This is a genomic window from Sphingomonas sp. URHD0057 (assembly GCF_000620665.1).
Classification (GTDB): Bacteria; Pseudomonadota; Alphaproteobacteria; order Sphingomonadales; family Sphingomonadaceae; genus Sphingomicrobium.
In genome coordinates this window covers 454,846-673,604 of the sequence record NZ_JIAU01000005.1, presented here as the reverse complement: position 1 = coordinate 673,604, position 218,759 = coordinate 454,846, and the positions used below count along the sequence as shown (strand labels likewise).

General features: G+C 65.7%; 247 protein-coding genes (2 of these 247 only partly in view). 92 read left to right on the top strand and 155 right to left on the bottom strand.

Translation table 11 applies throughout. The features are described 5' to 3' along the window. Positions 1 to 1,048, top strand: the 3' portion of a protein-coding gene (locus N539_RS15275) for a hypothetical protein (RefSeq protein WP_037551805.1). 158 nt of this gene lie to the left of the window's left edge; only the last 1,048 of its 1,206 coding nucleotides appear in the window; the start codon falls outside the window, past its left edge; its stop codon occupies positions 1,046 to 1,048. On the opposite strand, the gene N539_RS0103700 is transcribed toward N539_RS15275, so the two are convergent. The 9 genes from N539_RS0103700 to N539_RS0103660 are packed head-to-tail and all read right to left on the bottom strand — an operon-like array spanning position 1,009 to position 8,690. After that, complete coding sequence (locus N539_RS0103700) at positions 1,009 to 1,905, bottom strand: aminotransferase class IV (RefSeq protein ID WP_231462861.1); 897 nt, start codon at positions 1,903 to 1,905, stop codon at positions 1,009 to 1,011. The two genes, N539_RS15275 and N539_RS0103700, sit on opposite strands and share 40 nt — an antisense overlap. Positions 1,906 to 1,957: 52 nt before the next feature. Beyond that, the gene (locus N539_RS0103695; RefSeq protein WP_028969174.1) at positions 1,958 to 2,641 is read right to left on the bottom strand and encodes a hypothetical protein; all 684 of its coding nucleotides are present in this window, start codon (positions 2,639 to 2,641) and stop codon (positions 1,958 to 1,960) included. A 54-nt stretch (positions 2,642 to 2,695) separates the two neighbouring features. Next, positions 2,696 to 3,643, bottom strand: a complete 948-nt coding sequence (locus N539_RS0103690; protein WP_028969173.1) for a cation diffusion facilitator family transporter — start codon at positions 3,641 to 3,643, stop codon at positions 2,696 to 2,698. Beyond that, positions 3,640 to 4,917: a Xaa-Pro dipeptidase gene (locus N539_RS0103685; RefSeq protein ID WP_028969172.1), complete on the bottom strand. Its 1,278-nt coding sequence runs from the start codon at positions 4,915 to 4,917 to the stop codon at positions 3,640 to 3,642. The genes N539_RS0103690 and N539_RS0103685 overlap by 4 nt, the downstream gene beginning before the upstream one ends. A 26-nt stretch (positions 4,918 to 4,943) precedes the next feature. Next, the gene (gene lpdA, locus N539_RS0103680; protein ID WP_028969171.1) at positions 4,944 to 6,356 is read right to left on the bottom strand and encodes a dihydrolipoyl dehydrogenase; all 1,413 of its coding nucleotides are present in this window, start codon (positions 6,354 to 6,356) and stop codon (positions 4,944 to 4,946) included. Beyond that, positions 6,349 to 6,756 (bottom strand): hypothetical protein, encoded by a 408-nt coding sequence (locus N539_RS0103675; protein WP_156029736.1) that lies wholly within the window; start codon positions 6,754 to 6,756, stop codon positions 6,349 to 6,351. The genes lpdA (N539_RS0103680) and N539_RS0103675 overlap by 8 nt, the downstream gene beginning before the upstream one ends. A gap of 26 nt (positions 6,757 to 6,782) precedes the next feature. Beyond that, complete coding sequence (locus N539_RS0103670; RefSeq protein WP_051531272.1) at positions 6,783 to 7,112, bottom strand: acyl-CoA thioesterase; 330 nt, start codon at positions 7,110 to 7,112, stop codon at positions 6,783 to 6,785. Between the two features lie 44 nt (positions 7,113 to 7,156). Next, the gene (locus N539_RS17615) at positions 7,157 to 7,363 is read right to left on the bottom strand and encodes a hypothetical protein (protein WP_028969168.1); all 207 of its coding nucleotides are present in this window, start codon (positions 7,361 to 7,363) and stop codon (positions 7,157 to 7,159) included. Between the two features lies 1 nt (position 7,364). Beyond that, positions 7,365 to 8,690: a pyruvate dehydrogenase complex dihydrolipoamide acetyltransferase gene (locus N539_RS0103660; protein ID WP_028969167.1), complete on the bottom strand. Its 1,326-nt coding sequence runs from the start codon at positions 8,688 to 8,690 to the stop codon at positions 7,365 to 7,367. Positions 8,691 to 8,813: 123 nt separating this feature from the next. Here N539_RS0103660 and N539_RS0103655 point away from each other — a divergent pair, with 123 nt between their 5' ends. The 3 genes from N539_RS0103655 to N539_RS0103645 all read left to right on the top strand — a co-directional run bounded on the left by N539_RS0103655 (position 8,814) and on the right by N539_RS0103645 (position 11,387). Continuing rightward, the gene (locus tag N539_RS0103655) at positions 8,814 to 9,284 is read left to right on the top strand and encodes a universal stress protein (protein WP_037551801.1); all 471 of its coding nucleotides are present in this window, start codon (positions 8,814 to 8,816) and stop codon (positions 9,282 to 9,284) included. 86 nt (positions 9,285 to 9,370) lie between these two features. Further along, on the top strand, positions 9,371 to 10,825 hold the full coding sequence (locus tag N539_RS0103650) for a PASTA domain-containing protein (RefSeq protein ID WP_028969165.1): 1,455 nt from the start codon (positions 9,371 to 9,373) through the stop codon (positions 10,823 to 10,825). Then, complete coding sequence (locus tag N539_RS0103645) at positions 10,818 to 11,387, top strand: hypothetical protein (RefSeq protein WP_028969164.1); 570 nt, start codon at positions 10,818 to 10,820, stop codon at positions 11,385 to 11,387. The genes N539_RS0103650 and N539_RS0103645 overlap by 8 nt, the downstream gene beginning before the upstream one ends. Before the next feature lie 3 nt (positions 11,388 to 11,390). Here N539_RS0103645 and N539_RS0103640 read toward each other — a convergent pair whose 3' ends face one another. Genes N539_RS0103640 through N539_RS0103630 form a run of 3 tightly spaced genes read right to left on the bottom strand, consistent with a single transcriptional unit; the run spans position 11,391 to position 12,923 of the window. Further along, on the bottom strand, positions 11,391 to 11,873 hold the full coding sequence (locus N539_RS0103640) for a GAF domain-containing protein (protein ID WP_028969163.1): 483 nt from the start codon (positions 11,871 to 11,873) through the stop codon (positions 11,391 to 11,393). Further along, on the bottom strand, positions 11,873 to 12,283 hold the full coding sequence (gene arfB / locus N539_RS0103635; protein ID WP_028969162.1) for an alternative ribosome rescue aminoacyl-tRNA hydrolase ArfB: 411 nt from the start codon (positions 12,281 to 12,283) through the stop codon (positions 11,873 to 11,875). Before arfB ends, N539_RS0103640 begins: the two co-directional genes overlap by 1 nt. Further along, entirely contained in the window at positions 12,273 to 12,923 is a 651-nt protein-coding gene (locus tag N539_RS0103630; protein ID WP_028969161.1) for an RluA family pseudouridine synthase, read from the bottom strand. Before N539_RS0103630 ends, arfB begins: the two co-directional genes overlap by 11 nt. Positions 12,924 to 13,147: 224 nt before the next feature. On the opposite strand from N539_RS0103630, the gene ctrA reads away from it, so the two are divergent. After that, positions 13,148 to 13,861 (top strand): response regulator transcription factor CtrA, encoded by a 714-nt coding sequence (ctrA, locus tag N539_RS0103625; RefSeq protein WP_028969160.1) that lies wholly within the window; start codon positions 13,148 to 13,150, stop codon positions 13,859 to 13,861. Between the two features lie 56 nt (positions 13,862 to 13,917). On the opposite strand, the gene N539_RS15270 is transcribed toward ctrA, so the two are convergent. Continuing rightward, on the bottom strand, positions 13,918 to 14,730 hold the full coding sequence (locus N539_RS15270) for an arginyltransferase (protein WP_051531269.1): 813 nt from the start codon (positions 14,728 to 14,730) through the stop codon (positions 13,918 to 13,920). A gap of 139 nt (positions 14,731 to 14,869) precedes the next feature. Beyond that, positions 14,870 to 16,102, bottom strand: coding sequence for a threonine ammonia-lyase (locus tag N539_RS0103615; protein WP_028969159.1), 1,233 nt, complete (start codon positions 16,100 to 16,102; stop codon positions 14,870 to 14,872). Between the two features lie 54 nt (positions 16,103 to 16,156). Here N539_RS0103615 and N539_RS0103610 point away from each other — a divergent pair, with 54 nt between their 5' ends. After that, positions 16,157 to 17,806 carry an amidohydrolase gene (locus tag N539_RS0103610; RefSeq protein WP_028969158.1) on the top strand — a complete coding sequence of 550 codons (1,650 nt, stop codon included), beginning with the start codon at positions 16,157 to 16,159 and terminating at the stop codon, positions 17,804 to 17,806. Here N539_RS0103610 and N539_RS0103605 read toward each other — a convergent pair. Further along, positions 17,775 to 19,751: a protein-disulfide reductase DsbD family protein gene (locus tag N539_RS0103605; protein ID WP_037551798.1), complete on the bottom strand. Its 1,977-nt coding sequence runs from the start codon at positions 19,749 to 19,751 to the stop codon at positions 17,775 to 17,777. The two genes, N539_RS0103610 and N539_RS0103605, sit on opposite strands and share 32 nt — an antisense overlap. Before the next feature lie 74 nt (positions 19,752 to 19,825). Here N539_RS0103605 and N539_RS17610 point away from each other — a divergent pair, with 74 nt between their 5' ends. Both N539_RS17610 and N539_RS0103590 read left to right on the top strand, forming a co-directional pair. Further along, the gene (locus tag N539_RS17610) at positions 19,826 to 20,761 is read left to right on the top strand and encodes a tetratricopeptide repeat protein (RefSeq protein ID WP_197018324.1); all 936 of its coding nucleotides are present in this window, start codon (positions 19,826 to 19,828) and stop codon (positions 20,759 to 20,761) included. Continuing rightward, on the top strand, positions 20,728 to 21,639 hold the full coding sequence (locus N539_RS0103590; RefSeq protein WP_028969156.1) for a hypothetical protein: 912 nt from the start codon (positions 20,728 to 20,730) through the stop codon (positions 21,637 to 21,639). The genes N539_RS17610 and N539_RS0103590 overlap by 34 nt, the downstream gene beginning before the upstream one ends. Here N539_RS0103590 and metH read toward each other — a convergent pair. From metH to N539_RS0103570, 4 genes are read right to left on the bottom strand one after another with little or no spacing between them, the layout of a single operon-like run. Continuing rightward, positions 21,636 to 24,254 carry a methionine synthase gene (gene metH / locus N539_RS0103585; RefSeq protein ID WP_028969155.1) on the bottom strand — a complete coding sequence of 873 codons (2,619 nt, stop codon included), beginning with the start codon at positions 24,252 to 24,254 and terminating at the stop codon, positions 21,636 to 21,638. The genes N539_RS0103590 and metH overlap by 4 nt on opposite strands. A 1-nt stretch (position 24,255) precedes the next feature. Then, positions 24,256 to 25,302, bottom strand: a complete 1,047-nt coding sequence (locus N539_RS0103580; protein WP_028969154.1) for a homocysteine S-methyltransferase family protein — start codon at positions 25,300 to 25,302, stop codon at positions 24,256 to 24,258. Continuing rightward, a complete protein-coding gene (gene metF / locus N539_RS0103575; protein WP_028969153.1) occupies positions 25,299 to 26,201 on the bottom strand; it encodes a methylenetetrahydrofolate reductase [NAD(P)H] in 903 nt (300 codons plus the stop codon). The genes N539_RS0103580 and metF overlap by 4 nt, the downstream gene beginning before the upstream one ends. Further along, positions 26,198 to 27,154: an ArsR/SmtB family transcription factor gene (locus tag N539_RS0103570; RefSeq protein ID WP_037551796.1), complete on the bottom strand. Its 957-nt coding sequence runs from the start codon at positions 27,152 to 27,154 to the stop codon at positions 26,198 to 26,200. The genes metF and N539_RS0103570 overlap by 4 nt, the downstream gene beginning before the upstream one ends. A gap of 168 nt (positions 27,155 to 27,322) precedes the next feature. Here N539_RS0103570 and N539_RS0103565 point away from each other — a divergent pair, with 168 nt between their 5' ends. Both N539_RS0103565 and N539_RS0103560 read left to right on the top strand, forming a co-directional pair. Then, positions 27,323 to 27,568 (top strand): hypothetical protein, encoded by a 246-nt coding sequence (locus N539_RS0103565; RefSeq protein ID WP_028969151.1) that lies wholly within the window; start codon positions 27,323 to 27,325, stop codon positions 27,566 to 27,568. 87 nt (positions 27,569 to 27,655) lie between these two features. After that, on the top strand, positions 27,656 to 27,838 hold the full coding sequence (locus N539_RS0103560) for a hypothetical protein (RefSeq protein WP_028969150.1): 183 nt from the start codon (positions 27,656 to 27,658) through the stop codon (positions 27,836 to 27,838). A 9-nt stretch (positions 27,839 to 27,847) separates the two neighbouring features. Here N539_RS0103560 and groL read toward each other — a convergent pair whose 3' ends face one another. The 3 genes from groL to N539_RS0103545 form a co-directional block, all read right to left on the bottom strand. Further along, the gene (groL, locus tag N539_RS0103555) at positions 27,848 to 29,491 is read right to left on the bottom strand and encodes a chaperonin GroEL (protein WP_028969149.1); all 1,644 of its coding nucleotides are present in this window, start codon (positions 29,489 to 29,491) and stop codon (positions 27,848 to 27,850) included. A 45-nt stretch (positions 29,492 to 29,536) separates the two neighbouring features. Continuing rightward, entirely contained in the window at positions 29,537 to 29,824 is a 288-nt protein-coding gene (groES, locus tag N539_RS0103550) for a co-chaperone GroES (protein WP_028969148.1), read from the bottom strand. A gap of 145 nt (positions 29,825 to 29,969) precedes the next feature. Next, positions 29,970 to 31,298 (bottom strand): MATE family efflux transporter, encoded by a 1,329-nt coding sequence (locus tag N539_RS0103545; RefSeq protein ID WP_231462840.1) that lies wholly within the window; start codon positions 31,296 to 31,298, stop codon positions 29,970 to 29,972. Between the two features lie 165 nt (positions 31,299 to 31,463). Here N539_RS0103545 and sppA point away from each other — a divergent pair, with 165 nt between their 5' ends. After that, positions 31,464 to 33,326: a signal peptide peptidase SppA gene (gene sppA, locus N539_RS0103540; protein ID WP_028969146.1), complete on the top strand. Its 1,863-nt coding sequence runs from the start codon at positions 31,464 to 31,466 to the stop codon at positions 33,324 to 33,326. On the opposite strand, the gene N539_RS0103535 is transcribed toward sppA, so the two are convergent. The 9 genes from N539_RS0103535 to mdh all read right to left on the bottom strand — a co-directional run bounded on the left by N539_RS0103535 (position 33,327) and on the right by mdh (position 43,387). Next, positions 33,327 to 33,788 carry a hypothetical protein gene (locus N539_RS0103535; protein ID WP_028969145.1) on the bottom strand — a complete coding sequence of 154 codons (462 nt, stop codon included), beginning with the start codon at positions 33,786 to 33,788 and terminating at the stop codon, positions 33,327 to 33,329. Continuing rightward, on the bottom strand, positions 33,785 to 34,180 hold the full coding sequence (locus tag N539_RS0103530; RefSeq protein ID WP_028969144.1) for a DUF1761 domain-containing protein: 396 nt from the start codon (positions 34,178 to 34,180) through the stop codon (positions 33,785 to 33,787). The genes N539_RS0103535 and N539_RS0103530 overlap by 4 nt, the downstream gene beginning before the upstream one ends. Before the next feature lie 22 nt (positions 34,181 to 34,202). After that, positions 34,203 to 34,799, bottom strand: coding sequence for a TetR/AcrR family transcriptional regulator (locus N539_RS0103525; RefSeq protein ID WP_028969143.1), 597 nt, complete (start codon positions 34,797 to 34,799; stop codon positions 34,203 to 34,205). A 54-nt stretch (positions 34,800 to 34,853) separates the two neighbouring features. Beyond that, positions 34,854 to 36,245: a dihydrolipoyl dehydrogenase gene (lpdA, locus tag N539_RS0103520; protein ID WP_028969142.1), complete on the bottom strand. Its 1,392-nt coding sequence runs from the start codon at positions 36,243 to 36,245 to the stop codon at positions 34,854 to 34,856. A 69-nt stretch (positions 36,246 to 36,314) separates the two neighbouring features. Then, positions 36,315 to 37,394, bottom strand: a complete 1,080-nt coding sequence (locus N539_RS0103515; protein WP_028969141.1) for a flavodoxin family protein — start codon at positions 37,392 to 37,394, stop codon at positions 36,315 to 36,317. A gap of 34 nt (positions 37,395 to 37,428) precedes the next feature. After that, positions 37,429 to 38,727: a 2-oxoglutarate dehydrogenase complex dihydrolipoyllysine-residue succinyltransferase gene (odhB, locus tag N539_RS0103510; RefSeq protein WP_028969140.1), complete on the bottom strand. Its 1,299-nt coding sequence runs from the start codon at positions 38,725 to 38,727 to the stop codon at positions 37,429 to 37,431. Between the two features lie 9 nt (positions 38,728 to 38,736). Next, entirely contained in the window at positions 38,737 to 41,544 is a 2,808-nt protein-coding gene (locus N539_RS15260; RefSeq protein ID WP_037551791.1) for a 2-oxoglutarate dehydrogenase E1 component, read from the bottom strand. Continuing rightward, a complete protein-coding gene (sucD, locus tag N539_RS0103500) occupies positions 41,541 to 42,428 on the bottom strand; it encodes a succinate--CoA ligase subunit alpha (protein ID WP_028969139.1) in 888 nt (295 codons plus the stop codon). The genes N539_RS15260 and sucD overlap by 4 nt, the downstream gene beginning before the upstream one ends. Continuing rightward, entirely contained in the window at positions 42,425 to 43,387 is a 963-nt protein-coding gene (gene mdh / locus N539_RS0103495) for a malate dehydrogenase (RefSeq protein WP_028969138.1), read from the bottom strand. The genes sucD and mdh overlap by 4 nt, the downstream gene beginning before the upstream one ends. A gap of 197 nt (positions 43,388 to 43,584) precedes the next feature. On the opposite strand from mdh, the gene N539_RS0103490 reads away from it, so the two are divergent. Beyond that, positions 43,585 to 43,935, top strand: a complete 351-nt coding sequence (locus N539_RS0103490) for a hypothetical protein (protein WP_028969137.1) — start codon at positions 43,585 to 43,587, stop codon at positions 43,933 to 43,935. Positions 43,936 to 44,071: 136 nt separating this feature from the next. Next, entirely contained in the window at positions 44,072 to 44,401 is a 330-nt protein-coding gene (locus N539_RS0103485) for a hypothetical protein (RefSeq protein WP_028969136.1), read from the top strand. Positions 44,402 to 44,458: 57 nt separating this feature from the next. Here N539_RS0103485 and N539_RS0103480 read toward each other — a convergent pair whose 3' ends face one another. Beyond that, the gene (locus N539_RS0103480) at positions 44,459 to 44,842 is read right to left on the bottom strand and encodes a VOC family protein (protein ID WP_028969135.1); all 384 of its coding nucleotides are present in this window, start codon (positions 44,840 to 44,842) and stop codon (positions 44,459 to 44,461) included. Positions 44,843 to 44,981: 139 nt separating this feature from the next. Between N539_RS0103480 and N539_RS0103475 the strand changes: the two genes are divergently transcribed. Genes N539_RS0103475 through zapE form a run of 3 tightly spaced genes read left to right on the top strand, consistent with a single transcriptional unit; the run spans position 44,982 to position 47,359 of the window. After that, positions 44,982 to 45,758: a succinate dehydrogenase iron-sulfur subunit gene (locus N539_RS0103475; protein WP_028969134.1), complete on the top strand. Its 777-nt coding sequence runs from the start codon at positions 44,982 to 44,984 to the stop codon at positions 45,756 to 45,758. A 9-nt stretch (positions 45,759 to 45,767) separates the two neighbouring features. Further along, positions 45,768 to 46,253, top strand: coding sequence for a PaaI family thioesterase (locus N539_RS0103470; protein WP_156029734.1), 486 nt, complete (start codon positions 45,768 to 45,770; stop codon positions 46,251 to 46,253). Beyond that, on the top strand, positions 46,250 to 47,359 hold the full coding sequence (gene zapE, locus N539_RS0103465) for a cell division protein ZapE (RefSeq protein WP_028969132.1): 1,110 nt from the start codon (positions 46,250 to 46,252) through the stop codon (positions 47,357 to 47,359). Before N539_RS0103470 ends, zapE begins: the two co-directional genes overlap by 4 nt. Here zapE and N539_RS0103460 read toward each other — a convergent pair. Next, on the bottom strand, positions 47,356 to 47,907 hold the full coding sequence (locus N539_RS0103460) for a phosphatase PAP2 family protein (protein ID WP_037551788.1): 552 nt from the start codon (positions 47,905 to 47,907) through the stop codon (positions 47,356 to 47,358). The two genes, zapE and N539_RS0103460, sit on opposite strands and share 4 nt — an antisense overlap. 123 nt (positions 47,908 to 48,030) lie before the next feature. On the opposite strand from N539_RS0103460, the gene N539_RS15255 reads away from it, so the two are divergent. Then, on the top strand, positions 48,031 to 49,464 hold the full coding sequence (locus tag N539_RS15255; RefSeq protein ID WP_037551786.1) for a M20/M25/M40 family metallo-hydrolase: 1,434 nt from the start codon (positions 48,031 to 48,033) through the stop codon (positions 49,462 to 49,464). A gap of 11 nt (positions 49,465 to 49,475) precedes the next feature. Next, a complete protein-coding gene (locus tag N539_RS15250) occupies positions 49,476 to 50,972 on the top strand; it encodes a M20/M25/M40 family metallo-hydrolase (RefSeq protein WP_051531262.1) in 1,497 nt (498 codons plus the stop codon). Here the strand turns inward: N539_RS15250 and N539_RS0103445 are convergent. Together N539_RS0103445 and N539_RS0103440 are read right to left on the bottom strand one after the other, a co-directional pair. Next, positions 50,920 to 51,387 carry a peroxiredoxin gene (locus tag N539_RS0103445; protein WP_028969130.1) on the bottom strand — a complete coding sequence of 156 codons (468 nt, stop codon included), beginning with the start codon at positions 51,385 to 51,387 and terminating at the stop codon, positions 50,920 to 50,922. The two genes, N539_RS15250 and N539_RS0103445, sit on opposite strands and share 53 nt — an antisense overlap. After that, positions 51,384 to 54,065 (bottom strand): bifunctional [glutamine synthetase] adenylyltransferase/[glutamine synthetase]-adenylyl-L-tyrosine phosphorylase, encoded by a 2,682-nt coding sequence (locus N539_RS0103440; RefSeq protein WP_028969129.1) that lies wholly within the window; start codon positions 54,063 to 54,065, stop codon positions 51,384 to 51,386. Before N539_RS0103440 ends, N539_RS0103445 begins: the two co-directional genes overlap by 4 nt. 71 nt (positions 54,066 to 54,136) lie before the next feature. Here N539_RS0103440 and N539_RS0103435 point away from each other — a divergent pair, with 71 nt between their 5' ends. Continuing rightward, on the top strand, positions 54,137 to 54,319 hold the full coding sequence (locus N539_RS0103435) for a hypothetical protein (RefSeq protein WP_156029732.1): 183 nt from the start codon (positions 54,137 to 54,139) through the stop codon (positions 54,317 to 54,319). 43 nt (positions 54,320 to 54,362) lie between these two features. Here N539_RS0103435 and N539_RS0103430 read toward each other — a convergent pair whose 3' ends face one another. The 3 genes from N539_RS0103430 to N539_RS0103420 form a co-directional block, all read right to left on the bottom strand. Continuing rightward, positions 54,363 to 55,001 (bottom strand): sigma-70 family RNA polymerase sigma factor, encoded by a 639-nt coding sequence (locus tag N539_RS0103430; protein WP_028969127.1) that lies wholly within the window; start codon positions 54,999 to 55,001, stop codon positions 54,363 to 54,365. An 87-nt stretch (positions 55,002 to 55,088) separates the two neighbouring features. Further along, positions 55,089 to 55,244: a hypothetical protein gene (locus N539_RS18720; RefSeq protein WP_028969126.1), complete on the bottom strand. Its 156-nt coding sequence runs from the start codon at positions 55,242 to 55,244 to the stop codon at positions 55,089 to 55,091. Positions 55,245 to 55,319: 75 nt separating this feature from the next. Further along, on the bottom strand, positions 55,320 to 56,120 hold the full coding sequence (locus N539_RS0103420; RefSeq protein ID WP_028969125.1) for a response regulator: 801 nt from the start codon (positions 56,118 to 56,120) through the stop codon (positions 55,320 to 55,322). Positions 56,121 to 56,424: 304 nt separating this feature from the next. Between N539_RS0103420 and N539_RS15245 the strand changes: the two genes are divergently transcribed. Together N539_RS15245 and N539_RS15240 are read left to right on the top strand one after the other, a co-directional pair. Next, on the top strand, positions 56,425 to 56,619 hold the full coding sequence (locus N539_RS15245) for a NepR family anti-sigma factor (RefSeq protein ID WP_037551782.1): 195 nt from the start codon (positions 56,425 to 56,427) through the stop codon (positions 56,617 to 56,619). Positions 56,620 to 56,640: 21 nt separating this feature from the next. Beyond that, positions 56,641 to 58,167, top strand: a complete 1,527-nt coding sequence (locus N539_RS15240) for a sensor histidine kinase (RefSeq protein ID WP_051531260.1) — start codon at positions 56,641 to 56,643, stop codon at positions 58,165 to 58,167. A 123-nt stretch (positions 58,168 to 58,290) separates the two neighbouring features. Here N539_RS15240 and tatC read toward each other — a convergent pair whose 3' ends face one another. The 15 genes from tatC to N539_RS0103330 form a co-directional block, all read right to left on the bottom strand. Continuing rightward, positions 58,291 to 59,133: a twin-arginine translocase subunit TatC gene (gene tatC, locus N539_RS15235; RefSeq protein ID WP_081774154.1), complete on the bottom strand. Its 843-nt coding sequence runs from the start codon at positions 59,131 to 59,133 to the stop codon at positions 58,291 to 58,293. After that, positions 59,130 to 59,471 (bottom strand): Sec-independent protein translocase protein TatB, encoded by a 342-nt coding sequence (gene tatB / locus N539_RS15230; RefSeq protein WP_037551778.1) that lies wholly within the window; start codon positions 59,469 to 59,471, stop codon positions 59,130 to 59,132. The genes tatC and tatB overlap by 4 nt, the downstream gene beginning before the upstream one ends. Positions 59,472 to 59,486: 15 nt before the next feature. After that, positions 59,487 to 59,777: a twin-arginine translocase TatA/TatE family subunit gene (locus N539_RS19145; protein WP_028969124.1), complete on the bottom strand. Its 291-nt coding sequence runs from the start codon at positions 59,775 to 59,777 to the stop codon at positions 59,487 to 59,489. 23 nt (positions 59,778 to 59,800) lie between these two features. Then, positions 59,801 to 60,379 carry an SMC-Scp complex subunit ScpB gene (gene scpB, locus N539_RS0103390; RefSeq protein ID WP_028969123.1) on the bottom strand — a complete coding sequence of 193 codons (579 nt, stop codon included), beginning with the start codon at positions 60,377 to 60,379 and terminating at the stop codon, positions 59,801 to 59,803. Continuing rightward, positions 60,379 to 61,137 carry a segregation and condensation protein A gene (locus N539_RS0103385; protein ID WP_028969122.1) on the bottom strand — a complete coding sequence of 253 codons (759 nt, stop codon included), beginning with the start codon at positions 61,135 to 61,137 and terminating at the stop codon, positions 60,379 to 60,381. The genes scpB and N539_RS0103385 overlap by 1 nt, the downstream gene beginning before the upstream one ends. Before the next feature lie 2 nt (positions 61,138 to 61,139). Beyond that, on the bottom strand, positions 61,140 to 62,150 hold the full coding sequence (gene nagZ, locus N539_RS0103380; protein ID WP_028969121.1) for a beta-N-acetylhexosaminidase: 1,011 nt from the start codon (positions 62,148 to 62,150) through the stop codon (positions 61,140 to 61,142). 11 nt (positions 62,151 to 62,161) lie between these two features. After that, a complete protein-coding gene (locus N539_RS18715; protein WP_028969120.1) occupies positions 62,162 to 62,821 on the bottom strand; it encodes an SPOR domain-containing protein in 660 nt (219 codons plus the stop codon). After that, a complete protein-coding gene (locus N539_RS18710) occupies positions 62,818 to 63,594 on the bottom strand; it encodes an SPOR domain-containing protein (protein ID WP_037551776.1) in 777 nt (258 codons plus the stop codon). The genes N539_RS18715 and N539_RS18710 overlap by 4 nt, the downstream gene beginning before the upstream one ends. 2 nt (positions 63,595 to 63,596) lie before the next feature. Then, the gene (gene argS, locus N539_RS0103360) at positions 63,597 to 65,330 is read right to left on the bottom strand and encodes an arginine--tRNA ligase (RefSeq protein ID WP_028969118.1); all 1,734 of its coding nucleotides are present in this window, start codon (positions 65,328 to 65,330) and stop codon (positions 63,597 to 63,599) included. Between the two features lie 40 nt (positions 65,331 to 65,370). After that, the gene (locus N539_RS0103355) at positions 65,371 to 66,534 is read right to left on the bottom strand and encodes a deoxyguanosinetriphosphate triphosphohydrolase (RefSeq protein ID WP_028969117.1); all 1,164 of its coding nucleotides are present in this window, start codon (positions 66,532 to 66,534) and stop codon (positions 65,371 to 65,373) included. Further along, the gene (locus N539_RS15220) at positions 66,531 to 67,748 is read right to left on the bottom strand and encodes a tetratricopeptide repeat protein (protein ID WP_051531258.1); all 1,218 of its coding nucleotides are present in this window, start codon (positions 67,746 to 67,748) and stop codon (positions 66,531 to 66,533) included. Before N539_RS15220 ends, N539_RS0103355 begins: the two co-directional genes overlap by 4 nt. Before the next feature lie 227 nt (positions 67,749 to 67,975). Further along, complete coding sequence (gene ftsZ / locus N539_RS0103345; protein WP_028969116.1) at positions 67,976 to 69,316, bottom strand: cell division protein FtsZ; 1,341 nt, start codon at positions 69,314 to 69,316, stop codon at positions 67,976 to 67,978. 130 nt (positions 69,317 to 69,446) lie between these two features. Further along, entirely contained in the window at positions 69,447 to 69,791 is a 345-nt protein-coding gene (locus N539_RS0103340; protein ID WP_028969115.1) for an NIPSNAP family protein, read from the bottom strand. Continuing rightward, positions 69,788 to 70,423, bottom strand: a complete 636-nt coding sequence (locus tag N539_RS17605) for an NAD(P)H-dependent oxidoreductase (RefSeq protein ID WP_051531256.1) — start codon at positions 70,421 to 70,423, stop codon at positions 69,788 to 69,790. The genes N539_RS0103340 and N539_RS17605 overlap by 4 nt, the downstream gene beginning before the upstream one ends. A gap of 13 nt (positions 70,424 to 70,436) precedes the next feature. Beyond that, positions 70,437 to 70,790, bottom strand: coding sequence for a cupin domain-containing protein (locus tag N539_RS0103330; protein ID WP_028969114.1), 354 nt, complete (start codon positions 70,788 to 70,790; stop codon positions 70,437 to 70,439). Positions 70,791 to 70,919: 129 nt separating this feature from the next. Between N539_RS0103330 and N539_RS18370 the strand changes: the two genes are divergently transcribed. Beyond that, the gene (locus N539_RS18370) at positions 70,920 to 71,093 is read left to right on the top strand and encodes a hypothetical protein (protein WP_156029731.1); all 174 of its coding nucleotides are present in this window, start codon (positions 70,920 to 70,922) and stop codon (positions 71,091 to 71,093) included. Position 71,094: 1 nt separating this feature from the next. Here N539_RS18370 and N539_RS15210 read toward each other — a convergent pair whose 3' ends face one another. The 18 genes from N539_RS15210 to N539_RS0103235 all read right to left on the bottom strand — a co-directional run bounded on the left by N539_RS15210 (position 71,095) and on the right by N539_RS0103235 (position 90,525). Then, entirely contained in the window at positions 71,095 to 72,360 is a 1,266-nt protein-coding gene (locus tag N539_RS15210) for an MFS transporter (protein ID WP_156029730.1), read from the bottom strand. A 43-nt stretch (positions 72,361 to 72,403) separates the two neighbouring features. Beyond that, complete coding sequence (ftsA, locus tag N539_RS0103315) at positions 72,404 to 73,654, bottom strand: cell division protein FtsA (RefSeq protein WP_028969113.1); 1,251 nt, start codon at positions 73,652 to 73,654, stop codon at positions 72,404 to 72,406. Positions 73,655 to 73,661: 7 nt separating this feature from the next. Continuing rightward, entirely contained in the window at positions 73,662 to 74,573 is a 912-nt protein-coding gene (locus tag N539_RS15205) for a cell division protein FtsQ/DivIB (protein WP_051531252.1), read from the bottom strand. Beyond that, entirely contained in the window at positions 74,570 to 75,511 is a 942-nt protein-coding gene (locus N539_RS0103305) for a D-alanine--D-alanine ligase (RefSeq protein ID WP_028969112.1), read from the bottom strand. The genes N539_RS15205 and N539_RS0103305 overlap by 4 nt, the downstream gene beginning before the upstream one ends. After that, the gene (gene murB, locus N539_RS0103300) at positions 75,508 to 76,386 is read right to left on the bottom strand and encodes a UDP-N-acetylmuramate dehydrogenase (RefSeq protein WP_037552047.1); all 879 of its coding nucleotides are present in this window, start codon (positions 76,384 to 76,386) and stop codon (positions 75,508 to 75,510) included. The genes N539_RS0103305 and murB overlap by 4 nt, the downstream gene beginning before the upstream one ends. A gap of 14 nt (positions 76,387 to 76,400) precedes the next feature. Beyond that, positions 76,401 to 77,813, bottom strand: coding sequence for a UDP-N-acetylmuramate--L-alanine ligase (murC, locus tag N539_RS0103295; protein WP_028969110.1), 1,413 nt, complete (start codon positions 77,811 to 77,813; stop codon positions 76,401 to 76,403). Continuing rightward, positions 77,813 to 78,973 carry an undecaprenyldiphospho-muramoylpentapeptide beta-N-acetylglucosaminyltransferase gene (murG, locus tag N539_RS15200; protein ID WP_037551774.1) on the bottom strand — a complete coding sequence of 387 codons (1,161 nt, stop codon included), beginning with the start codon at positions 78,971 to 78,973 and terminating at the stop codon, positions 77,813 to 77,815. Before murG ends, murC begins: the two co-directional genes overlap by 1 nt. Further along, positions 78,970 to 80,193 (bottom strand): FtsW/RodA/SpoVE family cell cycle protein, encoded by a 1,224-nt coding sequence (locus tag N539_RS0103285; RefSeq protein WP_051531250.1) that lies wholly within the window; start codon positions 80,191 to 80,193, stop codon positions 78,970 to 78,972. Before N539_RS0103285 ends, murG begins: the two co-directional genes overlap by 4 nt. Next, positions 80,190 to 81,557 carry a UDP-N-acetylmuramoyl-L-alanine--D-glutamate ligase gene (gene murD, locus N539_RS0103280; protein WP_028969108.1) on the bottom strand — a complete coding sequence of 456 codons (1,368 nt, stop codon included), beginning with the start codon at positions 81,555 to 81,557 and terminating at the stop codon, positions 80,190 to 80,192. Before murD ends, N539_RS0103285 begins: the two co-directional genes overlap by 4 nt. Then, positions 81,554 to 82,624: a phospho-N-acetylmuramoyl-pentapeptide-transferase gene (gene mraY / locus N539_RS0103275; protein WP_028969107.1), complete on the bottom strand. Its 1,071-nt coding sequence runs from the start codon at positions 82,622 to 82,624 to the stop codon at positions 81,554 to 81,556. Before mraY ends, murD begins: the two co-directional genes overlap by 4 nt. Further along, positions 82,612 to 83,997 carry a UDP-N-acetylmuramoyl-tripeptide--D-alanyl-D-alanine ligase gene (locus tag N539_RS0103270; protein ID WP_028969106.1) on the bottom strand — a complete coding sequence of 462 codons (1,386 nt, stop codon included), beginning with the start codon at positions 83,995 to 83,997 and terminating at the stop codon, positions 82,612 to 82,614. Before N539_RS0103270 ends, mraY begins: the two co-directional genes overlap by 13 nt. Continuing rightward, complete coding sequence (locus N539_RS0103265) at positions 83,994 to 85,409, bottom strand: UDP-N-acetylmuramoyl-L-alanyl-D-glutamate--2,6-diaminopimelate ligase (protein WP_028969105.1); 1,416 nt, start codon at positions 85,407 to 85,409, stop codon at positions 83,994 to 83,996. Before N539_RS0103265 ends, N539_RS0103270 begins: the two co-directional genes overlap by 4 nt. 7 nt (positions 85,410 to 85,416) lie before the next feature. Further along, entirely contained in the window at positions 85,417 to 87,129 is a 1,713-nt protein-coding gene (locus N539_RS0103260) for a peptidoglycan D,D-transpeptidase FtsI family protein (RefSeq protein WP_028969104.1), read from the bottom strand. Continuing rightward, entirely contained in the window at positions 87,126 to 87,857 is a 732-nt protein-coding gene (locus tag N539_RS17600) for a hypothetical protein (protein ID WP_156029729.1), read from the bottom strand. The genes N539_RS0103260 and N539_RS17600 overlap by 4 nt, the downstream gene beginning before the upstream one ends. Next, positions 87,854 to 88,810, bottom strand: a complete 957-nt coding sequence (gene rsmH, locus N539_RS0103250; RefSeq protein ID WP_028969103.1) for a 16S rRNA (cytosine(1402)-N(4))-methyltransferase RsmH — start codon at positions 88,808 to 88,810, stop codon at positions 87,854 to 87,856. Before rsmH ends, N539_RS17600 begins: the two co-directional genes overlap by 4 nt. Next, on the bottom strand, positions 88,807 to 89,298 hold the full coding sequence (locus N539_RS0103245; RefSeq protein ID WP_037551772.1) for a division/cell wall cluster transcriptional repressor MraZ: 492 nt from the start codon (positions 89,296 to 89,298) through the stop codon (positions 88,807 to 88,809). The genes rsmH and N539_RS0103245 overlap by 4 nt, the downstream gene beginning before the upstream one ends. A gap of 289 nt (positions 89,299 to 89,587) precedes the next feature. Beyond that, complete coding sequence (locus N539_RS15190) at positions 89,588 to 90,292, bottom strand: DUF4350 domain-containing protein (protein WP_051531245.1); 705 nt, start codon at positions 90,290 to 90,292, stop codon at positions 89,588 to 89,590. After that, positions 90,289 to 90,525, bottom strand: a complete 237-nt coding sequence (locus N539_RS0103235) for a hypothetical protein (RefSeq protein WP_028969101.1) — start codon at positions 90,523 to 90,525, stop codon at positions 90,289 to 90,291. Before N539_RS0103235 ends, N539_RS15190 begins: the two co-directional genes overlap by 4 nt. A gap of 84 nt (positions 90,526 to 90,609) precedes the next feature. Here N539_RS0103235 and N539_RS15185 point away from each other — a divergent pair, with 84 nt between their 5' ends. Both N539_RS15185 and N539_RS0103225 read left to right on the top strand, forming a co-directional pair. After that, the gene (locus tag N539_RS15185; RefSeq protein WP_051531242.1) at positions 90,610 to 90,942 is read left to right on the top strand and encodes a hypothetical protein; all 333 of its coding nucleotides are present in this window, start codon (positions 90,610 to 90,612) and stop codon (positions 90,940 to 90,942) included. Between the two features lie 60 nt (positions 90,943 to 91,002). Then, on the top strand, positions 91,003 to 92,673 hold the full coding sequence (locus N539_RS0103225; protein ID WP_028969100.1) for a serine hydrolase domain-containing protein: 1,671 nt from the start codon (positions 91,003 to 91,005) through the stop codon (positions 92,671 to 92,673). A 46-nt stretch (positions 92,674 to 92,719) separates the two neighbouring features. On the opposite strand, the gene N539_RS0103220 is transcribed toward N539_RS0103225, so the two are convergent. Continuing rightward, positions 92,720 to 93,190, bottom strand: a complete 471-nt coding sequence (locus tag N539_RS0103220; RefSeq protein WP_028969099.1) for a VOC family protein — start codon at positions 93,188 to 93,190, stop codon at positions 92,720 to 92,722. A 120-nt stretch (positions 93,191 to 93,310) separates the two neighbouring features. On the opposite strand from N539_RS0103220, the gene purL reads away from it, so the two are divergent. From purL to bfr, 6 genes are all read left to right on the top strand, one after another. Then, positions 93,311 to 95,548: a phosphoribosylformylglycinamidine synthase subunit PurL gene (purL, locus tag N539_RS0103215; protein ID WP_028969098.1), complete on the top strand. Its 2,238-nt coding sequence runs from the start codon at positions 93,311 to 93,313 to the stop codon at positions 95,546 to 95,548. After that, entirely contained in the window at positions 95,548 to 95,955 is a 408-nt protein-coding gene (locus tag N539_RS0103210; protein WP_028969097.1) for a DUF3052 family protein, read from the top strand. Before purL ends, N539_RS0103210 begins: the two co-directional genes overlap by 1 nt. Before the next feature lie 16 nt (positions 95,956 to 95,971). Next, a complete protein-coding gene (locus N539_RS0103205; protein ID WP_051531240.1) occupies positions 95,972 to 96,424 on the top strand; it encodes a hypothetical protein in 453 nt (150 codons plus the stop codon). Between the two features lie 53 nt (positions 96,425 to 96,477). Beyond that, entirely contained in the window at positions 96,478 to 97,140 is a 663-nt protein-coding gene (locus N539_RS17595; protein ID WP_051531238.1) for a CPBP family intramembrane glutamic endopeptidase, read from the top strand. Positions 97,141 to 97,180: 40 nt separating this feature from the next. Then, on the top strand, positions 97,181 to 97,372 hold the full coding sequence (locus N539_RS0103195; RefSeq protein WP_028969095.1) for a (2Fe-2S)-binding protein: 192 nt from the start codon (positions 97,181 to 97,183) through the stop codon (positions 97,370 to 97,372). A 69-nt stretch (positions 97,373 to 97,441) separates the two neighbouring features. Beyond that, positions 97,442 to 97,921 (top strand): bacterioferritin, encoded by a 480-nt coding sequence (gene bfr, locus N539_RS0103190; RefSeq protein WP_028969094.1) that lies wholly within the window; start codon positions 97,442 to 97,444, stop codon positions 97,919 to 97,921. 147 nt (positions 97,922 to 98,068) lie between these two features. Here bfr and N539_RS0103185 read toward each other — a convergent pair whose 3' ends face one another. The 5 genes from N539_RS0103185 to panB form a co-directional block, all read right to left on the bottom strand. Further along, complete coding sequence (locus N539_RS0103185; protein WP_028969093.1) at positions 98,069 to 98,503, bottom strand: Hpt domain-containing protein; 435 nt, start codon at positions 98,501 to 98,503, stop codon at positions 98,069 to 98,071. An 87-nt stretch (positions 98,504 to 98,590) separates the two neighbouring features. After that, on the bottom strand, positions 98,591 to 99,955 hold the full coding sequence (gene der, locus N539_RS0103180; RefSeq protein WP_028969092.1) for a ribosome biogenesis GTPase Der: 1,365 nt from the start codon (positions 99,953 to 99,955) through the stop codon (positions 98,591 to 98,593). Positions 99,956 to 99,993: 38 nt separating this feature from the next. Beyond that, positions 99,994 to 101,328: an outer membrane protein assembly factor BamB family protein gene (locus N539_RS0103175; protein ID WP_028969091.1), complete on the bottom strand. Its 1,335-nt coding sequence runs from the start codon at positions 101,326 to 101,328 to the stop codon at positions 99,994 to 99,996. A 7-nt stretch (positions 101,329 to 101,335) separates the two neighbouring features. Beyond that, complete coding sequence (locus N539_RS0103170) at positions 101,336 to 102,037, bottom strand: tetratricopeptide repeat protein (RefSeq protein ID WP_028969090.1); 702 nt, start codon at positions 102,035 to 102,037, stop codon at positions 101,336 to 101,338. A 149-nt stretch (positions 102,038 to 102,186) separates the two neighbouring features. Then, positions 102,187 to 103,053, bottom strand: a complete 867-nt coding sequence (gene panB, locus N539_RS0103165; protein WP_028969089.1) for a 3-methyl-2-oxobutanoate hydroxymethyltransferase — start codon at positions 103,051 to 103,053, stop codon at positions 102,187 to 102,189. 143 nt (positions 103,054 to 103,196) lie between these two features. Here panB and N539_RS18705 point away from each other — a divergent pair, with 143 nt between their 5' ends. Next, complete coding sequence (locus N539_RS18705) at positions 103,197 to 103,493, top strand: hypothetical protein (protein WP_051531236.1); 297 nt, start codon at positions 103,197 to 103,199, stop codon at positions 103,491 to 103,493. A gap of 30 nt (positions 103,494 to 103,523) precedes the next feature. Here the strand turns inward: N539_RS18705 and N539_RS17590 are convergent, their stop codons facing one another. Further along, complete coding sequence (locus N539_RS17590) at positions 103,524 to 103,955, bottom strand: hypothetical protein (protein ID WP_051531235.1); 432 nt, start codon at positions 103,953 to 103,955, stop codon at positions 103,524 to 103,526. Between the two features lie 12 nt (positions 103,956 to 103,967). Further along, positions 103,968 to 104,405 carry an RrF2 family transcriptional regulator gene (locus N539_RS0103150; protein WP_028969088.1) on the bottom strand — a complete coding sequence of 146 codons (438 nt, stop codon included), beginning with the start codon at positions 104,403 to 104,405 and terminating at the stop codon, positions 103,968 to 103,970. A 146-nt stretch (positions 104,406 to 104,551) separates the two neighbouring features. On the opposite strand from N539_RS0103150, the gene N539_RS0103145 reads away from it, so the two are divergent. The 4 genes from N539_RS0103145 (at position 104,552) to N539_RS15165 (ending at position 107,011) form a co-directional block, all read left to right on the top strand. Further along, positions 104,552 to 104,740: a hypothetical protein gene (locus N539_RS0103145; protein WP_028969087.1), complete on the top strand. Its 189-nt coding sequence runs from the start codon at positions 104,552 to 104,554 to the stop codon at positions 104,738 to 104,740. A gap of 177 nt (positions 104,741 to 104,917) precedes the next feature. Then, on the top strand, positions 104,918 to 105,163 hold the full coding sequence (locus N539_RS0103140; RefSeq protein WP_028969086.1) for a hypothetical protein: 246 nt from the start codon (positions 104,918 to 104,920) through the stop codon (positions 105,161 to 105,163). A gap of 115 nt (positions 105,164 to 105,278) precedes the next feature. Continuing rightward, positions 105,279 to 105,962, top strand: coding sequence for a winged helix-turn-helix domain-containing protein (locus N539_RS0103135; RefSeq protein ID WP_028969085.1), 684 nt, complete (start codon positions 105,279 to 105,281; stop codon positions 105,960 to 105,962). 2 nt (positions 105,963 to 105,964) lie between these two features. Continuing rightward, entirely contained in the window at positions 105,965 to 107,011 is a 1,047-nt protein-coding gene (locus tag N539_RS15165) for a sensor histidine kinase (protein WP_051531234.1), read from the top strand. On the opposite strand, the gene N539_RS15160 is transcribed toward N539_RS15165, so the two are convergent. The 7 genes from N539_RS15160 to N539_RS0103095 form a co-directional block, all read right to left on the bottom strand. Then, positions 106,998 to 107,552 (bottom strand): L,D-transpeptidase family protein, encoded by a 555-nt coding sequence (locus N539_RS15160; protein WP_231462834.1) that lies wholly within the window; start codon positions 107,550 to 107,552, stop codon positions 106,998 to 107,000. The two genes, N539_RS15165 and N539_RS15160, sit on opposite strands and share 14 nt — an antisense overlap. A gap of 122 nt (positions 107,553 to 107,674) precedes the next feature. Beyond that, positions 107,675 to 108,121: a hypothetical protein gene (locus tag N539_RS17585; protein WP_156029728.1), complete on the bottom strand. Its 447-nt coding sequence runs from the start codon at positions 108,119 to 108,121 to the stop codon at positions 107,675 to 107,677. A gap of 86 nt (positions 108,122 to 108,207) precedes the next feature. Then, positions 108,208 to 108,966, bottom strand: a complete 759-nt coding sequence (locus N539_RS0103115; protein ID WP_028969084.1) for a LytTR family DNA-binding domain-containing protein — start codon at positions 108,964 to 108,966, stop codon at positions 108,208 to 108,210. Positions 108,967 to 109,056: 90 nt separating this feature from the next. Continuing rightward, entirely contained in the window at positions 109,057 to 109,644 is a 588-nt protein-coding gene (locus N539_RS0103110; RefSeq protein ID WP_231462831.1) for a hypothetical protein, read from the bottom strand. 36 nt (positions 109,645 to 109,680) lie between these two features. After that, on the bottom strand, positions 109,681 to 110,061 hold the full coding sequence (locus N539_RS0103105; protein WP_028969082.1) for a VOC family protein: 381 nt from the start codon (positions 110,059 to 110,061) through the stop codon (positions 109,681 to 109,683). 7 nt (positions 110,062 to 110,068) lie between these two features. Beyond that, positions 110,069 to 111,628 (bottom strand): glutamine-hydrolyzing GMP synthase, encoded by a 1,560-nt coding sequence (guaA, locus tag N539_RS0103100; RefSeq protein WP_028969081.1) that lies wholly within the window; start codon positions 111,626 to 111,628, stop codon positions 110,069 to 110,071. Positions 111,629 to 111,675: 47 nt separating this feature from the next. Beyond that, entirely contained in the window at positions 111,676 to 112,143 is a 468-nt protein-coding gene (locus N539_RS0103095; protein WP_037551766.1) for an Lrp/AsnC family transcriptional regulator, read from the bottom strand. A gap of 103 nt (positions 112,144 to 112,246) precedes the next feature. On the opposite strand from N539_RS0103095, the gene N539_RS15150 reads away from it, so the two are divergent. The 3 genes from N539_RS15150 to N539_RS0103080 are packed head-to-tail and all read left to right on the top strand — an operon-like array spanning position 112,247 to position 114,809. Next, positions 112,247 to 113,914 (top strand): PQQ-dependent sugar dehydrogenase, encoded by a 1,668-nt coding sequence (locus N539_RS15150; protein ID WP_051531229.1) that lies wholly within the window; start codon positions 112,247 to 112,249, stop codon positions 113,912 to 113,914. 59 nt (positions 113,915 to 113,973) lie between these two features. Then, positions 113,974 to 114,315 carry an ArsR/SmtB family transcription factor gene (locus tag N539_RS0103085; RefSeq protein ID WP_028969079.1) on the top strand — a complete coding sequence of 114 codons (342 nt, stop codon included), beginning with the start codon at positions 113,974 to 113,976 and terminating at the stop codon, positions 114,313 to 114,315. Beyond that, positions 114,312 to 114,809, top strand: a complete 498-nt coding sequence (locus N539_RS0103080; RefSeq protein WP_028969078.1) for an SRPBCC family protein — start codon at positions 114,312 to 114,314, stop codon at positions 114,807 to 114,809. The genes N539_RS0103085 and N539_RS0103080 overlap by 4 nt, the downstream gene beginning before the upstream one ends. Positions 114,810 to 114,868: 59 nt before the next feature. Here N539_RS0103080 and N539_RS17580 read toward each other — a convergent pair whose 3' ends face one another. Continuing rightward, entirely contained in the window at positions 114,869 to 115,450 is a 582-nt protein-coding gene (locus N539_RS17580) for a hypothetical protein (RefSeq protein WP_156029727.1), read from the bottom strand. Positions 115,451 to 115,575: 125 nt separating this feature from the next. Continuing rightward, entirely contained in the window at positions 115,576 to 115,767 is a 192-nt protein-coding gene (locus N539_RS0103070; RefSeq protein WP_028969077.1) for a hypothetical protein, read from the bottom strand. A gap of 222 nt (positions 115,768 to 115,989) precedes the next feature. On the opposite strand from N539_RS0103070, the gene N539_RS0103065 reads away from it, so the two are divergent. The 3 genes from N539_RS0103065 (at position 115,990) to N539_RS0103055 (ending at position 119,224) form a co-directional block, all read left to right on the top strand. Further along, a complete protein-coding gene (locus N539_RS0103065) occupies positions 115,990 to 116,808 on the top strand; it encodes a transferrin-binding protein-like solute binding protein (RefSeq protein WP_028969076.1) in 819 nt (272 codons plus the stop codon). A gap of 166 nt (positions 116,809 to 116,974) precedes the next feature. Next, positions 116,975 to 117,865, top strand: coding sequence for a transferrin-binding protein-like solute binding protein (locus N539_RS0103060; protein WP_028969075.1), 891 nt, complete (start codon positions 116,975 to 116,977; stop codon positions 117,863 to 117,865). A 33-nt stretch (positions 117,866 to 117,898) separates the two neighbouring features. After that, a complete protein-coding gene (locus N539_RS0103055) occupies positions 117,899 to 119,224 on the top strand; it encodes a surface lipoprotein assembly modifier (RefSeq protein ID WP_028969074.1) in 1,326 nt (441 codons plus the stop codon). Between the two features lie 10 nt (positions 119,225 to 119,234). Here the strand turns inward: N539_RS0103055 and rplQ are convergent, their stop codons facing one another. Continuing rightward, a complete protein-coding gene (rplQ, locus tag N539_RS0103050) occupies positions 119,235 to 119,657 on the bottom strand; it encodes a 50S ribosomal protein L17 (RefSeq protein WP_028969073.1) in 423 nt (140 codons plus the stop codon). Between the two features lie 168 nt (positions 119,658 to 119,825). Between rplQ and N539_RS0103045 the strand changes: the two genes are divergently transcribed. Both N539_RS0103045 and N539_RS0103040 read left to right on the top strand, forming a co-directional pair. Then, complete coding sequence (locus N539_RS0103045; protein ID WP_028969072.1) at positions 119,826 to 120,218, top strand: cupin domain-containing protein; 393 nt, start codon at positions 119,826 to 119,828, stop codon at positions 120,216 to 120,218. An 87-nt stretch (positions 120,219 to 120,305) separates the two neighbouring features. After that, positions 120,306 to 121,304: a DUF4034 domain-containing protein gene (locus N539_RS0103040; protein ID WP_156029725.1), complete on the top strand. Its 999-nt coding sequence runs from the start codon at positions 120,306 to 120,308 to the stop codon at positions 121,302 to 121,304. Here the strand turns inward: N539_RS0103040 and N539_RS0103035 are convergent. Then, entirely contained in the window at positions 121,297 to 122,406 is a 1,110-nt protein-coding gene (locus N539_RS0103035; RefSeq protein WP_028969070.1) for a fatty acid desaturase family protein, read from the bottom strand. The two genes, N539_RS0103040 and N539_RS0103035, sit on opposite strands and share 8 nt — an antisense overlap. Before the next feature lie 101 nt (positions 122,407 to 122,507). On the opposite strand from N539_RS0103035, the gene N539_RS0103030 reads away from it, so the two are divergent. Beyond that, entirely contained in the window at positions 122,508 to 123,650 is a 1,143-nt protein-coding gene (locus N539_RS0103030) for a GNAT family N-acetyltransferase (protein ID WP_028969069.1), read from the top strand. A 103-nt stretch (positions 123,651 to 123,753) separates the two neighbouring features. Continuing rightward, positions 123,754 to 124,200, top strand: coding sequence for a nuclear transport factor 2 family protein (locus tag N539_RS0103025; protein ID WP_028969068.1), 447 nt, complete (start codon positions 123,754 to 123,756; stop codon positions 124,198 to 124,200). Between the two features lie 57 nt (positions 124,201 to 124,257). On the opposite strand, the gene N539_RS18905 is transcribed toward N539_RS0103025, so the two are convergent. The 5 genes from N539_RS18905 to N539_RS0103000 all read right to left on the bottom strand — a co-directional run bounded on the left by N539_RS18905 (position 124,258) and on the right by N539_RS0103000 (position 128,432). Continuing rightward, positions 124,258 to 124,743: a hypothetical protein gene (locus tag N539_RS18905; protein WP_028969067.1), complete on the bottom strand. Its 486-nt coding sequence runs from the start codon at positions 124,741 to 124,743 to the stop codon at positions 124,258 to 124,260. A 22-nt stretch (positions 124,744 to 124,765) separates the two neighbouring features. Then, positions 124,766 to 125,554 (bottom strand): hypothetical protein, encoded by a 789-nt coding sequence (locus tag N539_RS0103015; RefSeq protein WP_028969066.1) that lies wholly within the window; start codon positions 125,552 to 125,554, stop codon positions 124,766 to 124,768. Between the two features lie 154 nt (positions 125,555 to 125,708). Continuing rightward, positions 125,709 to 126,383, bottom strand: a complete 675-nt coding sequence (locus N539_RS0103010) for an imm11 family protein (RefSeq protein WP_028969065.1) — start codon at positions 126,381 to 126,383, stop codon at positions 125,709 to 125,711. Between the two features lie 508 nt (positions 126,384 to 126,891). Further along, positions 126,892 to 127,665: an exodeoxyribonuclease III gene (xth, locus tag N539_RS0103005; protein ID WP_028969064.1), complete on the bottom strand. Its 774-nt coding sequence runs from the start codon at positions 127,663 to 127,665 to the stop codon at positions 126,892 to 126,894. A gap of 23 nt (positions 127,666 to 127,688) precedes the next feature. Beyond that, positions 127,689 to 128,432, bottom strand: coding sequence for a helix-turn-helix domain-containing protein (locus N539_RS0103000; RefSeq protein WP_028969063.1), 744 nt, complete (start codon positions 128,430 to 128,432; stop codon positions 127,689 to 127,691). Between the two features lie 277 nt (positions 128,433 to 128,709). Between N539_RS0103000 and N539_RS18360 the strand changes: the two genes are divergently transcribed. Further along, a complete protein-coding gene (locus N539_RS18360; protein WP_156029724.1) occupies positions 128,710 to 128,874 on the top strand; it encodes a hypothetical protein in 165 nt (54 codons plus the stop codon). 21 nt (positions 128,875 to 128,895) lie between these two features. On the opposite strand, the gene N539_RS0102985 is transcribed toward N539_RS18360, so the two are convergent. Next, positions 128,896 to 129,225, bottom strand: a complete 330-nt coding sequence (locus tag N539_RS0102985) for a HesB/IscA family protein (RefSeq protein ID WP_028969062.1) — start codon at positions 129,223 to 129,225, stop codon at positions 128,896 to 128,898. A 49-nt stretch (positions 129,226 to 129,274) separates the two neighbouring features. Next, positions 129,275 to 130,330: a M23 family metallopeptidase gene (locus N539_RS0102980; RefSeq protein WP_028969061.1), complete on the bottom strand. Its 1,056-nt coding sequence runs from the start codon at positions 130,328 to 130,330 to the stop codon at positions 129,275 to 129,277. 364 nt (positions 130,331 to 130,694) lie between these two features. On the opposite strand from N539_RS0102980, the gene N539_RS18355 reads away from it, so the two are divergent. Then, on the top strand, positions 130,695 to 131,828 hold the full coding sequence (locus N539_RS18355; RefSeq protein WP_028969060.1) for a phosphoserine transaminase: 1,134 nt from the start codon (positions 130,695 to 130,697) through the stop codon (positions 131,826 to 131,828). Positions 131,829 to 131,860: 32 nt separating this feature from the next. Then, on the top strand, positions 131,861 to 133,414 hold the full coding sequence (gene serA / locus N539_RS0102970) for a phosphoglycerate dehydrogenase (RefSeq protein ID WP_037552020.1): 1,554 nt from the start codon (positions 131,861 to 131,863) through the stop codon (positions 133,412 to 133,414). 76 nt (positions 133,415 to 133,490) lie between these two features. Here the strand turns inward: serA and N539_RS0102965 are convergent, their stop codons facing one another. The 5 genes from N539_RS0102965 to N539_RS18350 all read right to left on the bottom strand — a co-directional run bounded on the left by N539_RS0102965 (position 133,491) and on the right by N539_RS18350 (position 135,632). Next, positions 133,491 to 133,745, bottom strand: a complete 255-nt coding sequence (locus N539_RS0102965) for a hypothetical protein (RefSeq protein ID WP_028969058.1) — start codon at positions 133,743 to 133,745, stop codon at positions 133,491 to 133,493. 24 nt (positions 133,746 to 133,769) lie between these two features. Beyond that, positions 133,770 to 134,798, bottom strand: a complete 1,029-nt coding sequence (locus tag N539_RS15140; protein WP_081774147.1) for a cation diffusion facilitator family transporter — start codon at positions 134,796 to 134,798, stop codon at positions 133,770 to 133,772. Positions 134,799 to 134,860: 62 nt separating this feature from the next. After that, positions 134,861 to 135,139 carry a type II toxin-antitoxin system RelE/ParE family toxin gene (locus N539_RS0102955; RefSeq protein ID WP_028969057.1) on the bottom strand — a complete coding sequence of 93 codons (279 nt, stop codon included), beginning with the start codon at positions 135,137 to 135,139 and terminating at the stop codon, positions 134,861 to 134,863. Continuing rightward, positions 135,136 to 135,417 (bottom strand): CopG family ribbon-helix-helix protein, encoded by a 282-nt coding sequence (locus N539_RS15135; RefSeq protein WP_081774146.1) that lies wholly within the window; start codon positions 135,415 to 135,417, stop codon positions 135,136 to 135,138. Before N539_RS15135 ends, N539_RS0102955 begins: the two co-directional genes overlap by 4 nt. Next, positions 135,414 to 135,632, bottom strand: coding sequence for a hypothetical protein (locus tag N539_RS18350; RefSeq protein ID WP_156029722.1), 219 nt, complete (start codon positions 135,630 to 135,632; stop codon positions 135,414 to 135,416). The genes N539_RS15135 and N539_RS18350 overlap by 4 nt, the downstream gene beginning before the upstream one ends. 70 nt (positions 135,633 to 135,702) lie before the next feature. On the opposite strand from N539_RS18350, the gene N539_RS0102945 reads away from it, so the two are divergent. Next, on the top strand, positions 135,703 to 136,992 hold the full coding sequence (locus tag N539_RS0102945) for an adenylosuccinate synthase (protein ID WP_028969056.1): 1,290 nt from the start codon (positions 135,703 to 135,705) through the stop codon (positions 136,990 to 136,992). A 2-nt stretch (positions 136,993 to 136,994) separates the two neighbouring features. Further along, positions 136,995 to 137,456 carry a DUF6789 family protein gene (locus N539_RS17575; protein ID WP_028969055.1) on the top strand — a complete coding sequence of 154 codons (462 nt, stop codon included), beginning with the start codon at positions 136,995 to 136,997 and terminating at the stop codon, positions 137,454 to 137,456. Here the strand turns inward: N539_RS17575 and N539_RS0102935 are convergent. Genes N539_RS0102935 through N539_RS0102920 form a run of 4 tightly spaced genes read right to left on the bottom strand, consistent with a single transcriptional unit; the run spans position 137,453 to position 140,543 of the window. Next, the gene (locus N539_RS0102935) at positions 137,453 to 137,722 is read right to left on the bottom strand and encodes an acylphosphatase (RefSeq protein ID WP_037551761.1); all 270 of its coding nucleotides are present in this window, start codon (positions 137,720 to 137,722) and stop codon (positions 137,453 to 137,455) included. The two genes, N539_RS17575 and N539_RS0102935, sit on opposite strands and share 4 nt — an antisense overlap. After that, on the bottom strand, positions 137,722 to 138,525 hold the full coding sequence (fabI, locus tag N539_RS0102930) for an enoyl-ACP reductase FabI (RefSeq protein ID WP_028969053.1): 804 nt from the start codon (positions 138,523 to 138,525) through the stop codon (positions 137,722 to 137,724). The genes N539_RS0102935 and fabI overlap by 1 nt, the downstream gene beginning before the upstream one ends. Beyond that, positions 138,522 to 139,556 (bottom strand): YihY/virulence factor BrkB family protein, encoded by a 1,035-nt coding sequence (locus N539_RS15125; protein ID WP_081774145.1) that lies wholly within the window; start codon positions 139,554 to 139,556, stop codon positions 138,522 to 138,524. Before N539_RS15125 ends, fabI begins: the two co-directional genes overlap by 4 nt. A gap of 12 nt (positions 139,557 to 139,568) precedes the next feature. After that, the gene (locus N539_RS0102920; protein WP_197018322.1) at positions 139,569 to 140,543 is read right to left on the bottom strand and encodes a DnaJ C-terminal domain-containing protein; all 975 of its coding nucleotides are present in this window, start codon (positions 140,541 to 140,543) and stop codon (positions 139,569 to 139,571) included. 81 nt (positions 140,544 to 140,624) lie between these two features. On the opposite strand from N539_RS0102920, the gene pdxH reads away from it, so the two are divergent. From pdxH to N539_RS0102900, 4 genes are read left to right on the top strand one after another with little or no spacing between them, the layout of a single operon-like run. After that, entirely contained in the window at positions 140,625 to 141,206 is a 582-nt protein-coding gene (pdxH, locus tag N539_RS0102915; RefSeq protein WP_028969051.1) for a pyridoxamine 5'-phosphate oxidase, read from the top strand. Beyond that, the gene (locus N539_RS0102910) at positions 141,203 to 142,138 is read left to right on the top strand and encodes a cation diffusion facilitator family transporter (protein WP_037551759.1); all 936 of its coding nucleotides are present in this window, start codon (positions 141,203 to 141,205) and stop codon (positions 142,136 to 142,138) included. The genes pdxH and N539_RS0102910 overlap by 4 nt, the downstream gene beginning before the upstream one ends. Beyond that, positions 142,135 to 142,920 (top strand): PhzF family phenazine biosynthesis protein, encoded by a 786-nt coding sequence (locus N539_RS0102905; RefSeq protein ID WP_028969049.1) that lies wholly within the window; start codon positions 142,135 to 142,137, stop codon positions 142,918 to 142,920. The genes N539_RS0102910 and N539_RS0102905 overlap by 4 nt, the downstream gene beginning before the upstream one ends. After that, on the top strand, positions 142,917 to 143,351 hold the full coding sequence (locus N539_RS0102900; RefSeq protein WP_443027616.1) for a YybH family protein: 435 nt from the start codon (positions 142,917 to 142,919) through the stop codon (positions 143,349 to 143,351). Before N539_RS0102905 ends, N539_RS0102900 begins: the two co-directional genes overlap by 4 nt. Here the strand turns inward: N539_RS0102900 and N539_RS0102895 are convergent. From N539_RS0102895 to mnmA, 3 genes are read right to left on the bottom strand one after another with little or no spacing between them, the layout of a single operon-like run. Then, entirely contained in the window at positions 143,296 to 144,411 is a 1,116-nt protein-coding gene (locus N539_RS0102895; protein ID WP_037551757.1) for an alpha/beta fold hydrolase, read from the bottom strand. The two genes, N539_RS0102900 and N539_RS0102895, sit on opposite strands and share 56 nt — an antisense overlap. Beyond that, the gene (locus N539_RS0102890; RefSeq protein WP_028969211.1) at positions 144,411 to 144,881 is read right to left on the bottom strand and encodes an NUDIX domain-containing protein; all 471 of its coding nucleotides are present in this window, start codon (positions 144,879 to 144,881) and stop codon (positions 144,411 to 144,413) included. The genes N539_RS0102895 and N539_RS0102890 overlap by 1 nt, the downstream gene beginning before the upstream one ends. Next, a complete protein-coding gene (mnmA, locus tag N539_RS0102885; protein WP_037551755.1) occupies positions 144,865 to 145,986 on the bottom strand; it encodes a tRNA 2-thiouridine(34) synthase MnmA in 1,122 nt (373 codons plus the stop codon). The genes N539_RS0102890 and mnmA overlap by 17 nt, the downstream gene beginning before the upstream one ends. A gap of 387 nt (positions 145,987 to 146,373) precedes the next feature. Here mnmA and sciP point away from each other — a divergent pair, with 387 nt between their 5' ends. Further along, complete coding sequence (sciP, locus tag N539_RS0102875) at positions 146,374 to 146,673, top strand: CtrA inhibitor SciP (RefSeq protein ID WP_028969044.1); 300 nt, start codon at positions 146,374 to 146,376, stop codon at positions 146,671 to 146,673. A 181-nt stretch (positions 146,674 to 146,854) separates the two neighbouring features. Then, positions 146,855 to 147,106: a GlsB/YeaQ/YmgE family stress response membrane protein gene (locus N539_RS0102870; RefSeq protein WP_028969043.1), complete on the top strand. Its 252-nt coding sequence runs from the start codon at positions 146,855 to 146,857 to the stop codon at positions 147,104 to 147,106. A 63-nt stretch (positions 147,107 to 147,169) separates the two neighbouring features. Here the strand turns inward: N539_RS0102870 and N539_RS0102865 are convergent, their stop codons facing one another. Both N539_RS0102865 and N539_RS0102860 read right to left on the bottom strand, forming a co-directional pair. Further along, positions 147,170 to 147,892: an SIMPL domain-containing protein gene (locus tag N539_RS0102865; RefSeq protein ID WP_028969042.1), complete on the bottom strand. Its 723-nt coding sequence runs from the start codon at positions 147,890 to 147,892 to the stop codon at positions 147,170 to 147,172. Positions 147,893 to 147,978: 86 nt separating this feature from the next. Beyond that, positions 147,979 to 148,239, bottom strand: coding sequence for a GlsB/YeaQ/YmgE family stress response membrane protein (locus N539_RS0102860; protein ID WP_028969041.1), 261 nt, complete (start codon positions 148,237 to 148,239; stop codon positions 147,979 to 147,981). A gap of 217 nt (positions 148,240 to 148,456) precedes the next feature. On the opposite strand from N539_RS0102860, the gene N539_RS0102855 reads away from it, so the two are divergent. Genes N539_RS0102855 through N539_RS17570 form a run of 4 tightly spaced genes read left to right on the top strand, consistent with a single transcriptional unit; the run spans position 148,457 to position 155,146 of the window. Further along, the gene (locus N539_RS0102855) at positions 148,457 to 149,629 is read left to right on the top strand and encodes an efflux RND transporter periplasmic adaptor subunit (RefSeq protein WP_028969040.1); all 1,173 of its coding nucleotides are present in this window, start codon (positions 148,457 to 148,459) and stop codon (positions 149,627 to 149,629) included. Between the two features lie 24 nt (positions 149,630 to 149,653). Continuing rightward, complete coding sequence (locus tag N539_RS0102850) at positions 149,654 to 153,043, top strand: efflux RND transporter permease subunit (protein ID WP_028969039.1); 3,390 nt, start codon at positions 149,654 to 149,656, stop codon at positions 153,041 to 153,043. A gap of 31 nt (positions 153,044 to 153,074) precedes the next feature. After that, positions 153,075 to 154,340, top strand: a complete 1,266-nt coding sequence (locus tag N539_RS0102845; RefSeq protein WP_028969038.1) for a DUF445 domain-containing protein — start codon at positions 153,075 to 153,077, stop codon at positions 154,338 to 154,340. Continuing rightward, positions 154,337 to 155,146: a GNAT family N-acetyltransferase gene (locus N539_RS17570; protein WP_051531226.1), complete on the top strand. Its 810-nt coding sequence runs from the start codon at positions 154,337 to 154,339 to the stop codon at positions 155,144 to 155,146. The genes N539_RS0102845 and N539_RS17570 overlap by 4 nt, the downstream gene beginning before the upstream one ends. Here the strand turns inward: N539_RS17570 and murA are convergent. From murA to phaP, 3 genes are all read right to left on the bottom strand, one after another. Beyond that, positions 155,143 to 156,426 (bottom strand): UDP-N-acetylglucosamine 1-carboxyvinyltransferase, encoded by a 1,284-nt coding sequence (gene murA, locus N539_RS0102835; protein WP_028969036.1) that lies wholly within the window; start codon positions 156,424 to 156,426, stop codon positions 155,143 to 155,145. The genes N539_RS17570 and murA overlap by 4 nt on opposite strands. 45 nt (positions 156,427 to 156,471) lie before the next feature. Next, positions 156,472 to 156,804 carry an ATP-dependent Clp protease adapter ClpS gene (clpS, locus tag N539_RS0102830; protein WP_197018329.1) on the bottom strand — a complete coding sequence of 111 codons (333 nt, stop codon included), beginning with the start codon at positions 156,802 to 156,804 and terminating at the stop codon, positions 156,472 to 156,474. Positions 156,805 to 156,958: 154 nt separating this feature from the next. Next, complete coding sequence (gene phaP / locus N539_RS17565) at positions 156,959 to 157,696, bottom strand: phasin family protein (protein WP_197018321.1); 738 nt, start codon at positions 157,694 to 157,696, stop codon at positions 156,959 to 156,961. 126 nt (positions 157,697 to 157,822) lie between these two features. Between phaP and gmk the strand changes: the two genes are divergently transcribed. Next, entirely contained in the window at positions 157,823 to 158,479 is a 657-nt protein-coding gene (gmk, locus tag N539_RS0102820) for a guanylate kinase (protein WP_028969034.1), read from the top strand. Here the strand turns inward: gmk and N539_RS0102815 are convergent. The 7 genes from N539_RS0102815 to N539_RS18090 all read right to left on the bottom strand — a co-directional run bounded on the left by N539_RS0102815 (position 158,476) and on the right by N539_RS18090 (position 162,946). Then, a complete protein-coding gene (locus N539_RS0102815; protein WP_028969033.1) occupies positions 158,476 to 159,171 on the bottom strand; it encodes an ATP12 family chaperone protein in 696 nt (231 codons plus the stop codon). The genes gmk and N539_RS0102815 overlap by 4 nt on opposite strands. After that, entirely contained in the window at positions 159,168 to 159,398 is a 231-nt protein-coding gene (locus N539_RS0102810; protein ID WP_028969032.1) for a hypothetical protein, read from the bottom strand. The genes N539_RS0102815 and N539_RS0102810 overlap by 4 nt, the downstream gene beginning before the upstream one ends. Then, positions 159,391 to 160,059 (bottom strand): HAD-IA family hydrolase, encoded by a 669-nt coding sequence (locus N539_RS0102805; protein WP_028969031.1) that lies wholly within the window; start codon positions 160,057 to 160,059, stop codon positions 159,391 to 159,393. Before N539_RS0102805 ends, N539_RS0102810 begins: the two co-directional genes overlap by 8 nt. Then, positions 160,049 to 160,657: an FMN-binding negative transcriptional regulator gene (locus N539_RS15115; protein ID WP_051531223.1), complete on the bottom strand. Its 609-nt coding sequence runs from the start codon at positions 160,655 to 160,657 to the stop codon at positions 160,049 to 160,051. The genes N539_RS0102805 and N539_RS15115 overlap by 11 nt, the downstream gene beginning before the upstream one ends. Then, complete coding sequence (locus N539_RS0102795) at positions 160,657 to 161,775, bottom strand: RluA family pseudouridine synthase (RefSeq protein WP_028969030.1); 1,119 nt, start codon at positions 161,773 to 161,775, stop codon at positions 160,657 to 160,659. Before N539_RS0102795 ends, N539_RS15115 begins: the two co-directional genes overlap by 1 nt. Positions 161,776 to 161,882: 107 nt before the next feature. Further along, positions 161,883 to 162,254, bottom strand: coding sequence for a ribose-phosphate pyrophosphokinase (locus N539_RS0102790; RefSeq protein ID WP_081774143.1), 372 nt, complete (start codon positions 162,252 to 162,254; stop codon positions 161,883 to 161,885). Beyond that, complete coding sequence (locus tag N539_RS18090) at positions 162,251 to 162,946, bottom strand: DUF4893 domain-containing protein (RefSeq protein ID WP_197018320.1); 696 nt, start codon at positions 162,944 to 162,946, stop codon at positions 162,251 to 162,253. The genes N539_RS0102790 and N539_RS18090 overlap by 4 nt, the downstream gene beginning before the upstream one ends. Before the next feature lie 106 nt (positions 162,947 to 163,052). Between N539_RS18090 and rarD the strand changes: the two genes are divergently transcribed. After that, on the top strand, positions 163,053 to 163,985 hold the full coding sequence (rarD, locus tag N539_RS0102780; RefSeq protein ID WP_051531218.1) for an EamA family transporter RarD: 933 nt from the start codon (positions 163,053 to 163,055) through the stop codon (positions 163,983 to 163,985). A gap of 15 nt (positions 163,986 to 164,000) precedes the next feature. After that, positions 164,001 to 164,222, top strand: coding sequence for a hypothetical protein (locus tag N539_RS0102775; protein ID WP_028969027.1), 222 nt, complete (start codon positions 164,001 to 164,003; stop codon positions 164,220 to 164,222). Positions 164,223 to 164,257: 35 nt separating this feature from the next. On the opposite strand, the gene N539_RS0102770 is transcribed toward N539_RS0102775, so the two are convergent. After that, on the bottom strand, positions 164,258 to 166,033 hold the full coding sequence (locus N539_RS0102770) for a PHA/PHB synthase family protein (protein WP_028969026.1): 1,776 nt from the start codon (positions 166,031 to 166,033) through the stop codon (positions 164,258 to 164,260). An 86-nt stretch (positions 166,034 to 166,119) separates the two neighbouring features. Here N539_RS0102770 and N539_RS0102765 point away from each other — a divergent pair, with 86 nt between their 5' ends. Together N539_RS0102765 and N539_RS15105 are read left to right on the top strand one after the other, a co-directional pair. Further along, positions 166,120 to 166,737, top strand: a complete 618-nt coding sequence (locus N539_RS0102765; RefSeq protein WP_051531216.1) for a trimeric intracellular cation channel family protein — start codon at positions 166,120 to 166,122, stop codon at positions 166,735 to 166,737. 10 nt (positions 166,738 to 166,747) lie between these two features. Continuing rightward, entirely contained in the window at positions 166,748 to 167,953 is a 1,206-nt protein-coding gene (locus tag N539_RS15105) for a serine hydrolase domain-containing protein (protein WP_037551750.1), read from the top strand. On the opposite strand, the gene N539_RS17560 is transcribed toward N539_RS15105, so the two are convergent. The 3 genes from N539_RS17560 to N539_RS15090 form a co-directional block, all read right to left on the bottom strand. Beyond that, the gene (locus tag N539_RS17560; RefSeq protein ID WP_197018319.1) at positions 167,950 to 170,145 is read right to left on the bottom strand and encodes a response regulator; all 2,196 of its coding nucleotides are present in this window, start codon (positions 170,143 to 170,145) and stop codon (positions 167,950 to 167,952) included. The two genes, N539_RS15105 and N539_RS17560, sit on opposite strands and share 4 nt — an antisense overlap. 96 nt (positions 170,146 to 170,241) lie before the next feature. After that, positions 170,242 to 170,625: a response regulator transcription factor gene (locus N539_RS15095; RefSeq protein WP_156029720.1), complete on the bottom strand. Its 384-nt coding sequence runs from the start codon at positions 170,623 to 170,625 to the stop codon at positions 170,242 to 170,244. A 266-nt stretch (positions 170,626 to 170,891) separates the two neighbouring features. Next, positions 170,892 to 171,686: an outer membrane protein gene (locus tag N539_RS15090; protein ID WP_156029719.1), complete on the bottom strand. Its 795-nt coding sequence runs from the start codon at positions 171,684 to 171,686 to the stop codon at positions 170,892 to 170,894. Positions 171,687 to 171,821: 135 nt separating this feature from the next. Here N539_RS15090 and N539_RS0102735 point away from each other — a divergent pair, with 135 nt between their 5' ends. Continuing rightward, positions 171,822 to 172,997 carry an LL-diaminopimelate aminotransferase gene (locus N539_RS0102735; RefSeq protein WP_028969024.1) on the top strand — a complete coding sequence of 392 codons (1,176 nt, stop codon included), beginning with the start codon at positions 171,822 to 171,824 and terminating at the stop codon, positions 172,995 to 172,997. Between the two features lie 4 nt (positions 172,998 to 173,001). Here N539_RS0102735 and N539_RS0102730 read toward each other — a convergent pair whose 3' ends face one another. The 5 genes from N539_RS0102730 to N539_RS15080 form a co-directional block, all read right to left on the bottom strand. Continuing rightward, complete coding sequence (locus N539_RS0102730) at positions 173,002 to 173,241, bottom strand: hypothetical protein (RefSeq protein ID WP_028969023.1); 240 nt, start codon at positions 173,239 to 173,241, stop codon at positions 173,002 to 173,004. 90 nt (positions 173,242 to 173,331) lie between these two features. Then, a complete protein-coding gene (locus tag N539_RS0102725; RefSeq protein WP_037551747.1) occupies positions 173,332 to 174,138 on the bottom strand; it encodes a transporter in 807 nt (268 codons plus the stop codon). Positions 174,139 to 174,205: 67 nt separating this feature from the next. Next, positions 174,206 to 175,273 carry a transporter gene (locus N539_RS0102720; RefSeq protein ID WP_028969021.1) on the bottom strand — a complete coding sequence of 356 codons (1,068 nt, stop codon included), beginning with the start codon at positions 175,271 to 175,273 and terminating at the stop codon, positions 174,206 to 174,208. A gap of 64 nt (positions 175,274 to 175,337) precedes the next feature. Next, positions 175,338 to 175,688 (bottom strand): hypothetical protein, encoded by a 351-nt coding sequence (locus N539_RS17555; protein ID WP_051531209.1) that lies wholly within the window; start codon positions 175,686 to 175,688, stop codon positions 175,338 to 175,340. 80 nt (positions 175,689 to 175,768) lie between these two features. Beyond that, on the bottom strand, positions 175,769 to 177,454 hold the full coding sequence (locus N539_RS15080; RefSeq protein ID WP_443027619.1) for a M28 family metallopeptidase: 1,686 nt from the start codon (positions 177,452 to 177,454) through the stop codon (positions 175,769 to 175,771). A 277-nt stretch (positions 177,455 to 177,731) separates the two neighbouring features. Between N539_RS15080 and N539_RS18345 the strand changes: the two genes are divergently transcribed. The 11 genes from N539_RS18345 (at position 177,732) to N539_RS0102650 (ending at position 186,347) form a co-directional block, all read left to right on the top strand. Beyond that, on the top strand, positions 177,732 to 177,881 hold the full coding sequence (locus N539_RS18345; RefSeq protein WP_156029717.1) for a hypothetical protein: 150 nt from the start codon (positions 177,732 to 177,734) through the stop codon (positions 177,879 to 177,881). Positions 177,882 to 177,958: 77 nt separating this feature from the next. Next, positions 177,959 to 179,725 (top strand): TIR domain-containing protein, encoded by a 1,767-nt coding sequence (locus N539_RS15075; protein WP_051531208.1) that lies wholly within the window; start codon positions 177,959 to 177,961, stop codon positions 179,723 to 179,725. 309 nt (positions 179,726 to 180,034) lie between these two features. Further along, positions 180,035 to 181,909, top strand: coding sequence for a ribonucleoside-diphosphate reductase subunit alpha (locus N539_RS0102695; RefSeq protein ID WP_028969020.1), 1,875 nt, complete (start codon positions 180,035 to 180,037; stop codon positions 181,907 to 181,909). Further along, complete coding sequence (locus N539_RS19100) at positions 181,906 to 182,028, top strand: hypothetical protein (RefSeq protein ID WP_269319418.1); 123 nt, start codon at positions 181,906 to 181,908, stop codon at positions 182,026 to 182,028. The genes N539_RS0102695 and N539_RS19100 overlap by 4 nt, the downstream gene beginning before the upstream one ends. Further along, on the top strand, positions 182,025 to 182,267 hold the full coding sequence (locus N539_RS0102685) for a hypothetical protein (RefSeq protein ID WP_028969019.1): 243 nt from the start codon (positions 182,025 to 182,027) through the stop codon (positions 182,265 to 182,267). Before N539_RS19100 ends, N539_RS0102685 begins: the two co-directional genes overlap by 4 nt. Beyond that, positions 182,264 to 182,458 (top strand): hypothetical protein, encoded by a 195-nt coding sequence (locus N539_RS0102680; RefSeq protein WP_028969018.1) that lies wholly within the window; start codon positions 182,264 to 182,266, stop codon positions 182,456 to 182,458. Before N539_RS0102685 ends, N539_RS0102680 begins: the two co-directional genes overlap by 4 nt. Next, on the top strand, positions 182,455 to 182,766 hold the full coding sequence (locus N539_RS15070; protein WP_037551743.1) for a hypothetical protein: 312 nt from the start codon (positions 182,455 to 182,457) through the stop codon (positions 182,764 to 182,766). The genes N539_RS0102680 and N539_RS15070 overlap by 4 nt, the downstream gene beginning before the upstream one ends. A 5-nt stretch (positions 182,767 to 182,771) precedes the next feature. Then, a complete protein-coding gene (locus N539_RS0102670) occupies positions 182,772 to 183,833 on the top strand; it encodes a ribonucleotide-diphosphate reductase subunit beta (protein ID WP_028969210.1) in 1,062 nt (353 codons plus the stop codon). 3 nt (positions 183,834 to 183,836) lie between these two features. Next, entirely contained in the window at positions 183,837 to 184,757 is a 921-nt protein-coding gene (locus tag N539_RS0102665; RefSeq protein WP_028969017.1) for a hypothetical protein, read from the top strand. Positions 184,758 to 185,234: 477 nt separating this feature from the next. Continuing rightward, positions 185,235 to 185,990, top strand: a complete 756-nt coding sequence (locus N539_RS17550; RefSeq protein WP_051531206.1) for a hypothetical protein — start codon at positions 185,235 to 185,237, stop codon at positions 185,988 to 185,990. 147 nt (positions 185,991 to 186,137) lie between these two features. Further along, a complete protein-coding gene (locus N539_RS0102650; RefSeq protein ID WP_028969015.1) occupies positions 186,138 to 186,347 on the top strand; it encodes a hypothetical protein in 210 nt (69 codons plus the stop codon). A 152-nt stretch (positions 186,348 to 186,499) separates the two neighbouring features. Here N539_RS0102650 and N539_RS15060 read toward each other — a convergent pair whose 3' ends face one another. The 6 genes from N539_RS15060 to N539_RS0102625 form a co-directional block, all read right to left on the bottom strand. After that, on the bottom strand, positions 186,500 to 186,760 hold the full coding sequence (locus tag N539_RS15060) for a DUF6894 family protein (protein WP_156029716.1): 261 nt from the start codon (positions 186,758 to 186,760) through the stop codon (positions 186,500 to 186,502). A gap of 189 nt (positions 186,761 to 186,949) precedes the next feature. Continuing rightward, positions 186,950 to 187,141, bottom strand: coding sequence for a KOW motif-containing protein (locus tag N539_RS0102640; protein ID WP_028969014.1), 192 nt, complete (start codon positions 187,139 to 187,141; stop codon positions 186,950 to 186,952). 12 nt (positions 187,142 to 187,153) lie between these two features. Then, positions 187,154 to 187,555: a hypothetical protein gene (locus N539_RS0102635; protein ID WP_156029715.1), complete on the bottom strand. Its 402-nt coding sequence runs from the start codon at positions 187,553 to 187,555 to the stop codon at positions 187,154 to 187,156. 103 nt (positions 187,556 to 187,658) lie between these two features. After that, the gene (locus N539_RS18340) at positions 187,659 to 187,883 is read right to left on the bottom strand and encodes a hypothetical protein (protein WP_156029714.1); all 225 of its coding nucleotides are present in this window, start codon (positions 187,881 to 187,883) and stop codon (positions 187,659 to 187,661) included. 28 nt (positions 187,884 to 187,911) lie between these two features. Then, on the bottom strand, positions 187,912 to 188,061 hold the full coding sequence (locus N539_RS18335) for a hypothetical protein (protein WP_156029713.1): 150 nt from the start codon (positions 188,059 to 188,061) through the stop codon (positions 187,912 to 187,914). Then, the gene (locus N539_RS0102625; protein WP_028969012.1) at positions 188,054 to 188,872 is read right to left on the bottom strand and encodes a hypothetical protein; all 819 of its coding nucleotides are present in this window, start codon (positions 188,870 to 188,872) and stop codon (positions 188,054 to 188,056) included. Before N539_RS0102625 ends, N539_RS18335 begins: the two co-directional genes overlap by 8 nt. A 381-nt stretch (positions 188,873 to 189,253) precedes the next feature. Here N539_RS0102625 and N539_RS0102620 point away from each other — a divergent pair, with 381 nt between their 5' ends. Continuing rightward, positions 189,254 to 189,781 (top strand): hypothetical protein, encoded by a 528-nt coding sequence (locus tag N539_RS0102620; protein WP_028969011.1) that lies wholly within the window; start codon positions 189,254 to 189,256, stop codon positions 189,779 to 189,781. A 152-nt stretch (positions 189,782 to 189,933) separates the two neighbouring features. Here N539_RS0102620 and N539_RS0102615 read toward each other — a convergent pair whose 3' ends face one another. Beyond that, complete coding sequence (locus tag N539_RS0102615; protein ID WP_028969010.1) at positions 189,934 to 190,890, bottom strand: IS1595 family transposase; 957 nt, start codon at positions 190,888 to 190,890, stop codon at positions 189,934 to 189,936. 114 nt (positions 190,891 to 191,004) lie between these two features. On the opposite strand from N539_RS0102615, the gene N539_RS17545 reads away from it, so the two are divergent. Together N539_RS17545 and N539_RS0102600 are read left to right on the top strand one after the other, a co-directional pair. Next, positions 191,005 to 191,769, top strand: a complete 765-nt coding sequence (locus N539_RS17545) for a hypothetical protein (RefSeq protein ID WP_156029712.1) — start codon at positions 191,005 to 191,007, stop codon at positions 191,767 to 191,769. 351 nt (positions 191,770 to 192,120) lie between these two features. Further along, positions 192,121 to 192,525, top strand: coding sequence for a RidA family protein (locus N539_RS0102600; protein WP_028969009.1), 405 nt, complete (start codon positions 192,121 to 192,123; stop codon positions 192,523 to 192,525). 6 nt (positions 192,526 to 192,531) lie between these two features. Here N539_RS0102600 and N539_RS0102595 read toward each other — a convergent pair whose 3' ends face one another. After that, positions 192,532 to 192,753: a hypothetical protein gene (locus tag N539_RS0102595; RefSeq protein WP_028969008.1), complete on the bottom strand. Its 222-nt coding sequence runs from the start codon at positions 192,751 to 192,753 to the stop codon at positions 192,532 to 192,534. Positions 192,754 to 192,839: 86 nt separating this feature from the next. Here N539_RS0102595 and N539_RS0102590 point away from each other — a divergent pair, with 86 nt between their 5' ends. Further along, a complete protein-coding gene (locus tag N539_RS0102590; protein WP_028969007.1) occupies positions 192,840 to 193,403 on the top strand; it encodes a hypothetical protein in 564 nt (187 codons plus the stop codon). A gap of 1 nt (position 193,404) precedes the next feature. Here N539_RS0102590 and N539_RS0102585 read toward each other — a convergent pair whose 3' ends face one another. After that, positions 193,405 to 193,587, bottom strand: a complete 183-nt coding sequence (locus N539_RS0102585; protein WP_028969006.1) for a hypothetical protein — start codon at positions 193,585 to 193,587, stop codon at positions 193,405 to 193,407. 121 nt (positions 193,588 to 193,708) lie between these two features. On the opposite strand from N539_RS0102585, the gene N539_RS0102580 reads away from it, so the two are divergent. Further along, positions 193,709 to 194,155 (top strand): hypothetical protein, encoded by a 447-nt coding sequence (locus tag N539_RS0102580; protein ID WP_156029711.1) that lies wholly within the window; start codon positions 193,709 to 193,711, stop codon positions 194,153 to 194,155. Positions 194,156 to 194,205: 50 nt separating this feature from the next. Here N539_RS0102580 and N539_RS15050 read toward each other — a convergent pair whose 3' ends face one another. Next, on the bottom strand, positions 194,206 to 195,015 hold the full coding sequence (locus tag N539_RS15050; protein WP_051531204.1) for an ATP-binding protein: 810 nt from the start codon (positions 195,013 to 195,015) through the stop codon (positions 194,206 to 194,208). Between the two features lie 73 nt (positions 195,016 to 195,088). Continuing rightward, a complete protein-coding gene (locus tag N539_RS0102570; protein WP_197018318.1) occupies positions 195,089 to 195,625 on the bottom strand; it encodes a hypothetical protein in 537 nt (178 codons plus the stop codon). 99 nt (positions 195,626 to 195,724) lie between these two features. On the opposite strand from N539_RS0102570, the gene N539_RS0102565 reads away from it, so the two are divergent. Next, entirely contained in the window at positions 195,725 to 196,114 is a 390-nt protein-coding gene (locus N539_RS0102565; RefSeq protein WP_028969003.1) for a hypothetical protein, read from the top strand. Positions 196,115 to 196,126: 12 nt separating this feature from the next. Here the strand turns inward: N539_RS0102565 and N539_RS0102560 are convergent, their stop codons facing one another. The 3 genes from N539_RS0102560 to N539_RS0102550 form a co-directional block, all read right to left on the bottom strand. Beyond that, positions 196,127 to 196,444, bottom strand: a complete 318-nt coding sequence (locus N539_RS0102560) for a hypothetical protein (RefSeq protein WP_156029710.1) — start codon at positions 196,442 to 196,444, stop codon at positions 196,127 to 196,129. A gap of 81 nt (positions 196,445 to 196,525) precedes the next feature. Then, on the bottom strand, positions 196,526 to 196,942 hold the full coding sequence (locus tag N539_RS0102555) for a hypothetical protein (RefSeq protein WP_037551735.1): 417 nt from the start codon (positions 196,940 to 196,942) through the stop codon (positions 196,526 to 196,528). Positions 196,943 to 197,003: 61 nt separating this feature from the next. Next, complete coding sequence (locus tag N539_RS0102550) at positions 197,004 to 197,264, bottom strand: DUF2171 domain-containing protein (RefSeq protein ID WP_028969000.1); 261 nt, start codon at positions 197,262 to 197,264, stop codon at positions 197,004 to 197,006. Positions 197,265 to 197,406: 142 nt separating this feature from the next. Here N539_RS0102550 and pepN point away from each other — a divergent pair, with 142 nt between their 5' ends. Next, positions 197,407 to 200,034 (top strand): aminopeptidase N, encoded by a 2,628-nt coding sequence (pepN, locus tag N539_RS0102545; protein ID WP_081774139.1) that lies wholly within the window; start codon positions 197,407 to 197,409, stop codon positions 200,032 to 200,034. Here the strand turns inward: pepN and N539_RS0102540 are convergent. From N539_RS0102540 to N539_RS0102525, 4 genes are read right to left on the bottom strand one after another with little or no spacing between them, the layout of a single operon-like run. After that, positions 200,031 to 200,645, bottom strand: coding sequence for an ABC-type transport auxiliary lipoprotein family protein (locus tag N539_RS0102540; RefSeq protein ID WP_028968998.1), 615 nt, complete (start codon positions 200,643 to 200,645; stop codon positions 200,031 to 200,033). The genes pepN and N539_RS0102540 overlap by 4 nt on opposite strands. After that, positions 200,642 to 201,595, bottom strand: coding sequence for an MlaD family protein (locus N539_RS0102535; RefSeq protein ID WP_028968997.1), 954 nt, complete (start codon positions 201,593 to 201,595; stop codon positions 200,642 to 200,644). The genes N539_RS0102540 and N539_RS0102535 overlap by 4 nt, the downstream gene beginning before the upstream one ends. After that, positions 201,595 to 202,419: an ABC transporter ATP-binding protein gene (locus N539_RS0102530; RefSeq protein WP_051531201.1), complete on the bottom strand. Its 825-nt coding sequence runs from the start codon at positions 202,417 to 202,419 to the stop codon at positions 201,595 to 201,597. The genes N539_RS0102535 and N539_RS0102530 overlap by 1 nt, the downstream gene beginning before the upstream one ends. Beyond that, positions 202,416 to 203,519 (bottom strand): ABC transporter permease, encoded by a 1,104-nt coding sequence (locus N539_RS0102525; RefSeq protein ID WP_028968995.1) that lies wholly within the window; start codon positions 203,517 to 203,519, stop codon positions 202,416 to 202,418. The genes N539_RS0102530 and N539_RS0102525 overlap by 4 nt, the downstream gene beginning before the upstream one ends. A 95-nt stretch (positions 203,520 to 203,614) precedes the next feature. On the opposite strand from N539_RS0102525, the gene N539_RS0102520 reads away from it, so the two are divergent. Genes N539_RS0102520 through N539_RS0102510 form a run of 3 tightly spaced genes read left to right on the top strand, consistent with a single transcriptional unit; the run spans position 203,615 to position 206,165 of the window. Beyond that, positions 203,615 to 204,733: a CDP-alcohol phosphatidyltransferase family protein gene (locus N539_RS0102520; protein ID WP_028968994.1), complete on the top strand. Its 1,119-nt coding sequence runs from the start codon at positions 203,615 to 203,617 to the stop codon at positions 204,731 to 204,733. After that, entirely contained in the window at positions 204,730 to 205,497 is a 768-nt protein-coding gene (locus N539_RS0102515; protein ID WP_051531199.1) for an NTP transferase domain-containing protein, read from the top strand. The genes N539_RS0102520 and N539_RS0102515 overlap by 4 nt, the downstream gene beginning before the upstream one ends. After that, positions 205,494 to 206,165, top strand: a complete 672-nt coding sequence (locus N539_RS0102510) for an HAD family hydrolase (RefSeq protein WP_028968992.1) — start codon at positions 205,494 to 205,496, stop codon at positions 206,163 to 206,165. The genes N539_RS0102515 and N539_RS0102510 overlap by 4 nt, the downstream gene beginning before the upstream one ends. 25 nt (positions 206,166 to 206,190) lie before the next feature. Here N539_RS0102510 and N539_RS0102505 read toward each other — a convergent pair whose 3' ends face one another. The 5 genes from N539_RS0102505 to lgt are packed head-to-tail and all read right to left on the bottom strand — an operon-like array spanning position 206,191 to position 210,728. Further along, positions 206,191 to 207,501: a cystathionine gamma-synthase family protein gene (locus N539_RS0102505; RefSeq protein WP_028968991.1), complete on the bottom strand. Its 1,311-nt coding sequence runs from the start codon at positions 207,499 to 207,501 to the stop codon at positions 206,191 to 206,193. Positions 207,502 to 207,550: 49 nt separating this feature from the next. Next, a complete protein-coding gene (pgeF, locus tag N539_RS0102500) occupies positions 207,551 to 208,327 on the bottom strand; it encodes a peptidoglycan editing factor PgeF (protein ID WP_028968990.1) in 777 nt (258 codons plus the stop codon). Then, positions 208,324 to 208,833, bottom strand: coding sequence for a GNAT family N-acetyltransferase (locus N539_RS0102495; RefSeq protein WP_028968989.1), 510 nt, complete (start codon positions 208,831 to 208,833; stop codon positions 208,324 to 208,326). The genes pgeF and N539_RS0102495 overlap by 4 nt, the downstream gene beginning before the upstream one ends. Then, positions 208,830 to 209,807, bottom strand: coding sequence for a class I SAM-dependent methyltransferase (locus N539_RS0102490; protein ID WP_231462826.1), 978 nt, complete (start codon positions 209,805 to 209,807; stop codon positions 208,830 to 208,832). Before N539_RS0102490 ends, N539_RS0102495 begins: the two co-directional genes overlap by 4 nt. Before the next feature lie 30 nt (positions 209,808 to 209,837). After that, positions 209,838 to 210,728 carry a prolipoprotein diacylglyceryl transferase gene (gene lgt / locus N539_RS0102485; RefSeq protein WP_028968987.1) on the bottom strand — a complete coding sequence of 297 codons (891 nt, stop codon included), beginning with the start codon at positions 210,726 to 210,728 and terminating at the stop codon, positions 209,838 to 209,840. A gap of 59 nt (positions 210,729 to 210,787) precedes the next feature. On the opposite strand from lgt, the gene N539_RS0102480 reads away from it, so the two are divergent. Genes N539_RS0102480 through N539_RS0102460 form a run of 5 tightly spaced genes read left to right on the top strand, consistent with a single transcriptional unit; the run spans position 210,788 to position 216,549 of the window. Then, entirely contained in the window at positions 210,788 to 212,446 is a 1,659-nt protein-coding gene (locus tag N539_RS0102480) for a class I adenylate-forming enzyme family protein (RefSeq protein WP_028968986.1), read from the top strand. After that, positions 212,443 to 214,569 (top strand): molybdopterin cofactor-binding domain-containing protein, encoded by a 2,127-nt coding sequence (locus N539_RS0102475; RefSeq protein ID WP_028968985.1) that lies wholly within the window; start codon positions 212,443 to 212,445, stop codon positions 214,567 to 214,569. Before N539_RS0102480 ends, N539_RS0102475 begins: the two co-directional genes overlap by 4 nt. Then, positions 214,569 to 215,552, top strand: a complete 984-nt coding sequence (hemH, locus tag N539_RS0102470) for a ferrochelatase (protein WP_037551730.1) — start codon at positions 214,569 to 214,571, stop codon at positions 215,550 to 215,552. Before N539_RS0102475 ends, hemH begins: the two co-directional genes overlap by 1 nt. 32 nt (positions 215,553 to 215,584) lie before the next feature. Next, positions 215,585 to 216,307, top strand: a complete 723-nt coding sequence (phbB, locus tag N539_RS0102465; protein ID WP_028968983.1) for an acetoacetyl-CoA reductase — start codon at positions 215,585 to 215,587, stop codon at positions 216,305 to 216,307. Positions 216,308 to 216,309: 2 nt separating this feature from the next. Further along, a complete protein-coding gene (locus tag N539_RS0102460; RefSeq protein WP_051531197.1) occupies positions 216,310 to 216,549 on the top strand; it encodes a ribbon-helix-helix domain-containing protein in 240 nt (79 codons plus the stop codon). Here the strand turns inward: N539_RS0102460 and N539_RS0102455 are convergent. Together N539_RS0102455 and N539_RS0102450 are read right to left on the bottom strand one after the other, a co-directional pair. Next, positions 216,523 to 217,383 (bottom strand): ATP-grasp domain-containing protein, encoded by an 861-nt coding sequence (locus N539_RS0102455; protein WP_028968981.1) that lies wholly within the window; start codon positions 217,381 to 217,383, stop codon positions 216,523 to 216,525. The two genes, N539_RS0102460 and N539_RS0102455, sit on opposite strands and share 27 nt — an antisense overlap. After that, a protein-coding gene (locus tag N539_RS0102450) for an NAD-glutamate dehydrogenase (RefSeq protein WP_037551729.1) crosses the window boundary here: on the bottom strand, positions 217,384 to 218,759 show its 3' end. Its footprint extends 3,265 nt past the window's final position; 1,376 of the gene's 4,641 nt are visible here — the last part of the coding sequence; its start codon lies off the right edge, out of view; it ends in the stop codon at positions 217,384 to 217,386. It abuts the gene before it with no gap.

Below are 218,759 nucleotides of genomic sequence, written 5' to 3'. Positions count from 1 at the left end.
GTGGTTCGCGCACATCGTGCATTACGGCCCGATCGCCGCTTTCGCTCACCCGTTCAGCAACTACGAGCCGGCCTACCTCTATCTGCTCGCCGCGGGCTCGCTCGGTCACGAGCTGCTGGCGCCAATCACCATCATCAAGCTGTTGTCGGTCGCGGGCAGCCTGTTCCTGACCTTCGACGTCGCGAATCTCCTGAGGACCCTGGGCGCACCAGCGAGGCTGGCGGTGTTCACACTGGTGCTGCCAACCGTGATCATCAATGCGGCCCTGCTCGGCCAGTGCGATGCCTTGTGGGCCGGCGCCTGCGTGCTCGCGCTGGCGGCCATGATGCGCGGCGAAACCGTCCGCTCGCTCGTCTGGTGCGGCCTTGCGTTCGCCTTCAAGTCGCAGGCGGCGTTCATCGCGCCCGTGATCATCGGTGCGATGATCGGAAGGCGCGCGCCCCTATGGCAGTGGGCGATCCCGCCGGCGGCTTTCGCGGCAACGCTCGTTCCCGCCTGGCTGGCCGGCTGGCCGCTTGGCAAGCTGCTGATGGTCTATCCCGGCCAGGCGGCGCTGGTGCAATTTGCCGGGAAGCTCGGAAATCCGTGGATCGCGGCGACGATTTTCGCCGATCAGGCCAGCCGGAGCTATTTCGTCGTCGGTTATGCGGCCGCGATTGCCGCGGCCATTGCAATCGCGGCCCTTGCGGCGCGGTCGATCCGCGACCGCAACGCGCTGCTCCTGCTCGCGCTGGTTTCGGCGACCGCCCTGCCGTTCCTTCTCCCGAAGATGCTGGAGCGCTATTATTTCCTCGCCGACGTGCTGTCGCTCGTGCTCGCGCTGAGCGCCGGGACGCGGCCCGCGATCAGGATCGCAATCGCAGTCCAGTTGGCTTCGCTGATCTCGCTGCTCACCTATATCTATTGGTATCACTGGCCGTACCCGGCGCTTGCCGGCGCAGGCTTCGCCGCGGCCGCGCTTGCGGGAATGCTTTCGCTGCTTCGCGCAAGCGGGATCGAGGCCCTCAATCAGCCGCGCGCGGCTTCGCTCTCCATTCGCTCAGCGTAGAGCCGGCGGAGCCGTTCGACCCTCGGCCCGGGGCAATTGAGCGCGCGCCCGTCGATCTCCCGCACCGGCACGATGCCCGCGAACGTGCCCGTCGTGAACGCCTCGTCGGCGCCGTAAACGTCGGTCAGCGAGAAATCCTTTTCGATCGCCGGAATGTCCGCCTCGCGCGCAATCTCGAGCACCAGCGCGCGGGTGACGCCGCCGAGGCAATATTTGCCGCTCGACGTCCACACCTCGCCTTTGCGGACAATGAAAAAGTGGGTCGAGTTGCAGGTCGCGACAAAGCCGTGCGGGTCGAGCATGAGTGCTTCGTCCGCGCCCGCCTGCGTGGCCTGGATCGAGGCCAGGATGCAGTTGAGCTTGGAATGCGAGTTAATCTTCTGGTCCTGGACCGCGGGGTCGCCGCGGCGGACGTGAACGGTAAACAGCTTCAGCCCCCGCTGGTACACCGCGGGATCGGGCTCCTTATATTCCGGGATGATGACCACGGTTGCCGGCGTCACCACCACCCGGGGGTCCTGATAGGGCGTCGAGCGCACCCCGCGCGTGACCATCAGCCGGATGTGAGCGCCCTCATCCATGCCGTTCGCGCCAAGCGTGCCATAGAGCCGGCTCGTCACCTCTTCGCGCGATAGCCCGACGTCCATGGCGAGCGCCTTGGCGCCTTCGAACAGGCGGTCGAGGTGGCGGTCGAGGAATACAATCCGCCCCTGGTGAACCCGCAGGCCCTCCCACACGCCGTCGCCGAGCATGAAGCCGCTGTCGAACACGGAGACGACGGCTTCGGCCCGCGGCTTCAGCTCACCATTGACGTTGATCAGAATCGACGCGTTCCGGGGGTCGGACACGTCATGCATGGATTTTGCCATGGTGGCACGGTGGAGCGCGGCGCCTCGATTGGCAACCGGGCTAGCTGACGCGGCGCCCGAAGGTCGGCCGTTGCGGGACGGCCGGGCGAGCAACCGCCGCAGCGGGATGCGGTTCGCGGACCTGCCGCTGCTGTGCCGCCTGATAGCGCGCGAGCGCCGCGTCGGGGTCGAAGCCGCTGTCGGCGATCTCCGGCTGAGCCAGGCGCGTCTCAATGCCCCAGCCCTGGCTCCCCGCCGCCGCCATTGCCGCCGCCGCGACGCCGACGGCATCGACATGCGCCTGCTTCAGAATCTCGACCAACTCGGCCGAACGTGCCGGCGACAGGCCCAGCGCGCTGGTCGCCAGGCGGAGGCGGCGGGCGCCGAACCATCCGCCTTCGCAGGTGATCGTGACATAAGCGGTGCGGCTCACCGGAATGATGCCCATGTAGCGCACGGTGTGGACCTTCAGCCCGATGTCGTGGACATCGCGCCACGGCACCTCGTGAAGGCCGCCGCCCAACGCCTTGCGCACCCACAGCGAGTGGCGGTCGAACTTCAGCGCCGGCTCCGAGCTCAGCGCATCCAATGTCGTCTTCGCCGCGCCCGCCACCATCACGATGGCGAACAACAGCAGCGTGACCCCGCCATGGTCGTACCAGAGCTTGCCGGATCCGATCGCAAACAAGGCGAGCGTCGCCGCGCCCAGGGCATTCGCGCCCTTCTTGTAATAGAAGCTGTGCATCCCAAACGGCTCCCGCTGATCGGGAAAGCCTAACGCAACAGCGCTAGCGAACGGTTAAGGGTTCTGCGCCTCGACCTTCTTCCGCTCCTCCGCCGCATTGTGCATCGGCCGGATGAACAGGCGACGGACCTCGGGCCACGCCTCGTGCGCGTCGCGCTCGACCTCGCGAACGATGCGCTCGACATCGCCGGCGCTGATGGTGTCGCGGAAGTCGACGTTCATCATCGCCGTGATCTGGTCGGGCGCAGAATGGACGGTGAGGATGTGCCCGACGCCGACGATCCCCTCCTTGCTGCAGACGAGCTCGCGCAGGCTCCGCACGAGGTCGGGATCGGCCGCCTCGCCGATCAGCAGGCCCTTCGATTCGTAGGCGAGCACGAATGCGGTGACGCCGAGGATGACGCCGATCACGACCGACGCGGCGCCATCGTAGAACGGGTCGCCGGTCAGCTGGGCAATGAATACGCCGATCGCAGCTGCGACGATGCCCGCCATCGCCGCGCCATTCTCGAGCAGCACGATGAACGCCGGCGGGTCCTTCGACCGGCGGATCGCCTCGATCCAGCCGAGCTTGCCTTTCGCCTCGCGGAATTCGTTGAATGCCTCGAGCGTGGACCAGCCTTCGAGGAGGAACGCCACCAGCAGCACCCCGTACGCCCAATATGGCGACACCGCGTGCTCGGGCTCGGCAATGTGAATGATGCCTTCATAGATCGACACGCCGGCGCCGAGCGAGAAGACGAGCACGGCGACGACGAAGCTCCAAAAATAGAGCTCGCGGCCGTAACCCAGCGGATGATATTTGTCGGGCGGTTTGCGCGACTGTCTGCGTCCCCACATCAGCAGCAGCTGGTTGGTGGAATCGACGACGCTATGCACGCCTTCGGTCAGCATCGCCGACGAGCCGGTGATCGCCGCGGCAACGAACTTCGCGAGTGCGATGCCGAGGTTCGCGAGGAACGCGATGACGAGGGTACGATTACTGGCGGTCGGGGAGCTCACTGCGCGGCTGGGCCTTTCACCAACTGCCCACCCTTGATGACCGCATCGACATGCTCGAGCACCGCGACATTGGCGAGCGGGTCGCCGCGTACCGCGATGATGTCGCCCCAGCGGCCGGGCTCGATCGCCCCGACATCACTCCGCCCAAGCGCTTCCGAGGCGCTGGTCGTTGCGGCGCGGATCGCCTGGATCGGGGTCATTCCCCACTGGACCATCTTCGCGAACTGCCTGCCGTTGTCGCCGTGCGGATAGACGCCGGCGTCGGTGCCGAACAGCATCCTGACCCCGGCGCGGACCGCGCGCTGGAAAGTCTGGCGCTGCTTGAGGCCGATCATCCGTTCCTTGTCGATGCTTTCCTGCTCGGTGCCGTTCTTGGTGCCGGTGGCGAGGATGTAGTCGTCATTGTAGATATCCATGTCGAACCAGGTGCCGTGCTGCTTGGCGAGCTGGATCGAGGCGTCGCTGGCCAGGCTGGCATGCTCGATGGTGTCGATGCCGGCGAGGATGGCGTCGTGGATGCCCTCGTCGCCATGAGCGTGTGCGGCGACGCGGAGGCCGAGCATATGCGCCTCGTCGGCGATCGCCTTCATCTCCTCGAGGCTGAGCTGCTGCGCGCCAACGCTGTCGCCCAATGAGAACACGCCGCCCGTCGCGCAGATCTTGATCACCTCGGCGCCATATTTGTGCAACCAGCGAACCTTCTCGCGCGCGTCCGCCGGCCCGCTGATCACCGAGTCCGCTTTCTTGTCGTAATAAGGCGGCAGGCCGGTGTCGTCGCAATGCCCGCCGGTCGCGCCGATCGCGTAGGTCGCGGGAACGATGCGCGGGCCCTGGATCCAGCCGCCGTCGATCGCCTCCATTAGCGCGACGTCGGCGAAGTCCGACGAACCGACGTTGCGGACGGTGGTGAAGCCGGCGTTGAGCGTGGTCTTCGCATTGGCGGTGCCGACCGCGGTCCAGAAATTGTCGGTATATTTGAGGCCCTGATAGCCGCCGATCTCGGCGAGGCTGGTCAAATGGACGTGCATGTCGATGAGGCCAGGGAGCAAGGTCTCGCCCGGCAGATCGATACGCTTCGTGCCCGCCGGATATTGCACCGTCGCCGCATTGGTGATCGACTGGATATGCCCATCGTCGCCGATGAAGATCGCCGGATGGTCGATGTAGCGGGCAGTGGCGACGTCGAGCATGCGGTCGGCGGTGACGACGGTCGCGGCCGAGGCCGGCGCGGTGAACGAAACAGCCGCAGCCGCGGCGAGCAGGATGGTCTTCACGTGTGGCGTATCCCCCAAGTCAGCGTTCAAATGTGCAGGACCCGACCGTCGGCGGCAAGCACGGCCTCGTGCATCATCTCGCTCAAGGTCGGGTGCGGGAAGACGGTCTGGACGAAATCCTCGTCGATCAGCTCGGCGGTCTTGCCGACAGTGTAGCCCTGGATCAGCTCGGTGACTTCGGCGCCGATCATGTGCGCGCCGAGCAACTCGCCGGTCTTGGCGTCGAACACGGTCTTCACGAAGCCGTCGACCTCGCCGAGCGCAATCGCCTTGCCGTTGCCGATCGCCGGGAACTTGCCGACCTTGACCTGATAGCCGGCCTCCTTCGCCGCGGCCTCGGTCAGGCCGACGCTGGCGACCTGCGGGCGGCAGTAGGTACAGCCGGGGATGTTCTTCGGATCGGCGGCGTGGGGGTGGACGTCCTTGTTGCCGAGCTCCTGAGCAATTGCCTCCGCGGTCGTCACCGCCTCGTGCATTGCCTTGTGCGCGAGCCACGGCGGCGCGGTGACGTCGCCGATCGCCCATAGCCCGGGCACGTTGGTGCGGCCGTAGGGGTCGGTGTCGATATGGCCCTTGGTGGTTTTCACCGCGAGCGGCTCGAGCCCGATATTCTCGGTGTTGGGGGCGATCCCGACCGCGACGATCGCATGGCTGAAGCGATGCTCGACCGACTTGCCGTCGCTGGTCTTGATCGTGGCGGCGACGCCCTTGGCGTCGGTCTTCAGACTCTCGACGCCGGCGGATGTATGGATGACCAGCCCCTGCTTGGTCAGGCTCTTGGCGAGCTGAGCGCTGACCTCCGAGTCCTCGACGGGGACGATGCGGTCGAGCATCTCGACCACGGTCACCTTTGCGCCGAGATCGGCATAGAAGCTCGCGAACTCAATCCCGATCGCGCCCGAGCCGATAACGAGGAGCTCGGTCGGCATCTCGGCCGGAGTCATGGCGTGGCGGTAAGTCCAGATGCGCTTGCCGTCGGCCTTGGCGAACGGCAGGTCGCGGGCGCGTGCACCGGTCGCGATGATGATGTGCTTGGCCTGCAGCTCCGTCGCCTTACCGTCGACGGTGACGCTGAGCTTGCCCTTGCCGGTGAGCTTGCCCTCGCCCATCACTACCGTGATCTTGTTCTTCTTCATCAGGTGCGCGACGCCCTGATTGAGCTGCTTGGACACAGCCCGGCTGCGCGCGACCACCTTGGCAAGGTCAAACGACGGCTTGTCGTTGCTCAAGCCGTACGCTTCGGCGTGCTGGAGATAATTGTAGATCTCGGCCGAGCGCAGCAGCGCCTTGGTCGGAATGCAGCCCCAGTTGAGGCAGATCCCGCCCAACAGCTCGCGCTCGACGATCGCGGTCTTCAGGCCCAGCTGCGTGGCGCGGATCGCGGCGACATAGCCGCCGGGGCCCGAGCCGAGGACGATCAGGTCGTAAGTGTCAGCCATTTCTCACCTTCTTGGGCCCGAGTATTTCCGTACCAAGCCACCAGCCAATTGCAGCTCCAACTCCGACGAGCGCGCCAGGAGTAACTCCCCAGGTCGACAGATCCTGTCCGGATTCCGTCTCCAGCAGAGTCAAACCAAACAGCGACCACCCAACCACGGCGCCGATTGCTGCGCCGATGAGCGCGAGCGATGCCAGCCGAACAATGGAGCTTGCCGCGTACAGTCGTTCCGAGAGCCACACCATCAACGGCCGTGCGGCAAACACCGCGACCGCCACGACGGTCAGCCCGACCCAGAGCGCGTTTGCCGGCGGATTTTCGCAGCACGAGAGCGCGTTCGCTTGCTCATATTGGCTGGCGGCGTACGGCGTCGCGAGCAGCGCACAGAACAGCGCCAGCACGAAACCACGATTGGTTTCCCGGCCTGTCATTCCACCGGCCTCGGTTTGCCCGCTTGATCGAGCGCGACGAACGTGAATTCACCTTCCGCCACCACCGTTTCCGTGTCGCCGTCTCGCGTCCTTGCGATTGCTTCGGCCTTGAGCCGAAGCGACGTGCGGCCTTCTTTCAGCAAGTCGACATAGACGCTGAGCTCGTCGCCGACCGCCATCGCGCCGGGAAATTTGAGTCCGTCCGCGGCAACCAAGATCGCCTTGCCCTTGGTCCGCCGCGAGGCGAACGAACCGCAAGCAAGGCCCATCTGCCCCATCAGCCAGCCGCCGAACACGCCGCCATAAGGGTTGGTGTCGGCCGGCATCGCCGTGACTCGAATCAGGGGCGGGCGTTCGGACAAATCCCCGCTCAGTGGTTGTGCCAGTTGAAGAACATCCGAGCGCCGACGGCCGTGATCAGGAACACAGGAATCGAAAACAGAAACCCGCCGGCATTCGGACGGACGGTTCCCCAACTGGCCCAGGACTCCATCCAGGAACCCGACTGACTATCGATGACGGTCGGCAGGATGCCGCCGAGGATCGCACCCAGGATCAAGGCAGTCAGCCACTTCATCTCAGGCCAGCATTCCCAGTGGGTTTTCGACCAGGCGTTTGAACGCCTGCATCAGCCTGGCGCCGTCGGCACCGTCGATCGCGCGATGGTCGAAGCTGCCGGTCGCACTCATGATCGTCGCAATCTGGAGCGAGTCATTGATGACGTAGGGCCGCTTTTCGCCGGCGCCGATCGCCATGATCATGCCCTGGGGCGGATTGATCACCGCCTCGAACTGCTTGATCCCGAACATGCCCATATTCGACAGGCTCGCGGTGCCGCCCTGATATTGCTGCGGCTGGAGCTTGCCGTCGCGTGCGAGGCCCGCGAGATCCTTCATCTCGGTCGAGATGGCGGACACGCTCTTGGTGTCGGCATACGCGATGATCGGGGTAATCAGCCCGGCGGGGATCGACACCGCGACCGAAATGTCGGCGCGGCTGTACTTGAACATATGGTCGCCGGCGAAGGCGACGTTGCATTCGGGCACTTCGATCAGCGACTGGGCCAGTGCCTTGATCAAGAGGTCGTTGACGCTGAGCTTGATGCCGCGACTCTCGAGGCCCTTGTTGAGCTCGCCGCGGAGCTTGAGCAGCGCGTCGAGCTGGATGTCGACGGTCAGGTAGATGTGCGGAACCTGTTGCTTCGCCTCGGTCAGGCGGCGCGCGATGGTCTTGCGGATATTCGATAGCTTGACCTCTTCGTGCGGGATCGCCTGTTCCATCGGCCCCGGCACGACCAAATGGGTGCCAAGCGCCGGAGCAGCCGCGGCGGGTTGAGCAGCCGGAGCGGCAGCGGGCGCCTTGCCGACCGCAGCATCCACGTCGGCACGGACGATCCGTCCACCCGGGCCGCTGCCCTGCAGGCTCGACAGATCGATACTCTGCGCCTGAGCAAGCTTGCGGGCGAGCGGCGAAGCCTTGATCCGATCGCCCTCGGCGCGAGGCGCGGCCGCCGGTTGCGATGGCGCTACCGGAGTCTCGACGGGCGCCTGCGGCGGCGGGGCCGACTTGGGCGTCGCGTCGGCCTTCGGCTCCGGCACCTTGGGTGTAGGAGCGGGTGTATCGGGCTTCGGCGCGGCGGCAGCCGCGGCTGAAGCGTCCTCGCCCTCTCCCGCCATGATCGCGATCGGTGCGCCGACCTTCACTCCGTCGGTGCCTTCGGGCACCAGGATCTTGGCGATCTTGCCCTCGTCGACCGCTTCGAACTCCATCGTCGCCTTGTCGGTCTCGATCTCGGCGAGGATGTCGCCGGACTTCACCTCGTCGCCTTCCTTGACCAGCCATTTGGCGAGCGTGCCCTCCTCCATCGTCGGAGAAAGCGCGGGCATCTTGAGTTCGATCGGCATGACAAGCGTGTCCTGAAGAAGCCTGCGGTCCAAAGCCAATGCGGCGGTTGCGGTCAAGTGCGCGGTGAGCCGCTTGGCGGCCCGCTTGCGCTGAACGCCAGATTAACGCAGCAGTTGGTGCGGATGAGTAACGATCCTCAACGCACTTACCTGGTCGTCGTCGACGACAGCGCCGAAGCGCGCGTGGCGCTGCGCTTCGCGGCACGGCGCGCGGCCAAAACGAGCGGTCGGATCGAGGTGCTCGGCATCGTCGAGCCCCAGGACTTCGTGCAGTTCGGCGGCGTCCAGGCGGCGATCGAGGAGGAGCAGCGGCTGAGGATCGAAGGCGTGGTCAGCGCCGCGATCGGCGAGATCCTCGACGAATCGGGGGTCGAAGCCACGATCATCGTCCAGCAGGGCGAAGGCGTGCGTGCGGTACGCGACTATGTCGGCGAACGCCCGGACATCGCCGCGCTGGTGCTCGGCGCCGCCCCAAGCGGCAATCCGGGTCCGCTGGTCTCAAGCTTCTGCGGCACCGACGCAGGCAAGCTGCCGTGCCCGGTGATGCTGATTCCCGGATCGCTCGACGATGAGCGGCTGGAGCAACTGAGCTGACGGCACCGCCTACTGCCGTTCTCCGCCCGTCTGTGATAAGGATTACTCGAACGATCGGCTCGGGATCGTAACCCTGGGGGGACGGGATGCCGCGCATTGCCGCGTTCCTGATCTTTGCCTGCTGGATCGCGAGTGTGTCCGGCATCGCTTCGACGCAACCGATCGACCTGCCACGTTGCAATCCCAAGCAAGCTGAAATGGTTCTCCACGAGGGGGGATTCCCGGATTTCAGCGGCTGTCGCTGGAGCGACGCAGCCAAAGTGCTCGCCCGATACGACTACCGGGTAAGAGAGGTTGTCGACGAGTCGGTGACCGGGGTTCCTCAAGGCCTGGTCACGCGGCAATCGCAGGACGACGGAGTCGTCACGCTCAGCGTGTCGACCGGACGAGGCTATCCGCCGGCGCTCGCCATGCAGCTGTGCCCCGACGGAAGCCGGATCCCGGCGACGGAGACCTGCCCTGCGCCACCGATCATGGCGCCAGTCGTCGCTCCGGCCCCAGTCATCCCCGCGGCAGTCCAGCCGGCGCCGCCACCTCCGCCACCGCCCGCAGTAAATCATGATCCAACGCCGCCTGCCGATTCAGATTGCTACCAGTATCAGATGGCCATGTTCAGGCCGCCGCGGTTCACGATTTCCGCGCCGGCCGAGGTTCATGAAGGGGATTCGCTGACGCTCACCATCCATCGCGACGCCAAAGAGTGCCGCCCGCACAAGATCGGCCTGAGCTACGATCACGCCGAGTTGTTGGCCGAGCAGCCCACATCGATCGAGTTCCCTGCAAGCGCGCAACAAAATGCCGAGCAAACGGTCGCCATCGCGACGGCGAAGGGGCCGGCGGGCGACGGAGATCAGTCGGTTACGATCAGCCTCAAGACCGGCAAGGATGCGGCGGTCGGAGATCCTGGCTCAGTCACCGTCCGGATTCTCGATGCGCCGCCGGCGACCACGCCCGTGAGCACGGCCACGACGACGGCGACAACCTACGTGATCGTCGTGCCGGTGCGTGCGGAGCGTGGGCAAAGCCTTACATTCCGGGTCGACAAGACAGGCCCGACCTCCGTTTCGGAGCTTGATTACGATGTGCGCCAGGGGAACGAAGTCATTTCACCCGATGGCTTGCCGCATCCGCTACGCTTCGCTGCTGGCGAGATAAGCAAATCGCTCACGCTGACCGCCGATTTCTATTCGGTTTGCAGCCCGCCGCCGACATTGACACTCCACGACGGCTCAGGCCGGGACATCAGCGCCACTGCCTCGTTCTCAGTCCCGTCCCCAGATACTTGCGGCCCCGAAGTCCCGTGGTTGGCAATCGCCGCCGGCCTGCTCGGTCTCGGCGCGATCGCGTTCGCAATTCACACGATCTTCCCGCCGGTCCCGAAGCTCTATCCAAGCTGGGACATTGAAGCGGGCGCGCCCATCCCCCCGGCCAGCCTTCCCCGCATTCCCGGCTGGCCGAGATTTTCGACGCAGGTTGACCTCGAATGGGGCGGCGCGAGCGTACCGGAACCCTTGCCGATTGCGGAGACGAACGATGGATAGCCCAGCCAGCGTCACACTTGAGGAGCTACCGGACAGCGAAACCCTGGAGAAGGAAGCGCAGGCGATCCAGGACAAGCTCGCCGAAGGCGGGTCGCGTATCGCCAGGGTTCACTGGGGCCTTACACAGAAGACAGTTCTGAACGGACTCAAGGACTGCCTCGGCAAGATCGACCCGATCGAATGGATTGGCAAAGGGTGGGGTACCGCGATTGAAGTTCAGGAACTCGCGCGGCAAACGGCGGGCAAGCCCGACGCCGAGAAGGAGCTTCCGCTAGCGAAGCACAAATTTCCCGTCGTGCTCCATCCGATTGTCACGATCCATTGCGACCCCATCATGCTTCCGCCGCTTACGTTCACGCTGACGTTCGAAGCGAAGGTGGATAGCGCGGTGCTGATCATCCGCGGCGGCAGGCTGGCGGCGATCGAGGCCGCGAAGATGTCCGCTTCGGCCACCCTGAGCTACGACAAGCGGGAGTTGAAGAAGATAGAGCTCGACCCGGTCCCGCTCTGCCGCCCCTATGAATTCGCGAACGGGGGACTGGTCATCGCGACATCGCCGTAACGCTCAAAGCGCGGTCGCCAGAATCTCCGCCAACCGGACGCAGCCGGCCTCGTCTTCCTGCGTGAACCGGGCGGTCTTCGGGCTGTCGAGGTCGAGCACGGCGATGAGCTCGCCGTCCGCTCCCATGATCGGGACGACGAGTTCGCTGTTCGAAGCGCTGTCGCAGGCGATGTGGCCGGGAAAGGCGTGGACGTCTTCGATGCGCTGCACCTGGCGCGTCGCCGCTGCTACGCCGCAGACGCCGGTGCCGAACGGGATGCGGATGCATGCCGGCCGTCCCTGGAACGGGCCGAGGACCAGCTCCCCGCCAATGTTCCGATAAAAGCCGACCCAGTTGAGGTCGGGCAGGCTCTCCCAGATCAGCGCCGCGGCATTGGCCATGTTGGCGATCGCATCGGGCTCGCCCGCGACCAGGCCTTCGAGCGCCGAGGCGAGGTCGCAGTACAGGGTGGCGCGGTCGGCCGCTTCGATCCTGAAGTCGTACATCAGTCGAAATCCACCTTTCCGCGCGTGCGCTTGACCGCGCTTCGCTGCTTCTTCTTATCGACCCGCTCGGCCTTGGCCGCGCGGCTCGGCCGCGTCGCCTTGCGCTTGCGCGGCGCGATATGGGCGGCAGCGATCATTTCCGCCAGCCTGCGGCGCGCATCGGTGCGGTTTGCCTCCTGCGTGCGGAAGCGCCGCGCGGTGATCAACAGCTCACCCGCGCCCGTCATCCGGCTCCCAGCGATCGTCTTCAAGCGCTGATAGACGTCCGGGTGCAGGCCAAGTCGAAAGACGTCGGCGCGCAGCTGCACCGCGGTCGCGACCTTGTTGACATTCTGTCCGCCCGGGCCGGTCGCGGCGAGGAAGCTTTCGCTCAGCGCGTCGTCTGGCAGGATGACGTCCTCAGGCCGCATCGCGCCATTCGCCGAAGTAATCCGGAAGCGGCGCGCTCACGTCGATCGCGGGCTTGCCGCCGCGCGGCACTACCAGCCGCGAGGCATGGAGCATCATCGGACCGCCAGGGATGCCGTAAACCCGGTCGCCGATAATGCCGCGCCCAAACGCCTCGCGGGCGTGCACGCGGATCTGGTGCGTGCGGCCGGTCAGCGGCTGGAATTGCACCAGCGTCGCGCCGTCGCGAACGGCCAGCCGTTTCCACCGCGTCGCCGCCTCGAGCCCTTGAGGATCGTGCACCATGCGCCACCCGGCCTCGGCGCTCGAGACCTTGGCGAGAGGCGCGTCGATCAGGCCCTGGTCGTCGGCAAGCTCCATCCCCACGACGGCGATATAGTATTTTTCGACCGCCCGCGTCTCGAACGCCTGTTGGAAGCGAGCGCGCGCCTTGGCGGTGCGGGCGAACAGGAGGCAGCCGCTGGTGTCGGTGTCGAGCCGGTGCATCGGCGTCGGAGCTCGCACGAAACCGCAGCGAAGCTCCTCCAATCTGGACGCGATCGAATCGCCACCCCGCCGCGGCGGGTCGACCGGCAGGCCGGCCGGCTTGTCGAGCACGATCGCCTCGGCGTCGATGTAGAGGATGCGGTCCGCGAGTAGCATTTCAAGCCGAATGAACGAGCGCGCACGGGAGCGCAAACGTCGCGACTCCGGCGCCCTGACGGGTGCACCGCTGTGGATGCTTTTGTGACTCGATTGCAACCGGCCAAGGAAATCAGCGCGTTACACAATATTAACCTTTTCCCTTCAGACCTCGAATGGTTAATGAGGGCTTCAAGGCCGTTAAGGGCGGGTAACGCTTTCGGCCGCGAATGGGGGAACCAGCAATGCGCGTGCTGCTGATCGAAGACGAGCCGACGACCGCGAAGAGCATCGAGCTGATGCTGGGTAGCGAAGGCTTCAACGTCTATACGACGGATCTGGGCGAAGAGGGCCTCGATCTCGGCAAGCTCTACGATTACGACATCATCCTGCTCGACCTGAACCTGCCCGACATGCACGGCTATGACGTGCTCAAAAAGCTGCGCACGGCCAAAGTCGGAACCCCGGTTCTGATCCTGTCCGGCATCGGCGAGATGGATTCGAAGGTCCGCGCGCTGGGCTTCGGCGCCGACGATTACGTGACCAAGCCGTTCCACCGCGACGAGCTGGTCGCGCGCATCCACGCCATCGTCCGCCGCTCGAAGGGCCATTCGCAATCGGTCATCCGGACCGGCAAGCTGGCCGTGAACCTCGACGCCAAGACGGTCGAGGTCGACAGCGCCCGCGTGCATCTGACCGGCAAGGAATATGCGATGCTGGAGCTGCTGTCGCTCCGCAAGGGCACAACCCTGACCAAGGAGATGTTCTTGAACCATCTCTATGGCGGCATGGACGAGCCAGAATTGAAGATCATCGACGTCTTCATCTGCAAGCTGCGCAAAAAGCTGAGCCTGGCTTGCGGCGGCGCCAATTACATCGAGACCGTCTGGGGCCGCGGCTACGTGCTGCGCGATCCGGAAGAGGTCAGCGAGCCGGAGCCGCAGGCCGCCGTCGCTTAACGAATTTCAGCGGGGGAAAAGGGAAAGGCGGGACGCTTCGGCGCCCCGCCTTTTTTTTAGGCGTCGATCACCAGGCGGCCGCGGTCGCCGCGGGTGGGGAGGTTGAGGGGCGATGCGAGCGGCTGGTCCGTTTCGGCGATATCCGTCCGCCGCCAGCCGTCGCGGCCGAGGCGCTCGAGCGGATGGAAGCTGGTCTTGTAATCCATCCGCGGGGAGCCTTCGACCCAATAGCCTAGGTAGACATAAGGCAGGCCGGCGCGCGCGGCGCGGATGATGTGGTCGAGGATGATGTAGGTGCCGAGGCCCTTGCGCGCCTTGGGGCCGACATCGAAGAAGCTGTAGATCATGCTGAGCCCGTCGCTCTGCTGGTCGCTGAGGCATGCGCCGACCAGCTTGCCGGGCCGCCCGTCGACGCCCGGCTCGCGATATTCGATGACGTAGGTGCGGACCGGCGTCTGCTCGACCATGTCGGCAAAGTCGCTCTCGTCCATTTCCGCCATGCCGCCGCCCGGATGGCGCTCGGCGAGATAGCGGCGAAGCAGCGCATATTGCTCGTCGGTGGTCCACGGCTTGCACGCGCTGACCTCCAAGTCGGCGTGGCGGCGCATCAGCTTGCGCTGGCTCCCGGTCGGCTCGAACTCGGCGGCGAGCACCCGCACCGACACGCACGCCGAGCAATCGATGCAGCTGGGGCGATAGGCGACGGACTGGCTGCGGCGGAAGCCGATCCGGCCCAGCGCCTCGTTGAGCTCGCTCGAATGGCGTCCCGAAAGCTCGGTGAAGACCTTCCGCTCGACCTTGCCCGGCAGATACGGGCACGGGCTCGGGTTCGTCACGAAGAATTTCGGGAAGCGGAATGGTGCGCTCACCCGGACCCTCTCCCATGGTTAGGAAGCTCTTTATGCGGCTGGTAAACGCCGAAGAAAAGGGTTGAGGTGCAGGGAAGCGGCCGGAATTTTACCGATGTCCCGGTAAGAGACGGCCAAATGTCCCCGTTTGGGCGAAGACTCAGTCGAGCGAAGCGCGCTCGACGCGGAAGCCCGCCGCTTCGAGTCGCGTCACCACATCGTCGATCGCCTGCGGGTCGCGGGCCTCGCACTCGACCTCGATCATGGTGTCCTTGGCGGGAAGCCGGGTGAAGATCCGGCTGTGGTTGATTTCGATCACGTTGACCCCGGCTTCGAAGACCTTGGCCGTGATCGCCGCGAGCGCTCCGGGCTGATCGTGAGCCGCGACATGGAGCCGGGCGATGCGGCCTTGCCGGACGAGGTCGCGGACCAGCACATTGGCCAGCAAATGCGTGTCGATGTTGCCGCCGCACAGCATCGTCGCGACCTTCTTGCCCTTGAAGCGCCCGGGCTGCGCCAGCATCGCGGCGAGGCCCGCCGCGCCCGCGCCCTCGACCACCGTCTTTTCAATTCCGACCAGCATGGACACCGCGCGCTCGAGGTCCCGCTCGGAAACGAGGACGACATCGTCGGCGAGATCTTTCAGGATGCGCGAGGTGAGCTCGCCCGGCTGCTTCACGGCAATGCCTTCCGCAAGCGTGTCCCCGCCAAGCGGCAGATGGCAGCCTTCGATCGCGCATTTCATCGACGGATAGAGCTCCGCTTCGACGCCGATCAGCTCGATGTCGGGCTTCAGCGCGCGCGCGGCGATCGCCACGCCGGACATCAGCCCGCCGCCGCCGATGGGGATCGTGATGATATCCAGATCCGGCGCCGCGTCGAGCATCTCAAGACCGACGGTTCCGGCTCCGGCGATGATCTGCGGATCGTCGAACGCGTGGACGAACACATAGCCATTCTCGAGCGCGAGCTCGCGCGCCTTGGAAAAGGCATCGTCGACGATCTTGCCGTAAAGAACGACCTGCGCGCCGTGCCCGGCGGTCTGGGTGACCTTCACCGTCGGAGTCGACTCAGGCATGACGATCACGGCCGGAATGCCGAGCCGTTTGGCGTGATAGGCGACTGCCTGGGCGTGGTTGCCGGCGGACGCCGCAATCACTCCGCGCGCGCGATCTTCCGGCGGCAATTGCAGCAGTTTGTTGAGCGCGCCGCGTTCCTTGTAGGCGGCGGTGAACTGGAGGTTCTCGAACTTCAGCCAGACCTCCGCGCCGAGGATCTCGGACAGGGTCGTGCTGACCAACATCGGGGTCTTGATCACCGCGCCGTCGATGCGCTGGGCGGCTGCGCGAATGTCGTCGATGGTGGGCGGCTGCATCGGGGTCGTCTGGAGCATGGCGCGGCGAGGCCTAGCTCTTCATCGGCGCGCGAACAATGCTATGCGCCCGTAATGACCCGGACCGCTTTAGCGCTTTGCGCCCTGCTTCTCGCATCGGCGGCCAACGCCGTCACCATCGTCGAAAACATCAACGGCATTCAAATTGGCCCCGACGGCAAGCTGCAGCATTTCGGCAGCTTCATGATCGGCGACGACGGCCGGGTGACACAGGTGATGACCAATCCCACGCCCCGGATGAGCAAGTTCGACCGGATGATCAACGGCGAGGGTCGTACCGTGCTGCCCGGGCTGATCGACGCGCACGGCCATGTGATGGACCTCGGCTTCGCCGCATTGCGGATCGACGTCACCGGCACGCGGTCGATCGCCGAGCTGCAGCAACGGCTGCGCGATTATGCAGCCGCGCATCCCAACGACGCCTGGATCGTCGGCTTCGGCTGGAACCAGGAGCTATGGTCCGAAAAACGCTTTCCCACCTCCGCCGACCTCGACGCCGCGGTCAGCGACCGGCCGGTCGTGCTGGAGCGGGTCGACGGCCATGCGGTGGTTGCCAACCGCGCCGCGCTCAAGGCCGCCGGAGTCACCGCGGCGACGCAACCGCCGCCCGGAGGTGAAATCCACGACGGCGTCTTCGTCGATGCGGCGATGGCGCTGGTCAACAAAGCGGTGCCGAGGCCGACGCAACAGCAACAGGACCAGGCACTCGAGAAATCGCAGCAGATCCTGCTCGGCTTCGGAGTCACCGGTGTCGGGGCGATGAGCACCTCGGTCGACGACTGGAGCAGCTTCCGCCGCGCCGGCGAAACCGGCCGGCTCTACGTTCGCCTGATGAGCTATTTGTCCGGCACCGAATCGATGGCGGCGGTGCCGAAGCCGACCGGCTGGCTGTACGGCGACCAGCTCCGCGCGGTGGGGATCAAGCTGTTCGCCGACGGGGCGCTCGGCTCGCGCGGCGCGTGGCTCAAGCAGCCTTATGCCGACAAGCCCGACAGCCGGGGACTTCAGTTCCATTCGGACGCCGAGATGCTGACGCTCGCCGACACCGCGGCGGCAGGCGGGTTCCAGGTGGCAACGCACGCGATCGGCGATGCCGCCAACGCGCAGATCATCGGCGTGTACGAGCAGTTGTCGCACAAATACGGCCGCGACCGGCGCTGGCGGATCGAGCATTTCCAGATCGCCGATCCCGTCGACATTCCGCGCCTCGCGCCGGCCGGGATCATCGCCTCGATGCAGCCGACGCACCAGACCAGCGACCGGCTGATGGCGGAAGCGCGGCTCGGGCCGAACCGGCTGGCGGGCGCGTACGCGTGGCAGACGGTGTTGACGAGCGGCGCGCGCCTCGCGTTCGGATCGGACTTCCCGGTCGAATCGCCCAACCCCTTCCCCGGCCTCGCCGCGGGAATCAGCCGGCAGGACGTGAACGGCCAGCCGCCTGGCGGATGGATTCCCAGCGAGCGGCTGAGTCTCGCACAGGCGCTCGACGCATTCACCCGGGGCGCCGCCTATGCCGGGTTCGCCGAGGACAAGATCGGTGCGCTCGAGCCCGGCAAATGGGCCGACTTCATCATCGTCGACCGCGACCCGACCAAGGTCGACGCGCAGAGCCTCGCGCAGACGCAGGTGCTCGAGACCTGGGTCGGCGGCAAGAAGGTATGGGAACGCGCGCCTAGCGCTTCGGCGACTGAGCGCGGGAAATGAGCATCGACGGGGTGAGCACCTGCGGCAGCTCCTCCGGCTGCTTCCCGGGCGCAAACCAAAGGTAATAAGGCACCCCCGCGCGGCCGCGGCTTTCGAGGAAGCGCGTGATCGCGGGGTCGCCGTCGGTCCAGTCGCCAGCAAGCACCGTCACGCCGCCGTTCTTGAACGCCTCGCGGACCTCGGCGCGGTCGATTGCCCCCACTTCATTCACCTTGCACGTCAAGCACCAATCGGCGGTGAAATAGACGAAGACGGGATGGCCTTGCTGTAGATTGCTCGCAACCCGTGCCTCGCTCCAGGTTTCCGCGCCGGACTCACCGCGAACTGCCGAGGAATGCCGCTGCGGTGTCACCGCGAAAAGCAGGCCGGCAAGGGCCAGCGCGGCCGGCACCGCCCAAAACACGCTTGCGCCGTCGCGCTGCCGCTGGCCGACGCCGAATAGCAGCAGACACAGACCCAGCGTTCCCGCCAATCCCAGTAGCAGCGCGTTGGTCCCGCCCTGCCGATCGAGGAGCCACAGCGCCGCGACCGCGCTCGCCGCCATCGGAATGGCAAGGAAGCGCTGCAACCGCTTCATCCATGCGCCCGGTTTCGGCAGGCGCGCGCGCAGCGCGGGAACGAAGGCGACGATCAGGAACGGGATCGCGAGGCCGAAGCCGAGCGCGGCGAAGACCAGGACCGACCCAGCCACCGGCAGTAATAGCGCGGTCCCGAGCGCCGCGCCCAGGAACGGACTGGCGCAAGGGGTGGCGACGAACGCCGCGAGCGCGCCCGTGGCGAAACCGCCCGCCGGCCGCGCTCGTCCGCCGAGCACCGGCAGCTCGAACAGACCGAGCAAATTCGCGGTGATCGCGACCGCCAGCAGCAGCAGCAGCACGATGGTCCGCGGGTCCTGCAGCTGGAATGCCCAGCCGGCCTCGGCACCGGCGGCGCGGATCGCGAGCAGCACCGCGCCGAGCCCGCCTGTCCCGACCACGGCGCCGGCCGTGTAAGCGAGCGCATCGCGCCGCGCTTCCGAAGCGCTGGCGCCGGCGCGCGAGAGGTGCAGCGCCTTCAACGCGAGGATCGGGAACACGCACGGCATCAGGTTCAGAAGGATCCCGCCGGCGATGGCGCCGAGAAGCGCCCACCACATCGCGCTCCAGCCCAATTGCCCGACCGGCGAGCCGCTGGCCGGAACCGCGCCCGGAACGGCGTGAAACTCAAGCCCGCGCCCGCCTCCGATCGCCACCACGCCGGCGAAGTCCTTGAGCGCCGCGTCCTTCCTGGCCAGCTCCGCGATCAGCAGATCGCCGCTGCGGCTGAAGGCTTGCTTCGCCTCATAATCGACAATCCCGTCGGCTTCCGGGAACAGATAGGGCCGGTCGACCGTCACGCTGGCCGGGAGCGGGATCGCAACCCGCAGCTTGTCCCCCGCCACCGCAAAATGCCCGACGGTCGCCAGCGGCCGCGGCAAGGCTTTGCGCCATTCGTCGAACTGCGCGCGGTTGGCCGCGCCGGTCCCAATCGGAAGGTCGAGCGCGAGCTCGCCGTCCTCGGGCACGCAGATCCGGTCGGTGCAGGCCAGCCAATGCGCCTCGGCGCGGATCGGCACGGTGCCACGGGCGTTCGCCGGCACCCTGAGCCGCACGAGCACCGCATAATCGCGTTCGTAAACGTAGTTCATGAGGTCGGCGACGGTCAGGCGTGACGGGACCGGGTAGCGCAGCGGTCCCGCCGTGACACCAGGCGGAAGGTGCCACGTGACCTCCATCGGCAAACCCGCCTCGCCGGGATTGAGCCAATAGCCATGCCAGCCCGGATTGGTGCGCATGTGGATCGCGAGGTCGACTTCGCCGCCGGCCGGCGCCGAGCCTTCGGCAACGAGCTCGGGCTCGATCCCGCGCGACTGCGCCGCCGCAGGCAACAGCAGCAAGGCGATTAGAACCAAAAACCGGCGAAGCATCACTAAGCGGCTAGATGGTTGCTGGCACCCAGTCGAGACTGATAGGTTACGCCGGCGAAACAGGGAGAGTCGCCATGCGTGCCGTTTCCGTCGCTTCAATCGGCCTCGCTTTGACCGCCATTCCGGCAACGGCGTGGGCGATGTCCAGCGGCGGCGGAGGAGGGGGCGGCGGGTCTTCGTCGGTGCCGAGCATGTCGGCGTCCGGGTTCGATCCGGCCGAAGAATATCGCAAGGGCGTCGACGCGCTGAAGGCTCAGAAATATTCGGATGCCAAGTCGTCCTTCCACAAAGTGCTCGACGTCGCGCCGCGCGATGGAGCCACGAATTTCCTCGCCGGAATGGCCGATGCCGGCCTCAACGATCTCAAAGCCGCCCAGAAGCATTACGAGCGCGCCGTCAAAGCCGACGGCAAGATGATCCCGGCGCACCAGGAGCTGGCGACGACCTACGCCAAGCTCGGGCAGATGGACAAAGCGCGGGGCGAGCTTGCCGAGCTGCAGAAGCTCGACCAGGCATGCGCCGGCACCTGCCCGGACGCGCAGACGATCAAGGACGCGATCGCCGCGGTGCAGGCCGCGCTCGGGGCACCGACACAGGCCAGCCTGCGCACCGATCCCCCATTGCTGTTCGCCAGCGCCGAAGCGGGCGATTCGGCCTATCTCGACGCCGTCGGCCTCATCAACGAAGGCAGATACGGCCAGGCGATCGACGCGCTCGACCGCGCCAAGGCGAGCTTCGGAGCGCATCCCGACATCCTCACCTATCTCGGCTTCGCCAACCGCAAGCTTCACCATTATGCAGTTGCGGAGAGCTATTACCGCGACGCCCTCGCCGCCGCCCCGCATCATCGCGGAGCGACCGAATATTATGGCGAGCTGATGGTCGAGCGCGGCAATCTCACCGGCGCCAAAGTGATGCTGGCGCGGCTCGACAGCTGGTGCACCTTCGGTTGCGCCGAGGCCGATGAACTGAGGCGATGGATCGCGGCCAAAGGCAAGCCTGCCTCCTAGTCTCCGCTGCTGCGCTCCTGATCGGGGCGGCCGTCAGCCCGCAACTCCCCATCCGGGACGCGCGCTGGCTGCAGTCGCCGGACGTCGTCGCCGATCTCACGCAACAGCCCGCCGAATGCCTCGCCTGGCCGAGGGAGCCGCGTCTGCGCCGCGAGGTCGCGATCGGACGCGCGCTGTTCCGCTCGCCGCTCCTCCTCGGCGGACAGGCGGCTCGCGTCGGGCTGTCGTGCGCCAGCTGCCACCGCAACGGCCGGACCAACCCGCACTTCCATTTTCCCGGCGTGTCGGGCGCACCGGGAACCGCGGACGTCACCGCGTCGATCATGAGCGAAAAGCGCGGCGACGACGTGTTCAATCCCAAGCCGATCCCTGATCTTGGCGGCGACCCCCACAAGCTGAAGGTCAAGGGAACGGCACAGCTTCGGGGCTTTATACATGGCCTGATCGTCGAGGAGTTCACCGGGCCCGAGCCGTCGTCCGCTGCGCTCGATTCCGTGGTCGCCTACGTGACCGCGCTCTCGCCGAAGGCGTGCGCGGGCGGCCCGGTGCGGGTCACGCTGGCGGCGAAGCTCGACGGCATCGATTCCGCGGTGACCCTCGCCAAGGGCGCTTATATGGCCGGCGACGAGGCAACCGGGCGCGCATTGCTCGCGGCGGCGCGGTCGGGCCTCGGCTCGATCGATGAGCGATTCCAAGTCGCCGGGCTGGACCAGGCGAGAGCGCAATTGCGCGAGGCCGATGCGGAATTATTCCGGCTTCAGGAAGGCGGAACGGACTGGGCCGGGTGGGATCGTGGTTGGCCGCGGCGCGAGCGTGTGTTGCGCGCGCGCGAAAATCGGTCGCTGTTCAATCCGGAAGTGCTCAAGCGGCAGCTTTAGTCGAGGTTGGGCCGCAGCCAGCGTTCCGCGCATTCGACCGTGACACTACGCCGCGCCGCATAATCCTGCAGCTGGTCTCGGCCGATCCGCGCCACCCCGAAATACTGACTGTCGCGGTGCCCGAAGTAGAAGCCCGAGACCGCCGACGTCGGCAGCATCGCGAAATTCTCGGTCAGCGTGACCTCGCCGGGATGGCCGCCGAGCATGTCGAACAGGACCGGCTTCAGGCTGTGATCGGGACAGGCCGGATAGCCGGGCGCCGGTCTGATCCCGTCATATTTCTCGCGGATCAGCTGCGCGTTGGACAAATGCTCGTCGGCATAGCCCCATAGCCGGTTGCGGACCTGGGCGTGCAGCACCTCGGCGAAGCTCTCGGCGAGCCGGTCGGCAAGCGCCTTGAGCAGAATGTCATCATAGTCGTCGACCGTCTGCTTGAATCGCTCGAGATGAGGTTCGAGCCCGTGGATCCCGACCGCGAAGCCGCCGATCCAGTCTTCGCCTTCGGGGTTGATGAAGTCGGCCAGGCACATGTTGTGCCGTCCCTCGCGCTTCTTCACCTGCTGGCGGAGGAAAGACAGCCGGGTCCAGTCGTTGCCCGCGAGCACGCACACATCATCGCCTTCACGCTTGCAGCGCCAGAATCCTACGGTCGCCTTGGGCGTGACCCAGCGCTCCGCGATGACCTGGTCGAGCATCGCCTGAGCGTCGGCGAACAGGCTCGTGGCGCTCTCGCCGACCACGGGATCAGCGAGGATCGCGGGGTAGGTTCCGGCGAGCTCCCAGGCGCGGAAGAACGGAGTCCAGTCGATCGAGGCCTTGAGGTCCTTGAGCGGCCAGTCGCCGAAGTGGTGAAGCCCGGGATATTGCGGGGGCCTGGCCTGTCCCGACGGGTCGAAGAGGAAGGCATTGGCGCGGGCTTCCTCGAGCGTGGCGAGCTCGCTGTGGCCGCTGCGCTCGCGCGTCTTGCGAAGCTTGTCGTAGTCCTCGGCAGTCGACGCGATCAGCGGTTCGCGCTGTGTGTCCGAGACCAGCGACGAAGCGACTCCGACGGCGCGGCTGGCATCGAGCACGTGAATGACGGGGCCGGTGTAGGCTGGATCGATCCGAAGCGCGGTATGCGCCTTGCTCGTCGTGGCGCCGCCGATGAGGAGCGGGGTCTTGAGCCCGAGCCGCTGCATCTCTCCGGCGACCGTCACCATCTCGTCGAGCGACGGCGTAATCAGTCCCGACAAGCCGATCATGTCGGCCTGGTTGTCATTGGCGCACTTCAAGATGTCCTGCCACGGCACCATCACGCCGAGGTCGATCACTTCGAAGCCGTTGCACTGCAGGACCACGCCGACGATGTTTTTGCCGATGTCGTGAACATCGCCCTTGACGGTTGCCATTACGACCCGGCCCTTGCCCTTGGTCGCGCCGGTCCGCTCCTTTTCGGCTTCGATGAAGGGGATGAGGTGGGCCACCGCCTTTTTCATCACTCGCGCCGATTTGACGACCTGCGGCAGGAACATTTTTCCGCTCCCGAACAGGTCGCCGACGATGTTCATACCGTCCATCAGCGGGCCTTCGATGACCTCGATCGGTCGCGCGAATTGCTGCCGCGCCTCCTCGGTGTCGTCGACGATATTCGCGTCGATGCCTTTGACGAGTGCATAGCTTAGCCGTTCCGTGACCGGCAGCGCGCGCCATTCCGCCAGCTTCTTTTCCTCGACGAGGTCGATGCCCTTGAACCGCTCGGCAAGGTTGACCAGGCGCTCGGTGGCATCGTCACGACGGTCGAACACGACGTCCTCGCACGCCTCGCGCAGCTCGGGATCGATGGCATCGTACACGTCGAGCTGGCCGGCGTTGACGATGCCCATGTCCATGCCGGCGGGAATGGCATGGTAGAGGAATACGCTGTGCATCGCGCGGCGCACCGGCTCGTTGCCGCGAAACGAGAAGCTGAGGTTCGACAAGCCGCCCGAGATGTGGGTGCCCGGACAGCGCAGGCGGATTTCGCGCGCCGCCTCGATGAAGTCGAGCGCGTAACGGCGGTGCTCGTCGATCCCGGTCGCCACCGCGAAGATGTTCGGGTCGAAGATGATGTCGTTGGGGTCCGTGCCGTCGCCGGTCAGCAGCACATAGGCCCGCTCGCAGATCGAGACCTTGCGCTCGGCCGTGTCGGCCTGACCGACCTCGTCGAACGCCATCACCACGACTGCGGCGCCATACGCGCGGCACTTGCGCGCGAGGTCGAGGAACGGCCCCTCGCCTTCCTTCATCGAGATCGAATTGACGATCGGCTTGCCCGACACGCATTTGAGGCCGGCTTCGATCACGCTCCATTTCGAGCTGTCGACCATCACCGGAACGCGGGCAATGTCCGGCTCGGCGGCGATCCGCTTGAGAAAGATCGTCATCGCCTGCTCCGAATCGAGCAAAGCCTCGTCCATGTTGACGTCGATGATCTGCGCGCCGTTCTCCACCTGGTCGCGCGCGACCTCGACCGCGGCATCATAGTCGCCGGCGAGGATCAGCTTCTTGAAACGGGCCGAGCCGGTGACGTTGCAGCGCTCGCCGATGTTGACGAACCGCGCGCCCGCTCCTGCCTGCTCGACCTTGGTCAGCTCCATCTCACGCGGCGATCAGCATCGGCTCGAGCCCGGCCAGCAACGTCCCTCGCGGTGCCGCCGGGACGGCGCGCGGCGTGCAATCGCGCGCCGCCCCGGCGATTGCGGCAATGTGTTGCGGGGTCGTCCCGCAGCAGCCGCCGACGGCGTTGACGAGGCCGCTATCGATCCACTCGCGGATCTGAGCCGCGGTTTCCTCGGCGGCCTCGTCATATTCGCCAAGATCGTTGGGAAGGCCGGCGTTCGGGTAGGCCATGACCAAAGTGTCTGCGACAGCCGATAGCGCCGCGAGATGCGGCCTCAGCTGTTCCGCTCCGAACGAGCAATTGAGCCCGATGGTCAGCGGCCGGGCGTGGCGTACGCTCGCCCAGAAGGCTTCGACCGTATGACCGGATAGATTACGGCCCGAAAGGTCGGTCAATGTCATTGAGATCATCAGCGGAAGCTCGCAGCCAAGCGCCTGTTCGGCCTCCAGCGCGGCCATGACCGCGGCTTTTGCGTTCAGCGTGTCAAAGATCGTCTCGATCAGGATGAAGTCGACGCCGCCTTCGACCAGCGCGTCGATCTGTTCGCGATAGACGCCTTTGACCTGGTCGAAATCGACTTCACGGAACGCTGGGTCGTTGACGTTGGGTGATAGCGACAGGGTCTTGTTGGTCGGTCCAAGCGCTCCCGCGACCCAGCGGCGCCTGCCGTCCGCCTTGGAGTAACGATCGGCGACTTCGCGCACGATCTGAGCGGAGGCGCGGTTGATGTCGGCGGCGAGGTGCTCGGCGGCATAGTCCGACTGGCTGATCGCATTGGCGTTGAAGGTGTTGGTCGCGAGGATCTCCGCGCCGGCGTCGGCGAATTGCTCGCAGATCGTGCGGATCAGCTCGGGCCGGGTGAGGTTGAGCAGATCGTTATTGCCGCGTTGGTCCTTCATCAGGTCGAGCCCAGCACAATAATCCGCGCTTTGCAGCCGCTCGGCCTGGACCATGGTGCCGTACGGCCCGTCCTTGATCAGGATGCGCTTGGCCGCTTCGGCGCGGAAGGTTTCGGACGGACTCATGCTTTGGCCCTCACGCCGAGCAGGTGGCAGATTGCGTAAGACAGCTCTGCCCGGTTGAGCGTGTAGAAATGGAAGTGCCGAACGCCGCCCGCGTAGAGCTGCCCTGCCAGCTCCGCTGCGACCGTCGCGGCGATCAGCTGGCGCGCGGCGGGCAGATCATCGAGGCCTTCGAACAAGCCGTTCAGCCAGTCGGGAATGTTCGCGCCGCAGGTTTGGGCAAAGCGGCGGGTCGTCGCGACGTTGGAGACCGGGAGGATGCCCGGCACGATCTCGGCTTCGATCCCCGCCGCCGCGGCCTCGTCGCGGAAACGGAAGAAGCAGTCGGCGGAGAAGAAAAATTGCGTGATCGCGCGATCCGCGCCGGCATCCACCTTGCGCTTCAGATTCTCGAGGTCGAACTGCCGCGTCGAGGAATCCGGGTGAACCTCTGGATAAGCCGCGACCGAGATGTCGAACGGAGCGACAGCCTTCAGCCCGGCAACCAGCTCGACCGCGTCGCGATAGCCTTCGGGATGCGGCTGGTACTTCGTGCCCGCCTCCGGCGGATCGCCGCGCAGCGCGACGATGTTGCGGACGCCGAGGTCCCAATAGTCTTTCGCGATCGCGTCGACTTCAGCGCGCGGCGCGGCGACACAGGTCAGATGCGCGGCCGGCGTGAGGCCCGTCTCCTTGAGGATCCGCTCGACCGTCGCGTGGGTGCGCTCGCGGGTCGATCCGCCGGCGCCGTAAGTGACCGAGACGAACCGCGGATGGAGGGGCGCAAGCGTCTGGATCGACGACCACAGGGTCTCGGCCATCGCGTCCGACTTGGGCGGGAAAAACTCGAAGCTGACCTGAACGTCGCCGCGCGCCTCGGCGAACAGCGGGTGATGGTGACGGAGCTGGTCAAGGGCGTTCACGCCGCCCGCCTTTGCCGTTCGGCCTGCTTGACTCCGCGCCACAGGGTCACGGTCAGCTCGCCGCCCCTGAGGTGCTGAATCTGGTCCATTTCGAGGCCCGCGGCGGCGAACCAGCCGGCCATCACCTCATCGTCGAAGCCGAGGCGGATATGGGCGTCGCGCTCGCGCAGCTCCTCGCGCTCGTGCGCCGCGAAATCGACCACCAGCAGCGTCCCGCCGGGCGCGAGCACCCGCGCCGCCTCGGCGATCGCGACCGCCGGAGAATGCGCATAGTGAAGCACCTGGTGAATGATCACGCTGTCGGCGCTCTCATCAGCGAGGGGCAGAGCGTACATGTCGCCCTGGCGGAGGCTCGACTGGATCCCCGCCGCCTCGAGCTTGACCCGCGCCAGCCGCAGCATCTCCGACGAGCGGTCGATCCCGATCGCCTGGCTGGCGCGCGGGGCGAACAGCTCGATCATCCGGCCGGTGCCGGTGCCGATATCAACCAGCCGGCCCAGCGGCCGTTTGCCGAGCGTGCGGCCGATCGCGGACTCGACGTCGCATTCGGCGACGTGGAGCGAACGGATCTGGTCCCACACCTCGGCATGATTGGTGAAATAGCGGTTGGCCGCCTCGGCGCGTTCGCCGCGAATGGTCTCGGTGCGCGCGGCGTCGGTGGCGAACAGGCTCTGGGTTGCGGCGTCGGCCCAGTCGTCGATCAGCGCGAACATCGGCGCGACACGATCGCCGTCCGCCAGCGTCAGGAATACCCAGCTGCCCTCCTTGCGCCGCTCCAGCACCCCGGCGTCGGAGAGGATCTTGAGGTGGCGCGACACCCGCGGCTGGCTTTGCCCAAGCACCTGGGCAAGCTCACCCACCGACAGCTCCATCCGCCGCAGCAAGGCGAGGATGCGCAGCCGCGTCGGGTCGGCAAGCGCCTGGAAGCGATCGGCGAGCGGAAGCGGGGCCATCACGCAGATAAGGATATAAAGATATCTTTATATCGTCAATTCGCATGTGAAAATAATCCCTTGTGATGCGGTAGGGATCACCGCTATTGCCGCCGGTCTGGCCAAAGCGATTCGCGGTGGCCGAGATCGGCGGCCAAGGTTGGCCGCCACTGAGGGAGTGGAACGATCATGAAGAAACTTGCTGTGACCGCTCTGGTCCTGTCGCTCGGCTTGGCTGCCTGCCAGCCGAAGGCTGAAGACAATGCCGCCGCCAACGAGACGGCCGTCGAGAATAACGCCGAGACCGACGTCAACGCTGCCGCGAACGACGCGACCGCGGTTGCCGACAATGCGCTGAACTCGGCCGACAACGCCGTCAATTCGGCCGGTAACGCTGTCGACAACGCCAGCAACGCCGTCGGGAACGCGCACTAATCCTGCGTTCCCCGAAGCGATTTTAGGAAGGGCCGCTCATTCGGGCGGCCCTTTTTTTATGTCCCGCCGAAGTGGTAGTTCGGCCGCGTGAAGAGAATTGTCGCGTGCCTTCTGCTGGTCACTGCCGGCTGCCGTGACCGGTCGCCACCGGCGCCGACCGAGGAGCAATCGGCCCAGCTCAACGAAGCCGAGGACATGCTGAACGCCGAGGCCGCCAATGAAGAAGGGCCGGCGGATCGCTCCACCGGCCCTTCCAATTCATCGGACTGACGGACTAGCTTAGAAGTCCATTCCGCCCATGCCGCCCATGCCGCCGCCGCCCATGGCCATCGCCGGCTTGTCTTCCGGCAGCTCGCTCACCGCCGCTTCGGTGGTGATGAGCAGGCCGGCGACCGACGCCGCGTCCTGGAGTGCGGTGCGAACGACCTTGGTCGGGTCGATCACGCCGGCCTTGGCGAGATTCTCGTAAACCTCGGTCTGGGCATTGAAGCCGATGCCCTCGTCCTTGCCTTCGAGCAGCTTGCCCGAAATCACCGCGCCGTCGTGACCGGCGTTCTGAGCGATCTGACGGACCGGCGAATAGAGCGCCTTGCGGACGATATCGATGCCGCGCGTCTGATCGTCGTTCTGGCCCTTGAGCCCGTCGAGCGCCTTTGTCGCGTAGAGCAGCGCAACGCCGCCGCCGGCAACGATGCCCTCCTCGACCGCGGCGCGGGTCGCATGAAGCGCGTCGTCGACGCGGTCCTTGCGCTCCTTGACCTCGATCTCGGACGCACCGCCGACCTTGATCACGGCGACTCCGCCGGCGAGCTTGGCCAGCCGCTCCTGCAGCTTCTCACGGTCGTAGTCCGAGGTCGTGTTCTCGATCTGCTGACGGATCGCTTCGGTCCGGGCTTTGATCGCTTCGTGCGTTCCGGCGCCGTCGACAAGCGTGGTGTTGTCCTTGTCGATGGTGACGCGCTTGGCGGTGCCGAGCATCTCGACCGTGACATTCTCGAGCTTGATGCCGAGATCCTCGCTGATCAGCTCGCCCCCGGTGAGGATCGCGATATCCTCGAGCATCGCCTTGCGACGATCGCCGAAGCCGGGCGCCTTGACCGCCGCGACCTTGAGGCCGCCGCGGAGCTTGTTGACGACGAGCGTGGCAAGCGCCTCGCCCTCGATGTCCTCGGCGATGATCAGCAGCGGACGGCCCGACTGAACGACGGCTTCCAGGATCGGAAGCATCGCCTGAAGGTTCGACAGCTTCTTCTCATGAATGAGGATGTACGGATCGGTTAGCTCGACCGACATCTTTTCGGGGTTGGTGATGAAGTAGGGCGACAGATAGCCGCGATCGAACTGCATGCCTTCGACGACGTCGAGCTCGAACTCGAGGCCCTTGGCCTCTTCGACCGTAATCACGCCTTCCTTGCCGACCTTCTCCATCGCTTCGGCGATCTTCTCGCCGACGATGGTGTCGCCGTTGGCGGCGATGCTGCCGACCTGGCCGATTTCATTCGACCCGGAGACGGGCTTGGAGCGCTTCTTCAGATCCTCAACGACCTTGATGACGGCAAGATCGATACCGCGCTTCAAGTCCATCGGATTCATTCCCGCGGCGACAGACTTCATGCCCTCGCGAACGATCGCCTGGGCAAGAACCGTCGCGGTGGTGGTGCCGTCGCCGGCGATGTCGTTGGTCTTCGAGGCCACTTCGCGCACCATTTGCGCGCCCATGTTCTCGAACTTGTCCTTGAGCTCGATCTCCTTGGCGACGGTGACGCCGTCCTTGGTGATCCGGGGCGCGCCGAAGCTCTTGTCGATGACGACGTTGCGGCCCTTGGGGCCCAAGGTCACCTTGACCGCGTCGGCGAGGATGTCGACGCCGCGCATGATGCGCTCACGCGCGTCGCGGCTGAATTTCACGTCTTTGGCTGCCATGTGGCTACCCTTTCAATCTGTTGAGTGCGTGAATGGATGTGAAGGTCAGGCGACTATCCCGAGGATGTCGCTTTCCTTCATGATGATGAGGTCTTCACCGTCGATCTTGACCTCGGTGCCGGACCATTTGCCAAACAGGATCTTGTCGCCGGCCTTGACGTCCAGCGGCGTTACCTTGCCGTCGTCGTCGCGAGCACCGGTGCCGACGGAAACGACTTCGCCTTCCTGCGGCTTTTCCTGCGCCGTGTCAGGAATGATGATCCCGCCGGCAGTCTTCGCCTCGGCCTCGACTCGGCGGACGAGGACTCGGTCGTGAAGTGGCCTGAAACCCATGGGCTGAACCCCTCTTTCGATCTTCTGGTTGAACATGTGCATTAGCACTCTCGCGTGGAGAGTGCCAACGACGCAGCGCATATGGTTTGCGGCCCCCGGTGCGTCAATGCCCCCCGTCGCCACGACGGTCCGGTTCGGCGCCTTTCTACTTTCGCGCGACCAGCCCGAGCCGGCCGCGGAGGACCCAGCGCGCGATCATCAGCGCGGCAACGGCGGCCAGCCCGCTGGCGAGCCCGGTCCAGATGCCGACGCCCTGCCAGTCGCGGCTAAAGGCGAGCCAGGAGCCGATGCCAAGCCCGACCCCCCAATAGCCGACCAGCGCGAAAATCAGCGGCCAGCGCGTGTCGTGGAGCCCGCGCAGCATCCCCGCGCCGATCACCTGCGCGCCGTCGACCAGCTGGAACGCGGCGGCGACCATCAGGAAGCTGATCGCAAGGGTGATCGTCGCTGCATTGGCCGGCGTGTCGACCAGGAACAGGGTCACCAGCGGGCGCGGGAACGCCCACATGACCAGCGCCATCAGCCCCATGAAGCCGACCCCGAGCGCGAACGCGGTCCAGCCGGCGCGGGTGATTCCGTCGAGATCGCGCCGCCCGACGGCCAGGCCGACGCGCACCGTCGCGGCCTGGCTGAGGCCGAGCGGAACCATGAAGGTCAAAGCGGCCAGCTGAAGCGCGACCGCGTGCGCGGCGACCGCCGGGGCCCCGAGCCAGCCCATGAAAAAGGCCGCGAGAGCAAACACGCCCATCTCGAGTGCCAACGTGATCCCGATCGGCCAACCGACGCGGGCCATCGCCAACGTGCGCTCGGCGTCGAACCGCCACCATCGCCCGAACAGGTGGAAGCGGCGGAACTGGCGATCGCGCGCAATCATGCCGACGAGCCCGAGGCACAGGATCGCCCAGGTCAGGGTGCTGCCGACCCCGCCCCCCATCAGGCCCAGCGCCGGCAGGCCGAAGTGGCCGAACATCAACGCCCAGCTAAGGATCGCATTGAGCCCGATCCCGGCGACGCTGAACCACAGGATCGCGCGCGGCCGCTCGAGCGCAGAGAGGAAATGGCGCAATAGCTGGAACAGCAGCCACGGCGCGCTGCACCACATGTAGGCACGCAAGAAGGCCTGGCCGATGTCGGCCAGCTCTGCTGACTGGCCCGACGCGCGCATGATCGCCCCGATATGCCAAAGCAGCAGCCAATATGGGGGCAGCGCCAGGGCAAGCAGCCACAGCCCCGCGCGGAAGGTGCGGCGAACGTCATGGACGGCGTTGAAGCGCTCCCCGAGGGCAGTCGCCATCATCGGCGACGCGGCGGTCAGGAGGCCGAGCAACAGGACGTTGACGGTGAAAGTCAGGTTCAAGGCCAGGGTCGCCGCCGCAAGCTGGGTCGATCCGAGCCGACCCATCAGGAAGATGTCGGTCGCCTGGATCACCTGCTGGGTGAGGTTGGCGAGCATCAGCGGCCAGGCGAGCGTCAACGAGGAGCGAAGCTCTTCGCGCCATCGTGCGACCGTTCGCGCCGGTGCTATGCTTGCTGCAGAGTCCACGGTTTGCGCCTACCGGCAAGGCCGGCCGTCGAAAAGCTTTGGCCGCACGCGCCGTCGTCCGCTAGCAGGCCGGTTCAAACTGTCGAGGCCGATTACATGAAATTCGTTCGCGCAATCTGGAAACTGCTGGTCGGCATCAAGGACGGGCTCGTCCTCATCTTCATGCTGCTGTTCTTCGGCGTCATCTATGCCGGGCTGTCGGCGCGGCCGGCGCCGGTCGGCTCGGGCGTCCTCGCCCTCGACCTCAAGGGCGGCCTGGTCGAGCAGCCTGCGCGGCGGCAATGGTCCGAGGTCGCCGGCGGCAGCCGCCTCCAGGAATACCGCCTGCGCGATCTCGTCGCGGCGCTCGATGCGGCGAAAGACGACAAACGCGTCAAGGCCGTCGCGCTCGACCTCGACAGCTTCACCGGCGGCGGCCAGACCGCGATCGGCGACCTCGCCGACGCCGTTCGGCGTGTCCGCGCGGCGGGCAAGCCGGTGGTCGCTTATTCGACCGGCTATACCAATGATGGCTACCAGCTCGCCTCGGCAGCGTCCGAAATCTGGCTAAACCCTCTGGGCGCGGTCGCGGTGACCGGGCCGGGCGGCTCCAACCTCTATTTCAAGGGCCTGCTCGACAAGCTCGGAGTGACCGCCAACGTCTATCGCGTCGGCACCTACAAGGCCGCGGTCGAGCCGCTCATCCGCAGCGACATGTCGCCCGCAGCCAAGGAAAATGCGCTGGCGCTCGGCACGGCCGAGCTCGACAGCTGGAAACAGTCGGTCAAGCAGGCCCGACCCAAGGCCAACGTCGACGCCTTCCTGCAGGACATGAACGGGGCGATCGCCGCGGCCGGCGGGGACATAGCCAAGGCCGCGCTCGCCGCCGGCCTGGTCGACCGGATCGGCGACCAGCAGGCGTTCGAGGCGCGGCTCGCGCAGCTCGGCGGGGAGAGCCGAGGCGAGCCGGGCGGATACAGCCGCATCAAGCTCGCGTCCTACGTGGCCGACAAGGTCCAAAACGCATCCACCGGCCCGATCGGGGTGGTGACGATCGCCGGGAACATTATCGACGGCAAAGCCGGGCCGGGGACCGCCGGCGGCGACACCATCGCCAATGAAATTGCGACCGGGGTGCACCAAAAAGGCATCAAGGCGCTGGTTGTCCGGGTCGACAGCCCGGGCGGCTCGGTGCTCGCCTCGGAGCGCATCCGCCAGGCTCTGCTCGACGCCAAGGCGAACAAGGTCCCGGTCGTGGTCTCAATGGGCAGCGTCGCCGCCTCGGGCGGCTACTGGGTCGCAACCCCGGCCGATTACATTTACGCCGAGCCTTCGACGATCACCGGCTCGATCGGCGTGTTCGGGGTGCTGCCGAGCTTCCAGGGCACGCTGCAGAAGCTCGGGATCGGCGCCGACGGGGTGAAGACGACGCCCCTGGCCGGGGAGCCGAACCTGCTCAAAGGCCCCTCACCCGAAGCGAACCAACTGCTCCAGACCGGGGTCAACGCCATGTACGCCCGCTTCCTCGGCCTCGTCGCTCAATCGCGCCACAAGACGACCGGCGACGTCGACAAGATCGCTCAGGGCCGGGTGTGGGACGGCGGCACCGCCCACCAGCTCGGGCTGATCGACGCCTTCGGCGGCATGAGCGAGGCGATTGCCAAAGCGGCCCAGCTGGCCGGGCTCGGGGACGAGCGCGGCGTCCGCTACCTCGAACCGCCGCTAAGCTTCCGCGACCAGCTGATCGAGGCTTTGGCGACCGAGCAGCGGGATGACGACGGCGCCGCGCCGCAGGATGCGTTCGCCGCGTTCGCCGGCAACCCGCAGCTGCAGCTCTCCTCCGCGCTCGCCGAGGTCCGCTCGATCCTGTCGGGGCCGAGCATCCAGGCGCGCTGCCTGGAATGCCCGCCCGTCGCCCAGCCCCGGCTCGAGGCGCGCGATCTCGGCCTGCTCGAGCTGCTGAGGGAATGGCTGTCCTGATTATTTTTCGCGAGTGAAGCGCAGCGCCTGGTTGCCGGCGGTCGACGCGGACGGAACCAGCGAGCGCACCTCATAATGATCGTCGTCGACCATCCGCCATTCGGAGTCGATCTTCTCGGGAGGCTTGTCCGGCGAGGCGCGCATTGATCCCGTGAAGCGCAGCATTTCGTCCCTTTCGGCGACCGTTCCTCGCCCCATTCCCCCGAGCGAATTGAAGTACGTGAAGACCACACCGTCGCCGTCCACGCTGTAGGTGGTTTCGCCGGCATAGACGGCACGGCCGCCCTCCTTGACCTCGTGGGCGTCGCGGATGTGCGTGCCGCCCAGGATCCGGGTGAAACAGTGTCGGTCGGTCATCGTCGCCGTGAAATCCGCGACCCAGCACGAGCCGACAAACATGTTGAAGTCGGGTGTCGCATCGCTCGCGGCCGCTGCCGCCGCCAGCAGCAGCGCGGCGATCAATGCATCGCCCCGAGGATCAGGCCGAACAGCGTGAACTGCAGCGTGTGGTAGCCGGCGTTGATCGCCCACAGCGCGAACGAGCGCCGCTCGAACAGATAATTGATGCCGTAGGACGCACCGACCCAGCAGAGGCCGGCGGAGAAGCCCGCGCCGACCGCGCCGGCGAGCGGCATCGTACCGAGGAACATGCCGAACACGTAAGCGGCGATCAGGCTCAGCACGAAGGCGCCCCCGAAGATCATCGCCATGTTGCCGCTTTTCGCCTGCTCGTCGCTCAGGCCTGCTTCGCGTTGCCAGACCTTGGCAAACAGCATCGGCGAGTACCAGATCCCGCCGAGCACGAGCGACGCGACGCCGCACAGAAGCACGGCGATGAGATTGACTTGTGGCATGACTTCCTCCCCCGTTGATTGACTAGGCCGCACGCTCCCTTTGCGTGAGCGCATCGAAATGGGCGCGCAGCTGCGCGATGGCACGGTCGAAATGGGCGACGTCGCGGAAGGTGCGCGCCTGCATGACGCCGCCTTCCATCACGTTCAGCACCAGCTCGGCGAGCGCGCGGAAATCGGTGGTTTGCGGGAAGCGGTCCGCGGCGGAGCGAAGCTGCGCCTCGACGGCGCCGACCCAGGCGCTGAAGTTGGCCGCCATCAGCTCGCGCACGGGCAGGTCGGGCTCGTGCAGCTCGAGCGCCAGGCTGCCGATCGGGCAGCCATAGGTGCAATCGGTGTCGACCAGCGCGCGGCGGTAAAGAGCAAGCAAGGCGAAAACCTTTTCAACCGGATCGTCGACCGCGGCCCAAGCCGGCTCGAGCAGCATCCGCCCGATGCCGTCACGATAGGCTTCGAGGACCGCGACCAGCACGTCCTGCTTGCCCGGGAAAAAGTAATAAAGGCTGCCGCTGTTGACCTGGCTGCGGCTCAAGATGTCGGCGACCGAGGTCGACCCGTAGCCCTTGAGCCAGAACAGCTCCATCGCCGCTTCGACGATCCGCTGGCGCGTATCCTTGTTCACGGCAGCGTGTTAGTTGAATGGTCAATCAACTGTCAAGCGGTGGAATTCTCCGCCTCAGATGTGGATCGGCTTCCCGGTCACCGCCATCGCCGCTTCCTTGAGCGCTTCGTTGTGCGTCGGATGGGCGTGGCAGGTGTAGGCGATGTCCTCGGATGTCGCGCCGAACTCCATCGCCTGCGCGGCCTGGGCGATCATCGTTCCCGCGACCGAGGCAATCATCCATACGCCGAGGACGCGGTCGGTCTTGGCGTCGGCGATCACCTTCACGAAGCCGTCGGGCTCGTGGTTGGTCTTGGCGCGGCTGTTGGCGAGCATCGGGAACTTGCCGACCTTGACCTCGCCATGCTCGCGCGCCTGGGCTTCGGTCAGGCCGACGCCGGCGATCTCGGGCATGGTGTAGACCACGCTCGGGATCACGTCATGGTTCACGATCCCGGTCAGGCCGGCGATGTTCTCCGCGACGGCGATGCCCTCGTCCTCGGCCTTGTGGGCCAACATCGGTCCCGGGATCACATCGCCGATCGCCCACACGCCCGGAACCGACGTGCGGAAGTCGTGGTCGGTCTCGACCTGGCCGCGCTGGTTGACCTGAAGTACGGCCTTGTCGAGCGCGAGACCCTCGGTGTTCGGGCGCCGGCCGATCGAGACCAGCACGGTGTCTGCTTCGATCGTCTCAGCCGCGCCGCCTTTGGCGGGCTCGACGGTCAGTGTCGCCTTACCGCCCTCGACTTTCACGCCCGTCACCTTGGTGGCGAGGCGGAATTCGATCCCCTGCTTCTTGAATATCTTGTTGGCTTCCTTGCGCACGTCGTCGTCGAACCCGGGGAGGATCTGGTCGAGGAACTCGACGCAGGTCACCTTCGCGCCGACCCGACGCCACACGCTGCCGAGCTCGAGCCCGATCACGCCGCCGCCGATCACGACGAGGTGCCCCGGAACCTTGCCGAGCTCCAGCGCACCGGTCGAGGAGACGATGATTTTCTCGTCGATCTCGATGCCCGGCAGCGGAGTCACCGATGAGCCGGTGGCGATGACGATGTTCTTGGCGCGCACGGTGCGCTCGCCGACCTTGACCGTGTCGGCGCTCTCGAAGCTCGCATGCCCCTTCAGCCATTCGATCTTGTTCTTCTTGAACAGGAACTCGATGCCACCGGTGAGGCCCTTAACGGCGTCCAGGCGCTGGGCGTGCATAGCGGGAAGGTCGAGCTCCGGCGTGACCTTGATGCCCATCTTGGCCATCGCCCCGCCGGCCGCCGCCTCGAAATATTCCGACGCATGGAGCAGAGCCTTGGACGGGATGCAGCCGACGTTGAGACAGGTGCCGCCCAGCGTTTCACGGCTCTCCGCGCAGGCAGTCTTCAAACCCAGCTGCGCGGCGCGGATCGCGGCGACGTAGCCGCCGGGGCCCGCGCCGATCACCAAGACGTCGAAATCATAGTCGGCCATATTTCTCTTTCGGGGGAGGACTGCGTTGGCGCGCGACATAAGCGGGCGGTCCGTCTGAATCCACCCCGCCTACTTCTGCCGAACCTGCTCCAGCCCCTCGCCGGCGTCGATCAGCTTGCCCGAGCGCTGCTCCTGGACCGCACGAAGCAGCGTCCGGGCAGCGTTGCGCACTTCCTCCTGGATGGCGTGGTCCTTATCGAGCTCGTCGTGACTGGTCGCGTAGGGCTGCCAATAGCCGATGTACCGGTCGAGCTCCGCCGACGGGCCGGCCGGATTGAGGTGCATGAAGCGCAGCCAATCAGCGAGCGCCCTGCGGACGTTTTCGACGCCTTCAACATCGCCGTGTACGACCACCGAAAAGACACGCCCCTCCAAGTGGCGAGGATAGGGCCAGCCATCGAGCTCCAGCTGCTTGGCCTTCTTCGCGTCCTTGCCGTGGGTGCTGCTGGGATCGGGATTTCCCCCGTCCGCGCAAACCAGCCGATCCATCATCAACTTCAAAGGTGAGGTCGGTGAGTACCAGTTGACCGGAGTGATCAGCATAATGCCGTGGGCGCGCACCCACAGCGGATAAATCTCGTTCATCCAGTCCTGGGTCTGGCCGAGCGAGTAATTGGGATAGCAGCTGCACGGCCAGTGACAGAGTGCCGCAGCGGTCGAGAAGCAGGCTTTGCACGGGTGAATATGCCGCCCGTACTCGCTTGCCAGCCGGGCCAGGTCCAGCGTCCGCACCAACGTGCCGTCGACGCCGCAAATTTCCTGCGCCAGCTCGAGCAGACGCCAGCTCTTCGACATTTCTCCAGGGCAGGTATGTTCGCTGCGGCTCGAGCAATTCACAATCAAAATGCACGGTGGCTGGGCCGGGTCGTCATGTTCGGCCTTCGCCCGGTCGATGGCCTCCTTCGCGCCGGCCCAGTCGAGCGCGAGATCGTAATCGGGGTCTGCATAGCCCGGGCCGGCCTTCCGCGTTCGCGGGCTCTTGCGAGCGTTGGAGTAGCCGTCCCACGCGGCGCCGGCGACCTTGCCGAGCTCATCTTTCAGCGGTCCGAACGCCGGGTCCTGGAAGGACGACAGAAAGCGCCTGCGGAACTCCGTCTCGTCCAGTTGCGGGGAGGGCATCCCTTTGCGGGGCTCGGGAGCCTTGGTCATGACCGCTCAACGCGCGAGCGGCGGTTGGTTTCGTTTAGAGGTCGATCAGGAGCCGCGTTGGGTCCTCGATCGCCTCCTTGACGCGGACCAGGAAAGTCACCGCCTCGCGGCCGTCGACCAGGCGGTGGTCGTAGCTCAGGGCGAGGTACATCATCGGCCGGGCCACGATCTGGCCGTCCTTGACCACCGGCCGCTCCTCGATCCGGTGCATGCCGAGCACCGCCGACTGCGGCGGGTTGATGATCGGGGTCGACAGCAGCGAGCCGAACACGCCGCCGTTGGAGATGGTGAAGGTGCCGCCGGTCATCTCGTCGACGGTCAGCGTGCCGTCCTTGGCCCGCTTGCCGAAGTCGGCGATCGTTTTCTCGATCTCGGCGAAGCTCATGCGGTCGGCGTTGCGGACCACCGGGACGACCAGCCCCTTGGGCGCCGACACCGCGACGGAAACGTCGAGATAATCGTGATAGACGATCTCCTCGCCCTCGAGGCTGGCGTTGACCGAAGGCACGTCCTTGGCGGCGAGCGCGCAGGCCTTCACGAAGAAGCCCATGAAGCCGAGCCGGATGCCGTACTTCTTCTCGAACAGATCCTTGTAACGGCTCCGCGCCTCGATCACCGCGGTCATGTCGACGTCGTTGAACGTCGTCAGCATTGCCGCCGTGTTCTGCGCTTCCTTGAGGCGCCGCGCGATGGTCTGCCGCAGCCGCGACATGCGGACGCGTTCTTCGTTCCGTTCCCCGGTGTTCCCCGGCGAAGGCCGGGGCCCAGGAGGCGGAGCCTTTGTTTCCGGAGCAGGAGCTTTCGCCTCCGGCGCCTGGACCCCGGCCTGCGCCGGGGCACTCTTTTGCGCCTCGGCGGCCGCAACGACGTCGTCCTTGGTCAGGCGCCCGTCCTTGCCGGTGCCCTGGATCTTGCTCGGGTCGACATGCAATTCGAGCACGGCGCGCCGCACCGCCGGGGACAGCGTCATCACGCCGTCGTCATCATGGTCTTGCGGAGCCGGCTCGTCGCGCAAAGCGGGCGTTTCGCTTGGCCCGGCCGGGTTGGTGGTCGCCTCGGCAGCCGCTTGCGCCGGAGCGCTCGCACTGACTGCGCCCCCTTCGCCAATCCGTGCAATGATCGCGCCGACGGCAACCGTGTCGCCTTCCTGCACCAGCTGCTCGGTCAGCACGCCAGCGACCGGCGACGGCACTTCGACCGTGACCTTGTCGGTCTCGAGCGACGCGATCGGCTCGTCGGCAAGAACCGCATCGCCCGGCTTCTTCAGCCACTGCGCCAGCGTGCCTTCGGTGATCGACTCGCCCAGCGCGGGGACTTCAACGTCGGTGGCCATGGTGTCCCTCTATTCCGCCGCGAGGGCGGGGTTTGCGGGCTGGCTGCTATGACCTAGCGCCCCCGCGATCAAGGCCGCCTGCTCCGCCGCGTGGCGCTTGGCGAGGCCCGTCGCCGGCGAAGCGCTGGAGTCCCGGCCGGCATATTGCGGCCGCATCTCAGGACGCCCTGAGTCGGCGAGGCAGGTCTCGAGCAGTGGCTCGACGAAGCTCCATGCGCCATTGTTCTTCGGCTCTTCCTGCGCCCAGATCACATCTTGCAACATGGGCATGGCCCTGAGCCGCTTGAGCAACGGCTCCGACGGGAAAGGGTAGAGCTGCTCGACGCGGAGGATCTCCACGCCGAGGTCGCCGGCCTCGTCGCGGGCCTCCATCAGCTCATAAGCGAGCTTGCCCGAGCAGAGGATCAGCCGCCGAGTCTCGCCCTCGGCGGGCGGGTTGAGATCGCTGAGGATGCGGCGGAAATGGCTGTCGCCGGTGAAGTCGGCCTGCGCGGACACGGCGAACTTGTTCCTCAGCAGCGACTTGGGCGTCATCAGGATCAGCGGCTTGCGGAAATCGCGCCGGATCTGCCGCCTCAGGATATGGAAATAATTGGCCGGCGTGGTGCAATTGGCGACCTGTAGATTGTCGTCGGCGCAGAGCTGCAGATAGCGCTCGAGCCGCGCCGAGCTGTGCTCTGGCCCCTGCCCCTCGAAGCCGTGCGGGAGCAGCATGACGAGGCCGCTGGCGCGCAGCCACTTGGCCTCGCCGGCGGCGACGAACTGGTCGATGATGCTCTGCGCGCCGTTGGCGAAATCGCCGAACTGGGCTTCCCATAGAACCAGGGTTTTCGGGTCGGCCAGCGAATAGCCATATTCGAAGCCGAGCACGCCGAATTCGGAGAGCGGACTGTCGCGCACTTCGAAGCGGCCGCCCTCGATGGTCGTCAGCGGAATGTATTTCTGGCCGGTCTCCTGGTCGACCCAGACGGCATGCCGCTGGCTGAACGTGCCGCGCCCGCTGTCCTGGCCTGACAGGCGAACGCCTTGTCCTTCGGCGACGAGGCTGCCGAACGCGAGCGCTTCGGCGGTGGCCCAGTCAAAGCCCTGGCCGCTGGCGAACATCTCCTTCTTCGCGTCGAGGATACGCTGCAGCGTCTTGTGAATATTGAGGCCTTGCGGGACGGTGGTTAGCACCTCGCCGAGCCGCTCGAGCTCGCTTTCGCTGATCGCGGTCGGGGTATTGCGCCGCCCGAGCACCGGCTCGTCCGGGCGTCCCAGCCCAGCCCAGCGCCCCTCGAACCAGTCGGCCTTGTTGGGGAGATAGGAAACGGCGGAGTCGAACTGCTCCTCGAGGTGGGCGATATAATCCTTAGTTTGTTGGTCGATCCATGCCTGGTCGACGACGCCCTGCTCGATCAGATTCGCGCCATAGATCTGGCTGATCGGCGGGTGGGTCTTGATCGCCGCGTACATCAGCGGCTGGGTGAAGCTCGGCTCGTCGCCCTCGTTGTGGCCGAAGCGGCGATAGCACCACATGTCGATGACGATGTCGCGGTTGAAGCGCTGGCGGAACTCGATCGCGAGCTTGCAGGTCCAGGTCACCGCTTCGGGATCGTCGCCGTTGACGTGCAGGATCGGCGCCTGGATGCCCTTGGCGACGTCCGACGGGTAAGGCGAGGAGCGCGCGAACTGCGGGCTGGTGGTGAAGCCGACCTGGTTGTTGATGATGAAGTGGATGGTCCCGCCGGTCGCGTAGCCGGGCAGGCCGGAGAAGCTCAGGCATTCCCATACCACGCCCTGGCCGGCGAAGGCGGCGTCGCCGTGGAGCAGCATCGGGAGAACGGTGTCGCCCTCCGTATCGCCCTTGATCGTCTGCGACGCGCGGGCCTTGCCGAGCACGACCGGATCGACCGCCTCGAGGTGCGAGGGATTGGGCAGGAGCGACAGATGAACCTTGTTGCCGTCGAACTCCCGATCCGACGAGGTGCCGAGGTGGTATTTGACATCGCCCGAACCGCCGACGTCGGCCGGGTTGGTCGCACCGCCGGCGAATTCGTGGAAGATCGCCTGCGCCGATTTGCCCATGACGTTGGTCAGGATGTTGAGCCGTCCGCGGTGGGCCATGCCGACGTCGATTTCGGTGACGCCGAACTGGCCGCCATATTTGATGACGGCCTCCAGCGCCGGGACCGCGCCTTCGCCGCCGTCGAGCCCGAAGCGCTTGGTCCCGACATATTTCCTGGCGAGGAATTTCTCCCACTGCTCGGCGTGAATGACCTTGGTCAGGATCGATTGCTTGCCTTCGGGCGTGAACTGCACCGTGTCTTCCGGTTTCTCGATCCGCTCCTGGATGAAGCGGCGCTCCTCGACCTCGTTGATGTGCATATATTCAAAGCCGATATGCCCGCAGTAGGTCTCCTGCAACACCTTGACGATCTCGCGCACCGTCGCCGTCTCGAAGCCGAGAGCTCCGCCGATCCAGATCGGCCTGTCGAGGTCGGAATTGCCGAACCCATGATAAGCCGGCGTCAGGTCCGGTGGCACATCCATCCGCGACAGGCCGAGCGGGTCGAGGCGGGCCGCGAGGTGGCCGCGCACGCGATAGGTGCGGATCAGCATCATCGCGCGGATGCTATCCTCCGCGGCGCGGCGGATCTCGTCCGGGCCGGCGCCCGCCGCGGTCGCTTTGTCGGCGGCCGCGGTCTTGACCTTCTCGATCGTCGCCTGGGTCGGATCGAGGCCGAGGTTCAGCTCGTCAAGCTCACTCAACGGCCAGTTCGCCCGCGCCCAGCTCGGTCCCGCCTCGCGTTCGATCATTCCTGCGACGTCGTTCATGCCGCGACCAATAGCTCCTTCAGCGTCCTGCCCAATTCAGATGGGCTGGGGCTGACCGTAATTCCAGCCGCCTCCATCGCCGCGATCTTGCTCTGGGCGTCGCCCTTGCCGCCGGAGACGATCGCGCCGGCATGACCCATCCGGCGGCCCGGAGGGGCGGTGCGGCCGGCGATGAAGCCGACGACCGGCTTGCGACGGCCCCGCCTCGCTTCGTCGGCGAGGAACTGCGCGGCATCTTCCTCGGCGCTGCCGCCGATTTCGCCGATCATGATGATCGACCTGGTCTCGTCGTCGGCAAGGAACATCTCGAGCACGTCGATGAACTCGGTTCCCTTGACCGGGTCGCCGCCAATGCCGACCGCGGTCGACTGGCCGAGGTCTTCATTGGTGGTCTGAAACACTGCCTCGTAGGTGAGCGTGCCGGAGCGGCTGACGATCCCCACATTGCCCTTCTTGAAAATGTTGCCGGGCATGATCCCGATCTTGCATTCGTCGGGGGTCAGCACGCCCGGGCAGTTCGGCCCGATCAGCCGCGATCTGGAGCCGCACAGCGCGCGCTTGACCTTGACCATGTCGAGCACAGGGATGCCCTCGGTGATGGTGACGATCAGCGGCACCCCAGCATCGACCGCCTCGAGGATCGAGTCCGCGGCGAACGGCGGCGGGACGTAGATCACGGATGCCGTGGCTCCGGTCGCCTCAATCGCTTCGTGCACCGTGTCGAACACCGGCAGCCCCAGGTGGGTCGTGCCGCCCTTCCCCGGCGTCACGCCGCCGACCATCTGCGTCCCGTAATCGAGCGCCTGGCGCGTGTGGAAGGTGCCCGTCTCCCCGGTCATTCCCTGGGTGATGACCTTGGTGTTCTTGTCGACGAGGATGCTCACGCGAGGCTTCCGTCGATCTGCTTGCAGGCCTCGAGCAGCTCCTTCACCGCGTCGACGCTGACCTCGAAGTTGGCGCGCGCCGAATCGTCGAGCGCGATCTCGACGATCCGCTCGACCCCGCCCGCGCCGAGGACGCAGGGCACGCCGACGTAGAGGTCATCGACTCCATATTGGCCGGTCAGATGCGCGGCGCAGGGCAGGACGCGTTTCTTGTCCTTCAGAAAGCTCTCGGCCATCGCGATCGCGGCGGTGGCGGGCGCGTAGAAGGCGGACCCGGTCTTGAGCAGGGCGACGATCTCGCCGCCGCCGCCTCTCGTACGCTTGACGATGGCGTCGATCCGCTCCTGCGTCGACCAGCCCATCTTGACGAGGTCGGGGATCGGGATGCCGGCCACCGTCGAATATTCGACGATCGGCACCATCGTGTCGCCGTGGCCGCCGAGCACGAAGGCGGTGACGTCCTCGACACTGACCTGGAACTCCTCGGCGAGGGAGTGGCGGAAGCGTGCGCTGTCGAGCACCCCGGCCATGCCGACCACCATGTGATGCGGGAGGCCCGAGAATTCGCGCAGCGCCCACACCATCGCGTCGAGCGGATTGGTGATGCAGATGACGAAGGTCTTCGGAGCGTGCGCCTTGATCCCTTCACCAACCGCCTTCATCACCTTGAGGTTGATGCCGAGCAAATCGTCGCGGCTCATGCCGGGCTTACGGGCAATGCCGGCGGTGACGATGCACACGTCGGCGCCTTCGATGTCGGCGTAATCCGAGGTGCCCTTCAATCTGGCGTCGAAGTCGTCGATCGGCCCGGCCTGGGCGATATCGAGCGCCTTGCCCTCGGGAATGCCCTCGGCGATGTCGAACAGGACGATATCGCCGAGCTCGCGCATCGCGGCGAGGTGAGCGAGGGTTCCACCGATCATTCCGGCGCCGATCAGCGCAATCTTCTTGCGAGCCATTGGGCGATGCTTTTCCTCTGCTGTTTGGGCGCGCCGAGCACCGGCGCTGAAGCTGGCGGCGCTCTAGACTGGCAGAGGGAGTCGGGCAACCGGCGGGCCGAGCCATCCGTCGGATGAAAATATCATTACCCCCGGATGAACACGGCAACCGTGGTCCCGGCGCTTCGTTGAGCCGCCTGCACAAAGGAGATTCACGGATGACTAAGACATTCCTGGCGCTGGGTGCCGCTGCGGTTGCACTTACGGGCGTCGCCTCGAGCGCGAGCGCAGCCCCTCACGCGCGGCATCACGCCAAGACGTGCGGCAAGTGGCGCAACCATCATTGCGTCAGCTACGGTTACGCCCGCGGGCGCCACGCGCAGTGGAACCGGGGTTATCGGTTCGGGCCGCGCTATGCTTACACGTCGTACCGCGCCCTGCCCCGGGTCTATGTGCAGCGCTACGATCTCAGCCCCAATTATCGCTACGTCTATCGCGACAATTACATCTACCAGGTCGACCCGACGACCTATGCCATCACTCGGGTGATCGATGCGGTGACTCGCTGATCGGGCGAACGGGGCCGCCCGCGTCGGCGGCGGCCCCGTCGTTTCGGAAGCAGCGAGCCGTGCTTCGGTCACGGCCAATGCCGCAACCGGGTGACGCCGCACTCGTTGATTCGGGAACCCCTGCAAGGAGGCTTTGATGAAACGGATTCTGCTCGCCCTGTCGGGCGCCGCTGTTGCGTTGACGACCGCCGCCGCGGTCGACGCCAAGACCTACGTCTGTACCCACTGGAAGGACGGCGTGTGCATTTCCGCCCACCGCGTGAAAGGCGCATCCCAGGCCTACAAGGTCGGTTACGTGTTCGGACCTAACTATTCGTACACGACCTACGCCGACCTTCCGCCGCAGGTGAGCGGTTACTATCACCTCGATTCGAACGGTCGCTACGTCTACACCAACGGCTACGTCTATGTGGTCGATCCGACGACTTACGCCGTTACCCGGGTGATCGACACCTGGCCCCATTAAGCGGACCGGACTGCGACAAGAGGGCCGCCGGAGCGAATCCGGCGGCCCTTTTCGTGGTCAGTCTTCGCCCTCGATCAGGCTGAGGATATTGCCGTCGGGATCCTTGAACCAGGCGGTCTTGAAGCCGCCCTCGCCAACATAAAAATCGCCGCGCGGCTCGAGCCCGGGCAGGTCGTACTTCTCGAAGAAGATGCCATTCTCCTTGAGCTCGCTGACCTCCTTATCGATGTCGTCGACATCGAATGTCAGCGCGGTCGCCTTGTTGGTTCCGGCAAACTCTGAGCGGTAGACATTGACCAGGGTATCGCCGCTTTTGAGCGTGAACCCTTCGCCGCCCCACTCGTCCTCGGTCTTGAGGCCGAGCTTGTCCTCGTAGAATTTCCGGGCCCGATCGAGGTCGGTGACTGCGATCATCGGCGTTGCGTCGGCTTTTCCAAGCATGATGCTCCTCCTTGGTTGCTTAAAACGAACCCCGGGCAGCCACGGCCGTTCCTCGATACACCCCGAAAGCATGCGTCTCGCAGCTTTTGCAAACGGCGCGACGGTGCTAGCGGCTCAGCCAAGCAAGGAGTGTGAGCGCTTGGCCGAGTTTTTCCTCCCCCGGAACAGCACCATCAAGAAGGGACGCGATCATCCGGCCGAGGACGGCAAGCGCCTCAAGAGCTTCAAAATCTACCGCTACGACCCCGACACGGGCGGGAACCCGCGCTGGGATCGCTATACCATCGACCTCGACAAGTGCGGGCCGATGGTCCTCGACGCCCTGATCAAGATCAAGAATGAGATCGACCCGACGCTGACCTTCCGGCGCTCGTGCCGCGAAGGCATTTGCGGGTCGTGCTCGATGAATATGGAAGGGCGCAACGGCCTCGCCTGCACGACCGCGATCGAGGAGCTGAAGGGCGAGGTGCAGATCACGCCGCTGCCGCACATGGACGTGGTCAAGGACCTGGTGCCCGACCTGACCCACGCCTACGCCCAATATGCGCTGATCCAGCCGTGGCTGAAGACCGCCAGCCCGGCGCCTTCGCGCGAGCGACTGCAGTCGCCGGACGACCGCGCCAAACTCGACGGGCTGTACGAGTGCATCCTGTGCTTCTGCTGCACGACCAGCTGCCCGAGCTATTGGTGGAACGCCGACAAGTTCCTCGGCCCCGCAATCCTCCTTCAGGCCTATCGCTTCCTGGCCGACAGCCGCGACGAAGCGACCGGCGAGCGCCTCGACACCCTCGAGGACCCGTTCCGCCTCTACCGCTGCCACACGATCATGAACTGCGCGAACGTCTGCCCCAAGGGGCTCAACCCGGCCAAAGCGATCGCCGAGACCAAGAAGCTGATCGCCGAACGGGCCGCCTGAGCCGTGGCCGTGACCGACGATACCGAGCTGATGGAAGACGTCGGCGTCCCCACCGGCGCGACGGCGGACCAGGACAATCCAGGCTGGTTCAGCTGGGGCGATTTCCCGCGCGGGTCGTTCGCGGCGGCGACGGGCCGCCTGCTGTTCAAGCCCGACGGGCCCGGCAAAGCGATCTGCCGCATCTTCCCGACCGAGCTGCACATGAACATGGGCGGCTCGCTGCATGGCGGCTCGGTGATGAGCTTCATCGACATGGCGATGTTCGCCGGCGGGCTGTGCGCCGGGATGGAGCGCGGCCATTACGTCACGCTCGATCTCACCACGCATTTCCTAGCCCGCGGCCGCCCCGGCTCGCCGCTCGACTGCCACGTCGAGCTGGTCAAGCAGACGCGCGGCCATGCTTTCCTCCACGGCGTGGTTCGGCAGAACGGCGAGCCTTGCTATAGTTTCAGCGGGACCTTGAAACGCATCCGCGAGCGTAACGCCCCCGCATGAGCGGACCCGTCGGCGCGGCCTATGCCGTGCTCCTCAGTGCCGGCGAGCTCAAGCCGGACCCGGCACAGGCCCGCGCCGTCGGCGCGCTCGACCGGCTCGCCGCCAGCCTGCAAGACCACGGCCTGTTCGCGCGGCTTTTCAGCAAGGATCGCGAGGACCCCGCCGGCGTCTATCTGTGGGGCGGCGTGGGGCGCGGCAAGTCGATGCTGATGGATCTCGCCTTCGCTAACATCGACATCCAGTCCAAGCGCCGTGTGCACTTCCACGAGTTCATGCTCGAGACGCATCTCCGGCTGCGCAAGGCGCGGGAGAGCGAGGAAGGCGATCCGATCGAACCGGTCGCCGAGGAAATCGCGCGCGAGGCGAAGCTGCTGTGCTTCGACGAAATGCAAGTGACCAACCCGGCCGACGCGATGATCCTGTCACGGCTGTTCGAGAAGCTCCTGGAGCAGGGCGTGAAGGTCGTGACGACCTCCAATCGCCGTCCAGCCGATCTCTACAAGGACGGGCTCAATCGCGAGCTGTTCCTGCCGTTCATCGAGTTGCTTGAGACGCGGATGGTGGTCGTCGCGGTCGACGGTCCGACCGATTACCGGCTGGACCGCCTCGAAGGTGTCGAGGTCTGGCATGTGCCCAACGGCCCGGAAGCCACCGCCGCGCTCAGCCGCGCCTTCTTCCAACTCACGGACTATCCGGTCGAGGACCGCGCCAAGGTTCCCAGTGAGGAGCTCGCGGTCGGCGGTGGGCGCACGCTCCACGTTCCCAAGAGCCTGAAGGGCGTCGCCGTATTCTCGTTCAGGCGACTGTGCGGCGAACCGCGCGGCGCCGCCGACTACCTCGCCATCGCGCGGCGCTATCACACCGTAATCATCGTCGGCATCCCGGTCATGACCCGCGATATGCGCAATGAGGCTTCGCGGTTCGTGACCCTGATCGACGCGCTCTACGAGCATAAGGTGAAGCTGCTTGCGGCCGCCGATGCCGAACCTTCAGCCCTATTTCCCGCGGGGGACGGATCGTTCGAGTTCCAGCGGACGGCGAGCCGGCTCGAAGAAATGCGCAGCGCCGAATATCTTGCCGAAGGTCACGGTCTGGCACCGCCCTAAAAACGGAACGTGGCTGCCAGTCCGCCGCCGTGAGCATCGCCCCAGGGAAGCCACTGGACATTGCCGTTGCGCTTGCTTGTCAACAGCCAGCCTGCGGCCTCGCCGATAGCAGCGCCGGCGAGCACGTCGTGGACGTAATGTTTGCGAGCTTGAACGCGCGCAACGCCAACGAACGCCGCAACGACATGCGCGGGCAGGCCGATCTTCCAGCCATATCTCTTTTCGAGGGTTGCGGCCGAGGCAAAGCTGACCGACGTGTGACCCGACGGGAAGCTCTTGTCGTCGCTGCGGTCGGGCCGTTCTTCATGGATGACGTCCTTCAGTCCGATTGTGACAAGCTGGGTCGAGCCGAGACTAAATGCGACTTGCTTGAGCCCGGTCCCATCGCCCTGCACCAATGGCGCGCCGAGCGCGACGGCGACCAGCGCGTCTCGCCCGACGGTGCTGGCGGTATCCCAGCCCGTCGCACTGGCGTGCGCAGGCGCCGCAATCAAGAGCGAGGGGCCGGCAAGGAGCGCCAACCTGACAGACCCGGCAAGGATGCGCATAGCGCTTCAGGCATAACGCGAATCGCTTCACAAACCTCATTAAACCTACTGAGGACCATCGTCGGCCTTGACGCTTCCGCAATGATGGGTAGCGTCGCGCAACTCATCGAGAGGGGTCCATCCATGCGTCACTTGCTCGCCACCGCTTCGCTTGTCGCCTTCGCGACAATGAGCGCAGCGGCGCCTCCCGCACTCACGCCGGCGCAGCACGATGCGACGCACGCGATGTTCGAGCACGCGATCAACACCCCGACAGTGATCGGCCGCCATCGCGTCCCCGAGCTGGCGCAATATTTCGCCGATCGGCTCAAGGCTGCGGGCTTTCCCGCCAGCGACATTCACTTCGTCCTCTATCATACCGAAAGCGCGACCACCGGCGCCGACGACACCGCCGCGCTGATCGTCCGCTGGCGCGCGGCGGGAACGCCAAAAGCCAAGCCGATCATGCTGATGGGCCATATGGACGTGGTCGAGGCCAAGCCCGAGGACTGGGCGGCGACCGACCCGTTCAAGATGGTCGAAAAGGACGGCTATTATTACGGCCGCGGGACCATCGACATGAAAGACGGCGACACCGCCATCGTCCAGGCTCTGATCAACCTCAAGGCCTCCGGCTTCAAGCCGACGCGCGACATTGTTGTTTTCTTCACCGGCGACGAAGAAACCAACGGCATCGGCGCGAAGAAGGGCGCGAGCGAGTGGCTCGACTTGCTCGGCCATCCGGAATTCGGACTCAACGCGGACGGCGGGGGTGGTTCATACAAGCCTGACGGAACGGCCGCGGGCTTCACCATGCAGACCGCCGAAAAGACCTACGCCGGATATACGCTCACCGTCCGCAACCGCGGTGGGCATTCATCGAAGCCGCGCCGGGACAATGCGATCTACAGCCTCGCTCACGCGCTCGACAAGATCGAGGCCAATCGCTTCGAGCCGATGCTGAGCGAGACGACGCGGGCCTATTTCGAAGGCCGGCAGAAGACCGAGACCGGCCCGCTCGGCGACGCCATGCGCCGCTGGCTCGCCAATCCCAATGACCGCGAAGCCGCGGACTACATCGAGGAGAGCGAAAGCGAAGTGGGCCTGACGCGGACGCGCTGCGTTCCCACCCGCCTGTTTGCCGGCCACGCCGACAACGCGCTGCCGCAGCTCGCAACGGCGCTCATCAACTGCCGCATCTTCCCCGGCGTCGACCCCAATGCGATTCAAGCCGAGCTGGTCAGGATCGTGGCCGACCCGACGGTGGCGGTGACCCGCAACGATGACTACGTCGCCTCGCTGTCATCGCCGCTGCGGCCCGACGTTACGGCGGCCTGGAAACGCGCCGTGGACGCCTTGCACCCGGGCGTTGCGACCTATCCCGAGATGTCGACCGGAGCCAGCGATGCCCGGCCGTTCAGGGTCGCCGGTATTCCAGTCTACGGGGTCAGTGGGACGTGGATTATTAGCCCGATCGACGAGCGCGCTCACGGCAAGGACGAGCGCATTCCCGTTCAGGCGCTGTATGACGATGTCGTGCACTGGCAGCTGATGCTGCGCGATCTCGCAGGTAAATAGGAGTTAGTGAAATGAAGCGTGCGTTTGCCCTCCTCCTGACCGCCGCGCTGTCGAGCGCCGCCGCCGGCGCGACCGATCCGCGGACGATCCCCAGCCAATTGCCGCCCGCGTGGCAGGCGAAGACGCGCGAGGTCTTCAAGCAAGCGATTGAGATTCCCAGCGTGCATCACCGCGGTGAGACGCACCGCGTGGCCGAGCTGCTGGCCAAGCAATTCAGTGCGGCTGGCATTCCCGCCGCCGACATCCACATGATGCCGTACGAAGCGCTTCCCGGCGACAACACGACGGCTTTGATCGTCCGCTGGCGCTCCCCCCACCCGACGAAGAAGCCGATGCTGATCCTCGGCCACATGGACGTGGTCGAAGCGAAGCGCGAGGACTGGACCTTCGATCCGTTCGTGTTCCGCGAGCAGGACGGCTATTTCCTCGGGCGAGGCACCAGCGACATGAAGAACGGCGACGTCGCCACCACCATGGCCGCCGTCAAGCTGATGAGCGAAGGCTTCAAACCCGACCGCGACATCATCTTCTTCTACAGCGGCGACGAGGAAACGCGCGGCGTCGGCGCGACGCTCGGCTCGACCAAATGGCGCAACCTCACCGATGCCGAGTTCGGCCTCAACGCCGACGGCGGCGGCGCCTCCTACGACCGCAATTTCCGCCCGCTCGGCTTCGGCATCTCGATGGCCGAGAAGACCTTCCAGACCTATTTCTTCACCACCCACAACCGCGGCGGGCACAGCTCGCGGCCGCGGCCGGACAATGCGATCTACGACCTTGCAGATGCGCTCGAGAAGCTGCGCACGCATCGCTTCCAGCCGATGCAGAACCCGATCACCCGCGGCTATTTCGAGGAGCGGTCCCGCCAGGAAGGCGACAGCGCGCTCGGCCAGCAGATCCGCGCCTGGCTCGCGAACCCCAATGACGCCGCCGCGGCGGACGCCATCGAGGCCAACCCGCTCGAGGTCGGCCTGACCCGCACGCGCTGCGTTGCGACCATGCTCAAGGGCGGCCATGCCGACAACGCGCTCCCGCAGATGGCGCAGGCCACGGTCAATTGCCGCATCTTCCCGGGTGTCCAGCCGAAGGACATTCAGGCGGAGCTGCAAGCGATGGCGGGTCCAAACGTCGAGATCGTGCCCGATCCGCAGTATATCGGCCAGCCGACGCCGGCTTCGCCACCGCGTGATGATGTCGTCAACGCCGTCAAGGCGGCGGCGCTGCGCTTCCACGGACCCGACATGCACGTGTTCCCGGTGATGTCGACGGGCGCCAGCGACGGCAGCTTCTTCCGCGCGCAGGGCATCCCGGTTTACGACGTCGACGGCAGCTGGGGCATCTCGCCCGATGACGAGCGGGCGCACGGCCTCGACGAGCGCCTTCCCGTTCGCGCGATGTACGACGACGTGCTGCACTGGGAGATGATCTACAAGGCGCTGGCTGGCCCCGAAGGCGCTACGCCGACGCAAGCTCCCGCGCAGCCGTCAGCACCTCCTGAGCGTGGTTAGGCACCTTAACCTTGCGCCATGCCTTCAGGACGCGGCCGTCGGCGCCGATTAGGTAGGTCGCGCGCTCCATCCCCATATATTTGCGGCCATACATGGATTTCTCGACCCAGGTGCCGAAGGCGTCGGAGATGCGGCCGTCCTCGTCGGAAATCAGCGGCACGGCGAGCGAATATTTGCCGATGAACTTCTCGTGGGCTTTCATCGGGTCGCGCGAGATGCCGACGACCTTCACGCCGGCTTTCTCGAAATCCTTCGCGAGCGCGGTGAAGTCCTGCGCCTCGCGGGTGCAGCCCGAAGTATCGTCCTTGGGATAGAAATAGAGGACCAGCGGCTGGCCGGGCGACGCGAGATTGACGCTGCTGCCGTCGCTGGCGGTCGCGGTGATGGCCGGTGCGTTGTCGCCTTCATTGATCATCGTGCGGCCTCTTTCCTGATTGAGTCCCAAACCTGGCGAATGCTCTGCCGCGCCGCGTCGTGCTGGGCAAGAAGCTCGTCCCAGCTGGCGGCGCCGCAAGCCTCCGCGACCAATTGCCAGGTCGCCGCCGTCGGCTTGACGTCGCCCGGCGCGACGAGGCGCATCATGACCAGCATTCGGGTCAGCAACTTTTGTGCAGAAGCAACGCTTTTATCTACGAAACCTTCATCGACGAGCGTTGCGATCGCCTGCTCCAGCCTTGGGTCGAAGGCGGTTTTGCGAGTGAGTTGGAGGACATGGACCGCAAACTCGAGATCGACCAGCCCGCCTGGACCAAGCTTGACGTCGAGCGCGCTTTGCGGCGGCTTGTGGCGCTCCATCTCGCCGCGCATCTTGGCCGCATCGGTCACCACCTTGGCCGTGTCGTGGTCCATGTTGAGGATCGCATCGATAATCGCCGATGCGCGGCCGCGGATTGCGGGAGAGCCGAACACCGGACGGGCCCGGCACAGCGCCATATGCTCCCAGGTCCAAGCGTTGCTGCGCTGATATTGCTCGAACGCTTCCAAGGAGACGATCAACATCCCGGTGGCGCCTTCCGGCCTCAGCCGCGTATCGACCTCATAGAGCGGACCGGCCGCTGTTGGCACGCTCAGCGCCGCCGTCACCCGGCTTGCCAGCCGATTGAAATAATCGTTCGGGCCGAGCGGCCTGGCCCCGTTCGAGCGCGTGTCCGGAAGTGCGCTGTGCAAATAGATGATGTCGAGGTCGGAGGCGTGAGTCAGCGCGCACCCGCCGAGCCGTCCGAGGCCGAGGATGACAAGCTCGCCGCCGTTCTCGAAGCCGCCGTGAGCACTTTCGAACTCCGCCGCCGCCAGCGCCGTCAGCGCCTGCAGGGTTCCTTCGGCCACGCGCGCATAGCCAAGCGCGACTTCGAGTGGGTCGCGGTGGCCATCGATCAGCTGGACGCCCAAGGCGAAGCGCCGCTCATTGACGAGGTGCCGGGCGCGGTCGAGCGCGACGTCATACGGATGACCGCGCATGGCGGCGCCGAGCAGCACGGCGAACTCCTCGGCGGGCGGCGGCATCTCGAAGCTCGAGGCGTCGAACAGTCCCTCGAACAATTCGGGCCGGCGCGCGAGCTGGTCGGCAAGGGTCGGCGCGTGAGCGAGGATCTTGGCCAGCAGGCGGCCGAGCGCGGGCCGCGCCTGGAGCAGGCGGAAGAAATTCACGCCGGTCGACAATCGCTCGACGATGTCGCCCAGGCGGTTGAGCGCGTGGTCGGGGTCGGCGCCGACGGCGATCGCCCGCATCAGCCCCGGAAGCATTGATTCGAACGCCTGCTGGGCGGCCGGCGAGCGGAGCGAGCGCGCTCTACCCGATCGCCAGTCGGCGACGTGCCGCGCGGCGCCGGCGGGTTCGGCATAGCCCATCGCCGCCAGCTCGTGGCCCAGAATGTCGGGGTCGCCCGACAGCTGCCCCTGTCCGTCGGGCGCCAGGCCATCGAAGATCGCTCCGGCCCGTTCGACCGCTGGAGCGAGCAGTTGCACGAGCTCTTCCCCATCCTCGAGACCATGAAGCTGAGCGACATTGTCCAGGGCCGATTGGTCGAGCGGCAACATGTGGGTCTGCGCGTCCTCGACCATTTGCAGCCGGTGCTCGATCGTCCGCAGGAGGCGATAGTCGCTGCTTAACTCGCCGGCGGTCGCCTCATCCAGCCGTCCCGCAGCAACCAGCGCGGCGATGGCGTCGAGGGTCGCCCCCCGTCGTACCGAGGAATCGCGGCCGCCATGAATCATCTGCTGGATCTGCACGAAGAACTCGATTTCGCGGATGCCGCCGCGTCCCCGCTTCAAGTCGTAGCCGGGGCCGATCCGCGCGCCTTGCGCGAAATGATCGCGGATTCGCGCGGAGATCGCACGCACCTCGTCGATCACGCCGAAATCCAGCGAGCGCCGCCAGACGAACGGCTCGATTGCCTTGAGGAAGCTCTCGCCGAGCGCGATGTCGCCGGCGCACGCACGGGCGCGGATGAACGCCGCCCGCTCCCACGGAAGCGCGCTCGATTCGTAATGTGAAAGCGCGGCCTCGACCGGGAGCACGATCGGAGTCACCTCCGGCGAGGGCCTGAGCCTGAGGTCGACTCGAACCACATAGCCGTCCGCGGTCCGTTTCTGCAGCAACTCGATCATGCGCCGGCCGACGCGCACCGCCGCTTCGCCGGCGTCGTCGCGTTCGCGCTTCGCCAGGCGCGCCGGGTCGAACAGCAGGATCAGGTCGACGTCGGACGAATAATTGAGCTCGCGGCTGCCGAGCTTGCCCATGGCGATGACCACGAAGCCGCTCGCGTCTGCTCCGGGCACCCGCTCAGCAATGGCGGCACGAAGCGCGCGGTCGATGGCGCCGTCGGCAAATTCCGACAGCGACTCAGTGACGCTTTCGAGCGGGAGCTCTCCGGCCAAGTCGCCTAGCGCCACGGCCAATGCCAGCCCGTTGCGCTGTATCCTGAGCGTGGCGCCGATTTCGTCGCCGGAGGCGGACAGCGCCAATTCGACGGCCTTCCTCGAACCCATCTTCAGGAAAGTGGAGCCGAGCGACGAATTGGCGCGCAACGATTCCCGCAGGAAGGGCGAATGACCCTCGGCCCTTGCGGCCGCTTCCTCTCGCGCGCTGGTCATTACGCCACTGCCATTGCCGCAATTCCAGATTCAGGGAAACTTCCCCGGTGGTCCGCTCGTTTCCCAATCAAATGAAGTTGGAGAATAAGAATGTTCCGGCAGCGGATTTCGATGCGATGGACCGCCGAGTCATCCAGATAGAGCTACCGCCCGCCCACGCCGGCATCACGGCCGCGCTGCGCCGCGCCTTCGAGGCCGCGGCGGCGGAACCGTGCGACCGCGATTTCGCGGAATTGCTGCGCAAGCTTAACTGAATTCAGGCGGCGGAAGGCGGCACGCACGCGGCCGTCGCAGCCCTCATTCGTGATCGCGGCTAAGCTCGTCGACCTCGCTCATGATGGTCTGCAGTGCCGACTTGTCGGGGTCAGTGCGATGTTGCCGCCGTGACGGCAGCTTGCCGCTGGAGAGCAATTGCTCGAGCGCAACGCGCCCGCGCGCGACGCGGCTCTTGATCGTGCCGACCGCGCAGCCGCAAATCTCGGCTGCTTCCTCGTAAGCGAAGCCGCCCGCCCCAACCAGGATCAGCGCCTCGCGCTGTGGTTGCGGCAGATGCATTAGCGCCCGCTGCATGTCGCCGAGCTCGATATGCCGATCCTGGCTCGCGGGGGCGGCGAGGATCTTCGAAGCGGTGATGTCGTCCCATTCGCCCTTGAACCGGGCGCGCCGCATCTGGCTCAGGAACAGGTTGCGGAGGATGATGAACGTCCAGGCGCGCATGTTCGTCCCGGCCTGGAATCGCTTGCGCGCCGCCCAGGCCTTGAGCAGCGTCTCCTGGACCAGGTCGTCGGCAAGGTCGCGGCTGCCGGAGAGCGAGCGGCCGAAGGCTCGAAGGTGCGGAATGACGGCCGCGAGCTGGTCCTTGAACTCGGGGTCGGACAGCGGAACCGGTTCGGACGATGGCTTGCCTCGCCGTTCCTGTTCGCTTTCATCGGTCAAACTGCACCCCACCCTTTTTCAGCGCGCGACCGTGGCCGCGCACGGTTGACAAGAACATGAACAGCGATTGCGACAGAAGCTAGGTGCTCAGGACCGGCCGACCAAGACGATGACCGCAAATAAAATGACCACCAGCAACGTACCGATGACAAGGACATTGCGGGCGACGCCCGGCGTCGATCCCGCGCGCGCCTCCGTCGTCGTCTCGTGGATAGACGGCTCGGAGGGTTGCGGATCGACCATTATGCTCTCGTCACGAAATCACTGTTCGACCGGCCAACGCGCCGGTCGGGAGCCTGTTCCCACTCAAGCTCCCACTTAGGCCGCGGGAACCGTCGCCGCGTCGAAGAACAGGGCCTGGGCGATCGCCGCCTTCACGGTCGAGCGCTGGAACGGCTTGGTAATGAGGAAGGTGGGCTCGGGCCGGGTGCCGGTCAGGAGGCGTTCGGGGAAGGCCGTGATGAAGATCACCGGGACCGAGAATTCGGCGAGGATATCCTTGACCGCGTCGATCCCGCTCGAATCGTCGGCGAGCTGGATGTCCGCGAGGACGAGGCCGGGCGGGTTCTGCCGCGCCTGCGCGACGGCTTCGTCGCGGGTGACCGCGACGCCGGTGACGTTGTGGCCGAGATCGCGGACGATAGTCTCGATATCCATGGCGATGATCGGCTCGTCCTCGATGATCAGGACGTCGGCCAAAGTCTGGCGCTCGATTTCCTCGAGCGCTTCGGCGACCAGCGAGTCGACGTCGGCGGGACTGGCATCGATCAGATAGCCGGTGTCGTCGGAGGAAAATCCCTCGAGCGAGGTCAGGAGCAGCGCCTGGCGGGAAAGCGGGGTGATCCGCGACAAGCGGGCGTGAGCGATGCCCTCGGCGCCGGTCGCGCTTTGCACGGGCTCCTCGCCCTCTTCGATGTTCGCGGTCGACCAGATCGCGTGGAAAGTCTTGTACAGCCCGAGCCGCGGATCGACGTCGCGCGGGAACTCGTCGGGCTTGGCGACGATGGCTTCGAGCGTTGCCCGGACGAATGCGTCGCCGTGGGTCTGGCTTCCGGTCAGCGCCCGCGCGTAGCGGCGAAGAAACGGAAGATGTGGTGCGAGTTCCTGGCCAAGGGACATGAGTGTTGGCTCTCCTGGAATTTAAGATTTGCGCCGTCTTTGGCGACGGCTCCCTATTGTTGCAACCCTGCAAGGTTCGTGGCGCAGCTCTGCCTCCCCTTCCCCCCAAAGATGTGGTCGGCCTCTGGAACAAAGCACCGGCCATTTGGTTTCGTCGGTGGGCCGGGCAAGCTGCACAGCACCTTCTCGTACTGCGGCTAACCCGATCTGTGTTCAATTACGGGGCAACGGCGGGAGAAGGCGTTGCACCAGCAGGTGAGATTTGTATGACGCGCGACAGTACCCGCGCGAGGGGGGACAAGGGTTGAGTGCCAAGAAGCGAGGCGAGTCGGAAGGGGCCGGACATTCCGGGCACTCAAAGAAAACGACTGCTTCCGGCAAGGTTGCGCGAAAGCACCGCCCCAGCGACCTGGGGCGCGCTTTGCGCTCGGTCTATGACGACACCTTGCGCGAGACGATTCCGGACGATTTCATCACCCTCATCGGCAAGCTCAACTAGCGCGCCAATCGGGCTCCGCCGATGACCATTGGCGAGCGATTTGGACGGCTTTCGACCGCGTCCAAGCTATTCCTGATCCTCACCGCCGCGATCCTGCCGATCGGAATCGCGCTGACCTGGGTCGGCGAAAGCGGTATCCAGCAGGCGAATTCTGCGCTCGAAGGCCAGGGCCGTGAGCAAAGCCGGGCGGCGGCGCGAGCCATCGAGAGCCTGATTGCGCGCAATGCGCTCGCCCTTCGCGTAGCCGCGAACGGTGCGTTCGCGAGCGGCCCGGCAAGCGCTTGCGACCGGGTTCGCCGTTCGCTGTCGATCGCTCCGGCGATCGCGCAAAACTTCGAGCTCGAGGACATCAACGGCCGCCCGGTGTGCCATTCGGGCGAGACCGACGACACCGCGAGCCTGCCTCCAGTGGCGCCCGGCGACATTCGCCTGCGGGTATCCCCCGGCATGGACGCCATCGCCATTCGCGTCGGAGTCATCGGCGGCATGGCGACCGCCGTCCTTCCCGCGGCCGAGCTGCGCAATGCGATCGCCGACGACGATATCCCCTCGCTCGCGCTGCACGACGGCCGCCGCCAGCTGCAAGTGCTTGGCGGCACTCAGACTGACGCGTCCGCCCTGCTCATTAGCGAGTGGCCGATCGGGCGTGGAACTCTCATCGCCCGGGTCGGCGTCCCGCGGCAGCGCATCACCACGCTCGACCGCCTCATGCTGCTGCTGCCGGTGCTGATGTGGGTGGCGGCGGCGCTGATAACATGGCTCCTCGTCAGCCGGCTGTTGATCCGGCCATTGAAGCGGCTGGAGAGCGCGGTGCGGGTTTATCAGCCCGGACAGGGGCTCGGCGACCTGCCCCGCAGGCTTGGTCCGGCGACGGAAATCCAGCAGCTTCGCGATGCGTTCGTCCGGGCCGTGTCGCGGGTCGACCAATCCGAACGCGAAATGACCGGTGCGCTGGAAGGCCAGCGGCGGCTCGTGCGCGAAGTGCATCATCGGGTGAAGAACAACCTCCAGGTCATCGCCTCGCTGCTCAACATTCATGGTCGCGGCGCCGAAACCCCCGAGGCCCGCGCGGCCTATGCCGGAATCAGCCGGCGCGTCGGCGCACTCTCGATCGTTCATCGCAACCATTTCGCGGAGATGGAGGAGAATCGCGGGATTGCGCTGCGGCCGCTGCTGTCCGAGCTGGCAGCCGAATTGCGCGCGGGCGCCCCAGATCCTGCCCGCGGGCTGATGATCGACCTCGACATCGATACGGTCTTCACGACCCAGGACGCGGCGGTGGCGGTGGCTTTCCTGATCACCGAGATCGTCGAGTTCGCGATGCTCCACGCGCCCGCCGACCCGATCGAGATTTCCTTACGCCGGACCAGCGAGCTCACCGCGCGGCTGACGTTGAACAGCGGTGTCCTCGTCCCCGAGCAGGAAGACGAACCGGAGAAATTGCAGTTCGAGCGGATCGTCGGCGGCCTCGCCAAGCAGTTGCGCTCGAATCTCGACCGCAAGCTTGGCCGTTACAGCGTCGAAATGCCTGTATTTCCGCCAGTTTAAGGAAAATCGGGGGTTGTTACGGCAGCAGCGAAAAAATAATTCCGACCGCTGGAACTTGTCGCGAAGAAGCGGCGTTGTGCAGTTCGGATAGTGACCTTTTGCCCCCCCGCTCTCGCTATCCGCTTAAATGGGCCCGGAACCGCCAACCCTCCCCCCCCCCGGTGGCGCTTCCGGGCCCACTCTTGTCTGGGCCTCCGAAATCACCGCTTCCCCTGTCCGCGCCGCTTTGCGCGCTGCGCGCCAGTGCGTGATGCGGATGGCGAGGATCGCAATCTCGTAAAGCCCGTAGAGCGGCACCAGCAGCAGCAGCATCGAAACCACATCGGGCGGCGTCAGCACCGCTGATACGGCCGCTGCGCCGACAATCGCGTATCGCCGCGATTTGGCGAGCTGCTCGCGCGTGACCAGCCCGGCGCGCTCGAGGATCATGAGCAGGATCGGGAGCAGGAAAGCCGCACCGAACCCGAACAGGAAGCGGGTGACGAAGTTCAGATAATTGCCGACGCCGGGCAACGCCTCCTGGCTGACTCCCCCGACGTCTCCCTGGAAGCTCAGCAGGAAATGCAGCGCCCACGGCATGGCGACGAAATAGGCGAAGCACGCACCGGCGGCGAAGAAGACCGGCGTCAGCAACAGGAACGGCAGGAAAGCGCCCTTTTCCTTGGCGTAAAGCCCGGGCGCAACGAAGCGCCACAGCTGAGTCGCAAGCACCGGGAAGCTCAACATCAACGCGGCGAACAGCGCGACCTTCACCTGGGTGAAAAAGGCCTCAAAAATATCGGTGTAGATAAGCTTACCCTGCCCGGCCTTGAGCAGGGGCTGGACGAGAATTGCGAAAATGTCCTTCGCGAAATAGAAACTGACGAAGAAGAACAGGACGAGCGTTCCGAGGCACAGCAAGAGGCGCCGGCGAAGCTCGATCAAATGCTCGAGCAGCGGCTGCTTGGTGTCGTCGATGTCCTTCACGGGAGCGGCCGCTTCTCGGGCGGAAGCTCGTCGCCCGACGGCTCGGGCGCGGCGATCGGGGGCATCTCGTCCGCTTGTCCGGGCTCGGGATAATGAGCGTCGGGCGGATGCAGCGCCATGATGCGCTCATTCTCCTCCCGCCACTTCTTTTCCATTTCCTCGAGCTCGGCCTCGCGCACCATATTTTCGATGCCGGAGGTGAAATGGTGCGCCATGCCGCGGATCCGGCCGACCCAATAGCCGACCGTGCGCATGACCTTGGGCAAGTCCTTTGGCCCGATGAAAATGAGCGCGAGGATCGCGACGACCGCGAGCTCGGAGGAATCGACGCCGAACACGGACTCTAAAGCGTTTTAGCGGGCTTCGTCGTCTCGCGGCGGAGGGGCCGCCGTGGGCTCTTCGCGGGACGGGGTGACGTCGATGGGCTGCTGGTCGCGCGGAAGCTGGCGCGGCGGCTCGTTGCGGCGGCGCTGCTCTTCTTCAAACCGCTTGCGCTTCTCGTCCTCGTCGTCGGCCATGCCAGCCTTGAAGCTTTTCAGGCCCTTGGCGACGTCGCCCATCATCGAGGAGAAGCGATTGCCGCCGAACAACAGCAACAGGATGACTGCGAACAGCAGGATATGCCAAATGCTGAAACTGCCCATGGGGGACTCCTTTGGCGGGCCTTCTAGTCTCCCTCGTCCTCGCTTTCCAGTTGAAGCTGCCCGAGCGATTCCATGACGCTCTCGTCGAGCGGATCGAGGAGGCCGGCGGCCTTCAAATCGTCGATGCCCGGCAGGTCGCGGCGTGAGCCGAGGCCGAAGTGAGTCAGGAACTCCTGCGTCGTCGCATAGAGCAGCGGCCGCCCCGGGCTTTCGCGCCGGCCGGCCGGCCGGACCCATCCCGCGTCCATCAGCACGTCGAGCGTGCCCTTGGAGATCTGAACGCCGCGGATCGCCTCGATCTCGGCGCGGCTGACCGGCTCGTGATAGGCGATGATCGCCAGCGTCTCGGTCGCCGCCCGCGACAGGCGGCGCGGCTCCTCGCGGGTGCGGCGCAGCAAATGCGCGAGATCGGGCGCGGTCTGGAAATGCCAGCGGCCGCCGCGCTCGACCAGATCGATCCCGCGACCCTCGTAATGCTGGGCAAGCTGGCCGAGGGCGATCTCGACCTCGCCCTCACCGACATGCTCGACCAGCTCGTCGATGGTCAGCGGGCTGGCCGAGGCAAACAAAGTGGCTTCGAGGGCGCGCATATACTCGTCCATCAGGCGGCCTTGAGCTTGATCGGCCCGAATGTCTCTTCCTGCGCGAACTCGAGCCTGCCGCGCCGCGCCAGCTCGAGCATGGCGAGGAAGCTCGAGGCCAGCGCCGAGCGCCGAAACTGCGGATCCTGAGTGGCCGGCAGGAAGCTTTCGAGGAAGGTCCAGTCGAGCGCGGTCCCGATCATTCGCGCAACGCGGTCGATCGCTTCCTCGAGCGTCATGACCGAGCGCGGATGGACGACGTGCATTGGCGGCTGAGTTCGTGCGCGAACGACACCGTAAGCCGCGAACAGGTCGAAGTCGCGCACCACCCAGGCCGACTTGCGGACCAGCCGCAATCCTTCGGGGGCGCCGCGGACGAACACATCGCGGCCGATCCGATCCCGCCCCAGCAGCCGCGCCCCCGCCTCCCGCATCGCATCCAGGCGCTGCAAGCGCATCTGCAGGCGAAGTGCGATCTCCTCCGAGGTCGGGTCCCGTTCGGGGTCCTTGGGCAGGAGAAGGCAGGATTTGAGGTAGGCGAGCCACGCCGCCATCACGAGATAGTCGGCTGCGATCTCGAGCTTCAGCGCGCGCGCTTCGGCGAGGTAGGTCAGGTATTGCTCGACCAGTTGCAGGATCGAGATTTGGGCGAGGTCGACCTTCTGCGCCCGCGCGAGGTTGAGCAGAAGATCGAGCGGGCCTTCCCAGCCGTCGAGGTTCAGGTTCAGCTCGTCCGATGGGCGGACGGAGCGCTCCTCGAACTCGAAATCGGATGCCATCGCTAGACCAGTGCCAGCAGCGTGTCGCGCTTCGCCAGCGCTTCGGCGAGATCGGGCCCATCATCGTCCTCGACCATGACGGCCGCCATGGCCCGAGTGAGGCGGTCGTGGCTTTCGGGGCTCATCGGCGGAACGGCGCTCGCAACGGCGACCATCTCCTCCATCTTGCCCGAGCAGTGGAGCGCAACGTCGCAGCCGGCGGCGACGACACCCGCCGCGCGGCTGGCGAAATCACCGGCGAGGGCTTCCATCCCCAGATCGTCGCTCATCAGCCAGCCGTCGAAGCCGATCCGGTGACGGATGATATCTTGAATGACGGTCGGCGACAGGCTCGCCGGCCGCTCGGCGTCCCAGGCGGTGTAGACGACGTGAGCGGTCATCCCCATCGGCGCCCAGGCGAGCCGCTCGAACGGCTCCAGATCGATCTCGAGCTCGTCCGCGCTCGCCGTCACCACGGGAAGCTCCTTGTGGCTGTCGACCAACGCCCGGCCGTGACCGGGCATGTGCTTCACCACGCCGACGACACCGGCGGACGCCATGCCGTCGAGCACGGCACGGCCGAGCGCAGCGACCTGCATCGGCTCCGAACCCAGCGCCCGGTCGCCGATGATGTCGCTCGCACCCTCCTGCCGCACATCGAGCAGGGGCAGGCAGTTGACGTTGATCCCGCACGCCCGAAGCATCAGCGCTAGCGCCCGGGCGTTCGACCGGACCGCTTCGATCGCCGACGACGGCGCCGCCTGGTAAAGGCGGGCGAACCGCTCGGCGGCCGGGAACGCCGGCCAGGCGGGAGGCCGCATGCGCGCGACCCGGCCGCCTTCCTGGTCGATCAGGATCGGCAGGTCGCGGCGGCCGGTCAGCTCGCGCAGGGAATCCGTGAGCCGCAACAGCTGCTCGGCGTCCTCGCAGTTGCGGCGGAAGATGATCATGCCCGCCGGGTCGGCGTCGCACAGGAAGGAGCGCTCGTCCTCGTTCAGCTCCAGCCCCTCGATACCGTAAATTGCCGCCTGCATCACGCGCCGCCCTATTGCGCGACGAAGCAGTTTTCGCCCGCCGCCTTGAGCGTCTGGCAAACCTGCTTCGCGTCGGCTGGCGACGCAGCACTGGCGCGCAGGCGGATGCCGCCCGAGAACGGCACAACCAGCTTGGTCATTGCCGCAACCCCCGGGAAGCGCGCCGAGAGCGCAGTCCAGGCGCGCTCGGCCTGTGCCTGGTTGGCAAAGGCGCCCAGTTGGACCACGCTTCCGGGCGCGCCGGACGGCTTGGGCTCAGGAGGTGCGGGCGGCTTGGCCGCCACCGGCCCGGCCGGCTTGGGCTCGGGCTTCGGCTTGGCGACCGGCGCCTCGGACACGGCGTTGAGGTCGAGTTGCGCATCCTTGTCCTCGCCGGCGCTGGTTTCGAACGCGGTCTCGCTCTCCCCCGCGACATTGAGGCCGCCGGGATTCGGCGGTTTGATCTTATAGGGCCCCGGCTCGGCGCGGATCAGCTCGGGCGGACCGGCGCTAACGACGTCGCGGCGGCCGAGCCAGAAGAATGTTCCCGCCACCAGGGCGGCCGCCACCAGCACGACGAGCAAGGCGGCGAGCATCTTGCGGGCAGAGATGCCGCGCGGCTCGTCCTCGTCGTCGACGGCCTGAAGCCACGGCAGCTGGCCGTCGTCATAAGCCGAAGGTTGCTCGCTCACCGCTCCACGGCTTTCCTGGCGCCGGGCAGGCCGACGACTGCGCAGCTGAAGCGGATGTGCTCCATGCGCTGGCACAACACCTCGGAATGGGCTTGCGAGGTGGTGCCGATCTGGAAGCGGTAGAAATAGCGGCCGTGCGTATTGCGCGCCGTTACCACCGTGGCGGGGAGACGGCCGACGGCGGGATAAGACCGCATCATGCGCCGCCAGCCGAGCTTGGCCTGCTGCCGCGAACCGAAGGCGCCAATCTGCACCAGGCGCCCGCTCGCGCCTTGCGAAATGCGCGCCGGCCACAGGCGGAGCGGCTGCTCTACAGTCGCAGCGGGCTTGGCCGCCGCCCGCTTGCTCACGGCCGGCGTCGTTCCACTTTCCTTCTTGGGCTCGGACCGCACGAACGGCGCCGATCGGCGCGGCGAAATCGTTACGCGTCTGCGCGAAGTAGAGCGCTCGACCGTCGGCCGTGGCACGGAGAGCGCCGGCACTGGCGCCGGTTCGACCTGGGGAACTCGATCCGGCTCGACCTGCGGCTGTGCTACCTGTGGCGCAGGAAGCGCCACCGTGGTCGATTGCGGGACGGACCTCGTGGCCACAGGCGGCTGAAGTTCCGGTGCGGTTCGCTGGCCGAGCCAATAGGACGCGCCTGCGACCAGCAGCACCCCGGCGGCCGCCCAGCCGCCAAGCTCGCGCCCCGACCTCTGCCGCCGCTCCCGCTCCGGTTCGTCGGCGAGCCATGGCAGGCGGTCGAATCCGACCGCCGCTCGGCTATCGGTCATGGTCAGCGCATCTCCTCGGTCGCGGCTACCCCCATCAGGTCCAATCCGCTCCGGATGATTTGCGCGATTCCAAGCGCGAGTTCCAGCCGCGCGCGCGAAAGTTGTGGATTATTTTCAACGAGGAAGCGCCGCTCCGGATCGTCGTTGCCGCGGTTCCACAAGGCGTGGAAATCCGCCGCCAGGTCATAGAGGTAAAACGCGATGCGGTGCGGCTCGTGCGCCATCGCCGCGCTTTCGACCGCCCGCGGATATTGGGCGGCGCGCTTGACCAGCGCGAGCTCCTCGTCATCGAGCAAGCCGAGATCCGCCGGCGCCGAGAGGTCGACTCCGGCATCCGCTGCCTTGCGCTTCAACGAGCTGATCCGCGCGTGGGCATATTGGACGTAGAAGACCGGATTGTCCTTCGAGGCCTCGACGACCTTGGCGAAATCGAAGTCGAGCGGCGTGTCCGCGCGCTTGGTCAGCATCATGAAGCGGACGACGTCCTTGCCGACTTCGTCGACGACCTCGGCGAGCGTCACGAAGGAGCCTGCGCGCTTGCTCATCTTCACCGGCTCTCCGGCGCGGAACAACCGGACCATGTTGATGATCTTCACGTCGAGGTCGACGCGGCCGTCGGTCAGCGCCTTTACCGCCGACTGGACGCGCTTGACCGTCCCGGCATGGTCGGCTCCCCAGATGTTGACGAGATGGTCGGCGCCCTGCGCCTTCTGCCAATGGTAAGCAGCGTCCGAGCCGAAATAGGTCCAGCTGCCGTCCGACTTCTTCATCGGCCGGTCCTGGTCGTCGCCGAACTGGGTCGAGCGGAACAATGTCAGTTCGACCGGCTCCCACTCGTCGTGCGGTTCGAGGCTCTTGGGCCGCTCGAGCATGCCCTGGTAGACCAGGCCCTTGTCGAGCAGCACCGCCATGCCCCGCTCGACCGCGCCCGATTCCTGAAGCTCGGCCTCCGACGAGAATTTGTCGTGGTGGATGTCGAGAAGCCCGAGATCGTAGCGGATGAGATCGAGCATCGCGCGGATCGCCCACTGGCGGAACAGCGGCAGCCACTGCTCTTCCGGCGCCTCGGCGTAATCGTCGCCATATTCGGACGCGAGCACGACCCCGACCGGCCGCAGATAGTCGCCGGGATACATACCTTCGGGAATATCGCCGATCTCCGCGCCCAGCGCTTCAAGGTAGCGGAGGTGGACCGAGCGCGCGAGCGCATCGACCTGGGCGCCCGCGTCGTTGACATAATATTCCTTGGTGACTCGGAAGCCCGCCGCTTCGAGGATCCGCGCGAGGCTGTCGCCGACCACCGCGCCGCGGCAATGTCCCATGTGCAGGGGCCCGGTCGGATTGGCCGAAACATATTCGACGTTGACCCGCTCGTTCCTGCCGATGGTCGAGACGCCGTAGCCGTCGCCGTCGTTGAGGATGGTCCTGAGCTCGTCGCGCCACGCGTCCGGCTTCAGGCGCAGGTTGATGAACCCCGGTCCGGCGACCTCGACCGACGTCACCGGCGGCAGCGCTTCGAGCTTCGCCTTGATCAGCTCGGCGAGCGAGCGCGGATTGGTCCCGGCGGGCTTGGCGAGCACCATTGCGGCGTTGGTCGCTAGGTCGCCGTGCGCGGGATCGCGCGGCGGTTCGACCGTCACATTCCTGCGATCGACCTCGGCCGGCAGCGCGCCGTCGGCGACGAGATCGTCAAGCACTCCATCGAGGAGCGCGGCATATTGCGCGTAAAGAGACATCGCCCGCGCCTGTATCGCGCGCGATGCGGTCCGTCACGTTTCAGAAGCGGTCGGCAGGCAATTGAACCGGACCGACCAGCTCCTCATGCCGGGCGATGGCGAAGCGGTCGGTCATCCCCGCGATGAAGTCGCCGATCGTTCGCAATTGCTCGATGCCGGCGCTCCCGTCCTGCCACGGTGACGGAAGCAACGACGGGTCGGCGCGATACGCCGCCGCCAGGTTGGTGACGACGCGCTGGGTCTCGTTGCGCATCAGCTCCAACTCAGCGGACCCGTAGAGCCGATCATAGAGGAAGCGCTTCAGTTCGCCCTCTTCCTCCGCGAGCGCATCCGAAAAGCCGACCAGCGGGCGGCCGGCGCGGCGGACCTCATCGATCGATTGCGCGCCGGATTGCTCCACCCTTCGAACGGTTTCGGCAAGCACATCCTCGACCATTACGCCGATCATGTCGCGAACCAGCGCCCGCTGCTGCTTTTCGAGCGCAATGCCGGGGTGACGCTCGCCGATCGCGTCCCACAGCCGGCCGACGAGAGAGAGTTGAAGGATCTCGTCGAGCTGCAAGAGGCCGGCGCGCAAGCCGTCGTCAACGTCGTGATTGTCGTAGGCGATGTCGTCCGAAATCGCCGCGACCTGCGCTTCGAGGCTGGGCCAGGTCGAAAGCTCGAGGTCGCGCGTCGAATTGGCTTCAACCAGCGCCCAGGTCGGATCGCCAACCGGCCCGTTATGCTTGGCGAGCCCCTCCAGCGCTTCCCAACTGAGGTTGAGCCCGTCGAAGTCCGGATAGGGCATCTCCAGCCGGGTCACGATGCGCAGGGTGTGCGCATTGTGATCGAATCCGCCCGCGTCGGAGAGCGAGGCGTCCAGCGCATCTTCCCCGGCATGCCCAAACGGCGGGTGGCCGAGATCGTGGGCGAGGCACAAGGCTTCGGTCAGGTCCTCGTTCAGGCCGAGCGCGCGGGCGATCGTGCGGCCGATCTGCGCGACTTCGAGGCTATGCGTGAGCCGAACCCGGAAATGATCGCCGTCGGGGGCGACAAAGACCTGGGTTTTGTGGCGGAGCCGGCGGAACGCCACGCAATGGACGATGCGATCGCGGTCGCGCTGGAAAATGTCGCGCGGGCCGCGGGGGCCGGACGCCGGTTCGGGAAAGAGCCTGCCGCGCGACTGCGAAGGCTGCGCGGCAACGCTCGTGGGAAGGGTCATTCCGTGCCGAGTGGCACAATCTGGTCCGAAGAGGAATTGGTCCAGCGAAAAGCGTTCACGCCGACCGAGCCGAGGTCCTCGGCAAAGATCTGCGCATCCGAGGCGCCGCGGAACGGTCCGATCACCAGCCGCGAGCGATCGGAACTCTTGGCGACATAGCCCTTGATGCCGTCCATCAGATCCGGGTTATGCGACTTCACGCGATTGAACTGGCTCGGCAGGGCCGAGGCATTCGGACCGCTAGCAAGCTGCAGCCAGATTTTGCCAGGTGACGATCCCGAGGCGGATTTCATCGGGACTGCGGACTGCGGGATCGGGGCGTTGTAGGCGATCTGGACCGGCGCCGGCGGGCCCTGCCAGCTGGGCGACTCGGTCGCCGGCAAAGGCGCCGGGGCGGACGCCGCAGGCGCCAGGAAATTGTCGATCCCCGACAAACGATCGCTTGCGACGCTCGCCGTCGACGCCGCCGGCACACCGTAATTCTGGATCGGCGCCGAATAAGCATAGGCCGGTTGTCCGGCGTCGGGGAAAATGCCGAGGTTGACGGCGGCCGCCTTCTGGCCGGCGTTAAGCCCGGGAAGCTTTTGCAGGAACGGCTGGACGCGCGCCCAGCTGCCCGGCATCGCCGCGTCGATGGCAATCATCGCGCCGTTGGAATCGCCGGTCAGCGCACAAACGAAGGCCCGCGCCCGCGCCGCGGCAGCATCGCCCTTCGACATGAGCGGTGCGATCGCCGTCAGGGCGCCGGCCTTATCGCCGCTGATCGCAAGGCTGAGCGCCAACCGGCGGCGTGCTTCGTCGCTGTCCGGGCCGCCAAGCGCCGCGCGATAGTCCGACTGCGCATCGCGCTGCCGCCCAAGCAGGTCATACGCGAGGCCGCGGTCGCTTCCGAACACCGCAACCGGCGCGCCGAGTTGCTGCGCGCGGCTGAAATAAGCGAGCGACGCCTGGGCTTCACCATTGCCGACCGAGACGGCCCCCATGCCCGCTTGCGGCATCGGGCTGCGCGGGTTGACCTCATCGGCCCGGGCGAAGAACCCCGCCGCGGCCTGATTGTCGCCAAGCTCGAGCGCGGCCTTGCCGGCGCCGATCAGTGAGCCGAAATCCTTGGGGTCGGAAGCGAGCGCGCGCACATATCGTGCCAGCGCCGCGGCCGGCGTTTCGGCGTACGGGGAGTAGCTGCCCTGCGCCGACGCAGGCACAGCCGTGACCATCGCCGCTCCGCAAGCCAGCGTCGCGCCAAGCGTCAATATGGTTAGCGATCCCCGCACCATTCCTCCCGGTGGGGCACTGAATCTTGCCAAAGCCTTTCTGCCTAGGGGGTTTACGGCGAACCGTGCGGAGGAGCGGGTGAGACGGGCGAATTTCGGCGATTTCCACCTCCGTCCCAACGAAAAAGGGCGGCCGCGAGGCCGCCCTTCGCTCAGCGCGGTGAGGCGCGTTACTGGTTGTTCTGCCGGTTCAGGAAGCGCGGAATGTCGATCGGATCGCGCTTGTAGTCTGGCTCATCCTCATCGATCTGCGCCTTGGGGGCGCCGCGGGCGATGTTCGACATGCGTTCGAACAGGGTTCCCCCGGCAGCGGTCGGCGGGTCCGCGTCATCCTCGTCTTCGGGCGGATTGATCGGCGGAGCACCGACCGGGCTGGTCAGGATATCGTCGGTGCCGAGCAGCAGCTCGTCCCCTTCCCCGTCGGCGTCAAGATCAGCTTCCGGCGCCTCGTCCTGGTGAGCTGCGGGTTCCGGCGCCGGCTGAGGCGCCGGCGCCGAGCGCGCCGGGAAGGTGAACACCTTGCCGGGCGCCGGTTGTGCCATGGCGTCAGCTTCGATGCCGGTCGCGACCACCGAAACGCGAATCTTGCCGCCGAGATCGTTGTTGAACGCCGAGCCCCAGATGATGTTGGCATCGGGGTCGACAAGCTCCTTGATGTGGCTGGCGGCCTCGTCGACCTCCATCAGGCGCATGTCCTCGCCGCCGGTGATCGAGATGATCACGCCCTTGGCGCCCTTCATGCTGACGCCGTCGAGCAGCGGATTGGAGATGGCTTTCTCGGCAGCCTCGATGGCGCGATTGTCGCCGTCAGCCTCGCCGGTGCCCATCATCGCCTTGCCCATCTCGCTCATCACCGAGCGGACGTCGGCGAAGTCGAGGTTGATAAGGCCGGGCATGACCATCAGGTCGGTGATTCCGCGGACGCCCTGCTGGAGCACCTCGTCGGCCATTTCGAAAGCTTCCTTGAAGGTCGTCTCCGAATTGGCGAGGCGGAACAAATTCTGGTTGGGAATGACGATCAGCGTGTCGACGTGCTGCTGCAGCTCCTGAAGGCCGGCGTCCGCGGAACGGCCGCGGCGCGAGCCTTCGAACGCGAACGGCTTGGTGCACACGCCGACGGTCAGGATGCCGCGATCGCGCGCGGCCTTGGCAATGACCGGGGCGGCACCGGTGCCGGTCCCGCCGCCCATCCCGGCGGCGATGAAGCACATGTGCGCGCCCTCGAGCGCGGCGATGATCTCGTCGATGGTCTCTTCCGCCGCGGCCCGGCCGATCTCCGGCCGCGACCCCGCGCCGAGGCCTTGGGTGATCCTGAGGCCGAGCTGGATTCGGCGGTCGGCGAGCGAGGCGTTGAGCGCCTGGGCATCGGTGTTGGCGACGATGAAGTCGACCCCCTGGACGTCGGCCCGCATCATGTTGGCGATGGCGTTGCCGCCCGCCCCGCCGACGCCGATCACGCTGATCCGCGGGCGAAGCTCGTCGACCTCAGGCCGCATGAAATCGATGCTCATGACCTAAACCCCCCTCACGGAAGCAACGCGTTGAACCTTCAGCATGAATCTTTGAATCATTGCGAGTCGCAAGCCAAGTAAAAAAGTTAACATGGACCAAAAATATGGGGAGAAGTGTCGCCCGAAAGACTCACTTATCCACAGGCGAAATCGGTCCGCTGTTGTCCTCGGCCGGCAAGACGGGCCTGAAGAACGACCGGTTCCAGCCGAGGACGCCGGCGCGCTCGTCCCGGAAACGCGTTGCGGCGAGCGCTTCATCGTCATCCGCGGCGGCGCAACGATAACGCTCGTAAGCCGCGAGGCTGTCGAAGGAGAATAGACCGAGCGCCACGTCGCTCGCCCCTTCGCCTGGCAAAAAGTAGCCATGATGAATGCCGCCGAACTTCGGGATGAGCCGGAGCCACATTCGGCACCATCGCTCGAAGTCGGCCTCTCGCGCCCGATCGATGCGGTATTCAAGGACGCAGGTAATCAACTCGACGTTCCGGTCATTGCCCTCGAAGCCAGGTGGAGGGCGATCCAAGTCTCGAAATCGCTCAGACGCTGACGCCGGTCGTCGTCCGACAGGTCATAGATCTCGGCGGCGACAAAGGATGGCGCGACCTTGAAGCCGCAAAATTTGAGGATGCCGCGCTCGATGTGATGGAGCGGGTTGTTGCCGTCTGTCGGCGCGAACCGCTCGGACTTGGTCTCCGCGGTGGCGCACAGCATCCCGATGCGGCCATCGAGATTCCTCGAACCATAAGCGAAGTCCGTCGAAAGAACCCGGTCAACCCAGCCCTTGAGGATCGCCGGCATCGACCACCACCAGAGCGGGAACACGAGCATCAGCCGATCACTCCATTCCAGCGCGGCCTGATGCCTGGCGATGTCGGGTGTCACGTCCGCTATCGCTGCCTGATGCGCTTGCTCGACCATCGGCTCAAACCGAGCGGCCAACATTCGTTGTGGAAAGTGCGACGGCCGGATCACCGGATCGAAATCCTCCGCGTAGAGATCGAGCAGCTGGACGTCCCCTTCGCGCTGCATCCGGGCAATCGCGCGTCGCGCCAGCTCCGCGCAGAAGGATTGGCGTTCGGGATGCGCCAAAACGACGAGCGTCTTCATGCCGGTCCCCGCGTCAGACGAACATGGTGAGGGCGTCGCGCCGTTCGAACGTCAGATTGACCGAGCGCGATCCGCTTGGGCGCGTGCGATGAACAACCCCCTTGGGAACCGTGAGCATATCGCCCGCGGCCAAGATCACCTCGCGGTCCTGAAACTCGATCACGAGTTCGCCGTCGATGACGAGGAAGACTTCATCGGATTCCGGATGGCTGTGCCAGGCAAAGCCCGCGGTCATCACGCTCATTCGGATTTCATGATCGTTGACGGCGGCGACCTGCCGATTGTGATAATCCTCGGCGATCGATCGGCTGTCCCGCAATGGATTGACGATTGACGGCGCAAGGCTCGGTTCGGCTGTTTCGCTCATGCCGGAAGACTGCGGTAAGAGCGTTGCCGGCCGCCAATTGAAATCGTGACGGCGACAATCAGGTCCGCTTATGATTACCGGCGCGCCCGATCGGAACCGAGACCACAAGCACGCGTTTCGCGCGGTGCAATGTCAGACGAAGCTTACGCCCGCTATTTCGTCGATCGAGAACGCGCCGAGCGCGACCTCAGCCGGGCGGCAAGCAACCCCAAAGTGGCGGAGATCCACACCGAGCTGGCCGACCATTACGAGGCGCTCGCGCTGGTGTTCGGAGCCAAGCAGGCGGCCGACCCGCCGCTCTAGGTCAGGTGGCGGCAAGCCGCATCTGTGGATCGACCCAACCGAGTTCGAGTCGTCTTACGGGCGGCAAGGCGACCCACCACCAGATGCCGCCAAAACCGACGATGATCGCCGACACCACGAACGCCGAAAGGTACGAGCCGGTCTGTTGGATCAGCAGTCCGGTCAGCACCGGTCCGAAGATGCCGGAGCTGTTGCCAACGCCGTTCATCACTCCGACCCAGGTGCCCGCCGCTTCCGGGCCCGCATAAACTTGAGCGATCGCGTAGGGGTTGGTGCCGCCGATGCCGGAGAATAGGGCGCCAAACACGAGCCACGCCAGAATCGCCGGCGCCGAAACCGACAACCCTATCCCAAGGATCGAGACCGCATAAATCAATTGGTAAAGCGACAGCAGGCCCTTGCGAAGCCGACCTTCGTCCCACCCGCGTTTGACCAGATGGTCGGAATACCAGCCCCAAAAGAGTGCACCGAACCCTTGAACGACATAAGCGGCAGTGATCATCGTCGTCATTTCGAGGATCGACAGGTGGCGCACCTTGACCAGGAACAAGGGTAGCCATGCGAGCAGGAAATAGAAGCCGTACGTGTTGCAGATGTGGCCAATGCCCATCGCCCACACCGTGCGGTTGCGCATGACCAGGCGCACCGGCACATTCTTTCCGCTGCCGTGAGCATAGCTGCGCCACTGCGGCTTGGAGACGAACAGCCAGGGGACGATCCACAGCAAGGTGATCAGGCCGAAGGAGATGAAGATCGGACGCCAGCCGAAGTAACGGAGGATCAGGCCGCCGGCGAAGATCCCGAGCGCCGGTCCCCACGCGATCGAGACGGCAAGCGCGCTGTTGGCAAGTCCGCGTCGCTCGGCCGTTACGTGACGGGCAATGATCTTCGAAGCCGAGGGGAAAGCGACGCCCTCGCCGACGCCGAGCAGGACACGCAGTGCGACTAGCATCGCGAAGCCGTTGACAAAGCCGGTGAGAAACGTCGCGAGCGCCCACACCGCGAGCCCTGCCGCGATCATTCGATAGACGCAGAAGCGATCCGACAGCCAGCCAACTGCAAATTGCGCCGGCGCGTAAATCCAGGAGAAGGCAGAGACGACGACGCCGAACGCCGCGGCCGAAAGCATTAGCTCATCCTTGAGCTTGGGCGCGGCAATCCCGACCGCGCCGCGGTCGACATAGTTGAGCAGCACCATCGCGGAGAGCAGCAAGGTAAGCCACAAACCCGCGCTTCGGCTGCGCACGTCGCTCGTTGCTTCGACCAAAAACTTTTCCCCCGGCTTGCAGCGTAGCACGTGGGCGCGCGGGCTAGTAGCCGCCCTTCACCGCCGCCATGAAACGACCGATCAGGCCCCGGCTCGGCGCCTGCCGGGCGATCGGCCCGATGTCGCGGATGTCGCCGGTGCCCGACGACGCGAGCAAAGCGAGACCGACGAGGGTCGCGAATGCCGGGCCGCTGTGGGCATCGGGAAGGCCCGTCAGCTGTTTGGGCCTGCCAACCCGGACCGCCCGCCCAAGCACGCCCTGCATATAGTCGGCGATGTTCTTGAGATCGGCGCCGCCGCCGGTCAGCACGACCTGCCGCCCGACCGGGCCGGTGAAGCCGAGATCCTTGAGCGCCGCTTCGATCTCGCTGGTCAGCTCCTCGACGCGCTGGCGGATCACCATCATCAGCTGAGCCCGCGTGATCTTCATCGGCTCGACGCCCGGCTCCGCGCTCATCTGCGTCGCCTCGATCATCTCGTGGTTGTCGCGTGGGGACGTCATGGCCGAGCCGTAAAAGCATTTAAGCCGCTCGGCGTCGCGGCGCTGGACCGCGAAGGCGCAGGCAATGTCGTTGGTGATGTCGCGCGCTCCGAGCGGAACCGAGCGCAAGCCAACGAGCATTCCGCCGAAGTGCAGCGAGACATTCGTCACGTCGGCGCCGAGCTCGACCAGCGCCACGCCAAGCTCGCGCTCCTCGTCGCTGAGGCAGGCGAGCGCGGCCGCGATCGGCGAAGCGACGATGGCTTTGACGCCGAGGTGCGCTGACCGGATGACCGTGTCGATGTTCCGCAGCGGCGACGGGTCGGCGGCGATGACATGGATGTCGACCCCCAGCCGGTTGGCATAGAGGCCGATGGGTTGCTGCACGCCCTGGGCGCGGTCGATGGTGTAGAGCGCCGGGTGAGCGTGAAGCACGACCTGGCCGTTGCGGTCGATCGCACTCTTGCCGGCGTTGAGCAGAGCGTCGATGTCGGGCTGCTCGATCGGATGCCCGCCGAGCTCGGCCTCGACGCTGGCGACGTCGCTGACGAGGCCGCCGGCGCCGTAGCCAGCCCACACCTCTTCGACCGTCGTCCCCGACATGCGTTCGGCGAGCTCGACCGCCTCGCGCACGGCGAATTCGCTTGCCGCCATGTCGGTGATGTAGCCGCGCTTGACCCCGCGGCTTTCGCGCTGGCCGGTGCCGAGCACCGTCAGCCGGCCCTCGCCGTCCGGCCGGGCGATCATCGCGCTGACTTTCGACGAGCCGATGTCGAGCGCGGCGACCAGCGGTCGTTCGGTGGGCGCGGCCACTGCGCAGCTAGCCTTGCGGTTGCGTCGGCGCGGCCGCGATCGGCTCGCCCGGCGCGCGCGGAAGGCGGACGATCATCTTGTCCGCGACACGCAGGTCGAAGCGAACGATGCCGCGGCCGAGCAAGCCGCTCGACTTGTCGAGCCTGGCGAACTTGGTCAGCGCGCTGCCCGCGGCTGCCTCGCCTTCGGGCAGCGCGACCGTTTCGCCCGACTGGAAGTTGAGGTCCCAGCGCCGGCCCCCGACCCAGGTTGCCGAAGCGAGCTGCGGCTTCAAGGTCGGCACCTCGCCCATCAGGCGATCGAGCTGCTGCGCCCGAGCATTGGCGCCTGGCCCGATCAGCAAAGGCAGGTCGGGCATTCTGTCGATCGGCACGCGGTCGAGCACGACGCCTTCGGAATCGATCAGTGCAAGCTTGCCGCTGCTCTGCCACAAAGCAGCGGGCGAGCGCTCGACGATGTCGATCACCAAAGTGTCGGGAAGGCGGCGCGAGACGCGTGCGTCCTTGACCCATCCAAACCGCATCAGGCGCTCCCGGATCGCGACCACGTCGACCATCGCCTGCGACGCCTTGCTCGACCCCGCCCGCTCGGCGGCGCGGTGCAGCTCGTCGGTCACGACCTCGTCGACCGGACCGCGGCTCATATGGTTGAGCCCGACGATCTGATAGCCGCGGACGGTGAAACCGGCCTGGCCGACGGCGGCGCCGGCGACGCGCTCCGCCTTGGCCGGGATGTCCAGCGCGATCAGCACGACAAGGCCGATCGCAAGGAGGAAGGCGCCGAACACCAATCCTGCTACCTTGTTGGCGCGCGCCTGATTGACGGGAAGCCGCTTGGCGATCCTCTTCGGCGCTGCGACCTTGGCCGGGCTGCGCGACCTGGCGCGGCCGCCACCCCGGCGGACGTGCGCGGCGCTCACGCCCCAGATCCCTTGGCGAGCGCCTCCTCGATCAGCCGCTCGACCAGCTCGCCGTAGCCGATGCCCTTGAACCGGCCCTGTTCGGGGACGAGGCTGAGCGGGGTCATGCCCGGCTGCGTGTTGACCTCGAGCAAATAGATGCCCGCCTCGCCCTGCTCATCGTCCCAGCGGAAATCGGATCTCGACGCGCCCTTGCAGCCGAGCAAGCGGTGCGCTTTCGCTGCCATGTCCATCATCGCCTGCGCGATCTCGTCCGGGACCTCGGCGGGGCAGATGTGCTCGGTGAGCCCGTCGGTATATTTGGCGGCATAATCGTAGAAGCCGGCCTTGGGCCGCAGCTCGGTGACCGCGAGCGCCTCGTCGTTGAGGACCGCAACGGTCAGCTCGCGACCCTTGATGAACGGCTCGGCGAGAAGCTCGTCGAACTCCTGCCACGGGCCGGGCACGTCGCGCCCGATCGGCGACCCGTAATTGCCATCGGGAGCGACGATGGCGACGCCGACCGACGAGCCTTCGTTGACCGGCTTGAGCACATAAGGGCGCGCCATCGGATCGCCGCTGAACAGGCTTTCGCTTTCGATCACTTGCCCCACCGGCATGCGGATGCCGTGCGGCACCAGCACCATCTTGGTCAGCTCCTTGTCGATCGCAATGACCGAGGTCTCGAGGCCGCTGTGGGTATATTTGAGGCCCATCAGATCCATCATGCCCTGGACCGTGCCGTCCTCGCCGGGGGTCCCGTGGAGGGCGTTGAAAACCACGTCGGGCTTCAGCTCGGCGAGACGGGCGGCGACGTCGCGCTCCATGTCGAGCTCGGTGACGTTCGACCAACCGCGGGTCCGGAGCGCGTCGGCGACGCCCTTGCCGCTGGTCAGCGAGACTTCGCGCTCGGCAGACCAACCGCCCATCAGGACGACAATGTGAATGTCGCTGTTCATTCAGTCCCGACCCGCTGGATTTCCCATTCGAGGGTGATGTTGCTTTTCGCCTTCACGCGGCGGCGGACTTCCTCGCCCAGCGCCTCGATGTCGGCGCTTGTCGCGCTACCGAGATTGAGGAGGAAATTGCAATGCTTTTCCGAGACTTGGGCATCGCCAATCGTAAGCCCGCGGCAACCCGCGGCATCGACCAGCGCCCACGCCTTGTGGCCTGGCGGGTTCTTGAAGGTCGAGCCGCCGGTGCGACTGCGCAGCGGCTGCGATTCCTCACGGGCGCGAGCGATGGCGTCCATCTCCGCGCCGATCGCTTGCGGATTGCCCGGCGTGCCGCGGAACGTCGCTTCCACGACCACCGCGCCGTCGGGAATTTCGCTGTGACGATAGGTATAGCCGAACGTCTCCAGCGGCCATTCGACCAGCTCACCCGACCGCAATACCAGCTTGGCCGAGGTGAGGATGTCGCTGACCTCGCGGCCATAGGCGCCGCCGTTCATCCGCACGAACCCGCCGACGGTACCGGGGATGCCGCGCAGGAATTCGAGGCCGGCGATGCCGCGATCGCGCGCGGTCGATGAGACCAAAATCCCGCTTGCCCCGCCGCCGCAGCGCAGCGTCGTTTCGTCCAACTGCTCGATCTTAGCCAAGGCCTTGCCGAGCCGAACCACGACACCCGAAACCCCGCCGTCGCGGACGATGAGGTTGGAGCCGAGGCCGAGCGCCATTACCGGCACGTCCGGGTCGAGCTCGGCGAGCAGCTGCGCCAGGTCCTCGACGTCCGCCGGCTCGAACAGCCATTCGGCGCTACCGCCGCTCTTGAACCAGACGAGCGGCGCCAGCGGAGCATGCGCCGTGAGTTTGCCGCGCACGCTTGGCATGGTCGCGACGTCGCTCACTTGCGCGACCTCGCTTTGCCGAGGCCGTCCGGCAGCGTCGCCGCCCATTTGGTGATGTCGCCGGCGCCCATGCAAATCACCATGTCGCCTTCGGCCGCGAGATCGCGCAGCGCAGTGCAGAGGTCGTCGAGATCGGTGACCGCGCGCACCATGCGATGGCCGCGCGCGCGCAGCCCCTCCGCCAGCGCCGCTGCGTCGACGCCATCGATCGGCTCCTCGCCCGCTGGATAGACGGGCGTTACGAACACCACGTCGGCGTCGTTGAAGGCATTCTGGAAGTCGTCCATCAGTGCTTCGAGCCGAGTGTAACGATGCGGCTGCATGACCGCGATCACGCGCCCTTCCGCGCCTTCACGGGCGGCGGACAACACGGCCCTGATCTCGGTCGGATGATGCGCATAATCGTCAATCACGATCACGCCGTCGATTTCCCCGACCTTGGTGAAGCGGCGCTTGACCCCCTCGAATTTCTCGAAGCCGCTGGCGATCGCGTCGTCGGTCAGGCCGAGCTCCAGCGCGACCGCGATCGCAGCCAGCGCATTGAGGACGTTGTGCCGGCCCGGCATGGGCACGTGGACCCCCTCGATAGTCCGGCGCTCGCCGTCGCGTCCGAGGATCAGCGCATCGAACCGGCTGCCGCCCGGCACGGGAGTGACGGTGTCGGCGCGAACGTCGGCCAGCGCCGAAAAGCCATAGGTCACTACCCGGCGGTCGCGGATGCGAGACAGCACTCCCTGGACCTCGGGATGATCGACGCACATCACCGCGAGGCCGTAAAAAGGCACGTTCTCGATGAACTCGACGAACGCGTCCTTGACCGCGTCGAAGCTGCCGTAATGCTCGAGGTGCTCGGGATCGACGTTGGTGACGACCGCGATCGTTCCGTCGAGCCTCAAGAAGCTGCCATCGCTCTCGTCCGCCTCGATCACCCACCAGTCGCCTTTGCCGAGGCGGGCGTTGGAGCCGTAGCGGTTGATGATGCCCCCGTTGATGACGGTCGGGTCGAGCCCGCCATTGTCGAGCAGCGCGGCGATCATCGAAGTCGTCGTCGTCTTGCCGTGGGTGCCGGCGACGGCGACCGTCTTCTGCATCCGCATCAGCTCGGCGAGCATCTCGGCGCGCTTGACCCGCGGTAGGCGCCGCTCCGTCGCAGCGTCCATTTCCGGATTGCCGTCCTTGATTGCCGACGAGCAGACGACCACCGCCGCATCTCCGAGATTGTCCGCCGAATGGCCGATCGCGACCGAAATCCCCTTCTTGCGCAGCTTCTCGACGACATAGCTGTCGGCGACGTCCGAGCCCTGAACCTTGTAGCCGAGCTGATGCATCACCTCGGCGATGCCTGACATGCCGATCCCGCCGATCCCGACGAAATGGATCGTGCCGATGTCGGTACCCAAGGCCTTCATCATGCCGGCATTCCTGCGGCGGGAGCTTCACCCTTCACGCGCGGCGTCAGCACCGGCCCGACCGCGACCGGGGCGAGCCCGTTGCCGACGCGCTCGACGAGGTCGGCGAGGTCGCGCGCCGCGTGCGGCCGACCGACCGACAAGGCCCGGGCGGCGGCGTTGTTGAGCGCGATCGGATCGGCGGCCATCGCCTCGATCTGGCGCGCCAGTACCGTCGGGGTGAAGCCCGATTGCTGGATCGTGCGAGCGCCTCCCGCCTCGGTCATTTCGCACGCGTTCGCGGTCTGGTGGTCGTCGGTCGCGGCAGCAAACGGAATGAGGATCGCCGGCCGCCCCGCCGCGGTCAGCTCGGCGATCGTCGAAGCACCGGCCCGGCCGATCACGAGGTGCGCGTCGGCCAGCTTGTCGGGCATGTCCTCGATATAAGTCAGCAGCTCGGCGGGAATGCCGAGCTCGGCGTAGCGGCCGCGGATGCGCTCGATGTCGTCGGGCCGGCACTGCTGGACGATCTGCAAGCGGCGGCGCAGCGACGGCTGGAGCAGGCCGAGGCCTTCGGGCACGATTTGGCCGAGCACGGTCGCGCCCTGGCTGCCGCCGGTGACCAGGATCTTGAGCGGTGCGAACTCGTCGAACGGCGGAAACGGCAATTCGCCGAGCCGCGCGATCTCCTGGCGGACGGGGTTGCCGACCAGTACCGCCTTGCTCGCAAGCTTCGGCTTCAGGCGCTCGACCTTGTCGTAGGCGGTGCCGATCGCTTCGGCCTCGCCGGCGAGCAGCCGGTTGACCCGGCCGAGCACCGCATTCTGCTCGTGAAGGACAGTCGGGATCCTCATCGCGCTCGCCGCGAGGAGCGAGGGGAACGCCGGATAGCCGCCGAACCCGACGACCGCGTCAGGGCGATGCTCGCGATAGAGGCGCTTGGCCTCGGCGCGTCCTTTGACGATGGCACGAGCGGCCTTGAGCCAGCCGATCGGTCCGCCACCGAGACGCCCGGCGGGGAGGATAAGCACCGGCACGCCGTCGAACAGCCCCGGAAAACGTGCGCCGCGATCGTCGGTGATGAGCAGCACGCCGTGCCCGCGGCTCCGCAATTCCGCCGCGAGCGCGTGGGCCGGGACCATGTGGCCGCCGGTCCCTCCGGCAGCGAGGACGAAGTTCATGCGGTCAGCTGCTCCCCGCTCCACTTCACGACATAGGGCGAGCGCGTGAGATACGGGTTCCGGCGCGTGAAAGCGAGCAGCAAGCCCATGCCGATGGAGAGCGCGAGCATCGACGAACCGCCATAGCTGATGAACGGCAAGGTCATGCCCTTGGACGGCGCCAGCTGGACGTTGACCATCATGTTGATCAGCGCCTGCAGGCCGAACTGAATCGCCAGTCCAGCGGCGGCGAGAATCGCAAAGCTGTTGTCCTCATCGAGGAGCTTGATCAGCACCCGCGCGACGATCCCGAGATAGAGCGCGGCGATGGCCAGGCAGGCGATGAGGCCGAACTCCTCGCCGATCACCGAGAAGATGTAGTCGGTGTGCGGCTCGGGCAGCCCGAACTTGCGCGTGCCGCCGCCCGGCCCCATCCCGAACAAGCCGCCGGCAGTCAGCGTGCGCATCGCATTCTGGGTCTGGAAATTGTCGCCGGTGCCGAATAGGAACTCGTCGATGCGCATCGTCGCGACGTCGTAGAAGAAGTAGGCGAGAACCACCCCGATTACGCCCGCCACCGCGAGGCCGATCAGGATACGCAGGTTGACCCCGGCCAGCGCCAGCATCGCCAGCCACACCGAGCCGAAGATGATCGTGCTGCCGAAGTCCGGCTGCTTCATCAGCAGGAAGGCGATCATGCCGGTCACCGCGGCCGACAGCGTGAAGATCGGCAGCGTCTTGTCCGTTTCGCGCAGGCTGAGCAGCCAGGCCATGGCGATGACGAAGAAGGGTTTCAGGAACTCGGACGGCTGGACCTGGCCGACGCCGAACTCGATCCACCGCCGCGCACCGTTATGCTCCGGGCCGATGATCGGCACGAACAGCAGCAGGCCGAAGAAAAAGGCCGCGCCGAACAGCGAAATGCGCCGCGCCCGCTCGCGCGGCATCATCGAAATGCCGATCATTACCGGCACTCCGAGCGCGATCCAGGCGAGCTGGCGCCAGAAATAATAGAGCTCGTTGAAGCGGACGTTGCCCCCCGAATAGCGCTCCGCGGCGGCGGGCGAGGCCGCGGCGACGGCAATCAGCCCGATCGCGATCAGCACGCTGACCAGCAGCAGCAGGACCTTGTCGATTTCCCAGAACCAGCGCCCGAGCGCCGAGGTGTCGGACCGGCCGTAGCGGTCCGGATCGATCAGCGCGGCCTTGGCTTTGATCTGGCCCGAGATGCTCTTGATCATAACGCCCCCACTAGCTGGCGGAACTGGTCGCCCCGGTCCTCGAAGTCGCGGAACTGGTCGAACGACGCGCAGGCGGGCGACAGCAGCACCGTGTCGCCGCTCTCCGCCTCCGCCGCCGCTTCTCCCACCGCGCGCTCCAGGGTTTGACACTCTGCCACGGCCATGTGCGGGGACAAGAGCGAAGCGAACAATTCGCCAGCTTCGCCAATGGTATAGGCCTTGCGCACATGGCCGAAGTGCGGCGCACATTCGTCGAGACTGTCGGTCTTGGCCTGCCCGCCGCAGATCCAACGGATTTTTTCAAATGCGGCGAGCGCGGGAGCAGTCGCGGTCGGGTTGGTCGCCTTGCTGTCGTTAACGAAGGTAACGCCGTCCTTGTCGCGGACGCGCTCCATGCGGTGCGGGAGGCCACGGTAAGTGCGAAGGCCCTCTTCGATCACTGCTTCGTGAACCCCCAATGTTCGGCAAATCGCGATTGCCGCGCATGAATTCTGCGCGTTGTGGGGTCCTTGGAGCGCCGGCCAAGTCGCTTGAGCCGCGTTCCAACGCTCAAACCGTGCGGTCATCTCCGCAGTCACGTCCTCTTGACTGTCAAATCGCCTAGCGGGTGAGAGCTCCGGTTGGATGGTAAAGGCAACGTCTTCAATTTGGTCGATCGCCGGCTCGTGCCCAGTCCGATAGAGCGGAACCATCGCGAGTACAGCTACCCCGACGAAGGCTCGCTGGTGCCGCTGCTGCATGTCGAGCAGCTGCACTTTTGATGACTGGTAGGCCTCAAGACTCCCGTACCGGTCGAGGTGATCCGGGGTGATGTTGAGCAGCACCGCCACGTCGCAATCAAGGCTTTGCGTCAGGTCGAGCTGGTAGCTCGATAGCTCGAGCACATGGACGCCGCCCTCGGGCAGCGGGTCCTGGGCCAGGATCGGCAGGCCGATGTTGCCGCCCATCGTCGTCGGCACGCCCGCGGTCTGGAGGATGTGGTGGACCAGCGCGGTGGTCGTCGACTTGCCGTTGGTGCCGGTGATCCCGACCACCTTGTGCGGCGGCAGCTCGGGCCGGGCGCGGGCGAACAGCTCGATGTCGCCGATGATTTCAACGCCGGCGTCGCGGGCCCGTTGGGCGATGGGGTGGCGGTTGAGTGGCAGGCCGGGGGTGACGACGAGTGAGTCGAACTGGCTGAGGTCGATTTCGTCGAGATTTGCGATCTCCGTGCGGGCCGGAGTGCCGGCCCTCGCGTCCTCCTTCGCGTCCCAAGCGGTGACCCTCGCCCCGCTCGCGAGCAGCGCCTCGACGGTCGCCAGCCCCGACCGTGCGAGGCCGTAGACGGCGTAATGCTTGCCGGCAAAGGCGCGCGCGGTGATCACCGCAGTTTGAGCGTGCTCAGCCCCGCCAGCGCGAGGATGAAGCTGACGATCCAGAAGCGGATGACGACGGTCGGCTCGGACCAGCCGAGATGCTCGAAATGGTGGTGGATCGGGGCCATCAGGAAAACGCGCCGCCCGGTGCGCTTGTACACCGCGACCTGGATCACGACGGAAAGCGCCTCCAGCACGAACAGGCCGCCGACGATCACCAGCACGAATTCGTGATGGGTGGCGACGGCGACCGCACCGAGCGCGCCGCCGAGCGCGAGGCTGCCGGTGTCGCCCATGAAGACCGCCGCCGGCGGCGCGTTGAACCACAGGAAAGCGAGCCCGGCGCCGACGATGGCCAGCAGCAGCACGGTTAAGTCGCCGACGCCGAGGATGTGCGGAATGCCGAGGTAGGTCGCGAACCGCGCGTTGCCGACGAGATAGGCGATCAGCAGGAAGGCGAGGCTGGCGATGATCACCGGCATGGTGGCGAGCCCGTCGAGCCCGTCGGTCAGGTTCACGGCGTTACCGAAGGAGACGATCACGAACGCGCCGAACACGATGTAGAACCAGCCGAGGTCGACGACCGGACCCTGGACGAACGGCAGATAGAGGTTGGTCGTCCCATTGCGGACGATGATCCAGGTCGCCAGCCCGGCGATCAGGAATTCGAGCGCGAGCCGGGTTCGGCCGCGGAGCCCGGCGTGATGCGCCTTCTTCACTTTGTCGTAATCGTCGAGGAAGCCGATCAGTCCGAACCCGGCGGTGACCAGCAGGCACGCCCATACGTACGGATTGCTGAGCTCCATCCACAGCAGGACCGAGATCGACACCGAGATCAGGATCAGCAGGCCGCCCATGGTCGGCGTGCCGCGCTTGGCGAGGTGGCTCTGCGGGCCGTCGGCGCGGATCGGCTGGCCCTTGCCCTGCCGCTCGCGCAGGTAGGAAATGAACCACGGCCCGAGCAGCAGCCCGATGACCAGTGCGGTCGCGCTCGCCGCGCCGGCGCGAAAGCTGATGTAGCGGATCAGGTTGAGGACGCCGGGGAAGCCGAGCTGCTGGGCGATCAGGTAGAGCATGCGCCCTCCTTGACCATCCGTTCGACCAGCCTGGCAAGCCCGACCGAGTTGGATGCCTTCACGAGAATTGCATCGCCGGGGCGGATCTTGGCCGCGAGCTCTTTGGTTGCTTCATCGACATCGTTGGCGAGATCGAGGGACAGCTTGCCGATCACTTGCTCCGCCAGCGGCCGCATCTCATCGCCGATCAGGATGAGCTCATCGACGTGCGCGTCGAGCACTGCCGGGGCAAGGCCGGCATGAAGCGCGCCGCTATGCTCGCCGAGCTCGCGCATCGGGCCGAGGACGGCGATCCGCCGTGCGACATCCTTCTCGGCGCCCAGGCTCTTGAGCGTCGCCGCCATCGACGCCGGATTGGCGTTGTAGCTTTCGTCGATCAGCAGCACTTCGCCGCCATCGACCGCGATCATGTGGCGCTCGCCGCGGCCCTTGAGGCCGCCGAGATCAGCCAGCGCGAGGCCCGCAACCGCGACGTCCTCCCCCAGCGCCTCGACCGCCGCCAGGACCGCGAGCGCGTTGGACACCCAATGCTCGCCGCGTTGCGAGATGGTGAAGGTCAGCTCGCGCTCGAGGAGCGCGGCGCTGATCAGGCTCCCGCCGCCCTCGGCCGATACGGCGTGGACGGCATGAACGTCGGCATCGCCGCCGCCGAAGGTGGTGATCTGGTCGGCGCGGCGTCGCGCCGCCTTGAGCAGCCGGTCGCGGTGCGCCGAATCGTTGGGGATGATCGCGACCCCGTCCGGCTCCAGCCCCTCGAAGATTTCGGCCTTGGCGTCGGCGACCGCTTCCTCCGAGCCGAGGGTCTCAATGTGGGCCGGGGCGATCGCGGTGATCAGCGCCACATTGGGCCGGACCTGGCGCGTCAGCCCGGCGATCTCGCCCTTGTTGTTCATGCCCATTTCGAGCACCGCATACTCGGCATCGCGCGGCATTCGGGCAAGGCTCAGCGGCACGCCGGTATGGTTGTTGTAGCTCTTGACCGAGCGATGGACCTTGCCCGGCCGGCAGCGGCCGAGCGCCGCATACAGCGCTTCCTTGGTGCTGGTCTTGCCGACCGATCCCGTCACCCCGACGATGGTCGCATTGCAGCGCTGGCGCGCCTCGCGTCCCAGAGCCTGGAGCGCGGCAAAGGTATCGTCGACCAGCACATGCGGGCCATTCACTATCTGGGAGACGACGGCTCCGGCGGCACCTGCCGCAAACGCCGCGTCGACGAACGTGTGGCCGTCATGAACCGTGCCGGGCATGGCGATGAACAGGAAGCCCGGCTCGACCTCTCGGCTGTCGAAGGTCACGCCGGTCACCTCGAACGCCGTGCTTGCCGTCCCGCCGGTCGCCTGAGCGATCTCGTCGCTGGTCCAGAGCGGGGTCACGCCGCGCACTCCCGCGCGACCAGCGCATCGTCGAACGGAAGCACGCGGTCGCCGACGATCTGGCCCGTCTCATGACCCTTGCCGGCGACCAGGATAATGTCGCCCGCGGCCGCGAGACGGATTGCCTCGGCGATCGCTTCGCGGCGTCCGCCAACCTCCAGCGCCCCGGCAGCGCCAGTCATGATATCGGCACGAATGCGCGCCGGATCCTCGCTGCGCGGATTGTCGTCGGTAACGATCACGACGTCCGACAGCCGCATCGCGACCGCGCCCATCTGCGGACGTTTGCCCTGGTCGCGGTCGCCGCCGGCGCCAAACACGGTGATGAGCCGTCCTTCGACGTGCGGGCGAAGTGCCGCGATCGCCGCCTCGAGCGCGTCCGGCGTGTGCGCGTAGTCGATATAAACGGGAACCCCGGCGCGGCTGATCACCGCGCGCTCGAGCCGCCCGCGCACCGGCGCGACGCGCTGCATTGCCGAGAAGGTCGCGCTCCATTCGCCGCCGGTGGCCAGCACCAGGCCCGCCGCGGTCAGCACGTTGGAGGCCTGGTAGGCCCCGATCAGTGGAAGCGCGAGCCGGTGCGGCTTGCCGTCATGTTCGAGCATCAGGGTCTGGCCGAGCGGGCTTGGCGATTGCTCGACCAAGCGGATCGTTTCTCCTTTGCGGCCGACCGTCATCACCCGGTGTCCGCGTGCCTTGGCGCGTTCAACTACCTCGCCCGACCTGGGATCGTCGGTCCAGATCACCGCCGGCTTCCCGGGCGGCAGTAGGTCCTCGAACAGCCGCATCTTGGCTTCGAAATAGGCGTCCATCGTCTCGTGATAATCGAGGTGGTCGCGGCTGAAATTGGTGAACGCGGCGGCAGCCAGCGGAACGCCCTCGGCGCGCGACTGGTCGAGTCCGTGGCTCGACGCCTCGTAGGCGACATGGGTCATGCCCATCCGCTTGAGACCGGCCACGTTGCTGAGGAAAGTGACAATGTCGGGGGTGGTGAGGCCGGTCTTCACCTGATCGTCGGAGGTTGTCACGCCGAGCGTCCCGATCGATGCGGAGCGGTGCCCGAGCATGCGCCAGATCTGCCGCGTCATCTCGACCGTCGAGGTCTTGCCGTTGGTGCCCGTCACGGCGACGACCGTGTCGGGATACGGTGCATAGAATTTCGCAGCGAGGCTCGCGAACAGCCGCCGTGGATTGGGGTCGGACAGATGCGGAACGTCGGGCACCGGGGCGCCCGGCCGGGCCACCACCGCAACCGCGCCGCGATCCACCGCATCGCCGATGAAATCCTCGCCGCTGAAGACGGCACCCTTGAACGCGCCGAACACGCTGCCGCGCGCGACCTTGCGATGGTCGATGACAAAACCGGTGACTTCGGAATCGGAACGGACGTCCGCGAGGTCGGACAAGCGCACCCTATGGTTACTCCTTCGTTTCGTGAACGAAGGGCAGCACCTCGCCCATGTTGGGTTCGCGGTTCATGTTGGGCGCGACGCCGAGCATCGGGGCGATGCGACTGACCGTGCGGCTGACCACCGGCGCGACGTTCCAGCCCGCCGTGGTGAAGCCGTAAGTTTCTTTGGTCGCTTTGGGCTCGTCGAGCATGACGACGATCACATAGCGCGGGTCATCCATCGGGAACACACCCGCGAAGCTGGTGATGTTGACGGTCTGGCTGTAGTGGCCGTTGATCAGCTTTTGCGCGGTGCCGGTCTTGCCGCCGATGCGATAACCGGGCGCGTCGGCCTTCCTGCCGGTGCCCTTCATCACCACCAGCCGCAGCATCGCCCGCATCCGATAGCTGGTGTCGGCGCTGAACACGCGCCTGCCCGGCGCCAACGGATTGCCCGGCCCGTGCTTGAGGATGGTCGGCGGATGATAGATGCCGCCGTCGAACAAGGTCGCATAGCCCATTGCGAGCTGGAGCGGCGCCACCGCGATGCCCTGGCCGAAGCCGATCGTCATGGTCTCGAACGGTCCCCAGCGCGACCCCGGGTTGAGCGCGCGGCCGCGCTCACCGAGCTCGATCTCGACCTTGTCGAGGAAGCCCATCTTCTTGAGCCACGCCTTCTGCCGCCTGGTGCCGAGCTGGTCGGCGATCTGCGCCGTGCCGATGTTCGAGCTTTCCATCATGATCTCGGCGACAGTGCAACTGCGCCCGAACGGATGGGTGTCGTGGATGACATGGCCGTAAACCGGCAGCGCATCCGGGCAATTGTAGACCTGCCCGACCGACTTGATGACGTCGGAGTCCATCGCCATCGCGACGGTGAACGGCTTGAACGTCGAGCCAAGCTCGAACACGCCGAGCGTCGCCCGGTTGAAATGCGCCTCGGGTGTGCCCTGCCCCGGCGTGTTCGGGTTGATCGTCGGCATCGAGGTCATCGCCAGGACCTCGCCGGTATGGACGTCCATCACGACGCCGGCCGCGCCGATCGCCGAGAAGGTGGCCATTGCATCGCCGAGCTCATGCTCGAGCGCCTGCTGGATCCGGCTCGAAATCGACAGCTGGAGCGGCTTGCCGCGGGTCGCCGGATCGGACAGATATTTGTCGAACGCCCGCTCGGCCCCGGCGGCGCCATGACCGTCGATGTCGGTGAAGCCGAGTACGTGGGCGGCAAGGCTGGTCTGCGGATAGAGCCGGTCGGGCTCGCGCTGGATCGCGAGCCCAGGTTCGCCCAGAGCGTTGACCGCCTCGACCAGGGTGGGGGAGGCGCGGCGGCGCAAATAGAAGAAGGGCTTGTTGGACCTTAGAAGCGCGAAATATTGCGCCTCGCTGCGTTCGGGCATCAGCTCGGCCAGGCGGCGTGCGATCTCGAGCTTGTCGCCGATGATCTTTCCGGGATGGACGGCAATGGTCCAGGCGTCGATCGTCCGCGCCAGCGGCTCGCCGTCGCGGTCGACGATGTCGCCGCGGTCCGGGACCAGCGCGGTTACGCCCTCCTTGCGCCCGGCATGATCGCCGAACGCCGCCAGCCACAGGATGCGCAGCGCGATGAGGGCAATGATCCCGGCATAGACCAGCATGCCGAACATCAACCGCTGGTGCATGACCGCGAGCATTTGCCGGCGCTGGCCGACCAGTCGGAGCCGCTCGGGCCTTGGCGCGACGAGAGCGGGCGACGGGGCGTTCATCGGGCCGGTGCTGGATCCTTGTTAGGCTTGACGAAACGCTTGTCAGGAAGCGGTGCGAGCGGATCGTTCTTCGCAATCCGAACCGGCTTTGTCACCGCCCTGGCGGCGAGTTCGATGGGCTTATCCACCGATTTCTTGTCATGCGATTGGGCGGCCGCGAGGCCCGGCTTATCCGCGGATTTCCGATCGGCCGGCTTCGCCGCTGTAACCAGCCTGTCCGCGGACTTCACGACGGTCGTCAGGGACGATGCAACGACCGTTTTCGCCGGGACCTCGCGCGTCTCGGTCTTCAAACTTGCTTCGTGGATCAGGCCGCTCGGCGGCGGCATCGCGGCCGCGCCTGAATCGTCGGTATCAGGGCCGCCAATCGCTGGCATCCGGCTCGGCGCCGGCGCCGCGGCCAACACCACCGGCGCATTGAAATCGATCTTGTGTTCGGGCTGCGTCAGCTTGGCGAGCTCGAAGCTGCCGGCGAGGAACTGCTCCGCGGCCGGCGCCGACAGCGCCAGCACCTTGACGTTCCAGCGCTCGAGCTGCGCCAGCCGGCCGCGCGTGCCGATCTCGGTCTGGAGGACGCGCATGTCGCGCTGCGCTAGGACGATCTTGGTTTCGACGTCCTCCAGCGAGGCGCGCTCCGAGGCGACGCGAAGGGACACCAAATAGCAGCCAAGCGCCGCTCCGGCGCAGCTCGCCACCATGAACAAAGAGTGGAAACTACGCCCGCTCATCGTACCCCACCTTTCCATGCCGGCGCTGCGGTCCGGACGCCGCTCCTCAACCGCGCCGAACGCGACCGCGGGTTCGCGGCCAACTCACGCTCCGCCGGGGAAACCGGCTTGGCGATCCGTTCGAAGGTTGGCTCCTTGGGATCGACAATCACGGGGCGGTGACGCGAGCCGGCCGGCGTTCCTCCGCTCCGTTCGCGGAAGAAGCGCTTCACGATCCGGTCTTCGAGACTGTGAAAGGTGACGACCGCGAGCCGGCCGCCCGGGCGCAGAGCGCGCTCGGCCGCGGCAAGCCCGTCCTGAAGCTCGTCGAGCTCGGCGTTCAAATGAATGCGGATGGCCTGGAACGTCCGGGTCGCGGGGTCGCTCTTCTGGCCGGGGCGAAAACCCGCGGCCCGGCGGACGATCGCGGCGAGTTCCGCGGTGCGTTCCACCGGGCGCGCGGCGACGATCGCGCGGGCGATGGCACGTGCCCGCGGCTCCTCGCCATAGTCCTTGAGAATGCGCGCGATCTCGGCTTCGTCGGCGGCATTGAGATACTCCGCCGCCGTCAGGCCCGACTTGCTCATGCGCATGTCGAGCGGACCGTCGGTCGAGAAGGAAAAGCCGCGGTCCGCCCGATCGAGCTGCATCGAGGAAACTCCAATGTCGAGCGCGATTGCGTCGACCTGCTCGATGCCGCGTTCAGCCAGAACTCGGTCCATCTGGCTGAAGCGCTCGTTGATAAGTGTGAGGGGCGGATCCGGGACGAGCGACCGTCCGGCTTCGATCGCATCGGGGTCGCGATCGAAACCGATCACTCGTCCCGCCCCCGCCCGGAGCATGGCGCGCGTGTAGCCGCCTGCTCCGAAGGTTCCGTCGACAAGGGTGTCGCCGCCCTGGATGGCCAGGGCGGCGATGACCTCTTTGACCAGCACCGGAACATGAGGGGCATGTTGGGGTCCGGTGCTGGTCACGAGGCGGCTCCACGTTCTTCGAGCCGAAACCGGGCGATGTCCTTGAGGTCGTCGGGGATGCGCGGGTCTTTGAGCAGACGCTCGGGATTCCAGATCTGGAACGTCTCGCCGGTGCCGAGGAACAGCGCGAGGTCGCCGATGTCGCCCTTGCGGCGCATCATCGGGGGCATGACGATGCGGCCGGAGCTGTCGTAGGGAACTTCCTCGGTGGCGGCGAAGGCGATGAGGTTGCGCTGCTGATATTCGAGCTGGGCGTCGGGGCTCGTCTCTTCTTTCTCGAGTAGGCGCTCGAGCTTGGCGTGCTTCAGCGCCGCATAAGCGGGGTCGTAGGCGGCGAGGCACCCGAAGGCTTCATGCTTGGCGAGGACGACGGTGCGGGCGTCGCCGCGGCGCTCGATCACGCCGCGCAGGAATGCAGGGATGGACACGCGGCCCTTGGCATCGACCGCGTTCAAAGCGCTGCCCTGAAACAGATGCTCTAGCGCCACGCCCAAACAACTCCCCGTTCGAAGCGCGCGACTTTCCCCTCGCGGACGCGCGTATCCACGCGCGCTCCACGCCAGTGTCCTGGTCTTGAGGGTCAGTCCCCGCGCAACAGCCTATGTTGGTAACTCAACGCCGTGCGGGATACAATGGGATTTTATGGGATTTTATGGGATAACTGTGGGAAATGGCGGAATTCCGCGCCTTTTCGAGGGTGGACGATGCGCCCCGTTCCCCTCCTGTTCCGCGCTCCGAAGGCTGTGGATAAGTCTGTGACTCGCGAATCGCTTAGAATCACTTCAGTGCATCCAGTTCTTGCAACACCGCCTCAAGATTATGAGCGCCATCACCACCCAAATTGCCGGCGTCGAGCAAATCCGCGTCGGCCACAACCGTCGCTCGTCCACGGCCGATTCGGCAGCGCGCGACGATTCCGTCCCCGCTGATCTCGCACCCGCCGTGCAGCGAACCGGGAGAAATCGTGACGATCGGACGATTGCCCAGGCTCGACGCTTTCAGTCCGGGCCGGTCGGGAGCGTCGAGGCGAAGTCCCCAGTGGGCGAGCAGGCCGGTGTCGGCGAACATGACCGGCGGCCGCAAACGGTCGCCGAGCGGGCGTGAGCTTGGCCACTCGAGCAATGGGTCGGCGAGCAACAGGACGCGGCCGCCATCGCGCACCCACTGATCGAGCGCGACCAAATCCTCGGCCGGTTGGGCGAATGGCTGGGCCATCAGCAGCAGCCGTCCCTTAGCCAGTTCGGCCGAGCTGGCGACGCTGACCGGAATGACTCGATAGTGCGACTGCAGCGCAGTCAACGCGGGTGACCCGCCGCCTTCAATCGAGAAGTCCTCCCCGAACACCAGCGGCAAGCTGGTGAGCAGCAGAAGGGCGGGCCGCTCCGACGCTGGCGCCGGGCGCCGCAACTGCGCAAACGCATATGCGGCAATGGCCAGGCAGACGACAGCGAGGCCGAGCGCGCGCAGGCGCGCCCGCGTCACTGCTTGTTGGACGCGAGGTTGTTGGTCGAGGCGTCCGATGCGCCGGGCGCGACGCCGAGCTCGGCGAGCGGTTCGCTCGGCTCGTTGCTGGCGCTCTGCTGCGCGTTGTTGACCGAATTGTCGTGCCCCGACTTGCTGATGATCGAGCCGAGAAGCACGAGGAGGAAGGCGAAGGCGAGCCCGGTCAGGCCGATGCGGATGCGCTGGGCGCTGCTTCCGGCTTGATACGGCATGTAGTCGGCGAAGCTATGTCCCACACCGACATTATGCAAGCACGTCCCTTGACTTTGACCGTCGCGCCGCGAAGGGCGGAAATCATGACTCGCACCCCCCTGCTCATCGCCCTTGGCGTGGCCGCAGCGCTAGCCGGCTGTAACAAGGAAGACCACACGATCGTCGCCGGCGGCCCGGAAGGGGACGACACCAATGTCTCGAACGAGCCGGTGGCCTTGCCGCCCTCGGTCGCCGCCAGCAAGTCGTATCGCTGCAAGGACAACAGCCTCGTCTATATCGACTGGCTGTCGGACGGCACGGCTCGCGTGAAGAAGACCCGCGACGAGGTCGGGACCTCCGTCACGCCGGGCGCCGAGCTCAAAGGCGACGCCAAGGCGTCGACCATCGCCTACAACGGCCAGAGCTGCAAAGCCTGAGCCTCGCTTGACAGTGTCTCCGCGGCCCTTGATCAACCGGGGCTGCGGAGGCCATCATCAATGAAACTTACTAGGCGCGGATTCACCCGCGGGGCGGTCGGCCTCGCACTTGGCAGCCAGCTCGGCGCTCGCGCTTTCGCGCAATCGAGCGCAGGCACTAGGCCCGGCCTCGAGCCGGCGCTGGCAGCGATCCGCGCGCATGGCGAGGCGCATCTCGCTTATCTCGGCATCCCGGGGATGACCCTTGGCCTCACCGCGCCCGACGGCTTCTCCACGGTCCTCGACTTCGGCTACGCGAACCGCGAAGCGCGCACTCCGATCACGCCCGACACCTTGTTCCAGATCGGCTCGATCAGCAAAGTGATGACCGCAACGCTGCTTCACCAGTTTGCCGGCGAGGGCCGCTTCAACCTGTCCGACCGGGCCAGCGACCTGCTCCCGGCACTTCCGCTTCCCGCCGGAAACGCGATCAGCGTCCAGCACATGCTCGATCACGTCGCGGGACTGCCGGGGGATGAGCCGCTGTGGCTCGAAGGCGGGCAGCGAACCGCCTACGCGCCGGGCGCGCACTGGCATTATTCCAACACCGCCTATGACATGCTCGGCAAGCTCGCCGAGCATTTCGGCGGCAAGCCGCTCGACCAGCTGCTCGCCGACCGCGTCTTTCGCCCGCTTGGGATGAAGCGTAGCAACGGCGCCATCGTCGGCGCCGACCGGACCTTGTACGCGCAAGGGTACGAGGCCGCGGATCCGACCGCGCCGTGGGCACGCGGCGCTCCGCTTGCTCCGGGCGCCTGGGTCGACGTAACCTTTGCCGCCGGAAGCGTCGCATCGACCGCACAAGACATGATGCCCTTCCTGCGCACGCTGGCCAATGCCGCGCAGGGCCGCGGCGGCCTCGGCCTGTCACCCGAGCAGGCGACGGCCTTCACCACCCACGCCGTGCCCAGCGACACCGCCGGAATGACCTATGGCAACGGGCTGATGCACGTCGCCAACGCCGGCCGCTCCTACCTTCACCATACCGGCGGGATGGTCGCTTTCTCATCCTCGTTCCACGTCGACACGGCAAGCGGCGTCGGCGCTTTCGCGAGCTCGAACGTCAGTGGCTTCCTCGAATACCGGCCGCGGCTGCTGACGCGGTTCGCGGTCGATGCCTTGACCAATGCGCTTGCCGGAAAGCCGCTTCCGGACGCACCTTCGCTCGAGACCAAGGTGGCCGCGCCCGCCGCCTACGTCGGCCGCTATTCGGGGCCAGGAGGCAAATTCGAGGTGCGCCCTGGCGCTCCGCTCACCATCGTTGCCGACGGCGTCTCGGCTCCGCTCCAGCCATGGGGCGGCGAGCTCTATCGCACGACGCACCCGCGGTTCCGGCAATTCGCGCTCATGTTCACCCGGACCAAGGGCTTCGTCAGCCACGCCAGCTGGGGCAGCTTCGGCTATCTCAAGGAAGGCCGCGTCGGCACCATTCCGCCGAGCAACCAGGCGCTCGCCAAGCTCGCCGGGCGCTACGTCAACGACAGCCCGTGGGTCGGAACCACGGTGGTCGTCGAGCGTGGCGGCAAGCTGTGGATCGGCACGGACACGCCGATGACTGGGATCGGCGACAATTTGTGGCGCGTCGGGCCGGAAAGCTGGTCGCCGGAGCGGGCGAGCTTCGCCAACTTCATCGACGGCCGTCCGCAGACCCTCATCTACTCCGGCGAGAAGTTCCTGCGGCACGACGTGTAGGCTTCGCTCCTCCCCACCGGCTACGCCGGCAGGGAGGAGTTCGCGCTTACACCGTTTCGGGCTGCTTCGGCTGCGATGCCTTCATGCGTTCTTCGAACTGCTCGGACGGGACGTCCTCGACGTGGGTCGCGATGCTCCACTTGTGGCCGAACGGGTCGGTCAGGCCGCCCATGCGGTCGCCCCAGAACTGGTTCTCGACCGGCATGGTCTGTGTCGCTCCGGCGTCGATTGCCTTCTTGAACGACGAATCCACGTCATCGGTGTAGATGAGCAACGAAGTCGGGGTTCCACCGCGAGCCTTGGGTCCGAGGTTGCCTCGTTCCGGAAACTCGTCGTTGAGCATGAATCGAGTGTCGCCGATCTGCAGCTCGGCATGGCCGATCTTGTCGCCCATCGGCAGCCGCGAAATCTCCGTGGCGCCGAACGCCTGCTTGTAGAAATCGATGGCCTTCGCGCCGTCGTCGACCGTCAGGATGACGTTCACGCTGCGATATCCCTCGGGAATAGGTTTGGTCATGGCGGTGCTCCTTGAATCGAGTCCCCCGGCGACACCCTCCTTACTGCTGTTGCCGGAGTCGCTCCAAGGTCATTGGCCGCGCCCTAGCCCCCGCTCGGCCCGCCCGCTAAGGCGCCGCGCATGGACGTCCTCGAAGCTTCGCAAATCACGCCCGAAATGATCGCCGAGCATGGGCTCAGCGAGGAAGAATACGGCCGCATCCTCAAAGCGCTCGACCGCGAGCCGAACCTCGTCGAGCTTGGCATCTTCTCGGTCATGTGGTCGGAGCATTGCTCGTACAAATCCTCACGCGTCCATTTGAAGAAACTGCCGACCGAGGCGCCGTGGGTGATCTGCGGGCCGGGAGAAAATGCCGGCGTAATCGACATCGGCGACGGCGATGCGGCGATCTTCAAGATGGAGAGCCACAACCACCCGTCCTACATCGAACCTTACCAGGGCGCGGCGACGGGCGTCGGCGGGATCCTGCGCGACGTGTTCACCATGGGCGCGCGGCCGATCGCCAATTTGAACGCGCTGCGGTTCGGCCGGCCCGATCACCCGAAGACGCGGCATCTGGTCGCGGGCGTGGTCGCGGGGATCGGCGGCTACGGCAATTGCGTCGGGGTCCCAACCGTCGGCGGCGAGGTCAATTTCGATGCGGCCTATGACGGCAACATCCTCGTCAACGCGATGACCGTCGGCGTCGCCAGGACCGACAAGATTTTCTATTCGGCGGCCGCGGGTATCGGGAATTCCGTCGTCTATGTCGGATCGAAGACCGGGCGCGACGGCATCCACGGCGCGACCATGGCCAGCGCCGATTTCTCCGAGGACAGCGAGGAGAAGCGGCCGACGGTCCAGGTCGGCGATCCGTTCACCGAGAAGTTGCTGATCGAAGCGTGCCTCGAGCTGATGGCATCGGACGCGATCGTCGCGATCCAGGACATGGGCGCGGCGGGACTCACCAGCTCCTCGGTCGAGATGGCGAGCAAGGGCGGGGTCGGCATCCGCCTCGACATGAACCAGGTGCCGTGCCGCGAGGAAGGCATGACGCCCTACGAAATGATGCTGTCGGAATCGCAGGAGCGGATGTTGATGGTGCTCAAGCCCGGCCGCGAAGGCGAGGCCGAGGCGATCTTTCGCAAGTGGGAGCTCGATTTCGCGGTGATCGGCGAAGTGACCGATACCGGGCGAATGGAGCTAGTGTGGAACGGCGAGACCGTCGCCGACATTCCGCTCGACCCGCTCGCCGATGAGGCGCCGCTGTACGAGCGGCCCTACGCAATCCCCAAGGCGCCCGAGCCGCTGACCGACATCCCCGAGAGCACCGACATCGCGGCGGACCTGCTCAGGCTCATGGCCTCGCCGGCGTTAGCGTCGCGGCGTTGGGTGTGGGAGCAATACGACCAGTCGGTCGGCGCCGACACGGTGCAGCGCCCCGGCGGCGACGCCGCGGTGGTGCGCGTCCACGGTTCGAAGAAGGCGCTGGCGATCACCACCGACTGCACGCCGCGCTATTGCTACGCCGACCCGGTCGAGGGCGGCAAGCAGGCGGTCGCCGAGGCCTACCGCAACCTCTGCGCCGTCGGCGCGAAGCCGCTGGCGATCACCAACTGCCTCAACTTCGGCAACCCGCAGCGGCCCGAGATCATGGGCCAGTTCGTCGGCTGCGTCGAAGGCATCGCCGAAGCCTGCCGGGCGCTCGACTTCCCCGTCGTGAGCGGCAACGTCTCGCTCTACAACGAGACCAAGGCCGACGACGGCTCGAGCCTCGCCATCCTCCCCACCCCCGCGATCGGCGGCGTCGGCCTGTTCGACGATTGGGAGAAGTCGGCGACGATTGGGTTCAAGGCCGAGGGAGAGTTCATTTACCGCGTCGGTTATCCGCTCGGACATATGGGCCAATCGCTATGGCTCAGTGAGATTCACGGTCGCAAGGAAGGCGCGCCCCCACCGGTCAATCTGGACGCTGAACAACGGACAGCCGAGGCCGTAAGAGACTTAATCGATCTCGGATGGGTCACCGCGGTCCACGACGTCTCGGACGGTGGAATTGCTGTGACGCTTGGCGAAATGGCGCTTGCAGGCAGCGTTGGCGCTGACGTGCGCATTGAGACCCATCCAGGCTCGACCGCGGGAATGCTATTCGGAGAGGATCAGGCGGTATACGTCGTCGTCTCGTCCAAGGACGCAACCACGCTGATCGAAAAACTGAATGACCATGGCGTCGTCGGCGAGCAGATCGGCGTCACTGGTGGCGATGCGCTGACCATTGGTGATTACAACAGTCAGGCGACAATCTCCCTCGCGGACCTCCGGGCCGCGCACGAGGGCTTCTTCCCCAAGCTGATGGGAGCCGACGCGGCGCTCGCCTGATGCCGTCCGGCTATTCCGGGACGCCGCTGGCGAAGAAGCTCTCCTTGAAGGACGGCACGCGCGTGTGGTGGGACAATATGCCGGAGAGCGTGGCGCGCGAGATCGCCGAGGAAGGCTTGCAGCTTCAAATGCTGGACAGGCCCGAAGCGCCGATCGACGCAGCACACATCTTCGTCACCGCGCGCGCGGACCTCGCAGCCAAGCTCAAGCAACTCCTCCCGCTGCTCGACCGCGCCGGCTTCATCTGGGTTAGCTGGTCCAAGCGTGCCTCGAAGGTCGCGACCGACATCACCGAGGACGTGATCCGGGAGGTTGCGCTGCCGATGCATCTGGTCGACACCAAGGTCTGTTCGGTCGACGACATCTGGTCGGGGCTGAAGCTGGTGATACGCAAACAACATCGCTGATCTAGGGGGAATGCGAATGACCAATTCGATCGTGAAGCCGATTGCCGTGTCGACTTTGGTGTCGGGAGCCCTCGACATCGGTTTCGCAATGATCCTGACCGTCGCGTTCGGGCACCATATCCCCGACATGCTGCGCTCCGTCGGGTCCGGTCCGTTCCCCGCCGCGACGGACATGGGCGGCGCCGGCGCGATCCTCGGGCTCGCCGTCCATTTCGTGCTGATGGCAATCATGGCCACGATCTTCGTGCTTCTCGTCCGGGCTCGCCCGGCGTTGCTCGATACGCCGTGGCGCACAGCGCTCGCCTGGGGTGTGATCACCTATTTCGCGATGAACTGGCTGGTCGTCCCGCTGCGCTTCCACGCGCCGCTGCCGCCGAAGCCACTGTCGATCGCGACCCAATTGTTCGCGCACATCGTGCTCGTCGGCATCCCCTACACCTTCATCGCCAGGAAATACCTGAGGCGGTAGCCGATCGCTCGCACACGCTTCCCGCGGTCATTGCGGTTGTGTAACGTACACGCATGGCGACAGCTGCTGCACCGCGATGGACCTACCTAGGCCTGGCGATCGCATTGTTCGGGATTCCGGCGATGACGACGCTTCACCGCGTTCTCGCGCCCGACCCGGCCGCAACCAACGGAATCGTCGCTCGCGAGCTTGCGATCCTCGCGATCACCGCCCTCTTGTTGTGGATAGTAACGACAAGAGAAAAGCTCCCGCTCTCCTCGATTGGATTGCGCTTTGATCGCGTCGGCCGTTCGTTGGCTTGGGCCGTGGCGGTGGCTGCGGCTTGCCTGGCCGCTGCCGTCGCCTGCCTCGCGATCTATGGCGCGATGGGCGTGCATTACGGCGAGGGCCAGTCGATCTCGCGCGCGCTTCCCGTCACGACGCTCGCGGTAGTGCGCGCGGGCATTTCCGAAGAAGTCTTGTACCGCGGCTATGCAATCGAGCGGCTCCAATCGCTCACCGGCAGCAAGTGGATTGCGGTGGCCATATCGCTCCCGCTGTTTGCCGCATTCCATTTTCGGCAAGGCCTTGCGGGCGTGGTGATCGCCTTGGTCCTTGGAGCGATCCTCACCGCTTTCTACCTTTGGAAACGCGATCTCCTCGCCAACATGGTCGGACACTTCCTGGTCGACTTCATTCCCAATGTGCTGCTGGTTGGACTGGGCCTGGTTAAGTAGCTACTTGCGAATAAGTCGCATTATCGATTATATAGCGTGCATGATTGTGTGCATCTGCAACCGCATCACCGAGGGCGAGGTTCGCAAGGCCGCTCGCGACGGCGCTCCAACGCCGGACAAGGCCTACGCCTGCCTCGGCTGCGACGTGCAGTGCGGCTGCTGCCTCGATTACGCGCAGGAGATCATCGACAAAGAGCGCGGCAAGCGTCCGCCGCTTCGCCTGGTCGCCTGACGTCATCCCACCTGACTTGACCCCCGCCCGCTGACAGCGCATCCGCCCCGCAACTGGCGGGAGGCGGAAATGAAGGGCGATCCCAAAGTCCTCGGGCTGCTCAACGAAGCGCTCAAGAACGAGCTGACCGCGACCAACCAATATTGGCTTCACTACCGGCTGCTCGACAATTGGGGCGTCCACAAGCTCGCCCAGTTCGAGCGGTCCGAATCGATCGACGAGATGAAGCATGCCGACCGCTTAGCCGAGCGCATCCTGTTCCTCGACGGGCTGCCCAATTTCCAGATGCTCGGCCGGCTTCACATTGGCGAGAATGTCGAGGAGGTCCTCAAGGCCGACCTCGAGCTGGAGCTCGAGGCGCTGACTCAGCTGCGCGGCGCGATCGCGCATTGCGAAAAGATCAAGGATTACGTCAGCCGCGACCTGTTCTCCGAGATCCTCGAGAATGAGGAAGAGCATGTCGACACGCTCGAGCAGCAGTTCGAGATGATCGCGCGCATGGGCCTGCCCAACTACATCCAGCTGCAAAGCGAAGCGGCGAAGGATTGAAGTTCCTCCCGGCCAGCGAAGCTGGTGGGGAGGGGAACCAGCGAAGCTGGTGGAGGGGTAATTGGCGTCGAGTCAGAACCCCTCCACCATGCAGTCTTCGCTGCATGGTTCCCCTCCCCAGCCTTCGGCGAGGGAGGAACTAAGAGTTCAGATCCGGCCGAAGCCCTGATTGCCCACCTTGCGCCCGAATCCGGCGGGGCGGTCGCGCGTCAGCAGCGGGTTGGTTTCCTTGTCGAACAGCGCGATGGTGTCGGTGAACAGCCGGCGAAGCTCGACCACCTCGGGCACCAGCTCATCCGGGAAACGGTGGCTCTCGACGCAGAAACGGGCGGTCGATTCGATCAGCTCGGCGATCTTGGCCAGCGGCTCGGCGCCGAGCTGGCGTGCCTCGCCTTTCAGCGTGTGGGCGGGAAGGACCAAATCCGTGGTGTTCTGCTCGCGCATCGCGCTTTCGATCTGGGCGATCGACTTCACCCCATCCTCCTTGAAGTAACTGAGGATGCGGATGAAACCCGGGCCAAGCTCCGCCCGGCTCTTCTCGAAATGTACCCAATCGACGATATCCGGACGCTCGTCGCTCACTGTTGCTCTTCCTGCTCCCGATCGCTCGGGCGTGGTCCCACCACAATGGTGGTAGCTGGAAAAGGGTAAAATTTGCCTTAGCGGGTGCTAGCTTCTTTGGCGGTCGAAGGGATTGGCGCGACCACGGAACTCGAGCCGTAAGGGGATTGCGCCAAGGCCGAGGTCGCGGCGCATCGCATTCAGCAAATAGCGGCGATAGCTCTCCGGCAGTTCCTCGGTGCGGTTGCCGAACACGACGAAAGTCGGCGGCCGCGACGTCACCTGGGTGATGTAGCGGAGCTTGATCCGCTGCCCCTTCGGCGCCGGCGGCGGGTTCGCCTCGATCGCGCTTTCGAACCACCGGTTGAGCTCGCCGGTCGGAACCCGCCGGCTCCATGCCTCGCGGAGCTCGATCGCGACCTTGAGCAAGGTATCGATCCCCTTGCCGGTCTTTCCCGACACCGTAAGCAACGTCACATCCCTGATCTGCGACAAGCCCTCGACCAGCGCGGCCTTCACACCATTGAACAGCGACGAGGCGTGCTCGGCGACGTCCCATTTGTTGAGCGCGATGATCAGTGCGCGGCCTTCCTCGATCACCTGATCGGCAATGCGCAAGTCCTGGGATTCGAGGCCGCGGGTCGCATCGAGGAGCAGAACCACGACCTCCGCGTGATCGATCGCGCGCTTGGTGTCGAACGCCGACAAGCGCTCGAGCTTGTCGTCGACCTTGGCGCGCTTCCTCAGGCCCGCGGTGTCGACCAGCTGGACGCGATGGATGCTTCCATCAGGACTTGGCCAGTCCCAATCGAGACGAATGGAATCGCGCGTGATCCCGGCTTCCGGACCGGTGATCATGCGCTCCTCGCCGAGCATCTGATTGACCAAAGTCGACTTGCCCGCGTTGGGCCGGCCGACGATCGCCAGCTTGAGCGGATGCTCGCCCGCCTCGTCGTCGTCCGCCTCGAAGCGTTCGTGCTCGACGAGCGGCCGAAGTGCATCGAACAGGTCGACGATGCCCTCGCCATGCTCGGCGCTGATCCCGATCGGCTCGCCGAGCCCGAGCCGAAAGGCTTCGAGAATGCCGGATTCGCCGGCCCGGCTCTCGGCCTTGTTGGCGACCACGATCACCGGGGTCGTTTCGACCCGCAGCCAGCGCCCGATCTCCTCGTCGAGCGGGGTCAGCCCCTCGCGCGCGTCGATCAGGAACACGGCAACGTCGGCGTCGCGCACCGCCGCCTCGGTCTGCTTGCGCATGCGGCCGGGCAGGGTTTGCGGGTCTTCGTCCTCGAAGCCGGCGGTATCGATGACTCGAAACTCGAGGCCGAGCAGGCTGGCATCGCCCTCGCGCCGGTCGCGCGTGACGCCGGGGCGGTCGTCGACCAGCGCCAGGCGCTTGCCGACGAGCCGGTTGAACAGCGTCGATTTACCCACATTGGGCCGGCCGACGATGGCGACGATGGGCAAGGGCATAGGGGCCGATAGCAGCGCCGGGCGGGCGCGGGAACGGCCTACCTGAACGCGTGCAAGCGCCCCTGGTCGTCGAGGACGTAGAGCGTCGAGTTGGCGACAACCGGCGGCTGGCTGATCCCGGCGCCGACCCGGGTCTGGCTCTGGTACGATCCGGTCGCCGGATCCACGTTGATCAGGGTGCCGTTGGAGCCGGCGACGATCAGCCGGCCGCCGGCCAGGATCGGCCCGGTATAGTCGATCTCGCCCTTCTTCGACTTGGGATGCTGGAACTGCGGCATCTGGTTGATCCAGCGGACGTGGCCGTTGAGGCGCGACAGGCAGATGAGCTTGGCGTCATCGGTCACCACGAACACCCAGTCGCTCGCTACCCACGGGGTCGAGATTCCGGCAATGTTCAATTCCCACTGGCGCTGGCCGCTCGTGATATCGAGCGCGACCATGCGGCCGCCCTGCCCCACGGCGAACACCTGCCCGCCGTCGATGACCGGGTTGGCGTCGATGTCCGACAGCGACGAGACGCTGGTGCGGATGCTGGTCCGTTGCAGCGTGTCCTGCCACACCTGCCGCCCGTTTTCGTAGCGATAGGCGTTGAGCTCGCCCGAGGAGAAGCCCGCGACCACGGTCCCCTGACCCACCGCCGGTGACGCCGAGCCAAACACGCCGGCGATCTCGAGCGCGGCCGCCTGCGACCAGTTGGTCGATCCGGTCGCCTCATTGAGCGAATAGATCTGATTGTCCTGGCTCATCACATAAAGAGCGCCGCTGGCGACGCTCGGCGATCCGCGCAGCGGCCCGCCGGGCCGAACCTTCCACAATATTCCGCCATTGCCCTCGGCCAGTGCCGAGACCCAGCCGACACCGTTGGTCGCGAAGATGCGGCCGTTGTCGTAGGCGATCCCGCCGCCATAGAGTGACGGGGTATTGTTGCGTTCATCGTAGGGCGTCTGGCTCGCCCAGTAGAGCGCACCGGTCTGGGCGTCGAAGGCGCGCACCGCGCCGAGCGTGTCGATGGTATAGACGCGGCCGTTGGCGACGATCGGCGGGGAAGCAAGCCGGGCGGTCAGGCTGCTGCCGCGGCCGCCATTGACGGTGAACGCATTGGCGAGCGCGGTGCCTAGCGCGAGCTGGCCCATCGACTTGGAGGCGTTGCCGCCCGATTGCGCCCAATCGGTATTTGTAACCGCCGCCGGAAGGGTCATCGGCGCCGCCGCGGTCGCCGGATCCAGCGCCGCGTCGCTCTCGGTCGTCAGGACCGGAATGCGCTCACCGAGGACCGGGGTCTTCTTGGTTTTGTGCTTGAGTACGCTGCAGCCGCTCGCCGCGACCATCGCGGCAATCAAAATCGCGGTCCGGAATTGCTTGGAATTAGTCATCGTGATCCTATGGATTCGTTGCGGTTGGCAACGTGCCGGCGTCAACGCCAAGGCTGCTGGCGAGTTGGACGGAACGGGCGCGGTTGCCTTCCGGGACGGTCTTGTCCTTGGCGATCGCCGCGAACAGCCGCCCGGCTTCTTGCTTCTTGCCCTGCTTGATCAGCGCCATGCCGGTCATCTCGCCGGCACTCGCGAACCACGGATTGCCCGGCTTCGCGAGGGGGGCGAGGCGGGCGATCACGTCCTCGGGCTTGATCGTATCGAACTCGAGCGCGGTCTGACGGATCAGGGCGGCGTCGCGATAGGCTTGGGGAAAGCCGCTATCAGAGGCGATCTCGCTGAATTTCGCGATCGCCAGCTTGTGATCGTTCTGCTGGAGGGCGAGCGCGGCTCGGGCGAACAGCGACGACGCCCGCACCCCCTTCTTGCCGCTTTCGGACAGAGTATCGAGCCTTTGCGGCGCGGTGCTGATCTTGTTGGCGCCGATGTCCGTATAAACCTGGGCCAGCTCCTCGACCTGCCTTTCCGAGCGCTGGACTTGATATTGCTGCCAGTAGATCCAGCCGCCGCTTGCGGCGAGGAACAGGATCACCCCGCCGATCAGCCAGCGGCCATGCCGAATGGCGAAGTCGCGCAGCTGATCGCGCCGCAGGTTCTCATCGACCTCGCGGAGGAATGTCTCGTTAATCGTGTCAGGGGGTTGCGCCAAAAACCTCAGTCCGCTCTGCCGGGGAAACTCATGCCGGACGCTTCCTTACGCAGGATGAACGGAACCGGGCGCCGCATCGTCTAGCGGCTGCGCCGCCAAACGAAAACCCCTCCTCCAACCCCCTCCTCCCGGGGAGGGCCAGGGGTGGGTCATTTGGGTTGGTAGGTTTGCTCCGCCGTCGGGAAGCTGCGGTCGCGCACCTCGGATGCGTAGGCCGCGGCCGCCTCGCTGATCCGCGAAGCGAGATCGTCGTAGCGCTTCACGAACCGCGGCGTGCGTTCGAACATGCCGAGCATGTCTTCGGTGACGAGCACCTGTCCGTCGCATTCCGCCGAACCGCCGATGCCGATGACCGGCGCGCCGACCGCCCGCGTGACCTCCGTCGCGAGACCCTCGATCACCCCTTCGACAACGATCGAGAATGCGCCCGCCTCATCGATCGCGCGCGCGTCGCGAAGGATCTTCTCGGCTTCTTCGGACGAACGTCCGCGGGCACCATAGCCGCCGAGAACATTCACGGCCTGGGGCGTCAGGCCGACGTGGCCCATGATCGGGATGCCCCGCTGAGTGAGGAAGGCGACGGTCGGCGCGATCGCTTCGCCGCCCTCCAGCTTGATCGCCGCGCAGCCGGTCTCCTTCATCATCCGCGAAGCGGTCGCGAAGGCCTGCTCGGGCGAGCCTTCGTAGCTGCCGAAAGGCATGTCGACGACGACCAGCGCGTGCCAGCTGCCGCGAACGACCGCGGCGCCGTGGGCACACATCATCTCGACCGTGACCGGGATGGTCGACGGCAGGCCGTAGATGACCTGGCCGAGGCTGTCGCCGACGATCAGCATGTCGCAATGCGCGTCCAGCAACTGTGCCATCCGCATCGTATAGGCGGTCAGCAACACGATCGGTTCGGCGGTCTTGCCGTCGATCTTGCGCGCGCGGATCGAGGGCGCGGTCATCCGCTTGCCCGGCACGGGCGACGGCGTCGCCCGGCTGGTCGACGTATCGATGGTGAAGGTCGACATGCCCGCGGCTTCTAGCCGCTGCGGGACAGGTCGGCAAAGCCTGTCCGCGGCACGGCCCGTCGACAACGGCGGAACTTACCGCTCCGGCGGAGGATCATCGGCCGCACGCCACCAACCAGTTGGGTGCCAGGAAAGGACCTTCGATGAGCACATCCAGTCTAATGATCTGCGCGGCCGTGTTCGGATTTGGCGCCGGCGCGGCGCTTGCCGAGCCAGCGGCGGCGCCTCCGGCTGCCACCCCCGCAACTCCGGCCGATCCCGCCACTCCGGCAAAGCCCGCCGATCCCTCGACTGGCACCGCGGCCACCCCGGCGGCAGCAGCGACGCCGGCGAAACCGGCAACCGCCGCGACGCCGTCCGCAAATTCCGCGACCGCAGATCAGGCAGCCCCCGCGACGACGGAAACGCCGCCCAAGAAAAGCAAGAAGAAGCCTCGTTAGGCCGGCACGGTTCGGCGTGCCAGGACCTGCCTAACGCAGCCAGCCGCGCTGCCGCGAATGGCGGGCGAACCCGTAAATCGTCCAGGTGAGCGCCAGTGCGATGATCACCGCGGCGATGTCGCTCGTGCTGAGCAGCTCCCTCAGGCGCGGCGCGGCGAACAGGCCGACGCCCCAGGCGACGGCGACGATGAGCGACACCAGGAGCAGCGGAACCGCGGTCTTGCGCCGCAGCAGAAGCATGACGGCGCCGATCGTGCCGACGAGGGCCGCGACGCCCAGTAGCGAGGTGACCCACTTCGGCTCCGCTTCGAACATCGCGCGCTGGTCGAGCGGAAGGGCGGAGGGATCGGTATAGATGTGCATCCCATAGACCGCGCCACCGAGCAGCATGAACAGCAGCGACCCGATGGCCGCAAGGGTGAACCAGCGCGCCACCGGCCGCGTCGTGAATCGCTCATCCATGGCGCATTCCCCTTATTCGCCGCCGCCGAGGCGCTCTTCCCAACCGGCGCCCTGCGCCAGCGAAATCGAATCGAGCACGGCCGTGCTCTGGTCGCGAAGCACGGTGAACGCGCGGCGGATCGCGCACGTCGCCTCGTCATGGCAATCGCCGCACGGCGCGTAGAAGTTGACGCTGGCGCACGAGACCAGGGCGATCGGCCCCTCCATCGAGCGAACGATTTCGCCGAATGAGATTTGGACGGCGGGGCGGGACAGTTGGTACCCGCCTTTCGGTCCGCGAGCGCTTTTGACCAGCCCGGCTTTCTTCAGGTCGAGCATGATCAGCTCGAGATATTTGGGGGGCACGCGCTGAGTCTCGGCGATCCGGCTCAACTGGACCGGAGCGCCGCCCTGCTCTTCGGCGAGGAACAGCAGCGAACGCAGCGCATAACGGGTCTTCTGGGCGATCATCCTCGAACCCAGCCTAGCGCCCCGATGCGCGCTCGGAAAGGGAGCGATGAACACATCTTAATGGAGACGACAGGCGAATGAGAAGCGCATCATCGTAGTGGGCTGCCGCCGGCTCGATCCGAGCCAATCGAACGGAGATTAGACTCATGAATCGCACGATGATCGCCACCTTTGCAGCGCTCGCCATGGTTGCCGCCCCGGCCCTCGCCGTTACGACCGCCACGAAGACCGCCAAGACCGAGACCAAGGCCCAGATGAAGGCCGCCAAGTCCTCGCAGAAGGCCGCGGCCAAGTCGGCGAAGCTCGCCGCCAAGCCCGCGAAGAAGACCAGCTGAGCGGATTCCTCGCCGCTCGGACCGTCCGCCCGGTACGCACCCCCTGTGGTGCCGGGCGGACACCCGTCGGTCAAAGCCCGAATGAACGCCATTTAAGCTTGCGGCCACGGGCGCGTGAGTTCCGTGCACGTAGATGCGCGCCACCCCGCGTTGTGACGGGAGAATCAGGAGGAAGAAATGAAAGCACTTATCGCTTCGGTTGCGGCGGTCGGGTTGCTCGCCGGGCCGGGACTTGCCGCGCCCACGGCCACAAGCACCAAGACCATGACGACCAAGACCGGTAACGCGAAGGCGACGACGACGGTCACGACCAAGGTCACTCCGACCTCGACCAAGCGGAAGGCCCACGCCAAGGCAAGGCATCACGCAAGGAAGAAGTCGGCCAAGGTCGCCGCGAAGCCAGCGGCTAAGACCAGCGGCTGATCGAGTAGGCTTCCGTGTGGTGCGCGACTCGACTCCCCTCCCCAGCGCTCGCCGCACGGAAGCCGCTTCTTCGAACTGCCCGGAATTGATAGGGGAACCATATCTCGGAGGGACCATGGGCCGAAAAATCCTGCTGGTTGAGGACGATCGCGAGACCGCCGCCTATCTTGCCAAGGGCCTGACCCAGGAAGGCCATAGCGTCGAGCAGGCGGTCAACGGCCAGGACGGCCTGTTCCGCGCCACCGACGGCACTTTCGATCTTGTCATCCTCGACCGTATGCTGCCCGTCCTCGACGGCCTCTCGGTGCTCAAGGCGCTGCGCGCGGCGCGGATCGAAACGCCGGTGCTCATCCTGTCCGCTTTGGCCTCGGTCGGCGACCGCATCGAGGGGCTCGAGCAAGGCTCCGACGACTATCTGGTCAAACCGTTTTCGTTCGCCGAGCTGCTGGCGCGGGTGAATGCGTTGCTGCGGCGGCGCGAAGCGCGCCTGAACCCGGCCGATCATCGGCTGACCGTGGGCGATCTCGAAATCGATCCGCTGTCGCGAACCGTCAAGCGCGGCGGCAGGAAGCTCGACCTCAAGCCGCGCGAATATCTGCTGCTCGAATATTTCGCCCGCAACGAAGGGCGCGTCGTCACCCGCACCATGCTGCTTGAGCAAGTCTGGGACTATCATTTCGATCCGGGCACGAACGTCATCGACGTTCACGTGAGCCGCCTTCGCCGCAAGCTCGAAGACGGGTTCGAAAAGCCGTTGCTGCACACCGTGCGGGGCGCGGGCTATATGCTCGCCGCCTGACGATGAAAAAGCCGCTGCCCACCACGGCGCGGGTCGCGCTTCTCGCCGGCCTGCTCGCCCTCCTGTCCAACGTCGCGGTGGTCGGCTTCATCCATTGGCGCACCAATGCCCAGCTACTCGACGCGCTCGAGGATTCGCTTCCGGTCGCGGCCGTCCTGGCAGCGTTGCTTGGCCTCGCCTGCGGCTGGATCGTCGCCAAATATGTCGGTCATCGGATCAAGGGCATCGTCGCGGTCACCGACCGCATTACGGCGCTCGATCTCAGCCAACGCATCCCGCTGGCGGGCAGCGGCGACGCATTCGACCGCTTGGGGTTGCAGATCAACGCCATGCTCGATCGCATCAGCCAGCTCATGGGCGAGCTCAGGATCCTCACCGATTCGGTAGCTCACGACCTGCGCACGCCCGTCAGCCGGCTCCGCGCCGCGGCTCAGGCGGCGGCGGAGTCGAGCGATCCTGCCGAGCAGGACGAGCTGCTGACGAGCGTCCTCCGCCAGTCGGACATTCTCATGCGCATTTTGAGCACCGTGCTCGAGATCAGCCGGTCCGAGGCGCTCACCGGGCGCAACCAGTTCACCTGGTTCGACGCGCGCGAGCTCGGTGCCAAGCTGGTCGAGATGTACGAGCCCCTGGCCGAGGAGGCGGGCGCAATCCTGCGCTATGACAAGCCGGGCGAGCCGGTCGCCCTGTTCGGCCATCGCCAATTGCTGTCGCAAGCCGTCAGCAACCTGATCGAAAATGCAATCCGCTACGGCGCCGCCGGCGGTGAGATCAGCGTCGCCGTTCGTCCGGTCGACCAGCATCTTCGCATTGAGGTCGGCGATCGCGGTCCCGGCATTCCGACCGATCGCCGCGGCGAAGCCCGCAAGCGGTTCGGGCGGCTCGATTCGAGTCGCTCCGACGAAGGGGCCGGCCTCGGCCTCGCGCTCGCCGAAGCCATCGCGCACCTCCACGACGGCCAGCTGCGGCTCGAGGACAATGCCCCCGGACTGATTACCGCGATCGACCTTCCGCTACGTCGCGACGAACCGTCGCCTAGCCTTCAATGACGACTTTCGAGCCGACCTTGGTCAGGGTGTAGAGCTTCTCCGCGAACTTCAACGGGAGCCGGACGCAGCCGTGGCTCGCCGGATAGCCCGGGTTCGGACCGGCGTGAAAGGCTATCCCCTTGGAATCGTACATTTGCATGAAAGGCATCGGCGCATTGTCGTATTTGCGGCTGTAGCCCTTCACTTGCTTGTTCATTACCGACCAGAAGCCGAGCGGCGTTTCGCGGCCCTTCTTGCCGCTGGAAATAGTGGCCACGCCGATCAGCTTGTCGTCGCGATAGACGTAGAGCAGCTGGGTCAAGGTATCGATCACGACATGGGTATCGCCGGTTTCCGGGATCGTCGCCGCCCAGCGATATTGGCCGGGCCGAAGCCGTAACGGGCCGAACACCGCGACCGCTTCTTCCCAGGCCTTGGGCGCGTTGCCCTGCGTCCAGCGATAGGGCAGCTCGGGCCTGGCGACCTTCGGCGGCGGCGGCGGCGCCACCGCCACTCGTTGCGGAGCCGTCGAGCAACCGGCGAGCAGCGCCAAACCGGCCAAGATTGAAACCCGCCATTTGGACATTTGTGCAAACCCCGAGTGAAGCGGGAACCGTCTCAGCGCAAAGCCGCAGCCTCGTCAATATCTCATGTGGCGTTAACTGCTTGGTTAATAAGTAAAATTTAACGATGGTCGGCAGGCCGGTCGATGCATTGCGCCTCGCTTCCGTTCCACAAATGGGTGTCGGCAAACTGGACGATCTTCCAGCCGTCATTGAGGCGGTAGAGCGTGAAATTCTCGATGCCGCAGTGACTCTTCTTGCCCGACATATAGAAAGTGTAAGGCGCCCACAGGGTCGCGATTCCGGTTCCGTCCTGCTGAAGCACGGCTTCGCCGAGACGGATGTCCCAGTCACCAGGCTTCAGTCCTGCCATCGCCTTGGAAAGATGTTTGGGCGTGTCCTCCTCGAGCCGCTTGCCATCGCCGTCCTGGCGCAGCGTGAAGAGCCGGAATTGCGGTGCCCAGGTCGCCGTGGCTTTGGCTGAATCCGCCTCCCGCCAACCATCGATCAACTGATGGACGACCACCGTCGGGTCGGAGGCCGCAATCGCGATCAGAACTGCGATCATCTCCACATCCCCTTCAACGCTTCTCGGACCAATGAACCGAGCCGATCGGATTCGAGCCAATGGAATGTGATCGAGGGATGAAAGCCTCAGTGAAGATTGGCGCGGTACGCGTCGCCGACCTTGACCACGCTGCCATCGGTCAGGCGAACGTGGCGCGGCCGTTCGTCGCGGTCGAGGCCGGCGATCCGCGCGCGGTTGAGCAGCAGCGAGCGGTGAACCCGCACGAACGCCTTGCCGGCGAGCGCCTGTTCGGCCTGCGCCATGGTCATGCGCCGAAGCACGCTCCGGCCGCCGACTCGGATTTCGACATAATTTCCCGCCGCCCGCACCCAATCGATATAGTCGGACGGCGGCAACGCGCCGTTCGCTGCACCCTGCGCCAGCCCGCGTGTCCGCGCCTGTCGGCTTGCCCAGGCGATCGCGATCGCGGTCAAAGTGATCCCCGGCAGGCGGTCCGCGATCACCGGTCTCAGCGGCATCGCCGAATGGAAGAAAAAGCCGTGACAGGCATAGGTCAGCGCTGCTGCCGCGACTGCCGAAAGAGCGAGCACCGCGGCGACTTCCGCAAGCGCTCGCGCGTCGGTGCCACGGCTCAGCGCGCGCTTGGACAATTCGAATGCAATCAGCGCGGGGACGGTCTCGACGGCCGACCGCCACATCGACAAAGTCACCGGCATCGCCATGCCGTCCATCGCCGGCATCGCCAGCGCGCAATAGAGCTGGCAGTAAGCAGTGCCGACCAAGAACAGCACCACGCCAACATAGACTGTCTCGAGAATCGACAGCGGACGACGCCAGGCATCGCCGATCGGCTCGCTTAGCCGGGTCAGGACAGGGGCCAACATGGTGAGCCCAAAACTAACCTAGGGAGGCGGAGGGCGGAAGTGGCTTAAGATCGCTGAATCGTAGCCTTTTGCGCGATTTGGCCTGCGAAGCTATTGATGGGCGACGCCAATCGCGGTTTGTTGAACCGTGTCGAAGTTGGTCAGCGGATAGATCAGCAGCCAGGCCACGGCGAATATCGCGAAGCAGGCGTGGAAGCGCTCGTTGCGGGTCCGCAGCGCGATGATGAAAAAGCTGATCAAGACCGCCTGGCCGATCAGGTAGATCGGGCCGAGGGCGAGGAAATGCCCCAGGCCCTTGGCCAGGGTATCGGCGACGTCGGCGAGATCGGCGGCAAGGCCAACCCCGAAGAACCAGGTCCGCCGCGAGTAAAAATAATCCCGGTAGCCGTCATAGCCGGCGAGGTCCCTGGGAAACAGCAGCGCGCACCACAAATAGATCAGCAGCGCATAGCAGAGCACGAAGAAGTACAGCCCGAAGGTCCAGGTCGCGCCCGAATAAGCGAACTCGAACCACCACCAAAAAATCGCGCGGAGGAAGGTCGCGGCGACCCATAACAGGTGGATCCAGTAGATCTTGCCGCGGTCGGGATGCTGAATGATGCTCGCGACGCCGGTCAGCAAATGCGTGACGCCAAGGCCGATGATGACCGAGGCCAGCACCATCACATAATCGAACATCCCCATCGCGATTGCCCCCCAGCGACGCTGTGCGAACTAGCCCCAGTTATTCGCGTCTTTGTCGAAGCCGTCGCGCTGCACCCGAACGACGCAGAACCGCTGCCCGCTCGGCGCACGCATGACGATCCAGCGCTCGAGGCGCTGGTCGACCGTGGCGCCGAGCTTCTCGAGCCGCGCAACCTCCGCGGGAATGTCGTCGGTCTCGATGTCGATGTGGACACGGCTCTCGTGCTCGACGCGCTGAATCTCGATGCTGATCTGATCCGGCCGGTTCTCGAGCATTACATAATTGCCGCGCGTCCCCGGATGATCGGGGTCGACCGGGCGGCCGAGCGCCTCGGCCCAGAACCGCGCCGCCGCCTGGAGGTCGTCGACGTTGCAATCGATCAATATGCCGTTGATGCGCGAGCGGTGCATGTCGCGGTCACTCCCATTCGATCGTGCCGGGCGGCTTGGACGTATAATCGTAGACGACACGGTTGATGCCCTGCACTTCGTTGACGATGCGCGTCGCGACGCGGCTCAGGAACGCCGCGTCGAACGGATAAATGTCCGCCGTCATTCCGTCGACCGAGGTCACGGCGCGGAGCGCGCAGACGGAATCGTAGGTCCGATAGTCGCCCATCACGCCGACCGTGCGCACCGGCAGAAGCACCGCGAACGCCTGCCAGATGGCGTCGTACAGCCCGGCGTTGCGGATCTCCTCGAGGTAGATGGCGTCCGCCTTGCGCAGGATGTCGCACTTTTCTTGCGTGACCTCGCCGGGAATGCGGATCGCGAGGCCCGGCCCGGGGAACGGATGACGTTCGACGAAGGCTTCCCGCAGACCGAGCTCGCGGCCGAGCTCGCGCACCTCGTCCTTGAACAGCTCGCGCAGCGGCTCGACCAGCTTCATGTTCATCCGCTCGGGCAGGCCGCCGACATTGTGGTGGCTCTTGATCGTCACCGACGGTCCGCCGGTGAAGCTGACGCTCTCGATCACGTCGGGGTAAAGCGTACCTTGCGCCAGGAAGTCCGCGCCGCCAATCTTCTTCGCCTCGGCTTCGAACACATTGATGAACTCCGCGCCGATGAACTTACGCTTGGCCTCGGGATCGGTGACTCCCCCAAGACCGCCAAGGAAGTCCTTGCTGGCGTCGACGTGGACCAGCGGGATGTTGTAGCTGTTGCGGAACAGCGACACGACCTGCTCCGCCTCGCTTTGCCGCATCAGCCCGTGATCGACGAACACGCAGGTCAGCTGGTCGCCGATCGCCTCGTGGATCAGCACCGCCGCGACCGCGCTGTCGACCCCGCCCGACAGGCCGCAGATGACCTTACCGCTACCGACCTGGTCGCGGATGTCGGCGATCTTGGCGTCCTTGAAGCCCGCCATCGTCCAGTCGCCCGTGCAGCCGCACACATGACGGACGAAATTGGCGAGCAGCTTGCCGCCGTCGGGCGTGTGCACGACCTCGGGATGGAACATGGTCGAATAGAAGCGCCGGTCCTCGTCGGTCGCGATCGCGTAGGGCGCGCCCTCGGACCGGGCGACGATCTTGAAGCCCTCGGGCAGCTGCTCGACGCGGTCGCCGTGGCTCATCCATACCTGGTGGATCTCGCCGATATTCCACAGGCCGTCGAACAGCGCGCTCTCATCGATGATCTCGATGAAGGCGCGCCCAAACTCGCGGTTGTCGGACGGCGCGACCCGGCCGCCCAATTGCTGGGCCATCGCCTGCTGGCCGTAGCAGATGCCGAGCACGGGCAGGCCACGACTGAAGAAATGCTGCGGCGCACGCGGGCTGTCCTCCCACATCACCGAATTGGGGCCGCCGGACAGGATGATGCCCTTGGGCCGCAAGCGCTCGAATGCCTCGTCGGCGCTGTTGAACGGGGCGATCTCGCAATAGACGCCGGCCTCGCGGACGCGACGCGCGATCAGCTGCGTCACCTGGCTGCCGAAGTCGACGATGAGGATGGATTCTGGGTGCTGGACCGTCATGGCGGGCGGTTAGTGGCGAGCGCCGCTCCTGTAAACCCAAGCGGAGGTCAGGGCGCGGGTTCGTCGATCGCGACCGGGCCGTCGGCCTTGATGGCCTGGATCACGACATGCGTTTCGGACGCGACCATGACCGACTGCCCAACGACCATCTCCCGCAAGAAGCGGTCATAGTCGCCCATCGCACCGACGTTGAGGATGATGAGATAGTCCCAGGTGCCGGTAACGAAGTAGCAGCTCAGCACGTCCGGATGCTCGGCAATGCTGCGCCGAAACGCTTCCACCTGCGACGCCGTCTCACGCTCCAGCCTGACCGACAGGATGATCGTCAGTCCGCGGCCAACCTTCTCGGCCGCGACCTTCATGACGGCGCGGGACAGGATGCCCGCCTTCGTCAGCGCTTTGACTCGCCGCAGCACGGTCGATTCGGTGGTTCCGCAGCGATCCGCGAGCATCGCCGCGCTCATCGAGCAGTCCTGCTGAACCACTCTCAAAATGCGACGGTCGAGCGCGTCCACGGCGTTTCCCCACAATGACGAAATCCATCATTCGACAGAGGTTTTTGCCCGCATCCACCGGCGACCGCAAATAAGTTTCGCCTCCCCAACGAGGAGGATTTCGATGAACAGCCGGAGTGTGTGGGCCAGCTTGTTGCTGGCCGGCTCGGCGATTTCCCCGGCTTTTGCGCAGTTGACGGCGCGGCAGCAGGCGGTGGCGATCGATCGCGTGCCGATCCCGCCGGTCGACCGCTATGAGGTCGAGCAAGTCGGTCCGCTGCTCGCCGCCCCCTGGTCGCTCGCGTTCCTTCCCGATGGATCGTTCCTGGTTAGTGAAAAGCACGGCGGGGTGCGGATCATCGCCCCCAACGGGAGCGCGACGCCGGCGCTGCCCGGCGGCCCGGCGAACGTCTTCGCCAAGGAGGACAGCGGCCTCCTCGACATCGTGCTCGACCCCGACTTCGCCGCCAACCACATGATCTATCTCGCGTTTGCGGAAGGGACGCAGGGAGAGAATCGCACCGCGATCTGGAAGGCGCGCCTCGAGCGCGACCGGCTCGCGGACGGCCGCGTCATCTTCCGCACCAACACCGCCAAGAAGGACAGCTCGCATCCCGGCGGGCGGCTGCTGTTCCTGCCCGACAAGACGCTGCTGCTAACCGTCGGCGACGGCTTCGCCTATCGCGACCGCGCGCAGGACCCGTCGACCCATCTCGGCAAGATCCTGCGCCTGACCCGCGACGGCGGGGTACCGCCGGGCAACCCGTTCGTCGGCCGTGCCGGCTATGCGCCCGAGATATGGACGCTCGGTCACCGCAACCCCCAGGGCCTGACCCGCGATCCCGTCACCGGCACGATCTGGGAACATGAGCACGGGCCCCGCGGCGGCGACGAAATCAACGAGCTGGTCGCCGGGCGCAACTATGGCTGGCCGCGCGCTTCGTTCGGCATCGATTACAGCGGCGAGCTGATCACCGATCGCCAGCATGTCGACGGGTTGACCGATCCGCGCTTCTTCTGGGCGCCGTCGATCGCGCCGTCGGGCCTCGCCATTTATCATGGCGCGCTCCACCCCGAATGGGAGGGACGCCTGCTGATCGGCTCGCTCGCCTTCCGCATGATGGCGCAGGTCAGGATTGGGGAGAAGACCGGCCTCCTGGCTGAGGAAGGCCGTTGGCTGACCGGGCTCAAGGCTCGCATTCGCGACATCCGCGTCGCACCCGACGGCAATCTCTATATCCTGACCGACGAGGACCACGGGCGGTTGCTCCGGGTGCTCGCGCCCGGCGGCTCGGCGATCGCCGCCGACAGCCCGCTTGCGCCGATGGCCTACCTCGTCGGGAACTGGACTGCCCAAAGCACGTACACGGCAGCCTTCCAGCCGGGCGCCACCCCCGTCGGAGAAACCAGCACGATCGGCTGCACGGCCGAGCTGAAATCGACCTACATTCGCTGCGCCGTGCGCTTCTACCGCAATCGCGACGGCCGGCTGCGCACCATCGAGCACAATATTCACAAGGACGCCAAGAGCCCCGGCTTCGACGTGCTGCTGTTCGACAGCAACTGGCCCGGCCAACCGCGGTACACTTTGACGTGGAGCGACGCCGAGCAGGCCTGGATCGGCTATCTCCCCGGCGACCACGAAGGCGCGCCCGCGACCGAACGGATCATGGACCAGCCGTCGGCGGATCGTTCGACCGTTCTTCACACCGAATCGATCCGGCTCAACTCGACGCCAAACGCACCGTGGACCGAGACTTTCCGCTGGACCTGGACGCGGCGGCCCCAATAGAAACTAAAGTCATCGCTTAACTGTCTTGCGCCTCCCGCGCCGTCGCGATACTTAAGCACATGCTTAACGATTCGCTTCAGCTCGACCGCGCCTTTCAGGCCCTCGCCGATCCGGTCCGGCGCGGGATGCTCGCTCGCCTCAGCCGCGGCCCGGCCTCGGTGTCGGAGCTGGCGGCGCCTTTTCCGATGTCCCTGCCAGCAATCATGCAGCACTTGAAGGCGCTCGAGCACGGCGGCCTCGTGCGCTCCGAAAAGAAGGGCCGCGTCCGCACCGTTCGGCTCGAAGCCCCCGCGCTGTCGGCCGCCGAATTCTGGATTGCGGAGCAGCGGTCAGCCTGGGAAGCGCGGCTCGATCGTTTCGAAACCCATGTCGCCGAAATCCAACAGGAGGATCCGAAGTGAGCGAAGACGTATACGACCTGAAGCTCGAGCGAACGCTCGACGCGCCGCGCGACCTGGTGTGGAGGGCGTGGACCGACCCCGAGCATATCAAGCGCTGGTGGGCGCCGCGGCCCTACCAGACGCCCGAATGCGAGATCGAGCTCCGGCCGGGCGGCAAATTCCATACTCGGATGACAGGTCCCGACGGCTTCGACTTCAGCGGTACCGCATGCGTGCTGGAGGTGGCGCCGGGCGAACGCATCGTCTGGTCGACGACGATGAAGGACGGTTACCGCCCCAACGAATTCGCCGACGACGGGTGCAACGGCTTTCCGTTCACGGCGATCCACACGTTCGAGGACGCGGGCGACGGCAAGACGCGCTATACCGCGACCGTGATGCACGCCAACGCCAAGGACCGCGACGCCCACGCGGCCATGGGCTTCGATAGCGGCTGGGCAACCTGCGCCGAGCAGATGGCCGAAGTCGCGCGCGAGCTTGCTCAGACGGCATAAGAAATGCGCCGGAGCCTCGCGGCCCCGGCGCATCCCTTTTTACCCGTCCCGATCGACGCTTAGTAGCGGCGGTAGCCGTACTGGGAATAATCGTTCCCGTACTGTGAGTAGGGTTGGTAGGACTGATAGTTGGAGCCGTAGTTCGACTGGGCACGGTTGATGTCGACGTCGGTGACATAGCCGCGGTAGTCTGACTTGCACTTGAATGTCAGGTCCGGCTGCTGCTGCCCGCCATAGCCCACGCCATAACGGCCGCTGCTGGCGACGCCGCGAACCGTCACGCCGCCGCCCGAGCGCGGCTCGACCCGGCTGATGCCGAGGACGCGGCCGCCCGGATAGCTGTTCTCGTAGGGATAGTAGCTATAGCCGCTGCCGTAGCCGCTGTAGGGCGCATAGCCGCCACTCATCCGCTGCTGAACCGCGGCGACGCACTGGTTGACCGCGACTTGGCTGTACTGGCCGTTGCCATAGCCGTTGTAGCCGTAGCCGCCGCCCATCACCTGGTTGATCACCTGGCCAACCGGATTGCCGCCGTAACCGTAGCCGGGATAGCCCGGATAATATTGCGCAGCCGCGGGGGCCGCACTGAACAGCGCGGCAGCTACGACGCCGCCCGCCAGGATTTTCGTCATAGCCCTCATGGCCAAACTCCCTCGTTTCAGGTTCGCCGACACAACGCACGACGATCCATGTCGGGCCTAACGTTTCGGCGATGCACTAACGGTGAACCGAGCGTTTGCTGCGGTTAAGCAAAGGTCGCTGCCACTCAGTCCGGGGTAACCGCGATCTCATCCCAGCGCTTCAGCTTGCGATGGCGATTCCACAATTCCATCGGGGTGCCGTTCCGCCAATGCTCGGCGAGCGCGAGCGCGGCCTCGTCGTCCGCGGCCTCGAATTCGCGGAAGTGATCGATGTGACCGCTGAAGCGGTCGATGAAGTACAGCCGATAGTAAAGCATCCCCGCCACCCCCGATGTGGCGACTCGCAGTCTATCACTTATCCACAGGCTTCACGACTCCAGCCGCCCTTCAGGCTGGTTCGAGCCGACGGCCAAGCGGCCGGAGCCAGGTCTTACGATCGTCGTAACCAAATGTTTTTCTTTACCTTTTGCCACGACTGATTGACTGAAAGTAGGAACCGGGGTTTACTTCCGCGACATCTTCCCAAGGGGTTTCAAGTCATGCGCATCATGATTCCTGCAGCGACTGCCGCTCTCCTGCTTGGCGCATCGGCCGAGGCCGCGCCGGTCAATCTTCCCGCGCTTCAGTCGACGGTCCAATATTCGACCACCTCGACCGGCGCGTCGGGTTACGGCAATTACGCGCGGGCGACGAGCAAAGTGGTCTATGATTCGGCCGCGGGCACTTATGTCGTGCGCGACACCGGAAGCCTGACGACGACCGCGACTTTTGGCCCCGCCAACCTGGTTTCGTCGGCCGGCAACTTCAGCACCTACGGCACCGCGGCCAACAGCTTCCGGCGCCTCAACTTAAGCCCGTCGAACACCCTGATCGCGCTCAGCTATGTCGATTACGGCCAATGGCGCCGGACCGCGACCGCCAGCGGCACGACCAGCGTCAATGACACATATTTGGTGTGGGGTTCGCGCACGCCCACCGCGAGCATCCCGCGCACCGGCAGCGCATCCTACGGCACCGTCGTCGACGGCACCTTCGTCAACAAGGACGGCGCCTACGCCGTCAGCGGAACCGGCAACCTGACCGCGAACTTCGCTGGGGCGTCGATCACCTACAGTCAAACCGCGACCGGCACCAAGGAAGTCGGCAGCGGCTCGATCAACTTCGGGACGATGACCGGCACCGGCTCCATCTCGTACCGCAGCGGCATGTTCACGGGCACCGGCACCGCCGACCCGGAACATTACCGGATGGACGTCAACGGCAGCTTCTACGGTCCGGCCGCCCAGGAAGTCGGCGGGCTGTTCCGGATCACCGGCAACGGCGGTCAGGGCCAGGGCGCCATCGTCGGCCACCCGTAAGTTTCGCAGGGGGAGCGCCGGCTTCCCCTGCCAACACCCCCTCGCAAGGTCTGAGTTCGACGCGCGTCGAACGCGTCTCGCCGCACGCCGATGAACCATTTCGCGCGTTGGGAATACTTACATGCGCCCCAAAGGCCGTTTTGACGGGCATGAAGGGAGTCGCGTCATGTCTATTCGCGCCAATGCTTTGCTGGTTTCGATCGCCGTTGGCCTCGCCGCGGCGCCCGCACTCGCGGTCACGCCCAATCCGACGCCGAACCTGAAAACCGGCGATTACCAGGCCAAATGGGGCATACTGTCGGTTGGCAACCCCACGGTTTACGGGCGCAATAATGTTTCGGCGAACGTGTACCCGACCACCGTCCATTACGACGCGACGTCGGGCACCTACGTCGTCAACGACGGCCAGCAGAACATCAGCTTCTCGCGCACGGAGTATGTCGCGGCCAAGTCGAGCGCGGCCTACACTTACTATCGTGACACCGCGACGGGAGCGACGCTGAAGCTCCTCAATCAAGGCGCGACCAATCCGGTCATCGCCCTCACCTACGTCACCTACGGCAAGTGGACTCCGGTCCCGCAGGCTCCAGTCGTGCTCAACGACAATTACGTCGTGTTCGGGTCGATTACCCCGGCGTCGGCGGTGCCGCGATCGGGCTCGGCCAACTACAATTTCATTCTCGACGGGACCTGGCAGCAAACCGGCTCGCCGAGCGGCAAGACCTACAGCATGGCCGGCAACGGCCGGCTCGTCGCCGATTTCAGCAGCGCGACAATGGGGCTGACGGTTACGCCGGTCGCGACCAACCTCACTAACGGGTCGACGATCCAGTTCGGAACGCTGACCGGCGGCGGGTTCATCGACGCGAGCACGTCGAGCTGGAACGCAACCAGCCGCAGCCGTGCGGCGGACGGCACCAAGACCCTGTTCAGCGCCAACGGCAATTTCTTCGGGCCGCAGGTGCAGGAAATCGGCGGCGCGTTCACCCTCACGCGGACGCTGGGCACGCAAGAGATCGGTGCCGGCGCCGGGGCAATCGTCGGCAAGAAGAACTGACGCTGCTCGACGCCCCCTGCTAGACTGGCAGGCATGTTGACTCTGTTGAGCGCCGCCGCGTCGCTGGCGGCCGGCCCGCCTTCTTCGACCGCCGCTCCCGATCCCTGCGCTGGACAGCAGAACTGCCAACAGCTGACCGCCGCTCAGCTGTTCGCGGCGGCGGACGAGCTTGCCGGAAAGGGGGATCTGGCGGGCGCCGCCCAACTATTGGAGGCGCTCACCCAGGATCCACATCCGGAGTTACGCGCCGAGGCGAGGTTTCGGCTCGCCGCCGTCCGCGAAAAGCTCGGCGACCTCAAGGGCGCGGTTCAGGCCCTCCGCCAGCTTCTGGCCGAGCAGCCCAACGCGAACCCGGCCCGGCTCGAGCTCGCGCGGATCCTGTCGCGGCTCGGCCAGACCGAAGAAGCAAAAAAGCAAGTCGCGGCGGCCGAAGCCTGGGGCTTGCCGCCGGAGGTTGAGCAGAATGTCCGCCGCTTCGCCAGCACGCTGCGGACGACCAAACGCCGCGGGCTCACCGTGGAAGTGACCGCGGGCCCGGATTCGAACGTCAACCGATCGACGTCGAGCCTGTTCATCGACACCATCATCGCGCCGTTCGAGCTCGACCCCGATGCGCGGCGCCAGCCCGCGCTTGGCTTCACCGGCAGCCTGCGCGGTTATTCGCGCGACCGGATCGGCGGGATCACCTTGCTGTCCGATGCCGGGCTTCGCGCGGATCTTTCGACCAAGCCGCGCTTCAACGACGTCCAGCTTGCGCTCGACAGCGGGCCGGAGTTCCTTCTCGGCAAGGTGCAGGTCCGTCCCGCCGCGCTCTATGAGCGGCGTTGGTTCGGCGGCGACCTTTTCTCGAGCGGCATCGGCGGCCAGATCGAATTGCTCGCGCCGCTTGGGCCGAAGGCCCAGATCAGCCTCACCGGCTCGCACCTGCACCAGGACGTGGCAAAGAATTCGGGACAGGACGGCTGGCGGACCGCCCTCGGAGCCGACCTGACAAGAGCCCTGAGCGCCGCGACCACCGCGCGCGTCACCCTGCGCTACGCCTCGCTCAATGCCCGCGTGAACCCCGAAAGCCTGCGCCAGGCAGGCGCCGGGCTTCTGCTTGCGCACCAGTCGCGCTCGCTAACCCTGTTCGGGGAGGCCGATTACACCCGCACGCGCGGGATCGAGCCGCAGTTCCTGTTCGGAAAGACGCGCCGGGATCATCGTTGGGACCTGACCGCGGGCGCGATCTTCAATCGCGCCGCCGTCGCCGGCTTCACGCCGCTGATGCGCGTCACGCACAGCGACAGCCGCGCCAACATCGCGCTGTTCGATTACCGCCGCACTCGCCTCGATTTCGGCGTCACGCGGAGCTTTTAGTTCAGGCCGCTCAGGCGGCTTCGAACTGGTCCTCGTCGCTCATCACCGGGCCCGAATCCTGGCCCTTGGCGGCGACGTCGCGGTCGACGAACTCGATGATCGCGATCTGGGCCGCGTCGGACATGCGGATGCCCGCCTTGACGACGCGCGTGTAGCCTCCGTTGCGGGCCGCGTAGCGCACCGCGATGACGTCGAACAGCTTGGCGAGCTGAGCTTCGTCCATCAGCCTGGACTGGGCGAGCCGGCGATTGCTGAGGCCGCCCTTCTTGGCCAGGGTCACCAGCTTCTCGACATACGGGCGAAGCTCCTTCGCCTTGGCGAGCGTGGTCGTGATCTGCTCATGCTTGACCAGCGCGGCCGCCATGTTGCGGAACAGGGCCGTCCGGTGGCTCGAGGTGCGCTGAAGCTTACGATGGCCAACACGATGGCGCATGGGGTCATTCCTTTCGTTCGTCGGGGTCCCGTATCAGGTAGACCCGGCCACGCAGCTCTTCGGGCGGCTGCGCAAAAGCCCAAATGACAACGGCGAGCGCATCGGCCCGCCGGACGCGCTGCCCTCAACATGATAAGACCCGCGAAGTCAAGTTTGGGGGGAGCCATCATGCGACGTCTTGCAATTGTCCTGTTCGTGACTGCCGGTGCGGCGGCGGCGGCGCCAATCCCGGTGCGCACGCCGATCGGCAGCTTCCCGATCGCCCCCGCCAAATCCGTCACGCATGTTGAAACGACGCGCGTCGATTTCCTTCCAGGGCAGGTAATGCCCGAGCACATGCACCCGGTTCCCGTCGTCTGCTTCGTCGCCAGGGGCAGCTTCCTCGCCAGCATCGGCCGCGAGCCGGTGCGCAAGATCACGGTCGGCGATACGACGCTCGAACGCGCCGGCGAGGTCGTTCACTATTTCCGCAATGCGTCGTCGACCAAATCGGGCCAGCTCTATTGCGCGATTCTTGCCGGGCCCGACGACAAGCAGCTGAGCGTCATGCTGGCCAAATAGGTCGAGGCGTGGAAGCGGCGCTTAAAACCAGTTCGAAACCTTCTCCCCACTATCACGAGCTTGCCGAATCGAAGCCGGGGGCGAGTCATGGCGGGTTTGCGTCTCTTTTCCGCGATTGCATTATTGCTGTCGGCGCAAGTTCCTGCGCCGGCCTGGGCAGGCGAGCTCGAGGTTCGCAAGCAGATCTTCGAGCACGTCCACTTGCTGGTGCAGGCACGCGACTTTGCGGGACTCAGCGCGGTCGAGAAGGAGTACCGCTCGCACAAGGAGCGGACGCCGAGCGGATCGTGGAAGCTGCAAGAATTCTATCTCGGGCTGGGCCGGGCCTTTCCCCCGCCGACGCGGGAGACCGCCAATTGCCAGATCTCGGCCGAGAGCTTCATCGATGACTGGGCCAAAGCGAGTCCCGCAAGCCCCGCGCCGCACATCATCCGCGCGAACATGCTGGTCCAGCGCGCCTGGTGTTTCCGCGGCGGCGGCTATGCGTCGGAGGTTGACGAGGATGCGTGGCAGCCCTTCCACGAAAGCATCGAGGCGGCCGGCGCAGTTCTGAGGGCGCACAAGGACGTCGCATCGGCCGATCCCGAATATTACGCGGTGATGGAGGACGTCTACCGCGCCGAGGGACGCAAGCCCGAGGCGTTCCGCAAGCTGCTCGACGAGGCGACGGCCAGGGAGCCGACCTATTACGGCATCTACTGGAACGCCTACACTTACTATCAGCCGCAGTGGTTCGGCAGCGCGGCGGATGTCGACGCGCTGGCGCGTTACGCGGTCGAACTTACGCGGGAGGTTGACGGAACGGGCGCCTACGCCCGCCTTTACTGGCACGCGAGCGCCCTGTCCTGCGGCTGCTGGCTGGAAGCGATCGACTGGCCGACGATGAAGGTCGCGATGGGCGACGTCGCGCAGCGATATCCGGATCCGTGGAACTATGCGAACTTCGCCAAGCTGGCGTGCCGGTTCGCGGACAAGGACGAGGCGCGGAAGTATTTCGTGGCCCTCAAGGACGACGATGGAGCGGCGGCCTGGCCGGGCGACACGAGCGCGTGGCAGCAGTGCCGCGCGCTCGCCGGTCTCAATTAATCCGGGGCGCGCGGTTGCTCATCGTGCTCCGCGCGAGCCGGGCGACCAGCGGGGCAAGCCCGCGATGGCTCGAGGCGTGATAGGCCGAGCCCGATTCAAGCTCCTTGCACAGCCGGCGGTGCGCTTCACCCAGCGCGTGATAGGGCAGTCCCGGCAGCAAATGATGCAGCGCGTGGTAGCGCAGGCCAACTGGCGCCCACAGCGCCGGCAAGCTGCCCGGCGGCGGCACGTTGACGCTGTCGAGGAACTGCGCCGTCACGCTCATCGGGTCGCCCTCGTTCTCCCACAAATGCGCGACGAGCGTGCGGACCTGGTTCAAGAACATCACGCCCGAGGCGACGCCCAGGAAGATCAGGAAGTCGCGCAGCGGCACGACGCCGGTCGCGACCATCGTCAGAAGCGCAATCGCCCATACGCTGCACGCCGCCTCCTGCCATGCCCAGTCGCGCGCGAAGTCGCCTTGGGCCTTGGGACGCACGAACTTGGGATTGATCTGCAGGCCCGAATACCGGCCGACGACGACCGCCCGCAGCTTCGGGACCAGCAGCGACAGCGGGGCCAGGATCGCGAAGCGGATCAGCATGCCGACCGGTGCCAGCGCGGCGACGATGAGGAACAGCGGCAGGCTCCACGGATGCATCAGCGCCAGCGGCAAATATTCGGGATCGTCGATCGTTCCGTAATAGCGCTTGGCGTGGTGCTGGTTGTGGACGCCTTCGTACATGAAGCTCGGCACCAAGAGCGGCACGCCGACGGCCAGGTTCCAGATCAGCCGAAAGCCTTTGACCGCGCCCTTCTTGATGTGCGTCAGCTCATGGATGAACGAGCCCGCGCGATACAGCGCGAGCACCGCGACCAGGCCGGCCGCGACCGCCAGCCAGGTCGGTCGAACAAGCATCGCCGCGAACAGCCCGGCGTAGCCGAGCAGCGCCGAGCCGAGCATGTCGGCCCAATAGATTTTCGAACTGGGCTGGTTGAGGTCGCGGGTCAGCTTCGCCGCCGCCTTGAGCATCGCGGCGTCGTCTTTGACGCGCGCGAGCGCGCCCTCCGCCGGGGCAGCGTTGGTCGCGTTGCGCTCGAGGGTCGCCGTGTCGTTCGTCATCGCTTGCTGAGACTTTGCTTGTGCACCGAGATAATGGCCTCATCGTGGCGATTGAAGGGTTCACTGGCGCTGAACGCCGCGAGCGGCTAGCCCCCGCGCTCATGAGCAGCGTCAGCGTAACGGTCCGCCCGGTCGAGACCAAAAAGGACAAAAAGGCTTTCGTCGACTTCGCGTGGGAGGCGTACAAGGGCGATCCCGCCTGGGTCCCGCCGCTCAAGGACGAAGTCCACGGCCTCATCACCCCCGGCAAGAATCCGTGGTTTGAGCATGCCCGCGCCCAGCTGTGGCTGGCGGAGCGCGGCGGCCGCGTCGTCGGCCGTATCAGCGCGCAGGTCGACGACCTCGTCCAGGAGCATATGGGCCAGGGCATCGGCCAGTGGGGCTTTTTCGACGCGCTCGACGGCGAGGCGGCCGAGGCGCTCATCGCCACCGCCGAGGAGTGGCTGCGCGCCCAGGGCATGACCCGCGCGCTGGGGCCGATCAGCCTGTCGATCTGGGACGAGCCGGGCCTGGAGATCGAGGGCTTCGACGAGCCGCCGACCGCGATGATGGGCCACCACCGCCCCGAATATCGCCCGTGGATCGAGGCCGCCGGCTACGCCAAGGCCAAGGACCTCCTCACCTACGAGCTGGACATCACCCATTGGGAAGACCCCAAGATCGATCGCCTGATCGCGATGGGCGAGCGCAACCCGCACCTGCGCATCCGCATGGTCGACAAGTCGAAGTTCGACGAAGAAGCGCGGGTCATCCTCAACCTGCTGAACGACGCCTGGTCGACCAATTGGGGCTATGTCCCGCTGACCGCCGCGGAGATCGCTTATGCGGGCAAGAAGCTGAAGCCGATCATCTTCGCGGAGCTGGTGCGCATCGCCGAGATCGACGGCGAGCCGGTCGCCTTCATGCTGACCATCCCCGACATCAACGAGCTCACCGCCGACCTCAACGGCGAGCTGTTCCCATTCAACTTCATCAAGCTCCTGTGGCGCCTGCGCAAGCCACGCACGCGCCGGCTGCGGGTGCCGCTGATGGGCGTCGCCAAGAAGCTCCACCACAGCCGCCTCGCGAGCCAGCTCGCTTTCATGATGATCGAATACACCCGCCGCGACGCGACCGCGAAATACGGCGCGACCCACGGCGAGTTCGGCTGGATCCTCGAGGACAATAAGGGGATGCTGTCGATCGCGCAGCTGCCCGGTGCCGAGGTCAACCACCGCTACCGGATCTACGAAAAGGCGCTTTGACCGCGGCTTCTGCCGTCGAACCGCGCAACACGCTCGTCGAAGTACGTTTGGGAGCAGCGCCACCGCATGGCACGCCCGCGGCTTCAGCAGCGGGAGTCGCCCCATGCGCCTCGTCTTGATCGCCGGCATCGCATTGGTTGCAACGGCACCGGCATTGGCCAGCCCGAAGGCGCTCGAAGCGCAGCTGATCGCGCGCGAAAAACAGAGCTGGGCGGCGTGGCAGACCAAGGATCTCGCCTTCTGGCGGCGCCATCTATCCGCCGATCATGTCGAGATCGACGGGCCCGACGGCCCTCAGGACCGCAATTACGTGCTGAACGGCGTGGCGGGCCGCAGCTGTACGGTGCCCAGCTACAAGCTCGACCATTTCACCTTCCGCGAGCTCGGGGCCGACGCCGGGATGGTGGTTTACCGCGCTGAGCAGGAGTTCGTCTGCGGCGACAAGCATATCCCGAACGTCGGCTGGGTCACCTCGCTCTATCGCCGCCGCAACGGCCACTGGGACAATGTGTTGTTCGAGCATCTCGCGGTCCCGCCGCCCAAGTCCTAGGCGCGCAGTTCCCCGGCGAAGGCCGGGGCCCAGGAGTTCCCCGCAAGCGCTGGAAAGTCAGTTCGGCCGGCAGGCCTTCCCGTCGTATTGGTGACGCGTCAAAGCGTATTTGCGGCCGTTCCAGCGATAGATGGGAAAGCAGAAACCGGGGCCTCCGATTTCGATGTCCGGCCAGTTTCCGACACCTTTGGTCGAGAGGAACGTCGGAACGCCGGCATTGGCCGTCACAACCTTCCAGTTGCCGCCCGTCTGCTTGCTCAGCAAGACGAACCCGGTTTCGACTGCCCCATAGCAGAAGGTGCTGCCCTCGGTGATGACGACTTCGGCCAGCCCATCGCCATTCACATCGTGCACGGTGTCGATTGCGCCGGCTTGATAGGAGTCGGTGCCTGGATCGCCGCAGCTTTGCCATTGACCGCCCACCATCTTGAAGCCCGCTGCCTTGAAAGCCGCAACCTCGTCCGCATGACTTAGCTTCCCCGGCGCCGCCGCGAAGGACGGCGCTCCCCACAACAGGGAAACGATGGCAAATCCCTTCAGCATGCCTTTTCTCCGAAGCGGGAGACTAGTGCTGTTTCGGCACGACGCGAAACCGGCGGGCGCTGGCCGCTGCGCTGGTTAGCTCGGAGCGCAGGACCTTCCCGTGGTGCTCTATGACGAGGACGTTGCCGATGCCGGGGCAGTAGCTCTTCTCCTCGATCGCGCCTTTTTCGAGCGCCGAAAATTCCTTGGTCACGATGCAATTGCTGAACGTGCCGGGCGGGTAGGCGTCCTCCCGGCGCAGCTTGACCGTCACTCCCGTCGAGGTGACCGTCGCCTGGTCCAACGCAACATCCGCCGCCTGCTCCTGATAATAAGTGTCGCCCGAGCGCGGCTGGGCAAGCATGATGGTCCCGGGAATGGCGTCGGTCGGATCCTCGCCGGCGATCCACGAGCCATCGCTGCGTGGGCAGGTGCCGATCGGGCAAGGGTAGCTGTCCTCGCCGAAGTACCAGACGTTGCCGGCATCATCCTGCGCGTAATAATCGAGCGTGTCTTCGACCAGCGCCGAGGGGTCGGTCGTGCAGGTCTCGCCTTCGTAAGCCGTGTCGTGGACGATGCGGGTCGTGACTCCGTCGATGACGCGCGTGTCGCTGGTCACCGTCGTAACGTCGACCTCGCAGCCCTCCGTGGTCTCGGCCTTGTAGGTGAAGGTCGCGCCGACCTCGAGCGGGAAGTAGGTGTTGTCGATGTCGAGCGGGTCGGAGAAATTGGACGCGTCGAACGGGATGCTGACGGTGCGGGCTTGCGCTGGGCCGGCCGCGAGCAATGCGGCGGCAACGGTGAGCGAGGATGCGGTGGTGAGTTTGAGCATGACGGCCTCCAGTCGTGGTGATCTGGAACTCCGTGGTCGGGCTCGCGAGCGGGACGGCGGCCACGCTCGGGAGCATACTCCTTTCGGCAGCGCAACGCTATGCGGTCGAAATAGAACCGTTCAGCGCACCCAGCGTCCATTCCCGCCTTTATCGTTAGTCCACCTCGATGGCTCGATTTGGCCTATCCCAAGTCGTGAGGCGCCACCCGCGAATATTCTCGCGCTGAATGAAATCGGCGAAACCGTCGGAAATGAATCGTCGGTCAATCCTGTAGTCGTACCAGATTGCGCGTCCCTCAATGTTTGACCGACGAAGCGCGATAGTCGTCCCATTGCTCCAATCCGCCAAGTAGCGGAAGAAATCGGGCAAGTCCGGATTGTAGACCCGTTTGAACACGTTCACGCAGGCTTCCAGGGCGACGCAATCAACCCTTCCTCGGATGATAAGAAAAGACCACAGGTCGATCTCACGCTCGCCCGTGTCGAACTCCAACGCCGTTGGCAAAAATCGATGCCTTCCGGGCTCGATACGCTCGATCTCCTGACGCACTTTGTTGCTAACCAGCCAGCCGTCTCCGGTGCTGATGATATCTGGCAACGGAAGGGCACGGCGCTTGACGATTACGACGCGGGGTTCGAACTCCGGAATGTCGTAACCCTTGATCATTTGTACGGATTCAGTGTCCCAGAGCGGATTGTCCCTAGGAAGTTTCTGATATTCTGCGGTCATCGCGGCGCAGACATTCTCGTATGCTGCAAGCGTTTCCGGCGTGAGCCTCGCCTTGGGGCGATCTTCGTCTAGAAGAATGGTTTGGATGTACCAGGCCATCACCCAATCCTAGCCGACCCGGCCGGGGAGGTTCAAATGACGCCCTTCCACCACCTGGCGGTTTGCAGACGTTGCCGAATATTATGTTAGTTCGACGTGGGGATCTAAACTGCCCTCTGAGAAGGTTCCTCGTGCATGTTCAGCGCCGGCGATCTTGTGGTTTGCATCGATAATGGTCCCAAGAGGGGTCTGATTCGCGCCATCGTGCCCATCCACCATCTACTGACGCGCGGTCGGGTTTGTCGGATTGAGCGAGTCAATCGGACCCGCTTTGGCACGCCAACTCTCGCACTGGTGGGTGTGCCGTTGCCCACCCCTATGCGGGGTTTTGAACCCTATCGCTTTCGCAAGATTATGCCGGCCGACGAAGAGTTCCTGGAAAACGAATGGTCCCGCGAACCGTCGGAGAAGTGCCTGTAGGCAAACACGCAGCTGGATTTCGGACAATTGCTTCACGCGCCAAGAGCGTCAGCTTTCCACCCAGAGCAGACATTAGCTGCTCCAAAGTTTAGCTGAGCTCCACCCACGTCGGCGCATGGTCGCTGGCCTTCTCTTCCCCCCGCGCCCATTTGTCGACGCCCGCGCCCTGCAGCCGGTCGGCGGCCTCGGGCGAGCACAGCAGATGATCCAGCCGGAAGCCGAGGTCGCGCTGCCAGCAGCCGGCCGTATAGTCCCAGAAGGTGTAGAGCTTGGCTTCGTCGGGATGGAAAGCGCGGAGCGCGTCGGTCCAGCCCTGATGGACGATCCGGCGCCAGGTTTGGCGCGCCTCGGGCTGCATCACCGCGTCATGCTGGGTGGCGCGCACCGAGAAGACGTCGCGGTCTTCGGGGACGACGTTCCAGTCGCCGCACAGGACCACCGGCCGCTCGTCCTCGAGCAGCGCCGCGGCATGCGCTTCCAGCCGCTCCATCCACCGGATCTTATAGTCGAACTTCTCGGTTCCGACCGGATTGCCGTTGGGCAAATAGAGCGAGCCGACGACGAGGCCGTTCACGTCGGCTTCGATGTAGCGGCTGTGCGTGTCGTCGGGGTCGCCGGGAAGGCCGACGCGCCTCAGCTGGGGCGCCTCGCCCTTGGCCAGGACGGCGACGCCGTTGAAGCCTTTCTGGCCGTGCCACACCGCGCCGTAGCCGGCGGCCTCGATGTCGGCGATCGGCAGCGATTCATCGGCGCACTTGAGCTCCTGCAGGCAGACCACATCGGGCGTCTCGCGCGCGAGCCATTCGACGAGGCGCGGCAGCCGCGCGCGGATGCCGTTCAGATTGTAGGTCGCAAGCTTCATGCGCCGCGCTTAGCGGCGCCGGCTCAGTCCGGAAAGCGTGCGTAGCCGCGTTGGGTAATGCGATCGACGCATTCGCGATACTCGGCATAGCAGCGATCGCCGTCGCGGATTACGCCAACCTCGGATTCGGCGCGCGCGCTCGTCGGCAGCAAGGCCAGCGGGACCGCGGCCGGAGTCAATTGCGCGCCCTCTCCCGCGGCGAGGGTGAGGAGGATGCCGCTCATCGCCGCCCGGCCGACCGGGCGGTTGAGAATCGCCACGCGATATTGACCCTCGAAGATCGTCACGAGGTAGATCGTGCCCGACAGATTGGGGAAAGACACGAAACCTTTCTGCTCATATTCGGCGTCGGTACGCGCCGCTTCGGCGAAGGTCAGGTGGCCGCCAGCATCGTCCCAGGCGATCGAGGTCAAATAGGCGAATACCGCCCCGCTCTCGCTGAAAGACGGGCGCAAAGTCAGATAGGTACCCTCGAGCCATTGCACCGCGGGCCGCGCATAGGCACCCATCGAGTCGGGCGCGAACGTTCTCGCCGCCGGTTCGGCGCTCGGGCGGGCGCCGCGCAGGCTGGTGCCGAGCGCATCTTCGAGGCGCACCACCGTCGCCAGGGTGAACGGCCGGCTCCCGGCCAGGGCCTTCTCGATCGTCGACAGGCTGACCTTCGCTTGGTCGGCGAGCCATTGCCGCGACAGCCGCCGGCGCGCGAGCTCTTCGCGCACGAGAAGCGCGACGGCTGCGCTGCCTTCGGTACTGAGCTCGTTGGACATGGACTCGGCCCCTTGGTCCGGACATCTCCGCACATTTCCGCACATTTCGTCAACGGTTGCGTGTTCCGGATCGCTTCGATGCGAACATTTGCCGGACAATCCCGTAGCGGCGTGCTCGCGGTGAACGCATTAGCATCGCCGGCGCACTTACATTTTCAGCGACCGGGGGACAGGCAGTGCTTAGCGACAGGGCGACAACGGGTTTCGGGGCGTGGATCGTCATCACGACGATCCTGCTCGCGGTCCAGCTCGTGACCGGCGCCACGGCATTCCCGCTATGAGCCCGCTGTGGTCCGACTTGGCGCTCGCCCGCGCGGCGCTGGCCGATGCGGTCGAGCGCGGGCTGGTCGAGGAGACGCCGCGCGAGACCAGGCGCTCGCTCCCGCTGCTCAAGCGCGTCCGGCGCATCCCGCGTCGCCGCGCCGCCAGCTTCGCTCTCTAGTCGCGCCGCGCGGCACGCCGCCTAGACGCTGAAGCTGGATCCGCAGCCGCAACCGGATTGCGCATTGGGGTTGGTGACCCGGAATGCCGCTCCGCCGAGCTCCTCGACGAAATCGACCGCCGAGCCTTTGACCAGGTCGAGACTGACCGGATCGACGACCAGCTTGACCCCATCGGTCTCGGCAACGGCGTCGTCCGCTTCGGGGCTGCCAAGCTCGAACTTGTAGGTGAAGCCCGCGCAGCCGCCGCCATCGATAGCCAGCCGGAGGACGGCCGGCTTCGACTGGCGCTCGGCGATCCAGGCGACGCGCTTCGCGGCATTTTCAGTCAGAGTGATTTGCGGCTCGGTCACGGAGCCAAGATAGGGACCGCGCGGGGCGCGGACAATGTCAGCGCTTGGGTCAGCGCTTGGCCGACTGCGGTCCGCCGATCGCCAGCGATTCCATCGGCGCGGCATTGGCGCGGCGCTGCATCGCGAGGACATAGTCGGTCGACTTCATGAACGGGATCGGGTTCACCGCGCGTCCGTCAATTCTAACCTCGTAATGGAGATGATTCCCGGTCGACCGACCCGTCGAACCCATGCGGCCGATCTGCTGGCCGCGGGTGATGTGGTCGCCGTCGCGGACGAGGATGGCGGACATATGGCCGTAGCGGGTGGTGATGCCGCGGCCGTGGTCGACTTCGACGAGGTTGCCGTAGCCGCCCGAGTTCCACCCGGCGCGAAGCACGGTGCCGTCGGCGGTCGCATAGATCGGAGTGCCGTAGGAGCCTGCAAGGTCGATGCCCGGGTGCATCGCGGCGCCGGCGTGGAACGGATCCGAGCGGACGCCGAAGCCGCTGGTGAACTCGACATTCATCTTGACCGGCTTGTCGGACGGAACCGCGATCACGCCGTCTTGCAGCTGGTCGAGCTTTTTCCAGCTGTTGAACAGCGCCTTGAACGTCGCGTTGCCGGCGCTTTCGAACGGACCGCCGACCCCGCCATCGCTGCCGACACGAGCAGGCGTAATGCCGAGCCGCTTGAGCTCGGCGGCGGTGACCTTGTAACGAACATCCAGAGCGGCGGCTGCCAGCGCCGCCTGCTCGAGCTGCTTGCGCTCGACGCGGCCAAGCGGCCCCTCGCCGACCACAGCGCCATCGGCGGCAGCGGCGGACAGAAGAGTCGGATCGACCGACTCGCCCTTGAAGGCGGCTTCGATCAGCGCTTGGCGTTGCTCGATCTGCCGGGCGCGCGCCTCGGTCGCCGCCGACAGGCCCATCGCCGCCACGCCGTGCGGGCGCGCGACGAGCCGCGCGGTGGCGAAGCTCGCCCAGCCGACCAGCATCATCACAATCAGGAAAAGGAAGGCTTGAAACGGCGCGGAGACACGGAAGCGGCGCAGGCGGGACCCGTCGTGGATAAAGAAATCGCGGTCCCGGAACAGTGTGTTGGCCGCCGCCAGAACTTGCGCCATGAACCCTCGCTCCAATACGCCACGACACGCCAAAAGACGCGTTCGCAAACCTTCGATAAAGGAGCTCCCCAGCCCCCGACGCCAATCCGCATATTGCCCTTCGCGAACCGGCGTGAGCAGGTCTGTCCCTGATTGGTTAATGATTTCAACCTCGCTCGTCCCATGGCGGGATGAAGTGCGGGGTAAGCACGATGAGTCGTTCAAACCGGTCGTTTCGCGCCCGTCCCCCCGGACGAAACCACACCGTTGCCGAAGGAGACTCGCGAATCTTTCGCGCCGCCTTGCCCCCGCCGCAATCGGCCTTAGAAGCGGCGGCGGGCCACGCCGTCCCAACGCGGCGCGTGCTCTCTGCGAGGAGAGTGATTTGGTTGACCGTCCTACCGCGCTTCCAGCGCGTCCTCATTTTTCATCAGGCCCTTGCGCCAAGCCTCCGGGCTGGAGCGCTTCGAGGCTAGATTCGGCGGCGCTCGGCCGCTCCCATCGCGGGGCGATCGGCAAAGTGCGTCTCGCCGAAGCGATCGAGCGCACCCATGCGCTGCTCGGCCTGCCCGCCGATTACCGGCTCGGCATCGTGCCCGCTTCCGACACCGGCGCGATGGAGATGGCGATTTGGTCGCTGCTCGGCCCACGCCCGGTCACGATGCTGGCGTGGGAGAGCTTCGGTGAAGGCTGGGTCACGGACGTTGCCAAGCAGCTCAAGCTCGATGCCGAAATCCGCACCGCCGACTATGGCGAGATTGCCGATCTCTCCGGCATCGATCCGGCCAGCGACCTGGTCTTCACCTGGAACGGCACGACCAGCGGCGTCCGCGTCCCCGATGCAAATTGGATCGCGGCCGATCGCGGCGGCCTCACCATTTGCGACGCGACCTCGGCCGCCTTCGCGCAGGCGATCGACTGGGCCAAGATCGATGTCGGCACCTTCAGCTGGCAGAAAGCACTCGGCGGAGAAGCGGCCCATGGCATGCTCGTGCTCAGCCCGCGCGCCGTCGAGCGGCTCGAAAACCAGCCGGCGCCGCGGCCGCTGCCGAAAATCTTCCGGCTGACCAAAAGCGGGAAGCTGATCGACGGCATCTTCAGGGGGGAAACGATCAACACCCCCTCGATGCTCTGCGTGGAGGACTGGCTGTTCGCGATCGGATGGGCCGAAGCGCTCGGCGGGCTGCCGGCCTTGATCGGGCGCGCCGATGCCAACGCCGCGGCGCTCGACCGCTGGGTCCAATCGGCGCCCTGGATCGAGCACCTCGCCAGCAACCCCGCGATCCGTTCGAACACCTCGGTCTGCCTGCAATTCGCCGACCGCTCCGACGCCGAAGCGAACAAGGGCCGGCAGAAGGCGCTCGTGAAGCTGCTCGAAGCGCAAGGCGCGGCCTACGACATCGGCGCCTACCGCGACGCCCCGCCAGGATTGCGAGTGTGGTGCGGAGCCACCGTCGACACCGCGGATATCGCAGCGCTCGGGCCGTGGCTCGACTGGGCGTGGGAGCAAGTGAAGTGACCGGGCAAGTGCGCGTCCTCATCGCCGACAAAATGGACCCGAAGGCCGCCGCAGTGTTCCGCGAGCGCGGGATCGTGGTCGACGATAAGCCGGGCCTCTCTTCCGGCGACCTTGCCGCGATCATCGGCGAGTACGACGGCCTCGCGGTGCGCAGCTCGACCAAGGTCAATGCGGCGGCGATGGACGCTGCGCTGCCCCGTCTCAAGGTGATCGGCCGGGCCGGCATCGGCGTCGACACCATCGACGTGCCCGCCGCCTCGGCCCGCGGCATCGTCGTCATGAACACCCCGTTCGGCAATTCGATCACCACCGCCGAGCACGCGATCGCCATGCTGTTCGCGCTCGCTCGCGAGATCCCGAAGGCCGACCAGTCGACCCAGGCCGGCAAGTGGGAGAAGAACCGCTTCATGGGCGTCGAGCTCGCCGGCAAGACCCTCGGCCTGATCGGCTGTGGCAACATCGGCTCGATCGTCGCCGACCGCGCCCACGGCCTCAAGATGAAGGTCGCGGCCTACGACCCGTTCCTGTCGCCCGAACGCGCGGTCGAGCTCGGCGTCGACAAGGTCGAGCTCGACGAGCTGCTCGCCCGCGCCGACTTCATCACCTTGCACACCCCCCTGACCGATCAGACCCGCGGCATTTTAAGCCGTGACGCGCTGGCGAAGACCAAGCCCGGCGTGCGCATCGTCAATTGCGCGCGCGGCGGACTGATCGACGAGACGGCATTGAAGGACGCGCTCGACAGCGGCCATGTCGCCGGAGCCGCCCTCGACGTCTTCTCGGAAGAGCCGGCGAAGGCGAACCCGCTGTTCGGCACGCCGGGCCTGATTTGCACGCCGCATCTCGGCGCGTCGACCAACGAGGCCCAGGTCAATGTCGCGATCCAGATCGCCGAGCAGATGAGCGATTTCCTGCTGCTCGGTGGGATCAGCAATGCGGTCAACGTGCCGTCGCTGTCGGCGGAAGAAGCGCCGCGGCTCAAGCCGTACATGGGGCTCGCCGAGAAACTCGGGCGCCTGGTCGGCCAGATCGCCGGGACCGAAATCCGCTCGATAGACATCGAGGTCGAGGGTCATGCCGCGGAGCTCAACATCAAGCCGATCACCGGCGCGGTGTTGGCCGGCCTGATGGGTACCTGGTCGGACACGGTGAACATGGTCAACGCGCCCTATCTGGCGAAGGAACGCGGGCTCGCGGTCCGCGAAATCCGCAACGAGGGTGAGGGCGACTATCATACGCTGGTCGCGGTGACGGTCGGCACCGACCATGGCCCCAAGCGGGTCGAGGGCACGTTGTTCGGCAATCGCGCGCCGCGCTTGGTCAGCATCTTCGGCATCATGGTCGAGGCCGAGCTCACTGGCCAAATGATCTACATCGTCAACACCGATGCGCCGGGCTTCATTGGAGCGCTCGGAACGAAGCTCGGCGAGAACGGCATCAATATCGCCACCTTCAACCTCGGCCGGCGCGACGCCGGCGGCGAAGCCGTCGCGCTGGTCTCAGTCGACGACCCGATCACGCCCGACGTCGCCCGCCAGCTTGCCGCGCTGCCCGGCGTCCTCGACGTCGTTCCACTGAGCTTCTAGCCAACGAAAAGGGCGCCCCGTGACCGGAGCGCCCTTGTGCCAGCCCACCTGCGTGCGGATGGACCGGTCTTGAGCGTTACTGCGCGTTGTTGGTCGCGGCGTTGCTCGCCTCGGCGGCCTTTTGGTCGCCTTCGTTGCGCAGCGCGTCGGCGGCGTTTGCGGTATTCGCCTGCATCGCCTCGGCGGCATTGTCGACATTGGCTTCCATCGTGTCCGCGGCGTTGTCGTAATTCGCCTCGATGTTGTCGGCCGCCTGGTCGGTCGGGCTCTTGTTGCAAGCCGCGAGCGCGCCCAGCGCGAGAGCGACGGCGAGAGTGCTGGTCAGTTTCATCGTTCAATCCCCTGCAGTTGTCGGTCAGTCCGTGCGGGCGCCCGGAACTTCCGATTGCGCAATACGCGCCGCGGCCGTTTTCTGTTCCGGAGGACCAACAACCGGAGCGGTCGAATCTGGGCTTCCGATGCCGCTCTGTTCCTGAGAGTCCGGTGCCATGGGGCGGACGAAGACCCGAAGCAATTGAGGGAAGCGATCACGAAGCGACTGTTCGACGCTCTCAATCAGCTCCTGAACTTCCAACACTCGCAAGTCGTCGTCGATCTCGACGGCGATCGTGGCAATCACTTGATCCGGCGCCATTTGCACGGTCGTGATATCGACGACCCTCCGCACGCACGAATCCTCCGACGCCTTGGCGCGGATCGCGGCACTGAGCTCGGGAGAGGCCCGCTCCCCGATCAGCAGCTCCTTGCTTTCGCGGGCGAGTAAAACGGCGACGACCGCGAGCACGGCACCGATCAGGATCGAGCCCGCGCCGTCGATCCACGGACGCTCCAACCGCCACGAAAGGAAGGTCGCGACCGCCGCGATCGCGATGCCCAGCAACGCGGCGGTGTCCTCGAACAGGACCATGAAAGTGGTCGGATCCTTGCTGGCAACGAATGCGTCCCAGATCGATCGCGACTGGCGCACCCGCGAAAACGCCTTCCAGCCGAACCACCACGACACGCTTTCGAAAATCGCCGCGAGGCCGAGCACAAGGAAGTTGATCCACACCTGTCGCATCGGTTCCGGATGACGGATGTGGAGGACGCCTTCATAGGCGGAGATGCCGGCGCCGACCGCGAAGATCAGGAGCGCGACGACGAAACTCCAGAAATAAAGCTCCCGGCCGTAGCCGTAGGGATGGAGCTTGTCGGGCGGCTTCGCGGCGCGCTTCAGGCCGTAAAGCAGCAGGACCTCGTTGCCGGTGTCGACGAGCGAATGGACGGATTCGCTGAGCATTGCCGAGCTGCCTGACACGGCCGCCGCGACACCTTTGGTCACGGCGATCAGCAGGTTGCCGACGAGGGCGGCGACGATCGCGGTCCTGGAGGTATGTTGGGCCACCGTCGCACAGAACGGCGCGCGAGCCGCATCGGTTCAATTCAAACGTTGAACGTCGACAACACTCAGAAACGATCTTCTCGGACGTGGAAGAATCTCAGAACGACCACGTTCGCACCGATCACCTCATAACGGAGCAGGTATCTGCCAACACGGAATTCCCGAATTTCTCGTGGATCAAACTCGCTCAGCCGCGAGCCGCGGCGAGGAAACGTCAGTAGTTCGGTCGGCGCATCGACTAACGCGTCGAAAATGGCATCCGCTGCATCGATGTCGTGCTCCGCAAGGAATGCGTACAATCGTTCGACATCAGCCCATCCCGTTGATGTCCAAACAACGTTCATGCCGCAGATCTGGCCCGCGTCTCGCGCTGCTTTCGTTTGCGATCGCTGACCATGCCTAACACCTCTTCGTGGGAAATTGTTCGCCCTTCATCGACGTCACGAAGCGCCTCCAGGGTCAGCTCGTAACGACGTTGTTCCTCGGCCAGCCACTCGGTGATCGCCTGCCGCACGATCCAACTCTTGCTCCTGTCAATTCGGTCGGCGACCTCGTCCATTAACGAAACCAAATCATCGGGCAGTTTCGCGGTAACCACGCGTCCAACGTCGGCCATCTTCATTTCCAATCATTAAAAATCAAAAACAATAAGCTCCAATGTGGAGCAATACTCGCATTTCGCCAAGCGTTGATGTCATGCGCGCCCTGCCGCTCGACGGATGGTCCAAAGATAATCTGAAGAGAACAGATCAAGAACCCTGTTTCTCGTCCAAAATGGAGGGCGCGCCCCGTCACCTCCCCGGCGGCTTTGAGTTCTTTCTGGCCGGCGTTGTTCAATCGCCGTCCGCTGGACGTGCCCACGCTTCGCCCGTAGGAGCTTGCGGACCGCTCAAAACAAGGACGCGACGTGGGAAACGTGACCGTCATCGGCGCCCAGTGGGGCGACGAAGGCAAGGGAAAGATCGTCGACTGGCTGGCGAGCCGCGCCGACATGGTGGTGCGCTTCCAGGGCGGCCATAACGCCGGCCATACCCTCGTCGTCGGCGAGCAGACCTACAAGCTCTCCCTCCTCCCCTCGGGCATCGTCCGCGGCACCCCTTCCGTGATCGGCAACGGCGTCGTACTCGACCCATGGGCACTGAAAGCGGAGGTCGAGAAGATCGCCGGCCAGGGCATCGCGGTCACGCCCGACGTGCTGATGGTCGCCGAGACTTGCCCGCTGATCCTGCCCATCCACCGCGATCTCGATGCGCTGCGTGAAGACGCGTCCGGCGCCGGCAAGATCGGGACGACGCGGCGCGGCATCGGCCCCGCCTACGAGGACAAGGTCGGCCGCCGCGCGATTCGGGTCTGCGACCTCGCCCGCCTCGATGACCTAGGGCCGCTGCTGGACCGCCTGTGCGCGCATCATGACGCGCTCCGCGCCGGCTTCGGCGAGCCGCCGGTCGACCGCGATCGCTTGAAAGCCGACCTCGCCGCGATCGCCGGCTTCGTCCTGCCTTTTGCCAAGCCTGTGTGGCGCGACCTCGATACCGCCCTGCGCAAGGGCAAGCGCATCCTGTTCGAAGGCGCCCAGGGCGTGCTGCTCGATGTCGATCACGGCACCTATCCGTTCGTCACCTCCTCCAACACCGTCGCCGGGACGACCGGATCGGGCAGCGGGATCGGGCCGAGCGCGGCCGGCTTCGTGCTCGGTATCGCCAAGGCCTACACCACCCGCGTCGGTTCCGGCCCCTTCCCGACCGAGCAGGAGAATGAGGTCGGCGAAAAGCTCGGCGAGCGCGGCCACGAGTTCGGCACGGTGACCGGGCGGCGGCGCCGGTGCGGCTGGTTCGACGCGGTGCTGGTGCGCCAGGCCGTCGCGGTCTCGGGCATCACCGGCATCGCGCTGACCAAACTCGACGTGCTCGACGGTTTCGAGACGGTGAAAATCTGTAACGGCTATTCGATCGGCGGCGAGAAGTTCGACTACCTCCCGCCGCACGCCGCCGACCAGATGCGGGTCGAGCCCATTTACGAGGAAATCGAGGGCTGGCCGGGCTCGACGCGCGGCGCGCGCAGCTGGGCGGACTTGCCCGCCCGCGCGATCAAATATGTCCGCCGCATCGAGGAGCTGATCCGCTGCCCGGTGGCGCTGGTGTCGACCTCGCCCGAGCGCGACGACACCATCCTCGTCCGCGACCCGTTCGGGGGCTAGACGTGAACGCCGCGGCGCGCAGCCTCCTTTCCGGCCTTGCGGGCGGGCTCGCCTGGATCGCCGCAATGCTGCTGTTGTTCGGCCCGGCCCAGTCGATCCTCGGCGATCCGGGGCTGCAAAGCGCGAAGTTTATGAACGTTATGGCCGATCCCGAACAGCCGCCGCGGATGGCAGGGGCTCTCTGGATCGTGCCGGTCGGATTGATGATGATCGCCCAATGTCACGCCGCCGTCTTCGCCTGGGTCGGCGACCGATTGCCGGGCCGATCGGCGCTTCGACGCGGCCTCGCGTTCGGCCTGATCGCCTGGGCGCTGAGTTTCCCATGGTTCGAATTCTACTTGCCGTGGAATGTCATGCTCGAGCCGCTGCCGCTGGTCGCGCTCGAGCTCGCTTGCTGGCTCGGCGTCATGCTCGCGGTCGGCGCTGCGATTTCGGTGACTTGGGCCGCGACCGCCCGGCCCTAGTGGCGCACCTCGAAATCGTCGAAGTCGCACGGCTCGACATCCCACTCCCGCACGTTTTCGACATGCGCCGCCGGCGGCCCCTGACGCAGTCTCTCGATTAGCGTCCGAACCGCCGCTTCCTCGCCTTCGACATGCGTATCGACGCGGCCGTCCGGACAATTCCGCACCCAGCCGGTCACTCCAAGCGCTTGCGCCTGTTGCTGCATCCAGACGCGAAAGAAGACGCCCTGCACTCGCCCGGTCACGCTGACGTGCCGGGCGATCATCACACCGTGCTGATGTCCGGCGCATCCTCGGCCTTCATGCCGACCACGTTGTACCCCGCGTCGACGTGGTGGATTTCGCCCGTAACCCCGCCGGACAGGTCGGACAGGAGATAGAGTCCGGCGCCGCCGACATCCTCGATCGTCACGTTGCGGCGGAGCGGCGAATTATACTCGTTCCACTTCATGATGTAGCGGAAGTCGCCGATCCCGCTCGCCGCCAGGGTCTTGATCGGCCCCGCTGAAATCGCATTCACGCGGACGCCCTCGGGACCGAGGTCCATCGCGAGGTAGCGCACGCTGGCCTCGAGCCCAGCCTTGGCGACGCCCATCACATTGTAATGCGGGATCACCTTTTCGGCGCCGTAATAAGTGAGCGTCAGCAGCGACCCGCCCGGCTTCATCATCGCCCGCGCGCGCTGCGCAACCGCGACGAAGCTGTAGACCGAGATGTTCATGGTCATCAGGAAATTGTCCATCGACGTGTCGACGAACTTCCCGCGCAGCTCATTCTTGTCCGAATAGCCGATGGCGTGGACCACGAAGTCGAGCCCGTCCCAGCGCTTACCGAGCTCGGCGAACGCCGCGTCGAGCGCGGCCATGCTGCTGACGTCGCAATCGATCAGCAGATCGGAGCCGAGCTCGCCGGCCAGCGGCCGCACCCGCTTCTCCAGCGCCTCGCCCTGGTAGGCGAAAGCGAGCTCCGCGCCCTGGTCAGCGACCGCGCGCGCGATGCCCCAGGCGAGCGAGCGGTCATTGGCCAGGCCCATGATCAGCCCGCGCTTTCCCTTCATCAATCCCGTCAAAGTTGCGGCCCCTCTGTTTCCAGTTCGACTTTCACGTCCTCACCGGGCTGCGGTTCCTCGACTTCCAGCTGGTCGGTGTACGGCCCTGTATAGACCTCGCCCTTTAGCGCGGTCGCGCCGCCTTCCGCCAGCGCCGCGTTCAGTTCGGCCCCGGTCACGACCCCAAGGCCAATGACGAAGAAGAAGATGAGGCTGATCATTACTCCGGCGAGGCTTCCGTAGGTCAGGCTGTAGCCGCCGAGGAGGCCGAGGATGTTGGGCAGGATCTCGACCGTCGCCAGCCACCAGGCCGTGATCAGCAGCGCGCCCGGCCACTTCTTGCAATCGCGTTTGCGGTACCGCTTCGGGGTCAACGCGTAGAACAGCACGTAGAAGGTGAAGAACAGCGTCAGCGCCGGGACAATGCGGTAGATGCCGAGCCGGCTGCCGACCCCCTCGGCGAATGGGAACCACTCGACGATGAAGTGATGGATCGAGCTTAGCGCGACGCTTGCCGCGAACGAGATCATCAACAAGAGGACGGCGCCGAGGATGATCAGGATCGAGCCCAGCCGGTATTCCCAAAACGGCGCGCAATACTTTACTCCGAACGCGCGGCGGAGGATGTCGCGGATGGTCTCGATGAAGCTCGCTGCGGTCCACAGCCCGACGATCCCGCCGAGCCACAACAAGCTGCCGGTGCGCGCCGTCAGGACTTCCTTGATCGGCTCCTGCAGCGTGTCGGCGACATTGTGCGGAAGCCGGCGCAGGATGTTGAAGACGGTCAGCTGCGCATCCTGGCTCTGCCCGAGCAAATGCGCGACGGCGGCGGCGAGGATGAAAAAGGGGAATAGAGCGAGGATCGCGAGGTAGGCGAGATTGCCGGCGTGAATGAAGCCGTCGTTATAGACGCCGATCGCAACCCGTTTGACCACTTCCCACGCCGTGACCTTGGGCTTGAGCTTTTCTTCGACCTCGGTGCCGAAGGCGGCACGCATGCTCGCCAGCCGCTTGCGCCTTGCCTCGGGCGATTGGGGAGAGATGTCACGCATGGGCCAGGCGGGCTAAACCCCGAGGCTCGTCCGCGGGTTGCCCCCGCCGCTCCAGCGCTCGGCGAATCCCTCCAGCTCGGGGTCGCCCGCCGGCACATCGATCTCGACCGTGACGAGCTGATCGCCGCGTTTGCCGTCCTTCGAGGTGAAACCCCGTGCTTTCAGGCGCAGGGCCTTGCCCGAGCTCGTCCCCTTGGGGATGGTGAGCATGACGTTGCCCTCGGGCGTCGGAACCTTCACCTTCGCGCCGAGCACCGCCTCCTTGAGCGTGACCGGAAGCGTCAGCCGAATGTTGTTGCCGTCCCGCGAGAAGAAACGGTGAGGCTCGATCTCGATTGTGACGAAGGCATCGCCGCGGCCCGCCGGCCCGTCCTCGCCCTTGCCCGAAAGCCGGATGCGCGTTCCGTCCTCCAGTCCCTGCGGAAGCTTGAGGTCGATCGTCTTGCCGTCGCTGAGCGTGATCCGCTGCGGCTTCAGGGCCACCGCGTCGATGAACGGCACCTTCAGCCGGTAAGCCACGTCCACACCTTTCTGCGGAGCGCGCCCGCGCTGGCGAAAGCCGCCGAAGTTCCCGCTCCCGCCCTGGCGGCCGCGCATTCCCTGCGTGGCACCGAACAATCCTTCGAACAGGTCGCTGAGATCGGCCGGATCCGCGCCGCCAAAGCCTTCCCGAAAGTTTTCGAAACCGGCACCGCCCGGGCCGCCCTGCGCGCCGCCTGCGCCCGAATAGCCCCCGAAGCCCGACCCGAACGGCATCTTGGGATTGCCTTCCTCGTCAATCTCCCCGCGGTCGTAGCGGGCGCGCTTGTCCTTGTCCGACAGCAGGTCATAGGCCTGGGTGATCTCGCCGAAGCGTTTCGCGGCGTCGGGCTTGTCCTTGTTACGATCGGGGTGAAGCTGCTTGGCAAGACTGCGATAGGCTTTCTTGATCTCCTGCTCGCTCGCGCCGCGCGCGACACCGAGCCGTTGATAGAGGTCCAGAGCCATCGATCGCTCCATGCCGTAACCATACCGGCCTGACCAGATGGGTTGCGGGCGGATGCGCTCCAAGCCTAAGCGGCGGCGCAGATGCCCACCGACCCTTTTGCACTGTTCGATGCGTGGCTCGCCGAGGCGCGGGCGAGCGAGCCGAACGATCCCGAAGCGATGGCGCTCGCGACGGCCGATGAGGTCGGCAATCCGACGGTCCGCATTGTGCTGCTCAAGGGCCATGGTCCGGAGGGGTTCGTTTTCTACACCAATGAGGGAAGCGCGAAGGGGCGCGAGTTGAGCGTAAACCCGTCGGCCGCATTGCTCTTCCACTGGAAGACTCTTCGCCGCCAGGTGAGGATTGAGGGCGAAGTCGAGCGCGTCTCCGACGAGGAAGCGGACGCCTACTTCGCGACTCGATCCCGAGACTCCCAGTTGGGAGCTTGGGCGTCAAAGCAATCTCGGCCTCTCGAGTGTCGTGAAATCTTCGAGGCCCAGTATGAAGAGATGAAGAAGCGCTTTGAGGGTCAAACCGTGCCCCGACCTCCCTATTGGGGAGGCTTCAGGCTTGTCCCCCTCGTCTTTGAATTCTGGCAGGATCGGCCGCATCGTCTGCATGAACGACGTATGTTCTTGGCCCAGACAGACGGGCCTTGGACCAGTTGGCTGCTCTACCCATGACCACCGCGAAGCTCGCCGCCGAGCATTCGGCGCTGTCGACGCGCGCGGCGCTCGCCAGCGTCACGCTCGCGCTGATCCTGCTGATCGCCAAGGCCTGGGCGGCCTATGCGACGGGCTCGACGGCGATGCTCGGCAGCCTCGTCGACACTGCGCTCGACGTAATCGCCAGCCTCACCACGCTGGTCGGCGTCCGCATCGCCGCAATCCCCGCGGACAGCGACCATCGCTTCGGTCATGGCAAGGCGGAAGCGCTCGTCGCGCTTGCCCAAGTCGTGCTCATTGGCGTTTCCGCGGTCGGCATCGGCTGGCGCGCGACCGACCGGCTGATCCACGGCGCCCAGACCGAGGCGATGGGAGCGGGCATCGCCGTGTCGCTGCTCGCGATCGCCTTCACCTTCATCCTGCTGTCATATCAGCGGCGGGTGATCGCCCGCACCGGTTCGGTCGCGATCAAGACCGACAACGTCCACTACAAGTCCGACCTGATGCTCAACGGCGCGGTGATCGTCGCGCTGGTACTCGACCAGGCGCTGCATATCGCCGGCGCCGACGCCGCATTCGGCATCGCGATTGCCTTTTGGCTAGTGTGGGGCGGATGGCGCGCCTCGGGCGAGGCGGTCAACCAGCTGATGGACCGCGAATGGCCGGAACAGGAGCGGCAGCACTTTCTCACGGCATGCAGCGACTATCCCGAGCTCGAGGGGCTCCACGACCTCCGCACCCGCTCGAGCGGCACGGTCCGCTTCGCCCAGTTCCACGTCTGGGTTCCGGCCGATTGGACGGTGCAGCAAGCCCACGACCGGCTCGACCGCGTGGAGGAGGAGCTTCAACGGCGCTTCCCCGGCACCGAGATCCTGATCCACGTCGACCCGCAGGGGCAGACCGACCGGGAGACGCTGTTGCCCCAGGAACTTACGGAACGCGCGACATGACCAGCACGCCGTTTTTCCAGGTCGATGCCTTCACGACCGGGGCTCCGCTGACCGGCAATCCCGCGGCGGTGATGCCGCTCGAGCGCTGGCTCGACGATGCGCTTATGCAGGCGATCGCCACCGAGAATAATCTCAGCGAGACGGCGTTCACGGTCCCCCGCGACGATGCCGAGGCCGATTACGACCTGCGCTGGTTCACCCCGACCAACGAGGTCGAGCTGTGCGGTCACGCGACGATCGCCGCCGGCCACGTGCTGATGACCGGCCAGCCGGTGCGCTTCGCGACTCAGTCGGGAATCCTGACCGTCAGCCGCCGCGGCGAATCGCTCGAGCTCGACCTCCCGGCCGCGAACCTGACCGAGACACGTGAGCCCGAGCTGATGCGCGCGCTCGGCCTGCCCGATGCGCCGATCTGGCTCGCCGAGGGTTTCAACGACTCCGCGGTGATCGAAGTCGCCGATGAGGCCGCGGTGCGCGCAGTCCAGCCCGACTTCTCGGCCCTGGGCAAGATCCACCGCATGGCCTGCGTCACCGCGCGCGGTGACCGCGAGACCATCGCGACCCGCGTGTTCGTCCCTTATTGCGGGATCGACGAGGACCCGGTGACGGGCTCCGCCCACGCCGCGCTCGTTCCTTATTGGGCCGAGCGCCTCGGCCGCAACGAATTCACCGCGCTCCAGGCGAGCAAGCGCGGCGGCCTGCTCCATTGCCGCCTGGCGGGCAACCGGGTCGTTCTCGGCGGCGAGTGTCACACGGTCATCGTCGGCCAGTTCCAACTGTGAGCCTGATCGCCCTCGCGCTGCTTGTTTCACCGGTCGCGGAGCGCGCAGCGATTCTCGGCGTCATCGAGCGCATGGAGACGGCGTGGAACCGCGGCGATTTTCGCGGCTACATGGCCGGCTTCAAGAACCCCGATGTGGTGTTCGTCTCCGGCGGCAAATTTCAGGACGGCTGGCAGGGCACGCTCGACCATTATGTGCGCGACTATGGCGGTTCACCCGAGCGACGGGGTAGGCTCCATTTTTATAACATGAAGGTGCACGTGCTCAGCCCCGACGCGGCAATGTTGATCGGTCAGTACCGGCTCACACGCGGGCAGCGCGTCACCGAGGGCATCAATACCCGCCTGTTCCGCAAGGTCCGTGGCCACTGGCTGATCACGGTGAACCACGTTTCGGCCTACGACCTTCCGACCGCGCCAGAAGCGCGCTGAGGTCGGCTTTCCAGAACTTGGCCCAAGTGTGGGTGCCGTGGCCGTGCGTCTCGGCCGTCTCCGGAATCAGCCGGAAACGCGCGTTGGGCATTCGCCTGATGGCCTTCGGTGGGATCGGCAGGTTGCGCGCGTTGATGAAATCGTCGGCCGAATTGATCCACGTCATCGGCGCGGTGATCGCCTCCAGCTTCGGCCACGGATTGTAGTTTCGCGAGGAATCGAGCTGGTAGATGAGGTCGTTCGCGTCCAGCTCCTGGATCCCCGAGGCGACACGGTCCTCGGCATAGCCGCTCGCCGCCTGCCGCGTTGGATATTGCGCCTGGTAATAAAGCGGTGCCGATCCCGCGACGAACAACAGCGATTCGGCGGTCCTCAGTCCCTGCACCGGTTGGCTTGCGTAATTGCCGCCCCGCCACGTCGGGTCGGCCTCAATCCCGTCGATGGCAAGTTGGCGCCACATGCGGTTGAGTCCGGCGATTTCGATCGGCTCACAGGCCATCGGCATCAGCGCCCGCGCGAAGGTGGGAAAAGTCTCGCCCCACACGAAAGCGTGCATGCAGCCCATCGACGTGCCGAAGATCAGGCGCAATCGAGTGACGCCCAGCCCTTCCACCAGCATCCGGCGCTGCGCCTCGACCATGTCGTCATAATCATATTTCGGAAACCTCATCCGAAGCCCGTCGGACGGCTTCGAAGATCTGCCGTGCCCGAGATTGTCGGGAAGGATGATGAAATAGCGGCGGATGTCGAGCGGCTGGCCGGGCCCGTACAGCTCGTCTGCAAACTGCGGACGAAGGAACTGCTTGCCGTCGCCGCCGGTGCCGTGAAGCACCATCACCGCATTGTCGATCGTGCCGGTCGCGTCGCGGTGTGGGGCGCCCAAGGTCGTGAAATGCATCCGCACCTCCGGCAGGAATTCGCCCGACCGGAAGCGGAACTTGCGCAAGGCCACATCGCCTTCGCGGGTTGGCCAAACTCTGGTGGCGACGGGCGCGGGCGCGCCCCAGCCGCTCGGCGGAGTGGTCGGCTGAAGGGCTAGCGCGGCAAACAATAAGAACATCAGTGATCTGCCTTCAATTTGACTTCGAGCGCATTGAGCAGCGGGAGCTGGCTCGGAAGCATCATGGCGCGCGCTTCGTCGAGCGCCATCCAGCGCGCCGCCTCGACTTCCGGAAAGCGCTGCTGCCGGCCGCTTCTCGGCGGCCATTCGATCTCGAACTCGATGCTGCTGATCCGATCCACATCGAGATCCCCTTCGGCGGCGAAGGCTTCGACCATCTTACCGCCCGCCTGTCGTACGGTCGCGAGGGGAAAGGGGACGATGGCGAGCCGAGTGCCGGTCTCCTCCTCGAACTCCCGTAGCGCCGCCTCGGCCGGCCGCTCGCCCGGTTCGACCATGCCCTTGGGGATCATCCACGCGCCCGCATCCTTGTTGCGCCAGAACGGGCCACCGGGCTTGATCAGCAGCACTTCGGTGGCGCCGGCGCGCTGACGGAACAGCAAAATGCCGGCGCTAGGCGGCGGCGGCATCCACCACGACCTCCAGCGGCGCCGAGACGGTCTCGGCGATCGAACCTCCGCCAAGCAATCGCGTGCCGTCGTAGACAACCGCGGCCTGACCCGGCGCAACCCCATATTCGGAGCCGGCGAAGCGAATCCAATCGCCGTCGCGCGTCGCCGCGACCGGCGGCGCGAGCGAGCGCACCTTGACCGTCAGTTCGCGCTGGTCCTCGCCGAGCCAGTTCCAGTCGGCGACGCGCATCGCACTCACCGCAAGCGCGCGCCGCGGCCCGACGACGATCCTCCGCGTGTCGGGCTCAATCCTCACCACGTAGAGCGGCTCGCGTTGGCCGCCGATCTCGATTCCGCGCCGTTGGCCGATGGTGAAATGGACAATGCCTCGATGAGCCCCCAGCACCCGCCCCGAGGTATCGACGATCTCGCCCGGCGCTTCGGTTGCAGGCCGCAGGCGCTTGACCAGCCCGGCGTAATCGCCGTCGGGAACGAAGCAGATGTCCTGGCTGTCAGGCTTGGCGGCGACTTCCAGCCCGATGTCCGCGGCGATCGCGCGCACCTCGTCCTTGGGCATATGGCCGAGCGGAAAGCGCAGGAAATCGAGCTGCTCGCCCGTAGTGCCGTAGAGGAAGTAACTCTGATCGCGGCGCGGATCGGCTCCCTTGTGCAGCTCGGCACGCCCGTTCCTGACCAGCCGTTGCACATAGTGGCCGGTCGCCAGGCAGTCGGCGCCGAGCTCGCGCGCGAACGCGATCAGGTCGACGAACTTCACGCCCTGGTTGCACGACGCGCACGGCACCGGCGTCCGCCCTCGCGCATATTCATCGACGAAGCGGTCGATCACGCCGTCGCGAAAGCGGCTCGCGTAATCGAGCACGTAATGAGCGACGCCGAGGCGGTCGGCGGCTTGCCGGGCGTCGTAGATGTCCTGGCCCGCGCAGCAAGCGCCGGTGCGCCGCACGGCTTCGCCATGGTCGTAGAGCTGCAGGGTGACGCCGATCACCTCGGCGCCAGTACGAGCCGCGAGCGCGGCGGCGACCGAGCTGTCGACGCCGCCGGACATGGCGACGACGACACGGGCCTGCCGGAGCGGCCGATCCAGATCAAAGCTGACGGGCATTAAGGTCTCTTTACCCGAATTTCACTCCTCCCGGCTAGGGTCGAAGCAGGAGAGACAGTGGAGGGCAGCGGTTTTGGCGCGTCACGAGGGTGACTTTCACTCAGACACGCATGGGCCGCTCACCCTGGACGAGCTTCTCGCCTTGCTCGGCAATGCGCCGGGGGGCGCGGGGCTGTCCCGCGAGGACGCCATCGCTTGCTATCTTTCGGCGAGCGAAGGTTGGCCGGAGGCAATGAAGCAACTGGGCGGCGCCTTCGCGGCAAACGGACCAGGGTTAAAGGATCGTAAGGCTGACTGACCGGGGAATTAACCAGCGCGTTTCACAATATCTTCAACGCAGCGGGCTTAAGCCCATTGCAGTGTCAATGATTAAGCAGGTGTGACGGAATGCTCGAGAACCAGAAGATTCGTCCGGCCCAGGTCATCGGACCTCTCGGCGAGCCGCTGACTGTCGAGTCGTTGCCGCCGAGCGAGACGACGCGGTGGGTGGTCCGGCGTAAGGCCGAGGTCGTGGCCGCCGTCGCCGGCGGGCTCCTGACCGTCGACGAAGCCTGCAAGCGCTACACCTTGAGCCTCGAGGAATTCACCAGCTGGCAGCGGGCCGTCGACCGCAGCGGCATGCCGGGGCTTCGAGTGACGCGCATCAAGCAGTACCGCGACCAGTATGAGAAGCAGCAGCGCTATTAATTCGCGCTGCATACTGCGGCGCCGACACCTGCAGCCTTGAGCGAGCTAGCGCCGCCCGGCTGATAACCATAAAGCTGGACAGACCCTTCCGATTCCGGAACAACTTCCGCGCGTCACGCGTCTGTGACGCCGGAATGGCCGCCTCATCCCGACGGGCGGCCGGAAAAACAGGAGGGAAAATATGGGAATTATTATCTTGCTGATCGTCGGCGGCGTTTGCGGCTGGCTTGCGAGCTTGATCATGAGAACCGACGCTCAACAGGGCATCATCCTCAACATCGTGGTCGGCATCATCGGCGCCGTCATCGCCGGGTTCCTGTTCCACGTAAACATGACAGCAGGGATAACCATCGAGAGTTTCCTTTACGCACTTCTCGGGGCGGTGATCCTGCTCGCGATCGTCAATCTCGTTCGCCGGGGGACGGTCCGCTAGAGGCGGGAACTTCAGCGCGAAAAGACGGAAGGCCGCGCGGCACTGCTGCGCGGCCTTTTCATTTCACTGCAGCTCGAACGTAATCGCCAGGCTGACCTGCAGCTTCTGCTCGCCGGCGTCGATCTTGGTATCGGCGGCCTGCGCCGCTTCCGCCCGAACATACATCGGCATCGGCGGCGGCGGCGCGTAGCCGCCGCTTTCGCTCACGGAGACGACCCGAACGACCCGCAGGCCGAGCGAGCGCGCGTAAAGGTCGGCTCGCGCCCGGCCGGCAGCAACCGCCTTGGCGCGAGCTTCGTCGAGCGCAGCCTCAGGCTTGTCGATCGTCAGGTTCGGTCCGCTGATCTGGTTCGCTCCCTGAGCGACCAGCGCGTCGAGGATCTTGCCCGTGATGGCGATGTCGCGAAAGCGAACGCTGAGCTGATTCGTCGCACTATAGCCGTTGAGCTTGGGCGGCTGGTTGTTGACGTAGGTGTATTCGGGATTGAGGCTGATGTTGCTGGTCTGGATATCGCGATCGGCGATCCCAGCCTGGCGCAGCGCCTCACGGACCCGGGCCATGCGCGTCGCCGCCTGCTGGATCGCTCCGCTCGCGCTCGCCGAACGGGTGACCACGCCGGCGGAGATGATCGCGAGGTCGGGGACCCTGCTCACTTCGCCGGTCGCGTTGATGTCCAGGCGGGTGCCGGCGATCGTCTGGGTGATTGACGGCGCCTGTTGGGCGACCGCGGCCGCCGACAGGCCGGCTGCGCCGATCGCCAGCGCGGCAAGAAGTGCATGCTTCATCGTTCGCTTCCCTGGTAGTCGTTCCATGGCGGGAACGGTTGCCGCCCGGCCATGGCTCATTGCTGAATGGCGGTAAGGCTGTTCATTCAGGCGCGGTTGCGAACGATCAGGCGATAGATGAGCAAGATGAGGAAGGCACCGACGATCGCGGCAAGGAACCCGGCCCCTTCGTTTTCACCATACCAACCGACCGCATGGCCGACCCAGCCGGCGAGGAGGGCGCCGGCGATGCCGAGCAGGATGGTGATGATGCAGCCGCCGGGGTCCCGTCCGGGCATCAGCAGCTTGGCAATACCCCCGGCCACCAGGCCAATGACGATCCAGGCGAGAATTCCATAATGTTCCATCGCGCTTCCCCTTCTTGCGACAGTTTCGACAAGGGCGGTTCACTCGTCCGCATGCGCCAACGCGCGCTTGCGACTCGAGTGCCGTCGTTAGTCGAAAAGCGGTGGCAATGTCGCGCGCCGGACAGTCTTGCGTCGACTGTCGGTTGCGCTAGGTGACTTATTGGCGTAATACAGTGGCCATACGCCAACACTAGATTCGCGAAATTGGGCAGGGATGATGAACCGCGAGACCTCGATCTATAATTCCGACACTCTGGTGGTGGTCGACCGCGCGCGCCAGCGCCGCCTGCTGATCATCGCGGCGGCGGTCCTGCTCGCCCTCATTGTCGGGATCACCGCGCTCGTCATGACCCGCAACGCCGCGCAAAGGCAGCAGGCGGCGGCCTCGGCCGGCGCCGGCCAGGTCCCGACGGTGACGATCATCGTGCCCGGCAGCAGCCAGATGGCGCGGACTATCAGCGCCAGCGGGCCGCTCGCCGCCAAGCGCGATCAGCCGATTGGCATCGCCGGCTCGGGCGGGCGCGTCATCCGGGTCCTGGTCGATGCCGGAACCTGGGTCCACGCGGGCCAGGTCCTCGCCGTCATCGACCGCTCCGTGCAGGCCCAGCAATTCGCGCAAATGGCTGCCCAGGTCGATTCCGCGCGCGCCAATGCCGCGCTCGCCCAATCGAATTATGAGCGGGCCGTCGCCCTTCAGGGTCGCGGCTTCGTGTCCAAGGCGGAAATCGATTCGAAGAAGGCGACGCGCGACGCCGCTTATGCCCAGGTGCGGGTGGCGCAGGCGCAACTCAGCAGCATGCGCGCCGAAATCGGCCGGCTCAACGTCGTTGCGCCGGCGAGCGGGCTCATCCTCGCGCGCAGCGTCGAGGTCGGCCAGGTCGTCGGCGCCGGCTCGCCCGCTTTGTTCCGTCTCGCCGAAGGCGGGCAGATGGAAATGCGCGCCCAGCTTGCACAGCAGGATCTCGCGCTGGTTCATGTCGGGATTCCGGCGAGCGTGACTCCGGTCGGCTCCGGACGGACCCTCTCCGGCCAGGTGTGGCAGGTGGCTCCGGTGATCGATCCGGAATCGCGGCTCGGCGACGTCCGCATCGCGGTTCCCTACGATCCGTCGATGCGTCCGGGCGGCTTCGCCGAGGCCAAGATCACCGCCGGCACGACGACTGCGCCGATGCTGCCGCAAAGCGCCGTCCTCAGCGATGATCGCGGCAATTACGTCTACATCATCAACGCCAGAAACCAAGTCGAACGGCGCGACATCAAGATCGGCACGGTCAACGACACCGGCGTCACCATCGCCAGCGGGATTTCCGGTAACGAAGCGGTCGTGCTGTCGGCCGGTCCGTTCCTCAACCCGGGGCAGAAGGTGAGCCCGAAGCGTCAGGCGGCGTAATCAAGCGCCAGGAAGCATAGGCACATGAATTTCCGCAACATTTCATCCTGGTGCATTCGCAACCCGGTCTTTCCGATCGTGCTGTTCGTCGGGCTGATGCTCGCCGGACTGGTCGCCTTCAGCCGGATGCAGGTGAACAACGCGCCGGACATCGACTTCCCGGCCGCGATCGTCTCGGTCTCGCAGCCCGGCGCGGCGCCCAACGAGATGGAGACGCAGGTCACGCAGCGCGTCGAATCTGCGATCCGGGGCCTGAACGGCGTCGACGAGATCAACAGCACCATCACCGAGGGCAACAGCCAGACGTTCGTCAGCTTCGAGCTTGGCACGCCGACCGACCGAGCGGTCAACGACGTCCGCAACGCCATCGCCCAGATCCGCGGCAACCTCCCCGAAGGCATCCTCGAGCCGCAGGTGGTTCGGGTCGACGCCGAGGATGAGCCGATCATGGTCATGTCGGCCCAGACCACCGACATGACCCTCGAACAGCTCAGCTGGTACATCGACAATACGGTCGCCAAACGGCTGCTCGGGGTCGCGGGCATCGCCGCGGTCGAACGTGGCGGCGGCGTCGACCGCACCATCCGCGTCATCCTCGATCCGGCCATGCTGCAGGCGCAGGGAATCACCGCTGCGCAGGTCAATCAGCAGCTGCGCCAGAGCAACCTCAACGGCGCTGGCGGCCGGGCGGAAATCGCCGGCTCCGAGCAGTCGGTTCGGATCATCGGCAATGCGCCGGACGCCTATCAATTGTCGCAGACGCAGATCTCGCTTCCGGGCGGCCGGTTCGTGAAGCTGGCGGATCTCGGCGAGGTCAAGGACAGCAACTCCGAGCAGCGCACGATCACCAAGATGAACGGCCACCAGGTCGTGACCTTCTATGTCCAGCGCGCCAAGGGCACCTCCGCGGTCTCCGACTATGCCGCGGGCATGGCCGAGTTGAAGAAGCTCGAGAAAGAGAATCCGAGCGTTGGATTCACCGAAATCGTCAACCGCATCGACTATACCAAGGCGCAGTATACCTCGGCGATGGAAGGCCTCGTCGAAGGGGCCGTCCTCGCGGTTCTCGTGGTCTTGCTCTTCCTCCGCGACATCCGCGCCACCGCCATCTCCGCGCTGGCGATCCCGCTCTCCGCGATCCCGGCCTTCGCATTCATGAGCATGTTGGGCATCACCATGAACTTCATGTCGACGATGGCGATGGGCCTCGTCGCCGGCGTCCTGGTCGACGACGCGATCGTCGAAATTGAGAATATCGTCCGCCACATGCGTATGGGCAAATCGGCCTATCAGGCCTCGCTCGATGCGGCGGACGAGATCGGCCTCGCGGTGCTTGCCACGACCATGGCCATCGTCGCGGTCTTCTTGCCCGTCGCGCTGATGCCCGGCATCGCTGGCCAGTATTTCAAGGCGTTCGGCTTCACCGTCGTCCTCTCGGTCATGATGAGCCTGTTCGTCGCGCGGATGATCACGCCGCTGATCGCCGCTTACTTCCTGCGCTCCCACGGCATTCAGCCGCACGCCGCGTGGAAGTGGATGGATGTCTATCTGAAGGTCCTGAACTGGAGCCTCGACACGTCCAAGGCGAACGCATTGCTCGCGCGCCTCCCGAAACCGGCGTTCAGGTTCACCTATTACGCGCTCGGCTTCCTGCTGCTGCTTCCGGTCGTTGCCGTGTTCGGGGGCGCCACCATGGGCGCGACCAAGGGTCTCGGCATGATCGGCCTCCCCGGCGCGGTCGGCTTCGCCATCGCCTTCGTGGTTGGTGCGGCGGTCGCCTATGGGGCTGCCAAGCTGATCGTCGGCCTCACTCAGATCGTTGCCGGCGGCGGGTTCGCTCGCTGGCACGGCACCATGGCGGCGCGGTGGAAGGCGCGGATGCAGGATCACCGCCTGGTCATGGTCGGCGCGGGCGTCCTGACCCTCCTCGTCAGCATCGCGCTGTTCGGCACCCTGCCCCAATCGTTCTTTCCGCCGGAAAACGACGACTTCGCGCGGGTCAACATCACCCTGGCGCCGGGCAGCACGCTCAAGCAGACCGAGGTCGTCGTCGATCGCGTCGCCGCCCTGATCCACCGCGATTCCAACGTCGAGCGCGTGTTCGAGCGCGTCAACGTCGGCAACGGCCGGGTCAGCATCGTCCTCAAGAAAAGTCGGCCGATGACGAGCACCGAGTGGCAGCGGCAGCTTTCGCCGACCCTCGCGGCGATCCCCGACGCGCGCGTCAGCTTCGAGAGTCAGAATGGCGGCGGGCCCGATCCCGAGCAGCGCGACGTCATGATCTTCCTCGGCGGCGACAACCCCGCCCAGTTGACGACGGTCGCCAACAAGATCGTCAAGGAAATGGAAGCGGTCCCAGGCCTTCGCGCGCCGCGCGTCGGCAGCAACCTCGCCCAGCCCGAAATCACGATCAAGCCGCACTTCGACCTCGCCGCCGACCTCGGCGTGACGACGGCCGCGCTGAGCCAGACGATCCGCATCGCGACGCTGGGCGACATCGAGCAGAACAGCGCGAAATTCTCGCTGGCGGACCGCCAGGTGCCGATCACCGTGTCACTGTCCGAAAACTCCCGCCGCGACATCGAGACCCTGCAGAATCTTCCGGTTCCCACCTCATCGGGAGGCTCGGTGCCGCTCAAAGCGGTTGCCGACATCGGCTTCGGTGCAGGCCCGACGGCGATCAACCGCTCGAACCAGCTCCGGCGCCTGTCGGTCGGTGCCGATCTCGCGCCCGGCGTCGTCGAGGGCGACGTGACCGCCAAGGTCGACCAGCTCCCGGCGTTGAAGAACCTGCCGCTGGGCGTTCAGAAGATGAACCTCGGCAACCAGAAGTGGCAGGCCGAGCTGCTGTTCAACTTCGCCATCGCCCTGATTTCCGGCGTGTTGCTGGTGTTCGCGGTGCTGGTGCTGCTTTACCGCCGCTTCCTCGCGCCGTTCGTGAACATGGGCTCGCTCCTGCTCGCACCGCTCGGAGCCGCGGTCGCGCTGCACATCGCGGGGCAGCCGATCTCGCTGTTCGTGCTGATCGGCATCCTGATGCTGTTCGGCATCGTCGCCAAGAACTCGATCTTGCTCGTCGATTTCGCGGTGGAGATGATGAACCACGGGATGAAGAAGAACGAGGCGATCTGGGAAGCCGGCCACAAGCGCGCCCAGCCAATCGTGATGACCACGGTGGCGATGGTCGCGGGCATGCTTCCGACCGCAATCTCGATCAGCGGCGACAATAGCTGGCGCGCGCCGATGGGCATTACGGTGATCGGCGGCCTCATTTTCTCGACGATCCTGACGCTGGTGCTGGTCCCCGCTTACTTCTCGATCGCCATCTCGATCGAGGCGAGGCTTGGGCGCTTCTTCCACCGCGTCATCGGCGAAGACGCACACGCAACCGGCGTGCCCATTCCGGCGGAGTGAACCCGAGCCGCGGCTCGGCTATTGAGCTGCCATGGTTCGTGTAAGCAACGGCGCGCTCGCTCGCTTCAACCCTGTCCAGCCGGGCGCGCAGGGAATGAAGGTCGTCGCCACTGGCCTCCTCGTCGTCATGGCCGCGGTGTTCTTCATTTCACGAGCATTCGAGCATCAATTCCCGTGGCTTAGCTACGTCAAGGCGTTCGCCGAGGCGGCGATGGTCGGCGGCCTCGCCGACTGGTTCGCGGTGACGGCGCTGTTCCGCCATCCGCTCGGCCTGCCGATCCCGCACACCGCGATCATTCCCCGCAACAAGGACCGAATCGGGGAAGCGTTGGCGAATTTCCTCAAAGAAAATTTCCTGATTCCTGCCGTCGTCGCGCGGCGGATGCGCAATATCGACCTTGCCGGCGCCGCCGGCCGCTTCCTGCAGACACCGGCAGGCGAAGGGAATCGCATCCGTGCCGGCGCGTCGCGGCTGATCGCCGACATTTTCGAAGGCCTCGATGACGAGCGCCTTGGCGGGATCGTCAAAGGCGCAATCGCGTCGCGGCTGCGAAAGATGGAGCTGTCGCCGCTGCTCGGTCACGCCCTCGCCTCGGCGATCAACGAGGACCGCCACGTGCCGATGCTCGAGGCGACCATCCGCTGGATGGCACGGGCGCTCGACGCCAACGAGCAGCTCATCCGCGAGATGGTCCACAAGAAAGCCAATTGGGTGCTGAAGCTGGCCGGGCTCGACGCCAAGCTCGCCGATGCGATCATCGACGGCCTCAAGAAGCTCACGGTCGAGATGTCGACCGATCCCGCGCACCCGGTCCGCCAGAAGATCGAGGAGGCGTTGGCACAGCTCGCCAACGACCTCCAGACGCGCCCCGAGACGCGCGAGCGGGTCGAAGCGATCAAGGAGCAGCTGCTCGACAACAAGTCGGTCAGCCTCTGGCTCGACACCCTGTGGCAGAAGGGCCGCGAGGCCATCATCAAGGCAGCGCGCAATCCCGACGCGGTTCTCGCCGGCAAGCTTGGCGAAGTCATGAAGTCGATGGGCTCGACGCTCGAAAGCGACACGCGCATCCGCGCCGCCATCAACCAGTTCGCGCGCCGCGCCACCGTCGGGCTGGCGGCGAGCTACGGCAGCTCGATCGTGAAACTGGTGTCGGAAACGGTCCGCAGCTGGGACGCGCGCACCGTCACCAACCGGCTGGAGGCTGCCGTCGGCCGTGACCTTCAATATATCCGCATCAACGGAACGCTGGTCGGCGGCATGGTCGGGCTGGTGCTGAATGTGGTGGACAAATTGTGAGCGACCCCGAGCTCGATGCCCTTGCCGAGACCGCCCGGAACCGGGGGTTGAAGCTCGTCCGCTCACGGGTGCGGACGCCGGGCAAGCGCCGCTTCGGCAAGGTCGGCCTGACCGACCCCCGCGGCAAGGCGGTGTTCGGGATGGACGACAACGGCCCGACCGCGAAGCCCGAGGACGTCGAGCATTATTTGCGCAACCTCGGCGCCAAGGACTGGGGCGCCTCGCTCGACGTCGCGGTGATGCCGCGCAAGAAACCGCGGAAGGTTCGCGCCGCCGCTAACGACACCGAGCCCGAGCCCGAGCTACGGCCCCGGCCCCCGCCCGAGCCGGCCCGACAAAAGGGGCGGCGTGAGCCCGCGCCGGCACCTCCACCGCCGAAGCCCAAGCTCAAATTGCGCGACGCCAGAGCCGACGACGCGAGAGCCCTGGTGCCGCTGATGGAGCTGCTCGGCCACGAAACCGACGCCAAGGGCGTCCGCAAGCGCATCAACCAGCTTGCCAGGGACAAGCTCGCGCCGATCGTCGCCACGCTCGACAAGCAAATCGTCGGCCTCGTCGGCATCCACCGCATGGTGACGATCCACCGCGACCAGCCGGTCGGCCGCATCACCATCCTCGTCGTCGCCGAAGGCGCGCGGGGCCAAGGCATCGGCCGAATGCTGACGGAAGCCGCCGAGCAACATTTGAAGGCGCTGGGCTGCGGCATGGTCGAGGTGACCAGCAACGACCGCCTCGCCAAGGCCCACGCTTTCTACCGCCACATGGGTTACGAGCGCACCAGCATGCGCTTCATGAAGAAACTCTAACCCGTACTCCGCCGCTCGATCGTCGCGCCGACGGCGGACAGTTTTTCCTCGAGTCGTTCGTAGCCGCGGTCGAGGTGATAGACGCGCAGCACCTCGGTCTCGCCTTCGGCTGCGAGACCGGCAAGCACCAGGCTCATCGACGCGCGCAGGTCGGTGGCCATGACGTTGGCCCCGGTCAGCCCGTCGACGCCCTTCACGATCGCCGAGCGGCCGTGGATGTCGACCTCGGCCCCCATGCGCCTGAGCTCGGGCACGTGCATGTAGCGATTCTCGAAGATCGTCTCCTCGAGGAAGCTGTCGCCTTCGGCGAGCGCAAGCATGGCCATGAACTGCGCCTGCATGTCCGTCGCAAAGCCCGGAAAGGGCGAAGTCGACAGCGCCAGCGGTTTCAGCTTGCCGTTGGCGCTGACCTTGATCCCGCGATTGTGGAACTCGATCATCAGCCCAGCCTGGGCGAGCGCGTTCAGCGTCGCCTGCATGTCGTCGGGCCGGGCGCCGATCAGGTTGATCGAGCCGCCGGTCATACCCGCCGCACAGGCGTAGCTGCCGGCCTCGATGCGGTCGGGCATCACTTCATAGGTGGTGCCGCCGAGCCCTTCGACGCCGTCGATGATCAGGTGCCCCGAGCCGATCCCGGCGATCTTCGCTCCCATCGCCACGAGCAGATTGCTGAGGTCGACGATCTCGGGCTCGCGGGCGGCATTGAACAATTGCGACCGCCCCTTGGCTAAAACTCCCGCCATCAGCGCATTCTCAGTCGCACCCACCGACACCACCGGGAAGCTGAAGTCCCCGCCGCTGAGCCGGCCCTTGGGTGCGCTCGCCTTCACATAGCCGGCGGCGATCTCGATCTCCGCGCCCATGCACTCGAGCGCCTTCAGGTGCAGGTCGATAGGGCGGTCGCCGATCGCGCAGCCGCCCGGCAACGAGACGATCGCCTCGCCCATGCGCGCGAGCATCGGCCCGAGCACGAGCACCGATGCGCGCATCTTGCGGACCATGTCATAGGGAGCGGTGGTCGAGACGATCTCTTCCGCCTGCAGCGTCATCCGCCGCCCGATCTCGCCCTTCTTGACCCCGGCGACCGAGGTCGAGACGCCGAGCTGGTTAAGCAGGTGACTGAAGGTGTCGACGTCGGCCAGGCGCGGAAGGTTGGTCAGCGTCAGCTTCTCTTCGGTCAGAAGCGCGCAAGGCATGAGCGTCAGCGCAGCATTCTTGGCGCCGCTGATGGGAATCTCGCCGTTGAGCTTGGCCCCGCCCTGGATCCAGATGCTGTCCACGGCCCGCGCTTTAGCGCGTGACGGCAGCGTTACAAGCGAGAGCCCTCAGGCCTTCTCCAGCGTGCATTGCAGCGGGTGCTGGTTCTCGCGGGCGAAGTCGATCACTTGCGTGACCTTGGTCTCGGCGACCTCGTAGGTGAACACCCCGCACACCGCCACGCCCTGCTGGTGGACCTGGAGCATGACCCGCGTCGCATCCTCGATACCCATCGAGAAAAAGCGCTGCAGCACCAGCACGACGAACTCCATCGGCGTGTAATCGTCGTTGAGCATCAGCACTTTATAGTTGGACGGCTTCTTGGTCCGGGGGCGCGTGCGCGTGGCGACGCCGGTCTCGATTTCCTCGATCCCGTCGCCGTCCCCCGGCCCGGCGGCCATCATCGTCCAACGATCAATCATCACATCCTGAAATATGGCAGTCCGCGAAATCGCGGCAAGGCGGCAATTTGCATCAATAACGCAAAAAAATGGCGGCCGCTCCGTTATCGGGAGCGACCGCCAGTCCGTTACCTGACTTTAGGAGGGGAGAGCGTCAGGCAACGAGGGTGTTGAAGCGCTCGGCATTGGCCGTGGCGCGGTTCGAAAGCGGCTGGAACGCCTCACCGGCGAGCTTGACCAGCGATTCGGTCAGCTTCGACGTCTCGGCGACCGCACGGTCGAACGAGGTGCGGGCGAACTCGCTCTGCAGCTGCAGATATTCGGTCGGCGACTTCGCCTCGGCGAGCGAACGGATCGCGTCCGCGGCCTGCTCGTAGCTGTTGCGCTGCTTGGCAACGACGTCCTGGCCGATCGAACGGGCACCTTCGGTCGCGACGCGGCCGGCCTCGACGATCGCCTCGACGTTGGCGCGGGCGAGATCGGCGAGCTCTCCGGTCACCTTCTGGGTCTTCTTGGCGAGGTCCTGGCCACGCTCGCCGGCGTCGGCGAAGATCGACTGGAACGGAGCGAACGCGGGAACGGCGTCGAAGCCGGGGAAATACGTATTGGTCTTGGTCACGGTCTTGATCCTTTTCTGGGCCACGGCGCTGGTTTTGCGAGTGGCGGTACGGGTCTTGCGGCGAACGGTCTTCGCGCGCCGCGCGGTGGTCTTCTTGGCAGCTTCCACGACAGCCGCTTCGCGCTTCACCTGACGCGAGGTGGCGGCCCGAACGCGCTTCGCAGTCTTGGCACTGTCCTTGGCGATCGTCGCGACGGTGTCGGCAACGGCCTCGATGACCTTCGCCGGCGCGTCGACGGCCGCCCGGGCCTCGACTGTGGTTTCGTCTGCCATGAAATCATTCCTCCAAATTTGTTGCAGTGCACAATATGCATTGCGCCGCAGCATTTCAAGAGGAATCTTGTGCACCGCACCATTCCGCCGCTTGACGGCCACGGCTCACCCGAAGCAAGAACGGTCATGGACCTCTCGCCAAGCGATGCGACCACCCGCCGGCGGCGCGGCCTGCTGATCGTCCTGTCGTCTCCGTCGGGAGCGGGCAAGACCACCATTTCGCGCATGCTGCTCGATGCTGATGACGAGATCGCCATGTCGGTTTCGGCGACCACTCGCCCGATGCGTCCGGGCGAGCATGAAGGGAAAGACTACCACTTCGTCGACGACGAGGTATTCGACCAGATGATCCGCGACGGTGAATTCGTCGAATGGGCCAACGTCTTCGGTTATCGTTACGGGACCCCCAAATCGCCGGTCAAGGACGCATTGCGCGAAGGCCGCGACATTCTGTTCGACATCGATTGGCAGGGCGCGCGCCAGCTCGAACCGGACTTTGGCGAGCATCTCGTCACCATCTTCCTGCTGCCCCCGTCGATGAGCGAGCTCGAGCATCGGCTGCGCGCCCGAGGCACCGATTCGGGCGAAGTCATCGCGGACCGCATGCGTCGTGCGGCGGACGAGATCAGCCATTGGGCCGAATATGAATATGTGCTCATTAACGACGAGATGGATGAGTGCCTCGACAAGGTTCGGGCGATCATCGCGTCCGAGCGTTCGAAGCGAGTCCGACAGACCAACCTGGTCCCGTTCGTCCGCGGCCTCATCGGCCCCGAGCACTAACCTCCGAGCAAGTCCAGGAACCGCGTCGCCCCGAGGAAATCCCTCCGTCGATTATCCAGCGCTGCCTGCGCCTCCGCGTCGCTGCCCCATCGCTCGAGCTGCCAGCGGTCATCGAGGCTGACCGCGTCCCACGCCGCCTCCGGGGTCACGGCTTTCTCGAGCACGGCAAGCGCCGCGACCAGGGACCCGCCGATCGTCACCAGCGGCGACAGGCCGGCCAATTGGAACGGATCGAGCGCGGCCACCTCATGACCCAAGCGCTCGATCGTAGCTTGCGGTTGCTGGACATGGGTTACGCCGGTGGTCGTCGCGAAATCCACGTCGAAGCGACGCCGACCCCAGCTCAGCAAAGCGTCCCAGTTTTCCGCCTGCCGCACCACCAGCTCCGTGGGATTGTCGGCACGATAGCAAGCGAGGTCCGCCTCGGCGTAGCGGGCGAGCCGGTCCGCAAACTTTTGCCTGTCCGGCGCGACGCGGTCGATCGCGGCATTGGCGAGGCCCGTCAGCGGCATCGTCCGCGGATCTACCTTTTCACCCGACGCATCCCACTCGTCCGTGATCGCCTGCGCGAGCGTGCGACCAGGGACCACCAGCGGCGCCCGCGCCGGCGTGCGCAAAGGCCGTCCGTCCAGCCGGACGCCCCAGCCCTCGCCGTCCGGCTCGACCGAAACCTCCTTCCAGAACCGCTTCACTGCCCCTCGCGGTCCTGTTCGTCCCAGGCGCGCTTCAGCAGGCGCGGCGCGACCATCGCGTCGATCACGCCCAAGATGGCGACGATCGCGCCAAGCTGCGGCCATCCGCCGGGGCGGACCAGGTTGGTGTAAATGATCGCGATTCCGAGGAAGAAGATGGCGAGGCCGCCAACCCGGACAAGAGTCGCGAGCAGAAGCCGGTTCCGCGCCTTCGTATCGTCATCCATGGGCATGCTCCCGAATGAGATCGAGCACGTCGAGCGGATGCTCGGCGACCGCCATGGCGCCCGCTTCCAACAGCTCATGCGGCTCGTGATAACCCCACGCCGCGCCAATCGGCAGCGCCCCCGCCGCGGCGGCCATCGCCATGTCGAAGCTGGTGTCGCCGACGACGAAGGTCGTCGCGGGCGCCGCTCCGGCATCGGCCATGGCCTGCTCGACCATCGAGGGATGCGGTTTGGACGGATGGCGGTCGGCGGTCTGAAGCGAGACGAAGCGGGCGTGGATCCCGTGGAGGTCGAGGCAATGCTTGAGGCCGCGATCGGACTTGCCGGTCGCGACGGCGAGCAGCCAGCCGTCATCCTCGAGCGCGTCGAGCAGCTCGATCACGCCCTTGAACAACGGCTCCTCGACCTGGCCGGCGGCACGCAGCGCCATGAAATTGCGCTTGTACTCCTCGGCGAGATCGCTGTGATCAGCCGGACTCATTGCCGGCAGCAGTTCCGCCATTGCTTCGATCAGGCTGAGCCCGATTACGCGGCGCGCGATCTGCGGTGTCGGGACTGCAAGCTCGCGCTGCCGGAATGTCTCCTTGAGCGCGGCGTAGATCGTCGCTCCGCTGTCGACCAAGGTCCCGTCGCAATCGAACACCGCGAGCCTATTTGCCACGCGGCACCAGCTCTTCGATTGCGGTGACGATGTCCTCGCGGCCGGCGAGGCGTTGGCCCTCGATCGTCGCGGCCAGGTCTTCGCCGGTCTTGTGCTGGTTGAATTTTCGCGTGCCGCGGATGGCGCTCGGCTCGACTTCGAAGCCGACGATCGCCCTCGTCATGGCTTCGAACCTGCCTGGCTCCATTTTGCCGCGGGTCCACGGCATCTCAGGCGAATGGCGGCCCTCCATCTCCTCGCTGAGGCGATCGAGCAGCTCGACCAGCTCCTCGTCGGACAATCGGCGCGCCGGACCCTCGATCTCGACCGCTTCGTAATGCCAGGTCGGCACTTGGTTTGCCGACGCGTACCAGTTCGCGCTGTGATAGGAGTCGCGGCCAGTGACGCTGATCAGGGCCCGGTGGCCGTCGACACGCTCAGCGATCCGGTTGCGCCTCGCGACATGAAACCAGACCCGCCCCTCCCGGACGAGCACCGGCGCGTGGACGACGAACAGCCCGGCCTCCGATGCGGTGAAGATATGCGCGAACGACTGCCTGCCGACAAAATCGAGCATCGCCCGCTGATCTTCCCAGTGAAAAGCGGCATTCGGGTGCATCAGCGCTTGCCCCGTGGCTTGGCACTGCCCCGCGCCTGCGTGCTGCCCCGTGACCGCCGCTCGCCCCTTCGCTCGCGCCGGCGCGACTTGGCCGCCGCGGCGACCCTGCGTTGCTTGGCCTCGCGCGACGGCGGCGCTTTCTGATCGAGGGGCATGGAATCCCCCGCCATCGGGCTGAAGCCGAGCATCGTCAGGGACTCGGCGAAATGCGGCGGGAGCTCGGCGCTCACATCGATGGCGCCGCCGTCGGGCGCGTCGATGTGGATGCGGCGCGCATGAAGGTGAAGCTTGCGGCTGATCCCGCCGGTCAGGAACGCCTCCGGCCCACCATACTTTGCATCGCCGACGATGGGATGGCCGATCGCCGCCATATGCGCGCGCAGCTGGTGGGTGCGGCCGGTCAGCGGCTGAAGCTCGACCCAGGCGGCGCGATTCCCGGCGCGGTCGATGGTTCGCCAGCGCGTCTTGGCGGGAAGGCCATGCTCCTCGCTGATGTGCATTTTCTCGCCGCCGGTTCCGGGCTGCTTGGCCAGCGGCGCGTCGATCGTTCCTTCATCGGCGTCCGGCACGCCGACGACGATGGCCCAATAGACCTTGCGCGCGGTGCGGCCCGAGAAGGCCTTAGCGAAATGTCCCGCAGCGCGCGCCGTTCGCGCGACGAGCAATGCGCCCGAGGTGTCCTTGTCGAGGCGGTGGACCAGCTTTGGCCGGCCGCGCTCGTCGGCCAGCCCATCGAGCAGGCGGTCGAGATGCTGCGTCGTCTTGGTCCCGCCTTGCGTCGCCAGGCCGGGCGGCTTGTTGAGCACGAACGCCTGCGGATCCTCGTAAATGACCATCTCGCGGACGAATTGCGCTTCGTCTTCGGTCAACGGCTTGCGCCCGGGCGTCGCTCGCGCCGGCCGGGCGGCTGCCGCTTCGGTCGGAGGACAGCGGATTTCCTGGCCCGCCTCGATCCGGTCGCCCGGCACCGCCCGCGTCCCATTGACCCGAAGCTGCCCCGTGCGCGCCCAGCGCGACACGATATTGAAGCTGACGTCCGGCATATGGCGCTTGAACCAGCGGTCGAGCCGGATGCCGTCGTCGTCCTCGGATACGGTGAAGGTGCGGGCGTCGGCCATAGGGTGCCCCTAACAGCCCCTCCCCTTGATGGGGAGGGGTTGGGGTGGGGTGATGCCTCCGGAAGAGCGCGGCAGCTCCACCGTCACCCCCTCCCTGCCCTCCCCCATCAAGGGGGAGGGTTCTCTTCCCAATAATCGAACGCCTGGCGCTGCAGCTTGCGGATCAGTCTCGTCGCCTTCGGCCCTTCCCACTCGCCGGTGAAGCCATGCTTCTTGGCGCCGCCGACCCACCAGCCCTGCCCCGGCAAGCCGTCCGATTGCCGCACGACCAGCACGGCAAGCTCGGGCTCGCCGAGCTCGGCCGCTTCGTCGTCGACGTAGCTGAGCACCTTGCACAGCGCGCGCATCTTCGGCCGGCTGAAGTGGTGGCCGAGCAGGGCGAGCGTCTCGGAATAGCTGATCGCCTCGCCGGCCTTGGCGCTTGCGACGAGGATCGCGCGGACTTCGCGCGGGTCCGCGAGCAACCCGGCTTCGCTCATTGGGGCTGCTGGGTGAAATCCACCGGAGTCAGTTCGAACACGTCGAGCTTTGACGTGCTTTGCGGCCACGGGATCACCAGCCGCCATTTGAACGGCGCGATGCGTTCGAGCACGCCGGCCATGTCGCGCTTTGGGTCGTCCCCATAGGCCACCAGCGTCTGCGCATCGCCGAGCGCCAGGCTGCCGAGGAAGATGAGCCGATTGCCGTCGTCGTCCTCCCACAGGCGTCCAGCCGGGCGCTGGCTGCCGGTCTGCTTGACGATCGTCAGCAGATCGTCCTCGACCTCGACATAGCAGAAGAACGGTTTGAAGCTTTCGTACGGCTTCGACTTGGCCGTCGCCTTGCCGAGCTTGATCAGCCGGCAATTGTAGCTTCCGGGCGTGGGGGCGGGCCGCGGCAGGCTCGCCCGCGGCATCAGCAGCCGGCCCTCCCGGCGAAGGTCTACGGGGTTGGTCTTTCGAACGTCGGCCAGCGCTTCCTGCCAGGCAAGCCCGAGCCGGGCGATGCGGTCCTCATCGGCGGCGGTCGCCACGCCCTTCCACGCATCCGATTTGAGCGGTGCTCCAACCACCACTGACGGCGTGGTTCCGGGCGGCCCCTTTGGCTTGGTCGTGCAGCCCGCGATGAGGACGAGCGCCGCCAAAGCACAGGATCGCGCCCACTTCGCCTCGTTTCGTCGCTCGGCCTGCACGAATCCCCCTTGATGCAACCCTGACAGCCGGGCCGATTCGATTCAACCAACGTCAGGTTGAACATAAGCTTTCACATCGCGCTTACCGCCGCTAGGCGCGCCGAAGATGAACGCCGCAAGCCGAGTCAAAAACGGGCCGGACGGATCGGACCACCCCGGCTCCAGCCGCGGCTTCCTGCTCGGCCTCGGCGCCTATTTGCTGTGGGGCGTCCTGCCCCTTTATTTCAAAGCGGTCGCCGACGTCTCACCGCTCGACATTGTCGCTCACCGGGTGCTGTGGTCCCTGCCGTTCCTCGGAGTCCTGATCGCGATCGGCAGAGGCTGGCCCAAAGTGCGCGCCGCCCTCGCCGAACCCAAGACTCTCGGAATACTTGCCCTGACGGCGGCGCTGATCGGCGGCAACTGGCTCCTCTACACCTACGCCGTCGTCAGCGGGCACATCCTCGCGGCCAGCTTCGGCTATTATCTCAATCCGCTGGCCAATGTCCTGCTCGGCCGGTTCGTGCTCAAGGAGCAGCTCAGCCGAAACCAATGGCTGGCGGTGGCGATCGCCGGGGCGGGCATTTGCGTGCTCGCCGCAGGATCGCTCGGCCAGCTGTGGATCAGCCTTAGCTTGTGCGTCAGCTTCGCGCTCTACGGCTTGCTGCGCAAGGTCGTTCGCGCCGATGCCATGACCGGCCTCGGCATCGAGACCGCTTTGTTGTTCCCGCTCGCGCTAGGGTTGCTCACGTGGCGGACGGCGGCCGGCGCGCCGACGTTCGGCTCGGGCCGCTTCGATGCCGGGCTATTGCTGCTCGCCGGGATCGTCTCGACCACGCCGTTGCTGCTGTTCACCGCCGCGGCGCGCAAGCTCGCATATTCGACGCTCGGCATGCTCCAGTTCATCGCTCCCACGCTTCAGTTCCTGATCGCCGTCCTGCTCTACGGCGAACCGTTCACCCGCGCCCACGCGATCGCCTTCGCCGCGATCTGGACCGCGCTCGCGCTTTACGTGACCGAACTGGTGCGCAAGCCTCGGCTGCCCCAGCCCCCCGAATGATGCTAGGCTGAACCCATGTTCAATCTCGTCTCCTTGATCATCGGCCTGGTCGCGCTGGTTTTCGCCGTGATCGCCTTCATCCCGCTGCTTGGCTGGGCCAACTGGCTGATCATCCCGCTGGCGGTGATCGGCGCGGCGGTCGGAGTAATCTCGCGCGGCACCGCCGGCCGTAATCTCAATCTGCTGGTGATCGTCATCGGCGTCGTCCGCCTCATGCTCGGCGGCGGAATCTTGTGACGATTAGCGCGACATCCTGAGCTCTTCTGGCCGCTTCACCGCGCTTTGACATAGCTGCCAGGTGCGTCCTCGATCGCCTTGAGCTTGCCCTTACCGGGAATACGCGCGCCGTCCGCCTTCACCGTCGCTTGGTCGACCGACTTCAGCCAGTCGAGCCAGTCGGGCCACCAGCTTCCCTTATGTTCCTCGGCCTCTTCGACGAACGCCCCCAGCGTCGCGGCCGGCTTCGCATTGGTCCAATATTGGTACTTCTGCGCTGCCGGGGGGTTCACCACGCCCGCAATATGCCCCGAGCCCGCCAGCACGAACCGTTTCGAGCCGGCGAAATGGTTCATGATCTTCCACACGCTCTGCGGGGGCGCGATATGGTCTTCGCGCCCAGCCTGGACATAGGTCGGCGTCATGACGGCATCGATGTCGATCGGCGTCCCGCGGACCTTAAGCTCACCCTTCGCCGCCAGCTTGTTGCCCTTGTAGAGCGTGTCGAGATAGTCGCGGTGCCATCCGGCCGGCAGGTTGGTGGTGTCGCTGTTCCAGTGAAGCAGGTCGAACGGCGCCGGCTCGTCGCCCATCAAATAATTGTTGACCACATAGCTCCAGATGAGGTCGCGCCCGCGCAGCAGGTTGAAGGTCGCGGCCATGTAGCGGCCGTCGAGATAGCCTTTCTCCTTGGTCAGCTCGTCGAGCAGACCCATGGTCTCGGGACCGGTGAACAGCTTCAAGTCGCCCGCCTCGCTGAAATCCACCTGCGCGGTGAAGAAGGTCGCCGACTTGACCTTGTCCGCTTCGCCCCTGGCGTGGAGGTAGGCCAGCGTCGCCGCCAGCGTCGTCCCCGCCACGCAATAGCCGATGGCGTGAACGCTCTCGACGCCGAGCGCATCGCGGATCGTCTCGATCGCATCGACCTGGCCGTTCAGCACATAATCGTCGAGCCCGGTGTCGGCGATGCTCTCGTCGGCCGATTTCCAGCTGACCATGAACAGCGAAATGCCCTGGTCGACGCACCATTTGACGAAGCTTTTCTCGGGCGTGAGGTCGAGGATGTAGAAGCGGTTGATCCACGGCGGGAAGATCACCACCGGAGTCTTGAGCACGTCATCGGTGGTCGGCGTGTACTGGATCAGCTGGTAGAGCGGCGTCTGCTTGACGACCTTGCCCGGCGTGGTGGCGAGGTTGCGGCCAACCTCGAAGGCGCCCGCCTTGGTCTGCGTCAGCTGTCCGGACGCGATGTCCTTGAGCATGTTGGCGAGGCCCTTCAGCAAATTCTCGCCGCGCGATTCGAGCGTCTTCTTGAGCACTTGCGGATTGGTGAGCGCGAAGTTCGACGGGCTCATCGCATCGACAAAGCTGCGCGTCGCGAAGCGCAATTTCTCGCGCATCTCGGGATCGATATTCTCGATCTCGTCGACGGTCCCGAGCAGCTGGTCGGAGACCCGCAAATAGGTCTGGCGGATGGTGTCGAAGATCGGGTTCTCGCGCCATTCGGGCGCGGCGAAGCGGCGGTCCTTGCGCTCCTTCTCATCGCCCGTGGGTGCCGCAGTCACCCCGCCGAGCATCTTGCCCCAGGTCTCCAGGCCCTTGGCCCACGCCTGCGCGCCCGCCGTCATCAGCGCCATCGGATCGCTGCTGGCGCTGTCGCCGCCGAAACCGAAGGCCGGTGGCGACCAGCTCGGAAACGGCTGGTCCTTCTTCAAACTGTCGGCCCAGAATTCCATCAGCATCTGCTGCGCGCGCCCCATCACCAAGGTCCAATGCTGCCACTCTTCGAGCGTCGGCATCGCCGCGCCGGCCGTGTTCGTCTCTTCCGCCATTCGCGCCATGTAGGCTCCTGACGCCGTCATTGCGAGCGAAGCGAAACTGGATTGCTTCGTCGCTTCGGTCCTCGCAATGACAACGTGTGCCCAACTCCGCGATACCCGGCGTCTTCGTCATTCTCGACTATTTCGGGATTGCGGTGTTCGCGATTTCCGGCGCGCTGCTTGCCGCCGAAAAGCGGCAGACACTGGTGACCTTCATCTTCTTCGCGGTCGCGACGGGCGTCGGCGGCGGGACCTTGCGCGACCTGCTCATCGGCGCCCCGGTGTTCTGGGTGCATTCCAACGCGACGCTCCTGATCTGCATCGCCGCGGCGCTAATCGTCTGGCTCACCAGCCGCCGCCGCTTTGCCGGAAGGGCGCTTCTCTGGTTCGACGCCGCCGGGCTCGCCGCTTACGCGACCTACGGCTCGGCCAAGGCGCTCAGCTTCGGCGTCGCGCCCGTTCCGGCGTTCGCGATGGGCGTGCTCACCGCCTGCGTCGGCGGCATCATCCGCGACGTGCTCGCGGGCGAGCCGTCGATCCTCATGCGGCCGGAACTTTACGTCACCGCCGCCGCGCTCGCAGCGGGATTGTTCGTCGGCCTCAGCCTTCTCGGCGTCGCCGCCTGGCTCGCGGCTGCCATTGCGATCCCCGCAGCGTTCGCCGTGCGGGCACTTGCCATCTCGCGCGGCTGGTCTTTGCCCGCCTACCGCGATTAAGCTGGCGCTTATGCGGGCCTGGGTCACGCTTCCGATGCTTGTGCTCGCCGCCTGCGCGACCGTGCCGCGCGAGCCACCGCCGCGGGCTGAGGTCGGCATCGGGTTCGACCGCGACGGCGAGATCGCGAGCTTCGCCGACGGCGTCGCCGATCCATCGACCGGCCGCCTGGTCACCGTCGACGACCCGGTGCGCGTCGCTTCGATCAGCAAGCTAGTCACCGCGATCGGCATCATGCGGCTGGTCGAGGCGGGCAAGCTCGACCTCAGCGCCGATGTTTCCACCTACCTCGGCTGGCCGCTGCGCAATCCGGGCTTCCCCGACCGCCCGATCACCCTGACCATGCTGCTGTCGCACACCAGCTCGGTGCGTGATCATGACGACCAATATGCGATCCCGCTCGGCCAGACGGTCCAGGCGACCATGGCGGACCCGCGCTCGTGGGACCTCAGGCAGGGGCCCGGCGACGGCTACTTCACCTACGGCAACATGAACTTCCCGATCGTCGCCTCGATCGTCGAGCGAGCGACGGGGGAGCGCTTCGACCTCTGGATGCACCGCAACGTGCTCGAGCCGATGAAGCTCGACGCCTGCTTCAACTGGCCGACGTGCAGCGACGCGGCGCTCGCCCGCGCGGTCGAGCTCGACGGGCCGGACGGCAAGCCGCTGAAGGACGATCTTCACGGCGCGCGCCCGGCTTGCCCGGTGCTGGTCGCCGACGGCGAGCCCTGCGATCTCTTGCGCTGGAAGCTCGGCGAGAACGGCGGCCTGTTCGCGCCGCAAGGCGGCCTTCGCATCTCGATGAGCGGGCTCGCGCGCGTCGGCGAGATGTTTCTTGCCGGCGGCACGATCGACGGCGTCCGCATCCTCTCACCGCAATCGGTGGATACGCTGTTCACACAGGTCTGGCGCTCCGACGGCGTCAACGGCGCAACCGAGCATGGCTTCTACTGCAGCTACGGGCGCGCCACCCAGCAAATCCCGACGCGCGTGCCCGGTTGCGGCGACGACATGGGAACGAATGGCGCGATCCTGGTCGGCCACGCCGGCGACGCTTACGGCCTCAAGGCCGGGCTATGGCTCGACCGCTCACGCGGCCGCGGCATCGCTTATTTCGTGACCGGCGTCCCCGAGCACGCGGCGCGCGACGACCGCAGTTCGTTCACCGCCGCCGAAGCCCGCGCCTTCCGCCGCACCTACGCTTTGCTCGATCGCTAGTCGGCGTTCGTCATGCGCGGGTCGTCGAGCGCGGCGCGGATCGCCCGCCCCAGATCCTGCTTGCGATAAGGCTTGCTGAGCAGCGAATCCTTGCCCGTCAGATGCTCGTTCTGCGCGGCGAGCTCGGTGTAGCCCGAAGTGAACAGCACCTTGAGATCGGGCCGGCTCTGGCGAAGCTCGTCGGCGAGCTGATAGCCGGTCATTCCGCCGGGCATGATGACGTCGGTCAGCAGCAGGTCGAACTTGATCCCGCCCCTGACCAGTCGCAGCGCCGCCGCGCCGCTGTCGGCTTCGGCCGTCTGGTAGCCGAGATCTCCCAACTGGCGGATGACGGTCTTTCGCACCTTCGGATTGTCTTCCACCACCAGCACCGTCTCGTCGCCGCGTGGCGTAACCGCTTCGGCCCGCGGCGACTGATCCGCGGACTTGGTCGCGGCCCGCGGCAGATAGAGCTTGATCGTGGTTCCGTGGCCAAGCTCGCTGTAGATCTTGATGTGACCGCGCGACTGCTTGACCCAGCCGAATACCTGGCTGAGGCCGAGGCCCGTGCCCTGCCCTTCCTGCTTGGTGGTGAAGAAGGGCTCGAACGCTCGCGCGGCGACGTCCGGCGGCATCCCGGTGCCCGTGTCGCTGACCGCCAGCATCACATAATCGCCCGGCACCACCTCGACATGATGCGCCGCATAATCCTCGTCGAGGGTGATGTTCTGCGTCTCGATGGTCAGGATGCCGCCGCTCGGCATGGCGTCGCGGGCGTTGATCGCCAGGTTGACGATGGCGTCGTCGACCTGGGTCGGATCGACCGTTGCCGGCCACAAGTCCCCGGCGGCTTTGACCTTGACGTTGACCGCTTCACCCAGCGACCGTTGCAGGAGGCCGAGGATGCTCGGCAGACGAGCGTTGAGGTCGACCGCCTCGGGTTCGAGATGCTGCATCCGCGCGAACGCGAGCAGCCTTCGAACGAGCTCCGCGCCGCGCTCGGAGGCATCGATCACGTCGTCGGCCATGTCCGCGCCCGCCGACCCGTCGTCGAGCTGGTTCCGGAGCAGCTCGGAATTGCCGTGGATGATTGCGAGCAGATTGTTGAAATCGTGTGCGACGCCGCCGGTCAATCGGCCGATCGCATCCATCCGCTGCAGCTGACGGAGCTGTTCCTCGCGTGCCTTGCGATCGGTGACGTCGCGAATCAACGCCAGGATCAGGCCCGGTCCGCCCGATCCGCTCGCGATCGGAACCACCCGTGTCTCGACCATTCGCACCCCGGCCGCGGTGGTCAGCTTGCGGTCGGTGAAGGTGCGCGGCTGCCCGGCTTCGGCGACCGCCTTGTTGGTTTCCACGACGAGGGCGGCTTCTTCGGCCGGGAACAGGTCGCGTTCGGTGCGGCCGATGATTTCGCTGCGGTCGCGTCCGAGGAGCTTTTCCCCCGCGGCGTTGACTAACAGATAGCGGAAGCTGCCCCCGCTCGGCTCCTTCAGCAACACCATGTCGGGCAGGTTCTCGACCACGGCATTAAGCAGCGTGCTCGCGCGCTTGACCTGGGAGGTCCGCTCCTGGACCCGGTCCTCGAGCTCGAGATTGAGCGCGCGCAGCTCCTCCTCGAGCCGGCGGCGCCGCTCGACCTCGCCGCCGCGGAGCGCGAACAGCCAGGCGATGACCGCGAGACACAACGCGACGCCTCCGGCGAGGGCCAGGCTGGTCTCGCCGGCCCGCCGCAGGAGCAGCTTCCGCTCGTCCTGATATTCGCGTTGCTGGACCGAAAAAATGACCGATTCCTGCGCGCGGATGCGATCCATCAGGATCATCCCGTCGAGCAGGTTGCGGCGCGTTTTGGCGAGGTCCGCCCGCTCGGTAACCAGCGTTCGCGAGGAGGCAATGCGTTGCTCCGCGAGACGGAACAACGCCTCCAGCGAGCGCCGGAGGTCCGGGTCCTCGGCCAGCTTGCGCAGCCGTCCGACGGTCGCCCGGGTTGCGGCGATCCCCTGCTCCTGCCGCTCGAGGTGGCGGCGGTCGCCGCCGCTCAATGCATAGCCGCGGCCGCCGGTTTCGACGTCCTTGAGGTCGGACAGGAAATGGTTGATCTCGATCAGCAGCAATTGGCTGCGTTCGACGCGCGTGCTGGCGGCGATTAGCTGCTGGATGCTGAAGAAGGCCAGCGCGCTGACCAGGATGATGACGAGGAAGGCGGTCCACAACAGCAGCTTCTGGCGAGCCAGCGATGGCGATCTGAGGCCTGTCCGTCCGCTCTCAAACATTGCGCTCGGCGCTTCCGGCAAGGCGCTGTGCGCGGCTCACCCCAACGATGCCTCGGCGCCGCAGGGTACCGCCAAATGATCCAGTACCGAGAGGAGCTCGGCCCGCCCGAACGGCTTTTGAAGGAAATCGGCGACCCCGGCCTTGAGCGCCAGCACGGTGAGGTCGCCGGAGCCGGTCATCAGCACCACCGGGACCTTGATCGACCGCTCGGTCAGGGCGCGATGGACCGCGAAACCGTCAGCCCCGGGCATGTCGACATCGAGGAGGATATATCCGCCGTCGAGCGCATCCGCCGCGTCGAGCAGCTCGCGGCCCGACGCATAGACCGTCACGCCATAGCCTCCGGACGCGACCAGCCGCGCGAGCGTTCCGCGCACGCCTGCATCGTCGTCGACCAGATGAACCATCGCTTGGGCCACCGAAACTCCACATGCTCTGCGGCGGGAGAAAACTCGACGACGCGACGCAACCGCCAGACCGCTCCGTTAAATTTCGTTTTACCGGAAAACCTATTGGAGAGCCGGGAGAAACTGGCCCAAAATGAACGCAGATCGGTCCGTTCGAACGGGCCGATCGCCAAGGGGGCGGCTGAGCTGAGTTTCGCGCAACTGCCGAAGAAATTTACGCACCAAAACGAAAGCGCGGCGGAGGCCTCCCTCCGCCGCGCTCTTGATTCGGCCGCTGTTTAGTAGCCGCGTTCCGGCGTTGGTGGCGGCGGTGGCGGCGGCGGCGGTGGCGCCGGGCAGGCGTCCGTCGCCAGGATCACCGATCCGTCCGGGCACGTCTGCGTCGCTGGAGGCGGCGGAGGCGGCGGCGGCGGTGGCGGGGGTGGCGGCGGCGGCGGCGGCGCTTCCTCGGCCGCGAAGTTGTAGATCAGGCTGGCCAGCAGGCTGTGCGACCGGAAGCTGCTGCGGAGCCCGTTATCCTTGAGGTGGCCCGCGTTGAAATAGCGATATTTCAGGCCGACGTCGAAGTAGCGGAACACCGGCGCGCGAACACCCGCGATGCCTTGCCAGGCGAACTGCTCATTGTCCTTGATATCGACCACCGTGGTGGTGCCGATCCGCGCCTTTTGGTTGACCCAGGCGAGACCCGCGCCGGCACCCGCGTAGAAATTGAAGGACTCGTTGTTGCCGAGATCGACCATGGCGTTGATCATCGTCGAATAATTGCTGGTGTGGCCGTGTACCGGAGTCTCGGCACCGGTCGGACGATCATAGCTGTCGTGCTTGGCCCATTTGTGCGCGCCTTCGAATTCGGCGCGGAACATGCCGAAGTCGTAGCCCATGATGAGATCGCCGTCGGCGCCGAGCTTGTGGTTGATGTCGAGCACCCGCGCGCCCGTCGAGTCGAGGTCGACGTGCGAATCCCGTGCTTTCATTCCGCCGATTTCGAGGCCGAAATAAGCGCTATTGTCCCGTGCCGCGGTCGGCACGGCGATCGCGGCCAGCGCCGCGCCTGCGAGCAGATATTTCATCATTGATTGCCCCTGTTGCTGCGCCTTTTTCACGGCGCTGCAGCATTTTAACCGAGAGTAAACTTAGAGTCGAGCGCGCGACAAATGAAATCGCGGCAATGCTTGCGGCGGCGCAACATCTTCGCGCATGGGCGGCGCATGGCCGAAGAACAATTCTACCGCATTCGCCGCCTGCCGCCCTACGTCTTTGCCGAGGTCAATGCGATGAAGGCCGCGGGGCGCGCGCGCGGCGAGGACATCGTCGATCTCGGCATGGGCAACCCCGACGGCGCACCGCCGCGCCACGTCATCGACAAGCTGGCCGAGGTCGCGGCCAAGCCCAACGCGCACCGCTATTCGGCAAGCCGCGGCATCCCCGGCTTGAGAAAGGCCCAGGCGGCTTATTACCAGCGGCGCTTCGGAGTAACGGTCGATCCCGACAAGGAAGTGATCGTCACCTTGGGGTCCAAGGAGGGCCTCGCCAACCTCGCCCAGGCGATCACCGCGCCGGGCGACGTCGTGCTTGCCCCCAACCCGAGCTACCCGATCCACACTTTCGGCTTCATCATCGCCGGCGCCGCGATCCGCTCGATCCCGGCCGCCCCCGGCGACGACTTCTTCGCCCGGCTCGAACGATCGCTGCATTACAGCGTGCCGCGGCCCAAGGTGCTGGTGGTCGGCTATCCATCGAACCCGACCGCCTACGTCGCCGACCTCCCATTCTACGAGCGCCTCGTCGCCTTCGCCCGCGAAAACGACCTGATCGTCATTTCCGACCTCGCTTATGCGGAGATTTATTTCGGCGACACGCCGACCCCCTCGATCCTCCAGGTCGAGGGCGCGAAAGACGTCGCGGTCGAGTTCACCTCGATGTCCAAGACCTATTCGATGGCCGGGTGGCGGATCGGCTTCGCGGTCGGCAACGCCCGCCTGATCGAGGCGCTGGCGCGGGTCAAGTCGTACCTCGACTATGGCGCCTTCACGCCGGTCCAGGCGGCTGCCTGCACGGCGCTCAACGGCCCGCAGGACATCGTCGACTTCAACCGCAAGCTCTACAAGAAGCGCCGCGACGTGCTGGTCGAAAGCTTCGGCCGCGCCGGCTGGCCGATTCCAGTACCGCAAGCCTCGATGTTCGCCTGGGCGCCAATCCCGGAGAAATTCCACGAATTGGGCTCGATGGAGTTTTCCAAGCGCCTCCTGACCGAGGCCCATGTCGCGGTCGCGCCGGGGGTCGGCTTCGGCGAAGAAGGCGAAGGCTTTGTCCGCATCGCCTTGGTCGAGAATGAGCAGCGCCTCCGCCAGGCGGCGCGCGGCGTTAAGAAGATGCTCGCCTGACGGGTTACGCTTCGAGCCCGTCCCGCGGCGCCGGCCAGCCCTCGAACAGCGAGCCGCGACGGTTGACCACCAGCAATCGCTTCATCTCCCTGCCGCAAGCGTCGAGGTCGTCCTTGAGCATCTGGATGGCGGCATCGACGTCGCTGTCGTCGACGCACTCGCCCGTCAGCTGATTGGTGCGAGCCAGGACTTTCGCGCCATAGGCACTGTGTTCGACATGGAACTTGTCGAGGATGCCGGTCATCTTTGCCCTCCGCCGCTATGAGTGGTCGCTCATTACACCCAAAGCCTTCCCGTTGCTCGTCAAAATCGCGTCGAGATGCCGATAGAGCACCTAGAACTGCTCGGCGATGCCGGCGTACAGTTCGACATCCGGCGTCACGCGGTTCAGCCCGATGTTGAACCCGGCGTCGAGCTGCAGGTCGCTGTGCACGAGATAAGCAACGGCGCCGTCGGCGCTCGCCTGCCGCGTCGTGCCAGCCGGATCCCAGTCCCACTGCCCCCACACTTCGCCCGACAGGTTGAGCTTGTCCGTGACCTGCCAGCCGAGGTTCACGACCTGCGCCATGGCCGCATGATGGCCGCTCCCGTCGCCGTCCGCCGCCCAGTCGATCTCCGGGGTTAGCGATAGCGCCAGCGGCGACCGGGGAATGGCATATTGGATCGGGACGATGAAGCCGCCTTCCCACTTGCCATTGCCGATCGAATGCCTCGCCGTCGGCAGTTTCACGAACGGCGAAACCGCGATCAGGAGTGCGGCATCGGCCGCCGTCAGCCGATTTTTGTAGCTCACCAACATATCGCCGAATCCCGACGCGCGGTCGCGGGCATCGCCCTGCCGGCTCGTGGTCCGCACCCAGGGCGTGAGGTCGATATCGATGTGCGACCGGTCCGTCAGTCCGAATTTGAAGCCGGTTTCAGCGATCGCCAGCACCGTGTCCCGCTCGCCCCCGCCCTTGCTTAGCGTCCAGTCGGCGAACGAGCTTTCGAACTGGAAATGTCCCGCCGGTACGGTGCAGGCCTGGCTCGACTTGCCCGGCCGGTCGGCACAGATCGGCGCGTCGTCCGCTGCAGCCGCTGCGCCGCTTAGCGCCGCCGCGATGGTCGCGATGATGAACCGTTCGATGAGCCCCACGCACATCGGTCTGCTCCACCGGCACGCGGCCGTCGAGTGACAAGCGCCTAATCCACACGATTCCTTTACGGGGTTAGAAAGCCCGGCCGACGGACAGCATGAAGCGGTAGCGGTTGTCGGGATGCGAGGCGCGGATGTCCTGCCACAGCGGCACGGCCAGCGCCCCGCCGACCGACCAGCTGTTAGCGCTGGTGAAGCGAACCCCGGGCGCGGCGTAGATCCACTTGCCACCGCTCGCTTGCTCGACCTCGCCGCCGACTTGCTGCCGGCCCTCCCACTCGCCGCCCAGCTCGACGAACGCGTCCCACGTCGAATGGTGAGGCGGCTCCGCATGCTCATCGAGCTCGTCGCCGTGATGGTGATTGTGACTTTCCTGATGCTCGTGCGGGGCCTCACCGAAGCGGTGCGAGAGCGAGATCCCGCCCTGCAGCCGGTCGCCCAGCCGGCTGTGCTGCGCACCGCGCCCGGAGAATTGATAAAGCGCGCTGGCGCTGAAGCTGAGCGCGCCGGCTTTGGTTCCAGCGGCGCCGCCGACGATCGGGTCCCAGCTGCCGGTGCCCGGCTGATGCTCGGTCTCCAGCCGCTCGCCGTCGGTCGAGTGCTTGTGCGTGCTGCCGGTCGGCGCCTTGATTCCCGCGATCAGGGCCAGGCCCGAAGTCGTCGCGCTGGTCAGCCGATATTTGGCGAGCAGGCTCAAATCGCCCAGGCCCGACACGCTGCCGAGCCGCGCGACTTCGTTGATCGCCTCCCCGCCCTCGTCGGCATGCTCGCCTTCGCGCAAGTCGTCGCGACGGACATAGGGAAGCTCGACCGAGAGCGTCAGGCGATGAGAGATTCCGTACGCCGCGCCGAGCGAGGCATTGAGGTTGTAGTCGGTGTTGTGGGCATGGATATGCTGCGCCGCGAGCGCTTCGAGCAGCGCATCGGAGCGCTGCCTGGGCTTGGTGTAGACGAGGCGGAAACCGAACCCGCCCTTGCCCTGGTCGAGGGTCCACGGGCTGATGACGGCAAACCCGCCGCCGCCGACCCCGCTCGGACCCATATGGTCGGCGAGGGCGGGTGTGGCGATTGCGGTGACGGTACAGAATGCGAGGATGCGCCAGGTCAGCGGCGCGCGAACGCACGAAATCGGATTGATCATGGATATGCCCTGAAAACCCGCGAGGTCGGCCCGCGGGTAAGTTTGGATGTCGGATGGCAGTGGATCAGGCGGCGGCCGGGGGTCCGGTGCTCGGCGGCCGATCCGGGCGTGCCCGGATCCGAAACTGGGTGGCGAACGCCTCCGCGACCGTACCCGATATCAGCGGCATCTCGAGCCGGGCGAATGAATCGACCGGCAGCAGCACGGGCGCCGCGCCGGCCGCATAAGGACAGGGCTGGTGGCCAGCCTTGCCGTGCTGATGCTCCCCCTGATGGCCATGATGGGCCATCTTCATCGGCGGAGGCGGGGCGATGACGACCCCGTCGCACGGCACGACGGCGATCCGCCCGTCCTCGAAGCTCGGCATGAAGCCGGTGGGTGTCAGCAGGCGCAGCGCGAGGACCAGTCCGAGCACGGCCGCCCAGGCGAAACGGTCAGGACGGGCGCGGCTCGCGTTGGCATTGCCCGCGCCCTAGCCGCCCGCTCGGCGGCTGCCTAGCGGCCTCGCTCGCCCTTCGCCGGCACGGCTTCGCCACGGGATGCGGCGCTCTTCTCGCGCACCTGGCGGAACTCCGACGCCGCATTCCACCGCGGCCACTCACGGCTATTCGCGAGCCGGGCGCCGATCGCATGGAACAGCTCGGCCTCCTGCGCCGCCCCGGCCAGGTTCCAGCTCGGCGCCCAGGCATCGCAGGTCTGGTGGTAGCAAGTCGCCGTGAACGCATCGAGCCAACGGTCTCCCGCCGCGCGGCCGCCGTCGACCATGTCGTAGGCCCCCGCGAGCGCCATATCGAGCAGCACCGGAACGCCGCGCTTGGCGAACGAGAAATGGTCGGCGCGGTAGAACAGCCCGCGCTCGGGATGGCTTTCGGGCGTCACATAGCGCCCCTGCGCCCGCGCCGCCTCCTCGAGATAGCGCTCCAGCTCGCTTTGCCCGCGCCCGATCAGCACCGCGTCCCTGACCGGCCCCGCCCATTGCAGCGTATCGAAGGTCAGGTTCGCGGCCATCGTCTCCATCGGATAGAGCGGATGCTGCGCGTAATATTCGGAGCCGAGCAGCCCGCGCTCCTCCGCCGTCCACGCCGTGAACAGCAATGTCCGCTGCGGCGCCGGCCCCGCTTTGAACAACCGCGCGACTTCCAGCATCGCGGCGAGACCCAGTGCATCGTCCGCGGCGCCCGGGCGCATCGTGCGGCCCTGCGCGTCGGGCGGGCCGATCCCGTAGGCGTCCCAATGCCCGCCGTAGCTCACCGTCTCGGCTGGGTAGGCCGACCCGGTGATCTTGCCGAGGATATTGTGGCTGGTGAGGTGCGCCAGCTCGACCTTGGTGTCCGCGGCGAAGGTTGCCTTGAGATCGATCGGCCGGAAGTCCGGCGACCGCGCCTGCCGCTTCAACGTGGCGAAGTCGTAACCGGCGCGCTTGAGCAGCGCCTCCGCCGCCGGCAGCTGGATCCACCCCTGGAGCAGCACCGGCTGCTGCGCTCCGGCGGGCAGGACGATATTGTAATTCTCGCCGCCCGAGCTTTTGACGACGTTCCAGCCGTAGCCCGCGGCCTCGGTCTCGTGGACGATCAGCGCGCCGATCGCGCCGCGCCGCGCCGCCTCGTCATATTTGTAGACCCAACGGCCATAGAAGGTCATCGCCTTGCCGCCGAACTTGCCGGCCGCCGGCTCGCCCGCCACCGCCTCGAAATCGGGATCGTTGACCAGGAACAGCGCGACCTTGCCATGCAAGTCGACGCCCTTGAAATCGTCCCACCCTCGTTCCGGCGCGTGAACCCCGTAACCGACGAACACCAGCGGCGCGTTGGCGATCTTGGCGACTTCGGTGTCGCGCACCGTCGACAGGTAGATATCGTCGGGAAAGCTCAGCGGAACGCTCTGCCCGCGCTGGCGCACGGCGAAGCTCATCGGCGCGGCGAGCTTGGTCCGGATCATCGGCACCGTCTGGGTCCAGGTGGCATTCTCGCCGGCGGGCTCGAGGCCCGCCATTTGAAACTGCTGGATCAGGTACGGGATCGTCTTCTCTTCGGCCGCCGTGCCGGGGGCGCGGCCCTGGAATTCGTCGGACGCCAGCACCCGCGTCATTTCGCTCATCCGCTCGGTGCTCACCGAGGCGGCTGGCGGAACAGCGTTGGCCGGCGGCAATAACGGAGGGCCGTTGTGATCGGCGGGGAGCATTTGCGCGGTCGCCATCGCCGGCGGCTCGGGCGCATTCGTCACGCAGGCGCTCAACATCGCCGCCCCAACCGCCATCACCAGCTTACGCATCGGCCCTCTCCCACTCTGACGGAGCGGGAACGGCTAAGCGGCACTTTGGATGCGCCGTCCCGCGAGACCCGTGGCTTCTTTGCACTAGCCGCCGAAAAAGTGACCCGATCCCTTTCTGTTACCGTAACCGGGCGCGTATATGGGCGACTGACGGCGACTGGAGGGGTCGCCGCGAAAGGGCGCTGTAATGAGTAAGAAGCTGGTTCTAGTTGCTGCGATCGTCGCGGGCGTTTTGCTGTTCGCTTTCGTCAACCGCACCACGTCCAGCGCCGACGCCGCCGGCAGCGACTGCTACGCCGCCGACAAGGGCCCCGACACGCCGACCATTTGCCAATAGCCGGCGGCTTCATCCGCCGAGCCTAAGCTCTTGCGCGGATTGGCCGTTCGCCCCACAGTCGGCGCGCCGGAGGGGCCGTGGCACGCATATTTCTCAGTTACGCACGCGCGGATGTCGACTGCGCGAGGAAACTCGCGGACCTCGTCGCGCGTGCCGGCCACGACGTCTGGTGGGACCGCGAGCTCCATGGCGGCTCGCGCTTCTCAACCGAAATCGACAAGGCTTTGAACGACGCGGAAGCCGTCATCGTCCTGTGGTCGCAATCGTCGCTGGAATCGGCATGGGTCCAGGACGAAGCCGCCGAGGGGCGGGATTCAGGTCGGCTGGTCCCGGCGACGATCGATGCGGTGCGTCCGCCGCTGGGCTTCCGACAATATCAGGCGGTGGACCTCACCGACTTGAACAATGGTCAGCAACCGGAACGACTGGAGGAGCTACTCCGCGCGATCGTCAAGATGGCCGCGCCGGTCGAGCCCAAGCCAAGCCGCGACGCCGCGCCTACCAAAGAGGAAGCGGCGCCCAAGCCCTCGATCTGCGTCCTGCCCTTCGCCAATATGAGCGGCGAAGCTGAACAGGAATATTTCAGCGACGGGATCAGCGAGGACATCATCACCGATCTGTCCAAGGTGTCAGCTTTGTCGGTGATCGCTCGCAACACCGCCTTCATGTTCAAGGGCCAAACCGTTGACGTGAAGGACGTCGCGAAAACGCTCGGAGTCAGCCATGTTCTCGAAGGCAGTGTCCGCAAGGCAGGCGACCGCGTGCGTATCACGGCCCAGCTGATCGACGGAGCCAAGGGTGATCATATTTGGGCCGATCGCTTTGACCGCGACCTTACCGACATCTTCACCATCCAGGACGAAATTTCGAAAGCCATCGTCGACGCCCTTCGGCTGAAGCTGCTGCCAAAGGAGAAGAGCGCAATCGAAGCGCGCGGCACGTCGAGCGTCGAAGCCTACAGCCTGTATCTCATGGCGAGGCAGCAATGGATCGGTGGCTTTTACGGTGACGTCCGCAAGGACGAAGCCATTGTGCGGCTATGCAAGCAGGCGACTGCGCTCGATCCGGATTATGCGCATGCCTGGGCGTTGCTGGCGTTGGGTCAGCTCGAATTGCGCTTCCTGCACGGTATGGATGTAAACGCGTTGCCTGCGGCCGAGCGCGCGCTGGAAATCGATCCCAATCTTCCCGAAGCTCATTGTATCAAGGCGCGTTATCTGGAGGAGGAAGGCCGCGGCGACGAAGCGGAAAGTCAGATCCGCACCGCACTCAGGCTCGACCCCGAATCCTGGGAAGTGAACCGCGAAGCCGCGCGCCTCATCTTCCGGCACGACCACATCCGCGACGCCATTCCCTATTTCGAAAAAGCCGCGTCATTGATGGACATGGATTTCAACAATCCGGCGATGCTCATCACTTGCTACAATGCGGTCGGCGACGCGGCCAAGGCCCTCGCGGCCGCGAAAGTGACGCTCGAGCGCGCGGAACGAACGATCGCCAAGGATCCGACCAATTGCTCGGCACTCGCCATGGGGGCTTCGGCACTCAACGCCTTGGGCGAGTTGGAACGCGCGCGCGATTGGGTTCGTCGCGCGCTGCTGCTCGATCCGGAAAACCTTCTGGTGCGATATAATCTCGCCTGCGCTCTGGCGTTGGAGCTTGGTGATCCTGAGGGCGCGCTCGAAGCGCTTCAGCCGTTCTTCGAGCAAATCACCAGCACGACCATGATCCGCCATCTCGAGGTCGATCCAGATCTCGACCCGATCCGCGACGACCCGCGCTTCAAGGCCTCGCTCGAGGCTACCAAGCAGCGCCTGAAGATATCCGCGGCTCCTTCCGCCTGACAAAGTCGTTACGTTTACGACACATTCACAGCAAAATTGCGTTAACCCTCAATTACCCGCTTGCGTCTGTTTCCAGTTAAGGCACAATAGGTGGTAGCGCGAGTGGGGGAACACTCAAAACCTAGTGTTCAGCGCCGGAATACCTATATTCCGGTGGTGGGCACGCTCGTCCCCGATTTCCACAGGGGCCAGGCTCAGAAAAGCCCCCGCGCACGCCAAAAAGGACTAGGATAGCCGGGAATGGCTCCGAGTCGAACAATTGGGGAACAAACAGTCCTCGAGAGGGCTGTAGAGGGACGGGGAAGCGAGATGGATTTTTCGAGCAGCAGCGAAGTCACCAGCGACGACGTCACGGCGGCCCCGCGCACCAGCAAGACGGTCGACATGCGCGCCTTTCCGGTCACCACCGACGACAGCCGCGACGCGCTCCTGACCGAGTTCGGCAAGGACACGCTGCGCGACCGCTATTTGCTTCCCGGCGAGAGCTACCAGGACCTGTTCGCGCGCGTCGCCGCCGCTTATGCCGACGATGCGGAGCATGCGCAGCGGGTCTACGACTATATCTCGCGCCTGTGGTTCATGCCGGCGACGCCGGTCCTGTCGAACGGCGGCACCGGCCGCGGCCTGCCGATCAGCTGCTATCTGAACAGCGTCTCCGACAGCCTCGAAGGCATCGTCGGGACCTGGAACGAGAATGTCTGGCTGGCCTCCAAGGGCGGCGGCATCGGCACTTACTGGGGCTGCGTGCGCGGGATCGGCGAGCCGGTCGGACTCAACGGCAAGACCAGCGGCATCATTCCGTTCGTGCGCGTGATGGATTCGCTGACGCTGGCGATCAGCCAGGGCTCGCTCCGCCGCGGCTCGGCTGCCTGCTACCTCGATATCTCGCACCCGGAGATCGAGGAGTTCCTCGAGATCCGTAAGCCCAGCGGCGACTTCAACCGCAAGGCGCTCAATCTCCATCACGGCGTGCTCGTCACCGACGAGTTCATGGAAGCGGTGCGCGAGGGCGCGGAGTTCGAGCTCAAGTCGCCCAAGGATCAGAGCGTTCGCGGCACGGTCGACGCCCGCAGCCTGTTCCAGAAGCTGGTCGAAACCCGCCTCGCGACGGGCGAGCCGTACATTATCTTCATCGACCAGGTGAACCGCTCGATGCCGAGGCATCACCGCGAGCTCGGGCTCAAGGTCACCACCTCGAACCTGTGCAGCGAGATCACCCTGCCGACCGGCCGCGACCATCTCGGCGCCGACCGCACCGCGGTGTGCTGCCTGTCGTCGCTGAACCTCGAAACCTGGGACGAGTGGAACGGCGACAAGCAGTTCATCGAGGACGTCATGCGCTTCCTCGACAACGTGCTCAGCGACTACATCGCCCGGGCGCCGGACGAGATGGCGCGCGCCAAGTATAGCGCCGAGCGGGAGCGCTCGGTCGGCCTTGGCGTCATGGGCTTCCACTCCTTCCTCCAGGCCCGCGGGCTGCCGTTCGAGGGCGCCATGGCCAAGAGCTGGAACCTCAAGATCTTCAAGCACATCCGCGCCCAGGTCGACCAGGCGTCGATGATGCTGGCGCAGGAGCGAGGCGCCTGCCCGGACGCGATGGACATGGGCGTGATGGAGCGCTTTTCGTGCAAGATGGCGATCGCTCCGACGGCGTCGATCTCGATCATCGCCGGCGGCACCAGCGCCTGTATCGAGCCGATCCCGGCCAACATCTACACCCACAAGACGCTGTCGGGCAGCTTCTCGATCAAGAACCCCTATCTCGAAGCGCTGTTCGAGAAGAAGAACGTGGTTGCCCCGGCCGCCGTGTGGAACTCGATCCTCGAGCAGGGCGGCAGCGTCCAGCACCTCGACTTCCTCACCCAGGAGGAAAAGGACACCTTCAAGACCAGCTTCGAGATCGACCAGCGCTGGCTGATCGAGCTTGCCGCCGACCGCACGCCCTACATCGACCAGGCGCAGTCGCTGAACCTGTTCATCCCCGCCGACGTCGACAAATGGGACCTGATGATGCTCCACTTCCGCGCCTGGGAGCTCGGCATCAAGAGCCTCTATTACCTGCGCTCGAAATCGGTCCAGCGCGCGGGCTTCGCCGGCGGCGTCGAGGCCGACAACACGCCCGAATTGAAGGAAATCCCCCTCGCCTCGAGCACCGATTACGACGAGTGCCTGGCGTGCCAATGAGCCCGCGCCTCACCCGCTTCGCCAGGCGCGCCGGCGCGGTCGTGCTGGTGCTGGTCGCGCTCGACCTCATCGCCACCGCGGCGACGGCGGCGATCGGGTGGGAGCTGCTCAAGCGATGAACTGGGCGCACCTGAGCTACGGCGCGATGGCCGAGGTCGCGGTCGGCGTCGCGATGCTCGCGGCTGCACTGTGGCTGTACCGCCGCCCCGCCCCGGCAACCGAGGACGGCACCGGCGGCTACGGCAGCCAGGGCGCGGTGATCCTGCTGATCATCGCCGCGATCCTCCTCATCCACGGCCTCGGCGGCCTCGAATATCATCCGAGCGCGGCCGAGATCGAAGCGGCGCAAATGCGATGAGCGCCTTCATCCTCCTCGGCGCGGTCGCGATCGTGATCGGGATCGCACTCCTGACCCCCGCGATCCGCCGCCGCGGCGAAGGCCAGCCGCGCCACGCGGCGATGCTGATCGGCGGGATGATGCTGACGGCGTTCGGGCTGTTCCTCGCCGGCTTCGCCATCGCCTCCCAGAATGCGGCGGGCGCGCGATGAAGCGCCTCGCCCTCCTCGCCGGAGCACTCGCGCTCACCGCGTGCGCCGCGACGCAGGCGCCCGACGCCGTCGCGCCCACCGCGCCGGGCTTCCTCCTCGGCCTGTGGCACGGCTTCATCTTCCCGGTCGCGTGGCTGGTCTCGCTATTCTCGAGCCAGGTCGCGGTCTACGCCGTGCCCAACAACGGCGGCTGGTACGATTTCGGCTATTTCCTCGGCATCGTCGTGTTCGGCGTCGGCGCCCGCAAGTCCCGCGTCATCTACAAGGACCGCGTGATCAACGTCCGCGCCCGCAGAATTCAGGAGTAACTGACATGCCCCTCCTCGAAGCCCGCAAGCAGTACAAGCCGTTCGAATACCCGTGGGCGTTCGAATATTGGAAGCGCCAGCAGCAGATCCACTGGATGCCCGAGGAAGTGCCGCTCGGCGAGGATTGCCGCGACTGGGCGCAGAAGCTCCACGAGACCGAGCGCAGCCTGCTCACGCAAATCTTCCGCTTCTTCACCCAGGCCGACGTCGAGGTGCAGGATTGCTACCACGACAAATACGGCCGCGTGTTCAAGCCGACCGAGATCAAGATGATGCTGACCGCCTTCTCCAACATGGAGACGGTGCACATCGCGGCCTACTCGCACCTCCTCGACACCATCGGCATGCCCGAGAGCGAGTACTCGGCCTTCCTCCAGTACAAGGAGATGAAGGACAAGCACGATTACCTGAGCACGTTCGGCGTCGACACCGACGAGGACATCGCCAAGACGCTCGCCATGTTCGGCGGCTTCACCGAGGGCCTGCAGCTGTTCGCCAGCTTCGCCATGCTGATGAACTTCCCGCGGTTCAACAAGATGAAGGGCATGGGCCAGATCGTCAGCTGGTCGGTGCGCGACGAGAGCCTTCACTGCGAAGGCATCATCAAGCTCTTCCACACCTTCGTGAAGGAACGCGACTGCCTGACCAAGTCGGTCAAGAACGACATCCGCGACATCTGCCACCAGACCGTCGCGCTCGAGGATGCGTTCATCGACCTCGCGTTCGAGCAGGGGCCGATCAACGGCATGAGCCCCAAGGAAATCCAGAAGTACATCCGCTACATCGCCGACTGGCGCATGGGGCAATTGGGCTTCAAGCCGATCTACATGGTCGACGAGCACCCCCTCCCCTGGCTCGCCCCGCTCTTGAACGGCGTCGAGCACGCCAACTTCTTCGAAACGCGCGCGACCGAATACTCGAAGGCCGCGACCCGCGGCGACTGGAACACCGTGTGGGACAGCTTCGACCGGCGGATGAAGGCCAAGGCCGAGACGGCGGCGAACGACGCGAGCACGAGCGGCGACGGGCCGGATATGTTCGAGGCGGCGGGGGTGGCGGCGGAGTAGATTATGAAACTTGTGGATCTACCCTTCTTCGTCGAACTCGGAGGCGCTCTAGAGCAAGCTTCCAAGATCGATGCGCGCGGCCCGTTGTATGATGCATTGGTGCACGCCTTCCGTCTCCGTCAGGCGCTCGGCAGTCTGATGGTGGGCGATCGTGCAAAGCTAACTGCGTGCGGTCACGATCTCGTAGAGCTCATCAATCTTCTCAATGCCTTTGAGACCCGCCATTTCCGCGACCCTGAAGGAAACTGGATCACCCCTCCGGACAGTGCTCGATCCGAGTACGAGCTCAATTTGATACTGAGCAAGGTCGAACAATTTCGAACTGTTCTTATAGCTGACCTACGAATTATGGCATCATTCACGGTAACGCGGTCGGGCATTTTCGACGTCAATCAGCTCGTAAACTGCGCTCGAAACGTTTTGCCTACCGCAGCATTCATCGCAGTCAGTGAGGACGTGCTCAAGGAGGTCGATGACGCCGGAAAGTGCCTCGCCTTTAATCTCCCGACTGCTTGCGGATTCCACGCAATGAGGGCAGTTGAACGAGTGATCAAACGCTACCTCGCAGATTTCCTCCCGGCAAAGGAAATTCAAAAGTTCAACAACTGGGGGCAATATCTAGGCGCGCTCGAACGCCAACGAGAGTCGGATGCCGAACCAAAGCCCACGGCAGAGGCTATCGCGCTGCTGCGCCAAATAAAAGAGATCTACCGGAACCCAGTTATCCATCCGGACCGGACCCTCTCCTCGGAGGAGGCGGCCACGCTTTTCCACAGCACAGTAGCTGCAATCAGCAGGGTTGCGATAGAGGTCGCGGAGCGACAGCTTGCGCCTGTTAGATCGATCGCCGGCGTTCGGCCAAGCGGCGGAATACTGCAAATGCTGAATGGCAGTGCTGAGCGGGCGAATAGTCCCACTCCTTAACGCCAACAGGCTTAAACAGGATGGCTGGCCCAGGTATGAGTGGGCAGCGCACAAACGAAGGGTGGTATAATATCTTCAGATGTTAAACGGTGTCGTTCACCCTGCGTGGCCGGTAGTGTTTGGCCTGTCACTTTCGTTCGTGCTCTTCCTTGTGAAGTTTGTTACCGCTCGGTCGCCAAAATTCGATGACATCGTAGTTGGGCTCTCGGATATTCCTACGGTGCTCACTGCGTCGGCGTGCTCACTACTGATCGCCGCGCTCGCAAGAACGCCAGATCCATATGTGTCGGGCGTCACAGTGATGGGCTTAGTGGTAATCTTCATAATGAACGTGTGTGTATTCCGTTATGTCGAGAGTAGGAAACGGAGTCTGAGCTCTACCTGGGCGATCGTTTCTGTGTTGATTGCTCTCTCCTTGGCGACAAGCGTTCTATTGAGTTTCAACATCGTTTCTGCGGCATACGCGGAGCTGGCAAAATGAAGGTCGACCTGTCGCTTGTCCTGTCGATCGGCGCACTGATGCTCGCGATTTTTGGGGCTCTCGCCGTGTATCTCTCGTCAATCCGCCTCAAGGGCACGGTGTACGATGCAGAACGTCATCGCGTGGACCTAGATCGGACGCGGCTGGCGCTAGAAACTGACTTCCGTCGCATGTACGACGAGATTTATCGAGATCGGGGCCGCTGGGAGGAGATAAATCACCTCGTCTTGGATATGGCCGAAAAGGCGAAGTTTCATACGGCGGCTGAGCAATCTCACGATCCGATCGACCCCCGCCGATTTCTCGACAGCTTCGGCATAGACCCAAAGACCATTGATGTGGTCGCAAGACAGGTCTTTGTCCTAACGCCCTTGAGCGAGAAAGAACTTCCAACCTATCAAACCGTTGAAACTGCTTGCGAAAAGGTCGGCCTTTTCGCAGTTCGCGGTGACGAGCAAAATATTGTGGGGCCCATTCTGCCGGTCGTCGTACGTGAGATTATTCGGTCGCGATTTGTAATTGCGGACCTTAACGGCAGGAATCCAAATGTCTTTTACGAGATGGGAATAGCGCAAGCGCTTGGGAAAGATGTTTTGATGTTTGCCGAGCGGGGCGACATCACGGACATTCCGTTCGATCTCGCACACCAACGGATTATTTTCTATGAGTCACGTAAGCAACTCCACGACAGATTAGTTAGTGCGATTGCTCAACTTGGTTGGGGCATCGAACGCTCATTGCGGCCAAGCTGAGGGTGGCGGCGCCGCCCGCGCAAGCGCAAATGCGTGGATCACGCGCGCCAAGGATTACGCAGCTCGCCCTTGAGGCGGCCCCACTGCTGGTCAACACTAACGCGGCAGCTTTACGCATCCGCAACATCCACGTGCGAAACTCCCCCGATGCGCGCGATCCAGATCCTTCTCGCAGCCCTGATGCTCGGCAGCGCCGGCGGTTACGCCTGGTCGATGCTGATGTCGCGCCCGGCCGCGCCCGCCCACCCGCGTAAGGCGAAGATGACCGCCATCGCGCCCTCGCCCGAAGAGTTGCCTGAAGAAGCCGATCGCGAATGGACCGCGGAGGCCAACGACAGCGCGCAGGACGTCCGTTAGGGCCCACCGGGCGCGCCGCCATGGCCCGGGACACCGAAACATGCGAGAAAGGCGGAGTCGTCGTGACCCACTTGCGGCGGCCGAGAGCCGGGGGCCGCAGCTCGGAAGCTCCCGGTTCTTAGGATCGGCTCGAGTCACACCGCATCCGAGGCCTAAGCCCGCTGACTCATCTGAATAGCGGGCGCATCGACTGCCGTAAGGCTCAGGGCCAGCGAGAACAGCGTAAGCCCCTTCTCGTCAGCGATCGTCATTTGGAGTTCGCCTGCGTCCCAGAACCGCTCCGCTTCATCGCAGATAAGCCGGCTCGCGTAGCGCAGCGCTTCGCACTTTGCGGCTGCGATGCCGGAAAGCTCCATACCTAGGTCATCGACGATCCCGGAGCCGTCCTCGATATGGAAATAGAATCTGGGCATCGCAGCATCCTCGCATAAGGCGGGAGCGCGATCGTCTCTCAGCCGCCGACGCCTCAGGGCGTTGTCGGCGATGCCACTCATGTACCTGATCTCTATCGGCGAGTCTGAGGTTGTTTCGCCGGTGAGCGGAAATCGGCCCCGTGCCGCGGGTGTCTAAAAGACACATTCCCCACGAATTGGCGCTGTCCCCTACCCCCGCTTCTCCACACTCCTCGCGAGCGTCTTGAAACAGACGCCACTGTCCTGGCGCACGGTGATCGTCGCGTGGCCGGTCTTGCTCAGTTTCAAATCCTCGACGGTCCCCGCCTTGCCGCGATGCGTGCCGGCGACGACCTCGCACCGGTCGCCGTTCGCGACACCGCCCTGCGCTTGATCAGGCATAAGGAGCCTCCCTTACTCTGTGCGTGACGGAGCGCGGCGCCTGCCCGGGAAGACACCGCCGGCCCGAACGAAGATCAGCGCTCCGATCCCTCCCACCACAAGTACATTCATGAGCCCGAGCTGCCACGTCAGCTGGGCGCGATCGGGCACCGCCGCGTAGGCCGGGAGGCTGACGACAATTCCAAGCGCCGCACCGAGCACCAGCGCACGCCCGAGCGACAGCAGCCGGTGGTCCGGACAAACGGCGGTGGCAAGCGCGAGAGCCGCAATCGACAATCCGGCGAAACGGACAAGGTGCTGGGCCTGTTCTGCGAGCGGTCGTCCGCCCTGCATCAGCGAAAGTCCGACGAACACCTCGAGCGACACGAGCAGCCCCGCGACGATGAACAGCAAAGAGCTGATCTGCTTGCGCATCACAACGATCCCCTCCGGGCGATCATGCATGATGCCACCGGCCCGCACAAACGGCGATCATGCAGTTGTTTGGACCATCCTTAACGGGTGGTAGCCCAGTGGGTTAGCGTTTGCGCTTGAACTCGCGATCAAACTCACGCTCTGCCTCTAGCCGCCGGAGATTGGCGGTTCTCGTGGTCCATGCCGCAACCAGAGCGAGGGGTCCCCACACAAGCGCGAAGGGCACCCAGACCCAGCTCTGCCGCGTCCGCTGCATTGGCGGCTTACCGTCCGGCAGCAGGATTGCCGCAATTCCGCAGCCAAAATAGAGAATTGCAAACCAATCCATCAGCGACCCCTTTTGCAGAAGGCCCCGATCACTTAGGTGGCGGGGCCTTCTTCTTCGACTTCGCTTTTTGAGCCGCAGCCTTCCGCTCTGTTGCGGGATCAAGCCGCACCTTGATGATTGCTTCCAGCGCCTGATCGAGCGTGAGCGGCGCGAGGCTGACTGGTTTTTCCTCAGGCACTAATGTCGACGCCGTCCGTAGCTGGATCAGTAAAGTCGTCGTCCGGCTCTGAGAGAATATCCTTATCCATCTCGATCTTCGCAATAAGTCGCTCAATCTCAGCAATGCCCACCGGCCCAGACACGATCACGCGATAGCTGGCCTGCTTCGAGAGCATGCCAGATTGCAGCACTCGCTCATGGACCGCCATGGCCAATCCTTCTTCTCTAGCAGCGGGCTTCGGCCTTTGAGCCGGAGCTTGCGGCTGCGGTGTCTCAAACAGGCCGTGGAAGATGTTTTGCATCTTCGGATCGCTCTGCATGGCGTCCGCAAGCTGCCCTTCTCGCTCCACGTCTGTCGCCATTTCATACGCGCCCTGATTCCGCGTTACAAGCTCTCTAGTGCGGAGATAGATGGCCGTCGCCTTATCCGCCCCATCAGACGTAAAGCCCTGTTGAATGAGCCACCATTTCAAGGTCTGCGGACTTGTCCCGCCCGGATATTGCTCCATGATGCGCTGGAACATCGGCGGAGCGCTTATTGCCCTTTCCAGCGCCTCTAACCGATCATGACTGTCCTGAGGTGCTTCCAACAGCGCAATCGCGTCCGGCGTCACCACGAGGTCGTTGCCGCGCCCCTCAAGAAGCCCGTACGCGCGCAGCGCGGCAATCATGCCAAGCGAGCGTCCGTTGATGCTCGTGTAGCCGAGGTGCCTAGCGGCCGATTCCTTAGGGAACTTGCCGCGTTTCTCTCTCAAATAAATCTTACCAACGGACTCAATGGCGGCCGGCAAATCGACCACCGGGAAGTTCGGGCTGCGCACCTTAGACATAGGCCACCTCGCTTTCGTGAAGCGCGGCGTAGCACAGGTGGAATAAACTTCAAGTGGAAAGCGATTGCGTCTTTTCCACTAGACCGGCGTATAGATTCGATCTAACGGGTGAATCCAAGCAATGGAGGAAACCGTGCCGCCACCCGAGTGATCGCCCACCCGCCTAGAGATTCTGACTTGCGCGGTGGGCTAGGCCTGAAGGGTCAGGCCGGATGGAGAGGGCTGGAACCCCTCTGCCACCCGGTGGGCGAACCCAGACTTACCCTGTGCCCCCGTGGCGGAACTAGCAGACGCGCCGGCGTAGGTTGCCGGTGGCCTTCGGGCCGTCCCGATGCGAACTCGGGCGGGGGCACACTTCATGTAACAGAGTCAGGTGCGCGTGTGAACAACGATCAGACTTCGAAGAGGTGGGCCGCCAAGGTCATTCACGGCAAGACGTATGATCTTAGCCACCTCAACCCGTTCATCATGGAGTGTCCGCGTGCCGGGGACTTGCCCCCGCACAGAATCCGGGTCGAGTTCGGCGTCCATACCTTTGCGGGCAATGTCCTGCCACATCACACGCCCGACTATTTCGTCATGGACGGCGGCAACCGCCGCGCTTTCTGCCACGAGCGTTACGAGCATTCGCTCGGCCTTGATCAGGCCGTACGCGCCGCGGTCAATGGCGACGTGCTACTCGACAAGGGCCGCTACAATGTCTGCATTCCAATTGATACGAAACGGCATCACCTTGTGGCTTTCAAGATCAAAGCCCGGCCGTCGCGGCATTATGATGTGATCCTGACCGTCGTGAGCGCCCACGTGAAACACAACGCGAACCTGGATGCGCCCTACGCGAGCTTTAAAGCGGTCGTCGGTGCAGCGATCGATGGTCGGAAGATCAATTGGAAGCAGATAAAGAAATAGCCCCCGCAGGAGCTATTTCCGGGTATAATCCCTAGCGAAGCCTCTTAGCCACATTCGCGGACCCTTTTTACGGGGTAGGTGCGCATTCGCATCGCCAACAGCGCTAAACCATAATGCATGAGGTGGGTTAAAGTTTCAATACCTCAACGCACTTATGCGATAACCTCTTTATATCTCAGACGCTTGCCCTGAGCTGAACGAAGAACGTTTGTAGTACGAACGCCGTCCCGGTCCTTGCGAGTGTTCCAGCGGCGGTCGAACTCAGCCAAATACCGCGACAGGTGCTTTTCACTGACGTGATGGAAGGCACCCACAATGCCGCGCTTCAGCAGGCTGTGGTAGGACTCCGCAAAGTTCGTGTGGATTACGCCCCGTACGAACTCTTTGTTGTGATTGACCGTAAAATGGTCCGTGAAATGCTCATGCAGGCCGTAGTAGCTCGCGTGCTGGTCGGTCATCACGGTTGTTTCCGGATGAACGATAGGCTTTGCCAGCTCTTGCAGCGTTCCCATGCGCGTGTCCGGCACCACGACGGTTTTCACATCGCCGCGCCGATCCAGTAGCGTCATCACCGCCGTTTTTTTGCCCGCTGCTGATGTGCGGTTCGCGTGGCGGTTGTTCTTAGGTTTGCCGCCCACGAACGTCTCGTCGAGTTCGACTACCGAATACTTGCCGCCGCCTAGCATCCCCCGCAGAGGCTCTTGAAGCATGGCCTCGCGGACGCGGTGGCACATGAACCATGCGCTCTTGTACGAAACGTTCAACTCGCGGCTGAGCTGGTTGGCGCTCACTCCCTTCTTTGAACTGCACATCAAGAAAATGGCGTAGATCCATTTGCCGACCGGGATATGCGCGCCCTCGAAAATCGAGCGCGAGGTTACGCTGAATTTCTTCCGGCAAGCACCGCACTTCCACTGTTTGCGGACGGTCGGCTTAACCTCGCCGGTACGCGAGTCGATGTGCGTGTACTTGACCTCGTACACCTTCTTGCCGCCGTCACAGAGCGGGCACTCCACGCCGTTCGGCCAACGCAACTGCGCTAGCGCGTTCTGGGCGGCTTCCTCATCCGTAAGGTAGCGGGCGATGTCTGTGATGCCGTTGATGTCCATAAAGCATCATATAGCGGATTGGTCCAAACATGTCAACAATCGCCGCACAAACCATTTTCCTACACGCACCTATTTGGTTCATACTGCCCGTCTCACAAAAGGAGGAATGGGTTCATGGCTAGACGCGTGCCGAAGGAAATGACGGTCGAGGAATTCGACGATTGGTCCAACGCCACCAGGAAGTTCGAGGCAGTGGCCGAAGCTGCCGACGAGGTCGGCGGACCGCGCCTGTCGCTGGTCCCGCTCCCGCAGCAGGACATCGCCTGGCCCACCGATCTGCTCCCGCCTTCGGAAGCCCTCCCCCTCGATGGGGGAGGGTTGGGAGGGGGTGATGGTGGGGCCGCGCTCGACGTCGACGGTCACCCCGCCCCTACCCCTCCCCATCAAGGGGAGGGGAAACAATGTCCCATCACAGCGATGCCGTTCGACGGCATTCCTCTCGAATCCTCCCGCAAGCGGCTCGCCGGCTGGAGCGCGGAGCGCCAGAAGCTGTTCCTGACCGTGCTTGCGGAGACGGGCCAGGTCCACCTCGCCGCCGCCGCTGCGCGGCTCTCCGCCCGCTCGGCTCAGGCGCTGCGCGTCCGCTCTCCCGCGTTCGACAAGGGCTGGCGCGTGGCCGAGCAGCTGGCCGTCGGGCGGCTGTCGCCGATCGCCTTCGATCGGGCCATCAACGGCCGCATCGAGCAGGTCTATCAGGGCGGCGAGCTGGTCGCCGAACGGCGCGTGCCCAGCGACAAGATGCTGACGTGGCTGCTCGCGCGGCTCGATCCTAAGCGCTTCGCGCTGCCGTGGGAGCAGCGCGGCGACGCCGATCCGCAGGCCGAAGCCGCCGCCTCCTTCGCCGGGTTGCTTGACGGGCTCACCGACACCCCGTCGTGAACCGCACAACGCGCGACGTCACTGCGAACATTCGCGAACATTCGCCGGCCGAAGAGCGGCCCGGCTTGCCATGACCGGCCGCGCAGCTAGGCTGGAGGACGAAGGGGAACCACATGCTCAACCAGCTCACGCAAACGCAAAAATACGGCGTCTACGGCTTCGCCGGCGGAATCCTGACCATCGTCGTGATCCTGCTCCTGCTCCGCTGAAGCCGGCGCGCGGCCTTAAAGTCTTCGGCAAAACCGCGGCTTTCGCGTCGCGATCGAAGCATGGTGGTGTCGCCCGCTTGCGGCGGCCGCGGCGCGCGATCTAAGCTCGTCCGCAATCCCCGCACGACAGGAGAGCCGCGCCATGACCGACGCACCCCTACCCGCGTTCCGCAATCCGGATACCGTCGCGCCGCCGATCGGCGCTTACTCGCATGTCGCCGTCGTGCCGCCCGGCGCGCAAGTCTTCGCCATTGCCGGTCAGGTCGGCAACGACCGCGATGGGACGGTCCCGGCCGAACCCGAGCGGCAATATGAGAATGCGCTTCGCAACATCGTCGCCATTCTCGAAAGCGAAGGCGCGGGCCCGCAGCATCTGATCAAGCTCAACACCTATCTTGTGCGGGCGATGGACTTGGCGACGGTCGCCGGGACTCGCAAGGCGATCCTCGGCGACGTCCGGCCGGCCTCGACATTGGTCTACGTGCCGCGCCTCGCCGCCGATCAGTATCTTGTCGAAGTCGAAGCCTGGGCGATCAAGCCCGAGTGAATAGACCTAGTTGATGTAGTTGCTGGTCCCGACGGTGATCACGGTGATGGCGAGCGCGAACAGGACCACTCCGATCACCACGGTCCACACTTCGCGCTCGGTCGGATAGGCCTGGACCGGCTTCTTTTTGGGGCTGGCGACCGGCACCGGATCGCGGCGGATGCGCGACGGGCGCGCGGCGCCGCCGAGCGGCACCGTCGGGCGGCGAAGGTTCGAACGCTTGATCATCTCGGGCGCAAGCTTAGCGGCAATGGGTTAGCGGTCGGTTAGCGAACGTTCGTGAAATCATTAAGGACGTCACGTACAAAACCATCATGCGCGCCCGGTCCGCCCTCCTGCTGCTCGCCGCGATCTGCGCCGGCCCCGCCGACGCCAGGCCGCTGCGGGCGCCGGTGGTCTCGCTGGGATGCCAGGGCGAAGGCTGCTTCGATCGCGGCAATTGGCTCGTCACCAAGGCGCTGCCCCTCTACGCGCGGCCGTTCGCGGCCAAGGCGCTGGCGACTTTGCCCAAGGGCACGCGGCTGACCGTGCTGGGAGGGCAAATCTGGACCACCCGGATCGGCACCGCCGTACTGAACAAGGAGGTCGCCAACTACGATCCGAACGGCAAGCTCCTCATCCGCCTGCCCAGGGTCAGCCGGATTCGCCTGCTCTACAGCGAGGGAGAGGGCTATTTCGCGGGCCGCGCCGCCGACGGCCGCGATGTTACGATTGTTCAGGACGACTTCCGCGTGCTGGTGAACTTTCGCGCCACCGATTGGGTGAGCGTGCGCCTAGCCGATGGCCGGCGGGGGTGGATCCGCCACGATTATGAAGCGCTCGATTGCTCGAGCTATTACGACGACAGCCCGATCTGCCTGACGCTCAACCCGCGCTAGTTCAGGGCGCGAACACGTCTCGCGGGCCGGCGACATGATAAAGCACCGCCGCCACCCCGAAGCAGGCCACGGCGACCAGCACCAGCCCCGCCGTGGCGCCGTGCGGCCAGCGCGGTTTCGCCTGCGCCGCGCGCTCCTCGCGCAGACGCAGCACAACGTCGTCGGGGTTCCAATGCTTGCTCATCGCCCGCGTCGTCTACCCGACATTAGGTGACGGCCGGGTTAATGTCGGCCGCGGCGACGATTGACCTTGTTTAGCAAAGGCATAGAGTATCGCCGGTTCGTGGCAGGGGGAGTTTCGCGCCATGCGTCTACGTCTCATTTTGTCGCTCGCGGCGCTGGCCGTGGTGCCGGCCTCGGCCCAGGTCATGCAGATCCAGCCGATCCAGCGCCCGCCGCTCAATGTTACCCTCCAGCAGGACCCGGATGCGGCGAGGAAGGTGACGACGATCGAGGATGCGCAGGCGCAGATCGTCAAGCTCCGCGCCGAAAAGCGCGAGCTGAGCGACAAGCTCAATGCGACCTTGGCGACGCTCGACGAATGGACCAAGAAGGGCGGCAGCCTCGTCCACGCTTATTGCGAGAGTGAGGAAGTGTCGCGTAACAGCTCCGGCGCGACCGAAGACTGCACTGCGTCCGGCTACCGCTGCTCCTCGGTGGAAGGCACGTGCCGCCGCCAGTGCAACGTCACCACCGACTGCGCTGGCTCATTCGTCTGCGACACGGGATCGCACGTCTGCGTTCATCCCTGACGCAAGTTCGACCAATCGCGAAATGACGCGGCTGAATTAGGGCTCGCACCTCAACCTTCGTGCATCGCCACGCGCTCGGCCGCCGCCGACTTCAGTCCGGCCATGTCGAGCGGGACTGCGGCGTTGCTGGCCTGCAGCGCCGCCATGCGCACCGCGCGGAGGATCTCGCCGCCGCACAATTCGTACTCGCTGGCGAGCTTGGCAACATCGATGTCGCCGCTCTTCGCCATCTTCACCGAACCGAGCAGCCGCTCCCACAATTGCCGCCGAGCGGCTTCGTCGGGAAGCGGAAAGTCGACGATGACGTCCAGTCGGCGAATCGCGGCCTCATCGAGATGGTCGCGCGAATTGGTCGCGAGGATCGCCAAGCCCTGGAAGGCCTCGATCCGCCGCAGCAGGTAGGCGATCTCGAGGTTGGCGTAGCGGTCGTGCGCGTCCTTCACCTCGCTGCGTTTGGCGAGCAATGCATCGGCCTCGTCGAACAGCAGGATCGCGCGATCCCGCTCGGCCCGGGCGAACAGCTCGCTCAAATCCGTCTCGGTCTCGCCGATATGCTTGCTGACGACGGCGCGCGGATCGACGCTAAGCAGCGGCCGCTCGGTGCCCTGGGCGAGCGCGATCGCAGCCATCGTCTTTCCGGTCCCGCTCGGCCCGCTGAACAAGGCGCGGAAGCCGCCGTCGATCAGGTGATGGACGCCCCATTCATTGAGCGCGTGCGACGGCTGGGTCAGCCAGGCCGCGATCCAGCCGAGCCGCTGCTCGGCGTCATGGGGCAGCACCAGCTCTTCGGGCGTGGTGTCCGTCTTGACCCGCCGGGCGCCAAGTCCGGCGAGCTGCAGGTCGTCGAGCGGCGTGTCCATCGTCGTTCCCCTCGCTCATCCGGCTGCTCTTCGCCAGTCAGCCTTAGCGCCCGCAGGGACGATCGCAATCTGTTCAGGGCTTGGCCGCAGGCGCCGCGGCGTTGGCGGAAGCTGCCTGCCCGGCCTTCGCCGCGGCGACGATCGCGGCGGTCTTCGCCGCCGCCTCCCGGGCTTCGCGCTGCTGCTTGGCGGCGAGGTAGCGATGGTATTCGTCGGGCTCCGGCCGGGTGATGAACATGCTGCCGACCTCCTTGCCGTCGGCCAGCCGCTTGGCCATCGTCGCCGCGCCGATCGCCATGGCGAGGAGGTCGGGGCTCGACGGGCGGCAATCCATGCCGCAACCGGTGCCGTCCATCCGCTCACGCGGCGTCTTCAGCCGCCCGGCGCGCGCCTGCCGCGCCTCACGGTGCGCCTGCATGATGTCGGGGTCGAGCCGATAGCCGCCTGGGCGCTGGGCGCAGATGACGATGTCGCGCTCACTGGCCTGCGGAGTTTGGCAACCGTCCTTGGGGGCGGCCTTGGCCGCCTGCTTGGGCGGCACCGGCGGCGTCGGACCATAGGCCACGCCTGCGGCGAGCAATGCGAGCGCAACGGGCAGGCCGGCGGGCATGATCATATCCTGTCGCGAAGTAGGTTGCCGCGCAATGAATGCAACGCGCCGCGGCGAGCTTCGTTTCTGCCGTGGCCGAAACGGAAAAGGAGCGACGCCATGCGCGCCATCTGGATTTCAGGAGCTTGCCTCGCCGTGCTCGTCACCAGTCCCGCACCGGCGCAGGCGCAGCGATGGAGCGACCCGAACTTCGCCGCCGCCGCCAGCGTCACCGTCCACCGCGGCACTCCGCTCGTTGGAAACGTCCGCCATCACCCAGGCGACGGCAGCAGACATGATCGTGGGCGCCACGGCCGCGGCGATGCCGACGGCGGCTGGTGGGGCGGCTGGTACGACGCCGATCTCAATCGCAGCTGGGATTCGGACAGCTACAACGACTGGTGGCACGACCGTCCCGACCGCGCTTATCCGCGCTGGGTCCAGCACAACGAGGGCTGCGACGAGGGCCGGATGTGGCAGGGCGGCGGTGTCTGGCGCTGCAGCTGGTAGTTTGACCTCGCGCTAGCGGTGGAATTCCCGCTGCGCTTCCTGAAGCCAACCCTTGACCGCAGTGCCTTGCTCGTGAGGGGGCAGTTGCGGAGCTTTATGCTCGGGCTGCGATCCGGGGAAAGCGGCGACGGCGATCGCCACGGTCAGCACCGCAAGCCCCGCAATCAGCGCCAGATAGGGTAAGGTGCTGAGACCGAAGCGCGGGCTTTCCGGTTGCGTTCGGCGGCTTGCCTCACGCCCCCGGCCCCGGCCCCGGCGCGCGGTGCGCTTGCGTGCCAGCGCCGCGACATAGTCATCGGAGTTTGTCCATTTGCCCAAATACGACTCCACGAGCCGCGGATTTCGCATGCCAAGCAGACTTGGGCCGTTTGTCCTCGGTTGCAACACAAATCGGCGTTGATTTCGCGCGATTTAGCTCTTTGGCGCAACCTTGAGCTCGGCCAGAGTCTTCGCCCCGCAGCTTACGATGACGGTCTCGACGGTGGCGCTGTTGGGAATCGTCGCGGTGAGGTCCCACCAATTCTCGGGCGCCGCATAGCCGGTGTCGTTGTTGCCGACGCCGGGCGAGATTTCGGCGCGGGTGCCGGTCACCGTCGCCGGGCCGAGCACGGCCTTGTAGCGCGGATCCTGGCGGAAAGCCTTGCCTTTGACGACGATGTTGCCGTCCTTGTCGCGGGCGGCCGCCCACGCCTTGGTGTCGGGCTCCTTGAAGAAGCAATAGGCCGCTTTCTTCTTGACCGGCGCCTTGGCGACCTGGTTGGCGGCTTCGTTCGACTGGCCGCAACCGGCAAGCGCCGTGGCGCCCAGCAACAGCATGGCTTTGCGCATCGATCCCTCCCTCTGCCGCACCATTGGAGCCAATGCGGCGCGAGGATCAAGGGGGTTGGCGTCAGCCGATCGGGTCGCCGCTCTGTTCCTGCTCGAACAGGTCGGCCACGACGTCGCCGCGCGCGGTCAGACGCACCCGATCGCCCTCGACCTCGGCGACCAATCCGCGAGGGATGTAATGATGATGCTCTTCGTGCCCGATCCCGCTGTCGGCGCGGATGAGCTTGATGCGGTTCTCTTCGACGTGGTCGACGGTGCCGATGTGGACGCCGTCGGCGCCAATCACTTCCATATGCTCGCGAATGTTTTCGAAGCCGCTCATGGATATTGCCTCCTCGTGCCTGCCCCCAACGCTCCGCTCGCGGCTTTCGATGCATGCCGCGAGCGCGCACTACGCCCGTTCCGGGCACGTGTCATCGGGCGCTCGGGTTGTTCCCTTGGGCATTCGCGACTAGCTCAGCACCATGCTCGATGTCCGTACCACTACGTCCGACGCCGCCGTGGTGCCGGACGCGCCGCCCGTGCCCGCTCATGCCGCGATCCGCCGCGAAGATTATCGGCCGCCCGATTGGCGAGTGCCGGAAATCCATCTCGATTTCGACCTTGGCATCGACCGGACTCGGGTTCGCGCGACGCTCGAGGTCGAGCGCAACGGGCCGCACGATCGGCCGCTGAGGCTCGACGGCGACGAGCTTGCCCCGCTTCGCGTCGCAGTCGACGGACAAGACGCGGCATGGCGGATGGACGGACCAGCGCTAGTCATCGAAGTTTCAGGCGATCGCGCCATGGTCGAGACCGACGTCGAGATCGCCCCGTCGGCGAACACCAAGCTGACGGGCCTCTACGCATCGAACGGGATGCTTTGCACCCAGTGCGAGGCCGAGGGCTTCCGTCGCATCACGTTCTTCCCCGACCGCCCCGACGTGCTCTCCAGATATCGCGTCCGGATGGAGGGCGACGCCAATGCTTTCCCGGTGCTGCTGTCGAACGGCAACCGCATCGCGCAGGGCGAGGCTGCCGGCGGTCGCCATTGGGCCGAGTGGGAAGATCCGTTTCCCAAGCCAAGCTATTTGTTCGCGCTGGTCGCCGGCGACCTCCAGGCCAACCGCGACCGCTTCACCACCATGTCGGGCCGCAAGGTCGAGCTCGCCATCTGGGTCCGCGAAGCAGACCTGCCCAAGACCAGCCATGCGATGGACAGCCTTAAGCTGGCGATGGCGTGGGACGAGCAGGTCTACGGACGCGAGTACGACCTCGACCTGTTCAACATCGTCGCGGTCGGCGACTTCAACATGGGGGCGATGGAGAACAAGAGCCTCAACATCTTCAATTCCGCCTTCGTCCTTGCCGATCAGGACACTGCGACCGACGCCGACTTCGACAATATTTCGCGCGTCGTCGGCCACGAATATTTCCACAATTGGTCGGGCGACCGGGTGACCTGCCGCGACTGGTTCCAGTTGAGCCTCAAGGAGGGCTTCACCGTCTTCCGCGACCAGAGCTTCTCCGCCGACATCGGCAGCCCGCCGGTCAAGCGGATCGAGGACGTCCGGGTGCTGCGCGCCGCCCAGTTCCCCGAGGACGCCGGCCCGCTCGCGCATGCCGTCCGGCCCGACAGCTATATCGAGATCGGCAATTTCTACACCGCCACCGTCTACAACAAGGGCGCCGAGGTCATCCGGATGATGGCCACCGTGCTCGGCCGGGACAAGTTCCGCGCCGGGACCGACCTCTATTTCTCCCGCCACGACGGCGAAGCCGCGACCTGCGACGATTTCGTCAAGGCGCTCGAAGACGGCAGCGGCGTCGACCTGACCACGTTCAAGATCTGGTACAGTCAGGCGGGAACGCCGAAGGTCACCGCACGGCTCGAGCATGACGCGGATGCAATGACCGCGACCCTGCACCTCGAGCAGCACATCGACCCGACGCCCGGCCAACCGGTCAAGCAGCCGATGCCGATCCCGCTCAAGACCGCGCTGATCGGCGATGCGAGCGGAGCGGAGATCGCGCCCGAGCAGCTGATCATCCTCGACCAGCCGCGGCAAAGCGTCCGCTTCGACAATGTCACGGAGACGCCGCTGCTGTCGATCAATCGCGGTTTCTCGGCGCCCATCATCGTCCAGGCGAACCGCCGGCCCGGTGAGCTCGAACGGCTCGCCTGGGCCGACAGCGACCCGTTCGCCCGCTACGAAGCGATGCAGGACCTGATGATGACCGCGCTCCTCGCTGGAGCGCAGGGGAGCGCGATGGATGCCGAACCGGTGGTCGCGGCCGTCGGCGCGACCCTGCAATCGAACGCGCTCGACCCGGCGTTCAAGGCCGAAGCGATCCTGCTGCCTTCCGAAACTCTGATCGCCGAGCGCGTGCAGGTGGTCGATCCCGATGCGATCCATGCCGCGCGCGAGCAGTTGCGGACGGCGATCGGATCGAGCCTCCGCGACGCGCTGTCAACTGCGCAACGCAGCGACGACGGATCGGGCGACGATTTGTCACCAGGCGCCAAGGGAGTTCGCCGCCTTCGCAGCATTGCCCTGGGTCTTCTCGCGGCGGCGACGCCCGATGAAGCCGCGTCATTGGCCAAGGCGCAATTCGATCGAGCCGACAACATGACCGATCGCCAAGGCGCGCTCATGACCTTGGTTTCGCTCGACGCGCCGGAACGCCAGGGGGCGCTCGACGCCTTCTACGAGCGCTTCCACAATGATTCGCTGGTGCTGGACAAATGGTTCGCGCTTCAGGCCGCGGCGCAGCGCGCCGACACCGTCGATCGCGTCGCGGAGCTCGCCAGGCATCCCGACTTCACGATGACCAACCCGAACCGGCTACGCTCGCTGGCAGGTCAATTCGCCGGCAATCATTGGGCGTTCCATCACCCGTCAGGGCGCGGCTATGACTTTGTCGCGGACATGATCCTGGCTGCCGATGCGATCAATCCGCAGGCGGCCGCTCGGCTGGTGCCGGCGTTCGGCCGCTGGCGGCGGTTCGAGCCCAGCCGCGCCGAATTGATGCGCCGAGCGCTCGAGAAAATCGTCGCCAAGCCGGGACTGTCGAAGGACGTGTTCGAGCAGGCGTCGAAGAGCCTGGCTTAAGCCGCCGACCCCCCGATCCAGGTCGCGACTTCCGCCGCCACCTGGTTGGCGGCGGCATTCAGTGCCGCTCCTACCGAAGCCGCTGTGCCGTCCGCCGGCGAGGTCGCGGTGAAGCGGCGAGTCTCGACGTGAGCGCCGCCCTGCGTCGACAGCGCCGCGTCATACTGGACGATCACCTGCCCGGTGGCAGCGTCGTAGCCGAAGTGCTGAAGCGATCCGGTGACCAGCAGTCCGGGGTCGAGCGCGGCCTGATGCGGGTCGAGCACCACCCGGTTGGTGGTTCGCCGCACCGTCTCCTGAACCAGCTCCTGGAACAAATGATCGGGCGTATCGACCATTTGCAGATTGGTTACATACTGGATGTCGGTTGGGGTCAGCTGAGCCGGCACCCGCACCGTCCGCAGTTCCTTCGAGACGACCGGGACGGCGATCGTCACCGCCTGGCCGGCACTAGCGCTGCGCGCGATCTGCCCGGGATCGGCAGCGGACGGGGTTAGCGTCAGCAAAGTCGGCGGGGCCTTGGCGCCGCCCCCCAACAATCCGCCGAGCGAGCAACCGGCGACGGCAAAGCCGAGCGCAACCGAAGCGCCAAGGCGCGGCATCCACTTCATTTGCGTTTCCCCGGCTTGTAGTCAGGCAACTTCTCAGGCCCCAGCGATCCACCGATTCCGCTCTGGTTCAAGCGCTCGGTGAACCCATTCAGAGATTGCGTCAGCTCGCGCAGGTCGCGGACCATTCGATTGGCTTCGGGAAGCGTCGACTTGGAGAAGTTTTGCACGCCGGGCCGCGCGTCGGAAATCATCGCGTTCAAGTTGTCGGCGGCCTGCTGGATCGACGCGATCGACTTGCGGAGATCCTCCGCCGCCGGCTTGCCTTGCTCATTGATCAGCTGGTTGGTGCTGTCAGCGAGCACGCCAAACTTCTGCGCGGCGACACCCGCGTTACGGGCGGCAATCCGCGCGTCGCCAATGGCGTCGGCGAGGTCGGGCGCACGATCCGCCAGGACCTTGGTGGTGCGGTCGAGATTCTCGAGGATGTCGGCGATCGAATTCTGGTTCTTGTCGCTGAGCAGCTCGGTCAGCCGCTCGGTGAGGCGCTGGATGCGCTCGATCAGCTCCGGCGCGCTGTTGAGCAAAGCGCCGAGGCCGCCGGTCGCCGATGGGACCACCGGACAGCCCTGCGGGCCCAGGCGGTTGATCGGCGGCGCGCCCTTGACCGCACCGTCGAGCTGGATCTCGCTGACCCCGGTAAAGCCGACGCCCTTGATCTGCGCGGTCGTGCCCTGGAGCACCGGCGTCTGCTGATCGACGTCGATCCGGACCCACACGAACTCGGGCCGGTTGGGGAGCAGCGAGATTTTGGTAACCTGGCCGACGGGGACGCCGGAGAAGGTGACGTTCGAGCCCTTGTTGAGCCCGCCGACGGCCTGGTTGAAATAGATGTCGTAGCAGTTGGTCGCCTTGTTCGAGAGCCCGGCGAGCCAAACGATGAACAGCAGCACGCCGGCAAGCAGCGCCACGGTGACCGCACCGACCATCACATAATTGGACCGGGTCTCCACTAGGCGGTCACCCCCTCTTGATAACTATTGGCCGCCGTGCGCCCGCGTGGCCCGTTGAAATACTCTTGTATCCAAGGATGGTCCAAAGCCAATAGTTGCGGAATCGTTCCGACCGCAATGACCTTCCGATCCGCCAGCACCGCGACGCGGTCGCAGATGGCGTGCAGCGTGTCGAGGTCGTGGGTGATCAGGAACACCGTGAGGTCGAGGCGCTCCTGGAGCGAGCGGATCAGCTGGTCGAACGCCGCCGCCGCAATCGGATCGAGGCCCGCGGTCGGCTCGTCGAGGAACAGCAATTCCGGGTCGAGCGCGAGGGCGCGGGCCAATCCTGCGCGCTTGACCATGCCGCCCGACAGCTCCGAGGGATATTTGGGCCCAGCGTCCGGCGGCAGCCCGCCCATCGCGATCTTGTAGGACGCGATCTCGTCCAGCAGCGGGGGTTTAAGGAACGGAAAATACTCGCGGATCGGGACCTCGACATTCTCGGCGACGGTCAGCGTCGAGAACAAAGCGCCGTTCTGGAACAATATGCCCCAGCGGCGGCGAATGTTCTTCGCTTCGTCCTCGCTGCGGTCGACCATGTTCTCACCGAGCACGTCGATTTCACCGGTTTCGGGTACTTGCAGTCCGATGATCGAGCGCAGCAGCACCGACTTGCCGGTGCCGGAGCCGCCGACGACGCCGAGGATCTCGCCGCGGCAGACCGTAAGATCGAGGTCGTCGTGGATGACCTGCTCGCCGAACGCATTGCGCAGCCCGCGAACCTCGATCACCGGATGGCAGCCATCGGGAACCGTGCTCGGATCGAGTTCCTTGGGGATCATACCCACCCGATCGAGCTGAAGAAGACGGCGAAGACGGCGTCGAGCACGATCACGAGGAAGATCGACTGGACGACCGCCATGGTCGTGCGCGTGCCGACTTGCTCGCTGTCGCCCTCGACGAGCATGCCCTGGAAGCATCCGGCGAGCGCGATGATGAAGCCGAACACCGGTGCCTTGATCAAACCGACCCAGATATCCGTGATCGGGATCACCTCCTGCAAGCGCTGGACGTAGGTCAGGGGCGGGATGCCGAGATCGAGCCAGACGAAGATGCCGCCGCCGATCAGCGCCGTCAGCATGGCCCAGAAGGCAAGCAGCGGCATCATGACGATCGACGCGATCATCCGCGGAATGACCAACGCTTCGACCGGCGAGACCCCGATCGTCCGCATCGCGTCGATCTCCTCGGTGATCTTCATCGTTCCGAGCTGCGCAGCGAAGGCCGAGCCGGAGCGGCCGGCGACCATGATCGCGGTCATCAGCGTGCCGAGCTCGCGCACGGTGATGCGGCCGATGAGATTGATGGTATAGACCTCGGCGCCGAACTGGGCGAGCTGCACCGACCCCTGCTGGGCGATGACGACGCCGATCAGGAAGCTCATCAGGCCGATGATGCCGAGCGCGCGCACGCCGACGACGTCGAAGCGCTGGATGACGGCATTGGTGCGGAATCTCTTGGGCCGGCGGATGATGTTGGCGAAGCCGATCAAGGTCGCGCCGAAGAAGCCGAGCAGTCCGAGCATGGTGACACCGGCCTCGGTCACCCACTCGCCAAGCTCCTGCAGGGCGCGCAGGAAGCCCGGCTTCTCCTCGGGGTGGACCTGCACCGGCTTGTCGAACTCGGACACCTGCTTGAGCAGGCTGACCTCGTCATGGCTGGCGCCGACCACCTTGGCGCCGCGATCGCGGACCGTGCGGTAGATGATCCACGCGCCGACCGTGTCCATGCGGTTGATGTCGGAGAGGTCGATGGTGATGGGGTCGGGCAGCGCGTCGATCTCGCGCTGCGTCGTCGCCGCGCGCGTGATCGTCAGCGCGCCGGCGACCCGGTAGACCGAACCGCGCCCCTGATCCGTGCCTGTCTCGTCGAGATCGGCCATGCGGGCGGAGTGATGCGCGAAATGCGAGAGGGGAGCAAGAGAAGGCGCGGAAAAGCGCCCTTTCGCGCTTGGGCCGGCGCCTTTATGCCCACGGCATGAGCAGCAGCGAGCCATTCCTGTTTGTGCCCGTGGGTTTCAACGCCGCGCGCCCGTTCGGGATGGACGCGCGGGAACGCACATGCCGCCTGGCAACGAATGCTGGGTTCGAATGCGCCGATACTCCGGCCGCAGGGCGCGACGCGCTTCTCGCGAGCCTCGGTTATGCCTGGGACCCGGCGTGGCTGAAGGCGCTGCGTTCGAGGCCCCGCGCCGTGCTGACGCTCGAGGGCAAGCCGGTGATGGCCAACGTCCCCGCGGACGAGGACGCGGCGGAGGCGCAGCGGGGGATCGAGGCGGGCGAGCTGCCCCATGGCTTCGAACCACTCCCCGCCGAAACGGCAGAACTCAATTACGCCGAGCTACGCAAGCGCGGACGCCCGTTCGTCATGCCGCTCGATCCGGACGACCCCGAGCCCGTCGAGCGGGCGGCCTACGACGCGTCGTACAAGGGCGTGACGGACATACTAACGCTCTATCTTTGGCGCCGGCCCGCCTTCTACCTCACGCGCTGGGCGGCACAGGCGGGCGTCAGCCCGAACAGCGTGACAGCCGTCGGCGCGGTGCTGTGCGTGCTCGCCTTCTTCCTGTTCTGGCGCGGCGATTATTGGCTGGGGGTGCTGTCGGGCTTCATCTTCATGGTGCTCGACACGGTCGACGGGAAGCTCGCGCGGTGCACCGGCGCGTCGTCGAAATGGGGCAATGTCTTCGACCACGGCATCGACCTCGTCCACCCTCCATTCTGGTGGTGGGCATGGGCGCATGGCCTCGCGGCCTACGGACGGCCGCTGTCGCCGATCTACGCAACGATGGTGCTGTGGGCGATCATCGGCGGCTATGTCGCGCAGCGAGTGATCGAAGGCATCTTCATGCGCCGCTTCGGAGGCATGCACATCCACGTCTGGCGGCCAATCGACAGCCGGTTCCGGCTGATCACCGCGCGGCGCAACCCGAACATGGTGATCCTGGTCGCCGCGCTGCTGCTCGGCCGACCCGACGCCGGGCTGGTCGCCGTCGCCGGATGGACCATCGTCAGCCTGTTCTTCCACGCCGTCCGCCTCGCCCAGGCAAGCGAGCAGGCGGCGCGCGGGCAGCCGATCGTCTCCTGGTTGTTGTGAGCCGCTGGACGGCCTTCCTGCTCGCCGGTTCGCGCCCCAAGGGAGACCCGCTCGCGCAGTCGATGATGCTCGGCCACAAGGCGCTGATCCCGGTTGCCGGCGAGCCGATGGTGCTGCGCCCGCTGCGCGCTCTGCTGGCCAGCCCCGAGGTCGGCAACATCATTGTGCTGACCCAGAATCCGGAAGATCTTCGATCAGTCCTGCCCGGCGACGAGCGCGTCAGCATACGCAGGTCCGGCGGCACCATCGCCCAGACGGTTGCCGAGCAACTGGCGGACCGCGCCGCCGAGTTCCCGGTGCTCGTCGTGACCGCCGACCATGCACTGCTCGACCCCGCGATGGTCGCCGAGTTCACGCGGCGGGCGGACGGCGCCGACCTCGCCATCGCAGTCGTCGAGAGCAAGCCGCTGCTGGCGCGCTTTCCGCAGACCAAGCGGACATGGATCGGCTTCAAGGGCGGGCGTTACAGCGGCGCCAATTTGTTCGCGTTCGGTTCGGACAAGGTGCTGCCCGCGGTCGGCCGCTGGGGTGAGGTCGAGCAGGACCGCAAGAAGGGCTGGCGCCTGCTCGCGGCGCTCGGGCCGGCGCTGCTGCTCGGGGCGGTGCTGAAGCTGCGCACGATCCACGAGAGCGCGGCGGTGATCGGCCGCAAGCTCGGCATCGCCATCCGCATCGTCGAGATGAGCAACCCCATCGCCGCGATCGATGTCGACAAGCCGCTCGACCATGCGCTGGTCGAGGACATCATCGCCGGCCGCGCATGACCGACCTGGCGATCTACGACATGGACCGGACGGTCACGCGGCGCGCGACCTACACCCCATTCCTGCTGCATTGCGTGGTGCGGCGGGCGCCGTGGCGGTTGCTGTTTCTCCCGCTCGTCGCCCTATCGATGCTCGCTTACGTCGCGCGGCTGATCGACCGCGCCAGGCTGAAGGAGATCAACCACCGGCTACTGCTCGGCGCCAAGATCCATCCGCGCGATCTGCAGCCGCTGGTCCAAAGCTTCGCCGACGTCCAGGTCGCGTCCAATGTTCGTCCCGGCGCGAGGCGGGCGATAGCGCGCGACAAGGCGGAGGGGCGCCGACTAGTGCTGGCGACCGCCTCGTACCGGCTCTACGCTGATGCGGTCGCCGAGCGTCTGGGCTTCGACGATGTGATCGGCACCGGCTCGATCATCGGCCTCGACGAGCGCGTGCACGCCAAGATCGCGGGAGAGAATTGCTACGGCCCGGCCAAGCTCAGGATGATCGCCGACTGGGTCGAGGCGTCAGGCCTGAGGGACGCGCGCGGCCACGTCCGCTTCTACTCCGACCATGTCTCCGACCAGCCGGCGTTCGAATGGGCCGACGAGCCGGTTGCCGTGAATCCGCACGGCAAGTTGCGACGCCTGGCGGTTGAGCGCGGCTGGTCGATCGAAGATTGGGGCTAGTCCTCCCCGTTTCCGGAGAGGGATTTCACACCGCGTTCAGCGCGTTGGCGAAGTCGGCGATGAGGTCGTCGGCGTCTTCCACGCCGATCGAAATGCGTACCAGGTTGGGGGTGATGTCGAGCGCCTTCTTGCGCTCTTCGGGCACTGATAAATGGGTCATCGCCGCGGGCGCGCTGGCGAGGGTTTCGGTGCCGCCGAGGCTGACCGCGAGATTGGCGATCTGAAGGGCGTCGAGGAAGGCGAATGCCTCCTTCTCCCCGCCTTTCAGATAGAGCGAGAAGGTCGATCCTGGGCCGGTGCAGTGGCGGCGGTAGATGTCGGCCTGGCGCGTGCCTTCCTCGAGGAAGCCGAGATAGCCGATCTTCTCGACCTTTGGGTGATCGCGGAGGAATTCGCAGACCTTGCGCGCATTCTCCCCGGCCCGCTCCATGCGAAGCTCGAGCGTTTCGAGGCTGCGCAGAAGCATCCAGGCGGTGTTGGGGTCGCAGATCGTGCCGATCGTGTTGCGGATCATGCGGACCTGGTTGATCAGGTTCTTGTCGCCGACGAGGCCGCCCGCGACGAGATCGCTGTGCCCGCCGATATATTTGGTGAGGCTGTAGACGCTGAGGTCGGCGCCATCCGCAAGCGGCTTGGCCCACAGCGGCCCGAGAAACGTATTGTCGATCGCGATCGGCGGGCGCTCATTGGCGCCGAAGGCCGCGTCACGTGCGGCGGCGACGGCCTCGACATCGACCAGCTGGTTGGTCGGGTTGGCCGGGCTTTCGAGATAGATCAGCGAGACGCGGCCCTTGGCCTTGGCGCGGACGATCACGTCGTCGATTTCCTCGCGTGTCGCGCCTGACGGGAAGTCGAGCCAGGAGACTCCGAAGCGGCCGAGAATCTTGGCGATCAACGTCTCGGTCGCAGCGTAGAGCGGCCCCGAATGGACGACGACATCGCCCGGCTGGACAAAGGTCAGCAGCAGAGTCGCAATCGCCGACATCCCGCTGGAGAAAGCGAGCGCGTCGTCGGCGTCTTCCCACACGGCGAGCCGGTCTTCGAGGATTTCCTGGTTGGGACCGTTGAAGCGCGAATAAATCAGGCCCTCGGCGCCGCCCGGACGCCTGCCCGTCACGCCCTCGAAGAATCGCTTTCCGGCGGCGGCCGTCTCGAACGCAAAGGTCGAGGTGAGGAAGATCGGGGGCTTCAGCGAGCCTTCGCTGAGCTCCGGATCGAAGCCGTAGCCGAGCATCAGCGTCTGGGGCTTGAGCTTATGGTTGCCGACGTTGGTGGGGGATGGACGTGGCTTGCGGTGCTGCGAGGATGCGGCGCTGGCTTCGTCTTCGGTAGGCAAGTTTGGTCTCCTGAAGTCGCGCCGGGGCTAGGCCGGTCGCGGAAGCCGCTCAAGCGGATTTGGCGGGCAGAGCGATAAGGCTGACTTGTCGTCCATAGTCGGGCTCCCCGCGATGGGTCGCGCGGCGGTAGCTGTAGAAACGATCGGGATCGGCATAGGTGTCGAGGCCGAGGACGTCGACGCGCGCGATCCCGGCGGGATCGAGACGAATCGCGAGGTAGCCGGGCAAGTCGAAATGCGGCTTGCCGGCCGGGCCGGGGACGAAGAAGCGGAAATTGGCGGGATCGGCGTCGAGGAAGCGTTCCCGGAAAGCTTCGTCGACCTCATAGCTCGGCTGGGCGATGCACGGGCCGACCGCAGCGACGATGCGATCGCGGCGAGCGCCGCGCTGCTCCATGGCCGCTATGGCGGCGTCGGTGACTCCGGCCAATGCGCCGCGCCAGCCGGCATGCGCGGCGCCGATCACCCCCGCTTCAACATCGGCGAACAGCACCGGCGCGCAATCGGCAGTGAGGATGCCGAGGAGCAGCCCGGGCAGATCGGTGACCATGGCGTCAGCGCGAGGGCGTTGGTCCTGCAGCCATGGCCCGTCGACGTAGACCACATCCGCCGAGTGCACCTGATGGACAGTCGCAAGCTCGGCGCCGGGGAGGATCGCGGCAATCGCGCGGCGCCGGTTCTCATCGATCGCCGCGCGATCGTCGTTGCTGCCGTAGCCGACGTTGAGGCCGGCAAGGTCGCCGGTCGAGACGCCGCCCCTGCGGCCGAGGAAGCCGTGCGGAACCGCCCCCAGTACGGACGCGCGGATGACCTCGACCGCGCTCACACCGCTTTCCGCATGATGATGTCCTCGTCGGCCTGGCTTCCGACCATGAATGCATAGGGCCCGACGTCCTCGAACCCCAGGCGTTGATAGAAGCGGCGCGCGCGATGATTTTCGGTGAACACGGTCAGGTAAAGCTGCTCCTTCCCGCGCCGTTTCGCCTCCGCGAACGCCCAATCCATCAAATGCTGCGCGATGCCGGCGCCGTGATGGTCCTGGCGGACATAGAGCTGCGACAGGAGAATCGCGGACCGGGCTTCGTCGACCGGGAGCTTGAGCGGGCCGAGCTTGGCATAGCCGACCGCCTCGCTATCCGCTTCGGCGAGGTGGAACGCATAGCCCGGGTCGGACAGCTCGGCGCGCCAGGCCCGCGGCGTGAATTGGGCGAGGAAGGCGGACAGGTCTTCGACGCGATACAGATGCGCGAAGGTGTCGCAGAATACGTCCTTGAACAGCCGGTCGAGCGCGGGCGCATCCGCCGTCGTCGCGTCGCGGAAGCCGATCGTCATGCGAAGCCCATCGGCCACGGCCAGGCCGGCGAGTGGATGGCGATTACCTTGAACAAATCTCCCATTTCATCGGCGGCGGTCAGCCGGTGCAAGGCGGCATCGACATCCTCGGCTCGCTTCGGGTTGGCCTGCGACAGCGCCCCCGCGCGCGCCTCGATACCGAGCGCGCGCAACCATCGGCCCTGGCTGGTCAGCTCGGTTACCGAAGCGCCTGCGTCTTCCGCCGCGCGCGCGACCGCCTGAAAATCGACATGGGCCGTCAAATCCTGCTCGCCCGGAGACTCGAGCACCGGCGCGTGCCGGTGCTCGCGCATTGCCTGCAGCGTGTCGCCGGGCGCGCTGGTCGCGTGGCCGTAATCGATCAGAAGCGCGGCGCCGCCATGCCCGATGACATGCGCCGCCAGCGCCTCTACCGCTTCGTCCCGAGCGGGCGAGGTCTCGACGATCTCGCCGTCGCGGTCGAAGGCGAGATGCCCGCCGACGATCCCGACGCGTCGCTCGGTGCCGCCGACATGCTGGCGGATCGGCAAAGCGTCGAGGAATTCATTGGCGACGATCAACGCCGGGGTGGGCGGTAAGGCGTTGATCGTCTCGTGCCAGGCAACGTCTCCTACTATTTCGCGCTGCGCGTCGCGTAGGATTGGGCTGGTCTCGATCAGGTGAACGTCCCCGGCGAAGCCACTGTGCTGGAGAACACGCAAAGCGTCGGCGGCAAGGGTGCCGCGCCCGGGGCCGAGCTCGACGTAGATGGCATCGTCGGGCTCGCCTGCCCGCTTCCAGCAATCGGCCAGCGCCGCGCCGACCAGCTCGCCGAACATCTGGCTGATTTCGGGCGCGGTGGTGAAATCGCCCGTCGCTCCAAGCGGGTCGCGAGTCGCGTAATAATAAGCGTTGCAGGCCGCCATATAGGCATCGAGCGTGATCGGGCCGTCGGCGCGGATACGGGCGTGCAGCGCGCGTTCGAGCGGAGTCACGCGCCACCTCCCGCCTGCGGGAGGAGCCAATCAAGCAACGCTGGCGGATCCGACCGTCGGCTCGACCCGGACCCGCCGCTTCTTCGCCGTCCACATCAGCCACAGGCCGCCGAGGATCATCGGCAGGGACAGCCACTGGCCCATGTGGAGGTGGGTCGCCTGGGCGAAGGCGGTCAACTGCTGGTCGGGCTCCCGGATGAACTCGAGCCCGAAGCGGAAGCAGCCATAGAAGAACAGGAACGCCCCGACGAGCTTGCCGGGTTCGTAGCGCGCCTGGGTGCGCCAGAACATCCAGGCGAGGATGGCGAACAGGACGATCCCTTCCAGCACGGCTTCATAAAGCTGGCTCGGGTGCCGCGGCGGACCGAGCGCAGGGCCGAACGGCGTCATTTCCATGAAGCGGATCGCCCACGGGACGTTGGTCTGCGCGCCCCACAATTCCTGGTTCACGAAGTTGGCCAGGCGGCCGAAGAACAGGCCGAACGGCACGCAGCAGGCGACATAGTCGTGGACCCGCAGCCATGACAATTTCTCTTTGCGGGCAAAATAGATGATGCCGAGCGACGTGCCGACGACGCCGCCGTGGAACGACATCCCGCCGTCCCACAGCTTCAGGATTTCGATCGGATGGCGAAGATAGGCGCCGAGATTGTAGAACAGCACATAGCCGAGGCGGCCGCCGAGGAAGATTCCAACCGCGGCGTAGAAGGCGAGATCGTCGGCATGGCGCCGTCCCATCGGCGATCCCGGTTTGGCGATCAGCTTCAGCAAATACCAATAGCCGATGATGATCCCGGCCAGATAAGCGAGGCTGTACCACCTGAGATCGAACGGCCCGAGGTGCAGCGCGACGGGCGACAGCCCGAGGTCGGGAAAGGCGGTAAAGCGGGAATAATCGTCGGCTTGCAAGGGCTTCCCCATCACTGTTCACGGCCTCATAAGGCGGGTGACTATAAAGGCAAAGGAGACCGGGGCGTTCCATGCCGAGTGAGCTCGACCGCCGCTATGACGAAGTGCTGGCCGAGCTGACGGGTCCCGGCGGCCGGCTTACGATCGAACGCGACGAGCGGGGGCGAGCCATCGTCGGCAATCTCCCGGCGACGCTGCCCGGCTTGTTCAAGGCCTTCTGCGCGCTTCATGGAGATGCCGAGGCTTTGGTCGCCGGCGACGAGCGCTTCAGCTTTGCCGACCTCGACCAGATTTCAGAGCAGCTTGCCCACGGGCTGATCGCGCGCGGGATCGGCAAGGGCGATCACGTCGGCATCGCCATGCGCAACTGCCCCGCCTGGGTGGTCAGCTACATGGCGACGCTGAAGGCCGGGGGAATTGCAACGTTGATCAACGGCTGGTGGGAAGCGCACGAAATGGAGCATGCGCTTGCCCTCACCGAGCCGAAGCTGATCATTGCCGATGACCGCCGCGCGCGGCGCATCGCGGAACGCTGCGACAGGTTTCAAACGATCGGCGTTCCGGTCGATCAGCCGCTCGGCGAGGCGTTGGCCGAATTGACGAGCGCGGGCGACGCGCAAGAGCCGCTGCCCGAGATCTCACCCGACGACGACGCGACCCTGCTGTTCACCTCGGGTTCGACCGGCAATTGCAAGGCGGCGCTGTCGACGCATCGCGCGGTCACCACGGGCACCTACTGCTACGCCACGGGGCTGATGGTGCTCCGCGCCATTCTCGAGAGCGAAGGGCGTCCGCCGCCGACGCCGCGCACCCTGGTCAACGTGCCGCTATTCCACGTCACCGGCGAGGTTCCGGTGATGCTCAACAGCCTCGTCATCGGCCGGTGCATGGTGATGATGCCCAAATGGGATGCGGGCGAAGCGCTGCGGCTGATCGAAAAGGAGTGCATCACATACTTCGTCGGCGTGCCGACCATGAGCCTCGAGCTGATGAGCCACCCCGACCGCGGCAAATACGATCTGTCGTCCTTGCGCGACATCACGGCCGGCGGCGCGCCGCGCCCGGTGAGCCACGTCGATCGGCTCCGCGAGGAATTTCCCGGCGCCCAGCCGGCGCTCGGCTACGGCCTGACCGAGAGCAACGCGGTTGGAGCGATCAACTTCTGGAGCAATTACGCGGCCAAGCCGGGCTCGACGGGCCGCGCGGCGCGGCCGTTCGTCGAGCTGGCGATCCTAGGCCAGGACGATCGTCATCTCCCGTCCGGCGAGATCGGTGAGGTCGGCATCCGCACCGCGGCGACGATCAAGGAATATTGGGACGCCCCAGACGCGACCACGGACCTCATCACCGACGACGGCTACGTCCGCACCGGCGATATCGGTTACCTCGACGGCGACGGCTACCTTTTCATCGTCGACCGCAAGAAGGACATCATCATAAGGGGCGGCGAGAACATTTCCGCGGCTGAGGTCGAAGCGGTCTGTTATGCCTGCCCGAAGGTCGGGGAGGCAAGCGTGTTCGGCGCCCCCGATGAGCGGCTGGGCGAAGTGCCGATCGCGGTCATCCACTCCCGCGAGGGCCTGACCGAGGACGAGCTGCAGCACTTCCTCGAAGTGCGCCTTGCCAAGTTCAAGGTGCCCTCGCGCCTGATCTTTTCGGCCGATCCCCTCCCGCGCCTCGGCACCGGGAAGATCGACCGGCAATCGCTGAAAGCGCAGTACGCGCGTTGAAGCTCGACCGGCGGACGATGCTGGTCGGCGGCGGCGCGGGCGTCGGCCTGATCGTCGCGTTCGCTTTATGGCCGCGCCACGCGCGCAGCGACCTCGTGCTGCACCCGGGCGAGCAGGCGCTCAACAACTACATCAAGATCGCGAGCGATGGGCGGGTCACGGTCGCCGTCCCCCAGACCGAAACCGGCCAGGGAATTTGGAGCGCACTGCCGCAAATCGTCGCCGATGAGTTGGGCGCGGCGTGGGAGACGGTCGCGGTCGAACCGGCGCCGCTGACCGAGGCCTACGCCAATCCGCTCGCCGCCGAGGAAGGCTGGCCGAAGGGCATGCGCGTGACCGCGGCATCGACGTCGGTGCGGGCATTCGAACAGCCGCTGCGCGAGGCCGCGGCGACCGCGCGCGAGATGCTGATTGGAGCGGCGACTGACCGCTGGAATGTCGATCCGGGCGACTGCGACACCGCCGACGGGCTGGTCATCAACGGGGTTCGGACCTTTACCTTCGGCGAGCTTGCCGAGGAAGCCGCCGACCGCAGCCCCCCGCGCAATCCGGCGCTGCGCCCGGCCGCGAAGCGCCGGCTCATCGGCCAGCCGCTGCAGCGCCTGGACGGCCCCGGCAAAGCGAGTGGAAAGCTCCGCTTCGCCGGCGACGTCCGCCTGCCCGGGATGCTGTTCGCCTCGGCGCGCCGAGCGCCGCCCGGAGGCAAGCTGCGCAGATATGCCCGTGACGCAATTACCTCGGTCCCCGGCGTTCGGCATATCGCGGCACGTGATGGCTGGGTCGCGGTTGTCGCGGACAATTGGTGGACCGCGGAGAGCGCCCTGAAAACCGCGAACCCGGTTTTCTCCGGCGCGCGATCGGCAGTCCATCCCAAGGCAATCTTTGACGAAGCAATCGCCACCGGCAGCGCGCAACAATGGTTCAGCCGTGGCGATTATGACGGCGTAACTCGCGGATCGCGGCCGCTTGCCGCGACTTACTATGTCGCGCCGTCGCAGCACTTGGGGTTGGAGCCGCTCACCGCAACGGCGCGATTCCGGGGCGGCGAGCTGGACGTGTGGGTACCGACGCAGGCGCCGGACGCGGCGCGGGCGAGCGCTGACAGAGCCGGCGGCGGCGCGCGTGTGAACCTCTACCCGATGCCGGTGGGAGAGCCGGCGGGGCGGGCCCTGGAAGCGGACGCAATCCCGATCGCGGTTGCTCTTGCCCGCGCGACCAACGCTCCAGTCCAGCTCAGCCTGTCGCAATCAGCCAGCCAGAACCATGACCATGTATCCGGCGGCGCGCTCGCGCGCATGACGGCCCTGCCCGGCACCGGAGGCATCACGGCCGCATGGAAAACGCACGTCGCATGCGCCGACGGTTTCGGCCCAGCAATGGCCGCACTGTCCGGAGCCGATGCCCCGCGAAAACCCGCCTGGACCGGGCTCGACGGTTCCGTGCCGCCCTACGGAATCCCCAATGTTTCGATCGAATCCGTCGCGACCGAGGTGCCGTTTGAAGCCGGCTACATGCGGGGATCGCCGCAGCGCGAGTTCGCCTTCTTCACCGAAAGCTTCATCGATGAGCTGGCGCACGCCGCCGGCATCGAGCCGCTTGCCTTCCGGATGGCGTTGCTTGGGCAGAATGGACGCCTCGCGCGCTGTCTTCAGGGCGCGGCGCGGCTGGCGCAATGGGACGGCGGCGGACCCGGCAGCACCATGGGCATCGCGGGCGTGTCAGCCTTCGGCTCGCACATCGGCCTGGTCGCGACCGCGAGCATCGCCAACCAGAAGGTCAAGGTGCATCGCCTGGTTGCGGCGGTCGACTGCGGCCGCGTCATCAATTCGAGCATTGCCGCGCAGCAAATCGAAAGCGGCCTGATCTGGGCGCTTGCGCAAGCGACCGCGCCGGAGCCTGAATGGGTCGCCGGAATGCCCCGCGCGCGGACGTTCGGCGCGATTGGATTGCCGCGGCTCGGCGACGTCCCTGAGATCACCGTCGAGCTGATCCCGAGCAGCGACCCGCCGGGTGGGTTGAGCGGGCTCGGCACAACCGTCCTCGCCCCCGCGGTCGCGAACGCGGTCCACGCCGGCTCGGGTAAGCGGATGCGCTCGCTGCCGTTCGATCCTATGTCCGCGTGATGGAATTAGGCCGCGACCAGGTCGGCATTCTGCTGATCAATCTCGGCACGCCCGACGCGCCGGACGTGAGCTCGGTCCGCCGCTATCTTGCCGAGTTTCTCAGCGACCCGCGCGTGGTCGAAATCCCAGCGATCGCGTGGAAGCCGATCCTGTACGGCATTATCCTCCGCACGCGGCCGAAGAAGTCCGCCGAAGCCTATAGCCAGATCTGGACCAACGAGGGGTCACCCTTGCGGGCAATCGCGGAGCGCCAGACCGAGGCATTGCGCAAGGCCTTCCCCGACCTCGGCGTCCACTATGCGATGCGCTACGGCAATCCGGGAATCGCGGCCGCGCTCAAGCGAATGACCGACGACGGGTGCGCGCGCATCCTCACCGTTCCGCTCTACCCGCAATATTGCGCAGCGACGACGGCGACCGCAAACGACGCGGTGTTCGCCGCGGTTGCGCGGATGCGCGCGCAGCCGGCGTTGCGGACGCTGCCGCCATACTTCGACGATCCGCTGTATATCGAGGCCCTGCGCGCGAACCTGTCGCGCCAGCTTGCTGCGCTCGACTTCGAGCCGGAGAGGCTGCTGCTGAGCTTCCACGGAATGCCGCAGCGGACCGCGGATCTGGGAGATCCCTATTCCGCGCAGTGTCGGTCCACCGCACGCTTGGTCGCGGAGGCTCTGGGTCGCGACGTCGAAGTCGCGTTCCAATCCCGCTTCGGCCGCGCCAAATGGCTGGAGCCAGCGACTGACGCGACTCTTTCTGGCTATCCCGCGAATGGCGTGAAGCGCGTTGCGGTCGCCGCACCCGGATTTTCCGCCGATTGTCTCGAGACTTTGGAAGAGCTTGGAATACGCGGCCGCAAGACGTTCATGGACACGGGCGGGACCGATTTCGCGCTGCTCGATTGCCTCAACGATTCACCCGAAAGCATCCCCATGCTCGAACGCCTGATCACACGCGAACTTGCAGGCTGGCTGCCGCGCGCATAAGCGCGTCAACCGCAGCAATCAGGAGGATGGACATGGCTCGAGTGGCGATCGTCACCGGCGGCACGCGCGGCATTGGCGAAGCGATCAGCATTGCGCTCAAGGGCATGGGCATGAAGGTCGCCGCGAACTATGCCGGCAACGAGGAGCGGGCGCGCCAATTTAGTGAGCGCACCGGCATTCCCGCGTACAAATGGGATGTCGCCGATTTCGACGCCTGCCAGGAGGGCGTGAAGAAGGTCGAAGCCGACCTCGGGGCGGTCGATGTCCTCGTCAACAATGCCGGCATCACGCGCGACACCACGATCAAGCGCATGGACCACCAGAAGTGGCAGGACGTCATCGACACCAATCTCGGCGGCTGCTTCAATATGGCCAAAGCTGTCTTCGACGGAATGCTCGGCCGCGGCTACGGCCGGATCGTCAACATCGGCTCGATCAACGGCCAGGCCGGCCAGTACGGCCAGGTCAATTATGCCGCCGCGAAATCGGGCATCCACGGCTTCACCAAGGCGCTGGCACAGGAAGGCGCGCGCGCCGGCGTAACTGTCAACGCGATCGCGCCGGGGTACATCGATACCGACATGGTCGCCGCGGTGCCCGAAGAGGTGCTGGGCAAGATCCTCGCCAAGATCCCCGTCGGCCGCCTCGGCAAGGCTGACGAAATCGCGCGCGGGGTCGGCTTCCTGGTCGACGAGAACGCCGGCTTCGTCACCGGCTCGACGCTGTCGATCAACGGCGGCCAGCATATGTATTGAGGATGGAGCCCGCCGATTACGCGCCACCGACCAAGCGATCGGTGCTGATCGCCGGGCATCCAACCTCGATCAGCCTGGAGCCTGCATTTTGGCGCGCGCTCGAGGCCGCTGCGCTACAGCGTGGATGCGCGGTCAATGCGCTGGTCGCGGAGATCGATGCGGCACGGTTCGATTCGCCTCGCCCGCCCAACCTCACCTCGGCGATCCGGCAGTGGTTATTCGCCGAGGCGCAGCGCGGCTGAGCGAACCGCCTCGGCGAAATGCGAGGCCGCTTCGGGTGCGTGGCCAAGGAACAGCGCCGGCTCGATCAGCTCGAGCTCGATGACCTGAAGATCGCCGCCATTGCCCTCGACGATGTCAACGCGCGCATAGGTCGAAGGCGCCGGCGCCGCGGCGAGCGCGGCTTGCGCAAGCTCAACCGCGCCGTGGGGCGGCTCGCAACGCGCAATGACTCCGCCATATTCGGGCTGGACGCGAAACTCACCCGGGATCGGAACCTTCGCGACGGCATGGCTGAATCGGCCGCCGAAGAACATCAGCGACCATTCGCCGCTATCGACGATCGCCTCGATCCACGGCTGAACGAGCATGCGCCAGCCACGGACGTTGTCCGGCACCGCGTCGCCGTGGGACAGACGATAGGTGCCGTAGGCACTCGCCGAGACGAGCGGCTTCACCACCAGAGTGTCGCAGCCGAAGTGCTCCCGGGCCTCGTCGAGATGCGGCTCATCGAGCTCGGTAACGGTCATCGACGGGACGCTATGGATGCCGGCCGCACCCAGCTCTTCGAGGTATGACTTGTCGCTGTTCCAGCGCATCAATGCGACCGGGTTGGCGACCGGCGCGGCCGTCCGCTCGAACGTATCGAGCAGCTCGAGCCATTCGACGTAGCGAGTGTGATAGCCCCAGGCGAGGAGCGGCATGATGAGATCGAATCCGGCCGCGTCGGCTGCATCGGTCCAGGGGACCGGGACGACCGCCATTCCCGCGGCTTCGAGCGCAGCCGCCTGGGGGTCATAGGCCCACCGCCATTCCGTCGGGTTATCCGGCGCTGGAACCAAAAATGCGATGCGCATCTAGCGGGCGAGCAGGATCCGGGCCTGGCTGGCGATCTGGGCAAGCATGGGCGCGCTGACATGACCTTCGGAACGGGCGCGGGCGACGAGCATCCGGAACTGGTCGATGCGCGGCCGCTGCTGCGCGATCCAGTCATCGACCGCCACATCCGGCTCTTTGCTCCGCATGCGCGAGAGGAATTCGATCCGCAGTTGCTCGAAGTCGCGCGCCAGACCGGCGGTGAGCAGCCGCTCCCATTGATTGGTGGGAACGAAGCGGGCGACCTGCTGCTGCGCCCAGTCGAGCGCCAGAGCCTCGCCGAGCCGGGTATAGCTGCGGGTCAGCGAAAGCTCGTCCGCTTTACGCTTGGCGGCCAAAGCGGCGAGGCCGAACACGCCATCGAGCTCGTAGAGGCGAACGAGGCCGCGGACGATGTCCTCGCTTGCACCGAGCGCGATCAGGCGGTCGCGCCGGGCGACCGCCTCGTTGCGGACCTCGGCGCGAATGAGCTTGGTGGCGGCCGCCGAAATCTTACGCACACCCGGCTCGAGCAGCTTGCACAAGGCTTCGACCCTGGTCTCGCCGGATGCGGCGCGGAGAATGTCGGACAAGTGCGAGCGCACCGTCGCCGCCGCGATCAGGAAGAGCTCGATGCGGACGGTTTCCGGAAGCGCATCGTCCTCGATCTCTTGCCACAATTTGTCGAGGTCGAGCAGGCGTTCGGCGACGAGGAAGGCGGAGATCACCTGCGGCAGCGACGCGCCTTCCTCCTCGGTAAGGTCGAAGGCGGCGCCAGGCCCGAGCCGGTTGACGAGCCGGTTGGCGACCTTGGTCGCGATGATCTCGTCGCGCAGCCGATGGGCGCGGATCGCGCTTGCCTGGCTCTTGCGCATGGGCTTGGGGAAGGCCTCGAACAGCTGCGGTTCGACGACCTTGTCCTGCGACAAGTGCAGGTCCTCGGCGGCGTCCTGAAGCACGATCTTCGAAACCGACAGCACGACCGCGAGCTCGGGCCGGGTCAGCCCGCGATTGTCTTGCGCGCGGCGGATCAGCTCCTCGCTGGTGCCGAGCCCTTCGACCCTGCGGTCGAGCCGACCCGAAACTTCGAGCAACTCAATCGTTCGGACGTGGCCGGGGAGCGCTTGAGCGCCGCCCGCTTCGGCGATGGACAGCGCGAGCGACTGCAGCCGGTTGTCCTCGAGCACGATCTCGGCGACCTCGTCGGTCATCTTGGCGAGCAAGCTATTGCGCTTGTCGAACGACAAGCGGTTCTCACGCATTTCCCGGTTCAGCGGGATCTTGATGTTGACCTCATTGTCCGAGCAGTCGACGCCGGCGCTATTGTCGATGAAGTCGGTGTTGATCCGCCCGCCCAGCTCGGCGAACTCGATGCGCC

Excerpts from the sequence above, each read along its gene's own strand:
- N539_RS0103700 (WP_231462861.1), bottom strand. The coding sequence starts at position 1,905 with ATGCATGACGTGTCCGACCCCCGGAACGCGTCGATTCTGATCAACGTC.
- N539_RS0103695 (WP_028969174.1), bottom strand. The coding sequence starts at position 2,641 with ATGCACAGCTTCTATTACAAGAAGGGCGCGAATGCCCTGGGCGCGGCG.
- lpdA (WP_028969171.1), bottom strand. The coding sequence starts at position 6,356 with ATGGCTGACACTTACGACCTGATCGTCCTCGGCTCGGGCCCCGGCGGC.
- N539_RS0103670 (WP_051531272.1), bottom strand. The coding sequence starts at position 7,112 with ATGCCGGCCGACACCAACCCTTATGGCGGCGTGTTCGGCGGCTGGCTG.
- N539_RS17615 (WP_028969168.1), bottom strand. The coding sequence starts at position 7,363 with ATGAAGTGGCTGACTGCCTTGATCCTGGGTGCGATCCTCGGCGGCATC.
- N539_RS0103660 (WP_028969167.1), bottom strand. The coding sequence starts at position 8,690 with ATGCCGATCGAACTCAAGATGCCCGCGCTTTCTCCGACGATGGAGGAG.
- N539_RS0103655 (WP_037551801.1), top strand. The coding sequence starts at position 8,814 with ATGAGTAACGATCCTCAACGCACTTACCTGGTCGTCGTCGACGACAGC.
- N539_RS0103650 (WP_028969165.1), top strand. The coding sequence starts at position 9,371 with ATGCCGCGCATTGCCGCGTTCCTGATCTTTGCCTGCTGGATCGCGAGT.
- N539_RS0103645 (WP_028969164.1), top strand. The coding sequence starts at position 10,818 with ATGGATAGCCCAGCCAGCGTCACACTTGAGGAGCTACCGGACAGCGAA.
- N539_RS0103640 (WP_028969163.1), bottom strand. The coding sequence starts at position 11,873 with ATGTACGACTTCAGGATCGAAGCGGCCGACCGCGCCACCCTGTACTGC.
- arfB (WP_028969162.1), bottom strand. The coding sequence starts at position 12,283 with ATGCGGCCTGAGGACGTCATCCTGCCAGACGACGCGCTGAGCGAAAGC.
- N539_RS0103630 (WP_028969161.1), bottom strand. The coding sequence starts at position 12,923 with ATGCTACTCGCGGACCGCATCCTCTACATCGACGCCGAGGCGATCGTG.
- ctrA (WP_028969160.1), top strand. The coding sequence starts at position 13,148 with ATGCGCGTGCTGCTGATCGAAGACGAGCCGACGACCGCGAAGAGCATC.
- N539_RS0103615 (WP_028969159.1), bottom strand. The coding sequence starts at position 16,102 with ATGCTCCAGACGACCCCGATGCAGCCGCCCACCATCGACGACATTCGC.
- N539_RS0103610 (WP_028969158.1), top strand. The coding sequence starts at position 16,157 with ATGACCCGGACCGCTTTAGCGCTTTGCGCCCTGCTTCTCGCATCGGCG.
- N539_RS0103605 (WP_037551798.1), bottom strand. The coding sequence starts at position 19,751 with ATGCTTCGCCGGTTTTTGGTTCTAATCGCCTTGCTGCTGTTGCCTGCG.
- N539_RS17610 (WP_197018324.1), top strand. The coding sequence starts at position 19,826 with ATGCGTGCCGTTTCCGTCGCTTCAATCGGCCTCGCTTTGACCGCCATT.
- N539_RS0103590 (WP_028969156.1), top strand. The coding sequence starts at position 20,728 with ATGGATCGCGGCCAAAGGCAAGCCTGCCTCCTAGTCTCCGCTGCTGCG.
- metH (WP_028969155.1), bottom strand. The coding sequence starts at position 24,254 with ATGGAGCTGACCAAGGTCGAGCAGGCAGGAGCGGGCGCGCGGTTCGTC.
- N539_RS0103580 (WP_028969154.1), bottom strand. The coding sequence starts at position 25,302 with ATGAGTCCGTCCGAAACCTTCCGCGCCGAAGCGGCCAAGCGCATCCTG.
- N539_RS0103570 (WP_037551796.1), bottom strand. The coding sequence starts at position 27,154 with ATGGCCCCGCTTCCGCTCGCCGATCGCTTCCAGGCGCTTGCCGACCCG.
- N539_RS0103565 (WP_028969151.1), top strand. The coding sequence starts at position 27,323 with ATGAAGAAACTTGCTGTGACCGCTCTGGTCCTGTCGCTCGGCTTGGCT.
- groL (WP_028969149.1), bottom strand. The coding sequence starts at position 29,491 with ATGGCAGCCAAAGACGTGAAATTCAGCCGCGACGCGCGTGAGCGCATC.
- groES (WP_028969148.1), bottom strand. The coding sequence starts at position 29,824 with ATGGGTTTCAGGCCACTTCACGACCGAGTCCTCGTCCGCCGAGTCGAG.
- sppA (WP_028969146.1), top strand. The coding sequence starts at position 31,464 with ATGAAATTCGTTCGCGCAATCTGGAAACTGCTGGTCGGCATCAAGGAC.
- N539_RS0103530 (WP_028969144.1), bottom strand. The coding sequence starts at position 34,180 with ATGCCACAAGTCAATCTCATCGCCGTGCTTCTGTGCGGCGTCGCGTCG.
- lpdA (WP_028969142.1), bottom strand. The coding sequence starts at position 36,245 with ATGGCCGACTATGATTTCGACGTCTTGGTGATCGGCGCGGGCCCCGGC.
- N539_RS0103515 (WP_028969141.1), bottom strand. The coding sequence starts at position 37,394 with ATGACCAAGGCTCCCGAGCCCCGCAAAGGGATGCCCTCCCCGCAACTG.
- odhB (WP_028969140.1), bottom strand. The coding sequence starts at position 38,727 with ATGGCCACCGACGTTGAAGTCCCCGCGCTGGGCGAGTCGATCACCGAA.
- N539_RS15260 (WP_037551791.1), bottom strand. The coding sequence starts at position 41,544 with ATGAACGACGTCGCAGGAATGATCGAACGCGAGGCGGGACCGAGCTGG.
- mdh (WP_028969138.1), bottom strand. The coding sequence starts at position 43,387 with ATGGCTCGCAAGAAGATTGCGCTGATCGGCGCCGGAATGATCGGTGGA.
- N539_RS0103490 (WP_028969137.1), top strand. The coding sequence starts at position 43,585 with ATGACTAAGACATTCCTGGCGCTGGGTGCCGCTGCGGTTGCACTTACG.
- N539_RS0103485 (WP_028969136.1), top strand. The coding sequence starts at position 44,072 with ATGAAACGGATTCTGCTCGCCCTGTCGGGCGCCGCTGTTGCGTTGACG.
- N539_RS0103480 (WP_028969135.1), bottom strand. The coding sequence starts at position 44,842 with ATGCTTGGAAAAGCCGACGCAACGCCGATGATCGCAGTCACCGACCTC.
- zapE (WP_028969132.1), top strand. The coding sequence starts at position 46,250 with ATGAGCGGACCCGTCGGCGCGGCCTATGCCGTGCTCCTCAGTGCCGGC.
- N539_RS0103460 (WP_037551788.1), bottom strand. The coding sequence starts at position 47,907 with ATGCGCATCCTTGCCGGGTCTGTCAGGTTGGCGCTCCTTGCCGGCCCC.
- N539_RS15255 (WP_037551786.1), top strand. The coding sequence starts at position 48,031 with ATGCGTCACTTGCTCGCCACCGCTTCGCTTGTCGCCTTCGCGACAATG.
- N539_RS15250 (WP_051531262.1), top strand. The coding sequence starts at position 49,476 with ATGAAGCGTGCGTTTGCCCTCCTCCTGACCGCCGCGCTGTCGAGCGCC.
- N539_RS0103445 (WP_028969130.1), bottom strand. The coding sequence starts at position 51,387 with ATGATCAATGAAGGCGACAACGCACCGGCCATCACCGCGACCGCCAGC.
- N539_RS0103440 (WP_028969129.1), bottom strand. The coding sequence starts at position 54,065 with ATGACCAGCGCGCGAGAGGAAGCGGCCGCAAGGGCCGAGGGTCATTCG.
- N539_RS0103435 (WP_156029732.1), top strand. The coding sequence starts at position 54,137 with ATGAAGTTGGAGAATAAGAATGTTCCGGCAGCGGATTTCGATGCGATG.
- N539_RS18720 (WP_028969126.1), bottom strand. The coding sequence starts at position 55,244 with ATGGTCGATCCGCAACCCTCCGAGCCGTCTATCCACGAGACGACGACG.
- N539_RS0103420 (WP_028969125.1), bottom strand. The coding sequence starts at position 56,120 with ATGTCCCTTGGCCAGGAACTCGCACCACATCTTCCGTTTCTTCGCCGC.
- N539_RS15240 (WP_051531260.1), top strand. The coding sequence starts at position 56,641 with ATGACCATTGGCGAGCGATTTGGACGGCTTTCGACCGCGTCCAAGCTA.
- N539_RS19145 (WP_028969124.1), bottom strand. The coding sequence starts at position 59,777 with ATGGGCAGTTTCAGCATTTGGCATATCCTGCTGTTCGCAGTCATCCTG.
- scpB (WP_028969123.1), bottom strand. The coding sequence starts at position 60,379 with ATGGACGAGTATATGCGCGCCCTCGAAGCCACTTTGTTTGCCTCGGCC.
- N539_RS0103385 (WP_028969122.1), bottom strand. The coding sequence starts at position 61,137 with ATGGCATCCGATTTCGAGTTCGAGGAGCGCTCCGTCCGCCCATCGGAC.
- nagZ (WP_028969121.1), bottom strand. The coding sequence starts at position 62,150 with ATGCAGGCGGCAATTTACGGTATCGAGGGGCTGGAGCTGAACGAGGAC.
- N539_RS18710 (WP_037551776.1), bottom strand. The coding sequence starts at position 63,594 with ATGACCGATAGCCGAGCGGCGGTCGGATTCGACCGCCTGCCATGGCTC.
- argS (WP_028969118.1), bottom strand. The coding sequence starts at position 65,330 with ATGTCTCTTTACGCGCAATATGCCGCGCTCCTCGATGGAGTGCTTGAC.
- N539_RS0103355 (WP_028969117.1), bottom strand. The coding sequence starts at position 66,534 with ATGACCCTTCCCACGAGCGTTGCCGCGCAGCCTTCGCAGTCGCGCGGC.
- N539_RS15220 (WP_051531258.1), bottom strand. The coding sequence starts at position 67,748 with ATGGTCACGGCTGTGCCTGCGTCGGCGCAGGGCAGCTACTCCCCGTAC.
- ftsZ (WP_028969116.1), bottom strand. The coding sequence starts at position 69,316 with ATGAGCATCGATTTCATGCGGCCTGAGGTCGACGAGCTTCGCCCGCGG.
- N539_RS17605 (WP_051531256.1), bottom strand. The coding sequence starts at position 70,423 with ATGAAGACGCTCGTCGTTTTGGCGCATCCCGAACGCCAATCCTTCTGC.
- N539_RS0103330 (WP_028969114.1), bottom strand. The coding sequence starts at position 70,790 with ATGAGCGAAACAGCCGAACCGAGCCTTGCGCCGTCAATCGTCAATCCA.
- N539_RS18370 (WP_156029731.1), top strand. The coding sequence starts at position 70,920 with ATGTCAGACGAAGCTTACGCCCGCTATTTCGTCGATCGAGAACGCGCC.
- N539_RS0103305 (WP_028969112.1), bottom strand. The coding sequence starts at position 75,511 with ATGAACAGCGACATTCACATTGTCGTCCTGATGGGCGGTTGGTCTGCC.
- murB (WP_037552047.1), bottom strand. The coding sequence starts at position 76,386 with ATGCCAAGCGTGCGCGGCAAACTCACGGCGCATGCTCCGCTGGCGCCG.
- murC (WP_028969110.1), bottom strand. The coding sequence starts at position 77,813 with ATGAAGGCCTTGGGTACCGACATCGGCACGATCCATTTCGTCGGGATC.
- murG (WP_037551774.1), bottom strand. The coding sequence starts at position 78,973 with ATGAACTTCGTCCTCGCTGCCGGAGGGACCGGCGGCCACATGGTCCCG.
- N539_RS0103285 (WP_051531250.1), bottom strand. The coding sequence starts at position 80,193 with ATGATCAAGAGCATCTCGGGCCAGATCAAAGCCAAGGCCGCGCTGATC.
- mraY (WP_028969107.1), bottom strand. The coding sequence starts at position 82,624 with ATGCTCTACCTGATCGCCCAGCAGCTCGGCTTCCCCGGCGTCCTCAAC.
- N539_RS0103260 (WP_028969104.1), bottom strand. The coding sequence starts at position 87,129 with ATGAACGCCCCGTCGCCCGCTCTCGTCGCGCCAAGGCCCGAGCGGCTC.
- N539_RS17600 (WP_156029729.1), bottom strand. The coding sequence starts at position 87,857 with ATGAGCGGGCGTAGTTTCCACTCTTTGTTCATGGTGGCGAGCTGCGCC.
- N539_RS0103235 (WP_028969101.1), bottom strand. The coding sequence starts at position 90,525 with ATGCCGTATCAAGCCGGAAGCAGCGCCCAGCGCATCCGCATCGGCCTG.
- N539_RS15185 (WP_051531242.1), top strand. The coding sequence starts at position 90,610 with ATGACTCGCACCCCCCTGCTCATCGCCCTTGGCGTGGCCGCAGCGCTA.
- N539_RS0103225 (WP_028969100.1), top strand. The coding sequence starts at position 91,003 with ATGAAACTTACTAGGCGCGGATTCACCCGCGGGGCGGTCGGCCTCGCA.
- N539_RS0103220 (WP_028969099.1), bottom strand. The coding sequence starts at position 93,190 with ATGACCAAACCTATTCCCGAGGGATATCGCAGCGTGAACGTCATCCTG.
- purL (WP_028969098.1), top strand. The coding sequence starts at position 93,311 with ATGGACGTCCTCGAAGCTTCGCAAATCACGCCCGAAATGATCGCCGAG.
- N539_RS0103210 (WP_028969097.1), top strand. The coding sequence starts at position 95,548 with ATGCCGTCCGGCTATTCCGGGACGCCGCTGGCGAAGAAGCTCTCCTTG.
- N539_RS0103205 (WP_051531240.1), top strand. The coding sequence starts at position 95,972 with ATGACCAATTCGATCGTGAAGCCGATTGCCGTGTCGACTTTGGTGTCG.
- N539_RS17595 (WP_051531238.1), top strand. The coding sequence starts at position 96,478 with ATGGCGACAGCTGCTGCACCGCGATGGACCTACCTAGGCCTGGCGATC.
- N539_RS0103195 (WP_028969095.1), top strand. The coding sequence starts at position 97,181 with ATGATTGTGTGCATCTGCAACCGCATCACCGAGGGCGAGGTTCGCAAG.
- bfr (WP_028969094.1), top strand. The coding sequence starts at position 97,442 with ATGAAGGGCGATCCCAAAGTCCTCGGGCTGCTCAACGAAGCGCTCAAG.
- der (WP_028969092.1), bottom strand. The coding sequence starts at position 99,955 with ATGCCCTTGCCCATCGTCGCCATCGTCGGCCGGCCCAATGTGGGTAAA.
- N539_RS0103175 (WP_028969091.1), bottom strand. The coding sequence starts at position 101,328 with ATGACTAATTCCAAGCAATTCCGGACCGCGATTTTGATTGCCGCGATG.
- panB (WP_028969089.1), bottom strand. The coding sequence starts at position 103,053 with ATGTCGACCTTCACCATCGATACGTCGACCAGCCGGGCGACGCCGTCG.
- N539_RS18705 (WP_051531236.1), top strand. The coding sequence starts at position 103,197 with ATGAGCACATCCAGTCTAATGATCTGCGCGGCCGTGTTCGGATTTGGC.
- N539_RS17590 (WP_051531235.1), bottom strand. The coding sequence starts at position 103,955 with ATGGATGAGCGATTCACGACGCGGCCGGTGGCGCGCTGGTTCACCCTT.
- N539_RS0103150 (WP_028969088.1), bottom strand. The coding sequence starts at position 104,405 with ATGATCGCCCAGAAGACCCGTTATGCGCTGCGTTCGCTGCTGTTCCTC.
- N539_RS0103145 (WP_028969087.1), top strand. The coding sequence starts at position 104,552 with ATGAATCGCACGATGATCGCCACCTTTGCAGCGCTCGCCATGGTTGCC.
- N539_RS0103140 (WP_028969086.1), top strand. The coding sequence starts at position 104,918 with ATGAAAGCACTTATCGCTTCGGTTGCGGCGGTCGGGTTGCTCGCCGGG.
- N539_RS0103135 (WP_028969085.1), top strand. The coding sequence starts at position 105,279 with ATGGGCCGAAAAATCCTGCTGGTTGAGGACGATCGCGAGACCGCCGCC.
- N539_RS15165 (WP_051531234.1), top strand. The coding sequence starts at position 105,965 with ATGAAAAAGCCGCTGCCCACCACGGCGCGGGTCGCGCTTCTCGCCGGC.
- N539_RS17585 (WP_156029728.1), bottom strand. The coding sequence starts at position 108,121 with ATGATCGCAGTTCTGATCGCGATTGCGGCCTCCGACCCGACGGTGGTC.
- N539_RS0103115 (WP_028969084.1), bottom strand. The coding sequence starts at position 108,966 with ATGTTGGCCCCTGTCCTGACCCGGCTAAGCGAGCCGATCGGCGATGCC.
- N539_RS0103110 (WP_231462831.1), bottom strand. The coding sequence starts at position 109,644 with ATGTTCGATTATGTGATGGTGCTGGCCTCGGTCATCATCGGCCTTGGC.
- N539_RS0103105 (WP_028969082.1), bottom strand. The coding sequence starts at position 110,061 with ATGCACCGCTCGCGCATCAACGGCATATTGATCGATTGCAACGTCGAC.
- guaA (WP_028969081.1), bottom strand. The coding sequence starts at position 111,628 with ATGACGGTCCAGCACCCAGAATCCATCCTCATCGTCGACTTCGGCAGC.
- N539_RS15150 (WP_051531229.1), top strand. The coding sequence starts at position 112,247 with ATGAACAGCCGGAGTGTGTGGGCCAGCTTGTTGCTGGCCGGCTCGGCG.
- N539_RS0103085 (WP_028969079.1), top strand. The coding sequence starts at position 113,974 with ATGCTTAACGATTCGCTTCAGCTCGACCGCGCCTTTCAGGCCCTCGCC.
- N539_RS17580 (WP_156029727.1), bottom strand. The coding sequence starts at position 115,450 with ATGAGGGCTATGACGAAAATCCTGGCGGGCGGCGTCGTAGCTGCCGCG.
- N539_RS0103070 (WP_028969077.1), bottom strand. The coding sequence starts at position 115,767 with ATGCTTTACTATCGGCTGTACTTCATCGACCGCTTCAGCGGTCACATC.
- N539_RS0103065 (WP_028969076.1), top strand. The coding sequence starts at position 115,990 with ATGCGCATCATGATTCCTGCAGCGACTGCCGCTCTCCTGCTTGGCGCA.
- N539_RS0103060 (WP_028969075.1), top strand. The coding sequence starts at position 116,975 with ATGTCTATTCGCGCCAATGCTTTGCTGGTTTCGATCGCCGTTGGCCTC.
- N539_RS0103055 (WP_028969074.1), top strand. The coding sequence starts at position 117,899 with ATGTTGACTCTGTTGAGCGCCGCCGCGTCGCTGGCGGCCGGCCCGCCT.
- rplQ (WP_028969073.1), bottom strand. The coding sequence starts at position 119,657 with ATGCGCCATCGTGTTGGCCATCGTAAGCTTCAGCGCACCTCGAGCCAC.
- N539_RS0103045 (WP_028969072.1), top strand. The coding sequence starts at position 119,826 with ATGCGACGTCTTGCAATTGTCCTGTTCGTGACTGCCGGTGCGGCGGCG.
- N539_RS0103040 (WP_156029725.1), top strand. The coding sequence starts at position 120,306 with ATGGCGGGTTTGCGTCTCTTTTCCGCGATTGCATTATTGCTGTCGGCG.
- N539_RS0103035 (WP_028969070.1), bottom strand. The coding sequence starts at position 122,406 with ATGACGAACGACACGGCGACCCTCGAGCGCAACGCGACCAACGCTGCC.
- N539_RS0103030 (WP_028969069.1), top strand. The coding sequence starts at position 122,508 with ATGAGCAGCGTCAGCGTAACGGTCCGCCCGGTCGAGACCAAAAAGGAC.
- N539_RS0103025 (WP_028969068.1), top strand. The coding sequence starts at position 123,754 with ATGCGCCTCGTCTTGATCGCCGGCATCGCATTGGTTGCAACGGCACCG.
- N539_RS18905 (WP_028969067.1), bottom strand. The coding sequence starts at position 124,743 with ATGCTGAAGGGATTTGCCATCGTTTCCCTGTTGTGGGGAGCGCCGTCC.
- N539_RS0103015 (WP_028969066.1), bottom strand. The coding sequence starts at position 125,554 with ATGCTCAAACTCACCACCGCATCCTCGCTCACCGTTGCCGCCGCATTG.
- N539_RS0103010 (WP_028969065.1), bottom strand. The coding sequence starts at position 126,383 with ATGGCCTGGTACATCCAAACCATTCTTCTAGACGAAGATCGCCCCAAG.
- xth (WP_028969064.1), bottom strand. The coding sequence starts at position 127,665 with ATGAAGCTTGCGACCTACAATCTGAACGGCATCCGCGCGCGGCTGCCG.
- N539_RS0103000 (WP_028969063.1), bottom strand. The coding sequence starts at position 128,432 with ATGTCCAACGAGCTCAGTACCGAAGGCAGCGCAGCCGTCGCGCTTCTC.
- N539_RS18360 (WP_156029724.1), top strand. The coding sequence starts at position 128,710 with ATGAGCCCGCTGTGGTCCGACTTGGCGCTCGCCCGCGCGGCGCTGGCC.
- N539_RS0102980 (WP_028969061.1), bottom strand. The coding sequence starts at position 130,330 with ATGGCGCAAGTTCTGGCGGCGGCCAACACACTGTTCCGGGACCGCGAT.
- serA (WP_037552020.1), top strand. The coding sequence starts at position 131,861 with ATGGACCCGAAGGCCGCCGCAGTGTTCCGCGAGCGCGGGATCGTGGTC.
- N539_RS0102965 (WP_028969058.1), bottom strand. The coding sequence starts at position 133,745 with ATGAAACTGACCAGCACTCTCGCCGTCGCTCTCGCGCTGGGCGCGCTC.
- N539_RS0102955 (WP_028969057.1), bottom strand. The coding sequence starts at position 135,139 with ATGAACGTTGTTTGGACATCAACGGGATGGGCTGATGTCGAACGATTG.
- N539_RS15135 (WP_081774146.1), bottom strand. The coding sequence starts at position 135,417 with ATGAAGATGGCCGACGTTGGACGCGTGGTTACCGCGAAACTGCCCGAT.
- N539_RS0102935 (WP_037551761.1), bottom strand. The coding sequence starts at position 137,722 with ATGATCGCCCGGCACGTCAGCGTGACCGGGCGAGTGCAGGGCGTCTTC.
- N539_RS15125 (WP_081774145.1), bottom strand. The coding sequence starts at position 139,556 with ATGCGTGACATCTCTCCCCAATCGCCCGAGGCAAGGCGCAAGCGGCTG.
- N539_RS0102920 (WP_197018322.1), bottom strand. The coding sequence starts at position 140,543 with ATGGCTCTGGACCTCTATCAACGGCTCGGTGTCGCGCGCGGCGCGAGC.
- pdxH (WP_028969051.1), top strand. The coding sequence starts at position 140,625 with ATGCCCACCGACCCTTTTGCACTGTTCGATGCGTGGCTCGCCGAGGCG.
- N539_RS0102910 (WP_037551759.1), top strand. The coding sequence starts at position 141,203 with ATGACCACCGCGAAGCTCGCCGCCGAGCATTCGGCGCTGTCGACGCGC.
- N539_RS0102905 (WP_028969049.1), top strand. The coding sequence starts at position 142,135 with ATGACCAGCACGCCGTTTTTCCAGGTCGATGCCTTCACGACCGGGGCT.
- N539_RS0102895 (WP_037551757.1), bottom strand. The coding sequence starts at position 144,411 with ATGTTCTTATTGTTTGCCGCGCTAGCCCTTCAGCCGACCACTCCGCCG.
- N539_RS0102890 (WP_028969211.1), bottom strand. The coding sequence starts at position 144,881 with ATGCCGCCGCCGCCTAGCGCCGGCATTTTGCTGTTCCGTCAGCGCGCC.
- mnmA (WP_037551755.1), bottom strand. The coding sequence starts at position 145,986 with ATGCCCGTCAGCTTTGATCTGGATCGGCCGCTCCGGCAGGCCCGTGTC.
- sciP (WP_028969044.1), top strand. The coding sequence starts at position 146,374 with ATGCTCGAGAACCAGAAGATTCGTCCGGCCCAGGTCATCGGACCTCTC.
- N539_RS0102870 (WP_028969043.1), top strand. The coding sequence starts at position 146,855 with ATGGGAATTATTATCTTGCTGATCGTCGGCGGCGTTTGCGGCTGGCTT.
- N539_RS0102865 (WP_028969042.1), bottom strand. The coding sequence starts at position 147,892 with ATGAAGCATGCACTTCTTGCCGCGCTGGCGATCGGCGCAGCCGGCCTG.
- N539_RS0102860 (WP_028969041.1), bottom strand. The coding sequence starts at position 148,239 with ATGGAACATTATGGAATTCTCGCCTGGATCGTCATTGGCCTGGTGGCC.
- N539_RS0102855 (WP_028969040.1), top strand. The coding sequence starts at position 148,457 with ATGAACCGCGAGACCTCGATCTATAATTCCGACACTCTGGTGGTGGTC.
- N539_RS0102850 (WP_028969039.1), top strand. The coding sequence starts at position 149,654 with ATGAATTTCCGCAACATTTCATCCTGGTGCATTCGCAACCCGGTCTTT.
- N539_RS0102845 (WP_028969038.1), top strand. The coding sequence starts at position 153,075 with ATGGTTCGTGTAAGCAACGGCGCGCTCGCTCGCTTCAACCCTGTCCAG.
- clpS (WP_197018329.1), bottom strand. The coding sequence starts at position 156,804 with ATGGCCGCCGGGCCGGGGGACGGCGACGGGATCGAGGAAATCGAGACC.
- phaP (WP_197018321.1), bottom strand. The coding sequence starts at position 157,696 with ATGGCAGACGAAACCACAGTCGAGGCCCGGGCGGCCGTCGACGCGCCG.
- gmk (WP_028969034.1), top strand. The coding sequence starts at position 157,823 with ATGGACCTCTCGCCAAGCGATGCGACCACCCGCCGGCGGCGCGGCCTG.
- N539_RS0102810 (WP_028969032.1), bottom strand. The coding sequence starts at position 159,398 with ATGGATGACGATACGAAGGCGCGGAACCGGCTTCTGCTCGCGACTCTT.
- N539_RS15115 (WP_051531223.1), bottom strand. The coding sequence starts at position 160,657 with ATGCACCCGAATGCCGCTTTTCACTGGGAAGATCAGCGGGCGATGCTC.
- N539_RS0102795 (WP_028969030.1), bottom strand. The coding sequence starts at position 161,775 with ATGGCCGACGCCCGCACCTTCACCGTATCCGAGGACGACGACGGCATC.
- N539_RS0102790 (WP_081774143.1), bottom strand. The coding sequence starts at position 162,254 with ATGAGCGAAGCCGGGTTGCTCGCGGACCCGCGCGAAGTCCGCGCGATC.
- rarD (WP_051531218.1), top strand. The coding sequence starts at position 163,053 with ATGAACGCCGCAAGCCGAGTCAAAAACGGGCCGGACGGATCGGACCAC.
- N539_RS0102775 (WP_028969027.1), top strand. The coding sequence starts at position 164,001 with ATGTTCAATCTCGTCTCCTTGATCATCGGCCTGGTCGCGCTGGTTTTC.
- N539_RS0102770 (WP_028969026.1), bottom strand. The coding sequence starts at position 166,033 with ATGGCGGAAGAGACGAACACGGCCGGCGCGGCGATGCCGACGCTCGAA.
- N539_RS15105 (WP_037551750.1), top strand. The coding sequence starts at position 166,748 with ATGCGGGCCTGGGTCACGCTTCCGATGCTTGTGCTCGCCGCCTGCGCG.
- N539_RS15090 (WP_156029719.1), bottom strand. The coding sequence starts at position 171,686 with ATGATGAAATATCTGCTCGCAGGCGCGGCGCTGGCCGCGATCGCCGTG.
- N539_RS0102735 (WP_028969024.1), top strand. The coding sequence starts at position 171,822 with ATGGCCGAAGAACAATTCTACCGCATTCGCCGCCTGCCGCCCTACGTC.
- N539_RS0102730 (WP_028969023.1), bottom strand. The coding sequence starts at position 173,241 with ATGACCGGCATCCTCGACAAGTTCCATGTCGAACACAGTGCCTATGGC.
- N539_RS0102725 (WP_037551747.1), bottom strand. The coding sequence starts at position 174,138 with ATGTGCGTGGGGCTCATCGAACGGTTCATCATCGCGACCATCGCGGCG.
- N539_RS0102720 (WP_028969021.1), bottom strand. The coding sequence starts at position 175,273 with ATGATCAATCCGATTTCGTGCGTTCGCGCGCCGCTGACCTGGCGCATC.
- N539_RS15080 (WP_443027619.1), bottom strand. The coding sequence starts at position 177,454 with ATGCTCCCCGCCGATCACAACGGCCCTCCGTTATTGCCGCCGGCCAAC.
- N539_RS18345 (WP_156029717.1), top strand. The coding sequence starts at position 177,732 with ATGAGTAAGAAGCTGGTTCTAGTTGCTGCGATCGTCGCGGGCGTTTTG.
- N539_RS0102695 (WP_028969020.1), top strand. The coding sequence starts at position 180,035 with ATGGATTTTTCGAGCAGCAGCGAAGTCACCAGCGACGACGTCACGGCG.
- N539_RS19100 (WP_269319418.1), top strand. The coding sequence starts at position 181,906 with ATGAGCCCGCGCCTCACCCGCTTCGCCAGGCGCGCCGGCGCGGTCGTG.
- N539_RS0102685 (WP_028969019.1), top strand. The coding sequence starts at position 182,025 with ATGAACTGGGCGCACCTGAGCTACGGCGCGATGGCCGAGGTCGCGGTC.
- N539_RS0102680 (WP_028969018.1), top strand. The coding sequence starts at position 182,264 with ATGAGCGCCTTCATCCTCCTCGGCGCGGTCGCGATCGTGATCGGGATC.
- N539_RS15070 (WP_037551743.1), top strand. The coding sequence starts at position 182,455 with ATGAAGCGCCTCGCCCTCCTCGCCGGAGCACTCGCGCTCACCGCGTGC.
- N539_RS0102670 (WP_028969210.1), top strand. The coding sequence starts at position 182,772 with ATGCCCCTCCTCGAAGCCCGCAAGCAGTACAAGCCGTTCGAATACCCG.
- N539_RS0102665 (WP_028969017.1), top strand. The coding sequence starts at position 183,837 with ATGAAACTTGTGGATCTACCCTTCTTCGTCGAACTCGGAGGCGCTCTA.
- N539_RS17550 (WP_051531206.1), top strand. The coding sequence starts at position 185,235 with ATGAAGGTCGACCTGTCGCTTGTCCTGTCGATCGGCGCACTGATGCTC.
- N539_RS0102650 (WP_028969015.1), top strand. The coding sequence starts at position 186,138 with ATGCGCGCGATCCAGATCCTTCTCGCAGCCCTGATGCTCGGCAGCGCC.
- N539_RS15060 (WP_156029716.1), bottom strand. The coding sequence starts at position 186,760 with ATGCCCAGATTCTATTTCCATATCGAGGACGGCTCCGGGATCGTCGAT.
- N539_RS0102640 (WP_028969014.1), bottom strand. The coding sequence starts at position 187,141 with ATGCCTGATCAAGCGCAGGGCGGTGTCGCGAACGGCGACCGGTGCGAG.
- N539_RS0102635 (WP_156029715.1), bottom strand. The coding sequence starts at position 187,555 with ATGCGCAAGCAGATCAGCTCTTTGCTGTTCATCGTCGCGGGGCTGCTC.
- N539_RS18340 (WP_156029714.1), bottom strand. The coding sequence starts at position 187,883 with ATGGATTGGTTTGCAATTCTCTATTTTGGCTGCGGAATTGCGGCAATC.
- N539_RS0102625 (WP_028969012.1), bottom strand. The coding sequence starts at position 188,872 with ATGTCTAAGGTGCGCAGCCCGAACTTCCCGGTGGTCGATTTGCCGGCC.
- N539_RS0102615 (WP_028969010.1), bottom strand. The coding sequence starts at position 190,890 with ATGGACATCAACGGCATCACAGACATCGCCCGCTACCTTACGGATGAG.
- N539_RS17545 (WP_156029712.1), top strand. The coding sequence starts at position 191,005 with ATGGCTAGACGCGTGCCGAAGGAAATGACGGTCGAGGAATTCGACGAT.
- N539_RS0102600 (WP_028969009.1), top strand. The coding sequence starts at position 192,121 with ATGACCGACGCACCCCTACCCGCGTTCCGCAATCCGGATACCGTCGCG.
- N539_RS0102595 (WP_028969008.1), bottom strand. The coding sequence starts at position 192,753 with ATGATCAAGCGTTCGAACCTTCGCCGCCCGACGGTGCCGCTCGGCGGC.
- N539_RS0102590 (WP_028969007.1), top strand. The coding sequence starts at position 192,840 with ATGCGCGCCCGGTCCGCCCTCCTGCTGCTCGCCGCGATCTGCGCCGGC.
- N539_RS0102585 (WP_028969006.1), bottom strand. The coding sequence starts at position 193,587 with ATGAGCAAGCATTGGAACCCCGACGACGTTGTGCTGCGTCTGCGCGAG.
- N539_RS0102580 (WP_156029711.1), top strand. The coding sequence starts at position 193,709 with ATGCGTCTACGTCTCATTTTGTCGCTCGCGGCGCTGGCCGTGGTGCCG.
- N539_RS15050 (WP_051531204.1), bottom strand. The coding sequence starts at position 195,015 with ATGGACACGCCGCTCGACGACCTGCAGCTCGCCGGACTTGGCGCCCGG.
- N539_RS0102570 (WP_197018318.1), bottom strand. The coding sequence starts at position 195,625 with ATGCCCGCCGGCCTGCCCGTTGCGCTCGCATTGCTCGCCGCAGGCGTG.
- N539_RS0102565 (WP_028969003.1), top strand. The coding sequence starts at position 195,725 with ATGCGCGCCATCTGGATTTCAGGAGCTTGCCTCGCCGTGCTCGTCACC.
- N539_RS0102555 (WP_037551735.1), bottom strand. The coding sequence starts at position 196,942 with ATGCGCAAAGCCATGCTGTTGCTGGGCGCCACGGCGCTTGCCGGTTGC.
- N539_RS0102550 (WP_028969000.1), bottom strand. The coding sequence starts at position 197,264 with ATGAGCGGCTTCGAAAACATTCGCGAGCATATGGAAGTGATTGGCGCC.
- pepN (WP_081774139.1), top strand. The coding sequence starts at position 197,407 with ATGCTCGATGTCCGTACCACTACGTCCGACGCCGCCGTGGTGCCGGAC.
- N539_RS0102540 (WP_028968998.1), bottom strand. The coding sequence starts at position 200,645 with ATGAAGTGGATGCCGCGCCTTGGCGCTTCGGTTGCGCTCGGCTTTGCC.
- N539_RS0102530 (WP_051531201.1), bottom strand. The coding sequence starts at position 202,419 with ATGATCCCCAAGGAACTCGATCCGAGCACGGTTCCCGATGGCTGCCAT.
- N539_RS0102525 (WP_028968995.1), bottom strand. The coding sequence starts at position 203,519 with ATGGCCGATCTCGACGAGACAGGCACGGATCAGGGGCGCGGTTCGGTC.
- N539_RS0102520 (WP_028968994.1), top strand. The coding sequence starts at position 203,615 with ATGAGCAGCAGCGAGCCATTCCTGTTTGTGCCCGTGGGTTTCAACGCC.
- N539_RS0102510 (WP_028968992.1), top strand. The coding sequence starts at position 205,494 with ATGACCGACCTGGCGATCTACGACATGGACCGGACGGTCACGCGGCGC.
- N539_RS0102495 (WP_028968989.1), bottom strand. The coding sequence starts at position 208,833 with ATGACGATCGGCTTCCGCGACGCGACGACGGCGGATGCGCCCGCGCTC.
- lgt (WP_028968987.1), bottom strand. The coding sequence starts at position 210,728 with ATGGGGAAGCCCTTGCAAGCCGACGATTATTCCCGCTTTACCGCCTTT.
- N539_RS0102480 (WP_028968986.1), top strand. The coding sequence starts at position 210,788 with ATGCCGAGTGAGCTCGACCGCCGCTATGACGAAGTGCTGGCCGAGCTG.
- hemH (WP_037551730.1), top strand. The coding sequence starts at position 214,569 with ATGGAATTAGGCCGCGACCAGGTCGGCATTCTGCTGATCAATCTCGGC.
- phbB (WP_028968983.1), top strand. The coding sequence starts at position 215,585 with ATGGCTCGAGTGGCGATCGTCACCGGCGGCACGCGCGGCATTGGCGAA.
- N539_RS0102460 (WP_051531197.1), top strand. The coding sequence starts at position 216,310 with ATGGAGCCCGCCGATTACGCGCCACCGACCAAGCGATCGGTGCTGATC.
- N539_RS0102455 (WP_028968981.1), bottom strand. The coding sequence starts at position 217,383 with ATGCGCATCGCATTTTTGGTTCCAGCGCCGGATAACCCGACGGAATGG.